The sequence below is a fragment of the Polynucleobacter bastaniensis genome (genome assembly GCF_018882205.1).
GTDB classification, from domain to species: domain Bacteria; phylum Pseudomonadota; class Gammaproteobacteria; order Burkholderiales; family Burkholderiaceae; genus Polynucleobacter; species Polynucleobacter bastaniensis.
The window spans coordinates 169,950-400,635 of record NZ_JACVOU010000002.1 but is presented as its reverse complement, the minus strand read 5'-3'; the positions used below and the strand labels follow the sequence as shown (position 1 = coordinate 400,635).

At 45.9% G+C, this 230,686-nt stretch carries 232 protein-coding genes, 3 tRNA genes and 1 pseudogene (2 of these 236 only partly in view); 68 read left to right on the top strand and 168 right to left on the bottom strand.

The window, feature by feature from the left end:
• Window positions 1–38, bottom strand: partial view of a ferredoxin:protochlorophyllide reductase (ATP-dependent) subunit N gene (locus ICN22_RS05140; RefSeq protein ID WP_216169184.1) — the beginning only. The gene continues 1,255 nt to the left of window position 1, outside the view; the window shows 38 of its 1,293 coding nt (coding positions 1–38); its start codon is at window positions 36–38; its stop codon lies beyond the left edge, outside the window.
• Window positions 35–508 (bottom strand): 2-vinyl bacteriochlorophyllide hydratase, encoded by a 474-nt coding sequence (gene bchF / locus ICN22_RS05135; protein ID WP_216169183.1) that lies wholly within the window; start codon window positions 506–508, stop codon window positions 35–37. Before bchF ends, ICN22_RS05140 begins: the two co-directional genes overlap by 4 nt.
• 198 nt (window positions 509–706) lie before the next feature.
• On the opposite strand from bchF, the gene ICN22_RS05130 reads away from it, so the two are divergent.
• From ICN22_RS05130 to ICN22_RS05110, 5 genes are read left to right on the top strand one after another with little or no spacing between them, the layout of a single operon-like run.
• Window positions 707–1,531 (top strand): cobalamin B12-binding domain-containing protein, encoded by an 825-nt coding sequence (locus ICN22_RS05130; protein ID WP_216169182.1) that lies wholly within the window; start codon window positions 707–709, stop codon window positions 1,529–1,531.
• A 36-nt stretch (window positions 1,532–1,567) separates the two neighbouring features.
• A complete protein-coding gene (gene ppsR, locus ICN22_RS05125; protein ID WP_216169181.1) occupies window positions 1,568–2,992 on the top strand; it encodes a transcriptional regulator PpsR in 1,425 nt (474 codons plus the stop codon).
• A 6-nt stretch (window positions 2,993–2,998) separates the two neighbouring features.
• A complete protein-coding gene (locus tag ICN22_RS05120; protein WP_216169180.1) occupies window positions 2,999–3,691 on the top strand; it encodes a spheroidene monooxygenase in 693 nt (230 codons plus the stop codon).
• Complete coding sequence (gene crtD, locus ICN22_RS05115; RefSeq protein WP_216169179.1) at window positions 3,675–5,168, top strand: 1-hydroxycarotenoid 3,4-desaturase CrtD; 1,494 nt, start codon at window positions 3,675–3,677, stop codon at window positions 5,166–5,168. Before ICN22_RS05120 ends, crtD begins: the two co-directional genes overlap by 17 nt.
• A 35-nt stretch (window positions 5,169–5,203) precedes the next feature.
• The gene (locus ICN22_RS05110) at window positions 5,204–6,085 is read left to right on the top strand and encodes a carotenoid 1,2-hydratase family protein (RefSeq protein WP_216169358.1); all 882 of its coding nucleotides are present in this window, start codon (window positions 5,204–5,206) and stop codon (window positions 6,083–6,085) included.
• A 12-nt stretch (window positions 6,086–6,097) separates the two neighbouring features.
• Here ICN22_RS05110 and ICN22_RS05105 read toward each other — a convergent pair whose 3' ends face one another.
• The 14 genes from ICN22_RS05105 to ICN22_RS05040 all read right to left on the bottom strand — a co-directional run bounded on the left by ICN22_RS05105 (window position 6,098) and on the right by ICN22_RS05040 (window position 19,613).
• Entirely contained in the window at window positions 6,098–7,162 is a 1,065-nt protein-coding gene (locus tag ICN22_RS05105; RefSeq protein WP_369411564.1) for a phytoene/squalene synthase family protein, read from the bottom strand.
• Entirely contained in the window at window positions 7,152–8,711 is a 1,560-nt protein-coding gene (locus tag ICN22_RS05100) for a phytoene desaturase (protein ID WP_216169178.1), read from the bottom strand. Before ICN22_RS05100 ends, ICN22_RS05105 begins: the two co-directional genes overlap by 11 nt.
• 60 nt (window positions 8,712–8,771) lie before the next feature.
• Entirely contained in the window at window positions 8,772–9,815 is a 1,044-nt protein-coding gene (pufC, locus tag ICN22_RS05095) for a photosynthetic reaction center cytochrome PufC (protein WP_216169177.1), read from the bottom strand.
• Complete coding sequence (gene pufM, locus ICN22_RS05090; protein WP_216863481.1) at window positions 9,812–10,810, bottom strand: photosynthetic reaction center subunit M; 999 nt, start codon at window positions 10,808–10,810, stop codon at window positions 9,812–9,814. Before pufM ends, pufC begins: the two co-directional genes overlap by 4 nt.
• Window positions 10,811–10,842: 32 nt before the next feature.
• Window positions 10,843–11,667 (bottom strand): photosynthetic reaction center subunit L, encoded by an 825-nt coding sequence (pufL, locus tag ICN22_RS05085; RefSeq protein WP_215354086.1) that lies wholly within the window; start codon window positions 11,665–11,667, stop codon window positions 10,843–10,845.
• 99 nt (window positions 11,668–11,766) lie between these two features.
• A complete protein-coding gene (gene pufA / locus ICN22_RS05080; protein ID WP_071608677.1) occupies window positions 11,767–11,943 on the bottom strand; it encodes a light-harvesting antenna LH1, alpha subunit in 177 nt (58 codons plus the stop codon).
• 10 nt (window positions 11,944–11,953) lie between these two features.
• The gene (locus tag ICN22_RS05075) at window positions 11,954–12,175 is read right to left on the bottom strand and encodes a hypothetical protein (RefSeq protein ID WP_216169176.1); all 222 of its coding nucleotides are present in this window, start codon (window positions 12,173–12,175) and stop codon (window positions 11,954–11,956) included.
• Window positions 12,176–12,225: 50 nt separating this feature from the next.
• Complete coding sequence (pufB, locus tag ICN22_RS05070; RefSeq protein ID WP_046330418.1) at window positions 12,226–12,372, bottom strand: light-harvesting antenna LH1, beta subunit; 147 nt, start codon at window positions 12,370–12,372, stop codon at window positions 12,226–12,228.
• 123 nt (window positions 12,373–12,495) lie between these two features.
• Entirely contained in the window at window positions 12,496–13,953 is a 1,458-nt protein-coding gene (bchZ, locus tag ICN22_RS05065; RefSeq protein ID WP_216169175.1) for a chlorophyllide a reductase subunit Z, read from the bottom strand.
• A complete protein-coding gene (gene bchY / locus ICN22_RS05060; RefSeq protein ID WP_216169174.1) occupies window positions 13,953–15,476 on the bottom strand; it encodes a chlorophyllide a reductase subunit Y in 1,524 nt (507 codons plus the stop codon). The genes bchZ and bchY overlap by 1 nt, the downstream gene beginning before the upstream one ends.
• Before the next feature lie 14 nt (window positions 15,477–15,490).
• Window positions 15,491–16,498, bottom strand: coding sequence for a chlorophyllide a reductase iron protein subunit X (locus tag ICN22_RS05055; protein WP_216169173.1), 1,008 nt, complete (start codon window positions 16,496–16,498; stop codon window positions 15,491–15,493).
• Window positions 16,495–17,445, bottom strand: a complete 951-nt coding sequence (gene bchC / locus ICN22_RS05050) for a chlorophyll synthesis pathway protein BchC (protein ID WP_216169172.1) — start codon at window positions 17,443–17,445, stop codon at window positions 16,495–16,497. The genes ICN22_RS05055 and bchC overlap by 4 nt, the downstream gene beginning before the upstream one ends.
• Before the next feature lie 80 nt (window positions 17,446–17,525).
• On the bottom strand, window positions 17,526–18,689 hold the full coding sequence (locus ICN22_RS05045) for a methyltransferase (protein WP_216169171.1): 1,164 nt from the start codon (window positions 18,687–18,689) through the stop codon (window positions 17,526–17,528).
• A gap of 18 nt (window positions 18,690–18,707) precedes the next feature.
• Window positions 18,708–19,613: a polyprenyl synthetase family protein gene (locus ICN22_RS05040; protein WP_216169170.1), complete on the bottom strand. Its 906-nt coding sequence runs from the start codon at window positions 19,611–19,613 to the stop codon at window positions 18,708–18,710.
• Window positions 19,614–19,755: 142 nt separating this feature from the next.
• Between ICN22_RS05040 and ICN22_RS05035 the strand changes: the two genes are divergently transcribed.
• Window positions 19,756–20,613, top strand: a complete 858-nt coding sequence (locus ICN22_RS05035; protein WP_216169169.1) for an alpha/beta fold hydrolase — start codon at window positions 19,756–19,758, stop codon at window positions 20,611–20,613.
• Window positions 20,614–20,739: 126 nt separating this feature from the next.
• Here ICN22_RS05035 and ICN22_RS05030 read toward each other — a convergent pair whose 3' ends face one another.
• Entirely contained in the window at window positions 20,740–22,554 is a 1,815-nt protein-coding gene (locus ICN22_RS05030) for a VWA domain-containing protein (RefSeq protein WP_216169168.1), read from the bottom strand.
• Complete coding sequence (gene bchI, locus ICN22_RS05025; protein WP_216169167.1) at window positions 22,551–23,585, bottom strand: magnesium chelatase ATPase subunit I; 1,035 nt, start codon at window positions 23,583–23,585, stop codon at window positions 22,551–22,553. Before bchI ends, ICN22_RS05030 begins: the two co-directional genes overlap by 4 nt.
• 231 nt (window positions 23,586–23,816) lie before the next feature.
• Between bchI and ICN22_RS05020 the strand changes: the two genes are divergently transcribed.
• Window positions 23,817–25,586, top strand: coding sequence for an ABC transporter transmembrane domain-containing protein (locus ICN22_RS05020; RefSeq protein ID WP_216169166.1), 1,770 nt, complete (start codon window positions 23,817–23,819; stop codon window positions 25,584–25,586).
• Window positions 25,587–25,843: 257 nt separating this feature from the next.
• On the opposite strand, the gene ICN22_RS05015 is transcribed toward ICN22_RS05020, so the two are convergent.
• From ICN22_RS05015 to ICN22_RS04945, 15 genes are all read right to left on the bottom strand, one after another.
• Window positions 25,844–26,257 (bottom strand): BLUF domain-containing protein, encoded by a 414-nt coding sequence (locus tag ICN22_RS05015; protein WP_216169165.1) that lies wholly within the window; start codon window positions 26,255–26,257, stop codon window positions 25,844–25,846.
• Between the two features lie 96 nt (window positions 26,258–26,353).
• Window positions 26,354–26,995 (bottom strand): SOUL family heme-binding protein, encoded by a 642-nt coding sequence (locus ICN22_RS05010; RefSeq protein ID WP_255533843.1) that lies wholly within the window; start codon window positions 26,993–26,995, stop codon window positions 26,354–26,356.
• Between the two features lie 9 nt (window positions 26,996–27,004).
• Window positions 27,005–27,949, bottom strand: a complete 945-nt coding sequence (locus ICN22_RS05005) for an LD-carboxypeptidase (protein WP_216169164.1) — start codon at window positions 27,947–27,949, stop codon at window positions 27,005–27,007.
• A complete protein-coding gene (gene tadA / locus ICN22_RS05000) occupies window positions 27,946–28,401 on the bottom strand; it encodes a tRNA adenosine(34) deaminase TadA (protein ID WP_216169163.1) in 456 nt (151 codons plus the stop codon). Before tadA ends, ICN22_RS05005 begins: the two co-directional genes overlap by 4 nt.
• Window positions 28,402–28,409: 8 nt before the next feature.
• The gene (gene queD / locus ICN22_RS04995) at window positions 28,410–28,874 is read right to left on the bottom strand and encodes a 6-carboxytetrahydropterin synthase QueD (RefSeq protein ID WP_216169162.1); all 465 of its coding nucleotides are present in this window, start codon (window positions 28,872–28,874) and stop codon (window positions 28,410–28,412) included.
• 41 nt (window positions 28,875–28,915) lie between these two features.
• The gene (gene queE / locus ICN22_RS04990) at window positions 28,916–29,569 is read right to left on the bottom strand and encodes a 7-carboxy-7-deazaguanine synthase (protein WP_216169161.1); all 654 of its coding nucleotides are present in this window, start codon (window positions 29,567–29,569) and stop codon (window positions 28,916–28,918) included.
• A 28-nt stretch (window positions 29,570–29,597) separates the two neighbouring features.
• On the bottom strand, window positions 29,598–30,326 hold the full coding sequence (locus ICN22_RS04985; protein WP_216169160.1) for a hypothetical protein: 729 nt from the start codon (window positions 30,324–30,326) through the stop codon (window positions 29,598–29,600).
• Window positions 30,302–31,000, bottom strand: a complete 699-nt coding sequence (locus ICN22_RS04980; RefSeq protein ID WP_216169159.1) for a hypothetical protein — start codon at window positions 30,998–31,000, stop codon at window positions 30,302–30,304. The genes ICN22_RS04985 and ICN22_RS04980 overlap by 25 nt, the downstream gene beginning before the upstream one ends.
• Before the next feature lie 57 nt (window positions 31,001–31,057).
• Window positions 31,058–32,953 (bottom strand): B12-binding domain-containing radical SAM protein, encoded by a 1,896-nt coding sequence (locus ICN22_RS04975; RefSeq protein ID WP_216169158.1) that lies wholly within the window; start codon window positions 32,951–32,953, stop codon window positions 31,058–31,060.
• Window positions 32,950–33,786, bottom strand: coding sequence for a ferritin-like domain-containing protein (locus tag ICN22_RS04970; RefSeq protein WP_216169157.1), 837 nt, complete (start codon window positions 33,784–33,786; stop codon window positions 32,950–32,952). The genes ICN22_RS04975 and ICN22_RS04970 overlap by 4 nt, the downstream gene beginning before the upstream one ends.
• A gap of 14 nt (window positions 33,787–33,800) precedes the next feature.
• Window positions 33,801–35,402 (bottom strand): FMN-binding glutamate synthase family protein, encoded by a 1,602-nt coding sequence (locus ICN22_RS04965; protein WP_216169156.1) that lies wholly within the window; start codon window positions 35,400–35,402, stop codon window positions 33,801–33,803.
• A gap of 158 nt (window positions 35,403–35,560) precedes the next feature.
• On the bottom strand, window positions 35,561–37,168 hold the full coding sequence (guaA, locus tag ICN22_RS04960; protein ID WP_216169155.1) for a glutamine-hydrolyzing GMP synthase: 1,608 nt from the start codon (window positions 37,166–37,168) through the stop codon (window positions 35,561–35,563).
• A 48-nt stretch (window positions 37,169–37,216) separates the two neighbouring features.
• Window positions 37,217–38,683: an IMP dehydrogenase gene (gene guaB / locus ICN22_RS04955; protein ID WP_216169154.1), complete on the bottom strand. Its 1,467-nt coding sequence runs from the start codon at window positions 38,681–38,683 to the stop codon at window positions 37,217–37,219.
• A gap of 26 nt (window positions 38,684–38,709) precedes the next feature.
• A complete protein-coding gene (locus ICN22_RS04950) occupies window positions 38,710–39,060 on the bottom strand; it encodes an RnfH family protein (RefSeq protein WP_216169153.1) in 351 nt (116 codons plus the stop codon).
• Window positions 39,053–39,484, bottom strand: a complete 432-nt coding sequence (locus ICN22_RS04945) for a type II toxin-antitoxin system RatA family toxin (protein WP_215304538.1) — start codon at window positions 39,482–39,484, stop codon at window positions 39,053–39,055. The genes ICN22_RS04950 and ICN22_RS04945 overlap by 8 nt, the downstream gene beginning before the upstream one ends.
• 26 nt (window positions 39,485–39,510) lie before the next feature.
• Between ICN22_RS04945 and smpB the strand changes: the two genes are divergently transcribed.
• Window positions 39,511–39,963 (top strand): SsrA-binding protein SmpB, encoded by a 453-nt coding sequence (gene smpB / locus ICN22_RS04940; RefSeq protein WP_046330447.1) that lies wholly within the window; start codon window positions 39,511–39,513, stop codon window positions 39,961–39,963.
• Between the two features lie 120 nt (window positions 39,964–40,083).
• Here smpB and ppsA read toward each other — a convergent pair whose 3' ends face one another.
• Entirely contained in the window at window positions 40,084–42,483 is a 2,400-nt protein-coding gene (ppsA, locus tag ICN22_RS04935) for a phosphoenolpyruvate synthase (protein ID WP_216169152.1), read from the bottom strand.
• A 106-nt stretch (window positions 42,484–42,589) separates the two neighbouring features.
• Between ppsA and ppsR (ICN22_RS04930) the strand changes: the two genes are divergently transcribed.
• Window positions 42,590–43,417, top strand: a complete 828-nt coding sequence (ppsR, locus tag ICN22_RS04930) for a posphoenolpyruvate synthetase regulatory kinase/phosphorylase PpsR (protein WP_216169151.1) — start codon at window positions 42,590–42,592, stop codon at window positions 43,415–43,417.
• Between the two features lie 14 nt (window positions 43,418–43,431).
• Here ppsR (ICN22_RS04930) and ICN22_RS04925 read toward each other — a convergent pair whose 3' ends face one another.
• The 16 genes from ICN22_RS04925 to rpsB form a co-directional block, all read right to left on the bottom strand.
• Window positions 43,432–44,256, bottom strand: a complete 825-nt coding sequence (locus tag ICN22_RS04925) for a TrmH family RNA methyltransferase (protein WP_216169150.1) — start codon at window positions 44,254–44,256, stop codon at window positions 43,432–43,434.
• 8 nt (window positions 44,257–44,264) lie between these two features.
• Complete coding sequence (rnhB, locus tag ICN22_RS04920) at window positions 44,265–44,858, bottom strand: ribonuclease HII (protein ID WP_216169149.1); 594 nt, start codon at window positions 44,856–44,858, stop codon at window positions 44,265–44,267.
• Entirely contained in the window at window positions 44,855–46,108 is a 1,254-nt protein-coding gene (lpxB, locus tag ICN22_RS04915) for a lipid-A-disaccharide synthase (RefSeq protein ID WP_216169148.1), read from the bottom strand. Before lpxB ends, rnhB begins: the two co-directional genes overlap by 4 nt.
• Entirely contained in the window at window positions 46,068–46,865 is a 798-nt protein-coding gene (gene lpxA, locus ICN22_RS04910; RefSeq protein WP_216169147.1) for an acyl-ACP--UDP-N-acetylglucosamine O-acyltransferase, read from the bottom strand. Before lpxA ends, lpxB begins: the two co-directional genes overlap by 41 nt.
• Window positions 46,865–47,314: a 3-hydroxyacyl-ACP dehydratase FabZ gene (fabZ, locus tag ICN22_RS04905; RefSeq protein WP_215304550.1), complete on the bottom strand. Its 450-nt coding sequence runs from the start codon at window positions 47,312–47,314 to the stop codon at window positions 46,865–46,867. Before fabZ ends, lpxA begins: the two co-directional genes overlap by 1 nt.
• Before the next feature lie 57 nt (window positions 47,315–47,371).
• Window positions 47,372–48,424 (bottom strand): UDP-3-O-(3-hydroxymyristoyl)glucosamine N-acyltransferase, encoded by a 1,053-nt coding sequence (gene lpxD / locus ICN22_RS04900; RefSeq protein WP_216169146.1) that lies wholly within the window; start codon window positions 48,422–48,424, stop codon window positions 47,372–47,374.
• A gap of 5 nt (window positions 48,425–48,429) precedes the next feature.
• The gene (locus ICN22_RS04895; RefSeq protein WP_216169145.1) at window positions 48,430–48,957 is read right to left on the bottom strand and encodes an OmpH/Skp family outer membrane protein; all 528 of its coding nucleotides are present in this window, start codon (window positions 48,955–48,957) and stop codon (window positions 48,430–48,432) included.
• A gap of 18 nt (window positions 48,958–48,975) precedes the next feature.
• Window positions 48,976–51,324, bottom strand: a complete 2,349-nt coding sequence (bamA, locus tag ICN22_RS04890; RefSeq protein WP_439650978.1) for an outer membrane protein assembly factor BamA — start codon at window positions 51,322–51,324, stop codon at window positions 48,976–48,978.
• Window positions 51,321–52,454: a M50 family metallopeptidase gene (locus tag ICN22_RS04885; protein ID WP_216169144.1), complete on the bottom strand. Its 1,134-nt coding sequence runs from the start codon at window positions 52,452–52,454 to the stop codon at window positions 51,321–51,323. The genes bamA and ICN22_RS04885 overlap by 4 nt, the downstream gene beginning before the upstream one ends.
• A gap of 12 nt (window positions 52,455–52,466) precedes the next feature.
• The gene (gene ispC, locus ICN22_RS04880; protein WP_216169353.1) at window positions 52,467–53,654 is read right to left on the bottom strand and encodes a 1-deoxy-D-xylulose-5-phosphate reductoisomerase; all 1,188 of its coding nucleotides are present in this window, start codon (window positions 53,652–53,654) and stop codon (window positions 52,467–52,469) included.
• A gap of 2 nt (window positions 53,655–53,656) precedes the next feature.
• Complete coding sequence (locus tag ICN22_RS04875; protein WP_216169143.1) at window positions 53,657–54,484, bottom strand: phosphatidate cytidylyltransferase; 828 nt, start codon at window positions 54,482–54,484, stop codon at window positions 53,657–53,659.
• An 18-nt stretch (window positions 54,485–54,502) separates the two neighbouring features.
• Window positions 54,503–55,276 (bottom strand): undecaprenyl pyrophosphate synthase, encoded by a 774-nt coding sequence (gene uppS, locus ICN22_RS04870; protein ID WP_216169142.1) that lies wholly within the window; start codon window positions 55,274–55,276, stop codon window positions 54,503–54,505.
• Between the two features lie 29 nt (window positions 55,277–55,305).
• On the bottom strand, window positions 55,306–55,866 hold the full coding sequence (gene frr / locus ICN22_RS04865; protein WP_216169141.1) for a ribosome recycling factor: 561 nt from the start codon (window positions 55,864–55,866) through the stop codon (window positions 55,306–55,308).
• 11 nt (window positions 55,867–55,877) lie between these two features.
• Window positions 55,878–56,588 carry a UMP kinase gene (pyrH, locus tag ICN22_RS04860; protein WP_216169140.1) on the bottom strand — a complete coding sequence of 237 codons (711 nt, stop codon included), beginning with the start codon at window positions 56,586–56,588 and terminating at the stop codon, window positions 55,878–55,880.
• A gap of 188 nt (window positions 56,589–56,776) precedes the next feature.
• On the bottom strand, window positions 56,777–57,655 hold the full coding sequence (gene tsf / locus ICN22_RS04855) for a translation elongation factor Ts (protein WP_216169139.1): 879 nt from the start codon (window positions 57,653–57,655) through the stop codon (window positions 56,777–56,779).
• Window positions 57,655–58,404 (bottom strand): 30S ribosomal protein S2, encoded by a 750-nt coding sequence (gene rpsB, locus ICN22_RS04850; protein WP_216169138.1) that lies wholly within the window; start codon window positions 58,402–58,404, stop codon window positions 57,655–57,657. The genes tsf and rpsB overlap by 1 nt, the downstream gene beginning before the upstream one ends.
• Before the next feature lie 256 nt (window positions 58,405–58,660).
• Here rpsB and map point away from each other — a divergent pair, with 256 nt between their 5' ends.
• On the top strand, window positions 58,661–59,497 hold the full coding sequence (gene map, locus ICN22_RS04845; RefSeq protein WP_216169137.1) for a type I methionyl aminopeptidase: 837 nt from the start codon (window positions 58,661–58,663) through the stop codon (window positions 59,495–59,497).
• Window positions 59,498–59,519: 22 nt separating this feature from the next.
• Window positions 59,520–62,123 carry a [protein-PII] uridylyltransferase gene (locus ICN22_RS04840; RefSeq protein WP_216169136.1) on the top strand — a complete coding sequence of 868 codons (2,604 nt, stop codon included), beginning with the start codon at window positions 59,520–59,522 and terminating at the stop codon, window positions 62,121–62,123.
• Here the strand turns inward: ICN22_RS04840 and ligA are convergent.
• Genes ligA through smc form a run of 3 tightly spaced genes read right to left on the bottom strand, consistent with a single transcriptional unit; the run spans window position 62,120 to window position 68,724 of the window.
• Window positions 62,120–64,135: an NAD-dependent DNA ligase LigA gene (gene ligA / locus ICN22_RS04835; protein ID WP_216169135.1), complete on the bottom strand. Its 2,016-nt coding sequence runs from the start codon at window positions 64,133–64,135 to the stop codon at window positions 62,120–62,122. The two genes, ICN22_RS04840 and ligA, sit on opposite strands and share 4 nt — an antisense overlap.
• 8 nt (window positions 64,136–64,143) lie before the next feature.
• A complete protein-coding gene (locus tag ICN22_RS04830) occupies window positions 64,144–65,184 on the bottom strand; it encodes a cell division protein ZipA C-terminal FtsZ-binding domain-containing protein (RefSeq protein WP_216169134.1) in 1,041 nt (346 codons plus the stop codon).
• A gap of 18 nt (window positions 65,185–65,202) precedes the next feature.
• Window positions 65,203–68,724, bottom strand: a complete 3,522-nt coding sequence (gene smc / locus ICN22_RS04825) for a chromosome segregation protein SMC (protein ID WP_216169133.1) — start codon at window positions 68,722–68,724, stop codon at window positions 65,203–65,205.
• 175 nt (window positions 68,725–68,899) lie between these two features.
• On the opposite strand from smc, the gene dapD reads away from it, so the two are divergent.
• From dapD to prmB, 3 genes are read left to right on the top strand one after another with little or no spacing between them, the layout of a single operon-like run.
• Window positions 68,900–69,727, top strand: a complete 828-nt coding sequence (dapD, locus tag ICN22_RS04820; protein ID WP_215354181.1) for a 2,3,4,5-tetrahydropyridine-2,6-dicarboxylate N-succinyltransferase — start codon at window positions 68,900–68,902, stop codon at window positions 69,725–69,727.
• Window positions 69,728–69,744: 17 nt separating this feature from the next.
• Window positions 69,745–70,896 carry a succinyl-diaminopimelate desuccinylase gene (gene dapE, locus ICN22_RS04815; RefSeq protein WP_216169132.1) on the top strand — a complete coding sequence of 384 codons (1,152 nt, stop codon included), beginning with the start codon at window positions 69,745–69,747 and terminating at the stop codon, window positions 70,894–70,896.
• A 38-nt stretch (window positions 70,897–70,934) separates the two neighbouring features.
• The gene (gene prmB, locus ICN22_RS04810) at window positions 70,935–71,831 is read left to right on the top strand and encodes a 50S ribosomal protein L3 N(5)-glutamine methyltransferase (protein WP_216169131.1); all 897 of its coding nucleotides are present in this window, start codon (window positions 70,935–70,937) and stop codon (window positions 71,829–71,831) included.
• Between the two features lie 15 nt (window positions 71,832–71,846).
• Here the strand turns inward: prmB and radA are convergent, their stop codons facing one another.
• The 3 genes from radA to ICN22_RS04795 are packed head-to-tail and all read right to left on the bottom strand — an operon-like array spanning window position 71,847 to window position 75,662.
• Complete coding sequence (gene radA, locus ICN22_RS04805) at window positions 71,847–73,211, bottom strand: DNA repair protein RadA (protein ID WP_216169352.1); 1,365 nt, start codon at window positions 73,209–73,211, stop codon at window positions 71,847–71,849.
• Window positions 73,212–73,215: 4 nt separating this feature from the next.
• Window positions 73,216–73,725 (bottom strand): hypothetical protein, encoded by a 510-nt coding sequence (locus ICN22_RS04800; protein ID WP_216169130.1) that lies wholly within the window; start codon window positions 73,723–73,725, stop codon window positions 73,216–73,218.
• On the bottom strand, window positions 73,722–75,662 hold the full coding sequence (locus ICN22_RS04795; RefSeq protein ID WP_216169129.1) for a potassium transporter Kup: 1,941 nt from the start codon (window positions 75,660–75,662) through the stop codon (window positions 73,722–73,724). Before ICN22_RS04795 ends, ICN22_RS04800 begins: the two co-directional genes overlap by 4 nt.
• 156 nt (window positions 75,663–75,818) lie before the next feature.
• Between ICN22_RS04795 and ICN22_RS04790 the strand changes: the two genes are divergently transcribed.
• Window positions 75,819–75,895 (top strand) — tRNA-Met (locus ICN22_RS04790).
• Between the two features lie 96 nt (window positions 75,896–75,991).
• Here the strand turns inward: ICN22_RS04790 and ICN22_RS04785 are convergent.
• Genes ICN22_RS04785 through ICN22_RS04750 form a run of 8 tightly spaced genes read right to left on the bottom strand, consistent with a single transcriptional unit; the run spans window position 75,992 to window position 83,016 of the window.
• On the bottom strand, window positions 75,992–76,633 hold the full coding sequence (locus ICN22_RS04785; RefSeq protein WP_216169128.1) for a DUF6803 family protein: 642 nt from the start codon (window positions 76,631–76,633) through the stop codon (window positions 75,992–75,994).
• A gap of 58 nt (window positions 76,634–76,691) precedes the next feature.
• Window positions 76,692–77,027: a hypothetical protein gene (locus tag ICN22_RS04780; protein ID WP_216169127.1), complete on the bottom strand. Its 336-nt coding sequence runs from the start codon at window positions 77,025–77,027 to the stop codon at window positions 76,692–76,694.
• 52 nt (window positions 77,028–77,079) lie between these two features.
• Entirely contained in the window at window positions 77,080–77,472 is a 393-nt protein-coding gene (locus ICN22_RS04775; RefSeq protein WP_216169126.1) for a type II toxin-antitoxin system HicB family antitoxin, read from the bottom strand.
• The gene (locus ICN22_RS04770; protein ID WP_216169125.1) at window positions 77,473–77,664 is read right to left on the bottom strand and encodes a type II toxin-antitoxin system HicA family toxin; all 192 of its coding nucleotides are present in this window, start codon (window positions 77,662–77,664) and stop codon (window positions 77,473–77,475) included.
• Window positions 77,665–77,714: 50 nt separating this feature from the next.
• On the bottom strand, window positions 77,715–80,204 hold the full coding sequence (locus tag ICN22_RS04765; protein WP_255533839.1) for a DNA internalization-related competence protein ComEC/Rec2: 2,490 nt from the start codon (window positions 80,202–80,204) through the stop codon (window positions 77,715–77,717).
• 4 nt (window positions 80,205–80,208) lie between these two features.
• A complete protein-coding gene (locus ICN22_RS04760) occupies window positions 80,209–81,069 on the bottom strand; it encodes a TatD family hydrolase (RefSeq protein WP_216169124.1) in 861 nt (286 codons plus the stop codon).
• On the bottom strand, window positions 81,066–81,761 hold the full coding sequence (locus tag ICN22_RS04755; RefSeq protein ID WP_216169123.1) for an ABC transporter ATP-binding protein: 696 nt from the start codon (window positions 81,759–81,761) through the stop codon (window positions 81,066–81,068). The genes ICN22_RS04760 and ICN22_RS04755 overlap by 4 nt, the downstream gene beginning before the upstream one ends.
• Window positions 81,754–83,016, bottom strand: coding sequence for a lipoprotein-releasing ABC transporter permease subunit (locus ICN22_RS04750; RefSeq protein WP_216169122.1), 1,263 nt, complete (start codon window positions 83,014–83,016; stop codon window positions 81,754–81,756). Before ICN22_RS04750 ends, ICN22_RS04755 begins: the two co-directional genes overlap by 8 nt.
• A gap of 67 nt (window positions 83,017–83,083) precedes the next feature.
• Between ICN22_RS04750 and ICN22_RS04745 the strand changes: the two genes are divergently transcribed.
• The 4 genes from ICN22_RS04745 (at window position 83,084) to lysS (ending at window position 88,509) form a co-directional block, all read left to right on the top strand.
• Window positions 83,084–84,043: a hypothetical protein gene (locus ICN22_RS04745; RefSeq protein WP_255533838.1), complete on the top strand. Its 960-nt coding sequence runs from the start codon at window positions 83,084–83,086 to the stop codon at window positions 84,041–84,043.
• On the top strand, window positions 84,040–85,785 hold the full coding sequence (gene recJ, locus ICN22_RS04740; protein WP_216169120.1) for a single-stranded-DNA-specific exonuclease RecJ: 1,746 nt from the start codon (window positions 84,040–84,042) through the stop codon (window positions 85,783–85,785). Before ICN22_RS04745 ends, recJ begins: the two co-directional genes overlap by 4 nt.
• Window positions 85,786–85,813: 28 nt before the next feature.
• Window positions 85,814–86,918, top strand: a protein-coding gene (gene prfB, locus ICN22_RS04735; protein WP_215325330.1) for a peptide chain release factor 2 whose coding sequence is annotated in 2 segments (ribosomal slippage) — window positions 85,814–85,894 and window positions 85,896–86,918 — 1,104 coding nt in all. Because the reading frame shifts where the segments join, the coding sequence is not laid out codon by codon here.
• A 34-nt stretch (window positions 86,919–86,952) separates the two neighbouring features.
• Window positions 86,953–88,509 carry a lysine--tRNA ligase gene (gene lysS, locus ICN22_RS04730; RefSeq protein ID WP_216169119.1) on the top strand — a complete coding sequence of 519 codons (1,557 nt, stop codon included), beginning with the start codon at window positions 86,953–86,955 and terminating at the stop codon, window positions 88,507–88,509.
• A gap of 83 nt (window positions 88,510–88,592) precedes the next feature.
• On the opposite strand, the gene ICN22_RS04725 is transcribed toward lysS, so the two are convergent.
• From ICN22_RS04725 to ICN22_RS04715, 3 genes are read right to left on the bottom strand one after another with little or no spacing between them, the layout of a single operon-like run.
• Entirely contained in the window at window positions 88,593–89,045 is a 453-nt protein-coding gene (locus ICN22_RS04725; protein ID WP_216169118.1) for an OsmC family protein, read from the bottom strand.
• A 28-nt stretch (window positions 89,046–89,073) separates the two neighbouring features.
• Window positions 89,074–89,559, bottom strand: coding sequence for a methyltransferase family protein (locus tag ICN22_RS04720; RefSeq protein ID WP_216169117.1), 486 nt, complete (start codon window positions 89,557–89,559; stop codon window positions 89,074–89,076).
• Window positions 89,560–89,599: 40 nt separating this feature from the next.
• On the bottom strand, window positions 89,600–89,872 hold the full coding sequence (locus ICN22_RS04715) for a hypothetical protein (RefSeq protein ID WP_216169116.1): 273 nt from the start codon (window positions 89,870–89,872) through the stop codon (window positions 89,600–89,602).
• 149 nt (window positions 89,873–90,021) lie between these two features.
• Here ICN22_RS04715 and ICN22_RS04710 point away from each other — a divergent pair, with 149 nt between their 5' ends.
• Window positions 90,022–90,798 (top strand): ferredoxin--NADP reductase, encoded by a 777-nt coding sequence (locus ICN22_RS04710; protein WP_216169115.1) that lies wholly within the window; start codon window positions 90,022–90,024, stop codon window positions 90,796–90,798.
• A 106-nt stretch (window positions 90,799–90,904) separates the two neighbouring features.
• The gene (locus ICN22_RS04705; RefSeq protein WP_216169369.1) at window positions 90,905–91,069 is read left to right on the top strand and encodes a hypothetical protein; all 165 of its coding nucleotides are present in this window, start codon (window positions 90,905–90,907) and stop codon (window positions 91,067–91,069) included.
• A gap of 9 nt (window positions 91,070–91,078) precedes the next feature.
• On the opposite strand, the gene ICN22_RS04700 is transcribed toward ICN22_RS04705, so the two are convergent.
• Genes ICN22_RS04700 through ICN22_RS04680 form a run of 5 tightly spaced genes read right to left on the bottom strand, consistent with a single transcriptional unit; the run spans window position 91,079 to window position 95,345 of the window.
• Window positions 91,079–92,071: a YeiH family protein gene (locus ICN22_RS04700; RefSeq protein WP_216169114.1), complete on the bottom strand. Its 993-nt coding sequence runs from the start codon at window positions 92,069–92,071 to the stop codon at window positions 91,079–91,081.
• 4 nt (window positions 92,072–92,075) lie between these two features.
• On the bottom strand, window positions 92,076–92,795 hold the full coding sequence (locus ICN22_RS04695; protein WP_216169113.1) for a GntR family transcriptional regulator: 720 nt from the start codon (window positions 92,793–92,795) through the stop codon (window positions 92,076–92,078).
• A 9-nt stretch (window positions 92,796–92,804) separates the two neighbouring features.
• Complete coding sequence (locus ICN22_RS04690) at window positions 92,805–93,977, bottom strand: UxaA family hydrolase (protein ID WP_215307912.1); 1,173 nt, start codon at window positions 93,975–93,977, stop codon at window positions 92,805–92,807.
• 42 nt (window positions 93,978–94,019) lie between these two features.
• Window positions 94,020–94,301, bottom strand: a complete 282-nt coding sequence (locus ICN22_RS04685) for an SAF domain-containing protein (protein ID WP_015421504.1) — start codon at window positions 94,299–94,301, stop codon at window positions 94,020–94,022.
• A 33-nt stretch (window positions 94,302–94,334) separates the two neighbouring features.
• A complete protein-coding gene (locus tag ICN22_RS04680; protein WP_216169112.1) occupies window positions 94,335–95,345 on the bottom strand; it encodes an Ldh family oxidoreductase in 1,011 nt (336 codons plus the stop codon).
• Window positions 95,346–95,632: 287 nt separating this feature from the next.
• On the opposite strand from ICN22_RS04680, the gene ICN22_RS04675 reads away from it, so the two are divergent.
• Window positions 95,633–96,619, top strand: coding sequence for a Bug family tripartite tricarboxylate transporter substrate binding protein (locus ICN22_RS04675; RefSeq protein WP_216169111.1), 987 nt, complete (start codon window positions 95,633–95,635; stop codon window positions 96,617–96,619).
• Between the two features lie 65 nt (window positions 96,620–96,684).
• Here the strand turns inward: ICN22_RS04675 and ICN22_RS04670 are convergent, their stop codons facing one another.
• The 7 genes from ICN22_RS04670 to ICN22_RS04640 are packed head-to-tail and all read right to left on the bottom strand — an operon-like array spanning window position 96,685 to window position 102,094.
• Window positions 96,685–97,428 (bottom strand): sulfite exporter TauE/SafE family protein, encoded by a 744-nt coding sequence (locus ICN22_RS04670; protein WP_216169110.1) that lies wholly within the window; start codon window positions 97,426–97,428, stop codon window positions 96,685–96,687.
• Between the two features lie 10 nt (window positions 97,429–97,438).
• Window positions 97,439–99,157 carry an L-aspartate oxidase gene (locus tag ICN22_RS04665; protein WP_216169109.1) on the bottom strand — a complete coding sequence of 573 codons (1,719 nt, stop codon included), beginning with the start codon at window positions 99,155–99,157 and terminating at the stop codon, window positions 97,439–97,441.
• Window positions 99,154–99,765, bottom strand: a complete 612-nt coding sequence (locus ICN22_RS04660) for a fumarate hydratase C-terminal domain-containing protein (RefSeq protein WP_216169108.1) — start codon at window positions 99,763–99,765, stop codon at window positions 99,154–99,156. The genes ICN22_RS04665 and ICN22_RS04660 overlap by 4 nt, the downstream gene beginning before the upstream one ends.
• 7 nt (window positions 99,766–99,772) lie before the next feature.
• Window positions 99,773–100,648, bottom strand: coding sequence for a fumarate hydratase (locus ICN22_RS04655; protein ID WP_216169107.1), 876 nt, complete (start codon window positions 100,646–100,648; stop codon window positions 99,773–99,775).
• Between the two features lie 11 nt (window positions 100,649–100,659).
• Window positions 100,660–101,019 carry a succinate dehydrogenase, cytochrome b556 subunit gene (gene sdhC, locus ICN22_RS04650; RefSeq protein WP_216169106.1) on the bottom strand — a complete coding sequence of 120 codons (360 nt, stop codon included), beginning with the start codon at window positions 101,017–101,019 and terminating at the stop codon, window positions 100,660–100,662.
• Window positions 101,016–101,366: a succinate dehydrogenase gene (locus tag ICN22_RS04645; RefSeq protein WP_216169105.1), complete on the bottom strand. Its 351-nt coding sequence runs from the start codon at window positions 101,364–101,366 to the stop codon at window positions 101,016–101,018. Before ICN22_RS04645 ends, sdhC begins: the two co-directional genes overlap by 4 nt.
• On the bottom strand, window positions 101,363–102,094 hold the full coding sequence (locus ICN22_RS04640; protein WP_216169104.1) for a succinate dehydrogenase/fumarate reductase iron-sulfur subunit: 732 nt from the start codon (window positions 102,092–102,094) through the stop codon (window positions 101,363–101,365). Before ICN22_RS04640 ends, ICN22_RS04645 begins: the two co-directional genes overlap by 4 nt.
• 82 nt (window positions 102,095–102,176) lie before the next feature.
• Between ICN22_RS04640 and ICN22_RS04635 the strand changes: the two genes are divergently transcribed.
• Window positions 102,177–103,076, top strand: coding sequence for a LysR family transcriptional regulator (locus ICN22_RS04635; protein ID WP_216169103.1), 900 nt, complete (start codon window positions 102,177–102,179; stop codon window positions 103,074–103,076).
• A 97-nt stretch (window positions 103,077–103,173) separates the two neighbouring features.
• On the opposite strand, the gene fdx is transcribed toward ICN22_RS04635, so the two are convergent.
• The 8 genes from fdx to uvrB all read right to left on the bottom strand — a co-directional run bounded on the left by fdx (window position 103,174) and on the right by uvrB (window position 110,868).
• Window positions 103,174–103,512 carry an ISC system 2Fe-2S type ferredoxin gene (gene fdx, locus ICN22_RS04630; protein ID WP_215307942.1) on the bottom strand — a complete coding sequence of 113 codons (339 nt, stop codon included), beginning with the start codon at window positions 103,510–103,512 and terminating at the stop codon, window positions 103,174–103,176.
• Window positions 103,513–103,530: 18 nt separating this feature from the next.
• Window positions 103,531–105,396, bottom strand: coding sequence for a Fe-S protein assembly chaperone HscA (gene hscA / locus ICN22_RS04625; protein WP_216169102.1), 1,866 nt, complete (start codon window positions 105,394–105,396; stop codon window positions 103,531–103,533).
• 18 nt (window positions 105,397–105,414) lie between these two features.
• Complete coding sequence (gene hscB, locus ICN22_RS04620) at window positions 105,415–105,954, bottom strand: Fe-S protein assembly co-chaperone HscB (RefSeq protein ID WP_216169101.1); 540 nt, start codon at window positions 105,952–105,954, stop codon at window positions 105,415–105,417.
• Window positions 105,920–106,243 carry an iron-sulfur cluster assembly protein IscA gene (gene iscA, locus ICN22_RS04615; RefSeq protein ID WP_046330505.1) on the bottom strand — a complete coding sequence of 108 codons (324 nt, stop codon included), beginning with the start codon at window positions 106,241–106,243 and terminating at the stop codon, window positions 105,920–105,922. Before iscA ends, hscB begins: the two co-directional genes overlap by 35 nt.
• A gap of 19 nt (window positions 106,244–106,262) precedes the next feature.
• The gene (gene iscU, locus ICN22_RS04610; RefSeq protein WP_216169100.1) at window positions 106,263–106,649 is read right to left on the bottom strand and encodes a Fe-S cluster assembly scaffold IscU; all 387 of its coding nucleotides are present in this window, start codon (window positions 106,647–106,649) and stop codon (window positions 106,263–106,265) included.
• Between the two features lie 75 nt (window positions 106,650–106,724).
• Window positions 106,725–107,984, bottom strand: coding sequence for an IscS subfamily cysteine desulfurase (locus ICN22_RS04605; protein ID WP_439650977.1), 1,260 nt, complete (start codon window positions 107,982–107,984; stop codon window positions 106,725–106,727).
• A gap of 43 nt (window positions 107,985–108,027) precedes the next feature.
• On the bottom strand, window positions 108,028–108,597 hold the full coding sequence (locus ICN22_RS04600; protein ID WP_216169099.1) for a Fe-S cluster assembly transcription factor: 570 nt from the start codon (window positions 108,595–108,597) through the stop codon (window positions 108,028–108,030).
• Between the two features lie 117 nt (window positions 108,598–108,714).
• Window positions 108,715–110,868, bottom strand: a complete 2,154-nt coding sequence (gene uvrB / locus ICN22_RS04595) for an excinuclease ABC subunit UvrB (RefSeq protein WP_255533836.1) — start codon at window positions 110,866–110,868, stop codon at window positions 108,715–108,717.
• Between the two features lie 149 nt (window positions 110,869–111,017).
• On the opposite strand from uvrB, the gene ICN22_RS04590 reads away from it, so the two are divergent.
• The 5 genes from ICN22_RS04590 to ICN22_RS04570 are packed head-to-tail and all read left to right on the top strand — an operon-like array spanning window position 111,018 to window position 115,378.
• Window positions 111,018–112,217, top strand: coding sequence for an amino acid aminotransferase (locus ICN22_RS04590; RefSeq protein ID WP_216169098.1), 1,200 nt, complete (start codon window positions 111,018–111,020; stop codon window positions 112,215–112,217).
• A 42-nt stretch (window positions 112,218–112,259) separates the two neighbouring features.
• Window positions 112,260–113,558 carry a polyhydroxyalkanoate depolymerase gene (locus ICN22_RS04585; protein WP_216169097.1) on the top strand — a complete coding sequence of 433 codons (1,299 nt, stop codon included), beginning with the start codon at window positions 112,260–112,262 and terminating at the stop codon, window positions 113,556–113,558.
• 47 nt (window positions 113,559–113,605) lie between these two features.
• Entirely contained in the window at window positions 113,606–114,304 is a 699-nt protein-coding gene (gene rsxB, locus ICN22_RS04580) for an electron transport complex subunit RsxB (protein WP_439650981.1), read from the top strand.
• A complete protein-coding gene (gene nth / locus ICN22_RS04575; RefSeq protein ID WP_216169346.1) occupies window positions 114,304–114,960 on the top strand; it encodes an endonuclease III in 657 nt (218 codons plus the stop codon). Before rsxB ends, nth begins: the two co-directional genes overlap by 1 nt.
• Complete coding sequence (locus tag ICN22_RS04570) at window positions 114,953–115,378, top strand: DUF1841 family protein (protein WP_216169347.1); 426 nt, start codon at window positions 114,953–114,955, stop codon at window positions 115,376–115,378. Before nth ends, ICN22_RS04570 begins: the two co-directional genes overlap by 8 nt.
• Here the strand turns inward: ICN22_RS04570 and ICN22_RS04565 are convergent.
• The 5 genes from ICN22_RS04565 to clpB form a co-directional block, all read right to left on the bottom strand.
• Entirely contained in the window at window positions 115,375–116,250 is an 876-nt protein-coding gene (locus ICN22_RS04565; RefSeq protein WP_216169096.1) for a DMT family transporter, read from the bottom strand. The two genes, ICN22_RS04570 and ICN22_RS04565, sit on opposite strands and share 4 nt — an antisense overlap.
• Window positions 116,251–116,287: 37 nt before the next feature.
• A complete protein-coding gene (locus ICN22_RS04560) occupies window positions 116,288–116,728 on the bottom strand; it encodes an HIT family protein (protein ID WP_216169095.1) in 441 nt (146 codons plus the stop codon).
• Window positions 116,729–116,841: 113 nt separating this feature from the next.
• Window positions 116,842–118,140 (bottom strand): isocitrate lyase, encoded by a 1,299-nt coding sequence (gene aceA / locus ICN22_RS04555; protein WP_216169094.1) that lies wholly within the window; start codon window positions 118,138–118,140, stop codon window positions 116,842–116,844.
• Between the two features lie 282 nt (window positions 118,141–118,422).
• Complete coding sequence (locus ICN22_RS04550) at window positions 118,423–119,661, bottom strand: MFS transporter (RefSeq protein WP_216169093.1); 1,239 nt, start codon at window positions 119,659–119,661, stop codon at window positions 118,423–118,425.
• A 47-nt stretch (window positions 119,662–119,708) separates the two neighbouring features.
• Window positions 119,709–122,303, bottom strand: a complete 2,595-nt coding sequence (gene clpB / locus ICN22_RS04545) for an ATP-dependent chaperone ClpB (RefSeq protein WP_216169092.1) — start codon at window positions 122,301–122,303, stop codon at window positions 119,709–119,711.
• A gap of 78 nt (window positions 122,304–122,381) precedes the next feature.
• On the opposite strand from clpB, the gene ICN22_RS04540 reads away from it, so the two are divergent.
• Window positions 122,382–122,660 carry a GIY-YIG nuclease family protein gene (locus ICN22_RS04540; RefSeq protein ID WP_369411569.1) on the top strand — a complete coding sequence of 93 codons (279 nt, stop codon included), beginning with the start codon at window positions 122,382–122,384 and terminating at the stop codon, window positions 122,658–122,660.
• 14 nt (window positions 122,661–122,674) lie between these two features.
• Here the strand turns inward: ICN22_RS04540 and ICN22_RS04535 are convergent, their stop codons facing one another.
• The 5 genes from ICN22_RS04535 to ICN22_RS04515 form a co-directional block, all read right to left on the bottom strand.
• The gene (locus ICN22_RS04535) at window positions 122,675–124,084 is read right to left on the bottom strand and encodes an exonuclease domain-containing protein (protein WP_216169091.1); all 1,410 of its coding nucleotides are present in this window, start codon (window positions 124,082–124,084) and stop codon (window positions 122,675–122,677) included.
• A 13-nt stretch (window positions 124,085–124,097) separates the two neighbouring features.
• Window positions 124,098–124,559: a tetratricopeptide repeat protein gene (locus ICN22_RS04530; protein WP_255533834.1), complete on the bottom strand. Its 462-nt coding sequence runs from the start codon at window positions 124,557–124,559 to the stop codon at window positions 124,098–124,100.
• Between the two features lie 26 nt (window positions 124,560–124,585).
• Window positions 124,586–125,152 carry an RrF2 family transcriptional regulator gene (locus ICN22_RS04525; RefSeq protein ID WP_216169090.1) on the bottom strand — a complete coding sequence of 189 codons (567 nt, stop codon included), beginning with the start codon at window positions 125,150–125,152 and terminating at the stop codon, window positions 124,586–124,588.
• A gap of 99 nt (window positions 125,153–125,251) precedes the next feature.
• Window positions 125,252–125,680: a DUF2244 domain-containing protein gene (locus ICN22_RS04520; RefSeq protein ID WP_216169089.1), complete on the bottom strand. Its 429-nt coding sequence runs from the start codon at window positions 125,678–125,680 to the stop codon at window positions 125,252–125,254.
• Between the two features lie 32 nt (window positions 125,681–125,712).
• Window positions 125,713–125,865, bottom strand: a complete 153-nt coding sequence (locus ICN22_RS04515; protein ID WP_216169088.1) for a hypothetical protein — start codon at window positions 125,863–125,865, stop codon at window positions 125,713–125,715.
• Between the two features lie 111 nt (window positions 125,866–125,976).
• On the opposite strand from ICN22_RS04515, the gene ICN22_RS04510 reads away from it, so the two are divergent.
• Both ICN22_RS04510 and ICN22_RS04505 read left to right on the top strand, forming a co-directional pair.
• Window positions 125,977–126,624, top strand: coding sequence for an LON peptidase substrate-binding domain-containing protein (locus ICN22_RS04510; protein ID WP_216169087.1), 648 nt, complete (start codon window positions 125,977–125,979; stop codon window positions 126,622–126,624).
• A gap of 4 nt (window positions 126,625–126,628) precedes the next feature.
• Complete coding sequence (locus ICN22_RS04505) at window positions 126,629–127,498, top strand: oxygenase MpaB family protein (RefSeq protein WP_216169086.1); 870 nt, start codon at window positions 126,629–126,631, stop codon at window positions 127,496–127,498.
• On the opposite strand, the gene ICN22_RS04500 is transcribed toward ICN22_RS04505, so the two are convergent.
• Window positions 127,491–127,679, bottom strand: coding sequence for a hypothetical protein (locus ICN22_RS04500; RefSeq protein WP_216169085.1), 189 nt, complete (start codon window positions 127,677–127,679; stop codon window positions 127,491–127,493). The genes ICN22_RS04505 and ICN22_RS04500 overlap by 8 nt on opposite strands.
• Before the next feature lie 91 nt (window positions 127,680–127,770).
• Here ICN22_RS04500 and ICN22_RS04495 point away from each other — a divergent pair, with 91 nt between their 5' ends.
• Together ICN22_RS04495 and ICN22_RS04490 are read left to right on the top strand one after the other, a co-directional pair.
• Window positions 127,771–128,394: an alpha-ketoglutarate-dependent dioxygenase AlkB family protein gene (locus tag ICN22_RS04495; RefSeq protein ID WP_216169084.1), complete on the top strand. Its 624-nt coding sequence runs from the start codon at window positions 127,771–127,773 to the stop codon at window positions 128,392–128,394.
• Window positions 128,391–129,386, top strand: a complete 996-nt coding sequence (locus tag ICN22_RS04490) for an NAD(P)/FAD-dependent oxidoreductase (protein ID WP_216169083.1) — start codon at window positions 128,391–128,393, stop codon at window positions 129,384–129,386. The genes ICN22_RS04495 and ICN22_RS04490 overlap by 4 nt, the downstream gene beginning before the upstream one ends.
• Before the next feature lies 1 nt (window position 129,387).
• Here ICN22_RS04490 and moaE read toward each other — a convergent pair whose 3' ends face one another.
• Genes moaE through ICN22_RS04460 form a run of 6 tightly spaced genes read right to left on the bottom strand, consistent with a single transcriptional unit; the run spans window position 129,388 to window position 135,413 of the window.
• Entirely contained in the window at window positions 129,388–129,846 is a 459-nt protein-coding gene (moaE, locus tag ICN22_RS04485) for a molybdopterin synthase catalytic subunit MoaE (RefSeq protein ID WP_216169082.1), read from the bottom strand.
• A gap of 1 nt (window position 129,847) precedes the next feature.
• Entirely contained in the window at window positions 129,848–130,105 is a 258-nt protein-coding gene (gene moaD / locus ICN22_RS04480; RefSeq protein ID WP_216169081.1) for a molybdopterin converting factor subunit 1, read from the bottom strand.
• Window positions 130,106–130,123: 18 nt separating this feature from the next.
• Window positions 130,124–131,353, bottom strand: coding sequence for a molybdopterin molybdotransferase MoeA (locus ICN22_RS04475; RefSeq protein ID WP_216169344.1), 1,230 nt, complete (start codon window positions 131,351–131,353; stop codon window positions 130,124–130,126).
• Between the two features lie 32 nt (window positions 131,354–131,385).
• Window positions 131,386–132,828, bottom strand: coding sequence for a threonine synthase (gene thrC, locus ICN22_RS04470; protein ID WP_216169080.1), 1,443 nt, complete (start codon window positions 132,826–132,828; stop codon window positions 131,386–131,388).
• 9 nt (window positions 132,829–132,837) lie between these two features.
• Window positions 132,838–134,148: a homoserine dehydrogenase gene (locus ICN22_RS04465; protein ID WP_216169079.1), complete on the bottom strand. Its 1,311-nt coding sequence runs from the start codon at window positions 134,146–134,148 to the stop codon at window positions 132,838–132,840.
• Window positions 134,145–135,413 (bottom strand): pyridoxal phosphate-dependent aminotransferase, encoded by a 1,269-nt coding sequence (locus ICN22_RS04460; RefSeq protein WP_216169078.1) that lies wholly within the window; start codon window positions 135,411–135,413, stop codon window positions 134,145–134,147. Before ICN22_RS04460 ends, ICN22_RS04465 begins: the two co-directional genes overlap by 4 nt.
• 79 nt (window positions 135,414–135,492) lie before the next feature.
• Between ICN22_RS04460 and ICN22_RS04455 the strand changes: the two genes are divergently transcribed.
• The gene (locus ICN22_RS04455; RefSeq protein WP_216169077.1) at window positions 135,493–135,861 is read left to right on the top strand and encodes an Mth938-like domain-containing protein; all 369 of its coding nucleotides are present in this window, start codon (window positions 135,493–135,495) and stop codon (window positions 135,859–135,861) included.
• A 69-nt stretch (window positions 135,862–135,930) separates the two neighbouring features.
• On the opposite strand, the gene ICN22_RS04450 is transcribed toward ICN22_RS04455, so the two are convergent.
• Both ICN22_RS04450 and ICN22_RS04445 read right to left on the bottom strand, forming a co-directional pair.
• Window positions 135,931–136,638, bottom strand: coding sequence for a TVP38/TMEM64 family protein (locus tag ICN22_RS04450; protein WP_216169076.1), 708 nt, complete (start codon window positions 136,636–136,638; stop codon window positions 135,931–135,933).
• Window positions 136,639–136,641: 3 nt separating this feature from the next.
• The gene (locus ICN22_RS04445; protein ID WP_439650976.1) at window positions 136,642–137,751 is read right to left on the bottom strand and encodes an amidinotransferase; all 1,110 of its coding nucleotides are present in this window, start codon (window positions 137,749–137,751) and stop codon (window positions 136,642–136,644) included.
• 26 nt (window positions 137,752–137,777) lie between these two features.
• Here ICN22_RS04445 and ICN22_RS04440 point away from each other — a divergent pair, with 26 nt between their 5' ends.
• The 10 genes from ICN22_RS04440 (at window position 137,778) to ICN22_RS04395 (ending at window position 147,851) form a co-directional block, all read left to right on the top strand.
• A complete protein-coding gene (locus tag ICN22_RS04440; protein ID WP_216169074.1) occupies window positions 137,778–139,448 on the top strand; it encodes a glycosyltransferase family 39 protein in 1,671 nt (556 codons plus the stop codon).
• 16 nt (window positions 139,449–139,464) lie between these two features.
• Window positions 139,465–140,625, top strand: a complete 1,161-nt coding sequence (locus tag ICN22_RS04435; protein ID WP_216169073.1) for a DegT/DnrJ/EryC1/StrS family aminotransferase — start codon at window positions 139,465–139,467, stop codon at window positions 140,623–140,625.
• 42 nt (window positions 140,626–140,667) lie between these two features.
• Window positions 140,668–141,630 carry a glycosyltransferase gene (locus tag ICN22_RS04430; RefSeq protein ID WP_216169072.1) on the top strand — a complete coding sequence of 321 codons (963 nt, stop codon included), beginning with the start codon at window positions 140,668–140,670 and terminating at the stop codon, window positions 141,628–141,630.
• A complete protein-coding gene (locus ICN22_RS04425; RefSeq protein WP_216169071.1) occupies window positions 141,631–142,500 on the top strand; it encodes a formyltransferase in 870 nt (289 codons plus the stop codon).
• 47 nt (window positions 142,501–142,547) lie between these two features.
• Window positions 142,548–143,594 carry a bifunctional UDP-4-keto-pentose/UDP-xylose synthase gene (locus ICN22_RS04420; RefSeq protein WP_216169070.1) on the top strand — a complete coding sequence of 349 codons (1,047 nt, stop codon included), beginning with the start codon at window positions 142,548–142,550 and terminating at the stop codon, window positions 143,592–143,594.
• Between the two features lie 22 nt (window positions 143,595–143,616).
• Window positions 143,617–144,534 (top strand): polysaccharide deacetylase family protein, encoded by a 918-nt coding sequence (locus ICN22_RS04415; protein WP_216169069.1) that lies wholly within the window; start codon window positions 143,617–143,619, stop codon window positions 144,532–144,534.
• A 48-nt stretch (window positions 144,535–144,582) separates the two neighbouring features.
• Window positions 144,583–145,050, top strand: coding sequence for a peroxiredoxin (locus ICN22_RS04410; protein WP_216169068.1), 468 nt, complete (start codon window positions 144,583–144,585; stop codon window positions 145,048–145,050).
• 234 nt (window positions 145,051–145,284) lie between these two features.
• Window positions 145,285–146,961 (top strand): PhoH family protein, encoded by a 1,677-nt coding sequence (locus ICN22_RS04405; protein ID WP_216169067.1) that lies wholly within the window; start codon window positions 145,285–145,287, stop codon window positions 146,959–146,961.
• Window positions 146,918–147,472, top strand: a complete 555-nt coding sequence (locus ICN22_RS04400) for a C40 family peptidase (protein ID WP_369411563.1) — start codon at window positions 146,918–146,920, stop codon at window positions 147,470–147,472. The genes ICN22_RS04405 and ICN22_RS04400 overlap by 44 nt, the downstream gene beginning before the upstream one ends.
• Before the next feature lie 112 nt (window positions 147,473–147,584).
• A complete protein-coding gene (locus ICN22_RS04395) occupies window positions 147,585–147,851 on the top strand; it encodes a hypothetical protein (RefSeq protein ID WP_216169066.1) in 267 nt (88 codons plus the stop codon).
• Window positions 147,852–147,950: 99 nt separating this feature from the next.
• Here the strand turns inward: ICN22_RS04395 and dnaB are convergent, their stop codons facing one another.
• The 6 genes from dnaB to ICN22_RS04365 all read right to left on the bottom strand — a co-directional run bounded on the left by dnaB (window position 147,951) and on the right by ICN22_RS04365 (window position 153,173).
• A complete protein-coding gene (gene dnaB, locus ICN22_RS04390) occupies window positions 147,951–150,401 on the bottom strand; it encodes a replicative DNA helicase (protein ID WP_369411568.1) in 2,451 nt (816 codons plus the stop codon).
• 83 nt (window positions 150,402–150,484) lie between these two features.
• Window positions 150,485–150,937, bottom strand: a complete 453-nt coding sequence (rplI, locus tag ICN22_RS04385; protein WP_216169065.1) for a 50S ribosomal protein L9 — start codon at window positions 150,935–150,937, stop codon at window positions 150,485–150,487.
• Window positions 150,938–150,950: 13 nt separating this feature from the next.
• On the bottom strand, window positions 150,951–151,223 hold the full coding sequence (gene rpsR, locus ICN22_RS04380; protein WP_011902267.1) for a 30S ribosomal protein S18: 273 nt from the start codon (window positions 151,221–151,223) through the stop codon (window positions 150,951–150,953).
• 13 nt (window positions 151,224–151,236) lie between these two features.
• Window positions 151,237–151,530, bottom strand: a complete 294-nt coding sequence (gene priB, locus ICN22_RS04375) for a primosomal replication protein N (protein ID WP_215308021.1) — start codon at window positions 151,528–151,530, stop codon at window positions 151,237–151,239.
• A gap of 59 nt (window positions 151,531–151,589) precedes the next feature.
• Window positions 151,590–151,964, bottom strand: a complete 375-nt coding sequence (rpsF, locus tag ICN22_RS04370) for a 30S ribosomal protein S6 (protein WP_215304752.1) — start codon at window positions 151,962–151,964, stop codon at window positions 151,590–151,592.
• 132 nt (window positions 151,965–152,096) lie between these two features.
• A complete protein-coding gene (locus ICN22_RS04365) occupies window positions 152,097–153,173 on the bottom strand; it encodes an asparaginase domain-containing protein (protein ID WP_216169064.1) in 1,077 nt (358 codons plus the stop codon).
• A 61-nt stretch (window positions 153,174–153,234) separates the two neighbouring features.
• On the opposite strand from ICN22_RS04365, the gene lexA reads away from it, so the two are divergent.
• A complete protein-coding gene (lexA, locus tag ICN22_RS04360) occupies window positions 153,235–153,954 on the top strand; it encodes a transcriptional repressor LexA (RefSeq protein WP_216169063.1) in 720 nt (239 codons plus the stop codon).
• 95 nt (window positions 153,955–154,049) lie between these two features.
• On the opposite strand, the gene ICN22_RS04355 is transcribed toward lexA, so the two are convergent.
• From ICN22_RS04355 to uvrC, 5 genes are all read right to left on the bottom strand, one after another.
• Complete coding sequence (locus ICN22_RS04355) at window positions 154,050–154,508, bottom strand: hypothetical protein (RefSeq protein ID WP_216169062.1); 459 nt, start codon at window positions 154,506–154,508, stop codon at window positions 154,050–154,052.
• Window positions 154,509–154,602: 94 nt separating this feature from the next.
• Window positions 154,603–154,676, bottom strand: a tRNA-Cys gene (locus ICN22_RS04350).
• Window positions 154,677–154,726: 50 nt separating this feature from the next.
• Window positions 154,727–154,802: transfer RNA gene (locus ICN22_RS04345), tRNA-Gly, on the bottom strand.
• 117 nt (window positions 154,803–154,919) lie between these two features.
• Window positions 154,920–155,495 (bottom strand): CDP-diacylglycerol--glycerol-3-phosphate 3-phosphatidyltransferase, encoded by a 576-nt coding sequence (gene pgsA / locus ICN22_RS04340; RefSeq protein ID WP_216169061.1) that lies wholly within the window; start codon window positions 155,493–155,495, stop codon window positions 154,920–154,922.
• Between the two features lie 36 nt (window positions 155,496–155,531).
• Window positions 155,532–157,472 carry an excinuclease ABC subunit UvrC gene (gene uvrC, locus ICN22_RS04335; protein WP_216169060.1) on the bottom strand — a complete coding sequence of 647 codons (1,941 nt, stop codon included), beginning with the start codon at window positions 157,470–157,472 and terminating at the stop codon, window positions 155,532–155,534.
• Between uvrC and earP the strand changes: the two genes are divergently transcribed.
• Both earP and efp read left to right on the top strand, forming a co-directional pair.
• Complete coding sequence (gene earP / locus ICN22_RS04330) at window positions 157,471–158,550, top strand: elongation factor P maturation arginine rhamnosyltransferase EarP (RefSeq protein WP_216169059.1); 1,080 nt, start codon at window positions 157,471–157,473, stop codon at window positions 158,548–158,550. The two genes, uvrC and earP, sit on opposite strands and share 2 nt — an antisense overlap.
• Before the next feature lie 87 nt (window positions 158,551–158,637).
• Window positions 158,638–159,198 carry an elongation factor P gene (gene efp / locus ICN22_RS04325; protein ID WP_215304765.1) on the top strand — a complete coding sequence of 187 codons (561 nt, stop codon included), beginning with the start codon at window positions 158,638–158,640 and terminating at the stop codon, window positions 159,196–159,198.
• A gap of 49 nt (window positions 159,199–159,247) precedes the next feature.
• On the opposite strand, the gene nagZ is transcribed toward efp, so the two are convergent.
• From nagZ to ICN22_RS04240, 17 genes are all read right to left on the bottom strand, one after another.
• Entirely contained in the window at window positions 159,248–160,336 is a 1,089-nt protein-coding gene (gene nagZ, locus ICN22_RS04320; protein ID WP_216169058.1) for a beta-N-acetylhexosaminidase, read from the bottom strand.
• Window positions 160,337–160,380: 44 nt separating this feature from the next.
• The gene (gene acpS / locus ICN22_RS04315) at window positions 160,381–160,773 is read right to left on the bottom strand and encodes a holo-ACP synthase (protein WP_216169057.1); all 393 of its coding nucleotides are present in this window, start codon (window positions 160,771–160,773) and stop codon (window positions 160,381–160,383) included.
• A 15-nt stretch (window positions 160,774–160,788) separates the two neighbouring features.
• On the bottom strand, window positions 160,789–161,532 hold the full coding sequence (pdxJ, locus tag ICN22_RS04310; RefSeq protein WP_216169056.1) for a pyridoxine 5'-phosphate synthase: 744 nt from the start codon (window positions 161,530–161,532) through the stop codon (window positions 160,789–160,791).
• Window positions 161,533–161,544: 12 nt separating this feature from the next.
• Window positions 161,545–162,279, bottom strand: coding sequence for a DNA repair protein RecO (gene recO / locus ICN22_RS04305; RefSeq protein ID WP_216169055.1), 735 nt, complete (start codon window positions 162,277–162,279; stop codon window positions 161,545–161,547).
• A 6-nt stretch (window positions 162,280–162,285) separates the two neighbouring features.
• A complete protein-coding gene (gene era / locus ICN22_RS04300; protein WP_216169054.1) occupies window positions 162,286–163,221 on the bottom strand; it encodes a GTPase Era in 936 nt (311 codons plus the stop codon).
• A 2-nt stretch (window positions 163,222–163,223) separates the two neighbouring features.
• A complete protein-coding gene (rnc, locus tag ICN22_RS04295) occupies window positions 163,224–164,015 on the bottom strand; it encodes a ribonuclease III (RefSeq protein ID WP_216169053.1) in 792 nt (263 codons plus the stop codon).
• A gap of 4 nt (window positions 164,016–164,019) precedes the next feature.
• Entirely contained in the window at window positions 164,020–164,826 is an 807-nt protein-coding gene (lepB, locus tag ICN22_RS04290; protein WP_216169052.1) for a signal peptidase I, read from the bottom strand.
• Entirely contained in the window at window positions 164,826–166,631 is a 1,806-nt protein-coding gene (lepA, locus tag ICN22_RS04285; RefSeq protein WP_216169341.1) for a translation elongation factor 4, read from the bottom strand. Before lepA ends, lepB begins: the two co-directional genes overlap by 1 nt.
• Before the next feature lie 143 nt (window positions 166,632–166,774).
• Window positions 166,775–168,223, bottom strand: coding sequence for a DegQ family serine endoprotease (locus ICN22_RS04280; protein WP_216169051.1), 1,449 nt, complete (start codon window positions 168,221–168,223; stop codon window positions 166,775–166,777).
• A gap of 73 nt (window positions 168,224–168,296) precedes the next feature.
• Complete coding sequence (fabF, locus tag ICN22_RS04275; RefSeq protein ID WP_216169050.1) at window positions 168,297–169,544, bottom strand: beta-ketoacyl-ACP synthase II; 1,248 nt, start codon at window positions 169,542–169,544, stop codon at window positions 168,297–168,299.
• Window positions 169,545–169,572: 28 nt separating this feature from the next.
• Complete coding sequence (gene acpP, locus ICN22_RS04270) at window positions 169,573–169,812, bottom strand: acyl carrier protein (RefSeq protein WP_046330561.1); 240 nt, start codon at window positions 169,810–169,812, stop codon at window positions 169,573–169,575.
• A gap of 102 nt (window positions 169,813–169,914) precedes the next feature.
• Complete coding sequence (gene fabG, locus ICN22_RS04265) at window positions 169,915–170,658, bottom strand: 3-oxoacyl-ACP reductase FabG (RefSeq protein WP_216169049.1); 744 nt, start codon at window positions 170,656–170,658, stop codon at window positions 169,915–169,917.
• 51 nt (window positions 170,659–170,709) lie between these two features.
• Window positions 170,710–171,645: an ACP S-malonyltransferase gene (gene fabD / locus ICN22_RS04260; RefSeq protein WP_216169048.1), complete on the bottom strand. Its 936-nt coding sequence runs from the start codon at window positions 171,643–171,645 to the stop codon at window positions 170,710–170,712.
• Between the two features lie 68 nt (window positions 171,646–171,713).
• On the bottom strand, window positions 171,714–172,700 hold the full coding sequence (locus tag ICN22_RS04255) for a beta-ketoacyl-ACP synthase III (RefSeq protein ID WP_216169047.1): 987 nt from the start codon (window positions 172,698–172,700) through the stop codon (window positions 171,714–171,716).
• 2 nt (window positions 172,701–172,702) lie between these two features.
• Window positions 172,703–173,713 carry a phosphate acyltransferase PlsX gene (gene plsX / locus ICN22_RS04250; RefSeq protein ID WP_216169046.1) on the bottom strand — a complete coding sequence of 337 codons (1,011 nt, stop codon included), beginning with the start codon at window positions 173,711–173,713 and terminating at the stop codon, window positions 172,703–172,705.
• 84 nt (window positions 173,714–173,797) lie between these two features.
• On the bottom strand, window positions 173,798–173,977 hold the full coding sequence (gene rpmF, locus ICN22_RS04245) for a 50S ribosomal protein L32 (protein ID WP_011902241.1): 180 nt from the start codon (window positions 173,975–173,977) through the stop codon (window positions 173,798–173,800).
• A gap of 105 nt (window positions 173,978–174,082) precedes the next feature.
• Window positions 174,083–174,661 carry a YceD family protein gene (locus tag ICN22_RS04240; protein WP_216169045.1) on the bottom strand — a complete coding sequence of 193 codons (579 nt, stop codon included), beginning with the start codon at window positions 174,659–174,661 and terminating at the stop codon, window positions 174,083–174,085.
• A 43-nt stretch (window positions 174,662–174,704) separates the two neighbouring features.
• Between ICN22_RS04240 and ICN22_RS04235 the strand changes: the two genes are divergently transcribed.
• Window positions 174,705–175,298, top strand: a complete 594-nt coding sequence (locus tag ICN22_RS04235; RefSeq protein WP_216169044.1) for a Maf family nucleotide pyrophosphatase — start codon at window positions 174,705–174,707, stop codon at window positions 175,296–175,298.
• The gene (locus ICN22_RS04230) at window positions 175,298–176,071 is read left to right on the top strand and encodes an SAM-dependent methyltransferase (protein ID WP_216169043.1); all 774 of its coding nucleotides are present in this window, start codon (window positions 175,298–175,300) and stop codon (window positions 176,069–176,071) included. The genes ICN22_RS04235 and ICN22_RS04230 overlap by 1 nt, the downstream gene beginning before the upstream one ends.
• Before the next feature lie 36 nt (window positions 176,072–176,107).
• Here ICN22_RS04230 and ICN22_RS04225 read toward each other — a convergent pair whose 3' ends face one another.
• From ICN22_RS04225 to ICN22_RS04215, 3 genes are read right to left on the bottom strand one after another with little or no spacing between them, the layout of a single operon-like run.
• Entirely contained in the window at window positions 176,108–177,067 is a 960-nt protein-coding gene (locus ICN22_RS04225) for a S49 family peptidase (RefSeq protein WP_216169042.1), read from the bottom strand.
• A 21-nt stretch (window positions 177,068–177,088) separates the two neighbouring features.
• Window positions 177,089–177,775, bottom strand: a complete 687-nt coding sequence (locus ICN22_RS04220) for an HAD-IIIA family hydrolase (RefSeq protein ID WP_216169041.1) — start codon at window positions 177,773–177,775, stop codon at window positions 177,089–177,091.
• On the bottom strand, window positions 177,768–178,787 hold the full coding sequence (locus ICN22_RS04215; protein ID WP_216169040.1) for an RluA family pseudouridine synthase: 1,020 nt from the start codon (window positions 178,785–178,787) through the stop codon (window positions 177,768–177,770). Before ICN22_RS04215 ends, ICN22_RS04220 begins: the two co-directional genes overlap by 8 nt.
• Window positions 178,788–179,242: 455 nt before the next feature.
• On the opposite strand from ICN22_RS04215, the gene ICN22_RS04210 reads away from it, so the two are divergent.
• The 5 genes from ICN22_RS04210 (at window position 179,243) to ICN22_RS04190 (ending at window position 185,318) form a co-directional block, all read left to right on the top strand.
• On the top strand, window positions 179,243–181,894 hold the full coding sequence (locus ICN22_RS04210; RefSeq protein ID WP_216169039.1) for an Rne/Rng family ribonuclease: 2,652 nt from the start codon (window positions 179,243–179,245) through the stop codon (window positions 181,892–181,894).
• 82 nt (window positions 181,895–181,976) lie between these two features.
• Window positions 181,977–183,089, top strand: coding sequence for a GTP 3',8-cyclase MoaA (gene moaA, locus ICN22_RS04205; RefSeq protein ID WP_216169038.1), 1,113 nt, complete (start codon window positions 181,977–181,979; stop codon window positions 183,087–183,089).
• Complete coding sequence (gene mobA, locus ICN22_RS04200; protein WP_216169037.1) at window positions 183,089–183,694, top strand: molybdenum cofactor guanylyltransferase MobA; 606 nt, start codon at window positions 183,089–183,091, stop codon at window positions 183,692–183,694. Before moaA ends, mobA begins: the two co-directional genes overlap by 1 nt.
• Window positions 183,691–185,013, top strand: coding sequence for a molybdopterin molybdotransferase MoeA (moeA, locus tag ICN22_RS04195; protein WP_216169036.1), 1,323 nt, complete (start codon window positions 183,691–183,693; stop codon window positions 185,011–185,013). Before mobA ends, moeA begins: the two co-directional genes overlap by 4 nt.
• Before the next feature lie 11 nt (window positions 185,014–185,024).
• A complete protein-coding gene (locus ICN22_RS04190; protein ID WP_215304809.1) occupies window positions 185,025–185,318 on the top strand; it encodes a hypothetical protein in 294 nt (97 codons plus the stop codon).
• 9 nt (window positions 185,319–185,327) lie between these two features.
• Here ICN22_RS04190 and ICN22_RS04185 read toward each other — a convergent pair whose 3' ends face one another.
• Window positions 185,328–186,314: a 2-hydroxyacid dehydrogenase gene (locus tag ICN22_RS04185; RefSeq protein WP_216169035.1), complete on the bottom strand. Its 987-nt coding sequence runs from the start codon at window positions 186,312–186,314 to the stop codon at window positions 185,328–185,330.
• Between the two features lie 244 nt (window positions 186,315–186,558).
• Between ICN22_RS04185 and ICN22_RS04180 the strand changes: the two genes are divergently transcribed.
• The 3 genes from ICN22_RS04180 (at window position 186,559) to ICN22_RS04170 (ending at window position 190,336) form a co-directional block, all read left to right on the top strand.
• A complete protein-coding gene (locus ICN22_RS04180) occupies window positions 186,559–187,674 on the top strand; it encodes a TRAP transporter substrate-binding protein (protein WP_216169034.1) in 1,116 nt (371 codons plus the stop codon).
• Between the two features lie 126 nt (window positions 187,675–187,800).
• Window positions 187,801–188,469 carry a TRAP transporter small permease subunit gene (locus ICN22_RS04175; RefSeq protein ID WP_216169033.1) on the top strand — a complete coding sequence of 223 codons (669 nt, stop codon included), beginning with the start codon at window positions 187,801–187,803 and terminating at the stop codon, window positions 188,467–188,469.
• Window positions 188,462–190,336 (top strand): TRAP transporter large permease, encoded by a 1,875-nt coding sequence (locus ICN22_RS04170; protein WP_216169032.1) that lies wholly within the window; start codon window positions 188,462–188,464, stop codon window positions 190,334–190,336. Before ICN22_RS04175 ends, ICN22_RS04170 begins: the two co-directional genes overlap by 8 nt.
• Window positions 190,337–190,408: 72 nt before the next feature.
• On the opposite strand, the gene ICN22_RS04165 is transcribed toward ICN22_RS04170, so the two are convergent.
• Both ICN22_RS04165 and ICN22_RS04160 read right to left on the bottom strand, forming a co-directional pair.
• A complete protein-coding gene (locus ICN22_RS04165; RefSeq protein WP_216169031.1) occupies window positions 190,409–190,948 on the bottom strand; it encodes a hypothetical protein in 540 nt (179 codons plus the stop codon).
• 99 nt (window positions 190,949–191,047) lie between these two features.
• Window positions 191,048–191,962 (bottom strand): 2-dehydropantoate 2-reductase, encoded by a 915-nt coding sequence (locus tag ICN22_RS04160; RefSeq protein WP_216169030.1) that lies wholly within the window; start codon window positions 191,960–191,962, stop codon window positions 191,048–191,050.
• Between the two features lie 178 nt (window positions 191,963–192,140).
• On the opposite strand from ICN22_RS04160, the gene fdxA reads away from it, so the two are divergent.
• From fdxA to ICN22_RS04135, 5 genes are read left to right on the top strand one after another with little or no spacing between them, the layout of a single operon-like run.
• The gene (gene fdxA / locus ICN22_RS04155) at window positions 192,141–192,464 is read left to right on the top strand and encodes a ferredoxin FdxA (protein ID WP_215308070.1); all 324 of its coding nucleotides are present in this window, start codon (window positions 192,141–192,143) and stop codon (window positions 192,462–192,464) included.
• 1 nt (window position 192,465) lies between these two features.
• Window positions 192,466–193,509 (top strand): NAD(P)/FAD-dependent oxidoreductase, encoded by a 1,044-nt coding sequence (locus tag ICN22_RS04150; protein ID WP_216169029.1) that lies wholly within the window; start codon window positions 192,466–192,468, stop codon window positions 193,507–193,509.
• Window positions 193,510–193,547: 38 nt separating this feature from the next.
• A complete protein-coding gene (locus ICN22_RS04145) occupies window positions 193,548–194,342 on the top strand; it encodes a thymidylate synthase (protein ID WP_216169028.1) in 795 nt (264 codons plus the stop codon).
• Between the two features lie 15 nt (window positions 194,343–194,357).
• Window positions 194,358–194,855, top strand: a complete 498-nt coding sequence (locus ICN22_RS04140) for a dihydrofolate reductase (RefSeq protein WP_216169027.1) — start codon at window positions 194,358–194,360, stop codon at window positions 194,853–194,855.
• A 55-nt stretch (window positions 194,856–194,910) separates the two neighbouring features.
• Window positions 194,911–196,608: an amidohydrolase gene (locus tag ICN22_RS04135; RefSeq protein WP_216169026.1), complete on the top strand. Its 1,698-nt coding sequence runs from the start codon at window positions 194,911–194,913 to the stop codon at window positions 196,606–196,608.
• 92 nt (window positions 196,609–196,700) lie between these two features.
• Here ICN22_RS04135 and ICN22_RS04130 read toward each other — a convergent pair whose 3' ends face one another.
• Complete coding sequence (locus tag ICN22_RS04130; RefSeq protein WP_216169025.1) at window positions 196,701–197,783, bottom strand: TRAP transporter substrate-binding protein; 1,083 nt, start codon at window positions 197,781–197,783, stop codon at window positions 196,701–196,703.
• A gap of 64 nt (window positions 197,784–197,847) precedes the next feature.
• Entirely contained in the window at window positions 197,848–199,194 is a 1,347-nt protein-coding gene (pmbA, locus tag ICN22_RS04125) for a metalloprotease PmbA (RefSeq protein ID WP_216169024.1), read from the bottom strand.
• 26 nt (window positions 199,195–199,220) lie between these two features.
• Here pmbA and mog point away from each other — a divergent pair, with 26 nt between their 5' ends.
• Window positions 199,221–199,844, top strand: a complete 624-nt coding sequence (mog, locus tag ICN22_RS04120) for a molybdopterin adenylyltransferase (RefSeq protein WP_216169023.1) — start codon at window positions 199,221–199,223, stop codon at window positions 199,842–199,844.
• 26 nt (window positions 199,845–199,870) lie between these two features.
• Here the strand turns inward: mog and orn are convergent, their stop codons facing one another.
• The gene (orn, locus tag ICN22_RS04115; protein WP_216169022.1) at window positions 199,871–200,458 is read right to left on the bottom strand and encodes an oligoribonuclease; all 588 of its coding nucleotides are present in this window, start codon (window positions 200,456–200,458) and stop codon (window positions 199,871–199,873) included.
• 15 nt (window positions 200,459–200,473) lie between these two features.
• Between orn and ICN22_RS04110 the strand changes: the two genes are divergently transcribed.
• Window positions 200,474–201,724 carry a M48 family metallopeptidase gene (locus ICN22_RS04110; RefSeq protein ID WP_216169021.1) on the top strand — a complete coding sequence of 417 codons (1,251 nt, stop codon included), beginning with the start codon at window positions 200,474–200,476 and terminating at the stop codon, window positions 201,722–201,724.
• 22 nt (window positions 201,725–201,746) lie between these two features.
• Window positions 201,747–202,760, top strand: coding sequence for a ribosome small subunit-dependent GTPase A (gene rsgA / locus ICN22_RS04105; protein WP_216169020.1), 1,014 nt, complete (start codon window positions 201,747–201,749; stop codon window positions 202,758–202,760).
• On the opposite strand, the gene ICN22_RS04100 is transcribed toward rsgA, so the two are convergent.
• From ICN22_RS04100 to rpsP, 6 genes are all read right to left on the bottom strand, one after another.
• Window positions 202,705–203,664 (bottom strand): CobD/CbiB family protein, encoded by a 960-nt coding sequence (locus ICN22_RS04100; protein WP_216169019.1) that lies wholly within the window; start codon window positions 203,662–203,664, stop codon window positions 202,705–202,707. The two genes, rsgA and ICN22_RS04100, sit on opposite strands and share 56 nt — an antisense overlap.
• Window positions 203,661–204,398 carry a CoA pyrophosphatase gene (locus ICN22_RS04095; protein WP_216169018.1) on the bottom strand — a complete coding sequence of 246 codons (738 nt, stop codon included), beginning with the start codon at window positions 204,396–204,398 and terminating at the stop codon, window positions 203,661–203,663. Before ICN22_RS04095 ends, ICN22_RS04100 begins: the two co-directional genes overlap by 4 nt.
• Before the next feature lie 68 nt (window positions 204,399–204,466).
• Window positions 204,467–204,865 (bottom strand): 50S ribosomal protein L19, encoded by a 399-nt coding sequence (rplS, locus tag ICN22_RS04090; RefSeq protein WP_215304837.1) that lies wholly within the window; start codon window positions 204,863–204,865, stop codon window positions 204,467–204,469.
• Between the two features lie 126 nt (window positions 204,866–204,991).
• Window positions 204,992–205,738, bottom strand: coding sequence for a tRNA (guanosine(37)-N1)-methyltransferase TrmD (trmD, locus tag ICN22_RS04085; protein WP_216169017.1), 747 nt, complete (start codon window positions 205,736–205,738; stop codon window positions 204,992–204,994).
• Window positions 205,739–205,762: 24 nt separating this feature from the next.
• Entirely contained in the window at window positions 205,763–206,326 is a 564-nt protein-coding gene (rimM, locus tag ICN22_RS04080) for a ribosome maturation factor RimM (protein ID WP_216169016.1), read from the bottom strand.
• 93 nt (window positions 206,327–206,419) lie between these two features.
• Window positions 206,420–206,665 carry a 30S ribosomal protein S16 gene (gene rpsP, locus ICN22_RS04075; protein WP_011902362.1) on the bottom strand — a complete coding sequence of 82 codons (246 nt, stop codon included), beginning with the start codon at window positions 206,663–206,665 and terminating at the stop codon, window positions 206,420–206,422.
• A 251-nt stretch (window positions 206,666–206,916) separates the two neighbouring features.
• Between rpsP and ICN22_RS04070 the strand changes: the two genes are divergently transcribed.
• Both ICN22_RS04070 and ICN22_RS04065 read left to right on the top strand, forming a co-directional pair.
• Window positions 206,917–207,441, top strand: a complete 525-nt coding sequence (locus ICN22_RS04070; protein WP_216169015.1) for an META domain-containing protein — start codon at window positions 206,917–206,919, stop codon at window positions 207,439–207,441.
• Window positions 207,442–207,484: 43 nt separating this feature from the next.
• Complete coding sequence (locus ICN22_RS04065) at window positions 207,485–207,931, top strand: hypothetical protein (protein WP_216169014.1); 447 nt, start codon at window positions 207,485–207,487, stop codon at window positions 207,929–207,931.
• 56 nt (window positions 207,932–207,987) lie between these two features.
• Here the strand turns inward: ICN22_RS04065 and ICN22_RS04060 are convergent, their stop codons facing one another.
• Genes ICN22_RS04060 through ICN22_RS04040 form a run of 5 tightly spaced genes read right to left on the bottom strand, consistent with a single transcriptional unit; the run spans window position 207,988 to window position 214,199 of the window.
• Entirely contained in the window at window positions 207,988–209,775 is a 1,788-nt protein-coding gene (locus ICN22_RS04060) for an acyl-CoA dehydrogenase (RefSeq protein ID WP_216169013.1), read from the bottom strand.
• Window positions 209,776–209,827: 52 nt separating this feature from the next.
• Window positions 209,828–210,763, bottom strand: a complete 936-nt coding sequence (locus ICN22_RS04055) for an electron transfer flavoprotein subunit alpha/FixB family protein (protein WP_216169012.1) — start codon at window positions 210,761–210,763, stop codon at window positions 209,828–209,830.
• A complete protein-coding gene (locus tag ICN22_RS04050) occupies window positions 210,764–211,513 on the bottom strand; it encodes an electron transfer flavoprotein subunit beta/FixA family protein (protein ID WP_216169011.1) in 750 nt (249 codons plus the stop codon).
• A gap of 57 nt (window positions 211,514–211,570) precedes the next feature.
• Complete coding sequence (locus ICN22_RS04045; RefSeq protein ID WP_216169010.1) at window positions 211,571–213,223, bottom strand: acyl-CoA synthetase; 1,653 nt, start codon at window positions 213,221–213,223, stop codon at window positions 211,571–211,573.
• A gap of 55 nt (window positions 213,224–213,278) precedes the next feature.
• Entirely contained in the window at window positions 213,279–214,199 is a 921-nt protein-coding gene (locus tag ICN22_RS04040) for a histone deacetylase family protein (RefSeq protein ID WP_216169009.1), read from the bottom strand.
• An 83-nt stretch (window positions 214,200–214,282) separates the two neighbouring features.
• Here ICN22_RS04040 and ICN22_RS04035 point away from each other — a divergent pair, with 83 nt between their 5' ends.
• Window positions 214,283–215,551 (top strand): lytic murein transglycosylase, encoded by a 1,269-nt coding sequence (locus ICN22_RS04035; protein ID WP_216169008.1) that lies wholly within the window; start codon window positions 214,283–214,285, stop codon window positions 215,549–215,551.
• Between the two features lie 18 nt (window positions 215,552–215,569).
• Here the strand turns inward: ICN22_RS04035 and cysM are convergent, their stop codons facing one another.
• The 14 genes and pseudogenes from cysM to ICN22_RS03965 all read right to left on the bottom strand — a co-directional run.
• A complete protein-coding gene (gene cysM / locus ICN22_RS04030; protein WP_216169007.1) occupies window positions 215,570–216,481 on the bottom strand; it encodes a cysteine synthase CysM in 912 nt (303 codons plus the stop codon).
• Window positions 216,482–216,522: 41 nt separating this feature from the next.
• Window positions 216,523–216,918, bottom strand: a complete 396-nt coding sequence (locus tag ICN22_RS04025; protein WP_216169006.1) for a ComEA family DNA-binding protein — start codon at window positions 216,916–216,918, stop codon at window positions 216,523–216,525.
• A gap of 123 nt (window positions 216,919–217,041) precedes the next feature.
• On the bottom strand, window positions 217,042–217,833 hold the full coding sequence (locus ICN22_RS04020; RefSeq protein ID WP_216169005.1) for a hypothetical protein: 792 nt from the start codon (window positions 217,831–217,833) through the stop codon (window positions 217,042–217,044).
• On the bottom strand, window positions 217,830–218,228 hold the full coding sequence (locus tag ICN22_RS04015) for a hypothetical protein (protein WP_216169004.1): 399 nt from the start codon (window positions 218,226–218,228) through the stop codon (window positions 217,830–217,832). Before ICN22_RS04015 ends, ICN22_RS04020 begins: the two co-directional genes overlap by 4 nt.
• Window positions 218,229–218,304: 76 nt before the next feature.
• Window positions 218,305–221,475 carry a CHAT domain-containing protein gene (locus ICN22_RS04010; RefSeq protein WP_216169003.1) on the bottom strand — a complete coding sequence of 1,057 codons (3,171 nt, stop codon included), beginning with the start codon at window positions 221,473–221,475 and terminating at the stop codon, window positions 218,305–218,307.
• A gap of 112 nt (window positions 221,476–221,587) precedes the next feature.
• Window positions 221,588–222,616: an ADP-glyceromanno-heptose 6-epimerase gene (gene rfaD, locus ICN22_RS04005; RefSeq protein WP_216169002.1), complete on the bottom strand. Its 1,029-nt coding sequence runs from the start codon at window positions 222,614–222,616 to the stop codon at window positions 221,588–221,590.
• Window positions 222,613–223,542, bottom strand: coding sequence for a D-glycero-beta-D-manno-heptose-7-phosphate kinase (gene rfaE1 / locus ICN22_RS04000; RefSeq protein ID WP_216169001.1), 930 nt, complete (start codon window positions 223,540–223,542; stop codon window positions 222,613–222,615). The genes rfaD and rfaE1 overlap by 4 nt, the downstream gene beginning before the upstream one ends.
• Window positions 223,543–223,584: 42 nt before the next feature.
• Window positions 223,585–224,949 carry a UDP-glucose dehydrogenase family protein gene (locus ICN22_RS03995; RefSeq protein ID WP_216169000.1) on the bottom strand — a complete coding sequence of 455 codons (1,365 nt, stop codon included), beginning with the start codon at window positions 224,947–224,949 and terminating at the stop codon, window positions 223,585–223,587.
• An 80-nt stretch (window positions 224,950–225,029) separates the two neighbouring features.
• Window positions 225,030–226,241, bottom strand: a complete 1,212-nt coding sequence (lapB, locus tag ICN22_RS03990; protein ID WP_216168999.1) for a lipopolysaccharide assembly protein LapB — start codon at window positions 226,239–226,241, stop codon at window positions 225,030–225,032.
• Window positions 226,242–226,349: 108 nt separating this feature from the next.
• A pseudogene (locus ICN22_RS03985) lies at window positions 226,350–226,646 on the bottom strand (integration host factor subunit beta); the annotation flags it as partial.
• Between the two features lie 51 nt (window positions 226,647–226,697).
• Window positions 226,698–228,371: a 30S ribosomal protein S1 gene (rpsA, locus tag ICN22_RS03980; protein ID WP_215304875.1), complete on the bottom strand. Its 1,674-nt coding sequence runs from the start codon at window positions 228,369–228,371 to the stop codon at window positions 226,698–226,700.
• Window positions 228,372–228,514: 143 nt separating this feature from the next.
• Window positions 228,515–229,177: a (d)CMP kinase gene (gene cmk / locus ICN22_RS03975; RefSeq protein ID WP_216168998.1), complete on the bottom strand. Its 663-nt coding sequence runs from the start codon at window positions 229,175–229,177 to the stop codon at window positions 228,515–228,517.
• A 12-nt stretch (window positions 229,178–229,189) separates the two neighbouring features.
• A complete protein-coding gene (aroA, locus tag ICN22_RS03970) occupies window positions 229,190–230,509 on the bottom strand; it encodes a 3-phosphoshikimate 1-carboxyvinyltransferase (protein WP_216169340.1) in 1,320 nt (439 codons plus the stop codon).
• A gap of 8 nt (window positions 230,510–230,517) precedes the next feature.
• On the bottom strand, window positions 230,518–230,686 hold the final stretch of the coding sequence (locus tag ICN22_RS03965; protein ID WP_216168997.1) for a prephenate dehydrogenase. The gene runs 713 nt beyond the window's last position; 169 of the gene's 882 nt are visible here — the last part of the coding sequence; its start codon lies beyond the right edge, outside the window — the gene reads right to left on this strand; its stop codon occupies window positions 230,518–230,520.

Here is a 230,686-nt window from a genome sequence, read left to right as displayed (position 1 = left end):
GACTGAGCCTCTTTTGGCAGATCAACGATAGCGTTCATGCTGTAACCCGGTCGTTAAACTGCAGCCTAGCCATCCGAAGCTTGTAAATAAACTGGCCTGCATTAATAAAGTAAGACGTATACGCAGCCAGTGCAAGATACATCAGACTGCGATCACTCATACCACCAGCTATGAGGAAATAGAGGTAAATCGTATGCAGGGAAATGACCAACATACTAAATACGTCTTCCCAGAAGAAGCTATCGGCAAAAAGGTATTTTCCAAAAACCACTTTCTCCCAAATGCTTCCGGTAAGCATGATGAGATATAAAAAGAAGGTTTTAACCACTACTGAGATAGTGGCTAATTCATAGTGATGGCCAGAAATGAGGTACTGCAAGACTAAATACAGGCTAACGAGGCAGACTAAAAATTGAACAGGCGCCAAAATCCCCTGAACCAGGGTCCATACAGTAGCATCGCGTTTTGCGCGTTGTTCCTGACTGTATAGAGGCTTATTAATCTTCATTTTTGGGCGTGATGTGTTTGGCTATGTGTAAACAAAACTTTACGCCAATTAGAACTTACTAATACTGGTACTTTCCCTAGTTATTACTAGTGTTTACCCTAGTTAATGGAAAATAATTGCCATTATTAGATCTCTAGTGTAATAATTATTTTACATATGTTTGCAAATAATACATCACATTAGATCAAGGGCCGATTGATGAATCCATCTTTTAAAAAAGAACTCATCATGGAAGTGTTCAGTACCCAACTACCCCGCTTAGTTGAGGAAATTGAACGCAAGGTTGAAAGGATCAATAAGCCCAAAGCCTCCAACGAGGGAGGCTGGCTTGAGACTCCTACAACCACCCCGAGCAAACAAGGGGACGTATTAGCTGATGAGGAGATTGATCGGATCACCCAATTACTGCTCTCTACCGAAGATGGGGCCTTTGAGCTGGCAATTACCGTGCTCAAGACTCATGGGGTATCGATTAATTACATCGTCTTAGATCTCATACCCACGATTGCGAGAAGACTGGGCAAACAATGGGAAGACGACACTCTTAGTTTTGCTGAGGTGTCGATTGGGACAAACAAGCTAGAGCGAGTGATACATAAGCTTGACTATCTTTTTCAAGTCACTCAATTAGAGAAGCGAGGCAACCATTCGATTCTCATCACGACTTTTCCAGAATCACAGCACTCTTTAGGTACGCTCATTCTCTCTAATTATTTTATTCATTCTGGTTGGCGTGTTTATCGCCCAGAAAACAATAGCCTGAAATCCATCAGCAAAGAGCTTGAGACCAATAGCCGTGATGCTATTGCTATTTCGATATCGTGCGATGAGCAATTGCAGCAGCTACCAAATATCATTAGCACTCTTAGGGAGAAATCTCAGAACCCAAAAATAATGGTTCTTATTGGGGGTCCGCTCTATAATAAGGCGCCTGCAAAATTTAGTCACATTCAGGCAGATATAACAGCATTTACCCCTGAAGAGTCTGTTCAAAAACTAGAACATATGCTCAGCCAAATATAAAAAATAATTATTAGAAAAATCGGTAAAAAAAATATAGTGACCAAAATTTTCAATCTAGATCCACAAGCAGTAGATGCTTTAGATGTGCATCAAGCAGCTGCAATGCTGTCGCTTTCAGTTGATCTTGTGCTTGTGATGAATAGCTCAGGCTTAATTGAGAATGTATTAAACGGCTCTAAGCCCGTTGCTAACAATACCCAGTCTTTAATTGGGAAAAATTGGCTCGATACTGTTGCTATTGATAGCCAACCTAAAGTGAATGCCCTGCTTAAAACAAGCGAGGATGAGTCTGAGCAAAAGTGGCGTCAAGTAAATCAATGGATAGAGGGATCACCCTCTCTTCCGATTCAATTTAGTACGATTTTTTTTCCAAAAGAAAATAAGCTAGTTGCTATTGGCAAAGATCTCAGCGGCATCTCTATGCTGCAGCAAAAGCTTGTAGAGTCTCAGCAAGAAATTGAGCGTGAATATGCCAATCTTCATGCAATACAAAATCGTTACGTTCAACTATTTAACAACATTGATCAAGCCTATTTGATAGTAGATAGCCAAACATTAAAGATTCTTGAAGTGAATAAATCTGCTGGATTTTTGGTAGGTGATCTAAAGAAAATTCAGGGGAAATTGTTTACGAATTTATTTCCTGTAAAAGATTATGAGACTATCCAAACTTATTTAGCAGATTCAAAATCTGGGATTATGCAATCTTCGATGCAATCGACGCTTGAGAACTTGAAAGAGAATGTAGAAATTTCTAGTGTCTTATTGCGCGAGGGCAATCAAAATATTTGCCTCGTATCTATCAAACCAAAATCAAACAGCACTCAGATCAGCAATCTGAATGAGCAAACTACTTTACTCACACAGGCTATTGAAGACTTTCAGGATGGTTTTATTGTTTGCAGTACTAGTGGCATTATTTTGACTGCCAATAGCACCTTTGTTTCTATGTCTCAATCTGCACAGAAAGAAAATATTCTCGGCAAGTCATTGGAAGTATGGCTCGGTAGGGCGGGAATTGATTTAAAAATTATCCTCGGCACTGTGCGCGAATATGGCTCGATCAAAGACTATGCAACAACGATTACTGCTGATGATGGTAGCTCACCAAGAGAAGCTCAAATTTCTGCAGTCAGCTTTATTAGCGGAAAACTGTCAGCGGTTGGTATCAGCATTCATCAAATCTCGAAATCAGTACAACAACCCAGTGCTAAGTCTGAAAACTTAGGTAAGAATGCAAAAGAACTAACTCAATTGGTTGGTAAGGTTCCTTTGAAGCAAATCGTTACTGAGACTACTGACATTATTGAAAAGTTATGTATTTTGGCTGCCTTAGACCTAACGATGTCTAACAGAGCTTCAGCAGCAGAATTGCTAGGCTTATCTCGACAGGGTCTGTATATCAAAATGAGACGTTTTAGTATTATTGACAGTAATGCTGTTGAAGATATTGATGCCTAATTTCTCATGACTAATCAGACAGCAGTATTAGCTTTAATCAATATTGCTGCTGGTTCTGGTGGATGGGGGCTATCTCGCTACATTCTGGGTAAATACCCTTTTGCCGGGCTGACAGGCCTTCAATTTTGTAAAGTACTGGGCTCTGGATTTAACGGGGGGTTTAGTACAAAACCAAGTCTTACCAAACAAGGCTTCTTTTGTGTATTCGATGAGCCTGAAAATGCAGGCACTTTCTTAAGAAATGCTCCTATCTTGCGAGCATATCAAGATCATTCCAATGAAATGTTTACCGCAACACTCCAGGCCTACTCTAGCCGTGGTTCGTGGTCTTCATTTTCAATGCAAGACTTAGCACAAAAACCGATTAAAGGCCCTATTGCATCACTCACTCGAGCTTCAATCAGACCCACTAAAGCAACACAGTTTTGGAGCAAAGCGAAGCCTGCTGAGGAATCGATTAATCAGGCATCTGGAAAAATACTGACCGCCGGACTTGGCGAGGCGCCCTATCTTCGCCAGGCAACCTTCACCATTTGGAATGATGAGCAGTCTCTAGATCGCTATGCGCAGGAAGGCGCTCATCTTGCTGCTATTAAAGCTGCGTACGGTAAAGACTATTTTTCAGAATCGATGTTTACACGCTTTGTAGTCAATTCTGCTCAAGGTGTATGGCAAGGTAAGCATGTTGAAATCACCTAAGGTTCTGATTGTTGGAGCGGGTATCGGCGGTCTTAGCGCTGCTTTGGCACTATCTCACCAAGGTCTCGATGTCACGGTAATCGAGAAGAACGCAGGGCCTGGTGGAAAGATTCGCCAAGTGCAAGCGGGAAATTCTTTTATCGACTCTGGACCTACGGTCTTTACGATGAAATGGATCTTTGATGAACTCTTTACAGATTGCGGAGAACATTTTGATTCAGAATTCGAGCTGGAAGCATTAGATATTCTTGCTAGGCATAGCTGGGGCGATACTTACCTAGATCTCTACGCAGATAGTCAAAAAAGTGCTGATGCCATCGGTCAATTTAGCGGGGCACAACAATCAAAACAGTTCTTAGGGTTTTGCAAAACAGCAAAAAAAGTTTATCAAGCACTGAAGACGCCTTTTATTGAATCCCCTCGCCCTAACATGATGGGAATGATGTCCTCTTTAGGGCTGGCTAAAAGTAAAGTGCTTTGGGATATCGGCCCTTTTAGTAGTTTATGGTCAGCATTGGAGCAATACTTTCCTGATCCTCGTCTACATCAGTTGTTTGGGCGTTATGCAACCTACTGTGGCTCATCACCCTATTTGGCTCCAGCAACCCTGATGTTGATCGCCCAAGTAGAAATGGAAGGTGTTTGGTCTATTAAGGGAGGAATGATAAAGATCCCCGAAGTCATTGCTCGCTTAGCCGCAAAGAAACAATGCAACTTTAAATACAACTCGGAAGTCCAGTCCTTGGATATCACTGGGGATAAAGTAAAAGGGGTACTACTCTCTTCCGGTGAATATCTTGAATGTGATTACCTGATTTTTAATGGCGACATTAACGCCTTGAAGTACGGCTTACTGGGCGAGCCAGCCAGTGAAGCGATTCCTAAAAATCTTCAGCAGGCAGACTCTCTATCTGCAGTTACTTGGTCAATGCAGGTAAAAGCATCTGGCTTTCCACTAGTCAGACATAACGTGTTCTTTAATCAATCCTACCGTGATGAGTTTTCGGATATTTTTACTAAGGGAAAAATTCCAGAAAATCCAACGGTGTATATTTGCGCTCAAGATAGAACGGATCATGCGATCGAGAGCGACTCACATGAGCGGCTACTTTGTCTGGTGAATGCGCCAGCAAATGGTGGCAGTTCATCTTACGACGTAAAGGAATTAGATCGATGCGAGCAAAAAATATTTTCACTCATGAACCAATATGGTCTACAGCTTCAAAATCTGGAAGTGATTCGAACGAGCCCTCAAGAATTCGCCAAACTCTTTCCGGGTCGCGGGGGAGCTCTTTATGGTCAAGCAACGCATGGATGGATGAGTTCATTCCAGAGGCTCGGCTCTCAATCGCAAATCAGCAATCTACTACTCACGGGGGGAAGTACACATCCGGGTCCGGGAGTTCCCATGGCAGCTATGTCCGGTCGCTTGGTGGCCGCAACCCTAATGGAACACCTCGGTTTGATCAAGCGGTAGATCCAGGAAATTATCTCTGGTGGTATGTTGATGGTCTGAGTGACGATGGTCTTTATGGCTTTAGCATCATTGCTTTTGTTGGCAGTGTGTTCTCACCCTATTACGCTTGGGCCAATAAAAAGCAGCCTGCCAATGCGAATGATTACTGCGCTATCAATGTTGCGCTTTACACACCAAATTCAAAACACTGGACTATGACTGAGCGAGCTCAGAATGCAATCCAAAGAACAGAACATACTTTCACGATTGGCCCCAGTCATTTGCATTGGGAGAATGATGTTTTAACCATTAAGATCAAAGAGCGCGTACCTTTGCTAGGGAATAAGGTAGAGGGCACCATCAAGGTTTATCCAGATCAACTCTTTAATCACGTTGTTGCCTTGGATGATCAGGGAAAGCATCGCTGGGGGCCGATCTCTCCGTCAGCGAGAGTTGAGGTATCTTTTGCCAAGCCCAATTTGCATTGGAAAGGCAGCGCCTATTTTGATTCGAATGAAGGCGATGAGGCAGTCAGCCAATCCTTCAGCGAATGGGACTGGTCCAGAGCGCATCTCAAGGATGGTAGTACAGCCGTTATTTATGATGTCCGTCAAAGTAATGGTGCCGAGCGCATCATTGCCTCTAAATTTAATCTCGATGGCACAGTTGAGCCGTTTACAGCGCCAGAGAGAGTCTCTCTAAGAAAAACTGGCTGGGGCATCAAAAGAAATATGCGCTCAGAAAAACCGACGGCAGTTGAACTCTTAAATACCTATGAAGATACCCCATTTTATGCACGCTCCCGAATCCAATCTCACTTATTGGGGGAAGAGGTCATTTCGATGCATGAGACTCTCAACGTCAATCGCTTAAAGTCCAATATCGTGCAACTCATGTTGCCCTGGAGAATGCCTAGAAACCCAACAATGATTTTTTAACTCAATAGAGTTTTAGGCTTGTTGCTGAGCCTTAGCGTAAAAGCTTGCTGTTTTTCGGAGTTCCACTTTTTCAAGTAGCCCTACAACCCAAATTAATCTTTCTTCGACACTACCGGTGTAATGAGCATAAGGCTCTTCTGGCCTGACGACATCAACCAAAAACTGAATAGAAGTAATCTGACTGAAGCTACGGTCTGGTTTAGCGGTAAAAATAGCGGTTCTAAATGCCTTCACGAGCAAGAGCAGCTTTCTCTTTTTTGAGACTACCGCACGTCGAGAAACTGAATCATAGGCTTGTCGCTCTACCTGACGACTGATTTCTGAGTAAATAAAACTAGCGGCAGCAATTGCTGACCTACAGTTACGCGGTAAGCCAGAGAATCCAAAGGAAGAGCGGCTATAAAGGTCGTCTGCATAAGTGATAAGCCTTTTAACTACTCTAGATAGTGCGGGACTGAATTGCGGATTGAGCAGCCACTGATCCGGATCAATGCCCTCCTCTTGAAGCCACTGCTTTGGCAAGTAGAGTCGTTGATTTTTTGCATCTTCGCCGACATCTCTAGCGATATTACTCAATTGCATTGCTAAGCCAAGCTCGCATGCCCTCTCTAAGACTGCGCGATCTCTGACTCCCATAATTAAAGTCATCATGACTCCTACGGTAGAGGCTACTCTTGCCGAATAATCACAAAGCTCTTCTATCGTGTCGTATTGCCTGCCATGACGATCCCATCTGAATCCCTCAATTAGAGCCTCTAGCAGCTCCCTAGGAATCAAGAATCGTTCAACCACTAAAGCCAGCGCTCTGTCTGCAGGAATATCAGCAGGATTCTGCGCATAAATACAATCGAGTCGATACTCAATTTGTTTGATGACATCATCTGGCGCATTGGGATCATCCACCATGTCATCTAGCAGACGGCAGAAAGCGTAAAGAGCAATTGCAGAATCCCGAATTTTGCTGGGCAATATTCGTGAGGCAGAGAAAAATGACTTGGAGCCTTCTTTCATGAGATCTTCGCAAATATGAAGATCTTGCTGAAATCCAAATTCAGCGGTAATCGCTCTATCGTGCACGGCTGCCTGTAAGCTTGACAGGTTCGATTAAGAAATCAAGCGCTTTTGCCGAAGATAGCACTCCAGGTATGCCGGCGCCAGGATGGGTACTTGCCCCAACCATGTAAAGACCCTCAATATCTTCACTACGATTGTGCGGTCTAAACCAAGCACTTTGAGTTAGGAGTGGCTCTAATCCAAATGCTGCACCCTTAAATGACAAAAGCCTATCTTTGAAATCCTCTGGAGTCATCACAAAGGACTCAACTAGATTTTCTTCTAAGCCAGGTAAAACTGTCTCTTCCAGCATGGTTGCAATGGCCTGCCTATAGGGCTCAGCCTCTTTTTTCCAATCTGTACCGCTATCTAAATGGGGTACTGGAGATAAAACATAAAATGTGTCACAGCCCTCTGGTGCCAGACTAGGGTCGGTAGCAGTTGGACGATGTAGATAAAGACTGAAATCTTTTGCTAAATGATGGCGTTTAAAAATATCCTCTAGCAATTCTTTATAACGCTTGCCAAGCAACATCATGTGATGCGGGATTTGTGGGTACTTTTTCTTAGTTCCAAAATACCAAACAAATAAACTCATGGAATACTTTCCATTGTTTACTTTTCTATCAGTCCAAATTTTTCTATGCTGCGGCTCAATCAGATTTTTGTAAGTCCATGCGGTATCTGCATTTGATACCACCTTGTCCGCGTAGATTACCTCACCATTTTCTAAGGTGACACCAGTGACCTTGCGATCGACTATATTGATTTTCTTGACTGTGCTGTTATAGCGAATAGGGACATCAAGCCCCTCTAATAAGCCTACCAATCCCTTGACAATCGCACCAGTGCCACCCATCGCTGAATGCACACCCCATTTACTCTCTAGGGAATTAATCAAGGCATATACAGCTGTTACTGAAAATGGATTGCCGCCAATCAGCAAAGGATGAAAGCTCATGACCTCTCGAAGCTGAGGATCTTTCATATGCTTAGCCACTAGACTGTAAAGAGTTTCCCATGCCCGCATTTTGATTAGACTTGGAAATGCCTTTGCAAGATCCGCCAGATTATCAAAGGCGACATCGCCTAACTCTTCAAAACCTAACTTATAACGATATTTGGCATCCTCTAGAAAGCGCAAATAACCCGGCAAATCCTTGGGATTAAATTTACTAACCTCCCGCTTCATTTGCTCCAAATCACCTGTGTAATTAAAGATCCGTCCATCAGCAAATCGTATTTGATAGAAGGGATCCATGGCACGAAGATCAACATCATCAGCCATTTTTTTACCGCACATCTCCCACAACTCTTCCAACAGAAATGGGGCAGTAATGATGGTAGGGCCAGCATCAAAGGTAAAGCCATTCTTTTTGTGAACGAATGCCCTACCCCCTGGACTTTCAAGCCGCTCTAATACTTGTACTTGATACCCTTTTTTTGCCATGCGAATGGCGGAAGCTAGACCCCCAAATCCTGAGCCAATGACTAAAACACGCTCAGCATGATTGCCGTCATGAAGGTTTGTGATTTGCCCTGGAATCTTAAATAGATCGACCTTTTGGTCCATCACACTTCCTTTAGTGAAATCCCCCTCTTGCTCTCAATGAGCAAGAGGGGGGGGTTTACATCAATTCTTAGAACTATGAATACTATCGGCCGGTTTAGTTTTGGCAGGAACAAGATATGGATAATCTTTGACCATGCTTTGTCCTAAGAGAGGCTTATTTACACCCTGATGGCAAGTGGCGCAATTGGCTTTGGCTACATCACCATCTGGTCCCTTACGGTTATCAGGGAAAGTAGATGCTAATGAATCTATATAGTTGGTATTGACATCTTTCAGCATCTGAATACCATGCCAAGCTTGTATACGTTGTGGCGTACTCTGCTCCCAACTACTAAAGGCGCGACTGTTATGACAGTACGTACAATTGACCCCGAGAGAGTTTGACATGTGCGACATCACGCCATAAACACTCTCGGTACTTTGTAGAGTTGCTTTATGTCCATTAGGCAATGCATCACTCCCAATAACACGCGCTGCACCGGCACCGGCCACGAAGTAGCTTCCAAAGGTGTTATTAGGTAAGGAGGCATAGGCACTACCTGCCGTTGGATCATTTTGACCATTCTTATTACCCAGCATATTACCGCCACGTTTTTCGACTGTATTGAACCAAACATTTTGCGGGATGTTATTACCACGGTGACAGGTATAGCAAGTTACACCTGTAGTTTTCACGTGATTATTCCAAGTGCCATTGATCTCTTGATTCATCAAGATCATTTTTCTAGCAACAGTCTTGGTGTACATAGAATCATCGGCAAAGTTTTGAACGTTATGACAGTAAGCACAACCTTCTTTTGGAGCAACCCAAGCTGTCATAGACACCATGAAAGCGCTGAACTGAGCAGCACTTAAGTTATTAAGCACCTTCACATTCTGGTAAACAGCCCCAGCCTTAGGTCCATCAGCCGATGCCGGAATACCCGCTGGCATTTCATTGAGCTTGGCCAGTTGAGCATCTGTTCTTGGATTATTAATCTCAGCCATACCAGTGCCTCGGAAGCCCGTTTGCTTTGATTCTATTGGCGGCCGCTCACATGCGGTCAGCATTAAGATACCCAGAATTCCGAATATGACTGTTAATTTATGACGTAGGTTCTTCATTTTTTCTCTCCTATAGCAATTGGAGCAACGGGCGCTGTAAGGGCAGGATCCGTCATCGTTCCATATATTGCTGGATAAGCGGGTGCTATGTCGTGCTTCACACCCCATAAATACCAGTTATCAACTACTGTTCCAGTTAATAGAATGCCGATACCACCGGTCAGCGGTGTCAGTATTGCAAACCACCAGGCCCAGCGGTGAATAGATTCCATAGTTGCATTGAAGCCCATGGTCCATCTCCAAAACAGTGCGGCCCGCTCTGAAGCTGTACCACGATCAACAATCTGTTCGATTTCACGCTCTCCACCAAACCGGCTCACCGCCAGAATGGTTGCACCGTGCATTGCGAATAACAGAACAGATCCATATAAGAAAACAATCGAGAGCATATGGAAAGGGTTATAAAACAAATTTCCGTAGCGAATCGAGAGAGCTGCCGTCCAGTCCAAGTGAGAAAAAATACCGAATGGCACTCCTTCACTCCAGCTACCCATTAATACAGGTCGAATCAGACCGAGCACTAAAAATAACCAGATTGCGGAAGCAAATGCCCAAGGTACATGGTTACCCATACCAAGTGCTTGTGCACGGCGGAAAGTTCTGAACCACCACAACATAATGGAAATCGTAGAAAAAAGACCCACAATCAGCCACCAGCCACCTTCATTTAAAGGCGGAAAGCTAAGGCCATATTTTGGCGAGGGAGCATCTAGGGAAAGCCAGAACAGTTTTCTGACAAACTGAAGTGGATTCCACCCTACTTGGGCCCACATATTCATACCAATGATGAAAAATGCCGTCATGCCGAACATGAGTGATGCGACACCAAGCCGTCCCAGATAAATCGGTCCAAGCTGAGCATTGCCTAGGCGACCCAGTAAATGGCTTACGCTAATTGAGCGAGTTCGCTCACGCATATCGTATGCGTTAATGGGCACGCCATGACTAGCAGGTCCAGTTACTTGAGTTTGAGTAAATAAGTTTTGATATTCCATAATGCTCTCCGCATATTTAATTCAGCTGAAAACTACCCCCAGATAGGCAAATTCAACCACCACGTCCACCACTCAGGCCATCCCTTTGTCCAGAAAGGCCCGCTGATCACGATACAAACTGCACTCCAAAAGACGGCTGCTAATGCCAGGAATAAACCGAGACGGTGAATTCCTAAGGTTCCTACTGAATAACCAATAATGTCTCTGAAGAAAGTATCTTCATGCTCTGGAGTTCTGACAGTCTTACCAGCAGCAGGATTGGTCGAAGATAGAACCAAAGCACCATGTAGAGCAAGCGCCAAGGTTGTGGTGAAAAATAAGGTCACCGCAATCATGTGAGCCGGGTTGTAATGAAAGTGTAGGTATTGATAACCCGTATTGGATACCCAATCTAGGTGACTCAATATTCCATACGGGAATCCATGCCCCCATGCGCCCATCAGTACTGGGCGAATTACCACTAAGCTAAAGTACGCAAAAATTGCCATACTAAAAGCCAGCGGCACATGCAGACCCATACCCAGTTTTCTGGAAATCTCTACCTCGCGCAAAGCCCATGATCCGAATGCACCCAAAGCACAAATCGTAATGATTTGCCAAAGTCCGCCCTCCATCATAGGGGCTGGCCCGAGACCATACTTCAGATCGGGCGGAGCAATATTAATTAGCCAGGGATTAAAAACCCCTACCTGAGAGGTTCCCCAAAAAATCATTGCAGTCCCTAGAAACGTAAAGAAGACTGTAGTGACACCAAAAAATCCCACGTAAAACGGGCCTACCCAGAAATCAAATAGATCTCCACCGATAAGTGTCCCGCCGCGTACGCGGTATTTCTTTTCAAAGTTGAGCATGGCCATTTTGCGCTCCTTGAACTATGAGATTTTTTCTCATAATTAATTAATATTGCGTAGACGAATCACTATTGCTAGAAATTCGTCTACGGTTTGTACATCTACTTACTTCTTCGCTGCAGAGATTGCTGCTTTGTACTGCTCTTGACTCATGCCATCCAACCATTTGTATTGAACGGTGCTCAATAAAATGAGATGAATCATCGCTGCCAAAGCAAAGAGAAAAACTCCTTGGGCAACCATTGCACGTAGTGGGTCGTATAACTTCCAAATTCTCCACATAATATTTCTCCTAATTTAAGTAAGACATAAAGCCGTAAACACCTGACTCCACTGATTTGAAGAATGATCCCCCATCAGATCCAGAAAATAACCACGCTTTCTGGGAGGCAGGTAACACAACCAAAAAGAGAGCTGCCATAAAGATCACTACATAGCTAATGACAAAAATGATCTTGAACGACACCGTGTCGGGTAGATGATTCTTATGGATTAAATCCGTATTGGTCTTCATATAAAACACTCCTTTTAGTTGAATCTATTTACTATGTACTTACTGCTGCATCAAAAGAACCATGGACGCCATGCCCATACAAGTATGTGCGCGACGACAGCGATGGCAGTAAATCCAAGTAGACCTTGCACATAAAATGCATGGAATTCTTGAGCTTCTGCATCGGTAAGCCCAGATATAGATCTGTTTTCACTCATGATGACTACTCCTTGAGACTGACCTTACGGTCTTTTCCACATCACCCCTGTAGATTTGGGGATACGGCTTTACTACGCCATATACGTTTAGCCTTTTATTAAGGCAATTTCTTTTATCGAAAGTCATACTGTCTCTCCACTCAGGTGGGATAGCGTGGACTTCTGAACACAATCGACTGTCACTCTTTCAATATTTTGTTTGCGAGCCTCAAACTCAGCTTCGTCACGGATTCTTTTGGCAGCTGAAATTTGTGTGAGCACAGGCTGATTACTAATTAATTTGTTCATTAATGCTTGGGCTTCTTCTTCCCAAGGAATAGAGGCGATCTGGCCTTGTATTCTTGCTGGGGTTGGATCCACCTTATCCATCTCTGTTCCCAAGGGGAGGATGTGAAAGAGCGCATCAAATAATGAGTTACACACTTCTTGAATCAGATAGACCGCTCCGGAATAACCCATAAACGGTGTACCGGTATGGCGACGAATAATCGCGCCAGGAAAGGAGGCCGGAATATATGAGAAACGTGCATTCACTTCGCTTCCGTACATCCGTTCGTTATAACTACCAAACATGACCAATGGTGTTTTCTTCTGCACTAGATCTCTTACTTCGACGTTATTCGTTTTATTACCAGGCAATCTAGAGACGGCAAAGTTACAAGGAAGGCCCATCTCATCTTCCAAGAAATTACGTACGCCACGGGTATAGGTTTCGTTAGCAACGATGGCAAAACTGGCTGTACCAAAGAAGTCTTGGGTTACAGAGCGCCATAAATCCCATGCTGGCTTGAGTGTGGTGTGCTTTTCTTTTTCAATAAAGCCTTCCACATCAATCTCGCAGAGTTCACCCAGCTTACGCAGGAATGCAGTGGTCGATTGCATACCAATCGGTGCCTGTAAATAAGGGCGCTCAAGAGTCTCACACAATAAGCGTCCGTATTCGCGATACATACAGATATTGACATCTGCATTGACTAACTTAGCCACATCGGCCAGATGGGAGCTCAATGGGAACACCATATTGACCTCTGCCCCTACACCCTCTACCAGGCGTCGAATTTCTGCAAGGTCGCTGTATAAATTAAAGCTGCCATAGGCTGGACCAATAATATTGACCCTAGGCTTTTCACCCTCCGCCCTCACGCGCTGTGGAATTTTCTTGAGTCCATACTCCGTCCATAACCAATTCATGGCACGGTTAGCGCACTGCCACTGATCTTCATCGATCGTTCTTGGTAAGAAACGCTTAATGCCGGTACCTTCAGGTGTTACACCGCCGCCAATCATTTCAGCAATAGAGCCTGTAACTACCACTGCTGGTAAATTGGGGTCGAGCACCTTGTGTGCCCGCTTCATTGATTCTTCTGTGCCTTCTCTACCCAGCTGTTCTTCCGCTAATCCTGTAACCACAATCGGTAACTCATGTGGCGGTAATGCATCGGTGTAATGCAGTACTGAGGTGACGGGTAAATTCTCACAGCCAACGGGCCCATCAATCACTACCTGCAGCCCCTTGATAGCTGTAAAGACATAGACAGCTCCCCAATAGCCGCCGGCGCGATCGTGGTCAATGACTAGCATTAGCCCATCTCCTCCGCTTTTTGCTTAGCGATTGCCTTTTCTAACTTGCGGCGAACTTCAGCTTTAAATTCAGGGCGATCTACGGGCATGTCTTCCCAAACACCAGTTGTATGCTCGGTACCGACGCCTTCAAAGAATTCAGTCATGTTATTGAATCGCTCTTTATTAGCCAGGGCGGCATTCACAACCTGAGCTAATGAACCTGCACCTGCAGCACCCATTAGCGGCCGTGCAGAAATTAAATTCGTGAAATACAAGGATGGTATTGCCAATTCTTTTGCTTTTTGAACCACTGGCGTAGTTCCAATCACCAAGTCTGGAGAAAACTCTTTCATTGCGGCAAGGTCTTGCTCGAGAGAAGCGCGGTATTGCACATGTATGCCTCTGGATTCGAGCCAATCTAAGTCCTTACTGCTCCAAACTGTTTTTGGACAAGCTGTGCCAACATAGCGAACATCTGCTCCACTCTCAACCAATAGCCTGGCAACTAACAACTCTGAACCCTCATAGCCGCTCACAGTGATTCGACCTTTAATAGGCTTAGCACTTAAGGCTGCCTTGATCATCGGTAAAAACTTGGTTTTTGCATTACCAATTTTTTCAGCACTGACACCACAAGCATTGCCTATCTCATCTAACCAGTCCGCTGTACCGTCATAGCCGATGGGTGCAGATCCGACAATTTGTCTACCAGCAGTCTGAAACTCACGAATACTCGCTGTATAAAAAGGATGAATGGCAGCAACTACTTTGGAATCCATTGCTTGATACAGTTCACGCCACTCTCTGGTGGGAACAACAGTTCCAACAGCTAAGCCCATGGGCTCAATCATCATCCCGATACTGATGGGATCTACCGGGAACATTTCACCAAGTAAGGTGATGGTTGGTTTTTCGGATACGCCATTACGAGGCGCTTGGACTGGGCCACTCTCGATTTCATTACGGGCATAGCGCAACATAGCGCTCGCTAAAACATCTTTTGCTTCGGCATGGGTAGGAACTCCAAAGCCAGGAACATCGATACCAATGATGCGGACACCATTAATTTCTTTTGGTAGTAATTGGAGTGGTACACCGCTAGCTGTTGGCACACATAAATTAATGATGACAATCGCATCGTAGAGCTCAGGGTTAGCCTCTTTGTAAACGGCATCACGGATATCTTCGAATAACTTACCGGTTACTAAAGATTCAGAATTAAATGGTACGTAACCTACGCTGCGGCGTGCGCCATAAAAATGTGAGGTAAAAGTTAAACCATACACACAGCACGCAGAGCCCGACAGAATGGTAGATGTGCGACGCATTCTTAAGCCAACTCGCAATGATCCAAATGCAGGACACATACTCTGCGGTTGATCATGCGGCCCTTTTGGATAATCTTGAGCATATTGACCCAAAATTTCACTCTTATTGGCGGTTTTTGCTGCGGCAAGCAATCCTTCTGCACCAGAGTGACAAGCAATCCCCGATACATCGGCAGATGCATTTTGAATTGGGATTACTTTGGATGATTTCATTTGGCTCTCAGTCTCTATGCTTTGTCATAAATGACTTCGAGGGTTGGCTTGATCACCTCATTTTTGCCAACCATGTCAAAAATAGTTGCAGGCTCTAGTACGACATTTCTACCGACTTGGCTTGCAGAAAATAGTCCCAGCAAATCATCTGGAGCCATTGGTTTTGGTCTAACAGGTGGGGCCTCAGCAACATTTTTAGCCAACTCTTCAAAGAGTGGGCCCCATTGCGAATCTGGTCTACCGATGATTTCGTAACTAGCACTCTTTCTTCTAATATCGTCATTCGCAGGAATAACAGAAAGAACGGGAATTCCAACGTTTTCAGCAAAGGCAGTCGCTTCACCAGTACCATCATCACGGTTGATGACCATACCAGCGACACCTACATTGCCACCGAGCTTCCTAAAATACTCCACTGCAGAACAAACATTGTTTGCTACATAGAGAGACTGCAAATCATTACTTGCTACAACGATGACTTTCTGGCACATATCGCGAGCAATTGGAAGGCCGAAGCCACCGCACACTACGTCGCCCAAGAAATCGAGTAGTACATAGTCAAAGCCCCAATCATGAAAGCCAAGCTTTTCTAGGGTTTCAAAGCCGTGAATGATTCCGCGTCCACCGCATCCCCTACCCACCTCAGGTCCACCCAATTCCATGGCGTATACACCATCGCGTTTAAAGCAGACATCGCCGATTTTGACTTCTTCACCAGCTAATTTTTTCTTAGAGGATGTCTCGATGATGGTTGGGCATGCCTTACCACCAAAGAGCAATGAAGTTGTATCACTTTTTGGATCACAACCAATTAGCAGTACTTTTTTACCTTGCTGCGCCATCATATAAGACAGATTGGCTAAGGTAAAACTTTTACCGATACCACCCTTGCCATAAATGGCAATGATTTGAGTTTCTTTTTTGATCTCGCCGGTATGAACCTGATCAGGTTCGATAGCGGCCTCTTTTTTTAATGCTGCGAATTGAATCGTAATTTCTTTTGGGACGCTTGGTGCGTTCATGATGCTTCTCTCCAGTCAACAATCATTTTGAGACAGTTTGGATCCTCAAATGCGGTGTGATAAGCCTCACCAATTGAACTTGGGGTTCTGTGATGCGTAATTAATCCCTGCAGATTGAGGTGTCCGCTGGAGATCATTTGTTTAACATCGGCTAAATCCTGTGGCGCCCACTGAGCGGCAATTCGAAATCTTGCCTCTTTCATGAAAGCCTGAGGAAAGTTAAATTGAATATCTTTGTTGTAAAAGCCAGCCAAGGTAATTTCTCCGCCTGGCAAGAGCTGCCCAACTAATGAATTTAAGACGTCTACCTGACCGCTAGCATCGCAAATATTTTTGTACTTACTTTCTTGATCTTCGCTTGGATGAACGACGGTATAACCATCAGCCTTTCCCATACGATCAGAGTTAATTTCCCAAACAACCGGGTGGCCACCTAACATCACTGCAATTCTGGCGATCAAGCGACCTAGTACGCCATGCCCAACAATCAGATCTGGCTGTAAAGCCTTCTTACCTTGGGTCACGTGATACGCAGTTGCTGCTAGAGCCAGCAATACACCCTCCTCACCAATTGTTTCTGGGAGGGCAATAATTCGTTCGCTTGGCACCACAACATGGGAAGAGGCTCCACCAAACAACCCCTTCACATCACCAAAGCATTTAGCACCAGGTACGAACACCCGTTGATTCAAGCTAAATTTGGATTTTTTGCCGACTTTAGTAATGCGGCCAACCGACTCATATCCAGGCACTAATGGGTAGCCCATACCGGGGAAATCAGGCATGGTTCCATTCCAAAGTAATTTTTCTGTCCCAGTGCTGATTCCGCTCCACTCAATCTGCACAACAACGTCCTCATCCCTTGGCTCATCAAGCAAAAGACGCTTCAAGCGAAGCTCGCCTGGAGACTCTAGTAAGACTGCTGTTGAATGAAGTTGACTGGGCATTTGTATATTTTTATTTACTTTGCTGTATGTAAACTAATTTATACATATTATAGGATGTGCGCATTAGTACTTACCCTAAATTAACGACTAATTAACAAAACTTGAGCATTAATTGGCATATGGGAAGGAAGAACCTCCACTTTTTTAAAGCCTGAATCGATTGCCAAGGCTGAAATCTCAGAAATACTCCTAGGTTTGCCTCGACCCATTGCCAGCAAATAAAACCCAAAATAAGCCCGTCCCATCGCAGGATGGCCCGGCGTATCAGCCATTGGCTCAGCAATTAGAAGCTTTCCATTGGGTGGAAGTGCTTCAAAAATCGAACACAAAAGAATTTTGACTCGCGCATCATCATGATCAAAGATCACTCGAATCAAAGTAATTAAATCAGCACCTTGAGGCAGTGGATCCTTAAAAAAATCCCCACCAAATACCTGAATATCTTTTTGTTGATGGTCTTTTAAAAAGCTATCTTGTGCAAGCTGAGCTACGCCTGGGAGATCAAATAATTTTCTCTGTAAGTGAGGCGCATTCAGATGTACACGCTTTAAAAAAGTTCCTTGACCACCACCAACGTCCAGAAGACATTGGTGGTTCGAGAAATCATATGCATCGACTACTTGATCAGCGACTAAGGGCAATGATGCTGACATTAAATCGGAATAATTTTTTACACGGTCTTTATCCAATAAAGATTCTTGTTCTTTTTCATCCTCAGAAACATAAGGCCAAAATTTTTCTAGACTTTTATTTTTAATTCCACCGGATAGCAATAGCAAAGGATCTTTAAGATCTTCATACAGCACGGTGTGATGCTCGATCATGGCGGACAATGCGGTGTTACCCACAATTGGAGCACCAAGTGTTCCTAGACCGTACCGTTGATGAGAGCGCAGCTCAAGTAGATTAATAGATACAGCGCCATCGAGTAGCTTCTGTAGTGCGCCCAACTCAAGACTGCAATTATTTTTAATGGAACCAATGCCTAGTGGGCCATTTTTTAAGAGATTGAATATATTTATGCGAACGCAAGCCAGCAGTATTTGTGTATAGACAAATCCAGCCATTAGATCAAAAAGTTGATTGGCTCTTTTCTTTGCAATTCGATTGAGAAACGGAATTTTTGAAACTGCATTTTGAAAGCGACTATTTGCAATCAACTGGTCTCTGTAGATGCAGAGCTTTTCCCAAAGACTATATTCGCTCTGACTTACATTGATCACGGCTGACTCTAGGGATGACATGCTTAGTATTGATTCAGTCTAAGCAAATTGCCTTTGAGCAACAACGGCAATATGTCTTTCATCATTCTGAAACCATGAAGATGGGAGAAGTCTCTCCGCCTCAAATGCCACCAGCCTTTTTAAAGCAACGTCTCCTTTGCAACTCGGTATTGAGGAGATGGCCTTTCCAACCAGAGTATCAAAATGCTCAACAGCGCCATTGAGTCCCAATTCTTTTGCAGAGCTTGGGCGATGATGTTCTTCATCTTGGCCTGATGGTTTGCCCAGAAACTGAGCATCTCCCAATACATCACGAATATCGTCAGCAATTTGATAGGCCTCACCTAGCCATTCGCCCAAGCCCATCCAGGTTTGTGCATCGGCCCCAGCAGCTTGTGCGCCGCTCGCTGTTGCGGCAGCAAACAGAGCTCCTGTTTTTGATCTTTGGTAGTCGCTCAGCACTGCCTGTGATTCACACTCCCACGATTGGCCGGCAATAATTCCGAAGGGTGCCCCTACTCCCTCAGAGATTGTTTTGATAATGGGAGCTAAACGCTGCGCAGATCTTCTAGAAGCAGCAGCAACTGTTTGGTATGCCATCACAATCAGGGCATCACCCGCTAGCACCGCCAGTCGCTCTCCAAACTCTTTATGAACCGAGGTTTGACCGCGACGCATTTCTGCATCGTCAAAGCAGGGCAAATCATCATGCACCAGGGATCCGCAGTGAATCATCTCAATAGCGATTGCGCTTGCCATGGATAGTTGCGGATCATCGTTACCGCAAGCGTGAGCCACCGCTAAAGTGAGTTGCGGTCTAATGCGCGCACCACCTGGAAACACAGCATGTCTGATGGCTTTGCTCAATAAAGCCGGGCCTTTTGCCGACTCATGTGATTTCAAAGCTTGCTCTAAGGCTCTATCTAAATGCTTGAGTGGTGACATGCTCTTGCCCCTAAAAGGAATAAATTACTTTGTCAAAATAGGAATACGATTTAATATGTAAAAAAATATAGACACTATTTGGAAAGCTGTCAAACCAATTTATTCGGGTAAACCCTTAATTTTTAAATGTAAGTTGCTGAGGATGATTAAAAGATTTCCAAAAGATTGGCCCAATAGCACCTATAGCCAGGAAGTTCAGGTCGGGGATTTGTTTTGGCACGTCCAAATTGCAGGAAACTCCCCTAGTCAGCTGCTTTTACTTCACGGCACTGGGTCATCAGCACATACTTGGGGGTCAATCTTCACGGAGCTATCAAAGCATTTCACTGTGATTGCAGTTGACCTACCGGGTCATGGCTACACAAAAAACTTAGGCAATAAAACGCTGAGCCTAGATCAATTGGCCGATAAGTTAACCGACCTGAGGAATGCTTTAAAGATTGATTATTTTGATAGCATTGTTGGTCACTCTGCTGGAGCAACACTGGCCTTAAGTTACGCACTAAAAAATAAGCAGCCTAAGACGATTATTGGACTAAACCCGTCGCTCATCAGCTTGCCCAATTTTTACAATAAGTTCGTAGCACCATTTCTTAATCCGATTGTGACCTCGTCATTTTTTTTAGCCGTGTTATCAGATTTGCTGCCAAGGACAAACATGATCGATAGCCTATTGGATTCGACCAAAACAGTTCTTCCAGCAGAAAAAAGGACTTACTATAAAACCCTCTTTGAAAGTGCTGATCACCTCAATGGGTCTATGAGTTTTATGGCTGGAGCGGATATTCCAAGCCTACTAAGTCAGTGTAAGGAAATCACTTCTCGATTGACATTTATTGTCTCGGAGGACGATGGATGGATTCCAATGAAGCCACTTTGCGAGGTGATTAGAAAAGACTTTATTAGTCCTCATATCGTAGAGGTCAAAGGGGGTCATTTATTCCATGAGAAATCAGAAAAGCTAGCACTTGAATTGATTATGAGTGCCTTAACAGAATAAGAGGTGAAGTATGATCACGCTAAGTAATGTCGCACTATGCCTAGGCCTTGTAGTTGGTCTAGGGCTTTTTATGAACGCTTACCTGAAAGGCAAGAAAGTCTTAAGCAAGCTTTCTCAAAAGAAAACTTATTGAACGCTAGCAAGCTGTATAGCGGCATGCGAGATCATCTTGCCAGAGCCGCTGTAGGGTAAAGCTAAATATTGCGCAGCCATCATATTGGAAAGTTCTTGCGCTAACACTTCGGGCTGAGGCGAAGTATCAACAAATAAAACGCAGTGATTTTTTAATCTCAGCTCTTTAGCCGCTAACAGGGCATCGCTGTGAGCCTCAGATCTACCACCCACCCCCTTGAGATTCACGTTTGCCTTGCCATCACTGAGGATGACAATGATGGGTGTTAAGCCTTTTCTCTTAAGCACTATAGCCATTTCATTTGCGGCTCTAAAACCTGTTGCCAGAGGAGTTCCTCCCCCACCTGGGAGTGTTGCGAGGTTCCTCTTTGCCCTAACAAGTGATCGAGTGGGCGGCAGAATGAGTTCAGCTTTAGAGCCCCTCATCGAAAGCATGGCTACTTCATCACGACGGATATAACACTGAGCCAACAGTTGCTCCAAAGCCCCTTTTGCCTCAGCTAGGCGCTGTGTCGCAGAAGATCCCGATGCATCCACCAAGAAAATAGTGACAGTTCCCCGTCTTTTTAAATACTGCTTGATATGTAAATCTTCAGACCGAAAATCAATTTTCTTTTTTCCAGAACTGAATTGCTGTGAGCCAGCATGACTCTCGCGCACACGCTGCCAAGGAATCGCAGCCCGAATACTTTTTAAAACATCTAAGCGCCGGCCGCCTCCTGGCTGACCCTTGCGTGAACTCATTGGCCTGCCGCTGATAAAACTGTTTTGAGACTCGCCAGATTTTCCAGAAGTATGCGATGCGGCATTAGTTGAGCGAGCGCCTTTTTTAGGTTGGGCTAGGAAGTCCTTAGGGATAGATGCTGCAGCCGCTGCAACCACGATATCTTCAAGCTCTTCCTGAGATGGTGGCTGGGGATTGGGCTGCTGATCTCCATCTTCTTGAGGTTGATTGTTTTCTGGGCTCTGATCTGGGTTCTGATCTGGACTCTGATCACTACCCTCTTCATCCTTGGAGTTTTCTCCATCATCTCGGTTTGGCTGCTCTGCTTCTGGTGGTGCATGTAATATTTTGGAGTAGGTGTAGACCAAGCGCGCCGCATCAAGTACTTCTTCTTGACCCACCTCTTGCAAGCCCCTTAATGCTGCTAAGGTCTTAGCAGTCTCAACTGCAAACTGATTAGCTCTAAAAGAACTAATGCCAATCTTGAGGGCTGATTTAGTTAATACCTCAATGTAATCAATACTGCAAACTACACTGGGTAATAGATCTTTGGCATCTCGAATATCATCTATATGAATCGCTAAATTTTCTTTCATGTCAGCGAGAGAAAATTGATCAAGATAGACTTCAAAAGCCAATCTATCCATCATTCTGGGACTGAAACTATCGCCTGCAGCCTCTGATTCATCTAAAGCGATTACACCAAATTCAATGCTATGCGTATTGCCGCTATCTAAGGCTTGTGAGATTAATGCCAGCACCTGAGTATCCATGCGCTCAGCCATCGATAGTAATAAGAAATTGCCTTTCGCCTTCTCTAAAAGCCCTTTACTAAGGACTAAGGAGCCTTGATTGAGCGTGGCTTCAATATCTAAGGAGCCCATTAATTGCTCTGCAACTAGGTTGGCTGGCGCCTTGATCAGACGCGCTGCTGGAGAACACAGAGCAGAGAAATAACTGAGCCATGAATCTCTCACAGGACCAAACTGGCCTTTGAGACAGACGCCTTTAAGCCCCCGAGGATTAATCGCTACTAGCGCAGCAACGGTATTTGCATCAAACCAGGCTACTTGATCTGAATTCACTTCGATGTATCGGCAAAGAATTCTTGCATCGCGCGTTCAATGCGCACATTGGAGCTACTGTCATCCAGTGGATTACGGCGTAGGCGATGGCCTAGAGCCATAGGGGCGATTTTCTTTAAGTGCCCCAAATTGGCTTTTTTCTTTCCCTCAAATGCAGCAAGCGCTCTTACCGCTCTTAATACAGTCAGCTCCCCTCTTAAGCCGTCTGTACCCAAGTGGGCGCAAAGCTTGGTTGCCAGCTCGAGAAGGCTGTCATCAACCTCAACTTTATCCAGCATTTTTTTTGATTTACTGATTTTTTTCTTGAGCTCTAATTCTTCTTGCTGGCATTGCGCGATAAATTGCTCGGGATTGCGTTCGAACTCATCACGCTTTTTAATAATGGACACCCGCTCTTTAAAGTCTGCAGGGGTTCGCACTTCGATTGATAGTCCAAAACGGTCCAGCATTTGGGGGCGAAGCTCTCCCTCTTCAGGGTTGCCGCTTCCAATCAAAACGAAGCGTGCTGGATGTCGAATGCTCAAACCCTCACGCTCAATAATATTTTCTCCAGAGGCAGCAACGTCAATCAGGAGGTCTACCAAGTGGTCCTCAAGCAAATTGACTTCATCAATATAAAGATAGCCACGATTTGCTTTAGCCAGCAGCCCCGGCTCAAATGACTTAATGCCTTGTGTCAGCGCTTTTTCAATATCTAAGGCGCCAACTACTCTATCTTCAGTCGCCCCCAGGGGTAAGTCAACGACGGGAACGGGAATTAGCTGTGATGACAGTTTTTGTCCACTCGCTTTTTTTGCCAAACAATCAGTGCAAAGATTGCTGGAATCTGGATCACAGTGATAGTGGCAAGCGGCAACCGACTTCATCTCAGGCAATAAGGAAGCTAAGGAGCGAATAGTGGTAGATTTTCCTGTACCGCGATCTCCAAAGATCAGCACTCCACCAATGGAGGGGTCGATCGTACAGAGTATGATGGCAAGCTTCATTTCAGCTTGTGAGACTATTGCTGTGAACGGAAAATTAAGGGCCATCGCTATCCTAAGACAGATTAATATGTAGTTTGAATTTTACTTAGGTTAGTGTAACTACATGTAAGTAATAGCCCTTAATATTCCTCAATTTCACCTATTGCAAGAGTTCAAATTCAAGTCTGATTAAGCTATTTTTATAAGTTATAGCCCAGTTTTTAGGGGCTCTACCGTTCCCATACCACTACCTAAAAGCACCCCTCCACCACAGCGCATCACATAGAAAAACCATCAATGTCTGAAAACGCAATACCAGCAAGTAAAAAGCTAAAAGCCTTAAAAATACTTTTGCCATTCATAAAGCCCTATAAAAGACAACTTTTCTTTGCAGGAATTAGCTTAGTGCTCGCTGCAGCAGCAACTCTAGTCATTCCACTTTGTTTTAGAACTATCATTGACCAGGGCTTTAGTGAAGCAAGCCAAGCTCAAATAAACCGTACCTTTATTAATTTATTCGGTGCGGCAGTCGTATTGGCATTTGCTAGCTCCCTGCGTTATTACCTCGTGTCATGGCTCGGAGAAAGAATTACGTCCGATATCCGCAAGAAGGTATACGCCCACATCATTTCTCAAAGTCCTGAGTTTTTTGAGACTCAGCAAAGTGGTGAGATCCTCTCTCGCATTAACAATGACACCACCATCATTCAAATCCTTTTAGGTACTAGTATTTCAATGGCGGTGAGGAATGCATTTCTATTGCTCGGTGGTATGGCAATGATGTTCATCACCAGCATTCAACTTTCCCTACTGATTGTATTAACCCTCTTGCTTACAGTTGTTCCCATCGTCTTGATGGGGAAGAAAGTTCGGCAACTTTCTAGAAACTCGCAAGACAAAATCGCTCTTACGTCCGCAATAGCTGGAGAAAAGATTAATGCGATCTTTACGGTGCAATCTTTTGCAAACGAAGAAAAAGAAATTAAAGTCTTTAATCAATCGATTGAGAAGTCATTTTTAGCATCAATCACTCGTAGTGCTGCAAGGGGAAAGCTGACTTTTGTTGCCATCCTACTAGGCTTTACTAGCATCATCTTGGTGCTATGGCTTGGTGCTTATGCGGTCAGCAATCAAGAGATATCTGGTGGCCAACTCACCCAGTTTTTTCTTTATGCAGTCATTGTTGCTGGTGCTATAGCGGCACTATCTGAAGTTCTTGGAGATACCCAAAGGGCGATGGGTGCAGGTGAGCGACTACTGGAGCTGTTGAGCTCTCAATCCAAGGTGGTGAGCCCATCAATGCCACATATCAGGACTCAGAGTGCTGATAAGGCTATACATGTTCAGATCGAGAATCTCAGCTTTGCTTATTCATCAAACCCCAACCTCGTTCTCTCTGACATCAATCTATCGATTGAGGCAGGCGAAAAAATTGCTCTAGTGGGTCCTTCAGGATCTGGAAAAACAACTCTCTTTAAATTAATACAACGCTTCTACGATCCCCAATCGGGATGCATCAAATTTGATCATGTCGATATTAGGCAATTCAAGCTAGAAGACTTGAGAAGATTAATTGGAGTTGTGCCGCAGGACATCAGCATATTCTCTGAAAATGCCCTAGAGAATATTCGCTATGGCAAAGAAGGTGCAACTGATGATGAGGTGTATGAGGCGGCTCAGCAGGCCGCTGTAGATGAATTCATTTCAAGACTTCCAGAGCGCTATGAATCTTTTTTAGGAGATCGGGGAGTCAGATTGTCTGGCGGACAGAAGCAGCGCATTGCGATAGCAAGAGCACTACTGAAAAATCCTCCATTACTACTTTTGGATGAGGCAACAAGCTCACTGGATGCGGAATCAGAAAGGCTTGTACAACAAGCTCTTGAAATTGCCATGAAAGGCAGAACCACGATTGTGATTGCGCATAGGCTCTCTACGGTTAAGCAGGCAGATCGAATTATTGTGATGGAACATGGTCGAATTATTGAGACTGGCAACCATGCAAGCTTGATAGCCCAATCCGGGCTGTACTCACAACTAGCCAAATTACAATTTACGGATAGGTAATATCAGAGCCCGTTAGAGGGCCACTCTTCACACTCAGAAATTGAGTTTAGATACGAACCAGACGCAAGCAGTGATGGTTGAAAAAATACCAGTAAAGATCAAGATACCAGTCAGGTAAATATTTCTTGATTTATCACGTATCAAGCTCATGCGTTTCTGTTCCTTTTATATATCCGAAATTCTATTGAATTGCGAATATTAATACATTTGGCTAAACAGCGCATGGCAGCTCAATAATGCCTCTATAAAAAAACTACTCACTTCAGCAGTTTCTTACCCCCACCCTTTAGGGCAGCTAGCAGGGGGTGGTCAACTGGAAAATTAATCTCCTCAATAGCAGCGCTCACCTCGGGCAAGCCTTTGAACAATTCCTTGTCGCCCTGAAAAACCATAGTCCACTTTTCAAAATTCCTGGCGCTAATGCTTTTCCTCTCTATCAACAGAATATTTTTATGGCGATCATCTTTTTGAATTTTCTCCCACAATGCATCAATCACATCCTCTGGTCCCTCAATCACTTGACCAAATTGATTGTTTTCAAAGATGAGTGCCCCGGTAATTTCTAATCTGAGGTTTCTCAAATAAGAGTGATAGAGAAGCCGCATAAGACCCAAAAAGGACATCCCTTGAACGGGTTCACTTACATAGGTTAATTCAATAAGTTTTGACATTTCTCCATATTATGGAGGAATAATGATAGTTTCTGTAGGCATATACCCTAAAGTAAGTGCCCAAAATATTTGTGTGCCTTCGCTCTCTATCTTCGATTAATCCCGTACTGTTATGAGGATTTCATTACGACGCATAAAGGGTATAGACCAAGGAGGGTTATAGCGTGCAAATTGAGGATTTCCAATTGCCTGCCATTGTTTACTTTTGATCCACTCTTCTAATGCCTTTGTTTTTTCAAGGACTTTAGCTTCATTATAAAAACCAGAAAAGGTAATTGCAGCACGTCTTTGCGCTGGCAACTCCCGAATAGTAACCAAAGGGTTTAATGGCTTTGGTAGTGTCGCCATGGTGTACTCAGAGGGCATTACGAAAGAAAATACCCATTGATTGACGCCTTTCCCAGAATCCTTACCCGCCTCAATACCTACCGGCACGGTCATCGCAATCTTAGTGCTTCGTGCTGTTTCAATTGCTACTGGCGCAGTCATAGAAATTTTTTCACTAACTTGGTTCTGCCCAAAAATGAAAGCTGCTATCAAGCGAAATCCTTGGCTAGAGGCTGTATCTAAATCCCCCTCTACTTTGACTTCAGCAACTAACTGAGGTGCATAAGCACGAAGCTCAAAAGCTTCTGATTTTTCAATGCTAGAGAATTGAGGTTCTTCGGTTGCCATCACAGTACTCGCAATCAATATGCTAGTTAGGAATACAAGAATGCGGGAGGGGGAAATTTTCATGATCAATACTTACCAGGCTGAGTGAATAGTAAATCCCGATGCATCATATTGAATATGAGCTTGCGCACCTACCGGCAAAGTGAGCTTTTCGGTTTGATGCCCAAACGGCAATCCTGTTAATACGGGAATATTCTCAGGAAGACGTTTGCTAATCGCTTCAATGGCAGTTTTCAGCTCGTAACCACGATCATTGTCATAAAGACGATAGGCCGAGAATCCACCCAAGAGAATAGCGCCTTGATTAGCCAATATGCCTGCATCTAGTAATTGCATCAACATCCGCTCAATCCGATAGGGATGCTCATTCACATCCTCTAAAAATAAAATCCCGCCTTGAGTTTGCTGCTGATTTGGCAAGTAAGGTGTTCCAACTAAACCTGCCAACACTGTTAAGTTTCCACCCCAGAGCATTCCTGATATTTGGCCTGAGGCAGGCTTTTTTAAAAAGGGTTGCGCAGCCTGGATGGTGCAATCTAACTTACGTTGTTCAATTGCCTTCTGAAAATGTGTCCACATAAAAGCATTAGGCGTAATGTCTCCACCCTGTTCACCTTGACAAGCAAAATCAAAATTGAGCATGGGTCCAGCTAAAGTGACTGCGCCAGTTTTAGCCAACAGACCTAACTGGAAGGTGATGAAATCACTGTGCCCACAAATTTGTAGGCCGCTCTTCACAGCCTTACTAATCGCACTCCACTCAATATCTGGGAGTAGGCGATGCAATCCATAACCACCGCGCATAGCGATAACGACACTATCAGGAGAGAGCATGGCGAGTTGATTGATTTCAGCTAAGCGCTCAGCATCTGAACCAGCAAAACGTTGCTCAACTCGGCTTACGCAAGCAGTATTGAGAACTTCAATACCCTGCTTCTGAAGCCATTCGATTCCAGCTAATGGGCTGCGTGTATCTGGGCTCGCTCCAGAAGGAGCAATTAAATGAATTGACTTCAACGTCGCTCCTTAAAAAAATTACGCAGTACTTGACCGCACTCTTCACTCATGATGCCACCTTCAACCTGAGTCTGGTGGTTAATCTGCTTTTCGGAGAATACATTGAGCACGCTTCCAGCAGCTCCTGTTTTAGGATCTGCAGCGCCAAATACCACCCGCTCCACTCTGGCATGTAGCATCGCTCCGGCACACATGGTGCAGGGTTCTAGTGTGACGTAAAGAGTTGTACCAGGCAGGCGATAGTTTGATTCATCTTGGGCTGCGGTACGCAAGGCTATCATCTCGGCATGGGCGCTTGGATCACTATTGCTAATCGGCTGATTGAATCCTGTTGAGATTATTTGACCATCCCGAACCAATACAGCGCCTACAGGCACCTCACCGGCTGCACCAGCCAGCATGGCTTGGTCCAAAGCTTGTTGCATAAATTGACGATCAAGCTCTGCTTGCATATTACTTTTTATGAGTGAGAAACGTCAGCCCAACAATTGGGGGTTTCATAAAGACGAATAGATGCTAGCTTCAGTCGGCCATCAAACGCTTTTTCAAAAACAGGCTGCAACACTCTAAAGGCTGCGCTGGCTAAGTTCTCTACAGTAGGTACATGCTCCATCACTACCGTCTTGTGATTTGGGATGGAGTTTAAATAATCCACTAAACCGGCATCTTCTTTAGCCACTAAAAATGCATGATCCCAAGGCTCCACTACATATTGGTTGGTGAGACGCTTGATATCTCCAAAGTCCAAGACCATGCCATCATCCGCTTTGCCAGGATGATCTGCAATTGCACCGGTGAGCGTGACTTCAATTGCATAGCGATGGCCATGTAGATGACGACATTGACCATCATGATTCGGAATACGATGGCCTGAATCAAACTCAAGTCGACGGGTAATAGAAATAGCTTCTTGCTTAGCGCTCATTTTATTTTTTCTTAGTACTTATAAATTACTTGATCAGGCTTTTATCGAATACCAATGATCTTATGGGTTTGAACACTCAAACGCCATAAGGGACGCTTCTGACAGAGATGAACTGCTAATGCGAGGTTTTCTTGGAGCTTGGGACCATCCATCGCTTGCAAGAAACGATTGCGATAATCCATTTTCTCAAAACGAGCCAATAAGGTTTCAATAGAAGTGTGTCCAGCTTGAGGTACTACTAACTTCATCTCATCAGCCTGCAACACAATGAGTTCAGACCCAGCTTTAGGACTAACGCAGACCCAATCAACCCCCTTAGGCACCTTGATTGTTCCGTTTGTCTCAATGGCAATAGCAAAACCCTTAGCATGCAAAGCATCAATCAGTGCAGTATCTAGTTGTAGTAATGGCTCGCCACCCGTAAAGACAACGTAGCGTTGTTGCGGTCCAGCAGAGGTGCTGATCCATACCTGTTCAATGGTATCCGCTAATAGCGAGGCAGTTTCAAACTTTCCACCACCAGCACCATCACTGCCAACAAAGTCGGTATCGCAAAATTGGCAAACTGCTGTTGCGCGATCTTCTTCACGACCACTCCACAGATTGCAGCCAGAAAATCGACAAAATACAGCCGCCCGACCAGCGTGGGCGCCCTCACCCTGAAGGGTTGGAAAGAGTTCTTTTACGGTATACATAGCTATGTCTCAATTTTAAGCGCTTTGCTCACTTCCAGGACACAAGCTCCCACTCTAAGTAGTCTTCCCATAGGGCATTACTCCAAAACATACCAGCCCATAAATAGCGTCCATAGCCTCGCCGAATAACCCACCGACCGATTTCCGGGGAAAACCAGACATCTTCTTGGCGATAGTTGGCTACTCGAGAGAGGTCATTGCTTGTGAAATAAGGCGCCTCACTGTGACACTTGAAGACCGGGAATTGCCCTGCAGGAGCGCTAATGCCCTCCCACCCTACTGCCGTTATATTGAGACCCCAGTAATAATCATTGTCCGGGTAGCCAAGCACCTGATAACGATTACGATAAAAGCCGGACCAACCCGGAACCAGTTGCTCGGACCATAAGGGGATCGGCTGTAAAAACCGCTGAGGGGGATTCCAATGGGGATCTTGAAGAATGTAACCCCAAGGCTCTTGAATCTCATCTGGGAGTGATCCCGCCTTCAGTCCACTACGCTCAATCCGAATCTGAGGTCCAACGGAAACCACCTTCTCCGTAACAATATCGACCAGCTCTTGGTTAAACACATTGCGCACGTTGTAGACCCACTGTTGACCGACTTGTGGCGGTCTCACCTTGGGGGGATTCATAGGCTGCGGCAAAGGTGTTGAAACTGGATAGGGCTGCGAAGCAATACAAGCCACCAGCAATGCTGGTGACAACAGTAAGAATAATCTCCGTACGGTATTTATTTGTAGGAGCTCAACTGCCATTGATAGCTGCCTTCTAAAATCACTGCACCAATTTGTCCTTGAATTTGATAAGAACCAGATGCCTCACGTGCCACCCAGCGACCAATCTGCGGAGCAAACCAAACTGTTTCCTTGCGAATGCAATCAACTTTATTAGGATCTTCACTCTCATAATTAATCAGAGTCTGAAAACGAAGTGCCACGAACTCTCCAGCAGGAACAGTCATTTTTTCCCAACCCTGAACAGTCATATATTCCTGCCAATTCATTCTCGAGTCAGAGTAGCCAGCAATACTGTACTTGGTATTGAACTGCTTCGCCCAAGTAGTGGACAGCTGTTCGGGCCAAAGCGGTAAAGATGGACTGAAGTTAAGTAAACGTGACCACTGTGTATCGGTGGCAACCATTCCCCAAGAAGTTTGGATCTCGCTAGGTAAGCGAGCACCATCAGCTGTGGATCGGTCAATCACAATAGTGGAACCAATGTTAGCAACACGCTCAGTAATCACATCAAGTGTTTTACCGTCAAAAATGTTTTTCTTAATATAAGTCCACTCTTGACCAACTTGTGGAGGACGAACCACAGGTAGTGGCTTTGGCTGAGCAACTGGAATGCCATGCTCATAGGAGAGACTTCCACAAGCCACGGGAGCTAGAGCAGCTGACACGATGAAAGTTCGACGAGATAAATTCATATTCCTACCCAAGTTGATTTAATGAGAGAGGTGAACAAAATAAATAACAAATAAAGTTTATACGTACCTCAGGGCTTTAGCTATTTTATTGCGCCCTAATGAGGTTTTTGGAATACCAGGCATATCAAACCACTGATGGGTTTCTTCCTCAAAACCTACGCCGTGCATAAAGTTATAGATCGCTTTTTTAAGGCCAAGACCGAGATGGTCATGATCTACACCTGTGGGGTCGATAAAGGCGACATCATTCTTAGCGAAGCTGATTGGGGGTAATGGTACGAGTTCGATGCCATAAGCTGCAGGATCAAGACCTACTGGGGAGTGGACCGTGCAAGTAAATCGATGGAAAAAACCACTCTGAATGCAGCCATTCTCAAAAAGCTGACGAACGTATTCAAGAGAGTCCACAGTTTCTTGAACGGTTTGTGTTGGGAAGCCATACATCAGATAAGCATGTACTAAGATGCCAGCATCTGAAAAGTCTTTTGTCACTTGGGCAACCTGCTCTACAGAAACTCCTTTTTTCATGAGATCAAGCAGTCTGTCAGAGGCCACTTCTAAGCCGCCAGACATCGCAATACAACCACTTTGAGCCAATAACTCAGACAGCTCTGGGGTAAAGGTCTTTTCAAAACGAATATTGCCCCACCAAGAAATCACTACCTTACGCGCAATGAGTTCTTCAGCAAGTGCTTTTAAGATCTTCGGTGGCGCAGCCTCATCTACAAAATGAAATCCCGTCTGACCAGTCTCAGCAACAATCGCTTCAATACGATCAACCAATAGACTTGCCGAAGCAGTTTCATAACGAGAGATGTAATCAAGGCTAACATCGCAAAAGCTACATTTTTTCCAATAGCAGCCATGGGCAACAGTGAGCTTATTCCAACGCCCATCACTCCATAGGCGATGCATGGGGTTGAGCATATCAAGCAAAGATAAATAAGAATTGAGTGGCAGGCCATCCCAAGTTGCAGTGCCTACCTCTTCAAAAGGGACATCAGGCTCTTGCCAGTTGATGTAACGCACTTCATTGCTAGCCGTTCGGATAAAGGTACGAACCAGTCTTTCTGCAGAGCGCTTGCCATTTAAATGCTCTAAGAGTGCAAGTAAAGGTCGCTCGCCAGAGTCAAGGGTAATGTAATCGACAAAATCAAATAGACGTGAATCGGCGAGTTCACGTAGCTCAGTATTCACGTAGCCACCACCAAGACCAATCTTGATGTTTGGGTAATGCTGTTTGATAGTTTGAGCGATTCGCAATGCAGCATACATGGCCCCAGGAAATGGTACCGATAACAACACTAAAGTGGGCTGATGTTTTTCGATGGAAGACTTTGTGAGCTCCTGTAAATGCAAATCCATTAATGTGGGACTTGCCGCCAAGGCATCTGCTAAGGGGGTAAAAGTAGGCTGACTACCTGCCAAGGCTTCCGCATAGCGAACAAACTCAAAGCGCTCATCCACTGCATCACGTAGAACGTCAGACAAATCATTGAGATAGAGGGTAGCCAAATGACGCGCACGATCCTGAGAGCCTAAGGCGCCAAAGGCCCATGCTAAAGAATCTCCACCCTCCTCTTCTTCATAAGAATCTAAGGGTATAAAGCGTGGGCCTTCAGGTAATAAAGTTCGACTGTTAATACGATGAGCAAGTGTGCTATCACGCCCTTGTAAAAATGCAATAGCCAATCCAATAGTGCTTTGATAATCGGCAAAATAATCGAGGAAGAAGTTCACGCTAGCACTGCGATTTTCTTCAGGAAGTTTTAAAGCCTGGTCTTGAATCTCCAGCAAACCTTGTGGAGTAAAGAAACCAAGAACTAAAGCTAAAGCTAAATCTTCTTGAATGGCCTCAAAACCACGTGAGCGCAAAAAACCAGTGAGATAAGCCGTGGATGGATACGGCGTATTGAGCTGTGTCATCGGCGGAATGAGGCTCAGAATTTTCATACTGCTTGCACCCGCTTATCACTCAGAGATTCTAGTAGCTCTAATTCTTCTGAAGTAAAACCAGCTTGCTCACGCGCTTCGAAATTAAACGGACCCCTCAAAGTAGGTGCACGGTATTTCTCGGCCAATTCTCGATAAGTCGCAATCGGGGATAAGTTCTCATTAGCGCATAAGAAATTAAACCAACGGTTGCCAACCAGCACATGACCGATTTCATCATGAAGAATTATTTCAAGAATCTCTACAGCGCGCTCATCCGCAATTTGCTTGAATCGATCCCGAATCTCTGGAACCGCATCAAGGCCTCTTGCTTCCATGGTTCTGGGGACTAAGGCCATGCGAGCGATCACTGAATCCGAGGTTCTCTCCACCATCTCCCACAGACTATTGTGGGCTGGGAAAACGCCATAGCTAAATCCAAATGACTGTAAGTGGGCATTGATCAAACTGAAATGGTATGACTCCTCCTTGGCAACTTTGAGCCAGTCCTCGTAATAGGATTTGGGCATATTTGGAAAACGCCAAATGGCATCTAAAGCCAGATTCATTGCATTAAATTCGATATGTGCCAGGGAGTGCCAAAGAATAGCCCTGCCCTCAACCGTATCCATTTTTCTTTTAGGAACAAACTTTGGCGCCACTAGCTCTGGTTTAGCAGGCCGGCCAGGAAGTTCGATATTTTGACTAGTGAAGTTACGAGCGAAGTTGTTAGAAGCATTGATAGCAATACACTGGGTCAAGTACTCATCGTACAAGCTGAATAGCTGGGCAACTTTAGATTGCGGGTCAGTATTTGCCAGTATTGCTAAGGCGGCTTCTCGTAACTCAAGCATGGATATAAACAAATCTATTGAGGGGCTAAGCCAAATCTACTAGTTTGAGCCCTATCCCAATACTGAACAAACTCCTGAGGTAAATCTTTTTGCAGAGAAGCGGCGGAGCCTGACAAAAGCGCTCCGGGAATCAGGGTTGTGAGCTGAGATGCTAAGGACGTTATCTTGCCAGAACCATCTCTACACAAAAGATAGTCCGGTGTAATTTCCTTAGGATGCATTAGACCTGCTGAGCCAATTAAATCTGCCAAAGAAGCGACAGTGTTCTGATGGAATGCAAATACTCGCTCAGCTTTATCGGGGACCACTAATGCCCTTTGACGTACCAAATCCTGAGTTGCAACACCTGTAGGACACTTATCTGTATGGCATGTTCGTGACTGAATGCAACCTAAGGCAAACATAAACCCTCTTGCAGAATTACACCAATCTGCCCCTAAAGAGAGAGCACGAATAATGTCATAGCCAGAAATAATTTTTCCCGAGGCCCCGATCGCAATCTCCTTGCGTTTATTAATTCCGACTAAGGTGTTATGTACCAATCTAAGGCCATCACGAAGTGGCATTCCCACATGATCTGTAAATTCAACAGGGGCGGCACCAGTACCACCCTCGCTGCCGTCAACCACAATGAAGTCTGGGCTAATGCCTGTCTCTAGCATGGCCTTAGCAATACCAAAAAATTCCCAGGGCTGGCCAACACATAATTTGAAGCCAACAGGCTTACCGCCACTCAATTTACGTAAACGAGCAATGAATTTCATGAGCTCTAATGGCGATGAAAATTCAGCATGATGAGCTGGGGAGATGCAATCCTCACTAATTGGTACACCTCTAGTAGTAGCAATTTCGGCTGTGACTTTAGCGCCAGGCAAAACACCGCCATGACCTGGCTTAGCGCCCTGTGATAGCTTAATTTCTACCATCTTAATTTGCGGATCGACTACTTGAGCGGTAAATTTTTCTTCTGAAAATCGACCATTCTCAGCACGACATCCAAAATATCCAGAGCCTATTTCCCAAATAATATCGCCGCCAAACTCGCGATGATATGAAGAGATTGAACCTTCGCCAGTATCGTGGGCAAATCCACCTAACTTGGCACCCCTATTAAGCGCTCTAATCGCATTTGGTGAAAGCGACCCAAAACTCATCGCAGAAATATTAAATATGGATAAAGAATAAGGCTGAAGACAGCTTGAGCCACCAACTTGAATACGAAATGTACTTGGGTCAGGATGGCATGGGGAATTTGAGTGTCCTAACCATTCGCCTTCAGCACCATACATCGACTTGATTGAACCAAATCCCCGCTTGTCATTATCTTTTTTGGAGCGACTATAAACCATGGCTCGTTGATTTCTTGAAAACGGAATTTTCTCCTCATCGTCCTCTAAGAAGTATTGACGTATCTCGGGGCGGATATATTCAAGCAAGAATCGACAATGTCCTATTAAAGGATAATTTCGTAATATTGAATGATGCTTTTGAATTGAATCTTTTAGACCAATCAAAAACAATCCCAAGAAGAATATAGCTAAATATGGGCTATACAAAAAAGATAGGGGGACAAGTATGCCCGTTGAGAGCCAAAAAAAGTATCTGGAATATTGCATTTAAAGACCTCCTGCCTAAGCTTTTGATAAGCAATATTAAAAAATTAAATATCTATTTAAATATACAGCGAGAAGTGCATTGATTGAGGCTTTGCTCCGAGAAAATAATACCTCAAATGCGGATAAAAAAATCTCTATAAATTAATGTTGATAGCTTTTCATTCCCACTCAATAGTTGCTGGCGGTTTTCCACTGATGTCATAGACTACGCGATTAATGCCGCGCACTTCATTGATGATACGGTTCGATACTTTGCCTAGCAATTCATGTGGCAAGTGAGCCCAGTGCGCAGTCATAAAGTCTTGTGTTTGCACTGCCCTGAGTGCAACGACATATTCATAAGTTCTACCATCACCCATGACGCCCACAGACTTCACTGGCAAGAACACAGCAAAGGCTTGGCTGGTAAGCTCATACCAAGATTTTTGACTAGCTTCATCAATCGTATTGCGTAACTCTTCAATGAAGATGGCATCAGCACGTTGAAGTAAGTCGGCAAATTCCGATTTCACTTCACCTAAAATACGCACACCAAGACCGGGTCCTGGGAATGGATGGCGATACACCATTTCGCGTGGCAAACCTAAAGCAACACCAAGTTCACGCACTTCATCTTTAAACAATTCACGTAATGGCTCAAGCAACTTGAGATGCATATCCTCAGGCAGGCCACCCACATTGTGATGACTCTTAATCGTATGCGTGCCCTTCTTGCCTTTACCGGCAGACTCAATGACGTCTGGATAAATCGTTCCTTGAGCAAGCCACTTGGCATTTTCGATCTTGCCGGACTCGACCTGGAAAATCTCCACGAATTCTTTACCAATAATTTTGCGCTTGGCTTCAGGATCTGCAACACCAGAAAGCTCAGACATAAATTTGTCTTTAGCATCAACGCGTATTACTTTGACACCAAGGTTACGGGCAAACATTTCCATCACCATGTCGCCTTCGTTTAAACGAAGTAGGCCATGATCAACAAATACACAAGTAAGCTGCTCACCAATCGCACGGTGAATTAATGCAGCCGCAACACTAGAATCAACACCGCCGGATAAGCCGAGAATGACTTCCTCATTACCTACTTGCTTGCGAATATGCTCAACCGCTTCGCTAATGTAGTCGCCCATGACCCAGTCAGCCTTGCACTGGCAAATCTCATGCACAAAGCGAGTTAGGATAGCCTCGCCTTGTAAGGTATGCGTTACCTCTGGGTGAAACTGGAACGCATAGAAACGGCGCTCTTCATCAGCCATGCCGGCAATGGGGCAAGACTCTGTTGATGCCATTAACTTAAATGCTGGTGGCATTGTTGTTACAGAGTCGCCATGACTCATCCATACCTTCAGAATGCCGTGGCCTTCACTAGTAGAAAAGTCTTGGATGCCTTTGAGCAGATTAGTATGACCATGGGCACGCACTTCTGAATAACCAAACTCACGGGCTTTACCTAGTGATTCAGCAGAAGCAACTGCGCCACCCAATTGGGTTGCCATAGTTTGCATACCGTAGCAAATACCTAAAACAGGAACGCCTAATTCAAAAACGATTTGCGGTGCACGAGGACTACCCGCTTCTGTTACCGAACTTGGTCCACCTGAAAGAATAATTCCCTTACCACCCTGCTCTTGAATGAACTTGCGAATGAACTCTGGATCGCAATCGTAGGGATGGATTTCAGAAAAGATGTGCGCATCGCGTACGCGCCGGGCAATCAATTGGGTGACTTGTGAACCAAAGTCGAGAATCAGTATTTTGTCGTGCACGAAAGGATTACCTTAAATTCAGCCTGCATTTCAGCTTTTGTTTACTTCTTAATCAATATGGTAATTCGGCGCTTCCTTGGTGATCTTCACATCATGAACATGCGACTCACGCACACCCGCTGAAGTGATTTCCACAAAATTTGCTTTCTCATGAAGTTCATCAATCGTCTTACAACCTAAGTAACCCATTGAAGAACGAATACCACCAGTCAGTTGATGCAAGATGGCCAGGACGCTACCTTTGTAAGGCACTTGACCTTCAATACCCTCTGGTACCAACTTCTCAGCATTCGCTGCACTGATGTCACTTTGGAAGTAACGATCTGCAGAGCCATCTGCCATCGCGCCCAGAGATCCCATGCCGCGATAACTCTTATATGAACGACCTTGATACAGGAACACTTCACCAGGAGCTTCTTCAGTACCGGCGAACATTCCGCCCATCATGACTGAACTTGCACCAGCAGCTAAGGCTTTAGCAACGTCACCGGAGTAACGCACACCACCGTCAGCAATTAACGGAATACCTGTGCCTTTGAGTGCAGCAGCCACATTCACAATGGCACTAATCTGAGGTACACCAACACCCGCAACAATCCGGGTGGTGCAAATAGAGCCAGGGCCAATGCCGACCTTAACGCCGTCAGCACCGTGATCAGCCAATGCTTTAGCAGCTTCGCCTGTAGCAATGTTTCCGCCGATCACTTGTACATGAGGGTAATTTTTCTTAACCCACTTCACGCGATCTAAAACACCTTGGCTATGACCGTGTGCGGTGTCCACCACAATCACATCGACACCTGCGCGAACTAAGAGCTCAATGCGCTCATCGTTATCAGGACCAACCCCGACAGCAGCACCAACACGCAATTTACCTTCGCTATCCTTACAAGCATTTGGATGCTCAGTAGCTTTCAAGATATCTTTAACAGTGATGAGGCCACGCAGTTCAAACTTATCGTTGACTACCAGTACGCGCTCTAAGCGATGCTGACTCATCAAGCGCTTTGCCTCTTCTAGCGAGCAACCTTCTTTGACTGTAATCAAGCGCTCACGTGGAGTCATTTTGGATTTTACGGGCGCATCTAAGTCTTCCTCAAAGCGCAAGTCGCGGTTGGTAATAATGCCCACCACCTCTTTGCCAGTCAGTACTGGGAATCCAGAGAAACCATGCTCACGAGAAAGTTGAATGACTTGGCGAAGCGTGGCATGTGGATCCACCGTAATAGGATCGCGCAAAATACCAGATTCGTAACGTTTAACTTTAGCTACTTCCCTAGCCTGTTCGGCAGGCTTGAGATTTTTATGAACAATACCAATGCCACCTTCACTGGCCATGGCAATTGCCAAGCGGCCTTCAGTGACGGTATCCATAGCAGCGGACACCAACGGTGTATTGAGTGAAATTTCTCGAGTTAACTTACTTGCCAAGCTGGCATCTCGAGGAAGTACCGAAGAATAAGCCGGTACGAGGAGCACATCGTCAAAAGTGAGTGCTTTTTGAATGAGTCGCATGCAAAACCCCTAGTCACAAAACAAGATTATAGCCTCCTCGCCTTTCTTTTAGCTGCGGCAGCCTGGAATTTAGCATCTTGGTTCTGATTAGCCTTCTTACGACGGACGGCCTTGGGGTCAACCAGGAGGGCAGAATATAGCTCTAGGCGATCACCCTCATAAATGGGGCTATCCCAATCCTTACGCTTGCCAAAGACGCCAAAACAGCCTTTTCTAGCTAAGACAGGATCATTAGGGCCTTGGGTGATTCCCGCTTTAATGAGGGCAAGTCCTACAGTGGGAGCCTCGGTGGGCAAGAAGTGCAGCGTAAAAGGGCTCAACACAGGCTCACCCAAGCGGGCATCACAAATCCAAATCTCCATGGACTGACTAGCCATAGAGGTCTTCAGCTCGCTTGACGAAGCAATCCACAAAGGTGCCTGCAATATGTCCAAAGACTGGGCCAATGATCTTATCTAGGATGACGCTTTTAAACTCCCAGTGGAGCTTAAATTCCACCTTACAAGCATCCTCTTTGAGGGGAATGAAGTTCCACTGCCCAGAAAAATGCTTGAATGGGCCATCCACAAAGACCATATCGATGCTTTCAGGTCGACGATTCGTGTTTCGAGTATGAAAGTACTGATTAATACCCTTAAAGTGGATATTGATTTTGGCATCCAAAACAGTCTCAGATTGCTCAAAAATTTCCACCCCGCCGCACCAGGGCAAGAACTCTGGGTAGCGCGCAACATCAGTCACCAAACCATACATACGGTCTGCGGATTGGCCAATTAAAACGGTCTTGTTGACGTCTGCCATAATCGATCTTGAGAAGCTAAATAAATATGAGTATCGTCGATAACAAAAAAGCCTTCTTCGATTATTTTATCGAGGAACGGTTCGAGGCAGGGCTGGTTCTGGAAGGCTGGGAAGTAAAAGCCATCCGCGCTGGTCGCGTGCACGTCAAAGAAGCGTATGTTGTCATCCGTCAGGCGGAGCTGTTCCTGATCGGCTGCCATATTACCCCCCTGCTATCAGCTTCCACTCATATAGTCCCAGACAGTACCCGCACCCGCAAACTCCTCCTCAATGCCATTGAGATTAAAAAACTCATTGGTAAGGTAGAACAAAAGGGCTATACCCTGGTCCCATTGAACCTGCATTTCTCTAAAGGGAATGTGAAGTGCGAGATTGGACTGGCCCGCGGTAAGAAACAGCATGACAAGCGCGCCGCCACCAAAGAGCGTGAATGGGAAGTCCAAAAGGGTCGTATTGCTCGGGGTGACCTCAACGCTTGATTTGGCAAGTGAGTGCCTAGCCATCCAAGCTAAGAATATTCAGCACAAAGCAAAATGCCTAGATTTTCATCTAGGCATTTTTTTATCTCACAAGTGATGAGTGGGTTTGGGAGGAACTGCTTACACCTCTTTCTTACCCAACATTTCCCAGGTAGCTACTATGCTATCCGGGTTGAGGGAGATAGAGGTAATGCCCTTAGCGACCAACCAACGCGCAAAGTCTGGATGATCTGAAGGGCCTTGGCCACAAATACCAACGTATTTGTTTTGCTTAAGGCAAGCTTCAATAGAGCGAGCGATCATGAACTCCACTGCAGGATCGCGCTCATCAAAGTCAATTGCCAACAATTCCATACCGGAGTCACGATCTAGGCCCAGGGTTAACTGAGTCATATCGTTTGAACCGATTGAGAATCCATCGAAATGCTCCAGGAACTGATCCGCCAAAATCGCATTGGAAGGAATCTCGCACATCATGATCAGGCGCAGACCATTCTCACCACGCTTGAGACCTAACTTTGCCATCATGTCGATAACACGCTCAGCTTGCTTGATGGTGCGAACAAAAGGCACCATAATCTCGACGTTATCCAGACCCATATCTTCACGAACACGCTTCATTGCAGCGCACTCCAAAGCAAAAGCTTCACCAAAATCGGCTGATACGTAACGGGATGCGCCACGGAAACCGAGCATTGGGTTCTCTTCATCCGGCTCGTAGCGTGAACCGCCGATGAGCTTCTTGTACTCGTTTGACTTAAAGTCAGATAAACGCACAATCACGGGTTTTGGATAGAAAGCAGCGGCAATCGTTGCCACACCTTCAACCAATTTATCTTCATAAAACTGACGCGGGCTTGCATAGCCACGAGCAACGCTTTCAACAGCGCGCTTGAGATCAGGATCAATGTTTGGATATTCCAATACAGCGCGTGGGTGCACACCAATGTAGTTATTGATGATGAACTCGAGGCGAGCTAAGCCGACACCAGCATTGGGGATTTGACAAAAGTCAAAGGCCAACTGAGGATTACCGATATTCATGGTGATCTTGACTGGGATCTCTGGCAATACACCACGAGAAACTTCAGTTACTTCAGTTTCAATCAAGCCATCGTAAATATGACCCTCATCACCTTCTGCACAAGATACCGTAACCATCATGCCGTCTTGCAAATGCTCAGTTGCATCACCACAACCTACTACCGCAGGGACACCTAACTCGCGAGCAATAATCGCTGCGTGACAAGTACGACCACCACGATTAGTGACGATCGCCGAGGCACGCTTCATCACCGGCTCCCAGTTAGGATCAGTCATATCAGCAACCAATACATCGCCTGGCTGTACACGGTCCATCTCACTTGGGTCACGAATGATACGAACTGGGCCTGCGCCAATCTTTTGACCAATCGCACGACCTTTAGCTAATACCTTCGAACTACCTTTTAACTTGTAGCGCATCTCCACTTGACCAGCGGCTTGGCTCTTCACTGTCTCTGGGCGTGCTTGCAGGATATAAATACGGCCATCTTGACCGTCCTTACCCCACTCGATATCCATCGGACGACCATAGTGCTTTTCAATAATGACAGCATATTTTGCTAATTCGGTAATGTCAGCATCTTCCAATGAAAAACGATTGCGTTTTTCTGGAGCAACATCCACAGTCATCACCTTCTCAGTAGAACCTGCTGGGGCAAATTGCATCTGAATTAACTTGGAACCTAAGGAGCGACGAATAATCGCCTTCTTATCTTTTGCTAAAGTAGTTTTGAATACATAGAACTCATCTGGGTTCACTGCACCCTGCACTACTGTCTCGCCTAAGCCATAGCTAGAAGTGATGAACACGACATCTTCGAAGCCAGACTCCGTATCCAAGGTAAACATCACACCAGCAGCACCCAGGTCAGAGCGCACCATACGCTGAATACCAGCCGATAGCGCTACTTCGGCATGGGCAAAGCCCTTATGAACTCGATAAGAAATCGCACGGTCGTTATACAAGGAAGCAAATACTTCACGAATCTTTTTCAGAACATCATCGATGCCTTCAACGTTCAAAAAAGTTTCTTGCTGCCCTGCAAATGAAGCGTCAGGCAAGTCTTCTGCGGTAGCAGAGGAGCGCACCGCAAAGGAGCCTTTACCAGAATCATCTAATGTTTTAAATGCTATACGGATTTCTGCATCAAGACGTGCCTGAAACGGAGCGGTCTCAATCCAGCCGCGGATTTCTTTTCCGGCCTCAGCTAGCGCGCGCACATCATCAATGTTCAGATTTTTCAAACGCTTCTGAATGCGCTCGGTTAAGTTGTTGTGTTCTAAGAAATCACGAAACGCCAATGAGGTCGTTGCAAATCCAGTAGGCACACGTACACCAGTGGAAGACAACTGAGAAATCATTTCGCCAAGTGAGGCATTTTTACCGCCGACTGACTCAACATCGGTCATGCGGAGTTGCTCAAAAGGCAAAACATAGGCATTTGCTACATCGTTACTTTGTTGTTGGTTGGACATAAAATACTCTCTAAGGATAAGGAAACTGGTCGAGCGGCCGGATAAAATACGGCATACTTCATTAACTACATATTGTAGTGCTGACCAAGACCCCTAAGCCAATCTCATGTCTACCCAAGCTCGTATTGTTTTTATTGTTTCTGATGGCACCGGCATTACTGCCGAGAACTTCAGCCAATCGATTTTGGCCCAATTTGAGGCCACTTTTAAGCACATTCGGGTACCTTTTGTGGATAGCCCTGATAAAGCCCATGATGCAGTCTCTAGTATCAATCAGGCAGCCTCTAAATATGAAGTCCAGCCGATTGTTTTCACCACTTTAGTGAATCCCGAACTGAACGCCATTGTCAGCAAAGCCAATGGCCTAATTTTGGATATGTTCCAAACTTTTGTGGCACCTTTGGAGCAGGCTCTCGGGGTTAAATCAACCCATGCAATGAACCGCCTCCATCACAATGCGGATACCGAGGCCTACAAAAACCGGATTGAGGCCATTAACTACTCCTTGGCCCACGATGACGGTCAATCTAATAAAAATCTAGCTGAGGCTGATGTCATTTTGGTGGGTATATCGCGGGTGGGCAAAACGCCAACTAGCCTCTACCTAGCGATGCAATATGGCATGAAGGCAGCAAACTACCCTCTTATTCCAGAAGACTTCGAGCGTGGGCAACTACCCAAAGATTTAATCCCGTTTCGCAGTAAGATCTTTGGCTTGATGATTGATGCCGAGCGTTTGTCAGAGATTCGTAATGAGCGGCGTCCTGGCAGTAATTACGCTAAGTTAGAAAACTGTCGCTACGAGATTAATGAAGCCACCGCCATGATGAAGAAGGAGTCTATTCCTTGGGTAGCTACAACCAGCAAATCGATTGAAGAGATTGCGACTACGGTATTGCAATCTATGAAGTCGGATAAAACAATTCTGGGCTAATGGATTAGCTAGTTTTAGTTGCGTCGAATTCGTACTGTTTCAAATAGACAGATTGCTGCAGCAGTAGATACATTGAGCGATTCGACTCTGGGATCAATCGGAATAGAGACGCCTTTGGCTTGAGCCATTAGATCTTCAGAAACGCCCTGACCCTCACTTCCCATTACCCAGGCAACGGGATGAATCAAGACCTTGGGCATGTTGTAGAGATCGAGCTCGCCATCGGCAGTAGCAGCTAACAAAGGTGCAGTGACTGCACTCAGTACTTGCTGTGATGACCAGCCTTCGTAAAGATCTAGTAAGCGATGGGCGCCCATACCGGCACGCAATACCTTGCTTGACCAGAGGTGGGCACAACCAGATATTGCAATGACTTGAGTGAAACCAGCAGCTGCTACAGTACGCAAAATAGAGCCCACATTCCCAGCATCCTGAATACGATCCAAAATAATGACATCACCAGTAATTGTGGCAACTGACTTTTGGGGATGTAATGCAGATTGCGGAAGGTCTAGCAAGCCTGCAATCTGGGGTGCATTGACTAAATCAGACAGTAAATCCCAGAGACCTTTATCCAGTTGATAAATGCGAGTCTCAGGACAAATTTCTACATGATCGTAAACGGCCTGAGCAATTTCTGGATTTTGCAAACCCAACTCGGAGGTAATTAATGTCTTGAGCGCCGGATCACCCATCCAAGTTTGTACTAAATGAATGCCTTCTAACAAAGCCTGCCCGCAAGCAAATCTGGCCTTTTGACCTTTAGGGCCGGTCGCTTGCAATTGACGAATCTCCTTAAACAAGGAATTGTCTTTTGAGCTGATAAATTCCATTTTCATATTTGGGATTATCGACTATGCAGAGTCATTACATTGCGGACTGGAGAAAAGCTACGGCGGTGTTGATCGCACGCACCAAATGCCTTCAGTGCAGCAAAATGCGCTTCGGTTGGATATCCCATATGTTGAGCAAAGCCGTACTGGGGATGTAGTTCATGTAAGGCCATCATTTGACGATCGCGTGTGACCTTTGCAAGGATAGAGGCGGCTGAGATTGCAGGCTCTTTAGTATCACCCTTCACAATAGCTTCTGCGGCGATTGGCAACTCAGGACAGCGATTGCCGTCAATCAAGGCTTTATCTGGCCAGCTACCTAAACGGGTAGTGAGATCTTCAATTGCACGGCGCATTGCCAACATCGTCGCTTGCAAAATATTGATCTCATCAATCTCGACTGGGCTCGCCTCACCAATACCCCAGGCCTTAGCCTTGAGCTGAATTTGCTCAAACAAAAACTCGCGTCTTGCTGGTGATAGCTTCTTAGAATCTTTTAATCCGCTGATGGGGTTCTCAGGATCGAGCACGACAGCACCAGCAACCACCGCTCCAGCCAATGGGCCACGCCCTGCTTCATCAACACCACATACCCAAATCAGGCTCACACAGTAACCCGATGTTTTGTAGCTGCAATGGTTTGCGCTACGGCCTGTGCCACCAATAAACCAGTAGGTCTGCGCAAGGTCTCATGCATTTCTGCAAAACGGGTTTTTAATTGAATGACTTTACTAGGGCTGTTTAACCAGGCTAGCAAAGCATCGGCCAACTTATTCGGGGTAGCTTCGTCTTGTAGAAGCTCAGGAACAACAAACTCACCGCAGAGAATATTCGGTAAACCAACATACGGCAGATAGCCCTGTCGTTTCATGATCTGCGCAGTCAACCAGGGTACTTTATAAGAAATCACCATCGGCTTTTTCCAGAGTGCCGCCTGTAATGTCGCTGTACCACTAGCAATCAACACCACATCAGCAGCCTCAAGTACTGCATCGGCCTCGCCATCAATCAGATCAATTTTTAGATCAGGATTAATTGCTATTGTACTTTTAAGTAAAAGCTCAAGCGGTTCACGCAAGCGTGGCGTTGCCACTGGGATTACAAAATGCAGAGGCTGTCCTGGCATACGATTTACAAGCTCTAACATCGTCTCAAAAAAGACTGGCGCAATCAGCTCAATCTCTGAACCGCGACTACCCGGCAAAACGGCAACCACAACTCCATCTAAGGTATTGGCTGGCAGGCTTAGGACTTCTTCTAATCTTTGCTTGGCGTATGCTGAATTGGGCTCAAGAGGTATTTCACTGGCAAGCGGATGCCCAACATAAGTTGCACTAATACCAGCACGCTCATAGATCTCCGCCTCAAAAGGGAAGATACAGAGCATACGTTCAACTGCTTGCTTGATTTTTTTGATGCGCCCCGCTCTCCAAGCCCAGATCGATGGCGAAACAAAATGCAGCGTCGGAATGCCTGCTTTGCGCAAAGCCAACTCAACGCCTAAATTAAAATCTGGTGCATCAATCCCTAGATATACATTGGGGCGACCTTCGCCCGTGAGATTGGCAATCAACTCTTTACGTAGTTTCAGAATAGCGGGTAACTGTTTAATTGCCTCTACGTAACCACGAACACTCAATGTCTCCATTGGCCAATCTGAGCGCAGGCCCTCGGCCTGCATACGAGGACCACCAATACCATAGACCTCTAGATCAGAGGTGTCGGGGATCTGCTTTAGTGCACTCAATACTGGCGCTGCCAGCAAGTCACCCGAAGGCTCTCCGGCAACACAAGCAAGTTTAGACACTAGATTTGCTCTATCGAATAATGCCGCGCGTAGAGGCGGCAATAAAGTCATGGAACTCGGTTAGCTTTTCTGCAGTTTGGGCATCAAATGCACTAGCAATCACCATCTTCTGAATCTCTACCTTAGCTTCCTCAAAGCTGAGGCCATCTTTATAGAGAACCTTGTATGCCTGACGCAGTGCAGAAATCGTTTCGCTTGAGAAACCACGTCGCTTAAGACCTTCCACATTAATGCCATGAGGAGAAGCTTTATCTCCAGCTGCAATCACAAACGGTGGTATGTCTTGCACTAATGCAGAGGCGCCACCTAACATCGCATGTTGACCGATGCGGACAAATTGATGGACTCCAGACATGCCACCCATGATCGCCCAGTCACTTACTTTTACATGACCCGCGATTTGTGCGTTACTCGAAAAAATCGTGTGATTACCGATTTGGCAGTCATGTGCAATGTGTACATAAGCCATGATCCAGTTGTCATCACCGATTCTGGTGATGCCCTCATCCTGCGATGTACCCGTATGAATGGTCGTGAACTCACGAATGGTGTTGCGATCGCCAATAATCAACTCGGTAGGTTCGCCGCGGTATTTCATATCCTGGGGAGCGCCACCAATAGCGGCGAAGTGGGCAAAGTTGTTTTCTTTGCCGATCGTGGTGTAACCCTCGATCACAGCGTGAGAACCAATCTTGCAAGCAGCACCAATTTTGACGTTTGGTCCAATTACGGAGTACGGACCAATCTCTACGTCGCTGGCAATCTCCGCCTTACTATCAACTACAGCAGTCGCATGAATCCGAGTCATTACGCACCTTTCGTACGAACGGCACAAGTGATATTCGCTTCGGCGGCTAACTCGCCATCCACGGTCGCTTGCACTTGGAACTTATAGATACCAGCACGTTCACGCTCTAACTTAGCCGTCATGATCAGTTGATCGCCAGGTAATACCGGCTTCTTAAAACGAGCACCATCAATACCGGCGAAGTAATAAACTGCATTTTCTTCACGCACTTCAGAAAAGGTCAGAAGTGCTGCTGTTTGGGCAAGCGCCTCAATAATCAACACCCCCGGCATGACCGGAAAATCGGGGAAGTGACCCTGAAAGAAGGGTTCGTTCATGGTGACATTCTTCAGCGCAGTAATACTTTGACGAGGCTCAAGCTCCAATACGCGATCAACTAACAGAAATGGATAGCGATGTGGCAGCAACTTCAAAATTTGATTGATGTCGATGGCGATGGGTTTGCTCATGTAATTACCTGCTGAATAAAGTTTTTAGATTTTTTTGTAATGGGGAGATTTAGCTATTTAGTTTTTATCTAATAATCGTAAGCGTTGACGGATTTTATCGAGACCCCGCAGAATTGCCGCATTTTTCTCCCAAGCGCTGTGGAGCATTGAAGGGTAAACACCCGTGTAATGCTGCCCTGGCTCAGTAATTGAACGAATAATTGAGGTATTACCGGACACGGTTGTTCTATCTGCAATCGTGAGGTGACCGGCAAAATTGGCTGCGCCACCAATAATACAAAAGTTGCCAATCTTAGTACTTCCCGAAATGGCAGCACAACCAGCAATCACACAACAATTACCTACTTCAACGTTGTGAGCAATTTGAACTTGATTATCGATCTTAGTGCCGTTACCGATGATGGTGTCACTCATAGCGCCACGATCGATTGTGCTTGACGCGCCCACCTCGACATCATTACCGATTACAACAGCACCCGTTTGCGGTATCTTGATCCACTCAGCACCGGTAGCCGAAAAGTCAGGGGCAAAACCAAAACCATCCGCTCCAATGACCGCTCCACTATGAATAATGCAGCGCTCACCAAGCTTAGTTTCTGAATAAATAGATACATTGGGATAAATCAAGGTATCACTACCGATAGTGGAATTTCTGGCGACAGAAGTGTTTCCCAGCAAGACAACCCGCTCACCTAATTTAACGCCAGAACCGATTTGCACAAACGGTCCGATATGACATGTTGCTGGAATGCTGACGCTAGGATCAATGGCGGCACTAGCATGCACTCCAGGCTCATAAATAGGTGCAGCAGCCTTAGCAAAGTGCTGCGCCATTCTGGCAAATGTAGCGTAGGGATTTTTAGAGACAAAAAATACTCGGCCTGCTGAGTGACTGCCAGGAATCGCTTGGAGAAAATCTAAGTCCGCCTGACTGACAATCAGGCAACCTGCCGCACTATCACTAGCCTGTTGGCGGTAGAGCGGATTAGAAAGAAAGGAGATTTGACTGGATTGAGCTCGCTCGAGCGGAGCGAGGCCGTGAAGCGAGAGGGAGCCATCCCCCACCAAGCTTACTTGAAACTGTTCGGCCAGCTCGATGGCGGTGGGCATAAAACTTACTTAAGACTATTCAAAGCCTTGATGACATCATCAGTAACGTCAACCTTGGGATTGGCATAGGCTGGATCTTGAATAATGACATCAATTTTTCTTTGTTCAGCAATTTGTTTGAGCGCTTGATTGGCTTTTTCAGCAATCTTGGCACGCTCTTCAAAGTTACGCTGATTCAGATCCTCGGTGTACTCACGCTGTTTGCGCTGCAATTCACGATCCTGATCGGCTAACTCGCGTTGACGACGTGAACGCTCAGCCTCAGACATGACTGCTGAATCACGATCTAACTTCTCTGCAGCAGATTTGATTTTTTGGGCGCTGTCACGAATTTCGTTTTGGCGTTTTGTAAATTCATTCTGCAACTTAGTTTGACTAGCTTTAGCCATATTAGATTCATTGAATACTTTTTCAACGTTCACGGCCCCAACTCGAGTTCCAGCATCCTGAGCAAATGCCGATGGCATAGCAATAAATGATGAAACAGCAATTAAGCCGTACTGAATCCATTTGGAAGATTGATGGAGCTTCATAAAACTTTCCTTAAACAATTAAAACGCTGTACCCACTTGGAACTGCAAACGTTGGATGTTATCAGTCGGTAATGATTTGATCGGAATACCGTAACTAAACTTAAGCGGACCCAATGGTGATATCCATGATAAACCCAAGCCATAAGAATATCGCAAGACCAGATTGATATTCTCCGCATAGACATTACCGCCGTCTACGAAACCAAATACCCGCAAGGTTTTGTCCACCCCGGACCCAGGAACGGGTACGGTGTACTCTACGTTACTGACGATCTTGGACTGGCCACCAGTAGGCTGATTCAAGCCTGTAATTGGATTATAGAAAGTGGGGCCTAGTGAACCTGGAGCGTAGCCACGAACCGAGCCAATACCACCAACATAATAGTTTTTGGTGATCGGGAATGGGTATTTGCCGTAAGCTTCGCCATAACCCACTTCGCCATTAAAGGATAAGATATTTCCTTTGGAGAAAGAGTGATACTTCTGATACTGGCCAAATATTCGGTAGAACATCATATTTCCCAGTGGGGTTCCAGCTTCAGCGCTCAACTGCTGCAATGAACCAGAAGATGGAATTAAAGCGCTATCGCGACCGTCACGTGACCAGCCCACAGTAACCGGTACGTTATAGGTAGTTAATGTGGCAGGGTACCCAGGTGAGGCTATGCCATAGCTCTGAGCATAATTTAAATATGGGATTGGAGTATTCACCGTAGTTTGAATCTGAAATGCTTCTACACCCGTTCCAAAGAAGACCCGGTCAACCTCTGTGTACGGAACTCCAAATTTAATATTGCTACCAACATTCTTAATTTGATAATCAGGATCGCCGATGTAATACAAAGGCTTGGATGATCGGTAGTACAGATCGGTATAACGGCTAATACCATCCTCGGTGAAATAAGGATCATAGTTTGACAGAGCCAAGCTCTGATTGATCTTACCCAAAGACATATTCAAACCTACTGCAGTACCTGTACCAAATGCATTCTCCTGATTAATACCAGCAGATAAGATCAGTTTCTCAGTTGAAGAAAAACCAGCACCAATAGTCACGGCACCAGTCGGCTTCTCGGTCACCTTCACATTAACGTCAACCTGATCAGCGGATCCAGGAACATCTTGTGTAGAAATATCGGTCTCGGTAAAATAACCCAAGCGGCCTAAACGTTTTTTAGATAAATCAATCTTTTCGGTGTCGAACCAAGAGCTCTCGAACTGGCGTATCTCACGACGAATCACCATGTCTCTTGTCTTGGCATTACCGGTAACGTTCACTTGACGAACATAAACACGTCGACCTGGATCGACCACTAAGGTCAAATCTACCTCACTTAATTCGCGACGAATATCCGGCTGTGGGTTGATGGTTGCAAACGCATAGCCATACGAACCCAGAATTTCAGCAATTGCCTTGGTGCTCTCAGTCAACTTAGCCGATGAGAAGGTATCGCCTGCCTTAAGACTTACTAACTGAATTAGCTCAGCCTCTTTGCCTAATAAATCCCCAGCTAAACGCACATTCTTGACTGTGAACTTATTACCCTCACGAATACTCACCGTAAGAAAGATACCTTTTTTATCCGGAGTGATAGAAACCTGAGTGGATTCGATGACAAACTCGAGGTAACCACGATTGAGGTAATAAGAGCGAATGTTCTCTAGGTCGGCAGTGAGCTTTTGCTTAGAGTACAAATTATCTTTGCTATACCAAGAAAGCCATCCACCTGTCTTTAATTGCATCTCACTTTTGAGAGTGCTTTCGCTAAAGACGCTATTACCAATAAAGTTAATCTCCTGAATCTTAGCTACAGGACCTTCATCAATATTGAAATACACTGCAACCTGATTTCTCTCTAGCGGAGTAACGGTTGCAACCACCTCGGCGGCATACATACCCTTACCAACGTAAGCGCGTTTTAACTCTTGTTCAGCTTTGTCAATTAAGGCTTTATCGTAGAAGCGGGCCTCAGCAACGCCAACTGCCTTCAGCGACTTACGAATATTTTCCTGGTCAAACTCTTTCATCCCAGTAAATTCAATACGAGAGATCGTGGGACGCTCCTCAATGATCATAATCAAAACATTGCCTTGGGCCTGAATCTGTACATCTCGGAAAAAACCAGTGCTATACAAAGCCTTAATAGCTTCGGCACTCTTCTCATCTGTAAAGGTGTCGCCCACTTGAACAGGCAAATAGCTAAATACAGTTCCTGGCTCTACTCGTTGCAAGCCCTCGATTCGAATATCTTTAATCACAAATGAGTCAGCTGCTTGTGCGTTTACACAAACACTAGCAGCAAGGATCAGGGCTAACTGAGCAAGAAGTCGAGTCACAGAGCGAATAGAGGGGATCAGAAAATTCAAGATGAAAGGTAGCGTTGCAAATCGTTAAACAAGGCTAGCAAGGAAAGAGATATCAGAAGCAAAAAACCCACTTTTTGGAGCTTTTCCTGCAGTGATAAAGACATTCGCTTACCAGCAACCAACTCCCATGCATCATACAGGAGCTGACCCCCATCGAGCATTGGTAAAGGCACTAAATTCAAGAGTCCAATGCTGATACTCATGAGGGCTAAAAAGGCTAAAAATGGTTGCCAGCAGACCTGAGCAGACTTACCCGCCATATCCGCAATACTCAAGGGTCCACCAAGCTGCTTTAAAGTCGTTTGACCCGTAAATAAACCCAACATTAGCCTTACAGAGACCTTGGTTATCAGACAAACCCGCTGATACGCAAAACTGATGGCATCTATCGGCCCTAACTTAAGCTCTATCCACTCCGAGGGTGGACTCACTTGGGGAAACAAGCCCAGCGCCTGAAATGGATCGGATTCGGGTGCAATCGGCGGTAAATCACCCTGCCTAAAGGATTTGACCTGACGGGTGCCAGCAGCATCCCGGATCTCTAGGGCAAAACCTTGCTCCCCGGTAATGGCATCTAAGAGAAGCCAGCGCAATGCATTCCAACTCGGAACTGGGTCAAATTCTTCAAGAATGGGGGCACCACTGTAGTCAGATGACAGGGATTGCCAACCCACAACTTGATCACCTGCCGCCACTCCCAGTTTTGCAGCGATCGATTGCTCGGGTGGAGCTTGAAGTCGAGCGGGGAGTTGGGGCACGCCTGAGACATAAATCACTGAAAACAAAATAACTGCCAGCAGGAAATTAGCGAAGGGGCCTGCCGCCACGATTGTGGAGCGTTGCCACAGAGGCTTTACATCGAAGGATTGAGAGCGCTCTTGCGCTGAAATGATTTGCTCGCGATCACGGCCGTCCAGTAATTTGACATAACCACCCAAAGGAATAGAAGCAAGAACCCACTCAGTGCCGTTACTAGCGTGATAAGTGAATAGCGGCTTACCAAATCCTAGGGCAAAGCGAAGTACTTTGACTCCACACAAACGAGCCGCTAGAAAATGGCCATACTCATGGAAGCTCACCAACACACCAAGCGTGACTAAGAATGCAGCAAGTGTGATTAAGGCCTGCATCAAAAGACCAATCTATTTCTGAATGTTGCGAATGAATTGATTGGCAGCTTGACGAGCCTGAGCATCAGCGCCAAGGATTGCTTCTAAAGAATCCGCAGGAGCCGATGGCAGCGCATTTAAACAGTGTTCCACTACCTTCGGAATGCTTAAGTAAGGCAATCCAGCCTCCAAGAAAGCTGCAACGGCAACTTCATTGGCAGCATTGAGAACGGCAGGTGAAGTTCCCCCTGCTTTTGCTGCTGCAAAGGCCAAGCTTAAGCAAGGAAATTGAGCAAAATTAGGCTCTGTAAAACTGAGGCTGCTCAACTGCGTCAGATTTAAAGGAGCAACACCAGCAGCAATCCGTTCAGGCCAAGCCAGTCCATAGGCAATCGGCGTGCGCATATCCGGTTGACCCATTTGCGCTAAAACTGAACCATCGCGATAACGCACCATCGAGTGCACTACGCTCTGCGGATGAATCAAAACTTTAATTTTTTCTAGTGGCAAACCAAATAACCAAAAAGCCTCAATGACTTCAAGACCTTTATTCATCATCGTCGCAGAGTCCACCGAAATCTTACGACCCATCACCCAATTCGGATGGGCGCAGGCTTGATCAGGAGTAATACTCGCCAAGTCTGCAATAGGTCTATCCCTAAACGGTCCACCAGAAGCGGTTAACCAGAGCTCTTCAACACCTAAATGGACGGATGGGTTTGTTGTAAAGCGATCAGGTAGGCATTGAAAAATCGCATTGTGCTCACTATCAATCGGCAGCAATTCGCCACCGCCCGCTTTCATTGCCTGCATAAATAAATTACCCGACATGACCAGCGCTTCTTTATTGGCGAGCAAAACCCTCTTGCCTGCGTTTGCAGCTGCTAAAGTTGGGACTAGGCCGGCGGCTCCCACAATCGCTGCCATCACCGTATCGCACCCAGATTCAGTTACTGCACTGACCAAAGCCTCTGGTCCATAGAGAACGTGAGTAGGAATCTTTTTTTCTTGCAACAGTTGGCTCAGTTGAGCAGCGCCATTCGCATCAGCCACCGCTGCAATAGCAGGCTTGAACTCGATACATTGCTCGGCTAAGCGCTCAATTTGTTTTGCGGCCGTCAGAGCGACTACCTTAAAGCGATCAGGATGGGCACGGATGACATCTAGGGTGTTAACACCAATCGATCCAGTAGATCCCAAGATGGCAAGCTGCTTAAGAATCATTAAATCCACCCTGCCAGTAATGCGGCAATCGGCATTGTTGGAATGAGTGCATCAACACGATCTAGAACACCACCATGGCCTGGCAGTAAATGACTGCTATCTTTGACGCCAGCCAAACGCTTTAACTGAGACTCAAATAAATCCCCAAAGATGCTGAACGCGGTTAATACTGTCACCATCAGGAACATTGGCACCCAACCAAATTGAATAGCCCAAGCACCAAATAAAGTATCGCCTAACGGTAAATACGTGACGCATAAAAATGCATAGAGATAGCAAAGCAGTAAACCACCCAGCGCGCCCTCAATTGATTTTCCTGGGCTGATGTTCAAAGCCAGTTTGTGTTTACCAAAAGCTTTACCAACAAAATAGGCGCCGATATCAGCAACCCAAACCAAGGCCATCGTTGTTAATAAAAATACTAAGCCTAATTCACGCAAGAAGACTAATGCAAACCAAGTTGCCGGCAGAATGATCAAGCCGACAATACTGTAGAAAGGTTTGAATTTTTGAAGTGAGAGGTCCATTCCTTGGGCTAAGATGAATGGCGCCAAAAAGAACCAAAATAAAACCGTCATCATGAGCAAAGAAAACTGCCATGTGATTGCTTGCATGCCCAGTAACAATGAAATGATCACTAGACAAAAAACAGCGTAGAGCCATGCTGCCTTTTTCGCTTCTGGAGCAATCATACGACTCCATTCCCAAGCGGCAACAACTAGGGCAATCAGGAAAAATATGCCCAAGTAAATTGGTGGCAAGAAAAATAAGATGGGTAATAGCACTGCCATCAGGATTGTGGCAGTAATGATTCGGGTTTTTAGCATGGGGAAATAAGGGGAGTTTTAGACTGCGTCAATCAATGACTCAGATGCTAATTGAGCGCTAGTCCGCCCAAAGCGACGCTCGCGCTGACTAAACCAATCAAAAGCTTTATGTAACTGAACTTCATCAAAATCAGGCCAGAGGGTATCCGTGAAATACAACTCGGTATAGGCCAGTTGCCATAGCAGGAAGTTACTGACACGCTGCTCGCCACCAGTTCGAATAAACAAATCTGGTTCTGGCGCATAAGCCATAGAAAGATAGGGTTGTAATAATTCTTCAGACACTTGGTCTGGTTTCAGGCTTGGGTTGGCAGCCAAAGCTTGGCGCATCGCCTGCAAGATATCCCAACGTCCACCATAGTTAGCAGCAATGGTGAGCGTAAGCCCTTTGCAAGCCGCTGTTTTTTCTTCGGAGAACTGGACCATCTCCTGAATCCCAGAATCAAAGCGGCTTAAATCCCCAATGAGGCGAAGACGGATATCGTTTTCAGCTAAACGAGAGACCTCACCCTTCAAGGATTTCAGGAATAGCTTCATTAAAAAGCTGACTTCTTCGGGAGGGCGGCGCCAATTTTCAGAGCTGAATGCAAACAAAGTGAGATATTCCACACCTAGCTGGCGACACTCTTGAACAATCTTACGAACAGTACCCAAACCCTCTGAGTGTCCTGCTACCCGTGGCATGAAACGCTTACCAGCCCAGCGCCCGTTGCCGTCCATGATGATGGCGACATGACGAGGAATAGCGCTAACCTCTGGGATAACTAAAGTTGAGCTAGTGTGCTGAGTCATAAGTCGAATAATAAGAATGGATCTGACGATTAAACCGTCATGATCTCTTTTTCTTTTTCAGAAACGATCTTGTCGATATCAATCACCGCACGGTCAGTCATCTTCTGAATATCATCGGTTGCACGACGCTCATCGTCCTCAGAAATTTCTTTATCTTTGGTGAGGCGCTTTAAATGCTCATTGGCATCACGACGTAAATTTCGTACAGCAATTTTCGTATCTTCACCTTCGTTTTTGACAACCTTAGTCAAATCACGGCGACGCTCTTCAGTTAATGCAGGCATGGGCACACGAATTACGGTGCCTTGCGAAGCTGGGTTGAGACCCAAGTCTGAGTCACGAATGGCTTTCTCAATTGCACCAACCATCGTTTTTTCAAATGGCTGTACGTTGATTGTTCTGGCATCAGCCAAGCCTAAGCTAGCCACTTGGCTTAGTGGCGTTGGATTACCGTAGTAATCCACTTGGATGTGCTCCAAGATTCCAGGATTTGCACGACCAGAGCGAATCTTCGCCAAATTGGTTTTCAGAGCCTCAAGAGACTTCTGCATCTTTTGATCGGTAGTGGTTTTAATTTCTGCTGCGGACATCAAGCCTCCTATTAAACGTGTACTAAGGTACCTTCAGACTCACCTTGAACCACACGCATCAATGCGCCTGGCTTGAGAATTGAAAACACTTTAATGGGTAATTTGCGATCACGGCACAATGCAAAAGCAGTTGCGTCCATGACCTGTAAGTTTTTAATGATCGCCTCATCAAAAGTCATTGTTTTATACAAAGTAGCCGTTGGGTCTTTCATCGGATCAGCGCTGTAAATACCGTCTACCTTAGTCGCCTTGAGCATGATTTCAACACCCATCTCTGCACCACGCAAAGCGGCTGCAGTATCGGTAGTAAAGAATGGATTTCCCGTACCCGCAGCAAAGATCACGACCTTACCTTCACTCAGAGCACGAATCGCACGAGGACGAATGTAGGGCTCCACCACTTGATCCATTCTCAAAGCAGACTGCACGCGAGCTTCAACCCCTTTTTGGCGCAAAGCATCTTGTAGTGCAAGTGAATTCATCATGGTGGCGAGCATTCCCATGTAGTCTGCCGTTGCGCGATCCATGCCGGCCGCGCCACCTGCTACACCTCGGAAAATATTTCCGCCACCAATTACGATAGCCAATTGAACGCCGCTATTGACTACTTCCGCTATTTCTTTCACTATGGAATCAATCGTAATTGGATTAATTCCAAAAGCATCATCCCCCATGAGGGCTTCACCAGAGAGTTTTAAGAGAACACGTTTGTAGACTGGCATCGTTTAATTTTCCGTAATTTGCTGAGCAATTTATCTGCTTAGCTTATTGATCTTTAAGTACTTTTAATATCTTGCCTAAATTATAAAGGGCTTGGCACCGATCAAAGAAAAGGGCATAGAAACCGAGGTTTCTATGCCCTTTTGGGTATTACAGTCGTACTGGAAGATCCCAAGAAGCTTGGAGCTAACTAAGCGCCTTTAGCAGCGGCAACCTGAGCAGCCACTTCAGCCGCAAAGTCGTCTTGACGCTTCTCAATGCCCTCACCCACAATAAACATAGTGAAACTCTTGATTGTGGTGTTAGCGGCTTTGAGCATTTGCTCAACCGATTGCTTGTCGTTTTTAACGAACGTTTGGTTCAACAAAGAAACCTCTTTGAGGTACTTCTGAATAGAACCTTCAACCATCTTCTCAACGATTTCTGGTGGTTTACCAGATTCAGCAGCCTTTTGAACAGCAACACTACGCTCAACAGCAATAGCTTCAGCAGGAACATCAGCCATCGACAAAGCCACTGGCTTCATTGCAGCAATATGCATTGCTACGTCTTTAGCAGCAGTCTCATCACCTTCGAACTCCACCATCACGCCGATACGAGTGCCGTGGAGGTAAGAGACTAACTTGTTGCTACCAGCGAAATGCTTGAAGCGACGTGGCATGATGTTCTCACCGATCTTACCGATCAAGGCGCTACGAACTTCATCCACAGTTTGGCCATGCATTGGCAATGCAAGTAAGGCAGCAACGTCAGCTGGATTCTTTTCAGCAACTAAGTTGACGCATTCAGCAGTAAAAGCCAAGAAGTCATCGTTCTTAGAAACAAAGTCAGTTTCGCAGTTCACTTCCAACAAAGCACCAGTAGTGCCATTGATAAATGAAACCACAATACCTTCAGCAGTAACACGGGATGCGGCTTTGCCAGCTTTGCTACCGAGCTTTACACGCAGAATTTCTTCTGCACGAGCCATATCGCCATCAGCCTCAGTCAATGCCTTTTTGCACTCCATCATCGGAGCATCAGTCTTGGCGCGTAACTCGCCAACCATTGCAGCGGTAATAGCGGCCATTATTCAGCTTTCCCATCTTCAACAAACTCTTCTTCGCCTTCTTTAACGGCAGTCAAGATTTCTTGAACGGAGTTTGATTTACCTTCGAGGATTGCGTCAGCAATGCCACGAGCGTAGAGCAGAACAGCCTTGCTGGAGTCATCGTTACCAGGGATGATGTAATCAACACCTTCTGGTGAGTGGTTGGTATCCACTACAGCGATAACTGGAATACCAAGCTTGTTAGCTTCAGTAATAGCAATCTTGTGATAGCCAACGTCCACTACGAAAATCGCATCAGGAACGCCGTTCAAATCTTGAATACCGCCAAGCGCTTTTTGCAACTTGTCGAGATCGCGATCATTAGTCAAGGCCTCTTTCTTGGAAAGCTTTTCCCAGTCGCCCGCTTCTTTAGCAACTGCCATGTCCTTCAAACGCTTGAGGGAACCTTTAACAGTTTTGAAGTTCGTGAGCGTACCGCCCAACCAACGGCTGTCGATGTAAGGCATACCAGCACGAGCAGCTTCTTCAGCAATGATCTCGCGCGATTGACGCTTAGTACCTACGAATAAGATAGTTCCACGGTTAGCAGCAACTTGTTTTGCAAATTTCAGGGCGTCCTGAAACATTGGCAATGTTTTTTCTAAGTTGATGATGTGAATTTTGTTGCGATGGCCGAAAATATAAGGGGCCATTCTTGGGGACCAGAAACGGGTTTGGTGACCAAAATGGCAACCGGCTTCCAGCATTTGACGCATAGTTACTGACATAACTTCTCCTAAGGGTTGGTTTCTGAGATTGAGTCCTAGCTGCGCTAAAAAACGCCACCCTGGAAGACTCAACCCGCTATTTCAGATCAAAATTGACTTGAGAACAAAATTATAGCTTAAATATCAATGGTCTAGACGCCCCACCCCGAGCGCCTCAGTAGAAAACCTACTCATAAATGCCGTTAAATGGTGAATCTGCCTAATATTTAGGCATCTTCCCACTAGCAAAAAGCCCCAAGTCGTTGATAATCAAGGCATGAATAGTGTATTCACCGCCGAAAAAGACATCCAAGGGATGCGCGAAGCTGGCCGCTTAGCCAGTGAAGTTCTTGACCACGTTGCCCCCCACGTCAAACCTGGTGTGAGCACAGCTGAATTGGACCGCATTTGTCATGAGTACATGCGCGATGTCCAAAAGACTATTCCAGCCCCACTGAACTACCAGCCACCAGGCTATCCACCCTTTCCGGCGTCGATCTGCACTTCAGTCAATGATGTTATCTGCCATGGTATTCCTGGCGAGAAGATTTTAAAAAGCGGTGATGTTGTCAACCTCGACATCACTGTGATTACGCCTGATGGCTACTACGGCGATACCAGCCGTATGTTCATGGTTGGTGAAGTGTCAGTATTAGCTAAACGCCTCACCCAAATTACTTTTGAATGTATGTGGCTTGGAATTGCGCAAGTCAAACCTGGTGCATCACTGGGCGATATTGGCCACGTCATTCAGACTCACGCTGAAAAAGCCGGTTATTCAGTGGTTCGTGAATACTGCGGTCATGGTATTGGCAAAGTGTTTCATCAAGACCCACAGATTCTTCACTACGGCCGTCCTGGCACTGGTGAAAAGTTAACTGAAGGTATGACCTTCACTATTGAGCCGATGATCAATGCCGGCAAGCGCGATATTCGGACAATGCCTGATCAATGGACGGTGAAGACCAAAGACCGCAGCCTCTCTGCACAATGGGAGCACACGCTTTTAGTGACATCAACTGGCGTTGAGGTATTAACTTGGTCAGAGGGTAGCAATCCAATTCCTGATTGCGTTAAAGGTCTGTCATTTAGACCAAATCTGGCTAACGCTTAATTATTAAATTAGCTCAAGCGCAATGGGTCACACTCTCGCGGCGATGAAACCTATTGCAGATATTGCCAGCTTAAGGGCTGCGCGAGAACTAGCCTATGAGGATTTTCGCGAGCATCAAATTGTTGGGCGATTAACCAAGCAACTCAGCAAGCTCAGCGATGAACTTCTCATTAGCCTATGGAATTCCTGTGATTTAAATGCGGAAGCTGCTTTGGTAGCGGTAGGTGGATTTGGAAGGGGCGCACTCTTTCCCTACTCCGATATTGATATCCTGATTTTGCTACCCGCAGATAAGCAATACTTTGAAGAGGTGCTTGCCAGCAGAATTGAAAAGTTTATAGCGCAATGCTGGGATACCGGATTAGAAATTGGCTCCTCAGTTCGAACTGTTGCCGAGTGCGCATCTGAGGCAGAGCAAGATATTACGGTTCGCACCTCCCTGCTTGAATCCAGACTCATCTGCGGCAAGAAAGCCCTCTTCAAAGAATTTGAATCTGTTTATGAGAAGACCTTAGATCCCAAGTCATTCTTCCAGGCCAAGCTAGCAGAACAAATTCAGCGTCATTATAAATATCAAGACACACCTTACTCATTAGAGCCTAACTGTAAAGAGAGTCCCGGCGGCTTGCGTGACTTACAGGTGATTTCCTGGGTCAGCAAAGCAGCGCGCTTAGGTAATACATTTAAGGATCTCAGTTTTACCGGCCTCATTACACAACGCGAGTTAACCGAGCTCAATCGCAACCAGCGTTTTTTAGAAACTCTGCGTGCAAACTTACATCTACTAGCTAAGCGTAGGCAAGATGTTTTAGTATTTGACTTACAGACACCATTAGCAGCAGCGATGGGCATCACAGAAGAATCCTCAAGGCTGGCCAGTGAGGCCATCATGCGCCGCTACTATTGGGCAGCCAAAGCAGTCAGTCAATTAAATGATGTGCTACTTCAAAACATTGAAGCACTCCTTTTTCCCCAAGAATCTAAAACAACCCATGCTATTGCGGGGGAAGGCAATGAATGCTTTATTGAGCGTCAAGGCGTCCTAGACATTACTGACCCGCAGTTATTCCAGAAGCATCCAGAACAGATCCTGCGGACCTTCTTAGTATTTGCGCAAACAGCGAACGTCAAGAGCCTATCGGCAACAATCTTTAGAGCCCTCTATAACGCTCGTCAAAAAATGGACAGTCAATGGCGTAAAGATCCGGTCAACCGCGCGCTCTTTATGGAAATCCTCAAAGAGCCCGAGGGAGTCAGTCGCGCTTTTCAACTCATGAACCGTACCAGCGTCCTCGGTCGCTATCTGCCCGCCTTCAGAAGAATCGTTGGTCAGATGCAGCATGACTTGTTTCATGTCTACACAGTCGATCAACATATCTTGATGGTGCTGCGTAATGTACGCCGCTTTATGGTGGTTGAGCATACGCATGAATTTCCTTTTTGCAGCAGCCTGATTGCCCATTTTGAAAAGCCGTGGCTATTAGTCATAGCCGCACTCTTTCATGACATTGCCAAGGGGCGTGGTGGTGATCACTCTGAACTGGGTAAGGCAGACATGCGCAAGTTTGCCAAAGATCATGGCTTAGATAAAGCAGATACCGAGCTCTTAATTTGGCTAGTTGCAGAACACTTGAACATGAGTCAAGTTGCTCAGAAACAAGATATTACCGACCCCGATGTGGTGCAAGCATTTGCAAAAAAGGTAGGTGATGAGCGTCACCTTACTGCCCTGTATTTATTAACTGTTGCTGATGTCCGTGGCACGAGCCCTAAAGTATGGAATGCCTGGAAAGGCAAGCTATTAGAAGACCTCTATCGCGTAACATTGCGCGTATTAGGTGGAGCAAAGCCAGATGCCTCCTCCGAACTCGCACAACATCAAGAAGAATCCCGCGCCATGTTGCGCCTCAATGCAATTGAGGACTCTGCTTATGACAATCTCTGGAAGCAATTAGATGTTGCCTTCTTTTTGCGCCAAGATGCCGCTGATATTGCTTGGTTGACTCGCCATCTATTTGACAGAGTGGATAGCGAAACGCCGGTCGTACGGGCTCGACTCTCTCCAGTTGGTGAAGGCCTGCAGATTGCTGTCTATGTCAAAGACCAAGAAGATCTATTTGCCAGAATTTGCGCCTACTTTGAACGCCATGGCTTCTCAATTTGGGATGCCCGCATTCATACAACAAAGCATGGCTATGCACTTGATACATTCCAAATCTCAGGCAGCAATTTGGTAGATGAGGGTGGCAGTTACCGCGATCTTATTCAACTGGTGGAATATGAGCTCACAGCAGCACTGCAAATCAATGATCCACTACCATCACCCAGCATGGGTAGGCTCTCGAGACAGTCTCGCACCTTCCCTATTCAGCCACGCGTGCACATGACTCCAGATGAGCGTGGTCATTACTACGCTCTATCCCTCTCAACGAGTGACCGCACCGGCTTACTGTATGCAATCTCCAGAATATTAGCCAAGCATCAAGTTTCCTTACATACTGCACGCATTAATACATTGGGTGAGCGAGTCGAAGACGTATTCTTATTAGATGCGGCTAACTTGAGCAAGAATCCTAAGCTGCAGATCTTGTTGGAGACGGATTTGTTAGAGGCCTTAGGAGCTTAAGCCAAGAGTAGAAGCATGCTTGCCTCATCAATTACCGGAACGCCTAACTCCTCTGCTTTAGTGAGCTTACTACCGGCGTCTGATCCTGCCACTACGTAGTCGGTTTTCTTAGAGACTGAGCCTGCTACTTTGGCACCTGCTTTTTCGAGAAGATCTTTTGCCTCATCTCTGGTCATGGTTGGGAATGTGCCTGTCAGTACAAAAGTTTTACCTGCTACCGCTGCACTAATAACTTTTTCTTCCACAGAGAGCTGCATTCCTGAGGCTAAGAGTTGCTCAATCACTTCACGGTTGTGGGCTTCTTCCATAAAGCTAGTGATGGAGTCTGCTACTACTGGGCCAACGTCTTTTACTGTCAACAAGTCTTCGAGCTTGGCATCCATGAGGGCATGCATAGATTGGTAGTGATTGGCCAAGTCTTTGGCAGTGGTCTCACCTACGTGGCGTATACCGAGCGCAAAGATAAATCTGGCTAAGGTGGTATTTCTGGACTGGTTAATAGATTGAATGAGATTGTCAGCTGACTTCTCACCCATGCGCTCCAAGTTCGCAATAGCTGTGAAGCCAAGGCGATAGAGATCAGCCGGCGTTCTAACTAGATTGTGATCAACTAACTGATCCACAATCTTCTCGCCCAATCCTTCAATATCTAATGCACGTCTATGCGCAAAATGAATTAATGCCTGCTTACGCTGTGCGCCACAGAATAAGCCACCACTGCAACGGGCAATTGCTTCGTCAGCCAATCGTTCTATATGTGAATCGCACACTGGGCAATTTGTTGGCATGACAAATTCTGATGTGTTGGCTGGTCTACGCTCCTTAATAACCGACACCACCTCAGGAATGACATCCCCCGCTCTTCTGACGGAGACGGTATCGCCAATGCGCACATCCTTGCGCTTGACTTCGTCTTCATTGTGCAGAGTAGCGTTGGTGACGGTGACGCCACCCACTTCAACTGGAGCAAGTCTTGCAACAGGAGTGATTGCACCAGTACGCCCAACTTGCACATCAATTCCGAGTACGGTAGTTAAAGCTTCTTGAGCTGGGAATTTATGGGCCAAGGCAAAGCGTGGAGCTCTGGATACAAAACCCAGCTTAGCCTGCTCGGCAAAGGAGTTAACCTTGTAGACCACACCATCAATGTCATAAGGTAAAGCATCGCGCTTTGCTCCAACTTGATTGTAGAAGGCCAAAATATCTTCAACAGATTTGAGAACACGGCGCTCAGCGCAAACTGGTAAACCCAGTTTGATATAGGCGTCAAGAAGTTGTTCGTGAGTGACTGGTAGCCAGGATTGTGGCTCCAATGCACCTAAGCCATAAGCAAAGAATGATAGCGGTCGCTTTGCAGTGATCTTTGAATCTAACTGACGCAAGCTACCAGCTGCAGCATTACGGGGATTGGCAAACTCTTTCTCACCCTGAGCAGCGGCTTGTGTATTCATTTTCTGGAAATCTTCCAGATACATAAAGACCTCACCGCGCACCTCTAATACTGCTGGGATATTGTCACCTATCAGCTTGAGTGGAATGGCCCGAATAGTTTTGATGTTAGCAGTGACATCTTCACCACTGGCGCCATCACCTCGGGTAGCAGCCCTTACCAAAGAGCCATGCTCGTAGCGCAAGGAGATTGCTAGGCCATCAAATTTAAGTTCACCTGCGTAATCCACTTGTTCAGCATGCAGACCTTCACGACAGCGACGATCAAAGGCAATTAACTCAGAGTCTTCAAACGCGTTGTTTAAAGAAAGCATCGGCACTGCGTGAGTTACCGAATCAAATTCCTTCAGTGCAGCACCGCCCACCCTTTGCGATAATGAGTCCTTTGTAATCCATTCAGGGTGCAAAGCCTCTATCTCAAGTAACTCACGATATAGGCGGTCGTACTCACCATCAGGGACTATTGGGTTATCTAGAGTATAGTAGGCATGCTCAAAGCGTGCTAGATCGATTTGTAATAGTGCATAGCGATCCGCTAATTTTGTCGGATTAGAGGACGACAAGTGATTCCTCAGCTAAAAAGTCTGCTGGCTGCAGAAGATCCAGCGGGAACACCGTTTCTCTCGAGGTTTTCATATAAACCATCAAGGTGTTTACGAATGCTTTGAATAGAAATTTCAGATAAATTGATGCCGTTGTCATCGACTAAACGACCATGAGCAACTTGTGCAATTTCAAGGCCCTCTGCCAACATGCGCTCGAATGCTCTCTCCTCAGAAGAAACTATGGGCAGTTCTAGAAGTAAGGTAAGTTGCTGCACAGGCTTGCCAGGATTAAGATCGCTGCTGCTAAAAATAGGCGCTCGATTACTGAAGTATTCATAAGTGCGGCCACTGCGCGACATGATAAATCCACGTTGGCGCATCAAGGAATCAAGACTGTTCCAAGGATACGCTTCATCAAATAGTACATTAATGCTCAATTGAATATCGCTTTCGGCAGCCATGAAATCCAAATCTTTAGCCTTATCCAACATCGTAGTTACGCTTGGCATATCAATCTGAGAACCAAGTGTTAAGGCAAGCGCCTGAGCTCTAGAACAAAAGTCGGATAACTCCAACACGCCTATGGGACCACGACGACTTGCTAATTGAATAGCAAGCTGAAGCTCTGAATAAGAAGAGTCAGGCATAAGCAAACCCCATGCCTCAGAAGGGTCATGATCCACATTAAAACCCTCGCACATCCAACGGGCAGATGATGGAGCAGATAAATCTTCCCAGGAATGCATTTCCTTTAGGATCTCTGATCCCATAATTGGCTGGGAAAAACGCAAAGCAATAACGCAATCTATTCTTGGATCAATCGTAAAGACTGGCAAGGCGCCTTGTTTAAAAACTGGTTCAATCTCTTCGCCAGGAGTGGGATCCGCAAAACCGGCTCCAAAAGTTGGTTCACGCGCACTTCGCTCAGTGGCGAAATACTCAACGCTCGCTTTTGCTTTACGCAGTGCGCGAGCATATTTAACATTCAGAATAGCCACTAAAATCAGAATCAGCAGGCCAATAACAGCCAAAGCGAACTGCAAGTCAGACAAACCCAATGCTGTCATGATTTGCTCTAGATCCACTTAAGCTGCCTCCACCATCGATACCGCAGAAGAGATATCGACCGCCACAATACGAGATACACCCTGCTCTTGCATGGTGACACCAATCAACTGATGAGCGATTTCCATAGTGATCTTGTTGTGTGAGATGAATACAAATTGAGTCTTACTAGACATTTTGGCAACCATCTGCGCATAACGCAAGGTATTCGCGTCATCCAATGGCGCATCAACCTCATCAAGCAAGCAGAACGGTGCTGGATTGAGTAGGAAGAGAGAAAAGACTAGGGCAATTGCGGTTAGCGCTTTTTCGCCGCCGGATAATAAATAGATGGAACTAAGCTTCTTGCCTGGAGGCTGAGCCATTACTTGCACACCAGAATCCAAAATCTCTTCACCAGTCATCACCAGCTCTGCATGACCACCACCGAACAACTCAGGGAATAACTTACCGAAATGTATATTGACCTGATCAAAAGTACCCTGCAAGAGATCGCGGGTCTCTGCATCAATCTTGGCAATTGCATCTGTCAAAGTCTGCATGGCTTCATTCAAGTCAGCCGATTGGGCATCTAAGAACTGTTTACGCTCACGTGAACTGGAGAGTTCATCTAAGGCAGCCATGTTGACTGGGCCCAAAGATTGAATCTCTGTATTGAGGCGATTTACTTCAGTTTGCAGCGCGCCTACCTTCAGATCTGGGCTAAAACTCACTTCAAGTGCAGATAGATCGGCTTCAGCCTCAGACAGCAAGGTTGCAAACTGTTCAAAGTTCAAACGGGCAGCCTGTTCGCGCAACTGTAAGTCGACCACTTTATCGCGCATGGGCTGAAGACTGCGCTCAATCTGCAAGCGCACTTCATCAGCTTCACGCAATTGATGCAACAGGGCGTCTTGTTCTGTGCGTGCGTTAGCCAATGCTGCCTCACGAGCACTGCGAGCCAGTAGCAATCCTTGTAATTTATCTTGAGCTTCTTCATCGCTGAGAGTTTCTAGCTCTTCCTCAGAAGTGGCCTGCTTATCCTGAATCTCCATGATCTGCACACGCGCAGTACTTTGGTCACGTTGCAAGTCTGAAATACGCTGCTGTAAAGAACGGGTTGAAAATGCTGCTTCTTGGGCAGACATTTCTGAAGAGCGTAAGGATTCGCGAAGGCGATCGCGCTCTTGGGTAGCTAGCTCTAGTTTTTCTTGAGCAATGACTAAGTTCTCTTGCAAGCCCTGTTTGGATTCTTCTGACTGAGCGAGCTCTTGTACAGATTGCTCTTGTGTTTGAATCAGTTGCTCTATTTGCTGACGCAACTCACTTAACTCACCCTGGATCTGTTCAGCGCGTTGGCTGTACTTTTCTTCAGCCTGAGTTAATTGCATTCTTTCAACTTCGAAGCTATGCACCTCTTGTACGGCTTGCTCTGCAGCAACACGGGCTTGCTCTGCAGCTTGATGGGCAGCTTGGTAATTAGCAGCGCATTGATCTAACTCACCTTGCAACTCACTCTGAATTAACTTCTGTGCGCGCAATTGCTTCTCGAGACCTTCCATTTCTTGAGCACGTGCCAACATGCCGGCCTGCTCAGAGTCTGCTGCGTACAGCTGCACACCCACACGACTCACTAAGTGGCCTTGTTGAGTAACAAAAGCACCGCCAGCAGGTAACTTCTCACGGCGATGCAATGCATCTTCTATGCTATTGGCAATATAGATGTTGTCTAACCACTCTTGCAATACAGCAGCTACGTGTGGTGCGCCTGCGCTTTGAACGCGAGTTAATAACGGTGAGAAATCTGCTGGCACAGTAGTGTGCGCAGGAGAAATATCTTCTGTAAGCAAAATTGCTAAACGACTTGGAGGAGCATCTTTGGCTAAAGCTAACGTTTCTTGAACACTCTTAGCGGTAACCGCAGCTAAGCGCTCGCGCAATACAGACTCCAAGGCAGATTCCCAACCACTCTCCACCTTGAGTTCTTGCCACAAACGCTTACTCTTTTTTAGGCCCTTGCTCTCAAGCCATGGACCAATTTTGCCTTGAGCTTGAACGCTGGCTTGCAAGGCAGTTAATGCAGTGAGTTTGGCTTCGGTTTGTGCCAACTCTTGGTTAGCCGATTGAATCTGTTGTTGTGCGGTATTACGAGCTTCATCAGCTGCAGGAACACGTTGTTGCGCCTCGCCTGCTTTTTGTCTCGCTTCATCTAACTTACGCTGTGCCATTGCATGACGATCAATGGCCATTTGCAATGCTTCGGCATCGGGCCTACGCATACCAGCAAGCTCAGCCTCAAGACGGGTATCGCGCCCCTTGAGCTCTTCTACTTGTGAGGTAATAGCTTTAACGCGCTCACCTAAACTAGCTAAGCGCTGATCAATCGAAGCTAAGTTCTCACGCGCATCATTGAGTTCGCGCGCATGAATTTGATAAGCCTCTTCACGGGCTGGCATCTGCTCTTGTAAGCCAGATAAGTCCGCGATTAATGTTTGCTCTTTTTCTGCAGCTAGGCTGAGCTCATGCTCAGCAGTGCGCTGCGCTTGTGCTGCATCGGTTTCTTGAACAGTCCAACGCTGCAGCTGAGCTAGTAAATCTTGAGATTGCTGCTGCAAACGCTGGCGTGCTTCTTGCACGTAACGAATTTGTGACTCTACTTGGCTGACATCAGCATTTGTTTGATACAAATCGCCTTGAGCTTGAGAAACTTTATCTTGTAGAGCGTACTGCTCAGTACGCATGGTCTCGAGTTCAGTCTCCACATGACGCATTTTGGCAGTCTGTTCTTCCAAACTCACTTGCGTGTCACGAATACCGTTAGCATGACGCTCTTGCTCCTTGCCAGCTTCAGTCTGACGTACAAACCAGAGTAACTGCTGTTGCGACTTCATTGCAGCAGATAATTCAGCATGGCGCTCAGCAACAGTAGCCTGCTTCTCTAAACGAGTGACCTGTTGATCGAGCTCACGCAGAATATCTTCTACGCGTACTAAGTTTTCTTTTGTATCTTCAAGGCGGGATGCAGTTTCTTTACGGCGCTCTTTGTATTTAGAAACACCAGCTGCTTCCTCTAAGAACACACGCAACTCTTCTGGCTTTGCTTCCAAGATGCGGTTAATAGTGCCCTGCCCAATGATCGCGTAGCCTCTTGGACCCATACCGGTACCCAAGAAAATATCTTGAATATCTTTACGGCGCACGACTTGATTGTTGACGTAATAACTAGAATTACCATCACGCGTCAAAACGCGTTTGATGCCCAATTCTGTAAAAGCACTCCACTGACCTTGAGCGCGTCCTTCTGAATTATCAAAAATGAGTTCGACGCTGGCACGACCCGAAGGTTTACGTAAACCAGAGCCATTAAAGATCACGTCTTGCATTGATTCACCACGCAATTCACTGGCGCGAGACTCACCCAAAACCCAGCGCACGGCGTCAATAATGTTTGACTTTCCGCAACCGTTAGGGCCCACAACACCGATCAATTGACCTGGCATTTCAAAATGGGTTGGATCGACGAAGGACTTAAAGCCGGAAAGTTTGATGGATTTCAGTTGCACGGCGTACTTTGTAGGGAAAAAAGGGGTTCAAATGAGGGGGTAAAAAATTATTACTAAAGTGGGAAGATGATAGCAAGCTTAAGGCTCCCCACAGGGTTTTTGCCTCACCGATATAATGATCAATCTATATCCAGGGGACAAAACCCCTTAACAATCTGATAGTTAACTGAAAAGCATGAGCAAATCACCACAAAGCATCATCGATCAAGCCTGGGAAAACCGTGCAAACCTGTCTCCTGAGGCCGTTTCCGGGGAAATCCGTAACGCCGTGAACGCCGTACTCGAGGGCCTCAATACAGGCAGTATTCGCGTGGCTGAGCGCCTTAGCGTTGGTAAATGGGAAGTAAACCAGTGGGTTAAAAAGGCAGTTTTGCTGTCTTTCCGCCTGGAAGACAACAAGCCTATGGGCGCTGGTGGCTATACCCAGTTTTACGACAAGGTACCGAGCAAGTTTGAGAACTACACTGCCGAAGACTTCGCCAATGGCGGTTTCCGCGTGGTTCCCCCAGCAATGGCTCGTCGTGGCTCATTTATCGGTAAGAATGCCGTTTTGATGCCTTCCTATGTCAATATCGGCGCTTATGTCGGCGAAGGCACCATGGTCGATACCTGGGCAACCGTAGGCTCATGTGCCCAAATCGGTAAAAACGTACATCTCTCTGGCGGTGTTGGTATTGGTGGCGTTTTGGAGCCAATTCAAGCTGGTCCAGTGATTATTGAAGATAACTGCTTTATTGGCGCCCGCTCTGAGGTTGTTGAAGGTGTAGTTATTGAAGAAAATGCTGTTCTCTCTATGGGTGTCTATATTGGTCAAAGTACCAAGATCTACGATCGTGAAACCGGTGAAATCCATTACGGCCGTGTTCCAGCAGGTTCTGTTGTTGTTCCAGGCTCCCTTCCTTCTGCTTGTGGCAAGTACAGCCTGTACGCCGCCATCATCGTGAAGAAGGTGGATGCTCAAACTAGAGCTAAGACTGCGATTAACGAACTCTTACGTGATTAAGTTTTAAATCTAAATATATGAGTGCCACCCTAGAGTTAACTGAAGCCCTCATCTCCTGCCACTCGGTCACCCCGGCGGACGGAGGCTGTCAAGAACTCATCGCTAAACGCCTTCAAGCCATTGGCTTTCATACAGAGAGCGTTGTGAGTGGTCCTGATAATTTTCAGGTTACTAATCTATGGGCAATCAAAAAGGGTGCGTCTGGAGATCAGGGTAAAGTCTTGGTATTTGCTGGCCACACTGATGTTGTGCCTACTGGCCCATTAGAAAAATGGACCAATGATCCGTTTACTCCAACTATTAGAGATGGTGTACTTTACGGTCGTGGCGCTGCGGATATGAAAACCTCTCTCGCGGGATTTGTAGTCGCCACCGAAGAATTTGTCATCACCCACCCAGATCACAAAGGCACTATTGCCTTTTTGATTACTAGCGATGAAGAAGGTCCAGCCAACGACGGCACTGTCGTCATGTGCGAGCGTCTGCAAAAACAAGGTCAGCGTTTAGATTACTGCGTAATTGGTGAGCCAACGTCAGTTGATCAACTCGGCGACATGATTAAGAATGGTCGCCGTGGATCACTCTCGGGTAAGCTTCGAGTTAAAGGTATTCAGGCGCATATCGCCTACCCTCACCTGGGTAAAAATCCTATCCATCTTTCAGCGCCTGCAATTCAAGCGCTCGTTGAAACTGAGTGGGATAAAGGTAATCAGTATTTCCAACCTACGAGCTTTCAGATTTCGAATATTCATGCAGGTACTGGTGCGAATAACGTCATTCCTGGGGAGTTAGCAATTGATTTCAATTTCCGCTTCTCTACCGAGAGCAAACCAGAAGAGCTACGTAGTCGCCTAGAGGGAATTCTCACTGCCGCAGGTCTCGATTTTGAAATTGATTGGGTCTTAGGTGGTAGTCCATTCATTACCGGCGATGGCGCCCTCGCTGGTGCCCTACGCAAAGCCATTAAAGCTGAAACGAAGATCGATACAGAACTCTCGACTACCGGCGGCACAAGTGATGGTCGATTTATTGCAAAGATCTGCAAAGAAGTAGTCGAGTTTGGACCACTTAATGCGACCAGCCACAAGATTGATGAGTGCGTGATTGTGGATGATGTGGTGCCACTCAAAAATATCTATCGCAAGACACTTGAGCAACTCGTTGCTTAAGACTGCTTCGTCAATTACCTTCTTTATAAATATTCCTCATGGACCCTGCGCCCCAGCAATCTCTGACGCTTGATCAATGTATTAATCACATTGCACAAGAATTAGAAACAGCAGATTTACATTATGGTCATGGCGCCATTGATGCGCAAAGTGAAGCCCTTTGGATTGTCAGCAAACAACTGGACTTAAGCCCTACGGATGCGCTGGATCACTTAGAGCAAGTGATGAGTGCCGAGCAAGTTGCGCAGGCGTTTGAAGTGGCAAAAACCCGCATCTTCACACGTAAGCCATTAGCTTATATCTTGGGCGAAGCCTGGTTAATGGGGGTACCTTTTTTCTCTAGCGAGCAGAGTATTGTTCCCCGCTCCTGGATAGCTGAGCTCATCGTAGATGGCTCTCTAGAACCTTGGTTGCCGGCTGATGGCAAAGCGCTTGATCTTTGCACTGGCAATGGCTCTCTAGCGATTTTGTTAGCCTTAACTTGCCCCGATATTCATGTAAGTGCTTGTGACATTAGTTTACCTGCATTAGCAGTGGCGTCACGTAATCTTGATCGTCATAGTCTGACTTCACAGGTAGAACTTTTTGAGGGCGATCTCTGGGATGCGCTACCAGAACCCCATGAAGATAATCTCTTTGATCTCATCATTTGTAATCCGCCTTACGTCAACGCCAACTCGATGAGCGCCCTACCCGCTGAATATCATGCGGAGCCTGCTCTTGCATTAGCAGGTGGTGATGATGGCATGGATCTGATTCGGAAGATCATTGCTGGCGCGCGTCACTACCTATCTGAGCGTGGTGCCATTCTGATTGAAATTGGTAACGAGTATGAGCACTTTAAAAGAGCGTTTCCTCAAATCCCGGTCATTTGGATGGAGGTATCCGCAGGCGAAGAACAGGTGCTACTGATACAAGCGGAAGACTTGCGCTAAATTCAATCCTGAGATTTAACTCAACTCTGCCGCTGCAGAGATCGCTTGATCAATACGCTCTACTGGTATCACCCTTAATCCCGGGATCTTGGTCTTCGGCATATTAGCCTTGGGAATAATAGCTACAGTAAATCCGAGTTTAGCGGCCTCTTTCAGGCGCTCCTGACCCCGTGGGCAGGGACGAATCTCACCTGCCAAACCAACCTCACCAAACACAATCAACTCCTTAGGTAAGGCCTTGTTGCGAATCGAAGACTGAATTGCCAATAGCACTGCTAAGTCTGCTGCTGGCTCTGAGATCTTCACACCACCTACTGCATTTAAGAAGACGTCTTGATCAAAGCAGGCAACACCGGCATGACGATGCAGTACCGCTAAGAGCATCGCTAAGCGAGCTTGCTCTAAACCAACGGCCAGGCGACGGGGATTAGGAATGTGCGCGGTATCGACTAGCGCCTGAATTTCAACCAAGAGCGGTCGACTACCTTCTTGTGTAACCAATACACAGGCACCCGGCACCATCTCCGCATGCTGGGAAAGAAAAATTGCTGAAGGGTTTGCAACACCACGCAGACCTTTTTCAGTCATCGCAAATACACCGAGTTCATTGACTGCGCCAAAACGATTTTTAATCGAGCGTACTAATCTAAATGAGGAATGCGTATCACCCTCGAAATACAAGACGGTATCAACAATATGCTCAAGTACACGGGGGCCAGCTAAGTGACCATCTTTAGTGACGTGCCCCACCATCAAGACGCAGATACCACTAGATTTGGCAGCTCTGGTTAATTGTGCAGCGCACTCCCTTACTTGGGCAACCGAGCCTGGAGCCGAGCTGAGCACCTCTGAATACAAGGTCTGAATGGAATCAACCACTAAGACCTGTAGCTTTACCGTATCCATAATAGATAGGAGCTTTTCTAACTGAATCTCTGCCAATACCTCTAATTGCGGCGCATCGAGCGCAATACGTTTGGCACGTAATGCAATTTGCGCTGCAGATTCTTCACCACTGCTATAGAGCACGTTCATGCCAGCAGCGCTCATCTCAGCAAGGGCTTGGAGCAAGAGAGTGGATTTACCAATGCCAGGATCACCGCCCAACAGAACAACGCCACCAGGAACTAATCCACCGCCTAGTACGCGGTCAAACTCTTCTACACCAGTACTAAAGCGCGGCAGGTCTTCAGCCGAAATAGCAGAAAGCTTTTGACGGGGGAGCGACTGCGCTAATCCCTGAAAACGGGTATTTGAGCTGACCTCAGGAACACCTTCTTCCAGGGTATTCCATGCCTGGCATGAGGGGCACTGACCTTGCCATTTGGCAGAGGTTCCGCCGCATGACTGACAGATATAGATTGTTTTTATTTTAGCCAAAGGATTAATCGAGCTGAGTGCCCGCTTTGTTTTCTTGAGCACGCTTAGGTGCATCTTTGCGACGTTGCTCTAGGTCTGCCGCACGAGCAGCAGCAGCTTTTTGCTTCTCTTCAAACTCTTTTTGATTGGCTACACGTTCAGCAGCTTTTTCAGCAGAAGCGCGTTCAGCAATCTTGGTGGCATCGCGTTGATCTTTAATACTAGCCCGTAACTTACGCTGCACCTCATGTAACTCTACCTCTTGCACACGAATAGGATCGATTTCTTTACGATAAAGCGCACGTGAATCCTTTAAGCAGTCGTTAACCCAATACTTTTGATAACACTCTGAGTTGGTTTTATCCCAGCGATACTTAGCCCAATCACGTTGCAGTTCGAGATCACGCTCAATCTTATCCAACTGTTCCAACTGCGCTTCCTCGGCAGGGGTCGCTAGCGAAAGAGTGCTGAAAGAGCAAGCCAACAGCAAAACCCAGAACGAGCATAAGGAGCTTAAAGAAAACAGCTTGCTCAAATCTCTACCTTTGCACCAAGCTCAACTAAGCGATTAGTAGGAATCTTGAAGAAGTCCGATGGCTTGGCTGCATTTTGCATCATCCAACCAAACAGTTTCTCTCTCCATAAGGCCATCCCAGGATTTGCCGATGGAACGATAGTGTCACGTGCAACAAAGAATGAGGTATCCATTAAATTAAATTCAATATTTTTCTGCTCACTAAGTAATGACAATACCTTATTGATGTCGGGCGATTCTTTAAAGCCGTATACTGCTCTAACTAAGAATATATTGCCGCCCAAATCGTTAATACTCAAACGCTCCTGATCATTGACGTAAGGCACATCCCAGGTGCTGAGCTTCACAAAAAAGATACGCTCATGCATTACTCGGTTATGTTTTAAGTTATGCAACATCGCTATCGGCACATAGTCGATGTGCGCGGTTAAAAAGATAGCTGTTCCCTCAACACGGTGTGGGGGGTGAGCCAATAAACTGGCCACAAACTCTTTCAAATGGATCGATCCCTCAACTAATTTATCGCGTAAGAGTTTGCGTCCTCGATACCAAGTGATCAAACAGGTAAAAATGATGAGGCCTAAAAATAAAGGATACCAACCGCCATCTTTAATTTTAATTAAGTTAGCACTCCAAAAAGCAAAGTCTACAGTAAAGAAAATAGCCGTCAATGCTAGTACTAAAAAGAGATTCATCTTCCACTCACGATACATGACCACGCCCAATAAAATTGCTGTAATCATCATGGTAGATGTCACAGAAATTCCATAAGCGGCTGCTAAATTTACAGATTCCCTAAATTCAATAATAGTGACAACTACCATAAATAAGAGAGCCCAATTCACTACTGGAATATAAATCTGTCCCTGCTCAGAGTCAGAGGTGTGCATGATAGTCATACGCGGCATAAAACCAAGCAATATAGCTTGGCTCACCAATGAGTAAGCACCTGAAATCACCGCTTGGGATGCAATGACAGTAGCTGCAGTAGCAAGACCAACAACAGGCCACAAAGCCCAATCTGGAACCATTAAATAAAATGGATTTGAGGCGGCCCCTGGATTGGACAACAAGAGTGCGCCTTGTCCTAGGTAGTTAATCAAAAGGCTAGGCAAGACAACAATGAGCCAAGCATATCGGACAGGGTTTCTTCCAAAATGTCCCATGTCTAAGTAGAGCGCCTCAACTCCAGTAACGACCAGGACGACAGCGCCCATCACAATATAGGCAGTGGTTGGGTGATCTATTACAAACTGCACCGCATACATCGGATTAATTGCGCCGATGATTTGCGGCGCCGCGCCGATATTAATAACACCTAATGCCGCAAGAGTAATAAACCAAGTGAGGGTCACTGGGCCAAAAAGATTACCAACTGCTGCCGTGCCATATTTCTGAATCATAAATAAGGCTACCAAAATGACTAGGGAAATAGGGATAATGAATTTATGCAAGCCAGGCGCCGCAATTTCAATACCTTCAACAGCAGATAAAACAGAAATTGCTGGGGTAATGACAGACTCACCGAGTAGCATGCAAGCACCGAGCATGCCTAGAATCATTAAGAAGAAATAGCTTTTTGATTTGCTATCAAACGATCTGAGCGCTAAAGCCATCAAAGATAAAACACCACCCTCACCTTTATTGTCAGCACGCATCACAAATAAAACGTATTTAAAGGTCACGATCAATATCAAAGACCAGATCATCATAGCTATCACGCCAAATAATGCCTCTGGAGAAAATGGGATGCCGTGCTGTGGATCAAAGCACTCTTTGAGGGCATACAAAGGACTGGTACCAATATCGCCAAACACTACACCAATAGCAGCCAACATCATCGTCCCCAAGCCTTTTTTATGGCTATCGTGATCACCATGCAGATCAACGGGCTTTAATAAATCAGAACTTGAAAACTCAGGATTACTAATAGACATCTCATCACCTTTGAGCAATATTGCGTTGCGGTATGTTACACCTTATGCAGACTGACTCTCAAGTCATATTTCTGTTTAAAAACCGCTTTTTTAAGCACCAAATTAAGGATTATCTCGACAGAGGTGGTCAAAAAATGTTAGAATCACAGCTTCAGACGCGGGGTGGAGCAGTCTGGCAGCTCGTCGGGCTCATAACCCGAAGGTCGTAGGTTCAAATCCTGCCCCCGCAACCAAACAGTAGAAGGCTTCTAAGTCAATTGACTCAGAAGCCTTTTTGCTTTCTTGGAATCATGTAGTTGCCATGCATAGGATGCATGGCAAATTTAGACCTAATGCGTGTGATTTTTTGGATTTATGGGCATCTTATTGGGATTGCTATTGGACATATTCCCACTATTCATCATCTGCTGATGCGCCCCCTTCATCCCTTCATGCATTTCAGGGTGACAAAACTCATGGTCAGCACTACTTGTAGCACCACTCATCTGATGCGTATTGGCACCTTTGTAACCCAATAAAGCAGGATCAAGCATCCCTGCAATCATGGCAATGTGTCCAAAGACCAAAAACAATGCAACGCAGGTCGCATGAATTTTCAGCTTACCCGTGTGGTCTAAGGCTTTGTTCACAAAACCAAACTCTTGCAGGGCAATCCAAATCAAAGGTAAGCCACTAATCAGATAACTAGCAACCGCAATCACATCGATAGCGGTGCGCCATTCATTATTCTTAGTGATGGGTAGCACCGCAGTAGTCATTAAATATGCAATAACGCCAATGAAATACAGCCCCACCGTCGTACCCGCAAATCGATTGAGGTGATAAACAAATCCATCGAACTTTCGGGTAAATAAGATATATAGCTCAGTGATTGCTAAAGTTTCAGCAAGCACTATCGGTATAGCCATAAAGATGAATAGATTCCAAGGCTGATTGTCAGCCAATAACTCCATGTAGTGAGTCATGTTCATTACGATTCTCCAAAACGAAAATTATCAAAAGGCATCTCAATGCCACAATCAAAAGTGATTACAGATAATTTCTGGGAGGCTTGTAAATGGATTCGGCAATATTGGATGCGGGTGTTGAAGCATCCCTGTGTAAGTGCACATCGACCTGCTGTGATGCAAAAAACTCAGGAGAAACACTCAGAATGGCAACTACTGCGCAGCAATAGTGGGTGGCGCTGGCATTGGCACTAGACTTACCATCCTCAGTAAGGCTGGCAGATCCCGCCTCTTGGCAGTGATCATGACTCGATGCTACAACAATACTACTAGCTACATTTAAATCAACAGGCATCATCGCAGCGTTAATTTGGCTAACGAAAAAACTGAGGAAGAGAAATGTAATGAATTTCTTCATACTTTTAGTTTACGCTGAATATTAATATTAGGATGCCAAAAGATCGGGCACATCAAGCAGTTAGTGCCAAATGTGCAATAAATGCAGATCTGTTTTCTCCAGCCTTTTTTGCTTTTGCATCTAATCTTGCCAATACTCTTTTTGGAAGAGTGATATTTATTCGCTCAATTTCATCCGAAAGCAATGCTGGATCAATTTCCACAATCGCCCAAGCCCAACCCTTATATTCTTTTTTCTTCTGTAGTTCTCTTAGGGAGCTAGGCTTTGGTATTGCTTGACCTCCATCTAAAGCCATCTCAATCCAAAGCTCTATAGCCTCCTTGGCCTGATCTATTGCTTCATCAAGGCCGCTATCAGCAGCAGAAAAACAACCAGGCAAATCTGGGACAACAACTCCCCATGCATTTTTCTCGCTTCCTGGCTCAATCGCTATTGGATATTTCATCTAAGACTCCTCCTTTAATCTGGCTTGTTTCAGTATTTTTTCTACCAACCCCAAACCCAAGTCTTTTTTTGGATGCGGGATACAGACATGTCCAGACTTTGTTTTATGAGTAAATATGTGATGCGATCCTTGTGTTCTGCTCAACAACCACCCATCAACCTTTAAAAGCTCAATTAGCTTTTTGCTATGCATTGATCTCCCTTATATTATACACATCATACACACAACATAATTCATTTGCTCTAGCTTGGCTCTCGATGCCATAGTCGCCTGCTATCCTGCCGCCAAAATAGCAACTCACCTTGCCTACGCTCTGATTTGGCCGGAAATTTCCAAACCTGTGCACCAGTAGTTGGTGTTTGATAAAAAGGAATATTCATACTTTGGTATCGGGCAGTAACTGTTGGGTGAGGATGCCCATAACGATTACAATACCCGTTTTGCGCAAAGGCTTTATCTGGACTGAGTGCCATTAAGAGCTCATTCGATGAGGATGTTTTGCTACCGTGGTGTGGTGCCATGAATATCAAATTCTTATTCTTTAGGTGATTGAGAGCTATTTGGGTTAAGCGTTCTGTGATTTCTGCTTCACCCTGCTTTTCTACATCACCCGTTAACCAAAATGAAGTTGTTTGATTGCGAACTTCTAGAACGCAACTGACTTCATTAGGCTTTCTGGGGTGTTGATCCTCAAAAACTGTCTGCTCATGCGGATGCCATATATGAAACTCCACCCCATCCCATGACCATTGCTGACCAAAGCGACAGGGAATAGCAGGAATCTTTCTCTTTTCTAAGTTGGCGAGCAAGGGGTTGGTGCTAGGCAAGGATCCCATCATGGAATCAAAGTTAACTTCTTTAAGTAGAGTTGCGGCACCTCCTATGTGGTCGCTATCACTATGGCTAATCACCATGCGATCAATGTGATCAATTCCTCTCCCTCTCAAATACGGCAGGATAATTCTTTGACCAGCATTGTCTTTCCCCTGAATAGGTCCAGTGTCATATAGCAGTCGTTTTGTTTTGGTTTCGATCAAGACTGCCGTGCCTTGGCCGATATCCAGTACCGTTGCACGAAACTCACCCCTTCCCAAATGGGTTTTAGTCAGCGGTTGAATAAATAGGGTCGCGCACAACACGAGTCCCATGCATCTTGACACCCAAGCCTCTTGTATAGGCCCAGGACGAATCGCTATGATGATTCCGATAGTGGATAAGGCTATCGCCCACCAAGCAGGCTGGCTAGACCAAGCAATTGACCATTTCCAGTTCGCCATCCAAGCAAGCATGATGGCCAAGTAGTCCATCGTGGCATGAGCTGGTATCAACAAACATTTGCCAATGAAGTCAGGCAACAAAGCGCCGGCGATAGCCAGAGGTGTGACGATGTAACTCACTACAGGAATGGCAATCGCATTTGCCAGTGGCGAAACAATCGAGACTTGATAAAACCAATACAAGGTCAATGGTAAAAGTGCAATAGTGACAACCGCCTGCACCCGGCAAGCTTCACGGAGCGCATGAATTAATCTATCTTTCCAATGCACTTCCAACTCTCTACCGGTAGGCAAGCCCAACAAACCATCAGAATCTTGCATTGCATACAAGATCGCCGCTACCGCTCCAAACGAAAGCCAGAAACCCGGTGTATAGGGTGCCATCGGATCAATGACTAGTACAAAAAATAGGGCCCACCACCAGATATCAAATGAGCGCGGATTTCTGCCGGACCATAAAGCAAAAGCAACCACCCCAACCATATACATCGTTCGCTGCGCCGGAATCTGAAAGCCTGCTAACCACGCATAGACGAAGGCCGTCAAAAAACCTACTGCAGCAGCAACCTTGCCAACTGGGACTAGTAGTGGCAGTGTGTTGCGACGCCAGAAAAATGTAGCGAGCATGGCACCAAATCCAGCCAACATCGTGACATGAAGACCGGATATGGAGATCAAATGGCCTATACCAGTAGCATTAAATACACGCCAATCTTCCTGGTCAATTGCATTTTGATCGCCCATCACCAAAGCTGCAATTACTCCACCATAGCGAGCATCTCTGGGTAATAGACGCTGAATTTTTTGCCTTAACTTCCAGCGCTGATACTCCATTGCCAGTGTAAATTCTGTAAAGGCAATCTCTTTTTCAAGAATTAACTTTCCTGACCTGACTGATCCACTGGCACCAAAGTCTTGATGGAAGGACCAGCGCTCAAAATCAAAAGTATGGGGATTGAGAGACCCGTAAGGTCTTTTGATTTTGACTTTGAATTCCCAACGCTGACCTGGAATAACTTCTGGCACATCCTGAGGATTTCGCCATGCGGGCTGCCAACTCAAATAGATCTGCGGAGGAAATGATTCAATCAACTCCTTACCTAAAAATGCCTGATCTACCTCAAAAGAAAACTTAGCACCACTGGGAGAGCTCTGTGGCAAGGCATTGACTCTGCCCTCGATCACAAGGTCTTTACCCTCATACTCGATTGAGAGGATATTACTTAAACGACCTTGCGCATAGTCTGCATTCCAAGCAAACCCCAAGCTGCAACAACAGACCGCTAGTAATACGCTACTAGTATTGCGATATCGAATCGATTGGCGATTGAGGTAAACGCCTAAAAGGGAAACGATGATAGTCGCCGCACACATCCAGCCCCAATACTCTGGCACGGCAGGTAAAAATAGAAGTAGCGATCCCCCGGCAATAAACGCCGCAATATTGGTGCGCAAGTTTTTAAGAGGCGGATTGTAAGTTTGGATTGTCAGTCATGAGGGATGACCAACGGGGTAATGCTTGCATGGCATTTTGCCAAACTGCTTTTGAAAATACATCCTCACTAATTCCACGAATGTCTGCTAATTGGCTAGCAATCCTAGGAAGCAAAGCAGGTTCATTGAACCTGCCACTCTCCTCTTTCAACCAGGCCGGCGGAATGTCAGGAGAATCGGTTTCAGTAACGATGCAATCTAATGGCATCTCTTGCAGAAGTCGTCGAATTTGCAACGCTCGATCGTAGGTAGCCGCGCCACCGAAGCCTAACTTAAATCCGAGCTCAATAAATTGCTCGGCTTGCTGATGGCTACCATTAAAAGCATGTGCGATACCGCTAGGAATGTTTCTTTTACGCAGCGCTTTAAGAATGGCATCCTGTGAACGGCGTACATGCAAAATCACTGGCAACTGAAATTGCTGTGCCAAATCCAATTGCTTGTGGAAGAAAAATTCTTGACGCTGGGGGTCAAGTCCTTCGACAAAATAATCCAATCCAATCTCACCAATACCCACAAATCGAGGATCATCCAATGATTGCTCAACGTGATTTTTGAGAGTGTCGATATCGCTCTCTTGAGCGCGATTGATATAAAGAGGGTGAATGCCTAGGGTATAGACCAACCCCGGGATTTGATTACCATACTGATTTGCTAAATTTTTAGCTGGTACCCAATCAGAAGCTTGAACCGTAGGCATCAGAATGGCTTTAACGCCTTTATCCGCCGCACCTGAAATAATCTCTGGAAGAGTATCTTTAAACTCCGGAGCATCTACATGGCAATGGGTATCTACCCATGCAAGTTCTTTATTCACTTCGCTCATTGTGCGAAAGTCTTTAATACTCCGCGCTCTAAATGCAAAATCCGGTCACAACGTTTTGCGCGAATAGGATCATGAGTGACGATCACAAAAGCTGTGCCCTGCTCACGGGCAATATCTAACATCAAATCAAATACGCCGTCAGCAGTTTCGGTATCGAGATTACCTGTCGGCTCATCCGCTAAAACACAAGAGGGATTACCAACTAGCGCACGAGCCACTGCAACACGCTGACGCTCGCCACCAGACAGTTCGCCCGGCGTGTGCTGAACACGCTTTGCTAGGCCAACTGCATGCAACATTGTGCTTGCTCGCTCCATGGACTCTTCATTACTTAAGCCGCGAATACGCAAAGGTAGCGCCACATTCTCAACGGCACTAAATTCATCTAGGAGATGGTGGAACTGATAAATAAAACCCAGATTGTGATTGCGTAGTTGATCTAATTTGCTGATCGGCAATTTATGGAGATTCTCACCAGCAAGCATCACAGTGCCAGCGCTGGGTGTGTCTAAGCCACCCAATAGATGTAATAAGGTGCTTTTACCTGAGCCAGAAGATCCTACGATGGCGACCTTCTCAGAAGCGCTTACCTGTAAATCAATTTCTTTCAGGACATCAACTGCAGTCGGTCCTTTGCCATAGGTCTTTGCTAGACCCGTTGCACTCAGAATAATTTGATCGGAATTACTCATAGCGCAATGCCTCCGCAGGCTGAACTTGGGCGGCTCGTCGACTTGGATATAGGGTGGCCAATACGGATAGACCAAAGGCCATCAGACCCACGGTGACTACATCAGATAAACGAACATCTGAGGGAAGCTCGCTAATAAAGTACACATCGCGCGGCAAGAAACGCACGCGGAAGATAGCTTCAATTGCAGGCACAATCACATCGATGTTTAAAGCTATGAGAAGACCTAAGCCAACACCGGCCAAAGAACCCAGCAAGCCAATCGCTAAACCTTGTACCAAGAAAATTCTCTGAATGAGTCCTGGGCTCGCGCCCATCGTTCTTAAAATTGCAATATCAGCCTGCTTCTCATTGACCGTCATCACCAAGGTGGATACTAAATTAAAAGCAGCAACCGCAATAATCAAAGTCAGAATGATGAACATCATCTTGCGTTCAGTTTGAACAGCAGCAAACCAGTTGCGATTGGAACGTGACCAGTCGCTTACCCACAAAGCTTGTGGCACAACTTGGGCTAATTCAGATGCTATCTCTGGTGCACGCTGCATATCATCGACCTTCACGCGCAAGCCAGATGGGTCTTGCAAGCGCAGTAGAGCTGCGGCATCTTTCCAATGCATGATGGCTAGAGAGCTGTCGTATTCATAATGCCCGCTATCTACAATGCCAACTACTTGTAACGTTCGCATTCTAGGCATAGCGCCTGCCGGAGTCAGATCACTCTCTGGCACGATCAAATTAATACGATCACCAAGGCGAGCACCAACCATATTGGCAAGCTGTGCGCCTAAGGCAACACTAAAAGCCCCTGGCTTGAGATCCTCGATGCTGCCAGTAACAAACTGCTTAGGTAAATCAGAGACTTTGCCCTCTTCACTTGGCAATACTCCCCGAATAGACACGCCACGCATCACATTCTCACGACTGAGTAGGCCTTGCGAACTGACCATCGGAGCAACACCTACCACGTGGGGTTGGGCAGATACCTTGAGTGCAATAGACTCCCAATTGACTAAACCATCTGGAGCAGTAATCTCAACATGAGAAAGGACGGATAACATGCGATCACGTACTTCTTTCTGGAAGCCATTCATCACAGAAAGCACCACAATTAGTGCGGCAACGCCTAAGGCGATACCTGCGGTGGAGATTCCAGAAATAAAGGATAGAAAGCCATCACGCTTACCCACTGTCTTGCGACGCTTAGATCGGGTATAGCGCAGGCCAATTTCAAGCTCAATAGGTAGTCTCAACATGCTTACAGTTTAGTGAATTAAACGCACAAACCGATGGATTCTGTAAATGCCACCTAAAATCAGGGGAATGACTGCCAATTTGACCTCCCATACAAGTTCTTTACGACGCTTTACCCTGATGGTGTCGGGGGAAGACGCTATTGACGCGGGATTAGAACGGGATATCCCGCCCAGCGGACTTCCGCAAGAGCGCTTTCTACTAGGTGACCGACTGCCGATTGCCCCAGTCTTACTCATGGGTCAAAGCGAGTTAGCCGTGAACCCAAATGAAGTTATTGCCTGCCTTCAGCCAGTCCACCTTCATGCTACCCGGGATCATTTAATCCTAATGGCGCAAAGTCAGATTGATCTGACAGCAAGTGAATCTGCCAACCTATTACAAGTTGCCCTCCCCTTTATCGAAGAGGATTTTAGAAACAAGGTGTTATTCCAAGGTCAGCGTGATTGGTTTATTTCGGCTGGTCCATTTACTAGCCTTGCAACGCACTCGATTGATCAAGCGCATGGTCGCAATATTGATTGGTGGATGCCGCGCGATACCAGCGAGTTTGGTGTTGCTAAGCTTTGGCGCAAACTCCAAAATGAAATTCAGATGCTCTGGCACATTGACCTAGTTAATCAGGAGCGCGATCAACGCGGATACCCAAGTATCAACTCCTTATGGATTAGCGGTATTGGCAAACTGGCCGATATTCAGACTCCTTCATTGCTTAAGAATGTAAATCAAATTTATGGAGATCATCCTCTTTTGGCCGGTTTAGCTAAATACCTGGCGATCCCCCATCAAGGTGAAATTGATTTCTCAAGGCTACAAAATGCATTTGCGTGGATTGATCATCCCGAGAGTATTTGGGATAAGCTGAGAAGAGCACTTTTGAGTAATGAGTTAGATGAAATCGAAGTGATCGATTTTCCTAAGGGTCAAACTCGCCACAGGATCTTCACAGCTAAAGACTTAAACAAAAAGTCATGGGCTTTCTGGAAAAAATCAGAGCTCTTAACTTGGCAAGAAATCATTTCTTCATGAGCCTATTCTCTCAGCGCCCCTTCTCCGATCGCACGGCTAGCTGGTTACAACAAAGTGGTCTGCACCCACTATTAGCAAGACTGTATGCAGCTCGCGGCATTAATAAGCCAGATGAACTCTCTTTAGATCTAAAGCAACTAATCTCACCAGTAGAGCTCAAGAACTGCATCAGCACTGCCGCTCTGCTGGCGGATATTTTGGAGCGTAAAGAGTCTATGCTGGTAGTAGCAGACTACGACTGTGATGGCGCTACTGCATGTGCTGTTGCTCTGCGTGGATTGAAAATGCTGGGTGGGCCAGATACCCCGATTCAGTTTTTAGTACCCAATCGCTTTACGATGGGCTACGGACTCACTCCAGAGGTGGTTGATCTTGCTGCTCAGCAAAACCCCAAACCTAAATATCTCATCACTGTTGATAACGGCATTGCTAGCGAAGCTGGGGTAGACCGAGCTCGTGAGCTAGGAATGGAAGTCATCGTGACTGACCACCACCTACCAGGTGATCGACTGCCCAAAGCCACTGCAATCGTCAATCCAAATCAACCAGGCTGTAGCTTCCCAAGCAAAGCACTTGCTGGTGTGGGTGTGATGTTCTATTTATTAGTTGCCCTAAGAGCAGAACTTCGCAGGCGTGGAAAATTTACTGCTGAGACTCAACCTAAGATTGAGGGCCTATTGGATCTCGTGGCCTTAGGTACCGTAGCGGATGTGGCACAGCTTGATCGTAATAATCGCATCTTGGTTTCCAATGGCTTAAAACGTATTCGTGCGGGAGTCTCGCAAGCCGGTATTCAGGCACTATTCCAGGCGGCTGTACGCGATCCTCGCAAGGCCAATACTTTTGACTTGGGTTTTGCTATAGGGCCTCGCTTAAACGCAGCAGGACGCCTGGCGGACATGACTTTAGGCATTCGCATATTGATTTGCGATAAGCCCGAAGAAGCCATTGAGTTAGCTTACGAACTTGATCGCATTAATCGCGAGCGGCGTGTCATTGAAGGCGGTATGCAAGAAGCTGCTCTCGCCCATCTCGCTGAGGATCAATTAGCAGGCACCATGGCTGAGCGCTCCAGCATCTGCCTTTGGAATCAACAATGGCATCAAGGCGTGGTTGGTATTGTGGCCTCACGTCTCAAAGAGCGCTTTAACCGTCCTGTCATTGTGTTTGCTCCTGCAGATGGTGCTGGTAGTGAAGAGTTGCGCGGGTCCGGAAGATCGATTAATGGCTTTCATCTTCGGGATGCCTTAGATGTAGTTTCTAAACGCGAACCTGGTTTGATTCTCAAATTTGGTGGCCATGCGATGGCGGCAGGACTATCTATTAGAAAAGCAGATTTTGAGCAATTCGATACACTCTTTCAGCAGGTTGCATCCGATCTATTGAATGACGAGTTATTAGAGCGTCGTCACATACATGATGGCGTCCTCGATCCGTCTGAATTCACAACAGAAACTGGCGACCTCCTTGCTGAAGAAATCTGGGGTCAGGGCTTTCCTCAGCCCATTTTTTATGGTGAATTTGAGATTGGTCAACAAAGCCTTATGAAAGAAAAACATCTGCGTTTGCAGCTACGCCCTATTGGAGATGGTCAACTGGCCAGCAAACCATTTACTGGGGTCTGGTTTAACCACACCCAATCCTTACCCGCTAAGGCCAAGCTGGCCTATCGCCTAGTTACCGACCGTTTTCAAGGGCAAGCACGCGTTCAACTCATGATTGAGGCACATGATGAGGCTTAGGCTGTAATAACCCCCTTATAATCAGGGGATGGAAGCCGAACAACTCAATATTATTTCAAATACTCTGTCTGATCTGCTCACTCGTGAGCAAGCACTTCGGGGGTATCTTTGACTTCGAAGTAAAGTCACGACGCCTTACTGAAGTTAACTCTATTCTGGAAGATCCCACCATTTGGGATGATCAAAAGAAAGCGCAAGCCCTCGGCAAAGAAAAGAAATTGCTCGATGGTGTCGTTGCTACCCTCACCGATTTAAATAGCAATATCACTGGCGCCCTCGAATTATTCGATATGGCTAAAGAAGAAAGTGATTTTGAAACTATTGGTGCTATCGAACAAGATGTTGAGAGCTATAGCAAGATCATTCATGATCTTGAGTTCCGCCGTATGTTCCATAACGAAATGGATTCCTGCAATTGCTTTATTGATGTTCAGGCAGGCGCTGGCGGAACAGAGGCTTGCGACTGGGCCAGCATACTTCTTCGTCAATACCTTAAATATTGCGAGCGCAAAGGCTACAAGACAGAAATCCTCGAAGAATCTGATGGCGATGTTGCCGGCATCAAGAGTGCCACCATCAAAGTGGATGGTGAATACGCTTACGGGCACCTGCGCTCAGAGACTGGTGTACACCGTTTAGTACGCAAGTCGCCCTTTGATTCCTCCAATGGTCGCCATACTTCTTTTGCCAGTATCTACGTATACCCAGAGATTGATGACTCGATTGAGATTGACGTTAATCCAGCAGATATTCGTACTGATACCTATCGCGCCTCTGGTGCGGGTGGTCAGCACATTAACAAGACCGACTCTGCCGTTCGCTTAACTCACCTTCCCACTGGCATTGTGGTGCAGTGTCAGAATGATCGAAGCCAGCACCGTAATAGAGCTGAAGCGATGACGATGCTCAAATCACGCCTATATGAGCATGAGATGCAAAAGCGTCGTGCTGAACAGGATAAGCTTGAAGCCAGTAAAACCGATGTGGGCTGGGGTCATCAAATCCGCTCCTACGTACTGGACCAGAGTCGCATCAAAGACTTGCGTACTAACGTTGAGATCTCGAATACACAAAAAGTATTAGATGGTGATCTTGATGCCTTTATTGAAGCCAGCCTGAAGCAAGGCGTTTGATTCATTACCCCCATTTCAGTTATTAATATTCCATATGAACGATCCAGTGAATTCAACTCCCAACCAAGCTGCAGCTACTGAAGCTGTAGATGAAAACCACATCATCGCTGAGCGTCGTGAGAAATTAGCCAAGCTTCGTGAAGGCGGGATCGCATTTCCGAACGACTTCGTACCGACCCACTTAGCAGTAGACCTTCATACTCACTACGACAGCCTCACTAAAGAGGAATTGGTCGCCAAAAAAGTCCATGTCAAAGTAGCTGGCCGTATGGTGCTCAAGCGGGTGATGGGTAAGGCTAGCTTTGCCACCATTCAAGATCGTAGTGGGCAGATTCAGTTCTACATTAATGATGAAATCAGCGGTACCGATATTCATGGCGCATTTAAGCACTGGGATATGGGTGACTTTATCTCCGCTGAGGGTCATTTATTCAAGACCAATAAGGGTGAGCTCTCCGTTGAATGCAGCAAGCTGCGCCTGCTGAGCAAGTCTTTACGTCCACTACCAGATAAGTTCCATGGTTTATCAGACCTAGAGACCAAGTATCGCCAACGCTATGTTGACTTGATCGTCAATCCAGAAAGTCGCAACACTTTCAGAGCGCGCAGCAATACGATTGCCTCCTTGCGTCGCCATATGCTCGACGCAGACTTCATGGAAGTGGAAACACCAATGCTGCACCCGATTCCTGGTGGCGCAACTGCTAAGCCCTTCATTACGCACCACAATGCTTTGGATATGCAGATGTTCTTGCGTATTGCACCAGAGTTGTACTTGAAGCGCCTTGTGGTTGGCGGCTTTGAGCGTGTATTTGAAATCAACCGTAACTTCCGTAACGAGGGTGTTAGCCCACGTCACAATCCAGAATTCACGATGATGGAATTCTATGCAGCCTATACGGATTACCGCTGGTTGATGGATTTTACGGAGAGCTTAATTAGTGCCGCCGCAATGGATGCACAAGGTACCGCTGTTCTGACCCACCAAGGTCGTGAACTGGATCTGAGCAAACCTTTCCAGCGCCTTACGATTACTGAAGCCATCCTGAAATACTGTGGCCAGTCAAACAAGAGTTATGAAGCTGCTCAATTGGATGACATTGAATTCATACGCGCTGAATTGAAAAAAGGTGGCGAGAATCCAGACTCTCCTACGCTCAAAAACGCCGGCATTGGCGCTCTTCAATTAGCTTTATTTGAATTGGTTGCCGAGTCACACCTATGGGAGCCAACCTACATCATCGATTACCCAATAGAGGTAAGCCCTCTTGCCCGCGAATCGGATACCCGCCCTGGCATTACCGAGCGCTTTGAATTATTCATTACCGGTCGTGAAATCGCTAATGGCTTCTCAGAGTTAAATGATGCGGAAGATCAAGCCAATCGCTTCCGTAAACAAGTAGAGCAAAAAGAAGCTGGTGATGAAGAGGCGATGTACTTTGACCATGACTTCATTCGCGCACTGGAATACGGCATGCCGCCGACTGGTGGTTGCGGTATTGGCATTGACCGCTTAGTTATGCTGCTAACTGACGTACCCAATATTCGTGATGTGATTTTGTTCCCACACTTGCGTCGCGAAGAAGAGTAAGTAGTCTGATCAGCACTGTGTAGGAATACAAAAGCCGCAGAATTAAACTTCTGCGGCTTTTTTCTTATCTACATCACAAGAAATTAAATGGCTGGATATAACTTCGTACCCTCGCTGTCAATGACGGTCACATTAACTGGAATGCCTAGGCTCACACTAGAAGATACAGTGCAAAAATCCTGAAACTGTGCCAATACACGCTCGAGGTTTTCAAGGGTATTACCTGGAACACCAATCCGAATCTCTACATGGATCGCCAGAATTCGTAAACGGTTTTCTGCATTTCTACCGATTTCGCAACTCGCTTTCGTTTCGATTGGCTCAGGATTTTGCTTAAACTTTCTTAGCGCAAAAAGGAGTGAATCAGATAAGCAATTAGCCACGCCTGCCAGCAAGAACTGAGATGGGGTTGCACCTTGAGATCCACCTAATGGTGGCGGCTCATCCCCATAAATAGGGTCGCGCTCCTCGTTGTAATAAATCGCAAAATGGTAATCAGCTTGCTGAACTAGCCTTACAGAAGGTTCGCTACTCATAAAAACTCCAATAACTTAAAACACCATATTAATAGATAGCAGGAATCAACTTTTTGACTCTACGCTGGTAGTCTCGATAATCTGGAAAACGTTCCACCAGCCAGAGCTCTTCCCGCCTTGCTTTGATGTCAAATAAGAAAAATAGGCTAATGGCATAGATCAATATATAGAGTCCAGGGAAGATGAGAAGCCAAGCAAGTGCTGCTAAGAGCACTCCAAAGTAGATCGGATGCCTCACAAATTGATATAAGCCATTCTGAATCAGAACAGCATTGTCTTTTGGGCAAGGTAGAGGGGTGAGATTTTTACCCAGATTAATGACGGCAATCACCATAATTACAGTGGCTAGCAAGCCGATGGCAATGCCACAGGATTGGAGAATCGAGGCAATTGATTCTGAGCTAACTAGAGGAGAACCTTGAGGGCCGAATAAGATCAAGCCAATCAGAATTCCCTGAACCACCACATACCATGCGCCCCTCTCAAAGATCGATTGATGTGGCAATGAAGTCATAGTGTGGCCTTGTTAAGATAAGACCACAGTCTAGCTTGATTTAGAAGTTTAGAGCTTTATTAAAGTGCTCATCAACGCTAGCCTCGTCTTGGGTCAACACATGTTGTGCAATCAAGAAAACGCCTGAAATGAAACTCAGGCAAACCAGCACTCCGAAAGCATGATATTGATTTAGGCCACTCTGATTCAGGGCATCAAGATAAAGAGCACTTTCTAAGGCTAGGTGGGTGGATAAGCTCAGTAGAGCCAAACCCAAAAATATCTGGATGATGGTTAAAAATATGGGGTTTTGAACTTTGGGCTTAGCGGACATAGGATTCTCTCGATTAGGCATAAAAGAATAATAGGGGGCAAGCCGGCATAAGTAAAAGACTGCCTTTTTATATGCTAAATACTTTTTTATCTATAGAACCATCCCTAGAATGAGGATAATTAGAATTTACACCTTAACAATTCGCATTTATGGCTGCCTACAACACTGAAACCGTCCTTACCGTTCATCACTGGAACGACACCCTTTTTAGCTTCACAACCACTAGAAACAAAGGTTTACGCTTCCGTAGCGGCCATTTTTTGATGATTGGCTTGGAAGTCGAAGGTAAGCCATTGGTTCGCGCCTACAGTGTGGCGAGCCCGAATTATGAAGAGCATTTAGAGTTTTTAAGTATCAAGGTTCAAGATGGCCCCCTCACCTCCCGTCTTCAGAAGATTCAGATTGGCGACCCTATTTTGGTGAGCGAAAAATCTGTTGGCACGCTAGTTATTGATGACTTAAATCCAGGCAAGCATCTTTACCTTTTTAGTACCGGCACTGGGTTAGCCCCTTTCATGAGCATTATTCGTGATCCGGATACTTATGAGAAGTTTGAGAAAGTAATTTTGATCCATGGTGTTCGCTTGGTAAGTGAACTGGCTTATGGTGATTACATTAAATATGAGCTCACTCAAGACGAATACATTGGTGAAATCATTCGCGAGAAATTAATCTACTACCCAACAGTAACGCGCGAGGCTTTTAAGCACACTGGTCGCTTAACTACTGCGATTGAATCAGGTCAACTATTTAAAGATATTGGCTTACCCCCATTAGATCCAGCAGTCGATCGCGCCATGATCTGCGGTAGCCCATCTATGCTAAAAGAAACTGCTGAGATGCTCGATTCCAAAGGCTTCAAGGTATCTCCTAGCCTTGGTCAATTAGGTGACTACGTATTCGAACGCGCATTCGTAGAAAAGTAAATAAGCTATATACCCAAAAGTAATTTAGTTATCGCTATATGTTTCTTGTGGATATGTAAACAACTTAGTAAATTAGTTCTCAGAAGAAATTTACCAAGGAATTGAGATGTCACCCGTACGAGAGCACTACAACCCAATCATTACGCAGTTATTGCGGGAACATGACAGCTTGCCGCATGAGAATGTGGCTGAACGAAAAAACTTCCAACGCAGAATTCTGTTCTTGATGACTACTATCAAGATGGAAGAGTTTGAGGATTCTTACGCTTAAAAATCTTCCTTACAAAGAACTGCTAATGAAGATTAATCCGATTGCAGCAATAAATACAGTCTCAACAACCAACATAACTACTGGCTGCCAACCCAACTTTGCCAACTCCTGAAAGTTTGTTTTCAGACCAGCCGCGCCAATAGCAATCACCAGCATCCAGCGGGATATTTCACCAATAGATTGGGTAACGGGGCTTGGTAAAATCTGCATAGATGCAACGACTGATAGCGCCACAAATCCCAGCAAGAATGTCGGTATCAGACGTAGGCTGCCCCAACCTAGACGCTGAGATGATTTTTTAGCACCAAAGAAAATAGAGATAAATAAAACGACAGGTAACAAAAGAGCGACTCGGAAAAGCTTCACGACAGTTGCTACATCACCCGCCTCAGAGCCAAACAACATACCCGCAGCAACTACCTGCGCCACATCATGAATGGTGGCTCCGAGAAAGATGCCTGCAGGTAAGGCAGTAATATTGAGCAACTGTAATGCGAAGGGATACACCACCATGGCAATAGTGGAGAGGACAGTTACCCCAATCACTACAAGCAGAGTAAATCGCTCATTCTCTTTTGTTTTTGGCAGAACTGAAGCAACCGCTAAAGCTGCTGAAGCTCCGCAAATACCAACGGATCCTCCCGCAATCAATCCAAAATCTGAGGACAGCTTTAAGAGTTTAGCTAGGAAAAATCCCAGGGCTACCGTAGCAGCAACTGCAAAGATCACCATTAATCCGGTATTCAAACCAATTGCGCCAATATCAGCAAATGTAATCCGAATACCCAGAAATGCAACACCCAAACGCAGAACCGTTTTGGCGCAAAAATCAATTCCTGGCTTTACTGCCTCATTGAGATATAAAAAATGGAGTGATAAACCAATCAGTAATGCGTATAACAACTGTGGGCCACCATAGTTCTCAGAAAGAAAACTGGTAGACATGGCAATGACCAAGCAAACCAACAGCCCTGGAATATTCTTCCGAATGGTAGTCAACATCAAACTAAGCCACTAACTCACTGAAATACTCATGTTGGGAAGTATTTAAAGTGGAGACACGCCACTCTAGAGGCTCATCCTGAATGCCCAGTGCCACCCTTCTGATAATTAGCACAGGAGACTCTGGATTTAATCCAAGCCATTCAGCATGCTGCTTCCCCGCTAGGCCAGCACGCAAACGCTCGCTACTCCGCACAACAGTTTGGCCATATTCTATTTGATACATCTGATAAATGCTGCCCTTGCGCTCAATAAAGTCTGCTCGGCTTAAATTTTTAAACCTTTGTTTATCTAGCGTGATCTGATCGATCATGACGCACTGCCCTTCCAATGATAGGCGATTGGTAATTCTCCAAACGGGTGCACCCTCTTTTATCTCCAGCTTACTTGCCTCTTCTTTATTGGCAGTAGCGCTATTTAAGGAGACTAGCTCAACTTTAGGGTAAACCTTCTTTTCAGCATCGTGTTTAACAATGTGGAAAAAATAATATAGAAGTCTTTTGAGATCATGCTCAACAACATAGGTGCCCCTGCCTTGGCGTCGGACTACAATACCTTCCGCAACCAACTCGTCCACCGCTTTGCGCAGGGTACCTATAGATACATCTAACTCTTTTGATAAATCCTTTTCGGCAGGCAATGCCTGCCCCATAGGATATCGACCCCTAACCAAATCCTCGGTGATCTTTTGCTTGACTTCCTCGTAAGCGGTCAGGTTTCTCATGCTGCAGTCTTATGCTGATTCGTATAAACGAGTCAATACAAACTCACGGTGACCAAGAATTTCAGAAGCAGTCAATTCACCATCAGCTGTACGCTTCAAGCAATCCAACAACTTATCTCCCGCCTGATCCATATTCTCCTCGCGACGCAATAAGCCAGACACATCAACGTCGATATGCTCACCCATAGTACGAACAGTCTTTGGGTTAGCACAAATCTTAATCACCGGAAGAATTGCATTGCCGATCACATTACCCTGACCTGTTGGGAAGAAGTGAGCAGTAAAGCCGGCAGCTGCGCATAAGGTCACCATTTCAGCCGCAGCTGATGATGAGTCCATGAAATGCAGTCCAGGAATCTTTGGCTCTTCACCCTTATCCAGCACGCTATCCACAATACATTTCTTACCAATTTTCTGGATATTACCCAAAGCCTTCTCTTCAATTGTTGTTAATCCACCTGCAATATTGCCTTTGGTTGGCTGAGAGTCAGAGAGATCACTCGTCTTATGACGCTCAATCACATCCTGGTAGCGATCAAACATCTCGCGGAACTTTTTCTTAACTTCAGGAGTGCGGCAACGCGCTTCAACCAAATGTTCGCCACCAGTTAACTCGGTAGTTTCACCAAACACCATGGTTGAGCCAATGGCATACAACTTATCAAAAGCATCGCCTACGGTTGGGTTTGCACCACATCCAGAAGTAGTATCGGATTCGCCGCATTTGGTAGAAACCCATAACTCAGATAATGGAGCGGAAACACGTTTTTGCTTAGATGCATGCTTCATCATGTTGTAGGCGGCTTTACTAGCGGAAGCAATGGTTGCTGTGTCGCCATTACCTTCAATCCAGAATCCCTCAACTGGCTTGCCTGATGCCTTGATACCATCAACGATAATTTTTGTCCACTGCGGCTCAATACCGATAACCACTACAGCGGCTACGTTTGGATTGGAGCCTGTACCGATTAAGGTGCGAAAGTGTAAATCCAAGTCAGCTCCGAACTGTAAACGACCATAGGAGTGAGGGATTGCCATCGTTCCCTTGATGTTGTTTGCAACTGCTTCACAGGCAGCATTGGATAAGTCATCCAAAGGCAAAATCAATACGTGATTACGAATACCCATGCGGCCGTTTTCACGGCGATAACCTAAAAAGGTCGCGTCTTTCAAATTAGTCATTTTTTATATCTCTCTCAATGAGTAGGTAGGTAAGGTGCCGGATTACCAGCGCTTAGTTTTTACGTTTTGGACGTGAAGGTGCTCGCCCTTTTTGATTGGGGCTACTACCTTGCCAATATCAACGCCGTATTTCATGACCGTGTCACCTGGTTTGAAATCGTTCAATGAAATTTTGTGTCCAATCGGAATATCACTTTCAGACTTGATATTCAGAGTAAGGTCGCCATCCATAACCCAACCAATTAAGTCAGTTCCAGCCTTGACACCCTCGACTACTACTACACCTACGCCATCTGCTGGCTCATGCACGACAAAGTGGATCATTACTATCTCCTCAATAATCTCGTTTATAAAAAACTACTCAGTCCATGACTGGCGGATGCCAGTCTGAATTTCTTCCACAACCACATCTGAAACTGTGACGCCATTACTAAATCCTGTAGCACGCTGCTGAAAGCGGCGCTGTCCAGGAAGACGAGTACCAGCATCGGCACTTAAGACATTGATAAAGTCTTGGATGCGATTGGCAAAAATAGATGCGCCCGCTAAACCAGGATCAATAGTCAATATCAGTTGACCAATACGCGGGCGATTGCCTTTAGGGTCAAAAAAGGAATCCGCTTCATATGAAAAGCGGCTACCTGAGAGCCCAACTACTAGCAATTCAACGATGAGGGCAAGTAAAGCTCCTTTATCGCCACCCAAAGGCAGCATTAAGCCCTTTAATCCCTCTTGCGGATCAGTAGTTGGCTTGCCATCGATGGTCAAAGCCCACCCTTCCGGAATCGCTTGACCATTTTTTGCCGCAACTAAGAGTTTTCCGCGAGCTACTGCAGAAAGTGACATATCTATAACTAAAGGGTCGCCGCTGCCGGTAGGAAAAGCTGCAGCCAGTGGATTGGTTCCAAAGATTGCTTTTGTACCACCAACCATAGGCATCGCAGCTGGAGTATTTCCAAATAGCAAGGAGACATAGCCTGCTCGTGCTGCAGCCTCAACATAATGCCCCGCGACACCAAAATGATGGCTATTGGTAACCGCAACTAAACCAAGACCATTTTTAGAGGCTAGATTCACTGACAGATCAGTTGCAAATCGAAGTGCAGGAAAAGCCAGGCCATCACGTGCATCAACCAAAGCGGCTGCCGATTTAAATAGCCGAACCCTTAACTTAGGATCAAGCTCAATTCGGCCATTTTTTGCATGTGCAGCATATTGGGGAACTCTTGCCAAACCATGTGAGGCTAAACCATCTAACTCAGCTAGCGCCAGAAACTGCGCAGTCTCATAAGCCGCCTTTGAAGTGATCCCAGCGGCCTGAAGGCCTGAATTTGCCAGTGCAAGAATCTCTGAATAGCTTAGGTTCATGCATGCTCCACACGAATGAAGTCGCCTAAATACAGGGTTTTCAGGGCTTGACTAGATCTAGCTTTAGGGATCAAAATAGATAACATATCTGAATCATATAGATGATTTAGATATCTTGCAATACCCAATTCTTAGTGCAGCGCAGAGAGTGTCTTGAAATGCTGCAGGATTGATGGGGGAGACAGCAACAATGAATAAGCATATAACTATTAAATAGCAGTTGAGTATATTTTTTTCATAGTGAAGTAGCTAAGATATAAAGATCAAATTACCACTGGAGGTCATCGATGTTTGAGAATAAAAAATATAAATTCAGTAGACGTTTAGTTTTACTTGCAGGAGCGCTTACCCTTGCATTGCCTCAATTAGCAATAGCGCAATCCTGGCCAACAAAGCCGATTAAATTAATTATTCCTTTTGCAGCCGGTGGCACTACCGATATTCTTGGTCGACTCTTAGCTCAGCAATTAACAAAAGATCTGGGACAGAACGTCATCGTTGAAAATAAAGGTGGCGCCGGTGGTAATATCGCCGCTGAATTTGTAGCCCAATCACCCGCAGATGGCTACACCATCATGCTTGCCTCTGGAAGTATGCTTACCGTAAATCCTAGTTTGTATAAAAAATTGCCAGTTAATTACAGCAAAGATTTTGTGAACATTACCAATGTTGCTAGCGGACCAATGCTGCTATCTGTTAGCAACAAAATTCCAGTCAAGAATTTAAATGAATTTATTACCTATGCAAAAACTAAAGATCTCAATTTTGGATCTGCGGGTATTGGTAGCCAAGTTCATATGGCTGCTGAAAACTTAACCTACTCTGCCAACATTCCGGCGACCCATGTACCTTATAAGGGTGAGTCTGCTGCCATCAATGACTTAGTGTCAGGACAAATAGACTTTATGGTTGGCAACCTCACTGCCGCAACAGGTTTTGCAAAAGGTGGTCAGATTAAGCCGATTGCCGTTACTAGCTCTAAACGCGTCAAACAACTTCCCGATGTTCCAACAGTTGCCGAAAGTGGCATCCCTGGATTTGAGAGCACTGGTTGGTTTGGCTTGGTCGCACCGGCCAATACTCCTAAGGTCATTACAGACAAAATCTATGATGCTACTGTTAAGGCAGTGAAGTCAGATGCTATGCAAAAAAGCTTAGAACTGAATGGCTTAAGCCCGGTGGTGAATTCTCAGAAAGACTTTGATGCTCAGATTAAAGCAGAGCTTGCTAACTGGGAGAAAGTCATTAAGGGTCGTAATATTAGCGCCCAGTAATGATTGCTGGCGAGGTATAAAAAGCGAGGATTTATCCTCGCTTTTTCTTTTCCAATAAATTATTTTTATGTAATCTGCCTAATTAATAACATCGAACCAGCAAACACCAATATTGACCCATAGGCGATACGCATGGAGGCATTGCTCAGCCTAGTATGAACATTGGTGCCTGCCCAAATTCCCAAGAAAGTCACAGGCAATAAGCAAACTGCAAGGCCGATTACCTCCCAACTCAAGATGAGTCCCGTCACCAGCATTAAGGTGAGTCGCAAAAATGTCAGCATAAAAATAGCGAATGCCATCGTTGCGCGAAGTACCTTGGGATTATTAATTCTTAAACCGAGATAAGAGACGTATACCGGCCCGCCAGTCGCAAAAAGAGCTGTAAATACACCGCCAAAGAATCCAAATGGCATTGCCCACCATTTATTAATTGGATCTCGAGACTCGACATTTCGCTGTACTAAAAGACGGATACCGTTAATGGCTGCAAATGTCCCAAGAATTAGCAGCAAGGGTTCGCTTGGCGCCTTTATCAATAAAAAGATACCCAAGACCATGCCGATTAAGCTAAAAGGAAATAGCCATTTCAACTCTTGGATATTCGCATCGCTGGAGGACTTTCTGCCGATATACAGTGAAGCACAGATATCAATAATGACCATCATGGGAACTACAACCTTGAGGGGGTATATCTGGACCAGCAAAGGGACGGCTACTATTGACGAGCCGAATCCAGAAACCCCAAAGATGAAGAATCCACAAAGAACTATTAAAGCTGCTAGCGCAAATGAGGCTGGCTCGATCAATTCAAAAATATTAAGCCTCTACCAAAATAGTCTCGCCCGGCTTGACCATCGTAAATTGAACGGGTCTATTTTCAATTTCTAAACCTCGAGATTGCAGATGGACTGCCGTGAAATAAGAATCCTCCAAAGATCCTGCATCAGGAAAATCCTCGCGATAGTGCGCCCCTCTGGAGTTTTCACGAGAAAGAGCAGCCTCTGTGACGGACTTACTCACCAAAATGAGATTGTTTAGATTCATCCAATCCTGCCATGTAACACTGTACTGCCTTTGGATATCACCCACTCCCATTTGGTCTAACTGCTGACCTAACTGATCTAACTTAGTACGGGCACGCAATAAACTGTCTTTAGTTCTAGATATACCTACGTCATCCCACATGCACTCTGCAAGAGCATCTCGAATCGATTCAATATCGCCTGCCGGCCTCTCTAATGGAGCCTCATGCGCCTTGATGCTAGCAAGCACCTCTTCCATATTGCACTCTTGCAAATTCTGAGATACAACCCACTTCGCCATCTCCTCACCAGCAATACCCCCAAATACAGTGGAGTTAGCCACACCATTTCCACCTAAACGATTGGCACCATGAACTCCTCCGGTATCTTCACCTGCAGCAAATAAGCCTGGCAATTCTGTGCTGCAGTCCGCCTTGAAGATTAATCCACCCATCATGTAATGCGCAGTTGGAACAACCTCTACTAGATCTCCTGCCAAATCAAAGCCGCTGTCTGCACATCGCTCGACCATGCCTTTAAATAGCTTGCGCACATTATCAGGGCCAAGGTGACTCATCTGGATATAGACGCCGCCATTAGGAGTTGCTCTACCGGCTCTTATTTCAGAATTAATAGAGCGAGAAACAATATCTCGAGTAGCGCGTTCATTGCGTGGATCATAGTTACCCATGAAGCGCTCTTTATTGCCATTCAAGAGATAGCCGCCAGCGCCACGTAAACCCTCCTCTAAAACTGTACCTGTCATACGTGTGTCTGAGCCAGCGAGAAGTCCAGTAGGATGAAATTGCACCATCTCCATGTCACGCAAAGTCAGGCCTGCACGAAGCGCCATGGCTAAGCCATCACAACTCTTATCACCCGAAGGCGTGTGGTACTTGTACATAGTGGGTCCGCCACCTGTAGCCAACAGAACCGCTTTAGCTCGCACTAGGGTGAACTGACCAGTCGTCATATTGAGCATCAATACGCCAGCAAGCGACTTTCCATTAGCGCTATGAATTAACTCAACCGCCCTATGCTCCTCAAGACGATGAATTCCTCTAGCCCATACCTGCTCAGCCAGTCGACTGATAATTTCAATTCCGGTTAAATCGCCTTTGTGGACTGTGCGGTCAAAAGTTTGCCCAGCGAACGCTTTTTGATGAACCGTGCCATCTGGATTGCGATCAAAGAAACAGCCAAGCTCATTCTCAAGCTCACGAATGCGTTCAACCGCCTTGTTTACCAATGTCCAAGCTAACTCTTGGTCCGATAGCCATTTGCCACCTTCGATTGTGTCCATGAAATGACGTTCAACAGAGTCGCCCTCTGCCAGCGCCACGTTATAACCACCCTGCACCATGCGAGTACAGCCGCATTTGCCCAGCAAGCCCTTTACGGCAATGGTGATGTGTAGATTGGGGTTAGTTTGGTGTGCGTGCAGAGCGGCAAAAAGTCCTGCACCACCAGAACCAAGAATAAGAATGTCTGTCTCAAGTGTGGCGATATTCATAAGGAAATTCCTAAGCTCTTTAATACGGCCTCTTTATTACGTGCAACATCACTTTTCACTTCTTGATAAATGCTGCCGCCATGACTATCCATTGCCACTAGCAAGGGGCCAAAGTCTTTGATCTTGAAACGCCAGAGGGACTCTGGGTTGAGATCATCCATATCCACATCTTCAATCTGCTCAATCCATGTTGTCTCTAACGCTGCTGTACCGCCAATAATTGCTAGGTACACGCCGCCAATTTCCTGAAAGGCTGCTGCAGAGTCATCGCGCATACCGCCCTTACCTACAATCATTCGAACGCCATTTTCAGTCATCAATGGACGAGTAAAACGCTCCATACGATCTGAGGTGGTGGTGCCAATGCAGATTGGCTGATACCCGGCTGGGAATTCTTCACTCACCGCTACCTTGCGTACATTAGGAGCCGTATGAATCACTGCATGGCCATTCAGATCAAAGCGAGTTTTTCGACCCTTATCAAACATATGAATTTGCGTAGCATCCCGAATACCAAATAAGGTGCTTTGCAGGGTCACTGTGTCATTAATGCGCAGCTTACGAATATCTGATTCGCTAACAGGAGTTGGAAGCTTGTAATGAGCCATCTTTTTCCTAGAATCCGTAAGTCACACCATCAGGCGTGAAGGTTGCCCGCGCTCTACGAGCTGAGTGGCACTGCATATTGACGGCTACTGGATTTAAAGTGATATGAGTATGAGCGAGCTCCACATGAACAGCAAATGCTGTGCCGTCACCGCCCAAACCTTGGGGACCGATACCTAATTTGTTCACGGCAGCAGTTAATTCTTGCTCTAACTTGGCACCTTCTTCATCGCTGCATACGCTACCCAATGCCCTTGTAGCAGCGCGCTTAGCCATCGTGACACATTGCTCAGAGGTGCCGCCGATGCCAACACCAACAATCGTTGGTGGGCAAGTCTTGCCTCCCGCAGACACAACGCTCTCAATCACAAAGGCTTTAACGCCATTAATTCCATCAGCAGGAATGGCCATCTTCAAAAAAGAATTGTTTTCTGAACCGCTTCCTTTGGGAACCATCTCGATTTCAATCATCTCATCATCATCACAAAAATCGATGCTGATTGCAGGCATATCAATACCGCAGGATGTGTGATTGTTCTTGCGTGTGATCGGATGCACTACAGAGGATCTCAATGGGTATTCAGTAGTTGCACGCTCGCAACCTTTACGAATCGCCGCCTTGAGCTCCATGCCATCTAGCTGGACATTACGGCCAATTTTGACCTTGTAGATAGGTAAACCAGTATCTTGGCAAAGTAGATTGTCTTCGCGCTCTGCAACAGCAATATTGGTGATCATCGTTTTGAGGACCACCTGTGCACGTGCATCTGATTCGCCCTGATTTAAGCGCTCAATACCAGCCTTAACATCGTCTGGAAGCACCTTTAAGGCGCGAATATAGAGCTCCTTGCAAGCCTCTTCAACTACTTTCATTTGCAACTGCATAAATTACCCAATCAATCTGCCAAATACAAAAATAGAAGGCCGCAAGCAATGCCAAACAAAACAGCTACTTGAGTCCAAGCCTTACGTAATCCGCGCCATGGACCAAACTCAATCATGATGAGTCGAATTCCACCTACTAAATGGATCGCTAGCAAAATAACCAGCGCCCACTCACCGAATTTAAAAACCCAAAAGTCTGTTAAGCCCAAATAGCGCTCAAACTCGCTAGCGCCTCGCAATGACTGAGAGAGCATTAAGAAATGTAAGGGGATGAAGCAAGCCAACAGTAATCCAGAAAAGCGATGGCATGCATATGCAAAGTAAGAGAGATGAGACTTAGCACGTAGATCGAGCTTTGGCCTTGGGCTCATAACGTACCTCCGGTATAGACACCAATTACTGCAGTGGTTCCCAGAATGAGTATGAGAAATGCAAGTAAAGAAGATAGGGTCTTAGAAATGAATCCTTTAGAAAACGTTTCTTCAAGAATATTCGCCAAGCCAATCGGCGCATGTACAAAGCAGGCTAAAACAAAAATCTCATAAAAAATAGCAAAAGCAATATTGCCTTGAGTACGTCCCAGAATCTCTTCAGCAGTTAAGCCACCGCGTATTGCATAGAAAATAATGACGAGGTGGATGCTGACGCAGAGACCTAAAACCATAGCGCTGATTCTTTGGGCATACCAGAGTTTTGCCTGAAGTACAGCTTGACTCATAACTTGCCCCACTTGCTTCCTCGCACAGCGGCTCTTGCTACTAACTTTTTTAACCCAGCAATACTGGCTGTAGGTTCAAGCTTCTTAGGGCAACGCTCCGTACAGGATCCTTGTGTATGACACGCGTGGCAACCTTCATCGCCAGCAACGGCACGTAGACGATCTAATTGCTGCACATCACGCACATCATTCGTTAAGGTCCAAGCACGATTTAGAGCAGCTGGCCCGAGATAGTTGGGACGACTCTGAACAACCTCACAAGAGGAATAGCAAACTCCACAACCAATACATTCAATTCCGGCATTAGCTAATTGACGTTCAGGTGACTGCGGCTCAACTCTTGCAAAATCATCATGACGGGTTTTATCTCCCTTGAAAAAACCAACCGCACCCTTCCACTTATCAAAGAACTCTCGCATATCGGTAGCAAGGTCTTTAATGACTGGCAGATTATTCAGAGGGGCAATCTCTAGAGAATCCCCCTCAAGAATTTGGGAAACGTGAGTTCGACAGGTCCAGCGAGCAACCCCGTTGACTGTCATGGCGCAAGAGCCACACATACCCACCCGACAAGCGAATCGGTAGCTAAGAGTTGGATCCAACTTACGCTGAATAAAGGTAACAACATCCAGTACCGTTTGATTTGGATTGCGAGGCACCAAATACTCAACAAACTCACCCTCTTGAGCACCGCGCCAAACTTTGACTTTGAGATCTGTATTAGACATGGACTCATTATATCGATAGATAGTAAAAAATAAATCGAATATAATTTTCTTTGAGATAAATAAATACTTTATATTAAATTCCATGTCCAGCATAAAAGTACTCAAGAATTTTTTAGCCATTTCTCGCCATAAGAGCGTGGCAGCTGCTGCACGCGAAATAGGCCTTACCGCTGCTGCCGCAGGACAACAATTGCAGCAACTAGAGGCAGATATTGGAGTGGAGCTATTTGATAGAACCAAACGCTCTATGACCCTCAATCACCATGGCAGATCCTTGGTTGAGCCCATTCAAGAAATCATCGCTCGCTACGAGGCCCTGGGATCCGACTTTAAATCTGAACTCAGTGGCACCATTGTTCTAGGGGCACTGGTCTCAACCTTAATGGGCGCCTTTGGAAATACCTTAAATGAGCTCAAGCAGAACTACCCAGAACTTGAAATTAAACTTATTGCTGGTCTTTCTAGTAACTTTCTAGAGCAAGTAATCGAAGGCAGCCTGGATGCAGCAATAGTGACTGAGTCACCCTATACCTTACCCCAAAATGTTCAGTGGACGGAACTGTATACAGAGCCCATGATTGTGATCCACCCAGCAAGCAAAAATAAAAAGGGATTTACACCAAAAGAGTTGGCCGCTCAATTTCCATTTATCCGTTTTGAGCGAAACACATGGACTGGCCACCTCGTAGATCAAACCATTCGGGCAAATAAATTAAATATTAAAGAAGGTATGGAGCTCAATTCAGTAGAGGCGATCATTGAACTTGTAAGACAGGGTCTTGGATATTCGATTATTCCCAAGCTTGCCAACGTCTCTTGGGAAAACGACCGTCAACTGAAGATATCTGAATTGCCTGGAAAAACAATTTATCGCAAAGTTGGCTTACTAGAAAAACGCAAACACTCTCGTGAAAATATCACCCAAGAAATTAAGAAATACTTCTTAGATGAGGTTATTTCTAAAAGAAAAACCACCCCTTAGGGTGGTTTGAAAAAAAATCTATGGAGATAAACCTAAGAATGAACAAAAAGTTTATCGCAGTCAATTGAAAGTCTGGGGTGTAATACCAAGCCAGCAATCAGTGATTTTCTTTAGCGTGATTAATAGAGTACTTCGGGATCTCAATAACTAAGTCTTGGCGCGCCACAATAGCCTGGCAAGATAAGCGAGACTGAGGATTAAGTCCCCATGCACGATCTAACAAATCTTCTTCATTTTCATCGGGCTCATTCAGGCTCTGATAACCCTCTTTCACAATCACGTGACAGGTAGTGCAAGCGCAGACCATATCGCAGGCATGCTCAATTGGAATATGGTTTTCTAGCAAGGCTTCGCAAACGGAGGTGCCTGGAGTCACTTCAAGTACAGCGCCTTCAGGGCAATACTCGCTATGAGGGAGAACAACGATCTGAGTCATTTGGGTAATTTTCTTTTCTTAAATTTCTGCCACATTCTTACCAGCCAATGCCCTCTTAATGCTGGCATTCATACGCTTTTGAGCAAACTCGTCGGTAGCCTTGGCAGCATGATCGACTGCTTTTCTGAGAATGGCGCTATCAGTTTCTTCTGTAAGTATCTTTTGCAAGACGGCCATTTCTTGATCAACCTCAGCCTGTTCTTGAGAGTCCAATAATTCACGATCAGCATCTAAAGCGGTTTGCACGGCATCCAATAAACGTTGTGCATTTACCTGTTCTTCACGCAGAGATCTGGATAGCAGATCTACTTTGGCCGAAGCAAAGCCATCTTGCAGCATGCGGGCAATCTCGGCATCCGTCAAACCATATGATGGCTTAATATCAATTGAGGCTTGCACACCCGAGCCCTGCTCCATAGCACCTACAGAGAGCAATCCATCCGCATCTACTTGATAGGTCACCCGAATACGGGCAGCACCAGCAGCCATTGGTGGGATGCCACGCAATTCAAACTTACCTAAAGAGCGACAGTCTTGTGCCAACTCTCTCTCGCCCTGCACTACCTGAATCGCTAAAGCAGTTTGGCCATCTTTGAAGGTCGTGAAATCCTGAGCGCGCGCTACCGGAATGGGTGTATTGCGAGGAATGATTTTTTCCACCAAGCCGCCCATGGTTTCAATACCGAGAGACAGTGGAATGACATCTAATAAGAGCCACTCATCATCCTTACTTTGATTACCAGCAAGCAAGTCTGCCTGCATTGCAGCGCCTAAGGCAACAACCTGATCTGGATTGAGATTGTTTAAGGGTTTAGTACCGAAAAGTTCGCCAACCGCACGTTGCACATGAGGCATGCGAGTTGCGCCACCAACCATGACAACGCCTTTGACTTCATCCGCCTTAAGGCCTGCATCACGCAAAGCCTTCTTCACGGCAACTAAGGTCTTGTTGATTAAGTTTTGTGTGATTTCAAAAAACTGGGCTTGGCTAACGCCCACATTAATCGCAGTGCCATCTGCAAGGGTTTCATGAACGCGTGCTAACGGGTTGTGACTTAACTGCTCTTTAACGTGTTTACAAGAGAGTAAGAGCTTACGGTGATCCTGAATCGACAATGGTGGAAGCTTAGCCTGCTCAATCACCCAGCAATAGAGGCGATGGTCAAAATCATCGCCACCTAAAGCAGAGTCACCACCAGTAGAGAGCACTTCAAATACACCCCTACTCATTTTCAAAATAGAGATGTCAAAGGTACCGCCACCCAAATCGTAAACCGCGTAGATTCCCTCGGAGGCATTATCTAGACCATAAGCAATTGCAGCGGCAGTAGGCTCGTTGAGCAAACGCAAGACTTCAATACCAGCTAACTTCGCAGCATCTTTAGTTGCTTGACGTTGAGCATCATCAAAATAAGCGGGCACAGTAATCACTGCACCAACGATGTCGTCATTTACCGAGTCTTCCGCCAACTGGCGCAAGCGTGCCAAAATTTCTGCTGAAACTTCAATGGGGCTCTTGTCACCTGCCACTGTTTTGATCTTCAACATCCCAGGCTCATCGACGAAGTCGTAGGGAGTGCTTTCGATATTCTCCATATCCACAATACCCCGACCCATGAAACGCTTCACGGAGACAATTGTATTTTTAGGATCAGAGACAATACTTTCAGCAGCCTCGAAGCCCGCTTGGGTTCTGCCATTTGGGAGATAACGCACCACTGAAGGATGCAATTCGCGCCCTTCTGAATCAGGGAGAACCTTAGGTAAAGCATCCCGAACAATAGCAACCAAGGAGTTAGTGGTACCTAAATCAATACCTACCGCAATCCGACGCTGATGCGGAGCAAGTGATTTACCAGGTTCGGAGATTTGTAATAAGGCCATGGGGTCTAGAGTGTAAAGCTATACCAAAGCTGAGATGGCATCATCTAGCTCTAGCGCAAACTTATCAATAAAAAGCAGACCCCTGAGTAACTCCGCTGCGCGCTCATAGTTCTTAGCGCCATCGATAGCCTGTGTAATTTCTACCAAGACATCTCGTTTAGCTTGATCAACCTCTTCAGCTAAAGCCTCTAAAGCACCGAGATCCTCATCTTGGTCTTCGAGACTTTCACGCCATTCCATTTGCTTCATCAGAAAAGCAGCTGGCATGGCTGTATTAGTCTCGAGACGCGCATCCACTTTGTGGAGTTGGCAAAGATAGAGTCCACGCTGAATGGGATTTTTCAAAGTCTGAAGCGCAGTGTTTGCTAAGGTAGCCATTTGCATGGCTAGTCTCTGCTCGGTATCGCTACCGCGAGCATGGCGATCAGGATGTACCTCTTTTTGGATCGCCAAATAGGCTTGATCCAATGCAGACAAATCCAGGTTGAATTGTTGCTCTAAGCCAAAGAAACGAAAGTAATTGTCAGACGCGGAAGGATTCACCACAACCACACTCATCTTTTACATTCGGGTTTTGGAACTTAAAGCCTTCGTTCAAACCTTCACGTACAAAGTCTAATTCAGTGCCATCTAAATAGGCCAAGCTCTTAGGGTCAATAAAGATGGTGATGCCATTAGATTCAAATTTCGCATCTTCAGGGGCAGCCTCATCCACATATTCCAGTTGATAGGCTAAGCCCGAGCAACCAGTAGTACGAACACCCAAACGTAAGCCGCAACCTTTTCCGCGCTTATCTAAATTGCGCTGAACATGTTTTGCTGCTTTGTCGGTTAAGGTAATTGCCATGATGAGAGCCTCTTTATCCTTACAGGACCGGATGCTTTTCTTTGTAATCGGCCACAGCTGCCTTGATGGCATCTTCAGCCAAGATAGAGCAGTGGATTTTTACTGGTGGCAAAGCTAACTCTGCAGCAATCAAGGAGTTCTTAATCTCTAGAGCCTGGTCTAAGGTTTTGCCTTTAACCCACTCAGTAACTAATGAGGAAGATGCAATCGCAGAACCACAACCGTAGGTCTTGAACTTGGCATCTTCAATCACGCCCTGATCGTTTACACGAATCTGCAACTTCATCACGTCACCACACGCAGGTGCGCCGACCATACCAGTACCTACTTGGTCATCGCCTTTTTCAAAAGAACCCACATTGCGGGGATTTTCATAATGATCAATTACTTTATCGCTATATGCCATGGTATTTTCTCGCTATCTCTTTTGTCTTTTATCTTTTATCTTGCTTCAATATATTCAATGCTTATTCAATACTTTTTAGTGCGCTGCCCACTGGATGGTGCTGAGATCAATACCATCCTTAAACATTTCCCACAAAGGTGAAAGTTCGCGTAACTTTGCAATCTTCTCTTTAACTAATTTGATCGTGAAATCTACTTCTTCTTCAGTAGTAAAGCGTCCCAAGGTAAAACGAATAGAGCTATGTGCCAATTCATCATTACGACCAAGAGCGCGTAATACATAAGAAGGCTCTAAGGATGCTGAAGTACATGCAGAGCCAGAGGAAATGGCTAGATCTTTCAAGGCCATTAACATCGACTCACCCTCAACATAGTTAAAGCTGATGTTGAGGTTATGGGGAACACGGTGGTCCATATCCCCGTTAACGTAAACCTCTTCAATATCCTTCAAACCATTGAGCAAGCGATCGCGCAAAGAACGAATACGGGCATTGCCCGAAGCCATCTCAAGGCGTGCGATGCGGAAAGCTTCGCCTAGACCAACGATTTGATGAACAGCTAATGTGCCTGAACGCATACCGCGCTCATGACCGCCACCATGAATCTGCGCCTCAATACGAATACGGGGCTTACGACGCACAAACAAGGCACCGATACCCTTAGGACCATAGGACTTGTGAGCAGAAAAGCTCATTAAATCTACTTTAGTTTTCTCTAAATCAATTTCAACTTTGCCAGTAGCTTGTGCTGCATCAACGTGAAAAATTACACCACGTGAGCGACATAACTCTCCAATACCTGGAATATCTTGGATCACGCCAATCTCATTGTTAACGTACATCACTGACAACAAAATAGTGCCTGGCTTCATTGCTGCTTCTAGCTGAGCAAAATCAATCAAGCCATTTGGCAGGACATCTAGGTAGGTCACTTCAAAACCTTCGCGCTCGAGCTCACGACAAGTATCTAAAGTAGCCTTGTGCTCTGTTTTCACGGTAATGATGTGCTTGCCACGGTCTTTATAAAAATGCGCTGCACCCTTGAGTGCCAAATTAATACTTTCAGTTGCGCCACTGGTAAACACAATCTCTCTTGGGTCAGCATGCACTAACTGGGCTACTTCTGAACGCGCCCACTCAACAGCTTCCTCTGCAGCCCAACCGTAGGCATGACTACGAGATGCGGCATTACCAAACTGCTCACGCAAGTACGGCAACATCTTGTCCACCACGCGCGGATCAATCGGAGTAGTGGCCGAATAGTCCATATAAACCGGAAAATGCTTAGGACTAAACATCGGTATTGACTGTTGGGGAATGTCTTGTGGTGCGTTCATTTTTTGCTTATCGATTAATAGGTAAAGAGATTGATCTCTTGGACTAACTTTGCCGAGCTAGATTAAAAACGGAATTCACGAGAGGACGCTTCGGAGCATCTTCTTTCTTTGCTGCAACTGCTGGTGCTGACTTTTCAGCCTTAACACTGTCAGCCTTAATTTTCTTGGGTCGCAAATCATGCAATACGATCCCACGTCCAGATTGCTGGTGCACCAAGTCTCGTAATGACACAGAACTCAGGTACTCCACCATCTTGGTGTTCAGATTCGACCAAAGATCATGCGTCATGCAATGGCCTTGGGTTTCTTCGTCGGTATGACAGTTGCCTTTACCGCCACATTGGGTTGCGTCTAATGGCTCATCTACGGCTACGATGATGTCAGCCACGCTAATTTCCTCAGATTTACGGGCTAGGGTGTAACCACCACCAGGACCGCGAGTACTTTCAACGATGTTGAAACGGCGTAGCTTGCCAAACAGTTGCTCTAAATAAGAGAGGGAAATCTTCTGTCTTTGGCTAATTCCGGCCAAAGTTACAGGCCCGTGCGTCTCACGCAGGGCTAAATCGATCATTGCGGTTACTGCAAAACGGCCTTTAGTTGTAAGTCTCATATGTCACCTTGGTAATGGATTGTTATGGACAGCTAACAGTCGGGCGGGTAATACCCGACCATTCCACTCAACTTTACCATATACCCCACTAAATTGCTCGGGCATTAACCCCTCAACTTAAATGGCGTCCCGGGAACGTGCACCAAAGGCCATTTCCTTCACTTTGGTCAATCTATCGCGGGTAGAGGCAGCCTTTTCAAACTCCAGATTCTTGGCCTCAGAGTTCATTTGCTTCTCTAAACGCTTGATTTCGCTCGCTAAATCCTTCTCACTCATATCCTCATAGCGTGCCCGCTCCTGCTCAACCTGCATCTCAGAGCGTTTCTCTTTGACGTCATAGACCCCGTCAATGATGTCTTTAATCCGCTTTTTAACGCCGCGCGGCTCAATACCATTGGCCTTGTTGAAGGCAATCTGTTTGGTGCGGCGGCGCTCAGTTTCACCCATCGCCCGCTTCATGGAATCGGTAATGCGGTCAGCATACAAAATCGCCTTACCTTTGACGTTTCGTGCCGCCCTGCCAATGGTTTGAATTAAGCTGCGCTCAGAACGCAAGAAGCCTTCTTTATCTGCATCCAAGATGGCAACCAGAGAGACCTCTGGAATATCTAAGCCCTCGCGTAATAAATTAATACCCACCAATACGTCAAAAACCCCCAAACGTAAGTCACGCAGAATTTCTACACGCTCCACCGTATCAATATCGGAGTGCACGTAGCGCACCTTTACTCCGTTATCTGACAAGTAATCTGTGAGTTGCTCAGCCATGCGCTTTGTTAATACTGTGACTAAAACGCGTTCGTGAACTTTGACGCGTTCATGAATCTGATTCAGTAAATCATCTACTTGTGTACTTGCTGGCAACACTTCAATTTCTGGATCAACCAATCCAGTTGGTCTAGCAACTTGCTCTACCACTTGTCCAGTGTGCGTATTTTCGTAATCAGCTGGTGTTGCAGAAACAAAGACGGTTTGACGCATCTTGGTTTCAAACTCAGTAAATTTGAGTGGGCGGTTATCCATGGCTGAAGGTAAGCGGAATCCAAACTCCACTAAGGTATGTTTGCGAGACTTATCGCCGTTGTACATCGCATTGAGCTGACCGATGAGGACATGACTCTCATCTAAGAACATCAGTGCATCATTTGGCAAGTAGTCCACCAAGGTAGGTGGCGCCTCACCAGGCATAGCGCCAGAGAGGTGACGAGAGTAGTTCTCAATACCCTTACAAAAGCCCAATTCATTAAGCATTTCTAGATCAAAGCGGGTACGCTGCTCTAAGCGCTGTGCCTCGACCAGCTTGCTGTCTTTTACAAACTCATCCAAACGAATCCGTAATTCTGCCTTGATAGTTTCAATCGCCTTGAGAACGGTGTCACGCGGCGTTACGTAGTGCGAGCTTGGATAGACGGTAAAGCGCGGAATCTTCTGACGAATCTTTCCAGTAAGTGGATCGAAGAATTGCAAGCTCTCTATCACATCATCAAAGAGTTCAACTCGCACAGCTAATTCATTATGCTCTGCTGGAAAAATATCAATCGTGTCACCCCTGACTCGGAATACGCCGCGCTTGAAATCAGTTTCATTGCGATCGTATTGCATCGCAATTAAGCGCATCAAAATATCGCGCTGACTCATCTTGTCACCCGGACGTAAAGTCATCACCATACTGTGATAGTCACCCGGGTTACCGATACCGTAAATGGCGGATACAGTGGCTACGATGATGACATCGCGTCTCTCTAACAAACTCTTAGTGGCAGACAGTCGCATTTGCTCGATATGCTCATTGATGGATGAATCCTTTTCAATAAACAAATCACGGGTCGGAACGTAAGCCTCTGGCTGGTAGTAATCGTAGTAGCTAACAAAATACTCGACCGCATTTTTAGGGAAAAACTCCCGAAACTCACTATAGAGCTGGGCAGCTAAGGTCTTATTTGGGGCAAAAATGATGGCGGGACGTCCTGTCCTGGCAATGACATTGGCCATGGTGAAGGTCTTACCCGAGCCAGTAACCCCCAATAGCGTCTGAAAGGTCAATCCATCCTCAATGCCAGCGACTAAAGCATCGATTGCAGTCGGCTGATCGCCAGCAGGCGGAAAGGGCTGATAAAGATGAAATGGGGAATCTGGGAAGGAAACGAATTTACTTGGGTCTAAATCATGACCCACCTCGCCCAAAGGATCAGCTACAGGGGTTTTCTTGCTTTCGGCAACTGGGGAATTCGAGGAAGTTTTAGGCAACTTGGGAGGCATCTCAGATATCATTTCAACTGTAAGTTTTAGTTCACAGCGAATTTTGTACAAACATCGATTTTGCCGTTTTTATTAGGAAATAGTTCAATCCAGCCTCAAAAACAGCCATTCAAAGCAAATTTAACTGAAATATCCTCTTATCCACCCTTTCTGATCATCAAATGAACCTTTTTTCTTCAGTCCAGCTAGCCCCTAAAGACCCTATTTTTGGCCTCACAGAAGCCTATGTCGCCGATCAACGTGCAGACAAGGTCAACCTAGGTGTTGGCGTGTATTACACCGACGAAGGTAAAGTACCTCTTTTGAAAGCAGTCATTCAGGCTGAAGAGGCGATTGTTGCGAAGCACTCACCGCGCAGCTACATTCCGATTGAAGGTCCAAATCCATACAACAGTGCAGTTCAGAACCTATTGTTCGGCGCTGACTCGTCGCTCATCAAAGATGGTCGCATTGTTACTGCAGAGTGCCTTGGTGGGACTGGCGCATTGCGCGTTGGCGCTGACTTCATTAAGCGCCTCAACTTAAATGCGCCTTGCGCAATTAGCAACCCCACTTGGGAAAACCACCGTGGCATTTTTGAATCCGCTGGCTTTGAAGTAGTTGAGTACACCTACTTCGATGGCAAAACCCGTGGCGTAGATTTTGATGGCATGGTGAAATCTTTAGAGTCTTTCCCAAAATACACCACCGTATTACTGCATGCTTGCTGCCACAATCCAACCGGTGCTGACATTACTGAAGCGCAATGGCATCAAGTAATTGATATCTGTAAAGCGAAAGATCTCATTCCATTTTTAGACGTAGCTTATCAAGGCTTTGCTGCTGGTATTGAGCAAGATGGTGTTGCAGTTCGCCTGTTTGCCGAGTCTGGCGTGTCCTTCTTTGTATCAAGCTCTTTCTCCAAATCGTTCTCACTCTATGGTGAGCGCGTTGGCGCTTTATCTATCGTGACCCAAAGTAAAGATGAATCCACTCGCGTACTCTCTCAATTGAAGCGCGTGATTCGTACAAATTACTCCAATCCCCCAACTCACGGCGCTGCGATTGCCGCTGCTGTTTTGAATTCACCAGAACTCAGAAAGCTCTGGGAAGATGAGCTAGCTGAAATGCGTGATCGCATCAAAGCAATGCGTCATGGATTGGTTGAAAAATTAGCTGCTGCTGGCGTTAAGCAGGACTTTGCTTTCATTAAAGCTCAGCGTGGCATGTTTTCTTACTCTGGATTGAGCGCTGAGCAAGTAGAGCGCCTACAAAAGGAAGACGGTATTTATGCCCTCTCTACAGGCCGTATTTGTGTAGCCGCCCTTAATACCAAAAATATTGATAAGGTAGCTCAAGCAATCGCCCGTGTATTGGCATAACAACACGTCATAAGCGGTTACACTGAATTATCAGGAGGCATCATGCTATATCAGTTACACGAATTTCAAAAAGCCTTACTTCAACCAATGAGCTCTTGGGCTCGCGCTGCATCTGAAGCTTTTATCAATGCTTCTAATCCAGCATCAAAGGTTCCTGGGTCTGAACGTCTAGCTGCAAGTTATGAACTTCTCCATCGTCTTGGTAAAGACTATAAAAAACCAGAGTTTGGTATCCGATCAGTACAGGCACATGGTCGCGAAGTAGCGATTCATGAAAGAACGATTGTTGCTAAACCATTTTGCAACCTGATTCGTTTTAAGCGCTTCTCTGATGATCTCGATGCCATCAAGAAACTGAAGGATGATCCAGTGGTATTGGTTGTTGCGCCTTTATCTGGGCATCACTCCACCTTATTGCGCGATACAGTCCGCACCCTCTTGCAAGATCACAAGGTCTATATCACCGACTGGATCGATGCGCGTATTGTTCCTGCCGACGCTGAGGATTTTGGTCTCGATGATTATGTTCACTACATTCAAGATTTCATTCGCGCTATTGGTGCAGATGATTTACATGTGATCTCTGTATGCCAGCCAACCGTTCCTACCTTGGGCGCAATCTCATTGATGGCCTCTGCTGGTGAAAAAACACCAGCCTCCATGATCATGATGGGTGGGCCAATAGATGCACGCAAATCACCAACCGCCGTTAACAACTTAGCGGATCAAAAGTCTTATGACTGGTTCGAAAGTCATGTGATTTACAGAGTGCCTCCAAGCTATCCTGGTGCGGGCCGTAAAGTCTATCCAGGCTTCTTGCAGCACACTGGCTTTATTGCCATGAACCCACAGAACCATATGCAGTCGCATTGGGATTTCTTCCAAAACTTAGTCCGCGGCGATGAGCAGGACGTTGAAGCGCATATTCGTTTTTATGATGAGTACAACGCTGTTCTCGATATGGATGCGAAGTTCTACTTAGACACCATCAAAACTGTATTCCAAGACTATTCCCTGCCGAATGGGACATGGGCAGTGTCTGGCGATCTAGTGAAGCCACAAGATATTCAGAAAACTGCTCTTCTAACTGTTGAAGGTGAGCTAGACGATATCTCCGGCAGTGGACAAACTCGTGCAGCGCATGCATTGTGTGCAGGAATTCCGAAAGCCGATAAGGATCACTACGAAGTTGCCGGTGCTGGTCACTATGGCATCTTCTCAGGTCGTCGTTGGCGCGAAAAGGTGTATCCAAAGATCAAATCGTTTATTCGTGAGCACCAAGGTGCTCAGAAGAAAACCCGCGCCAGACCCCCAAAACTAGAGGGTTCAAAGTCCGCATAAAACAATAGCGTGACTCCAGGGTCGCGCTACTCGCTTTAGGGATTCCAATTGCAATGAATAAGCAGCAGACGAAAGAATTAGCAGATCGTCTCGAGGATATCCTTCCTCAAACCCAATGTACTAAATGCAGCTACCCAGATTGCCGAGCCTATGCAGAAGCAATGTCAACTGGTGAGGCGCTACCCAATCGTTGCCCTCCTGGCGGAGTAGCAGGCATTGAGCGGCTGAGCGCAATTCTGACGCCCATCTTTCCTGAAGATGCCTTTGAACTACATCCCACCATAGATCCTACATGCGGCTTAGAGCGCCCTAGACCTGTTGCGTTCATCGACCCTAAAGCTTGCATTGGTTGCACGCTTTGCATTCAGGCTTGTCCTGTGGATGCAATTGTAGGCGCTTCTAAGCAGATGCATGTGGTCTTAAGCGATTGGTGTACGGGTTGTGATCTTTGTATTCCCCCTTGCCCTGTAGACTGCATCACCATGCTGGATATAACTGATAAAAAAACTGGGTGGGATGCCTGGTCTCCAGAATTAGCTGATGCAGCGCGCGCAAGATATGCTGCTCGTGATATTCGATTGAATCGTGAGCAACGTGACAATGATGAGCGACTTGCAAAGAAAGCGGCGGCCAAACTCGTTGCTGTGAATGCAGAGACCCCCGATTCAGAAGCAGCTCTAAAAGAGCAGGAAAGAAAGCGAGCCATCATCGCCGCTGCGATCGCTCGAGCTCAGCTGCAAAAATGATGAATCTCGAAAAGCGTCAAGCTTTCTTTGAGCTACTCAGGGAAAACAATCCCCATCCAGAAACCGAGTTGGAATATAGCTCTCCATTTGAACTGCTGATTGCTGTATTACTCTCGGCACAAGCAACTGATATTTCGGTAAACAAAGGTACGCGTCAGTTATTTAAGATTGCCAATACGCCTCAAGCCCTTCTGGATTTGGGTGAGCAAGGTGTAAAGCCCTTCATCCAACACATTGGATTATTCAACTCCAAAGGCAAGCATATTCAAGAGACTTGTCGACTGCTGCTGGAAAAGTATGGTGGCGAAGTACCTCAACATCGTGAAGAGCTAGAGTTGTTACCCGGTGTTGGCAGAAAGACTGCCAACGTGATTCTCAATACCGCCTTTGGTCAACCCACTATGGCAGTCGATACCCATATTTTTAGAGTCTCAAACCGAACTGGTTTAGCGCCTGGCAAAGATGTTGTGAAAGTTGAAGAGCAATTGCTCAAACGCATCCCGAAAGAGTTTTTAATGGATGCACATCACTGGCTCATCCTACATGGTAGATATACCTGCAAAGCCCGGACACCTGATTGCGAGCAATGTATTGTTGAGCCTCTCTGTGGCTTCAAACAGAAAACTGGTAAAGGAAAAGTTCGTGGCAATATTTAATCCGACCCGCGAAGAAGTGAGACGATTTTTCTGCGATACCTGGAAGAAGAAAACTGGGGATCACATTCTCACACCAATGGAGACGATTGCTAGCGACTGGATGGTGGAGCACCCGGAATATCATGCGCTCCTAGCAGATCCAGAAGGCGCAGTTGCACAAGACTATACGCCAGAGCGTGGTGAGACTAATCCCTTCTTACACCTCTCCATGCACCTATCGATTAGCGAGCAAATCTCGATTGATCAACCACCAGGCATTAAAGCGATCTCAGAAAAGTTAGCTAAGAAACTAGGGTCTGAACATGAAGCTCAGCACGCCATCATGGAATGCTTAGGACAAGTGATGTGGGAGGCACAACGTGAAGGCCGCGCACTGAGCCCCGAAAAATATCTTGAGGCACTACAGAAACTGATCTAGTGACTGCGCCTTACAAGCATTCGCTTACTCAGGATTACGGTAGAGACAACCAAAAAAGCAAAGACCATATTCATTAAGGTGATGCGATCATCCAAGAAAAAACTTGAGGCCAGTAGCGTACAAAAAGGTTGGATCAATTGCACTTGACTAACCCTGGCGATTCCACCGATAGCAAGACCTTCGTACCAAAAGAAAAATCCTAAATACATCGGAAATATACTTAGGTATACAAAGCTTGTCCAAGCAACTACATCAGCACCCCAATATGATGAAGAAAATGTGAAATACGTTGCCACGATGTTAATCGGTAATGAAATCACTAGCGCCCAAGAAATGACTACCCGCGGGTTCATCTTTCGAGATAACTCTCCACCCTCTACATATCCTACGCAAGCACAAATGCCACCTAGTACAAGCAGGATATCGATATAGGTAAAACTTCCAGAATTTTTCAGGAGGGCATACATCATCACCAGTGATGCGCCCAAGATGGATACAAGCCAAAAACCGATCGAGGGGCGCTCCTTGAAGCGGATGACTCCAATCACTGTAGTAGCTAAGGGCATCATCCCCAAAATGACGGCACCATGAGAGGATGAGCCCTCTTTCATGGCCAGTGTAGTAAAAATTGGAAACCCAAAAACTACACCCAGTGCAATTACAGCAAACTTCACTAAGTCAGTTTTGCTGGGAAGTGGCACTTGCTTATACGCAAGATAGCTTAAAGCAACTAAACCGGCTAAAGAAGCCCTACCAAATGCAATGAAGTAAGGATTAAAACTTTGAACGGTAATTTTGCTTACCGGTAAGGTTAGGCTAAAAACAAGAATGCCAATAAAGCCAATGAGCATTCCCTTAGTTTCTTTATTCACTATCAACCTTGGGAGAAAAAACGCTACTAAACAATCTTTAAGACAGTGTGGCGATGGCAGCTTTAATTGCTGTGGGCAATTGATCTTCAAGCTCCTGACGTTCTGCTAATTTACCGAAGGGTAATTCTTGAACCCTTTTTGACCACGCAGATCCTGGAAAGAAAGCATCGTCTTGATACCTCGGGATGACATGCCAATGTATGTGAGGAACTATATTACCCAAGGCTGCAATATTGACCTTATCCGGGTGCATCACATGCCTTACCGCTTCCTCTACTGCAAAGACTAGGGACATCAGATGTTCGCGCTCACCATGGCTTAGGTCTGTCATTTCAGCGACATGGTGATTCCAAATCACACGGCAAAAACCAGGCAGATCAGGGTCATTTGCAAGGATGACTCGGCAATCATCTCCACGCCAAATCAATTGACCCTCTTCAGGTTGAAGCTCTTCTTTACAGAGTGCGCAATTAGTCATGGAAAGAATGTAAACGAAAACGGCATCTAAGTCACCCTTATGGGGTAATTTAGATGCCGCGACAGTAAGGGTAGATTCTTTTACTGTTTTATTACGAACTACCTAGAGATTACTTAGTGGAACTGCTCTTCTTCTGTAGAACCAGTCAACGCAGTGACTGAAGACTTACCACCTTGAATTACTGTGGTGACATCATCGAAGTAACCAGTGCCTACTTCCTGCTGATGCGATACAAATGTATAACCACGATCACGAGCAGCGAATTCTGGCTCCTGTACTTTCTCAATGTAGGCTGTCATGCCACGCTTCATGTAGTCCTGCGCCAAGTCGAACATGTTGTACCACATCGAGTGAATTCCAGCCAAAGTGATGAACTGATACTTGTAACCCATTGCACCTAATTCGCGCTGGAACTTCGCAATCGTTGCGTCATCCAAGTTCTTCTTCCAATTGAAAGAAGGTGAACAGTTATAGGCCAACATCTTGCCTGGGAACTTTGCACGAATTGCTTCAGCAAACTTACGAGCAAAATCTAAGTCCGGTGTACCGGTTTCGCACCAAACCATATCAGCGTAAGCGGCGTATGCCAGACCACGGGAGATCGCTTGATCCAAGCCCTTACGTGTTTTGTAAAAGCCCTCTGGAGTGCGCTCGCCAGTTAAGAATGGCTTATCGTTTGCGTCATAATCCGATGTCAGCAAGTCAGCAGCTTCAGCATCAGTACGAGCCAAAATGATGGTTGAAACACCCATTACGTCTGCAGCCAAACGGGCAGAAATCAATTTCTGTACCGACTCAGCCGTAGGCAATAATACTTTGCCACCCAAATGACCGCACTTCTTAACAGAAGACAACTGATCTTCGAAGTGAACGCCAGCAGCGCCCTGCTTAATTAATGCCTTGCTTAATTCAAATGCATTCAATACACCACCGAAACCAGCTTCAGCATCAGCAACGATAGGTGCGAAATACTCGATGTAACCAGCATCACCTTTGTTGATGCCTTTAGCAGTTTGGATCTCATCTGCACGTTGGAATGAGTTATTAATACGCTCCACCATCTTTGGAACTGAATCTACTGGGTATAAGGATTGGTCTGGATACATCGCTGCAGAAGAGTTACCGTCAGCAGCAACTTGCCAACCTGACAAGTAGATGGCTTGAACGCCAGCTTTAACCTGCTGCATTGCTTGACCACCAGTCAAGGCACCTAAACAGTTAACGTACGCTTCGTTATTCACCAATTCCCAGAGACGCTCTGCGCCATGCTTAGCCAAGGTGTGCTCAATCTTTAATGAACCACGGAGACGTACAACGTCTTCAGCCGTGTAACCACGAGTAATACCCTTCCAGCGTGGATTGGTATCCCAGTCTTTTTGTAGTGCTGCGACTTCTGCTTTGCGATCTGCCATGTTTTTCTCCCTAAGTTAAACCAGTACATCGAATATTGAGACATTCAGTACCGACAATGAAGTCTTATGTCTTATATAAGAGTTTAAATACCTTAAGAAAGTACGCAAGAACTATTTCAGTATTAATTAAAAATAATTAATTCAATAAATTCAATTACTTAAAACTAATTTTTTATATTATGAAATATGAAACCAGTTGACAAAATAATGCCTAGCTTGAAATGTTGCACTGCATTTTGCGTATGGGAATGACTTTTCACATTGTGAAAAGAATTAAATCTTTTAGCTAGCTTTGGGGGTGCTGATGCTTGCCACCTTAAATCCAGTCAAAATAATCATGAGCTGAAGAAGAGCTACGCCAATAAATAAGAGCTTTGGTAAGCCCACATCCAAGAAGATTCCAAAGATTAGCGGGCTTAGAGCAGCACCTAAATCAATACCTGAATAAACAATGCCGTACACCCTGCCTGATGAGCCAGAGGGTGTTGCAGAGCGAATCATCAAGTCACGGGATGGCGCCGCTATGCCCAAGCCAAGTCCAATCACAACGAAAGCCATGATGATTAATTCGACGGGCACTAAACCTGTAGCCATTAAAAGGCCCATAACGATGTTCACTGTAAAGCAGATCGTAATGATGCGCTCAGGCACTTTTAATTTGGTGGCTAAGTAGCCGCCCAATAACATTCCTCCAGCACCGCCTAAAGACATGAGTGTTAAATAATAGTTACCAGAGCTCACGGTAATGTCGTAGATTTTAAAAAGTGCAGTTGGAGCAAAGGATTGCAAGCCAGTAGTGGCAGCCATGCTAAAGAAAAAGAAAATCCAGCAAAGCCAAACGACAGGCAACTTCAGAAAACCAAAAGTGCTCATGGGCGCACCACCGGGATTGTTCGCAATATGGGTAGCCTCTGATTCATCTCGCCTTGCCTGCACATCGTCTACTAAACGAGCCCTACTCAGCCAAAGAGTCGCCAGAATCAGCACCTCTAATACTGCGGCAGACAAAAACGCGATGCGCCAATCTGCAATGGTGGTTATAGCCACCATGAATGCTGGGGCAGCAGCCCAGCCGATATAACCCGTTACGCCATGAATGGAATAAGCGTAAGGCAAATTTGGTGGTGAAATTTTGTGATTAATCAGCGTGTAATCTACTGGATGGAAAACGCCATTGCCACATCCCGCAATTACCGCTCCCAGCACCAACATGGCGTAGCCATTACTTTGTGAGTAAATCAGTGCAGCCAATCCAAGTAAAGCGACGCCAGCAAATAAAACGGGGCGAGAGCCAATACGATCAACCAAAAATCCAGATGCTGCCTGAACAATACAAGAAACCACAAAGAAGATGGTCATGAGCAAGCCAAGTTCGGCATAGTTAAAGCCGAACTCTGCTTTCAACCATGGGAACATGGGCGGCAGAATTAAATGAAAGAAATGGGAGCTACCGTGAGCCAGGCTAATGAGACCAACAACCCGAACATCACTGGCGCGCCTCATTTTGAGGACGTAAGTCATATATCGAGTTTACTGGTGCAGGCCTATTCCTGCCAATTTTTGATGAATTACTTGCTAAAGCTTAAATCGCCGTTCTGATCAACGCCCACAGGAACGGTGTCCTTAGGGCCAAACTTACCTTCCAAGATCATTTTGGAAACTGGGTTCTCGATATATTGCTGAATCGCACGCTTGAGTGGTCTCGCTCCATATACAGGATCAAAGCCGACTTCCGCAATCTTGCTTAAAGCAGCATCGCTCACATCCATCTGCATATCGATCTTAGCCAAACGATCTGACAAGTTCTTGAGCAAGATCTTTGCGATATTAGCGATATTGCCTTTATCTAAACCATGGAAAACGACGATCTCATCAATTCGGTTTAAGAACTCAGGGCGGAAATGACTCTTTAGTTCTTCAAATACCGCTTCTTTAATTTCCAACTGTTTCTTACCCACCATCGACTGAATCAGATGTGAGCCAATATTGCTGGTCATCACAATCACGGTGTTCTTAAAGTCTACGGTACGACCTTGACCATCCGTTAAGCGGCCATCGTCCAATACCTGCAAGAGTACATTGAAGACATCCGGATGCGCTTTTTCAATCTCATCAAATAAGATGACGCTGTATGGATGGCGACGCACTTGCTCAGTGAGGTAACCACCTTCTTCGTAGCCTACATAGCCTGGAGGGGCGCCGATTAAACGGGCAACGCTATGCTTCTCCATAAACTCGCTCATATCAATACGAATGAGGTGCTCTTCACTATCAAATAAGAAACCAGCCAAGGCTTTACAAAGCTCAGTCTTACCAACACCAGTAGGCCCTAAGAATAAGAATGAGCCATAAGGGCGATTTTCTTCAGAAAGACCTGCACGGGAACGACGAATAGCATCAGATACTGCACGTATAGCCTCTTCTTGGCCCACTACGCGCTGATGTAATAGCTCCTCCATCTTGAGTAACTTATCGCGCTCACCCTGCATCATCTTCGATACCGGTATGCCTGTAGCGCGTGACACCACCTCGGCAATTTCTTCTGCGCCGACTTGTGTTCGTAAGAGCTTGTTCTTTACTACGCCATCTTTATCGCCTTTTGCTTCAGCAGCGGCAGCAGATTTGAGCTTCGCTTCAAGCTCAGGTAATTTTCCGTATTGCAATTCCGCAACTTGCTCTAGTTTTCCCTCACGCTGCAGCTTATTGATATCTGCGCGAACTTTTTCGATCTCCTCTTTGAGATGAGCGGCACCTAATACAGCGCCCTTTTCTGCTTTCCAAATTTCCTCTAAATCAGCATACTCAGCACCTAGGCGCTTGATCTCATCTTCAATCAAGCTAAGACGTTTTTGCGAGGCCTCATCTTTTTCTTTCTTAACTGCTTCACGCTCAATCTTGAGCTGAATCAGACGACGCTCTAGCTTATCCATGACCTCTGGCTTAGAGTCAATTTCCATCCGAATACGTGAGCCAGCCTCATCAATGAGGTCGATAGCCTTGTCTGGTAAGAAACGGTCGGTGATGTAGCGATGAGACAACTCTGCGGCAGCCACGATGGCAGGGTCAGTGATCTCAATACCATGGTGAAGCTCATAACGTTCTTGTAAACCGCGCAAGATAGCAATAGTAGCTTCAACACTAGGCTCCTCCACCATCACTTTTTGAAAGCGGCGCTCGAGTGCAGCATCCTTCTCGATGTACTTGCGGTACTCATCCAGAGTGGTTGCGCCGATGCAATGCAGTTCACCACGTGCCAGAGCAGGCTTGAGCATATTACCGGCATCCATTGCGCCATCACCTTTACCTGCACCCACCATCGTATGAATCTCATCAATAAAGATGATGGTTTGACCCTCGTCCTTAGCAACATCGCTCAGAACCGCCTTAAGACGCTCCTCGAATTCACCACGGTACTTAGCGCCCGCCAGCAACAAAGCCATATCCAATACAAGGACACGCTTGTTCTTAAGAGTCTCAGGAACTTCACCGTTGACAATACGTTGGGCCAAGCCCTCAACAATCGCAGTCTTACCAACACCTGGTTCACCAATCAGAACCGGATTGTTCTTGCCACGACGTTGCAGAATCTGAATAGTGCGACGAATCTCATCATCACGACCAATCACAGGATCGAGCTTACCCATACGAGCCCGCTCAGTTAAATCAATGGTGTATTTTTTTAAGGCTTCACGCTGACCTTCAGCATCTGCACTATTCACTGACTCTCCTCCGCGCACTAAATCAATAGCCGCTTCTAACGATTTACGATTTAAACCATTCTCACGAGCAATTTTGCCGAGCTCGCTTCTGTCATCCGCCACAACTAATAAAAACAATTCGCCCGCAATAAACTGGTCATTACGCTTATTGGCTTCTTTTTCACATAAATTGAGCCAATTACTTAAATCACGGCCCACCTGAACCTCACCACTAGTGCCCTGCACTTCTGGGAGATTAGCAATCAGCTTCTCGGTTGCCTTCTCAAGACCCGGTACGTTAACGCCAGCGCGCGTCAATAAACTCTTAGCACCACCATCTGAATCACGCAGCATTGCTAGCAGCAAATGGGCTGGTTCGATATATTGATTATCTTTTGATAAAGCAAGGCTTTGCGCCTCACTGAGCGCCTCTTGAAACTTCGTAGTTAATTTATCTATTCTCATTTTTAACCCTATTCACTCTGAATATTTTTTATTGGTATCTATCTATAGAATATAGGGGCATTCTTGGTAATTTCAAGTGTGCTAAGCCCATTTTTAAGCGAACTGACCCCTATTTTGACCTGGCTTGTTTACCTCTTAGAGTGCTCTGATGGCAGCTATTACGCTGGTATTACAAACCGCCTAGAACATCGTTTAGCAGCCCATAATTCAGGGGAAGGGGCTCGTTATACGAGGGCTCGCAGACCAGTAATCCTTTTGGCAAGCCAAGAGCACCCAGATCGATCTGAGGCATCCAAAGCTGAGGCTAGATTAAAGAAACTACCAAGATCAGAAAAACTGGGATTTTTTAAAGCCTAGGCTTTTAGTGATGGCTATGCAGCATCTTTGATTGTCAAAGGAATCACCTGATTCTTAAAGCTTCCAGCCAGTGCTTTTTTCAAGATCTTATAAATATCCAGATCGAACTCAGCCTCTCCTGAGTCAGCTAACTCATAGAGCTCTTCTTCGTTGATTGCCGTACCTAAATAACGCCAACGATCGACCACATGCATATGGCCCGCCTCTTTTACCGCCACTGGCCCAGGATATGGCCAGACTTGAACCTGAAATAATTCCAGAGCAGTTTTGAGTTGAAGATTGTGCAAGTCGATAGGTGAGCCTCCCATACAGGCGCCACTGCATTGCTTTACTTGATAAGCAAAGCAAGCCTTACTTTCAATGCGTTTCTCTAAACCCAACAGCGCTTCACAGAGGCGATATTTTTTCGCAATCGCTTGAAGGTAGGCGTTAGCCTCTCGCTTGCTATAAAACAAGCCAAATAAGTTTTCTTGAATACCGGGATCCAATTTACGATGACCTACTAGATGCGGAGTCAGCACACCATCCTCACCAAGCTCCAATTTCCAGGCGCAGAGATCCTTTGAACGGCGTAGTTTGATGTTCATGCTGGGCATGCGCTCTTTAATGAGGCGAGATTCTAAAATTAATGCGCCCAACTCTCCGCTAGTCTCAATCCAATCGATATCTCTGACTTGCATCGAAAGCTTCATTTCCTTACGCTGGGTGAGCGCCCCTTGAAAATGACCCATCACTCTGCTGCGTAGTGAAATACTTTTGCCGATATACAGCGGGATTTGGTTCTCACCATAAAATATGTAGCAACCCGGCTTTTCTGGAATCGAGTCCACCAGTGCTTTATCAATATTAGGTGGCAAGCTTGGATTACCGATGAGTTGATTTACCGCCTTGAGAAGCGCTTCACGCCCCAGCTTTTCCTCACAAACCCGCCAAAACTGAAGCAACAAATCAGCGTCACCCAATGCACGGTGCCGTGCGCTGATTTTGAGGCGGTGAGCGCTAATGATGGTGTCGAGATTGTGTCTTGCCTGCTCAGGAAATAACAGACGAGAAAGTTTGACAGTACACAGTACTTTGGGATTGAAGTCGATCCCCACCCGCTTGAATGATGCCTTCAAAAATCCATGATCAAAACGGGCGTTGTGGGCTACAAAAATCTTGCCCTCGAGCTCGCGAGCGATCTCTGTAGCTAGGCCCTCAAAGGCAGGCTGCTGACGAACCATCTCAGGTTTAATGCCCGTCAAACTTTGAATATTCTGCGGAATAAATGTTTGGGGATTAATGAGACTTTCCCAAGTCTCCACCTGATCATGGATCAGTGATTTGATGCCAACTTCTGTAATACGATCGCGCTCAAAGTTTGAGCCCGTAGTCTCAATGTCAACAAATGCTAATGGAGGATACTCACAAGCACTTGATGGCATGAGATCTGAAGAATTACTTTTTACCTTGATACTTGGCGATACTCTCTTTGAGATCACTGTACTCTTCGCAACCAAAGCGGCAGGCCTTATCAAGTCTTGCTAATATCGCCTCTGCTCCAGGCAAGTCTTTCTTCATCAAAAGCAGCTCACCGTAATACTCCAAAGCCGATCTGTGGCTTGGATCGATCTTCAATGCTGCCTGGTAATACTTTTCAGATGAAGCCAAATCTGGTGCTTGCTTTTTACGCAGACTGTATCCCATCAGGTTATTCCAGTCTGCAGAGTTAACTTCATTTGCAGCCTGCAACTGCTTTAATGCTTGTTCGTAATTATTGGATTTGATGCTGGCTCGGGTATCCGTTAGCCAAGCAGGATCAGATTTAGTTGGGGGGCTATCAGCAGCCACAGAAACCATCCATGGTGCTGTTACCAGCAAAATAGATGCCAATAGCTTGCTAGCGAGATTCCATTTCATTGCCTGCATCATAAAGATCCTTGTTGTTATCCTGCTTTGTGTAGGTAGTCACCAAAACTAAAAATGGAGTTTGGTCCTAAAGGTACATCCTCCACCTTCTTAAATGGCGCCTTGATTACTCTCTGTACTTCGCCTTTGGAGGGCTTCTCAACTCTGAAGTCGGGGTAAACAAAAGCCTGACGCTCGGGAGCGGTTTTAGCTTCGCTAAATCGCGGTACGTAATCTTTTATGGCATCGGATAGGTTCACGTTGGCCATACAGCTGAGCATATACGTCTCCAAAGATTGGTATAGCTCACTAGCGATATCACACGCCTCAACTTTGCGTTTTTTAATGTAATTCATCGCTAGGACTACATCTTTGATAGTGACCATGCGGGGATCCTGCAACAGCGTGTAACCCCCGTTACGACCTTTAGTGCCTTTAACAATGCCTGCGGCACGCAATGCGCTGAGCAAGAGTTCTATTCTGCTCACCGACAGTTTTTGGCGCTGCGCCAGCTCTTGGCCAGTAACTGGCTGAACACCGTTGGAGTGAGATGCAATATCAACCAGGGTATTGAGGGCGGCTTTGACTGCTGTATTAACGTTCATGGTGGATTTAACAAATATGTTGAATTAGATAAAGTATCGAGTTGAATCCATATTTCTGCAGAGTGCCAAGCTTTAACCCTTTTGAAATTATGGTTGTAGTCAACCTAGGTAAGACCGTAGCTCAGCGATCAGACCTTGCAATTGCTCACGCCTCAGAAACTGGCCAACCTCAACCCGCTGATCCGTCTGCTCAATAAAAAATACCTTTTGGTGCTCCTCTGGGTGCGAGAGTCTGACCCAGTGAGTATTAAATTCAGTTACTGACTCTTTGTAGGCAATGAATTTCCTGACCAATAAGCGAGTACCGCTGATTTCTATCTCCTCAAAATCTAAGGCGTGTCGACAGTAAACCAAAAAACCGACGGTGACTGCAGTTAACTCTATTGCAGTAAAGATGAGAATAATTTTTACGCCAACCAATAAAAAACCAGTGGCTACGGTTAAGGAAAGACAAACCAGAGCGATATAAAACTTGAGCAATTGACTGGGAGTCAATGCACAATTTCGTCTCATCTTCCAGATTTTCATTATCGGATGTAAGTCCCAGGAGGGCTTGCTGACTAGTGCTTAGTAGATTGCGCTTGTTTAGCTTTTTCCAACTGATCTGCACTACGCTGCTGAAAATCAACCATGGAGTGGTAGCCCATTTGGTAGCAAGGACAATGTTTACCCAAAATCCAGCGTGCGAGCTTAACCCGTAACTTTTGCATCATGTTAATTCTCCTGTGAATAGATCTATTTTGGCCGAAATTCAGGATTACTGCTGAACACGTTGCCTTTTCTGCTGTTCAGCAAACTAAACATAAATCCTTTAAATTAAGCGCATGACAACACCCTCTTTGACAGCCCGCTGGATCCCACTTTTTCCACTCGGAACCACCCTATTTCCGGGCGGAGTGATTGCCCTCAAAATCTTTGAAGCGCGCTACCTAGATATGATGAAGCGTTGCCTACGTGAAGACACGCCTTTTGGGGTTATCAGCATTCTCGAAAACAATCCAATTGAATCAAATGCCGACGCAGTGGCCAACTTTTCAAATATTGGCACACTGGCGAAATTGGAAGAGTTTGATGCGATTCAGCCTGCGCTTTACATGACTAAGTCCTATGGAACGCAACGCTTCAAAGTGCTGAACATGAAACAAGAGGCTGATGGCCTCTGGATGGGTCAAGTTGAGCTGATCGATGCCGACCCAGAAATACCACTAGCAAAAGAACATGAAAAGGTAGCCGCGCTTTTGAATGAGATTATCTCCGTGATCAAAAGTGAAGATTTACTGGGTGAAGATGCGTTCAAAATGCCGATGAACCAAGATGACTGTGGCTGGGTATCCAACCGATTGGCTGAGCTCTTGCCACTCCCCCAGGCCCAGAAGAACCACTTACTTGCTCAAAGCAATCCCAGAATCCGACTCGATTTAATTTCAGAAATCATTGAGGATGACGGCTTACGCAATATTGTGATTCATTGACAAGATGATTGAGGAACACATTCGTCAGTCAATTCGAGAAATGGTGGGCGGTAGTGGTCCACCTGTCGCATTTCTGGAGCCCGCTGGTGATAGAGGTTTGTTTGGCCCAGAGTCTATTGCCTGGAAGGTGCACGCGGATTTCATTTCCATGATGATCGGTGGCATTAGCTCGCTAGTACTGCAAGCTCTTCACCCAAAAGCGCTCGCTGGCGTGTGGGATCATTCCAGCTTTAGACAAGACCTGAAAGGCAGACTAGGAAGAACGGCGTTCTTCATTGCTGCAACTACCTATGGCTCGCAGGACATGGCGGATAAGGCTATCCATCGTGTTAATCAAATTCACCAAAAGGTCACCGGGTTTGATGAATTCAATCAACCCTATAGAGCGGATGATCCAGACCTACTCGCATGGGTTCACTTAACAGAAACTCGTAGTTTTATGTGCTCTTATGAGCCATACCGAAGTGAAGCCTTGAGTACAAAGCAAAAAGACCAGTACTTTACAGAAATGAAAATGCTCGGGGAAAGATTGGGGGCGATTGATCTACCCGACACCTATGCTGGTACTGAGCAAGCTATCAGGCAATACATCCCCCAACTTCACTTCGGGGAGAGAGCCAAAAGCATTATTGGGATGCTAGACAACTTTCCCAGTAATCTCAGCGCCAAACCTTTCGTAAGAATGATCAGTCGGGCAGGCTTTCTGAATTTGCCTGATTGGGCATATCCAATTATTCAACGGCCTCAGCCTAGTCGGCTAGAGCGCCTGGCCGTGCAATCTGCTATTCGAGTAATGGCAATTCCTGTAAGGGAGGCGCTCAAAGATGGTGTAGCTGCCCACTCCCTCCGCAGAGTTTACGGATCAACTAAATAAGAGGGTCCTGAGACTCAGGTTTAGGATTTGTAGATTCAGAGTCGCTAGACTGGATTTTTGCTGACATGAGCGGTGGCGCACTCATTTTCTCGCCATCCCACACTTGGCCACACCAGCATTCTCCTGCTTCATTAATAATGCAAACCCCTGAGCCGCAGCAACGTTTATCGGGTGCTTTCATAATCAACCTCTTAGTCCTGAACAATCCATAATGAAGTCTATTCTAGGGTTTTTATTGCAATAACGTGCAACCCTAGCTTTATTAGTAAAAAATGCAAAGTCCCTTATTCGACCCCCTAGAATCGTCTGACCCAATCTGCCTATTGGAGAGGGATGGTCGGGCTGAGTACATCAGCCATTTTTACAAAGCAGATGAATCTGATCATTTTTTTGAAAGCCTGCTGCACTCACTTGCTTGGGAAGCAGATCAGATCAATATGTTTGGTAAGTTAGTTTCAACCGCGAGAAAAGTTGCTTGGGTGGGAGATCCCCAATACCGCTATACCTACTCGGGTGTCGAAAAAATTCCTCAGGCCTGGACGAAAGAGTTACTTCAAATCAGGCATCAACTTGAAGCAGTGACTGGCTATAGCTATAACTCTTGCTTACTCAATCTGTATCACAATGGCGATGAAGGTATGGGTTGGCATAGTGATAATGAAAAAGAATTGGATAGCACAAGCCCTATCGCATCAATCAGCTTGGGTGCTACACGTAAATTTGCATTTCGTCATAAGCAGGATAAAACGACTGTGTCGGTATTTCTTGAGCACGGTAGCCTTCTTATCATGCACGCCCCTGTTCAAGATTGCTGGCATCACAGTCTTCTCAAAACCAAGACAGTCGCGAGTCCTCGAATCAATCTCACCTTTCGGAAAATACTTCCCAGAGCATGAACAGCAGCAAAGCAATCAATCAGGTAGCGGTCATTGGCGCAGGAATTGCAGGTCTTGCTTGTGCGAGAGAGCTTCAGTCGCACGGTTTATCCGTAGATGTTTTTGAAAAGAGTCGTGGTCCTAGCGGGCGCATGAGTACGCGTCGCACGCAAGAATGGTCTGCTGATCATGGTGCCCAGTACTTTACTGCTAGAGACCCACGATTTATTGAAGAAGTACAAAGCTGGGTACAAGCCGGTACTGCTGCGGTCTGGAAGCCCAAACTCAAAATTTACGAAGCCAAGACATGGCGTGAAAGCCACTCGCAAGATATTCGCTATGTTGGTACTCCTTATATGAATTCACCAGGTCAGCATCTTGCTGAGAGTCTCTCCATTCAATACGAGAGAACCATTTCCCAGTTGGAGCGTAGGGATGATCAGTGGCATCTGCAATGCAGTGAAGCCAATGAAATTACAACACCATATGACTTTGTAGTCTTGGCTATACCCGCTCCTCAGGCAAGCGCCCTGCTTAGGGATTTGGATAGTGGAGCCGCTCATATCACTGACTCGGCGCAGATGAAGGCCTGCTGGACCATGATGGCCAATTTTCCGCATCAGTTCAATGTGGATTTTGATGCTGCTTTCATTAATGAGGAAATCATTAGCTGGATTTGTCAAAACGGATCAAAGCCAATGCGTCAGGGAAGCACTTGGACTATCCATGGTAGCCCTGACTGGAGCCAAGACCATGTTGAGTTGAGTAAAGAGGATGCTCAAGACCAAATGCTGCAGTGCCTGACAGCACTGGATTTTAATTGTGAGGATGCTGAGATCAGCATGCACCGCTGGCGCTATGCCAGTGGAGGCCTAGAACATGGGGTTGAATTTTTATTGCTGCCTAATATTGATATAGGGCTCTGTGGAGACTGGCTCAATGGCGGCAGAGTCGAGGGTGCCTGGCTCAGCGGCTTTAATCTAGCTTTAGCACTCAAGCAGATACAAAACTAAATTAACTCCAGCGTGCCATTGCGGTATCGTCAGTCACGCGGGCGTCTACCCATTTACTACCTTCTGGTGTTTCTTCTTTTTTCCAAAATGGTGCCGCTGTTTTGAGGTAATCCATAATAAACTCACAAGCAGCAAATGCTTCACCTCTATGGGCACTAGTAACTACCACTAGAACAATTTGATCTTCAGGCAGAAGTGGTCCTACCCGATGAATGACTAGCGTCTTATACAGATCCCAGCGGCCTCTAGCTTGCGTGATGATTTCTTCTAAGGATTTTTCGGTCATACCAGGGTAGTGCTCTAGTGTCATACCCTGAACTTGGCTACCGTCATTCATGTCTCGGACTGTGCCTAGAAAAGTCACCACTGCACCTACTCGGGGGTCATCCTTGCGCAGGGCCTTCACCTCGGTAGTTAGATCGAAGTCAGCCTCCTGAATGCGGATGAAATCATTCTGCATCTTAGCCGCCAGTAACCGGAGGAAAGAAAGCCACCTCAGCTCCCTCCACTAGCACAGTAGAGTCACTCACCATCTCTTGATTTAAGGCGCAACGAATCACTTTGCCACTTGCCAATACTTCAGCCCAAGGATTACCTCGTTGAGCAAGGTAGCCCCTTAAGTCGGCAATGGTTTTTACTTCTGATGGAGTAGCAATACTCTCACCAGAAAGTCCAAGGCCTTCTCTTAAAGAAGCAAAGAATCGTAATTCGAGTTTCATATCAGAATCGTAATACGACTAGGAAAGAAGTGCACTAAATGGAATGTACTTCACCATATCGCCAGCTTTTAAAGCTTGGCCCGGCGGGCAATCTACTAAGCCATCCCCCCAAGAGGCGCTAGTCAGGATGCCCGAGCTTTGATTAGGGAATAGATCCAAACCGCCCTGCGCATTGATCTTGACCCTCAAAAACTCGTTACGGCGATCAGCCTTAAGCCAATCAAAGTCGGCGCGCATAGGGTAAGACTGCGGTAAACCTGCATCTCGCCCTTGTAACTTAAGAATAAATGGGCGCACAAATAATAAGAAGGTCACAAAACTGGATACCGGGTTACCAGGTAAACCAATAAACCAAGTTTCCGCATTAGCTTTTGAATTATCTGATTTGCGTACAGCACCAAAAGCTAAGGGCTTGCCAGGCTTCATCGCAATCTGCCAGAGATCTAGCCTGCCTTCAGCGGTAACTGCAGGCTTGATGTGATCTTCCTCGCCAACGGAGACGCCGCCTGATGTAATGATTAAGTCGTGGTCTTTGCTAGCCTTGCGAAGCGTTTCTTTCGTAGCCTCAAGACTATCAGGAACAATTCCAAAGTCAGTGGCATCGCAGCCCAAAGATTTGATGCATGCCAATAGTGTGTCGCGATTGGAGTTATAGATACCGCCTGGTTTAAGTGGCTCACCTGGTAGAGACAGCTCATCACCAGTAAAAAAAGCAGCAACTCTCACTTTACGTTTTACAGTTAAATGCGTTAAGCCAGCAGAGGCAGCAACTCCAAGCTCTTGCGGTCGCAGAAAAGTACCCGCTGTAAGAGCTGTTTTGCCAGCAGTCAGGTCTTCACCTCTGCGACGAATCCATTGACCTGATGTTGGTGCGATATTGACTTGGACTTGCTTGCTTGCTCCCTCTGAAATAGAGCAATCCTCTTGCATAACAACAGCATCAGCGCCAGGTGGCACAGGGGCGCCAGTAAAGATTCTGGCAGCAGTACCAGGGTCAAGCTGAGTTCCCATGGAGCCCGCCGGAATCCGTTGTGCAATTGTGAGTGTTTGACCTGGAGAGCTAGTATCCGCTGTGCGCACTGCATAACCATCCATCGAGGTGTTATCGAGTGGAGGTACATCTACAAGACTATTTACATTCTCCGCAAGTACACGGCCCAGAGCAACTTGCATTGCAAGTGTTTCAGTTTCATGCACGGGCTTTGCGTGAGACAGTAAGTGATCTAAAGCCTGCTGAGCAGTCAACATCGGAGGCTTAGTCATAGCAATTGATTTCTGATTTAGTTGGTGTGGGCGGTAATGAAGTTTTTGACTTGATCGACATCGGCATCGATATTTTCAACGCGCTGTGGCTTTGACTTGATATCTTTAAATGCTGGTGGGCATTCTGCTGGACGCCCCAATGCTATTTCAATCGTTTCTTCGAACTTAATAGGCAAAGCAGTTTCCAACACAATCATAGGAATGCCTGCCTGTAAGTGTTCGCGTGCAACCTTCACGCCATCTGCTGTATGCGTATCAATCATCACGCCATACTGCGCATCAACATTACGAATCGTTTCTAGGCGATTTTCATGGGTACTGCGGCCAGATTGAAATCCATACTGCGCAAGGTCTTTAAAGACAGTGTCTTTAGAAATATCAAAGCCACCGGCTTGATCGACCTGCTTAAACATAGCTGCAGTAGCTTTACCATCCTTACCCATGAAATCAAAGACAAAGCGCTCAAAGTTACTCGCCTTAGAAATATCCATAGACGGGCTCGAGGTATGCAGGGTTTCAGCGGACTTTCGTGCACGATAAACGCCGGTGCGGAAGAACTCGTCGAGAACATCGTTCTCATTTGTGGCGGCAATCAAATGGGCGATTGGCAAACCCATCATGCGGGCAATATGACCAGCACAGATATTGCCAAAGTTACCAGAGGGTACAGTGAATGACACTTGCTCATCACTAGATTTTGTAGCCAGCAGATAGCCCTGGAAATAATAGACCACCTGAGCAACCACACGACCCCAATTAATGGAGTTGACCGTACCAATTTGGTGATTTGCTTTAAAGCTGTGGTCATTACTCACTGCTTTAACAATATCTTGGCAATCGTCAAATACACCAGCAACTGCCAAGTTAAAGATATTGGGGTCTTGCAGAGAATACATTTGGGCAGACTGGAATGAGCTCATCTTGCCACGTGGTGAAAGCATAAATACCTTTACACCCTCTTTGCCACGCATTGCGTATTCAGCAGCACTTCCAGTATCACCGGATGTCGCGCCCAAAATATTGAGCTCCTGCCCATTCTTCTTTAAGGCGTATTCAAAGAGATTACCGAGCAACTGCATCGCCATATCTTTAAATGCCAATGTAGGTCCATTAGACAAGCTAAGCAAACCAATACGTGTGCCCTGCTCTTCACCCAACCAATGTAATGGCGTGATGTCTTTAGCGTTATCTTCTTTACGGCCATTGCAGTAGACCTGCTCCGTGTAGGTCTTGCGTAATAGAGTACGCAGATCCGCCTCAGGAATGTCGTCGCAATACAGACTTAAAACCTCATAAGCAAGATCGGCATAAGGCATGCCACGCCAAGCGTCTAACTGCGCTTTAGTGACTTGCGGATACTCTGTCGGCAGATATAAGCCGCCATCTGGCGCTAATCCACCAAGGAGAATTTCTAAAAAGGATTGTTGTGGGCTATTGCCCCGAGTGGATTGGTAACGCATGTATTTGTATTAGGACAGATTTTCTAAGCGGATCTTCACTACTTCACCAGCAACAGTTTTCAGATTCTGAATTTCTCCAATTGCTGCCAGCATGTGCTTTTCTTTAGTCTCGTGGGTGAGAGCAACCAAGTCGGTTTGACTTTCACCTTCATCAGCTTCTTTTTGTAAGAGAGCGTCGATCGAGATGCTATGAGCTGCCAAGATCTTAGTAATGTCAGCTAGAACACCAGCTTGATCCGCTACGCGCAAACGCAAGTAATAGCTGGTGGTAATTTCACCCATGGGTAATACAGCGATGTCACGCACTGCATCCGGCTGAAACCCTAAGTAAGGAATCCGACTCTCTGGACTTGCACCCAGTAAACGCGTGATATCTACTAAGTCTGCAATCACAGCAGAGGCGGTTGGCTCTGAGCCTGCGCCTTTACCGTAGTACAGCGTAGTACCTACAGCATCACCAAATACTTGAACGGCATTCATGGCGCCTTCCACGTTTGCAATTAAACGCTTAGTCGGAATCAAGGTTGGGTGCACACGCAACTCAACGCCAGTAATTGTCTTCTTAGCAATACCAAGCAACTTGATGCGATAACCCAACTGCTCGGCATATTTAATATCGATGGCATCTAACTTAGTAATACCCTCAACGTGCGCTTTCTCAAATTGCATAGGAATACCAAATGCAATTGCGCTCATGATGGTTGCCTTGTGGGCAGCATCTACCCCTTCAATATCAAATGTAGGGTCTGCTTCTGCGTACCCCAAACGCTGCGCTTCTTTCAAAACGGTCCCAAAGTCTAAACCTTTGTCGCGCATCTCAGAAAGAATGAAATTGGTTGTGCCATTGATGATGCCGGCGATCCACTCAATACGATTTGCAGTCAAACCTTCACGAAGTGCTTTGATAATGGGAATACCGCCAGCAACAGCCGCTTCAAACGCGACCATCACGCCCTTTTCGTGGGCAGCTTTAAAAATCTCATTGCCATGCACAGCAATCAAAGCCTTATTGGCTGTGACTACATGCTTACCAGCGGCAATTGCTTCAAGAACCAAGTCCTTAGCAATACCGTAACCGCCAATCAATTCAACAACGATATCAATCTCAGGGTTGTTAATCACAGCACGTGCATCACTCATAACTTGTGCACGGTCTTTTACTAATTCTTTGGCACGCTCTACATTGAGATCGGCAACCGTATTAATGCGAATGCCACGACCAGCACGACGGGTAATTTCATCTTGGTTGCGCTCGAGAACAGTAAATACACCACCACCTACAGTGCCAATACCTAATAGACCAACTTGAATCGGTTTCATGATGCCTTTACTACTGTTGAATTAGCCGAATTATTTACTTTACGACTGTGTTTTTGACGATAACGCTCTAAGAAGCGTGCCAGACGACCAATGGCTTCTTTCAGCACATCTTCATGAGGTAAGAACACTACTCTGAAGTGATCTGACTTGATCCAGTTAAAACCAGAGCCTTGCACCAACAATACTTTTTCTTCTTTAAGAAGATCGGCAACAAATTGCTGATCATCTTCAATCGGGTACATCTCAGAATCGAGTTTTGGAAATAAGTACAAAGCAGATTTTGGCTTCACACAAGTCACACCGGGAATTTCAGTAATGAGTTTCCAGGCAAGGTCACGCTGTTTCGCCAAGCGGCCACCTTCAGCCACTAGGTCATTAATACTTTGATAGCCGCCCAAAGCTGTCTGAATAGCGTACTGGCCTGGCACGTTGGCGCACAGGCGCATTGAGGACAACATATTGAGACCCTCGATGTAATCGCGAATCATCTCTTTATCCCCAGAAACTACCATCCAGCCAGCACGGTAGCCGCAAGAGCGATAGTTTTTGGATAAACCATTGAAGGTGATAGTGACTACATCAGTAGATAAGGATGCCAAAGAGACATGCTTCTCTTGGTCGTATAGCATCTTGTCGTAAATCTCATCAGCAAACAAAATTAAGTCATGCTCACGCGCAATTGAAATTAACTCAGTCAATACTTCTTTGGAATAAATAGCCCCTGTTGGATTATTCGGGTTGATTACTACGATCGCTTTGGTGCGCGGTGTAATCTTTTTACGCAGATCGGCCAAATCTGGCGCCCACTCCTTGGACTCATCACACAAGTAATGAATTGGTGTGCCGCCAGATAGACTCACCGCAGCAGTCCATAAAGGGTAATCTGGGGCCGGTACTAATACTTCATCGCCATTGTTAAGCAATGCATTCATCGCCAGAACAATTAATTCAGAAACCCCATTACCGGTATAGATGTCATCCAAAGTAACACCCTGAATACCTTTTTCCTGGCAATATTGCATGATGGCTTTACGGGCCGCAAAAATTCCCTTGGAATCAGAGTACGCTGAGGCATTACCCAAATTACGGATAATGTCCAACTGAATCTCTTCTGGAGGATCAAAACCAAAAATACCCACATTACCGATGTTTAATTTGATGATTTTGTGACCCTCTTCTTCCATGCGCTGAGCGAGCTCCAGCACGGGTCCACGGATGTCATAACAGACGTGATTGAGTTTTTCAGACTTTAGGATCGGTTTCACAATAAATTAATAGTTAAGTTCTTTAAATAAGAGATAAAACAGGCGACTATAATCTATACAATTATGACAGAGAGTCCACTTGAAGCTTAAATCTGACCCCCATTTTGGAGTCAACATGATCACTGGCTACGGCGATGGCTACGTGGAGATCAATAAGGCACCTTACACTCATGCCGTCTTGCTCAGTTCAGACGGCGCCATTTCTAATTGGCCAGTCCAGACATTCGACGACTTAGAAGATGGTCATTTCGTGAAAATCGTTGATTTAAAGCCAGAATTAGTCCTGATTGGTACTGGTCAGCGTCAGCGTTTTCCTAAACTTGAACTTCTGAAAACTCTGATTCAAGCAAAAGTTGGCTATGAAATCATGGACTCCCAAGCAGCTTGTAGAACTTACAACATTTTGGTGAGTGAAGGACGGAAAGTAGTGCTAGCGTTGGTCCTATAAATAAAATTAATTTTTTACAAGTTGTAAATAAGATCCATAGAAATAAAATATTTCTTTAATTTCAGCTCTTTATTTAGATGAATTTGTTAAAGGCTTCAGATTCTTGTAAATTCTTTTAAAAATAATTGGTAAAAGCCCTAGAGTGATCAACAAGCCAATTAACTCTAAAGAAAAAATATTTGACAGACTCTCCACTTCAGATAATTTAGTTCCAATACTGACAAGAACAATTGTTTCAGTCAGCATCCCTAGCTGAATCGCCAAATAAAAAGTCGAGGTGCGCATCGAACTTATACCCATAAGAGCATTGATGACTGCATAGGGGAAAATTGGAGTCATACATATCGAAATAAGATATAAAGCACCGTCTTCATTGATGCCATTATTGATTGTTTTAAATTGACTTTGAAAATGCTGTTGAACCCAATTACGAAAAAAAAATCTGGAAATACAAAAAGCAAGGGTTGCTCCAATAGCAGAGGAAAAGGAGGCAAGAACTAGCCCCCCATAAAATCCAAAAATCGATCCAAATGCAATGCTAAAAAAAGCTGTCCCTGGCAAGAAAAAAGCAACTGCCAATACATACACGAAGCAAAAACCAAGCATAAAAATTAGTGGCTGATTTTTGAAGTAATCCTCGGCTGATGCCCTATGACCCCTGATAAACTGCAAATAATTATCAGGGTCTAGGGTGCCAAAAAAATAAAAGTAGCTTACTAAAAAGCTAACTAAGATAAATAATAAAAATATTCTTACAAAATTAGAACTGATGGCCATTGGCTATAAGTAAGATTGAAGCGAGCCACGTCTACGGATATCTAAAGTTGCACAGTGAAATCCACCGCCAAACATTTTATAGTTCATAAAAGGGAGGGGGATTGGATCAAAACCCCATGACTTTAAGGATGCGATCATGGAAACTTGGGAAGCTTCACAGATAACTCTTTTTTCATCAAGCTTGAGCATATTCAAGCTAATCCATTTACTCACTAAGGACAAATAAAAACGCCAACTTGAATTGATCGGGTCAGGTTGAGGTGCAATTAATATTTGCCAATCTTTCAAAACTTTTGGCAAGTCAGCGACATTGACAAACTCTGGATTAATTAAAACTTTGCCAGGAGCTAACGGCACAAATGTTGTGTCAATATGCATTGGCTGAGTGCAGAGTGTTTTAATCTGATGAAAGTGATAACCTTCTCCCAAATGTCGACTTAGCCAATCAACGCCTTTTTTGTTTGTAACGTTACTTAGGGTGTAAAAAATATCACGGCCACAACGCGTAAAGTCTGCAGCGTCAAACAAAGGCTCATGCTCTGTGATCATGTAACGCATCGCTTCACCAGGTAATGGGGGGATATAAGCATAATCAAATGACTCGTCGCTCAACATTGGTTTTGGAGCAGAAGTCCATTTAGCACCCTGATCAAAATATTCATTCATTAACTTGCGGTATGCATAAACTTCAAAATACCTTGAGCGCCAAGCCATTGGTGTCTCAATCATCTCATTACCAATGATCAAGATTCCATCTCGTGGGCTAGCTGTGCAAAACCCTTTAGAACTCCAAAATGGGGTTTTAGAGTTAAAGTGAAAATCAACTGGATCTGGACGCCTGACCTTTACGCCTTCTTGTTCAAGAAGTTTCGCTAAACCTTCTAACTCCCGTTTAGCAGGATCAGTAATGATGCTTGGGTAACGCATACCCGCTAGAGGTCTATAAAGTCTAGCCGCTGTTTTGGGTAAGTTACCGGTAAAAGTAATGTGGTTGACGGGAATAGTTGCATTTTCAAGACTGCCAACAATGACCTCTTCGAGCGGATCCCACTCGTTATGAGAATTGACTGGGCATTCATTACTGCTGCCATTAGAATTGGACACGCTAGACATTTTTTCCTTTTTTTATAATTTTTTTTATGAATAACAACGAAAGCAATTTTATCATAAGTCCTCAAATGTTTGTTTTAATTGCACTTTTTACTCTTATTTGGTTTGGTAGTCTCGACTTTAGACCATTGATTCCGAGTGATGAAGCTCGCTATGCTGAAATTGCAAGAGAAATTTTTGTTACAGGCGATTGGATTACTCCCCGCTACAACGGTTATAAATACTTTGAAAAACCACCCCTACAGATGTGGGCAACGAGTACGATTTTCGAGATTTTTGGTGTAGGAAATTGGCAAGCTCGTTTATGGTCCGCACTCACCGGATTTTTGACAATCATTTTTGTTGGAGTGACATCAGCAAAGATATTTAATCCTCGGGTTGGTTGGTTATCTTCGATTGTCCTGGCCTCTAGCCCAATGTGGATTGTTGCTGGGCACTTAAGCTCTCTTGACATAGCGCTTTCCTCGTTTTTATCTGCTGCACTTTGCAGCCTCCTTTTGTCACAGCATTCGGAGAATGCCAATACACGAAGAAATTGGATCTGGTTGTGCTGGGCTTTTATGGCATTAGCAGTTCTTTCTAAGGGATTAATTGGCATTGTTCTCCCTTCCCTGGTGTTAATTTTTTACTGCATCAGTATTTGGGATTGGAAGATTCTCAATCAAATCCGAATCGTCAGTGGAAGTTTAATTTTCTTAGCCATTGCAGCGCCATGGTTTGTGTTAGTTTCCATAAAAAATCCCGAGTTTCTGGAATTTTTCTTTATCCATGAGCACTTTCAACGCTTTGCTCAAAACAGTCATAACAGGAACGCCCCTATTTATTTTTTCATCCCGCTATTACTAGTAGGGATTCTGCCCTGGGTACCACAATTACCAATGGCGTTCATGAAAGCCATAAAAAGAAATCAAAATTCTCATTTAGCTACTCGGCTTCTAGTATGTTGGGCTGTAGTTATCTTTGTTTTTTTTAGTATCTCTAGCTCTAAGTTACCAGGCTATATTATTCCCATCTTTCCTGCTGTAGCGATTCTGATTGCCAAGTATCTAGACTCGATAAAATACGAATCGTTTAGAACTTCATGGAAATTTCAAACTATTTTTTTTGCCGTCTTAGGACTTGCTGGATTTTATTTTTTACCTGATATTGACAATCAAGCCAGGCCAGATGAGTTCGATGCCTACAATGAATATGCATACTGGATTGCTGCTGCACTAATAACAATTATAGCTTTTTCTTTAATAGCCTTACTGAAAAAAACCTCATCCTTCCAAGAAAAAATTACTACTTATGCTTGCGGTTTTTTTCTCTGCAGTATGATTACTGGCATGGGTCACGAAACGCTGGATAGAGCTTCATCGGGCATTGATTTAGCAAAACAAATAAGGCAAACCATACCTAAGGGTATTAATTTCTATTCAATACAGACGATGGATAATACGCTTCCGTTTTATTTAGGAGTAACCATGACGATGGTTCAAAATCCGTATGAATTCGAATTCGGTATTAAGCAAGAGCCTCACTTGTGGGTCCCCACAATTGAAGATTTCATTATCAGATGGGGTAAAGACTCTAGCGCCTTTGCGGTGATGTTACCGGAGCAATTTTCTGAGTTTCAAAAGAAGGGGCTTCCTATGCAAGAGGTTGGTAGGGATGCTCGAAGAGTAGTAATCAAGCACCCTGACATTCAAGCGCAATAGAACATTAACTTTATATATGTCAGCAGAACCATTTCTCCCTTTTACCCGCCCTAGCTTTGATCAAGAAACCATTGATGCTGTTACAGCGGTACTGCGATCAGGTTGGGTAACCTCAGGGCCAAAGTTATTAGAGTTTGAAGCAGCCCTCAGCGAGTATTTTGGTGGCCGTCCTGTGCGCTGCTTTGCCAATGGCACAGCAACCATGAGGATCGCATTACAAATTGCTGGTATTGGCATCGGTGACGAAGTCATTACAACGCCGATATCTTGGGTAGCTACTTCGAATGTGATTTTGGGTGTAGGCGCGAAACCAATCTTTGTAGATATTGATCCTGTGACACGCAATATTGATCTCAATAAAGTAAGTGCTGCGATCACCCCTAAAACTCGCGCTATCATGCCGGTACATTTAGCTGGCTTACCAGTAGATATGGATCACCTTTACGCTTTATCTAAGCAAAATAATCTTCGGATTATTGAAGATGCTGCTCAGGCCTTTGGTTCACAATGGAAAGGGAAAAAGATTGGTAGCTTTGGTGACCTCGTGAGCTTTAGTTTCCAGGCCAACAAAAATCTGACTACCATTGAGGGTGGTTGCCTTGTATTAAATAATATAAATGAGGCCAAGCTCGCTGAAAAATTACGGCTACAAGGTCTAACTCGACAGGGTATGGACGGCATGGATGTAGATATCTTAGGTGGCAAAGATAATTTGACTGATGTCAATGCGGTTATTGGCCTGCAACAACTAAAAAAATTACCCTCTTTTCAAGCAAGACGAGTTGTGCTTGCTGGACAATATTTTGATGTGATCCGCGAAAAACTCAAATCTGCTGGATTGCACAACCTTCATTTAGAACTTCCTGTTGAGAATTTTATTGGTAGTAATTGGCATATGTTTCAGGTGGTGCTGCCACTCGATCAATTAAATTGTGATCGTGCGCAAGTGATGGCCGAACTTAAAGACCTTGGTATTGGAACGGGGGTTCACTACCCCGCTATCACTGGTTTTACTCTATACAAAAATCAGGGCTATAAAACACTAGACACGCCAGTGGCTGAACGGATTGGCCGCTCTATTCTTACTCTCCCTTTATTTCCTGATATGGATGATGAGGATATTGACCGCATAGCAAGCGGAATTGTAGGAATCCTCAAGAAATACCGCAAAATCTAGCTTTTATTAAGTTTGATCCACAGAATCAGGCAAAATTGCAGCATGATTGCAAATTCAGCCCCCACTCCAACACTAAGTGTTGTCATTCCCGTTTACAACGAGGAAGATGGGCTCCAAGCCCTATTCGATCGTCTCTATCCAGCCTTGGATCGCCTTGTCGCTCAACGCAATATTACCTATGAGATCGTTTTAGTAAACGACGGTAGTAAGGATCGTTCGGCAGGTATTCTTGCCAGTCAAGTGGACAAGCGGCCTGACGTTACACGTGCAATTCTATTTCATAGCAATTTTGGTCAGCATATGGCAATTATGGCTGGATTTGAATACGCCAAAGGTGAATACATCATTACTTTGGATGCGGATTTACAAAATCCACCTGAAGAAATCGATTTACTTGCTGAACAGCTGATGAAAGGTTATGACTATGTTGGCACAGTCCGCGCTAATCGCCGCGATAGCTTTTTCAGAAAGCTTGCGTCACGCGCCATGAATCGTTTGCGTGAGAGCGTTACTCACATTACGATGACCGATCAAGGGTGCATGTTGCGTGGCTATAGCCGTCACATTGTTGATCTCGTTCGTCAGTGTGATGAGAGCAATACTTTCATACCTGCATTGGCCTATACCTTTGCTGCTAACCCAATTGAAATTAGCGTTAAACATGAAGAGCGATTTGCTGGTGAATCAAAATACAGCCTTTATCAACTGATTCGTTTAAATTTTGATTTAGTTACCGGCTTTTCCATCATGCCTTTGCAGATTTTCTCGATTCTGGGAATGTTGCTATCTATTGCAGCGGGCAGCTTGTTTGTTTACTTATTAATCCGTCGCTTTGTCCTGGGTGCTGAGTCTGAGGGACTCTTTACCCTATTTGCGCTGACCTTTTTTCTAATTGGCGTAATCCTTTTTGGTCTTGGCCTACTAGGAGAATACATTGGTCGTATTTATCAGCAGATCCGCAATCGCCCTCGTTACATCGTAAAAACCGTTTTAGAGAAAAAATAATTGCGCGCAGTCGTATTCGCTTATCACGATGTTGGGGTTCATTGCCTCGAAGCATTGATGGATGCCGGCATACAGATTGATCTGGTGATCACGCATCAGGATGACCCCAATGAGAATATTTGGTTTGCGAGTGTTATCAAGCTCTGTGAAAATCAAAGGATTCCTTACGTCACACCGAATTCCAATCAGTTGATGGATCTGGTGCCGCGGATCCAAAAACTAGCACCTGATTACCTGTTCTCTTTTTACTATCGCCACATGATTCCGGCAGAGCTCTTGGCTTGCGCCAAGGTTGCCGCTCTTAATATGCATGGCTCGCTACTGCCAAAGTACCGAGGTCGTGCCCCAGTCAATTGGGCCATCCTACATGGAGAAACGCAAACTGGTGCCACATTGCACATCATGGAAACCAAACCAGATGCAGGCGATATTGTTGGGCAGTCGACTGTCTCTATTGGCGCCAATGAAACTGCTACGGATGTCTTTGACAAAGTAAGCCAAGCAGCCATCTCGGTAATAAACCAGGTTCTACCCGAACTTCTTAAAGGCCACATCCCCAGAAAACTTAATAATCTGACTCAAGGAAGCTATTTTGGGGGCCGCAAGCCTGCTGATGGGCAAATCCTGTGGCATCAAACTGCTCAGCAGGTTCATAACCTCGTGAGAGCCGTTGCGCCCCCCTATCCCGGCGCTTTTACAGACTGGCAAGGTGAGCGCAGGATCGTGGCTCGCACCAGCCTAGAAGGCCCATTTCCGAGAGAGCTAGATCTTCAGGTTTCTGGTATCCAAGTGGTTGATAATCAGGTATTCGGCGTTTGTGGGGACCAAAAAGCGGTAGTGATACTGGACTGGTTCCCTGCAAATAGCTAAAAAAATTAAAAGTGGCACTCTTTAGATTAAAAAACGAGGCAGTAAAGATGAAAAAAGTACTCATTCTTGGCGTAAACGGCTTTATTGGCCATCACCTTTCAAAGCGTATCTTGGAGACAACCGATTGGCATGTCTATGGTATGGATATGCAAAACGATCGCCTGGGTGATTTAGTAAGCCATCCTAGCATGCACTTTTTTGAAGGTGACATCACTATCAATAAAGAATGGGTTGAATATCACATCCGTAAATGCGATGTCATCTTGCCCTTAGTAGCCATTGCAACACCAGCAACTTATGTTCAGCAACCATTAAAAGTATTTGAGCTCGACTTTGAAGCCAATTTACCAATTGTGCGCTCAGCAGTTAAATACAAAAAACATTTAGTGTTTCCATCTACATCCGAAGTCTATGGCATGTGTGAAGATGGTGAGTTTGATCCCGCTAAGTCGAATATGGTTTATGGCCCAATCAACAAACCACGCTGGATCTATGCTTGCTCCAAGCAATTGATGGATCGCGTGATCTGGGGTTACGGCATGGAAGGTTTGCGCTTCACTCTTTTCCGCCCATTTAACTGGATTGGCCCGGGACTAGATAGTATCTACACACCAAAGGAAGGCTCTTCCCGTGTCGTTACTCAGTTCTTGGGTCATATCGTTCGCGGCGAGCCAATCAACGTGGTTGATGGTGGCGCGCAAAAACGTGCCTTTACTTATATTGATGATGGCATCGACGCCTTAATGCGCATCATCGGCAACAAAGATGGTGTTGCTGACGGCAAGATCTACAACATTGGTAATCCAAAAAACAATCACTCTATTCGCGAGCTAGCCAATCAGATGCTCGATATCGCTCGTAGTATTCCTGAGTACGCAAAGTCAGCAAATGAAGTGAAGATAGTAGAAACTACCTCTGGCGCTTACTACGGTGAAGGCTATCAGGATGTTCAGAACCGTGTTCCTGCAATTGATAACACGATGACTGAATTGGGCTGGAAGCCAACGATCAATATGAGCGATGCGCTGAAGAATATTTTTGAAGCCTATCGCCATGACGTAGAAAACGCACGGCATTTAGTTGATAAAGAATAGGTGAAAGTACATTTAAGGCTTTATGGCTAAGATTGCACTCAAAGTAGATGTTGATACTCTGCGCGGGACCAAAGAAGGTGTGCCCAACCTAGCGCGCACGCTTGAACGCTTTGGCCTGAAAGCCACCTTCCTATTTAGCCTAGGCCCTGACCACACTGGCTGGGCACTGAAGCGAGTCTTTAAGCCAGGTTTTCTAAAGAAAGTAAGTCGCACTTCCGTTGTTGAACACTACGGCATTAAGACTTTGCTCTACGGCGTCCTTCTTCCTGGCCCCGATATTGGCAAACAAGCTGCTAGTGAAATGCGTGCCATAGATATGGCTGGTCATGAGACTGGTATTCACACCTGGGATCACGTAGCTTGGCAAGATGCTGTGCGTCATCGCGATGCCCAGTGGACTAAAGCACAGATGCAAAAAAGTTGGGATCGTTTTGTAGAGATCTTTGGTCACCCACCAGTCACTTATGGTGCCGCTGGTTGGCAAATGAATGAAGCAGCCTTTGAGCAACTTGATCAATGGGGCATTCAATACTCTTCCGATGGGCGGGCTGAGCCTAATCTTATGCCTTACCGCTTTATGCTCCCCTCCGGGAAAGCAAAGCACGTGCAATACCCTACAACCTTACCCACCTTTGATGAGCTGATCGGGATTGAGGATAACGATGAGTTTGGTGCAGTAAAAAAACTCCTCGAAATTACCCAAAGCAATCCAAATGATCAAGTATTTACCCTGCATGCAGAACTTGAAGGCCAGAAGCTTCTACCCGCCTTTGAGCAACTATTGGCGGGCTGGCTGAACCAAGGGCACGACCTGGTTACCATGGGGGAGCTGCATCAATCCTGGGCAGCCACTAAGCAACTGGATAAAATAGCCGTACAGCCAGTCTCCTGGGGGGAAATACCCAATAGAAGCGGCGAGCTCATTTTGCAAACGGTATGAGTTAGCTCAGAATACGTAATACATTAAGTTAAATAAGAGAGCCCCATCATGACAGTAGAAATTGGTAAATCAATGCCCCAATGTGCAATCCCGGCAACATCAGGATTGACCTTTACCCCAGACTCAGCCAAAGGCAAAAAACTGGTTGTCTACTTTTATCCAAAAGATATGACTCCAGGTTGCACCGCGGAGTCTGGTGAATTTCGGGACAACATAGACGCCTTCACTAAAGCAAATACTTTGATCGTTGGCGTATCTCGAGATAGCCTCAAATCTCACGATAACTTCCGAAGCAAACTAGAGCTGCCATTTGAACTCGTTGCCGATACCGAAGAAACCCTATGCCAGCTTTTTGGCGTCATGAAAATGAAGAACATGTATGGCAAGCAAGTTCGTGGCGTAGAGCGCAGTACCTTCCTCTTTGACTCTTCGGGCACGCTGGTAAAAGAGTGGCGCGGCCTTAAAATTCCCGGACATGTGACAGAGGTATTACAAGCAGCCCAAGCCACTAAATAATTTTTAAATTAATTTAATCTGGGGCACTTGCAAAGCCTAAAATTTGGGGTAAAGTAGTCTCTATGCACCGTAAACGACGGGAAAGTCTCACAATCCGTTTGACTCATCAGCCTGAATACTTAAGATCAGGCTCGGTAAACAACCCCCGCTGTTTTACAGATCGTTTTACACTCAGTTTCGTTATAAGCCGTCAATGCAACCCGCTTGACGGTTTTTTCTTTTAGGAGAGTCTGCATGCCATTGCCCCCAATCCCAACTCAAATTGCCGGCCAAGTCAAAATTAGTAGCAAGGACACCCCGAATTTAAATAAACGTCCTGCGCCAGCAAAAACTGTTGTGATGGAGAGTCATGCCCCAGATTGGGCAACAGATGCAGATGAAGATCTTTCTGCTGCTGAAGTAGTGCTTGAGAAAATTAAAAGCGATCACAACCCAGTAGTTGTGCGTAGTGGGCGTAGTGATAACAAGATAGCGAATGTACCTGAAAAACCAAAGCGTATTAATCGCACCGGCCCTCCGAGTCTATTCGTTCTAGACACCAATGTATTAATGCACGATCCAAGTTCTCTGTTCCGCTTCTCTGAGCATGATCTCTTCTTGCCAATGACTACTCTTGAGGAGCTGGACAACCATAAAAAGGGTATGACGGAGGTTGCTCGTAACGCCCGTACAGTAAGCCGCTCTTTAGATCAATTAGTAGCCGGTACCAGCGGCACATTAGACGATGGCATTCCCCTGAATAAGCTTGGCAATCAAGATGTATCTGGTCGACTCTTTTTCCAGACAAAGCTGACTACCCAAGCGCTCCCCGAAGGTTTGCCTGAAGGTAAGGGCGATAACCTGATCTTGGCAGTAGTGAGTGAGCTGCAAAAGACACGTAAAGGCCAGGAAGTTGTGCTGGTATCTAAAGATATCAATATGCGCATTAAAGCGCGCGCGCTTGGCTTGCCTGCTGAAGATTACTTCAACGACCAGGTCTTAGAAGATCGCGACTTAATGTATTCCGGAGTGATGGCACTACCTGCAGACTTTTGGCCAAAGCATGGCAAAGATATGGAGAGTTGGGCTGACGGTAAATCTGGCACGATGTTTTATCGTGTAACCGGTCCTTCAGTTCTCGGCATGTTAGTAAATCAGTTTGTCTATCAAGAAAACCCTGATGGCTCAACACCCTTCTATGCCCAAGTCAAAGAGATTAACGGCAAGACCGCCCTACTACAAACCTTGAGGGACTTCTCTCATCAGAAAAATAATGTCTGGAGCGTGACCGCACGCAATCGCGAGCAGAACTTTGCCATGAACCTACTCATGAACCCGGATGTGGATTTCGTCACATTATTGGGGCAAGCGGGCACTGGTAAAACTCTGCTGGCCTTGGCTGCAGGCTTGGAGCAAGTGTTGGACAGCAAACGCTATAACGAGATCATCATCACTCGAGCCACTGTTCCAGTAGGTGAAGATATTGGCTTTTTACCTGGCACTGAAGAAGAGAAGATGCAGCCTTGGATGGGTGCATTTGATGACAACCTTGAAGTACTACAACGTAATGAGGACGGTAGCGCTGGAGAATGGGGCCGTGCTGCGACACAAGAATTGATTCGTTCACGCATTAAGGTAAAGAGCATGAACTTCATGCGCGGTAGAACCTTTGTCAGTAAGTTTGTGATTATTGATGAGGCGCAGAATTTAACTCCAAAGCAAATGAAAACCCTGGTGACTCGTGCGGGCCCAGGAACCAAGATTATTTGCTTAGGTAATATTGCCCAGATCGACACACCTTACTTAACCGAAGGCTCTTCAGGCCTCACTTATGTGGTGGATCGCTTCAAAGGCTGGCGTCATGGTGGACATGTGACTCTGGCTCGCGGTGAGCGCTCCCGTCTTGCGGATCATGCTGCTGACGCGCTCTAAGCAAACTTTCTCATGCCGCACTCTGATAGGGTGCGGCATTTTTATTTGCGCCCTAGCAATACTGTCGGGTTGCAGCAGCTTTGGCTCAAAGAGTAATGCGACCAAGGTAGCTCAATTTAAACAAGATACGAGTGTAGGTACAGAAGACATCTCCATTGCAGCAGTAGGTTTGGTTGGCGTACCCTATCGCTATGGCGGCAATAATCCTAGCGGGGGGTTTGATTGCAGTGGCTTAATTGCTTATGTCTATAACAAGTCTGCGAACATCAAGTTACCAAGGACCATTCAGGAGATGAGTAATCGAGGTCAAAGCGTAGACAGTGGTCCACCCGCACCAGGAGACCTCGTCTTCTTCAACACTACTGGTACAAAGTACTCGCATGCAGGCATCTATGTCGGTCAAGGCAGATTTGTGCATGCGCCAAGCGCTGGTGGAACTGTGCGCTTGGAATACATCACTACACCCTACTGGGCAGCCAGATTTACTGAAGCTAGAAGATTGACGCCTTAATTATTAGCCTTTGAGCTGATAGCATTACACCGTATTCCCAAAATCCTAAATATTGTTTACATTTCAGATAGAACAATTGGTTCTTTAAATTACTCATTTGGGAGTGGCTCGTATGAAGAAAATCATCATCGCTTTAACTATTGCATTTAGCTTTGCAATTCCATCTTTTGCTTTTGCAGATCAAGCAGCCTGTGAAGCCAAAGCAGTTAGCAAAGACGGTAAGCCGCTCTATGGTGCTGCTAAAGATGCATCTATTAAGAAATGTATGGGCGATGCCAAGCCCAATGATTGCGAAGCTAAAGCACTAAGCAAAGACGGTAAGCCGCTCTATGGTGCTGCTAAAGCTGCATCCATCAAGAAGTGTGAAGGCGGCAAGTAAATACCTTTTCCATCAAGTTAAAAAGCCTCGCAATGCGAGGCTTTTTTTATTCTTAATTACTGTTTATATATTACTACTGCTTATTATTTTTCTTCTGTATTAGAACGGCTCATAGCCACCAGAAGAATAACCCACCGATCCCATCGCCAAATTATCAAACTTGGTATACGGACCTTGCCAGCTTAAGCGCACTGTACCAATTGGTCCATTACGCTGCTTACCAATAATGATCTCCGCCATGCCTTTATCCTGAGTGGTATCTGGGTGATACACCTCATCACGGTAGATGAACATAATTAAGTCGGCATCTTGCTCGATCGCGCCGGACTCACGTAAATCAGACATGATTGGGCGCTTATTAGGGCGTTGCTCAAGACCGCGATTTAACTGTGAGAGGGCAACAACTGGGCACTGTAACTCTTTTGCAAGTGATTTGAGTGAGCGTGAGATCTCAGAAATCTCAGTAGCACGATTCTCAGAACCAGAGCCGCTCATCAACTGCAAGTAATCAATCACAACCAGGCCAAGTGTTCCACCAAAGTTACGCGCAATACGACGTGCGCGTGCACGCAACTCTAGACTGGAAAGAGCACCAGTCTCATCAATCAAAATTTGGGTATTACTCAAGCGGGCAATGGCATCAGTAACACGCGGCCACTCGTCATCTTGCAGCTTACCGGTACGCATACGACTTTGGTCCACGCGACCTACCGAACCTAATAAACGGGATGCCAATTGCTCACCTGACATCTCCATTGAGAAAACAACGACTGGTAAGCCTTCGGCTAATGCAACGTTCTCTGCGATATTGAGGGCAAATGCAGTGTTGTGGGTCACTACGTAATCATTTGTTATGTAGGTTCTGTCTGGGTGGCTAACAGAGATACATTGGGCCTCAGTCACTCTGGATGGCTCAATACTTTTAAAGGTAAGTCTGCGTTGGCGATCCCACGTTGATCTGAGTCTTTCTTTCTTCTCAGGCAAAGTGAATACCTGGAAGCCAGGAGCAAAACTCATATTTAAAACATAAGCTAAACGACCCTGCTTCTTCTCACCTTTGTAGGTATAGCTTGACTGTTTTTGCGCGATTGAGCAAAAGCCGCCTAATGATCTAGCTAAAGAGGCTACGTCTTCTGATAACTGCTTACTTGCCGTACAAAAACGAATAGATCCCCACTTCTCAATCCAGCCATCAGTGTCCATCAAGCCCTGAAACAGCGCGAGACGAGAAGTCTTATTCGCCTCGAGATAAGTCGCAGGAATATATTTATCAAAGCTTCTGCAGCCGAGAACGCCTATATCTTGTAAGGCAGAGCGGAAGTAATTTGTTGGTACAGACTGACGTTGGCCATTGGCAGAAATTCTGGCTTTAGAAACCAATCTCCAGTCATATGCGTTGGCATGAACCATCTCCATCTCATAGCCAGCTAGAGCATTCATGCGCTCAATAAGTTCCGGAGACTTGGTCGAGAACATCACGCTGCCGTGAGATAAGGCCAGAGTTCCATCACCGAGTAATGCACCTAACACCCAAGGGTTTATTGGCAATGTATTTGAATGACCAAAATCACCTGAAACAGGATCGATCCACAGACGGTTCTTGTAGCGAACATAAGAAAGCATTTCCATTAAACGCGCAGTATTAATGACTTTGGGCGCATCCCAATCGCGGTACATGACGCGCCAGAGATGTTCATCGCAGCACTCAGCTTCACGACCATCAGAGAAAGTGACTTTGTAAATCTGTTTAATGCCTTGCGGATAGACACCAGTCACCATGGAATGCTGACCATCTACAGAGGCCAGGCGATCGCCAAAAAGCAAGTCGCCCATCAACTTCCAGCCGTCAACCGTTTTTACTTTGGCATCTAGTGGCTGTGCTTTACCCATCGATGGTCTACCAGCAACAATCACCAAGTCGCCTTTTTGCAGACCACTGGTTTGTTTATCTAGATCAATAAAGCCAGTTGCAATACCGGTGATATCACTTCCGCCCTGACGGTTGTAGAGTTCATCAATACGAGCGACAACAGTTTTAAGTAATGGCTCGATCTCGAGGTAGTCGGCTTTGCGACTGCCCTCTTCACCAATTTGCAGAATGCGCGACTCTGCTTCATCCAAAAGCGTTCTCACTGAACGGCCTTCTGGAACAAATGCCGAGTTCACAATATTGTCAGACACTTCGATTAGGCGACGCAGGATGCTACGATCACGAACAATGTCGGCATAGCCTTTAATGTTAGCTGCACTTGGAGTGCTTTGCGCTAATGAATTGAGGTAATCAATACCAACTAGGTCACCGCCCTGCTCGGACTTAACAGCCTCATGAACAGTAATGACGTCAGCGGGATGATTGTCGCCAACTAAACGCTGAATGACCTTATAGATCAGAGCATGTTCAGGACGATAGAAATCTTTATCAGTTAACACACCACCTAGGCGATCCCAGGCTGTGTTATCGATCAGTAGACCGCCGAGCAAAGATTGCTCGGCTTCTACAGAATGCGGCGGTACTTTTAAAGCCTGCAAGGCTTGATCCCCAGAACCCATCATGCCAGGATTTGACATGAGGGAACGTGAGCGGGATTCAGCCATGAGGCTTGCGATTTATTAAAAAACCGAAGATCTAAAACTTACGCTTGCTCGCCAACTACACGGATAGTGATGTCAGCCACTACATCGGTATGAACAGATACCGCTACAGGGTGATCACCAACCATCTTCAACGGGCCAGTAGGCATACGTATAGAAGCTTTTTCGATTACAAAGCCTTTTGCTTTCAAAGCATCAGCGATGTCATGATTGGTTACAGAACCAAACAAACGACCGTCAACACCTGCTTTTTGACCGATTTCGAGAACCAAGTCTTTGAGCTTTGTGCCAACTGCTTGCGCAGCAGCCAATTTCTCAGCAGCTAACTTTTCCAACTCAGCGCGACGTACTGCAAAGTCAGCGATGGCTGTTTCAGTTGCACGACGAGCTTTGCGTTGGGGGATTAGGAAATTACGAGCGTAACCGTCTTTAACACGAACGATGTCACCGAGGTTGCCCAGGTTAATTACTTTTTCTAAAAGAATGATTTGCATTGAGGGCTCCCAATTATTTCTTGTGTTGATCGGAGAATGGCAACAAAGCCAAGTAACGAGCACGCTTGATAGCAGTGTCTAACTGACGCTGATATTTAGCTTTTGTGCCTGTCAAACGTGCAGGAGTGATCTTGGCGTTTTCGCCAATGAAGTCCTTCAATGTGTCTACATCTTTGTAGTCAATCTGTTCTACGCCAGCAACAGTGAAACGGCAATAACGCTTACGCTTAAACAATGGGTTCTGAGCTGGTTTCTTTTTGAAATCGGGTTTCTTTCCAAACGCCATGATGATTTCCTCTTTAATTTTTCAATTGAATATGGGTGATATGGAAAACAAGTCTTTGATTACGTAGAGTCTTGGGTGCTAAGAATCCTTCAAATACTGCCTCGGCTCCTAAATCCATTTGCTCTAAGCCCTTTTGTATCGGACCAATTGCTATGGCTTCAACACTCATCTGAATTTTCCTAGCCACTCCTACCTCGTTCACTTCGCCGCTATGTTCTAGTTGGCAATGCATCACCGGTATTCCTGCTGGTGTAAATCGAATCGCGTCTTTAGATACCAAGAATGCAGTTAGGGTGAAATGATTCAACGCCGCTCCGTCACTCTGATACGTTTTCTAGTCTGTGTATTCCTCTTCAAATTTCTAACTTAAGCCGCTACTACAGGAGCGTCGGATTGAGCTGATTTGCGCGCTTCTTCACGTTGCACTTCTTTCATCATGATGGAAGGCTCTGTTTCAGCTTTCTTCGTCTTGATGATGAGGTGACGCAAAACAGCATCGTTAAATTTAAATGCATGCTCGAGCTCGTCCAGAGTTTTCTGGTCGCACTCAATGTTCATGCAAACGTAATGGGCTTTAGCAAGTTTATCGATCATATAAGCCATCTGACGACGACCCCAATCTTCCATACGATGAATTTTGCCGCCAGCAGCAGCTAATGTCGCTTTGTAGCGATCGATCATCGCAGGCACTTGCTCGCTTTGGTCCGGATGGACGATAAAGACGATTTCATAATGACGCATCTAACACTCCTTAAGGATAAAGTCACCTGAGCATCTTGCTAACTTCCGATGGTTTTAAAGTTAGCGCCAGTGTGACAAGGTAGTAACAAATTGTAGGTAAAACTAACTACACATATTTACAGCTTTTAGTCCCTACCGAATTTCAGGTAAGTCCGTTATTCTAGCAAAAAAATCCTGCCAAGTCAGGGGTTTACCTGCTTTATTTGCCTGCTTTGCTGCATTTAGAGCCAATTGGAGGGCAATTCTGGCTCGAGGTCCTGTTAAACCCCCTGAAGCACAACATCCAGGCGCATCTGCCTCGGGAATATTGTGCACAGTAGTTCCTGCACCCGTTCTAGTCGTCCTGACCAGAGCAATGCCCTGAGTCATCGCCTGGTCCAAAGGTTTAATCCAGTCATCATGAAAGCCGCCCTGCCCCGAACCAGCAAGCACAAAGCCTTGAACAGCGCTACTGAGCCAATGGCTGATGGTTTCAGGACGAGCACCCGCATGACTAGTCAGAATCTCCACCCAAGGCCACTCGCCCTCCTGCGGAATAGGTAAATCCTCATTCCAAGCAGCCTGTACGGCCTTCACGCCAGATAACCAAGATGGATTAATTAGGCCTACCGAACTCGATGGGGCATTTTGTAATGGTGCATTCAAAGCCGTAGCGTGGCGCTTAGCTAAATCCATTGCCATACATCCACGTCCATCCATCACTGCATAAACGCCACCAGGACAGTTATCAATAGGTGTGGAAGCCCAGCGCAAGGCATCCAATAGATTTGAGGGTCCATCAGCTCCAGGTACATTACTCGGGAGCATAGCCCCAGTCAAAATAACCCTCTTAGACTGAGTCTGCGCTAACTTTCCACAGGTTGCCTGCAAAAATAAGCCTGTTTCCTCAATCGTATCGGTGCCGTGGGTGATCACAATTCCCCTCACAGAAGCATCTAGCAGAGCCTCTCTTACAGAATGCCCGAGCACGGTAAGGTGAGCATCAGTCAGATTGCGGCTGTTGATATTAGCCAGTTGACGCGAAACCAGCCTTAGCTCTGCAGGAACCACTGACTGAACCTGGGCTACTAAAGCGTCAACCCCGACTTGGCCGGCCTTGTATTGAAGCGGGCTTTCTTTCGGATTGGGTGCGAGGCCTGCAATGGTGCCTCCCATGCCTAAAACCAGAAGATGGGGTGTATTTTCAGAAATGTTGGGTTTTGAGCTCATTCCTCCATTATCCGCCTCTAAATTGCTTGAATATTCAAAAAGTGCTGTATACAATCCCAGTATGGATATAAATACAGTCGATTTTCCAGAGGAGCTGACTGCCCTCCCCAAACTCACCTCACGTCAAAGTGAGATTTTGGAATTGATTACCAAGGCGATTGATGAAAGCGGTTCCCCCCCAACACGCGCTGAAATTGCGGCGCAACTGGGCTTTGCTTCTGCCAACGCTGCTGAGGAACACTTACGCGCATTAGCAAAAAAAGGGTATATCGAACTGACACCGGGAACGTCCCGCGGCATTCGAATTCCGCAACGATTTAATCAAACGCACAATCCCAATAAATATCGTCAGATGTCATTACCTTCTGGCGCCCTTCAGCAACTCACACTGCCACTCATTGGTCGTGTTGCTGCAGGCTCTCCAATCATGGCTGTTGAGCATATTGAAAAACAAGTGCCAATTGATCCAAGCTTGTTTAGTAAAGGTGCTGATTACTTACTGAAGGTGGTAGGTATGAGTATGCGCGATGCTGGCATTCTGGATGGTGACTATCTTGCAGTACGAAAAACTTCCGAGGTTCGTAACGGCGATATCGTGGTTGCGCGCTTAGATGATGAAGTCACTGTAAAACGTTGGAACCAAAAGAAAACTGCGGATGGCATGGTGATTGAATTACAAGCCGAGAACCCAGACTTCAAAAATATTTTGGTAGACAGACGTCAACCGAACTTTGCGGTTGAAGGTCAAGCTGTCGGTCTAATCAGGGCTGGCGGACTCTGATCCTAGACTACTAAAACGAAAGGCCTCTATATGAGGCCTTTTTCAACTGCAGAGCGGAACTACAGCATTCTTTTTACTCAATTTTTTTCTATTATTTATTTTTTACTAGGCGCAACTACATTTGCATTCTTTGGAGACGCAGTAATAGTGATGATTGTCTTTGGGCCAGTGAATGGACCTTCATTTAATTCTACGGTTGAGGTGCGATCACCTTTAGTGAAAACCAAAATGCTCGTTTTTGATTTCACTGCACTCACGGTAGTCCAGCCTACCCTAGGGTATTCAGATTGGAAGAATGCATAAATATCTGTTGGGGTTTGCACACCAGATAAAACAACACGCCCTACCCAGTTATCGCCGCGACCAATAATCAGTGAATCAGAGCCAATAATTTTTGATGCTGCGGGCAATGGCATATCACCCAAGAGTTGCGATTGAATTTCTTGGACTTCACTAGACGTACCTGTTGGAGAGTCACCGGAAGATGCACATCCACCCAGTAGAGCAGATAAGACTAAGCAAAGCGCATTAAGTTTTAGAGTTTGAAATGTCATTGTTTACCTTGATAACCCAAAGTGGTTAACGCATTAGAGCTTACAGCATTTGTAAGTATTTTAGGCTACACGCTTCATTCGTCAAATCAAATGCTGGAGGCGCGTGAGGGAATCGAACCCCCGTACGAAGCTTTGCAGGCTCCTGCCTAACCACTCGGCCAACGCGCCATATGCTTGAATCAAAAATGGGAAGCTTTTTTAGGGCTTCCCATCGAACTTGGAGCGGGAAAGGAGGTTCGAACTCCCGACCTATACCTTGGCAAGGTATCGCTCTACCAGCTGAGCTATTCCCGCATAACAGGGCAACAGTTTAGCAAACAATTTGAGAGAGCGCATTATTCATGAGCAAGGCTATCTACCAGCAAGGCTCACATTTAGACTAAGTCCTTATCAGTAATGGGTTTGTAGACCTTACTTAGCTTTTTCAACCAACTGAGGCAAAGCCTTTTTCATGTAATAGAACATTGACCAAAGTGTCAAAAAGGATGCAATCCAGATTAACCAAGTACCCACTTGTGCGCAATTTAGCCAACCAAATATGGTGTCGTTCAACAATAAAAATGGAATCGCTACTAGTTGTGCAGTGGTCTTAAGTTTACCAACCATGTGTACAGCAACACTTTTCCCTGCGCCTAAGAGCGCCATCCACTCTCTCAAGGCGGAGATGGTAATTTCACGCCCAATGATGATAAGGGCAACCCAAACCTGAACACGATCCATGTTGAGGAGAACCAACAATGCAGCGGCAACAATTAACTTATCCGCTACCGGGTCTAAGAATTGACCGAACGCCGACTCTTGTTTCATTTTGCGAGCTAAGTAACCATCTAACCAGTCAGTTACTGCTGCAAAAACAAAAATGACTGTGGCTGTGAGATTCTTTTCAAAAGGAGTTAGCCAGCTATCAGGCAAATAGAACACTGCAACGACCAGCGGAATGGCGGCAACACGCAACCAGGTCAGGGCAATGGGTAAATTAAAAGGCATAGCTCAAGCATAAACTAATGCGAGCGTGCTGGGTAATCAATGGAGCTGCCTATAGATTTGCTCTGCCAATGCAGTGGATATTCCCTCAACACTGGAGAGCTCTTCGATGGTGGCATTGGAAACACCACGCAAACCCCCGAAACGGGCTAATAATTTTTGACGGCGTTTCGCTCCGATACCCTCAATCTCCTCCAACTGAGAAACTGTCCTCGCTTTTGCACGCTTAGCGCGCATGCCCGTAATGGCAAAGCGATGCGCCTCATCACGGATTTGCGCTACTAATAACAAAGCCGCACTATCGATACCGAGTTCGAACGATTTCCGTCCGTCCGCAAAAATGAGCGTCTCAAGACCTACCTTACGCCCTTCCCCTTTAGCAACACCAACAATCAAGCTGATATCCATACCAAATTCAGAGAGAACTTGTCTTGCCATCTCAACCTGACCTTTGCCACCGTCAATCAAAATCACTTGCGGCATCTTCTCAATAGGAAACTCTTGAAAGTTCACATAACGGCGCTGTAAGACCTGACGCATTGCTGCGTAATCATCACCCGGTGTAATGTCATTAATGTTAAAACGGCGATATTCACTAGGCTGCATCGCATTTTTGGAATACACCACACAAGAAGCTTGCGTAGCCTCACCGGATGTATGGCTAATGTCAAAACACTCGATACGCAACTGCTCAAGACTTTCTAATTCCAAAACTAAAACATCAGCTAGTGCTCGCGCTCTCGCTAGTTGTCCACCAGTCTCGACCAAACGCTTCGCTATCGCAATCTTGGCATTACCCTCAGCCATCGCCAACCAATGTCGCCTCTGACCTTGTGGTTGATGAAGGAAAGTAATACACTTACCAGCCTGAGCATTGAGTAAATCATGCAAACCTTCTGGAATTTCTTGCTCGACACCATCTTCAGTAATTTCTTCTGATACCGCGATATCATCCACCAACTTTCTCAATGGGTGATTCAGAATGAGTACAGGTGGAATTAAATTGGTGGTCGCCTCACCATCACCTGACTTCTCCTCAAGGTAATGCTGAGCGATAAAGGCTTCTAAGATTTCTGCGGGGGGTGGCAACTCTCCCGAGCTTGAACGCAAGCCTTTCGGGAAATAGGCCCGATCACCTAAATGGCGACCACCACGAATCATTGCGAGATTGACGCAGACCACACCTTCCATTTGAGCTACAGCGATGACATCAACATCACCTTCGCCATCAGCAACGGTGTCCATCGACTGCTGTTGCAAGACACTAGAAAGATCGGCAATACGATCCCTTAGTACTGCAGCCATTTCAAATTCCATAGCATCACTGTAAGCGTGCATCTTTTTTTCAAGCTCAGAGAGTACTCGACTATGGTCACCCTCTAAGAAACGTTTTGCCTGTGCTACGTCCTGCCCATATTGCTCCGCATTCAGGCGACCGACACAAGGTGCACTACAACGATGAATTTGATGCAATAAACAAGGACGGCTCCGGTTTTTAAAAACAGAGTCTTCACAAGTTCTCAGACGAAAGACTTTTTGCAAAATCTGCACGCTATTGCGCACCGCCCATGAATTTGGGAATGGTCCAAAGTAGTGATTGCGCTTATCCGTTTTCCCTCGATAGGAGGCTAGACGTGGAAACTGGTGTCCCGTCAACATCACATAGGGATAGGACTTATCATCTCGGAAGAGAATATTAAATGGAGGAGCTAACTCCTTAATTAAATTGTTCTCTAGAATTAAGGCTTCGGTTTCTGAGCGTGTTACTGTAGTTTCGTAGCGGACAATTTTTCCCACCATCAGTTCTATCCGTGGTGAAAGCGGAGTTCGCTGGAAGTAACTAGATACCCGCTTTTTGAGGTTGCGCGCTTTTCCGACATACAGAATATGTCCTGCCTCATCAAAGAAGCGATACACCCCCGGCAATCCGGGTAGCCGTTTAACATCCTGCTGAAGGGTTTCAAAAAGCGAATTGCTCATGCGTTGGGATATTTTCTGTCAAATCGTAGACAACTATGGTGATGCCGGTGTTTGCTGGCGCCTAGCGAGAAGCTTAACAAGTCTTCATGGCCAAGACGTGCGCATTTTCTGTGACAATCTCCCAACCCTTAATTTACTCGCTTCTGGGGTTGACCCAGAAATCAATCGTCGTATCGACGTCCAACCCTGGGAAGCGAGTCATAACAATAGCCGCCACCCTGTTGAGGCACCCGATGTAGTGATTGAGGCGTTTGGATGCGACCTTCCCGATCGCTACCTTGCAGGCCTACTGATTGCCCCCAAAAAACCCATCATCATTAATCTGGAGTATTTAACTGCAGAGCCCTGGATAGTGAACTTTCATCAGAGAGCATCTCCGCAGGCACACGGTATTCCGAAATACTTTTTCTTTCCAGGTTTTCAGGCTAATGCGGGCGGCATTTTGACTGATCCAATTCCTCAGGAGTCATCATTGACTGCGCAATTGATTCCTGAGAGCCTCGGGATAAGCTGGAAGCTATTGCGACCTAATGCAAAACGCATTAGTGTTTTTTGCTACCCAGGTGCGCCGCTCCTCAAATGGTTAGAAAATCTAGCAACATTAGATAAGAACTTCGACATTGTGTTGACTCATGGCCAGCTTGAGCAATTGCAGTTCAGCTCAGGTCACCCTACTAAAGCAATTAGCCTACCTAACTCCATTCAACTAATCTCAATTCCTTTTGTCTCTCAAGATGAATATGATTGGACTCTCTCTCAATGCGACTTTAATATTGTTCGGGGTGAGGATTCTTTTGTCCGAGCGCAGTTGGCTGGCAAGCCCTTCATCTGGCATATCTACCCCCAAGCAGATCGTGCCCATGAAACCAAGTTGGCTGCATTTTTAGATCTCTATCTTGAAGATGCACCTCAAGAGCTTAAACACGCCGTCATTGAAGCAATGACTTGGACAATGCCCAGCAAGTGGCATGAATCAATTGATGAATGGAACACCCATTCCAAGGCTTGGCGAGCAGATTTACTTGAAAAACAAAGCGATGGTGGCCTGGCTGCTCGTCTAATGCGCTTTGTAGCCTGATCTTAGGCGAAATACGCCTGCGGGCGGTTACAATCTTGTTTTTGATAAAAACCGCAGAAAATCAGCTCTGCACCCAGGAATAGCAAGATGAAAACAGCACAAGAACTCCGCGTTGGTAACGTAGTCATGATCGGCACTGATGCCATGGTCGTTTTAAAAGCAGAATACAGTCGCTCAGGCCGTAACTCCTCAGTTGTGAAAATGAAATTTAAGAACTTGTTAACTGGTGCGCCTAACGAAGGCGTATTCAAAGCAGATGACAAGTTCGATGTAGTGATCTTGGATAAGAAAGATTGCACCTACTCTTACTTTGCAGATCCAATGTATGTATTTATGGATACCGAGTACAACCAATATGAAGTAGAAGCTGAATTCATGGGCGATGCATTGCATTACCTCGAAGAAAGCATGCCTTGTGAAGTGGTGTTCTACGAAGGTAAAGCACTATCAGTAGCCATGCCGAACTCTTTGGTTCGTGAAATCATTTACACAGAGCCAGCAGTTAAAGGTGATACCAGCTCTGGCAAAGTATTGAAGAATGCAAAATTGGCTACCGGCTATGAATTGCAAGTGCCATTATTCTGTAACACTGGTGACAAGATCGAGATCGATACGCGCACTGGTGAATATCGTAGCCGCGCTAACTAATTAGCTCGCTCGATAAGTAAAAGCCCGGTACGCCGGGCTTTTTTATTTCCTAAGAAATGAGCTTCAACTGCTGGAGCAAGCCTTTAGCATGCTGGTATTGCGCTTCGGATTGCAGCTCATCCCAGGCGGGAGCTGTGGAAGTAGGCATCAAGCGATTTAATCGAGTAGCAGATTCAGCTTGTTTTGCTTTAGAGACTTTCAACTGACTGAGTAATTGATCTGCGAGATCGGGGCGATTGCAAATCAATACTGCATCGCATCCTGCCTCAAGCGCCATGTCGGCGCCCTTCACCACAGAACCAGCGACACTGGCGCCCTCCATGGAAAGGTCATCACTAAAGATCACACCTTCAAATCCCAACTCTTGACGCAAGATGGAGTGTAGCCAAACCTTAGAAAACCCTGCTGGGTTTTTATCTACTTGCGGATAAATTACATGCGCCGGCATTACGGCAGTCAAGCTCAGATCTAACCACTCATAAGGCTTGGCATCCTCATTCAGAATGATCTCTAGTGGACGCTCATCCACTGGAATAGCCACATGAGAATCCGCCTCTGCCCAGCCATGACCTGGAAAATGCTTTCCGCAATTTGCCATACCCGCGAGTCGTAGGCCCTCATTCAAACTCTTAGCCAATGCAAAGGTAATTTGTGGATCACGACTAAATGCACGATCGCCGATTACACCGCTACGACCAAAGTCTAAATCCAGGACAGGAGTAAAACTAAAGTCCACACCACAAGCTCTTAACTCGGCAGCCAGGATATATCCACAGGCGGTAACTGCAGCCATAGCGATGGCGGCTGATTCAGCGGCATGTTTTGATTTATCTGTTGATTTATTTTTAGCCCCCCAAAGCTCGCCAAGCTTACGCATAGCAGGCAAATGGGTAAAGCCATCAGTCCTGCAGCGCTGCACTCGTCCACCTTCATGATCAATCGAGATCAATACATCAGAGCGGATTTTTTTAATCTCTGCAGTGAGTTTGGTGAGCTGCTTGCGATTAGCAAAATTTCTGCCAAACAAAATCACGCCACCGGTAAGGGGGTGCAAGATGCGACGACGATCCTCTGCATTTAATTCGAGACCAACAACATCTAATGTAACTGGGCCTGGTTTCATAGTCAGCGTAGCCATGGATTCCTCGAAATTTTTTGTTTTATATACTTTTGAGAGTGGTTTTATTTTTGAACCACGATGACATGGGCTATTGCCATATCTTGCTCATCACTAACAGTGACCTGAGCTTCCCAGTTCTTTTCCTGCATAAATTGCGCGAGCGCCCCCAGATAGGAGGTAGCCGGCTTACCGCTAGGCTCATTGAGTGTTTGCAAAGAGCGCCAGGTCATGGGCATTCTCATACCCAAGCCAATGGCTTTGGAGAAAGCCTCTTTTGCAACAAAGCGCGTTGCCAAAAAAGCAATGCCCCGCTTGTGATTTCTGGCTAAGCGATGTTTAAAAACCAATATCTCATCTGGGCCCAGAATTTTTTCAGCAAGGCGACCATTAGTGCGATCGTAAGCAGCTTGAAGCCGCTCAATTTGTAAGATGTCTGTGCCTATACCAATGATCATTTGATGTTAAATATCTTAAGCTTTAGACCTACCCTGAACCATCAGGTACTTCATATCCGTGATTGCCTTTTGCCAACCTTTAAAGAGTGCTTCAGCAACAATAGCATGCCCGATATTAAGCTCGGATAGCTCGGCAATGCCAGCAACTGGAATAACATTGCCCTCATGCAAGCCATGGCCAGCATTGACTCGTAAGCCAATGCTTTTTCCAAACTGCGCTGCTATTCTAATCCGCTCCAGCTCTTGCTTCTGTTGATCACCAGACAGATCTGCGTAACGACCAGTATGTAACTCGATGACTGTGGCACCTGCATCTTTTGCAGCTTGAATTTGCCGCTCTTCTGGATCAATAAAAAGTGAAACCCGTATGCCAGCAGCTTTTAATTGTGTAGTGGCAGCCTTGACTGCTTCAAAGTGACCCACGACATCTAAACCACCCTCTGTAGTCACCTCTTCACGCTTCTCAGGAACAAGGCAAACATCATGTGGCTGAATATGACAGGCGATGTTAATCATCTCTGGAGTAACAGCACATTCCAGGTTCATACGCGTCTGAATCAAAGGGCGAAGCGCCATTAAATCTGCATCTTTAATATGACGACGATCCTCACGCAAATGCAAGGTAATTAAATCAGCACCCGCCTCTTCTGCCAATCGAGCGGCTTTTAACGGGTCGGGGTAGACCGTGCCACGAGCATTACGTAAGGTGGCAACGTGGTCGATATTAATACCAAGTTCAAGGATATTGGAGTTACTCATATTTGTAGATTACTAGATTTTCTTGAGGTCAATCAAAATCTGACGGGTAGTGAGCACCTGATCTTGCAGGTGCAAGCCCAACAAAAAGCGCATCAACTGCTTACTCTCAGAAAGCGTTTCCTGATCAGAAAAGTCTCCCGCTGCAATAGCCAATAGAGATTTACCACTCAAGACTGGCCAATGGCCTGGATCATCTACCTGTACAGGCCTAACACCACGCTCCGGCTGATAGATGTACTGTTCTTGTGAGACTGGAGCGCTGTGGGTTTCAACACAGTAGTCTAATGCCGCTGCATATCCAGTCTCCTGCAAGAGTGTTAGCTCAAATGGGCGCAAAATTTCTTCTAGACCCTTGGATTGAAATTCGAGATTAGATAAGGCGGAGATGGTATCGGTGTAATGGTCATAGAGTTTTTCATAGTCGTCTTCACGCGCCAGAAACTTCACTAACAACTCATTGAGATAGAAGCCGCAGAGCAAGGCATCGCCTACCAAAGAGGGCGTACCACCAACCCACTCTGACTTTGTTAAAGTACGCAGCTCAGACTTGCCGCTCCAAGAAACCAATAGTGGTTGAAAACGCTGTAAGACAGGACGCAACACCGAGTGCGGGCGTTTAGCACCTTTGGCAATCAGTGCCATACGGCCATATTGCCGTGTAAAGACATCCAGAATTAAGCTAGTTTCCTTATAAGGAATACTGTGCAATACAAAAGCGGGTTCGTCAGCAACACGAATGGAGGCCATGGCTACTTACTCTAGTCCCTGCGCCCGTAATTCAGCACGATCATCTGCCCAGCCACGTTTGACCTTAACCCAGGTCTCCAGAAAGACTTTGCCGTCAAAGAGCTTTTCCATATCAATGCGTGCATCGGTAGAGATCTTCTTCAGGCGCTCACCCTTGGCACCAATAATCATCGCCTTATGGCTATCGCGATCAACCAAAATCGTTGCTGCGATACGTCGCATCTTGCCATCCATCTTGAACTGATCAATCACTACCGTGCTGGTGTAAGGCAATTCCTCACCAGTAAAGCGAAAAACCTTCTCACGCAGGATCTCAGCGGCCAAGAAACGCTCACTGCGATCAGTAATAGTGTCACCATCGTAAACTGCGGGAGCTTCAGGTAAATAGCCCTCAAGTACGTCTAATAATCTTTCAATATCCCCTGGGCTCTTAGCGCTCATCGGGACGATTTCAGCAAACTCACACTTCTGATCTTCATGACCACCTAATTCACACCAAGGCTGGCTCATTTCTTTCATGAAATTGAGTAAAGCCTGATCGCGCTCAGAGGGAGTCTGAAAGCGGCTATTAAATAGATCCAATTTATTTAACACTAAGACAGCGGGTAAGTCATCTGGCAGTAATTTCAAAACCTTCTTGTCATCCTCACCAAAGTAACCAGCCTCAACTACAAAGCAAGCCACATTCACATCTTGCAGAGCTGTGGTTACAGTGCGGTTCAAGGCCTTGTTGAGGGTATTCATCAAACGCGTCTGAAAGCCCGGAGTATCAATGAAAATGAATTGTGCTTCTTTGCGATTCTGAATACCTAAAATACGATGACGCGTAGTTTGTGCCTTACGCGAGGTAATACTAATCTTCTGCCCAACTAAGGCATTTAAGAGAGTTGATTTACCCATATTAGGACGGCCAACAATGGCGATAGTGCCGCATCTAAACACGATTAGCCCTTCAGCTTAAGATTTAATTGCTCTTCAGTTACCACTTTTTTAGCTGCCTTCTTTTTGGCGGACCGAGTCTTTTTGGGTTTACCTAGCGCCTGTGGCAAAGCCTTCAGTGCTGCAATGAGTGCTAGCTTTGCCGCAGCCTGCTCTGCCGCACGTCGAGAGGGGCCCTCACCTTTCACGGCAACGTTCAGGTTTGGTATTAAACATTCCACTTCAAACTGCTGATTGTGGGCTGCGCCACTAGTGCCAGTGACGTTATAGGTAGGCAGCGGCAGCTGATAGCTTTGCAAACACTCCTGTAACAAAGTCTTATCATCTTTGCCCAAGGTTTTGGGATCAACGTTAGCCAGGATGATAGTGTAGAGCTTACGCAAACAGGCCTTGGCAGCATCAAATCCACCATCTAAGAATATTGCACCAGTGACTGCCTCAAGCGTATCAGCCAGAATAGATGGCCGACGGAAGCCGCCGCTCTTTAATTCTCCCTCGCCTAAACGTAGGTAGTCAGACAGCGAAAGAGTTTGAGCGATCTCATAGAGTGCCTGCTGCTTAACCAGATTAGCCCGCACGCGTGAAAGATCGCCTTCATCTAGATCGGAATAACGCTCATAGAGCATTTCAGCAACAACGCAATTGAGAATCGAATCACCCAGAAACTCGAGGCGCTCATTATTTTTCTTGCTATGGCTGCGGTGCGTTAGGGCTTGATTGAGCAGCTCTAGTTTTTTAAACGTATAACCTAATTGCGCTTGCAGCGGTGCAGTTTCGATAGCGGCGCGGGCGTTCATAGTCTTATTCGAAGCCGCCAATACGGCCAAGATTTCCGAGGTTCAACCAAACAAAGAATGCTCTACCAACAATATTCTTATCCGGCACAAATCCCCAGTAGCGAGAATCAGCACTGTTATCACGGTTATCACCCATAGCGAAGTAATGTCCTGCTGGGACAGTACAGGTGAGCCCAGCATTAATATATTGACAGTTTTCAAATCCAGGAAAACGCTCTGCAGGGAACATGCCAGCAGGACGATCGGGATCATTCAAAATCTCATGCTTATTGCCGCCTAAGTCTGCAGGGTAAGATTCTGCAAATCGCTTGGCATAACGCATATTTTCCGGGTCAAGATAGGACTCGCCACCACTGTATTGCAATGGCTGACCATTTACTGTTAAACGCTTGTCTTGATAAGTAATCGTATCGCCTGGCAAAGCGACAACACGCTTGATGTAGTCAATAGACTCATCACGGGGGTAGCGGAATACCACAACATCACCACGTTTAGGGGAGCCTAGATCGACAACCTTCTGATTAATCACCGGCAGACGAATGCCATAAGTAAATTTATTCACCAGAATAAAGTCACCAATCTGTAGGGTTGGAATCATCGAGCCCGAAGGAATTTTGAAGGGCTCCACAATAAATGAGCGTAATACAAAGACCGCGCAAATGACTGGAAAGAACCCTGCCGTGTATTCCAGCCACAATGGCATGCGATCGATGCCAACCTTGCGTCTTTGTGGAGCAAAGTAATAGCGGTCAGCAATCCAAGCAATGCCAGAGACCACTACCAAGATAAAGAGGATGAGGGCAAAGTTCATTAGTCGTCTACCTGCAAAATGGCTAAGAAGGCTTCCTGTGGAATCTCCACATTACCCACCTGCTTCATGCGTTTCTTACCTTCTTTTTGCTTCTCTAATAATTTACGTTTACGGGAAATATCACCGCCGTAACATTTAGCTAATACGTTCTTACGCAAGGCCTTGACGTTTTCGCGAGCAACGATGTTGCTACCAATTGCCGCCTGAATAGCTACATCAAACATTTGACGCGGAATAATGCCGCGCATCTTGGCAACTACTTCACGACCACGATGTTGGCTATTGCTACGGTGAACGATCACCGATAGGGCATCAACTCGTTCGCTATTAATGAGGATGTCAACTTTAACTACATCGGCTGGACGATATTCCTTGAACTCATAGTCCATAGATGCATAGCCACGAGAGATCGATTTCATTTTGTCGAAGAAATCTAAAACAATTTCTGCCATCGGTAACTCATATGTGAGTTTCACTTGACGACCGAGATAATTCATATTCATCTGAATACCACGCTTACCAACGCACAGAGTAATAATCGCGCCTACATACTCTTGCGGCATATACAGATTGACTGTCACGATCGGCTCAAGAATCGTATTGATCTTGCTAGCCTCAGGCATCTTCGATGGGTTATCGACCGATAAGATACTGCCATCAGATTGCTCCACCTGATACACCACCGTTGGCGCGGTCGTAATGAGGTTCATACCGTACTGGCGCTCTAAGCGCTCTTGCACGATCTCCATATGGAGCAGGCCCAAGAAGCCGCAACGGAATCCAAAACCAAGAGCCTGTGACACCTCTGGCTCATACAAGAGTGAGGCATCATTTAACTGCAACTTCTCCAAAGACTCGCGCAGTTGATCGTATTCACTCGACTCTACTGGGTATAGCCCAGCAAAGACCTGAGGCTTGACCTCTTTAAAACCTGGAAGTGGTGCTGTAGCAGGAATGCGGCCTTGCTGCCCTGGTGTATGCGTAACCGTATCACCCACCTTGGCAGCTTTTAACTCTTTAATGCCGGCAATCACAAAGCCTACTTGACCAGCAGACAATTCTGGGCGATCTACCGACTTTGGACTAAAGACACCAACATGCTCAACTAAATGACTTGAGCCATTGGACATCAAGGTAATTTTTTCTTTTGGCTTTAAGGTGCCATTCACAACACGCACCAACATCACTACACCAACATAGTTATCAAACCACGAATCGATAATCAAAGCTTGTAATGGATCTGTTGCACTACCTTTTGGAGGAGGTACGCGAGCAATCATTTCTTCGATGACTTCCTGCACACCTAATCCCGTTTTAGCTGAACAAGTCACTGCTTCAGATGCATCAATACCAATGACATCTTCAATTTCTTGTTTAGCGCGTTCAGGATCTGCCTGCGGTAAATCAATCTTATTGAGCACTGGTACGACTTCAACACCCAACTCTAGCGCCATGTAGCAGTTAGCGACTGTTTGGGCTTCAACACCTTGACTGGCATCAACCACTAACAATGCGCCTTCGCATGCTGATAGGGAGCGGCTAACCTCATAGGAGAAGTCAACGTGCCCTGGGGTATCAATCAAATTGATGTTGTAGGTTTTGCCGTCTTTAGATTTATAACTCAGCGCCGCAGTTTGGGCTTTGATGGTGATGCCACGCTCACGCTCGATATCCATCGAATCGAGAACCTGGGCTTCCATTTCACGATCAGTAAGACCGCCGCAGAGCTGAATAATGCGATCAGCAAGCGTTGATTTGCCGTGATCAATATGGGCGATGATAGAAAAATTGCGGATTAAATCCATAGCGTCTTGTGTAGTCTTCAAAAAACGCCTTGTCAGAGCGCACCACGATGATGCGCTGCAAAAAGCCGTCTTGGGACGATTGTAATGGGTGGCGCCAAATTAGCGCCAAACCCCCTTATTTCGTCCAAAAACAAGGTTTTAGCTTATTTTGGCCTTACCGGAATAATCAGAGTGCTATCAGCCCGACGAACAAAGACTGGAACTGACTTATTAGCGTCCAAACCCTTTACAAGACCCTCAAACTGCTTTACCCCAGTGATATCGGCATCGGCAATTCGGATGATGACATCCCCAGGACGCACCCCTGAGCGCGCTAAGGGGCCATCCCCTAAACCGGTAACCTCGACACCTCCGCGAATATTGAGCTCCTTTTTCTTGGTGTCTGAGGGCTCAGAAACTGCCACCCCAAGAGAATTAGCATTTGCACCAGATGAACCTGAGTTATCCGACTTCTTCACAGCAGCTTGACCTGCTTCGGTATCCACTACAGAGACCATCAAATCCTTAGTGGAGCCTTTACGCCAAACCTGTACGTTGGCGCTAGTTCCTGGCTTGGTTTCCCCGACGGCTCTTGGCAAATCAGTCGATTTACCAATATCACGGCCATTAAAGCTCAGAATCACGTCTCCAGACTCAATACCGCCTGCTGCTGCTGGGCCACCTGGCTCAACATTGCGGACAAAAGCGCCGCGAGGTTTACCTAGACCCAAGCTCTCCGCAATCTCTTTAGTCATTTCACCTAAAGCGACACCAATACGGCCACGAGTCATTTTTCCGTTGCTACGCAACTGCTCTGCAACTCGCATCGCTTCATCAATGGGAATGGCAAAAGAGATGCCCATATATCCACCAGAGCGACTAAAGATTTGCGAGTTAATGCCAATCACCTGTCCGGCTGTATTTAATAGCGGTCCACCCGAGTTACCAGGATTCACAGCCACGTCAGTCTGAATGAAGGGTAAGTAATCCCCAGTGTCACGACTCTTGGCAGACACGATGCCAGCAGTCACGGTATTTTCTAGACCAAATGGAGAGCCAATAGCCAATACCCATTCACCCACCCTCACTCGGGAAGAGTCACCTAGTGGCAACTTAGGCAAATCACGTGCATCGATTTTGACAACCGCCATATCGGTTCGCTTATCCATACCCAATAATTTGGCTTTGAACTCGCGTTTGTCTGTCAAGGTGACGTAGATAGTATTTGCACCCTCGACCACGTGGGCATTGGTCAAAATTAAGCCATTGGATTCAATAATGAAGCCGGAGCCTACACCTCGATCAGCCTCTTGAGGCTTGCCAGGATTGGGTTGCGCCTGCTTGGGTCCGCCAGGCAATCCTGGCATGGGCACACCAAAGAAGCGACGGAAGAACTCGGCCTGATCCTCAGGCATCCCTGGAATACCGCCCTGAGCTTGCTGCTGCATTACTTTTTCAGTGGTTCGAATATTCACCACAGCAGGACTAGCTCGCTCAACCAAATCAGCAAAGTCAGGAATAGAGACACGTGGGCTCTGGGCACAGGCCTGGGGGATAAGCGCAATTTGCCCCAAGCTAAACATAGCCAAGAACGCAATAAAATACTTTTTCATAGTGCTATAGACCTGCTTGGTAAAAACCAATAATTAAAGAAAAAAAGAGGAAGAAAACTAACTAATAAGGATATTAGGTCAATTTGCCAAAAATCAAGGTACCGTTAGTACCCCCAAAGCCAAAGTTGTTTTTCACGGCATGGTCAATCTTCACATCGCGAGCAGTATTGGCGCAGTAGTCCAAATCACACTCTGGATCTTGATTGAAGATGTTGATGGTTGGTGGAGATTTCTGGTTATGGAGCGCCAGAATAGTAAAGACAGACTCTAAACCGCCAGCACCACCTAAGAGGTGGCCGGTCATCGACTTAGTAGAGTTAATCAATGTCTTCTTAGCGTGATCGCCAAGGGCAGCTTTAATCGCACCGGTTTCATTCTTATCACCTAAAGGTGTAGAGGTGCCGTGTGCATTTATATATTGAATTTGATCTGGATTTAAACCGGCATCGCGCATGGCGTTGACCATACAGCGACGTGGGCCATCCATATTTGGAGCGGTCATGTGATACGCGTCACCACTCATACCGAAACCTAAGAGCTCACAGTAGATTTTTGCGCCACGTGCTTTAGCGTGCTCATACTCTTCTAGCACCACAACACCAGCACCCTCACCCAATACGAAACCATCACGGTCTTTGTCCCATGGGCGTGAAGCAGTTGCAGGATCATCGTTGCGAGTGGATAGTGCACGAGCTGAAGCGAAGCCGCCAACACCCAATGCAGAGATAGTGGATTCAGCCCCACCAGCAACCATCACATCAGCATCACCATACTGAATTAAGCGTGCCGCCAAGCCAATGCTGTGTAAACCGGTAGTGCAGGCAGTTACCGCAGCCACGTTTGGGCCTTTAAGGCCAAACAAGATACTGAGATGACCAGAAATCATATTAATGATTGACCCTGGCACAAAGAATGGAGAGATGCGACGAGGGCCACGAGCTAACAATTCAGCGCCCGTCTCTTCAATCATCGGCAAACCACCAATGCCTGAGCCGACCATGACGCCCACGCGCTCTGCGTTCTCTTCCGTTATCTGTAAACCGCTATCACGAATTGCTTGCGAACCAGCTGCGATACCGAAATGGATAAAGGTATCCATATGGCGCGCCTCTTTGGCAGAAACATATTCTTCGACATTGAAATCTTTCACCTCGCCAGCGAAGTGCACGCTGAGCGGAGTGTGGTCAAACTTGGTAATAGTAGCAATGCCTGATTTGCCCGCGAGTAAATTAGACCAAGCTACATCAACCGAGTTACCAACTGGTGAAATCAGGCCTAGGCCGGTAACAACAACCCGGCGGCGGCCATTTGATGCTGACACAGTAATAGCTTTTAACTAAGCTAGGGAATTAACCCTGAGCTTTTGACTGAGCAAAATCGATAGCAAGCTGAACAGTAGTAATTTTCTCAGCTTCTTCATCCGGAATTTCAATCCCGAACTCATCTTCCAAAGCCATTACCAATTCAACAGTGTCAAGAGAGTCTGCGCCCAAGTCATTCACAAAAGAAGATTCATTTTTGATCTCTGCTTCTGCGACGCCCAATTGCTCAGCGACGATCTTCTTAACGCGTTGTTCGATGTTATCCATTAATTCCCCCAAGGGTTGTAAAAAAACGATGAAAAGGATTTTATCAGCTTGGCAGGCTAAATTAGTAAATCCGCCAAAAAATGATCAATTCCTGCTTTGTTATTAGGCTAAATAGAGTCCGCCATTGACATGCAAGGTATTTCCAGTAATGTATCCGGCCGCTGGAGAGGCTAAAAACGCCACTGCCTGGGCTACATCTTCTGGGCTACCCAGACGTGCCAGAGGAATATTGGCTTTTAGGGCATTTTGCTGCTCTTCACTCAAAGCACGGGTCATATCTGTATCAATAAAGCCAGGGGCAACACAATTCACAGTGATATTGCGGCTACCGATTTCGCGGGCCAAAGCACGGGTCATACCTGAAACACCCGATTTTGCGGCAGCGTAATTAGCCTGCCCAGGGTTACCCATGTGGCCAACAATCGAAGTGATATTAATAATTCGTCCAGCGCGCGCTTTCATCATGGGGCGCATTACCGCCTGCGATAAACGGAAAACAGCGCTTAAGTTGGTATCGATCACATCGGTCCACTCATCTGTTTTCATACGCATTGAAAGGTTATCGCGAGTGATGCCTGCGTTATTGACCAAAATACTAATACCGCCAAAATCTTTGACGATCAAATCAATAATGTCTTCGCAAGCCTTAGGATCAGTCACATTCAATACTTCGCCACGACCACCGCTCGCTTGTAAACGGGTGTTGATTGCTTTGGCGCCATCCTCAGACGTGGCAGTACCGATTACCTTGGCACCACATTTCACTAGCTCGTCCGCAATGGCTTGGCCAATACCGCGCGATGCGCCTGTCACTAATGCAATTTGTCCGCTTAAGTCGAGATTCATATTTGTCTTCCGTTCTTTATTTCGTATTTCTTCTATTGCTGATTCGTATTGTTACTTTACGGCAGCCAAGGCTTCATTGAGGCTGAGCTCATCGAAGATGGGCAACCCAACAATATTTTCATTGATGCGCTTAGTTAATCCAGCCAGTACCTTGCCGGGGCCGCATTCAACCACTTGAGTAACTCCCTGCTGCGCCATCGCATTAATCGTCTCTTGCCAACGCACAGGCTTGGCAGCTTGACGCACTAAGGCATCCTTAATAGCTGCTGGGTCATTCAATACATTGACATCAACGTTATTGACTACGGAGATGGTCGGAACCTTAAATTCAATATCAGCCAAGTAGCCTTTGAGTTTTTCAGAAGCAGGTTGTAGCAATGATGAATGGAATGGTGCGGATACAGGTAATGGCAAAGCACGTTTTGCGCCAGCTGCCTTGAGTAATTCACAAGCCTTAGTCACTGCGTCACTGCCACCAGCGATTACCACTTGGCCTGGAGCATTGAAGTTCACTGCTTCCACTACACCACCAGAGGCTGAAGCAGCCTCAGCACAAACCGTCTTCACTATCGTATCATCTAAACCCAAGATTGCGGCCATACCGCCAGTACCTACTGGTACTGCTGTCTGCATCGCCTCAGCACGAAAACGCACCAAGGGCACAGCATCTTTAAAAGAGATTACGCCTGCAGCAACTAAAGCAGAGTACTCGCCCAAGCTATGGCCAGCCATCATCTTCGGAACGGCGCCGCCCGAAGCTAACCAAGCGCGATAAAACGCAATCGCTGCAGTCAACATCACAGGTTGTGTATTAGTGGTTAAGGACAATGCCTCAGCAGGACCCTCAGCAATGAGTTTTGCAACATCTTCACCTAAAGCTTCTGAAGCTTCCTGCAAAGTCTCGCGGACTTCAGGGCGATCAGCAATGGTGTTGAGCATCCCAACAGATTGGGAACCTTGGCCAGGGAATACAAATGCAAATGTCATAGGAATAATCGCTGAATAATAGTTGTGAATGTATTTTTAGCTTTTGTGCTTTGCTTTAGTACTTCGCTTTAGTACTTTATTACTGCTGCGCCCCAAGCAAAGCCACCGCCCACACCCTCTAGCAACAGATGTTGACCACGTTGAATTTGACCAGAGCGCACGCCAACATCGAGCGCAAGCGGAATAGATGCCGCAGAAGTATTGCCGTGCTCATGGACGGTCACAATGACCTTGTCCATTGACATACCCATCTTGCGTGCCGTGCTCTCCATGATCCGAATGTTGGCTTGATGCGGCACCAACCAGTCAATTTGCTCTGGCTTGAGATTGGCTTTTTCTAAAGCCTCATGAGCGACTTGCTCAAGCACTTTGACGGCCAACTTAAATACCGCAGGGCCGTCCATAGTTAAGTAAGCGGAGCCTTCTACACCACCCTGCTTAGCACGACCTGGCACACACAGAATATCGCGTTGACTGCCATCAGCATGCAAGGTTGTTGCCAAAATGCCTGGCTCCTTCGAAGCCTCGAGAACCACTGCGCCGGCACCATCGCCAAACAAAACAGAAGTAGTGCGATCTTGGAAATCCAAAATACGAGAGAAAGTTTCTGCACCGAGAACTAATACTTTTTTGTAAGTGCCCGTACGAATAAATGCATCTGCAATAGCGAGTGTATAAGTAAAGCCAGCACAGACTGCCTGGACATCGAATGCTGCGCAATTGGTATGGGCGCCTAGCTTATCTTGCACTACGCAAGCTGTACTTGGAAAACCACCTAAATGATCTGGTGTGGATGTCGCCAAAATAATGAGGTCAAGATCTTCAGAAGTGCAGCCAGCCGCCTCTAATGCCGCTTGGGCTGCCTTGACTGCCAGATCACTCGTGAGTTGATTTTCTGCAGCAAAGTGACGAGCGTAAATTCCACTTCTAGTCACAATCCATTCATCGCTAGTTTCAAGACCAATCTTCGCTAAACGCTCAACTAGGTCTTGATTGCTCAAACGCTGCTCTGGAAGATAACTTCCAGTTCCGGCTATCCGCGAGTAGATGCTCATGATTATTTTGTCTCCGCCGCAAAAGCTTGAGCGATACGCTCTACCATGCGATTTTTTGCTGCTTCATGTGCGCGCTCGAGCGCAAAACCAAATGCAAAACGATCCGCTGAACCGTGGCTCTTAATCACGCAACCACGTAAACCCAATAATACCGCCCCGTTATAGCGGCGATGATCCACACGCTTGCGAACACGTAATAAGGGCACCATGGCACAGATCGCCATGAGTTTAGTCAGCCATGAGCGATTGAATTCTTGTTTAATTAAGCCACTCATCATCTTTGCCAAGCCTTCGCTTGCCTTTAGGACAACGTTGCCAACAAAGCCATCACACACCACAATATCCGTAGTGCCTTTAAAAATATCATTGCCTTCTACGTTGCCATAAAAGTTGAGGTTTATTTGGCGCAGCAACTCACTAGTCTGCTTCACTACTTCATTACCTTTAATCACTTCTTCACCGATATTCAGAAGACCGATAGAAGGATTTTGTGTGCCATCGACTACTTGAACCATCACGTTAGCCATTTGTGCAAATTGCACCAGATGCATAGGCTCACAATCTGCGTTAGCACCAAGATCTAACATCGTGGTACCGCGCCCTTTTTCATTCGGGATTGCAGTAGCAATTGCGGGGCGATCCACACCATCCAGCGTTTTGAGAACATAGCGAGAGATGGCCATCAAGGCGCCGGTATTGCCAGAGGAAATGATCGCGTCAGCCAGACCTTCTTTAACCTGCTCGATAGCAACTCGCATGGAAGAATCTTTTTTACGACGCAATGCCACCTCAATGGGGTCATCCATCGAGACGACTTCACTAGCGGAAATAATTTGAATGCGCTCCATTAGCGCTTTTGGAAATTGACTCAAGGCTTGCTCGAGCGCCTCCGAATTTCCAACTAAAACAATCTTCACATCAGTATGTTTTTCGAGAAAATCGCAACAAGCCGGAACAGTAACAACTATCCCGTGATCTCCGCCCATAGCATCGATGGCAAGTGTGACGCTCATAAAATCAGGTATTGCTGCAAGTGGGTTTTTTCAAAGAAAAAAGCGGCTTTAACTGGAGCCGCTTCTATCTTTCAGACTAAAGGATTAGTCGTTTTTTGTTTTAACAACTTTACGACCACGGTAGTAGCCGTTTGGTGAAATGTGGTGGCGCAAATGAGCCTCACCAGTTGTGGCTTCAACAGCCGTAGCAGGTGCGGTCAAAAAGTCGTGCGCACGGTGCATGCCACGTTTGGATGGGGATTTTTTATTCTGTTGGACGGCCATATTGAACTCCTAAGCAAGGCGACATTCTAGCATGTAAATTGAGATAAATGCCTGATTTCCTGATAAAGCAGATTTGAAAACCCACCCCCAAAGGGCGGGGCTAAATCAATTTTTCTTCATATTTTTCAATATGTTAAAGGGATTTTGGGGTTTTTCAGGGGTATCCAAAGCTTCGCCGCCCTCGCCAAATGAAGAGGCATGGGGCTGGCAAGCACCTTCTGGATGCTTCGGAGTTAAGGGCACGGATAAGAGGATTTCATCCTCAATCAGCCCTAGAAGATCAAAGTGCTGACTTGCCACCAAAGGCTCTTGTTGATCATCTTCCATAGGAAAGGCGTCAGCCTCCTCCTCGGTGGCCACCATGACAAATCGACTCTCTTGAGCTAACTCTAGAACGCAATCCTGCAAACAGCTCTGACAAACTAGGTGAATACGGCCTTTTACAGCTAATTTCAGAATTTGCCGAGGCTCAGAACCAGGAGAATCTGCAAAATGGGTCTTTAATTCCCAATGAAAGCCATCGCCCGGCTCAATACTAGAGGCCTCATCAGTCAGCCTAGGCAGGACTGAAATCTCCAAAAATCCAGTCCCTTTATAGGACTGAGGGGCGCAAAAGTCGATCCGGCTCAAAGCCTTGGGATCAACGGATAGCTCAACTTGAGGTAAAACTTGATTACGATTCATGACATCAGTCTAAATGAAGGCTTTAGCGAAAGTACGAGTAGCGATGAGTAATTCTGCAAAAAAACTAATTCTGGCATCTACCTCGGTCTACCGTCGGGAGCTTTTAGAGCGCCTGCGTATTCCCTTTGATGTCATCTCTCCCCAGGTGGATGAAACCCCTCTCCCAGGAGAAGACACTGTGAATTTAGCCTTGCGCTTAGCTCAAGCAAAAGCTACGGCAGTGGCCAAAGATCATCCAGAAGCTTGGGTGATTGGCTCAGATCAAGTGGCCGACCTGTGTGGAGCGGCTATTGGTAAGCCGGGAAACTTTGAGCGCGCCATGGCGCAACTGCAACTCATGCGTGGTGCCACTGTGACTTTTCAAACAGCGCTGTGTCTGATGCATGGCGATTTCGAAACAACAATCAATATTCCTACGGAGGTTACCTTTCGCAAACTTACTGATGATGTTCTGGAGGCCTACCTCCATGCCGAAGAGCCCTATGACTGTGCTGGTAGCGCTAAGTCTGAAGGCTTAGGAATCTCACTCTTGGAATCCATCAAAAGCGATGATCCCACTGCATTAATTGGCTTACCATTAATTGCACTAAGCAGCCTATTGCGTGAAGCTGGCTTTGTTATTCCAGGTAAAAAATAATGAGTTCAACGCCAGGCACCCTCTTTTTAATTCCTAATACATTGGGCGATGATGCTCGGGTGGATCAGTTACCTTGGGTTTTGCCAAGTGAAACTATTACCCAAACTGCCAAGCTCACCCACTGGATTGTGGAGGATGCAAAAACAGCCCGTGCTTTTTTAAAAGCAGTCGACACTGTTTCGCCTTTAGCTTGCACTATTCAAGAAATGCAGATGAGCGAGTGGCGCGGTGTTGCACGCAATGCTAAGTATGGTGACGCCGTTAAACCAATGGATTTACTCAAGCCCCTCATCGCCGGTAAGGACATGGGCCTCATGTCAGAAGCTGGCGTTCCGGGGGTGGCGGATCCTGGTGCAGAACTCGTACTGGCAGCGCATAAGCTGGGCGCCAAAGTGAAACCTTTGGTTGGTCCAAGCTCTATTTTGCTGGGCCTGATGGCCAGCGGTTTAAATGGTCAACGCTTTGCGTTTCAGGGTTATGTTCCGCATGATGCTCAAGATCGTACTGCGCGACTGAAACAGCTGGAAGTAGAGTCTCGAAAATTACAGCAGACGCAAATTTGGATTGAGACGCCGTACCGCAATACTGCAATGCTGATGGCCTGCCTGAATACACTGTCACCACAATCAATGCTTTGCATGGGAATGGATCTGAGCTTGCCAACTGAGATGATCACTACGCTATCAATTGCAGATTGGCGCAAGCGCTTTCAAAATGAAGCTGCCTGCGCCTCATTACAAAATAGGCCAGCAGTATTTCTATTGCTGGCCTAAGTGTTTTGCGTTTGCTACCTTACTTGTCTGGCGTTTTTATTTTAGATCGGGCGTCTTAATTAAAGCCTTACCTGCTGCAGCACCAACTTCAGCACCGAAACGTTTAGCAACACGTTCAGCAAAATTCTCTTTCATGGTGTAGTCGAGAATATCTGGCGCTTTGAAGATATCGCGCGCCACGGTCTCTACTGTTCCAAAACCATCCACTAAACCAATTTTGATTGCTTGCTCGCCATTCCAAACGCGGCCCGAAAACATTTCTGGAGTTTCTTTTAAACGATCACCACGACCTGCTTTGACCACCGCAATAAATTGCTGATGAATCTCATCAATCATCGTTTTAATCATTTCTACTTGCTGTGGATTTTCTTTGGAGAATGGATCCATCATCCCCTTGTTCGAGCCTGCAGTAATCATGCGACGAGTCACGCCTAATTTATCCATCAAGCCAGTAAAGCCAAAGCCTTCCATGATCACGCCAATAGATCCCACTAAGCTCGCCTTATCGACCAAAATTTGGTCGCCTGCAACAGCGACGTAGTAACCACCTGAAGCGCAGATATCTTCTACTACGACATAAAACGGTTTACCTGGGTAGAGTTTACGCAAGCGATGAATTTCATCATTCATCATGCCAGCCTGAACTGGAGAGCCCCCAGGACTATTAATACGCAAGACTACCCCTGCACTATTTTCGTTCTCAAAAGCAGCGGTAAGCGATGAATTGATATCCAAAGCATTAGCCATCGAACTTGAAGAAATCTCCCCCTCTAGCGTGACTAGGGCAGTGTGCTTTTCCATTCCCATGCCGCGCCCTGGCAGATGAAAATCAAATACCGTCAGTATTACGCCAACAAAGACCAGAAGGGTGAGAACACGAAACACTGCTTTCCAGCGACGCGCCTTACGAGTCTCTTTTAGATTCTCAAGAAGTAAGTGCTCAAGTGCTTGACGCTCCCAATGTTGATTTGCATTCTCAGATTGATTTTGATCCATCTTTTTAATCCTTTTTACAAGCTAGTTTTTAACAGTGAGATTCTGACTTAGCCAAGTTGCTAACTGCGCGACATCATCCACATGCATCAGTGATGGCGCTTCTTTTAAAGTACTCGGAGGATGCGCGCCATACGTTACCGCTACCGCATCTACACCTGCATTGGCTGCCATATCTAAATCATGGGTGGTATCCCCAATCATCAACATGCGACGCATGGGGACTTGCATCACATCTGAAAGCTCTAAGAGCATTCCGGGATGGGGCTTCGAGAAAGACTCGTCTGCAGTACGAGTTTCGTGGAACATCCGCTCCAACTGATGATGCTTTAAGGATCGATCCAATCCCACGCGAGATTTACCAGTAGCAACGCCTAAGAGATAACCATCCTCGCGTAGGCTCTGGAGTAATTCACGAATACCTGGAAATAAATCGAGCTCGTGATCTTTAGCTAGGTAGTGAAATCGAAAGCGCTCCGTTAAATTAGGGAAATGGGCTGGCTCAATCCAAGGCACTGCTCTTCTCAGCGAATCCTGAATACCCAAACCAATGACCGAGCTAGCTAAAGTGTCATCAGGCTCTTTGAAACCCAAATCACGGCAAGCTTGCTGAATGCAGTCGACGATTGTCGGCGTGGAATCCATGATGGTTCCATCCCAATCCCAGACGATCAGGTCGTAACGTCTATCGGGCTTTTGTTCTTCAAGCATTATTGGGCGCTTCAAAAGTTTTCATCATTGCTGCAAATTCAGCGGGTAGTGGTGATTCGATACGCATTTTCTCGCCAGTACGTGGATGAGTAAAGCCTGCTAAGTGGGCGTGCAAATATAGGCGCTTGGACTTCACAATCTTGTCTTGATCTTCAAAGCCGTATTTATCGTCACCCAAAATCGAGTGTCCTAATTTTTGGAGGTGTACGCGGATTTGATGAGTACGTCCCGTTTTGAGTTGAGCCTCGGCTAAGGTAATCGCCACCTCTCCACGTTTCATTACTTGATTAACACGTAAAGCGGTATGGCTTGGTAGGCCGTCTGGGTCAACACGAACGCGACGCTCGCCATTAGCTAATAGGTATTTATGCAATGCAAACTTGAGTTGCATCGTGCCTGCGCCCTGAGCAATTTCCCCATGGGCTAGCAAGTAATAGCGCTTGTCTGTTTGCCCTTCGCGAATCTGGCGATGCAGTTCTACCAAAGCGCTCCGCTTTTTAGCCAAGAGTAATACGCCTGATGTATCTCGATCCAAGCGATGAACCAATTCCAAGAATTTGAGTTCGGGGCGGGTAATACGCAGGGTCTCAATCACGCCCAGGGCGATTCCTGAACCTCCATGAACTGCCAAACCTGCTGGTTTATTTACTATTAATAGAGCTTCATCCTCGAACAAAATGGGCATTTTGACGGAATACCCCTGCGCCCGGGACTTTATTTGAGCGGTATTGACGGCCGCCATTTGGGCAGGCTCTGCAATACGTACTGGCGGGACTCTGATGACATCCCCCTCAATTAAGCGCGTAGTCGGCTCAGCCCTTTTCTTATTCACCCGAACCTCGCCGGAGCGAATAATCCGATAAACGTGGCTTTTGGGAACCCCTTTTGCCCAACGTAGTAGATAGTTATCTAGGCGCTGGCCAGCCTCTTCTGGACCAATAGTCTGAAGATGAACAGCGGCTGGGGCACTGGTTTTGACCTGTAAGGGCTTGGAAATAGGTTCGGATTTCATGATTTATCTCTCTTGCCACCCCGACGGGGGTCGACAAGGGACTTAACAATACCCCATTGTCCTTCAACTTGTGCCGTATAATCAACGCTCTAGCCAATTTATTGGCCCGAGACAAACCTGATTCAGGTTTGGATCGTGGAGCTTGGAGTCGCCCTTAATAGACTCCCGGGGTTGCCCCTCCCCCGTTGTAATGAGGCGCAGGGTTGGTGTGCCGTATGCCGCGACCCGCGATTAGAAGACAGTTTTCAGGCGCGCGCCTGCATTGATGACCTAAAGGAGGTCTCTGCGGCGATCGTCAAGTGTGGCACCGGTTTAATTGAACATGGTGTACCAGGCAAAAGAAGCCTGGATTAGCTTGATCCACACTCCAAAGCCGCCAATGGGCTATGCCCCAAGCGGTATCTAACTTGTCCCTAACGCAGCGCGCAACGACACACTCCCAATAGGAGAGTGTTATGAAACGCATGTTATTTAATGCAACTCAACAAGAAGAGTTGCGAGTTGCCATCGTCGATGGTCAAAAACTGATCGATATCGATATCGAAGCTGCCGGTCGTGAACAACGCAAAGGCAATATTTACAAAGGTGTTATTACTCGCATTGAGCCTTCACTCGAAGCTTGCTTTGTAAATTACGGCGAAGAACGCCATGGCTTCCTGCCATTTAAAGAAGTTGCGCGTACCTACTTTAAAGAGGGTGTCGATGTCCGTAATGCCTCTATTAAAGATGCCTTACGTGAAGGCCAAGAAATTATTGTTCAGGTAGAAAAAGAAGAGCGCGGCCAAAAAGGCGCTGCTCTTACGTCTTTCGTCTCCTTAGCAGGTCGCTATTTAGTATTAATGCCAAACAACCCACGTGGAGGCGGCGTTTCTCGTCGTATTGAAGGCGAAGACCGTCAAGAACTCCGTGAAGCGATGTCTCAATTAGAAGTACCGGATGGCATGAGCATCATTGCTCGTACCGCAGGTATTGGCCGCGATGCTACTGAATTGCAATGGGATTTAAGTTATCTTATGCAGTTGTGGACAGCAATTGATGAAGCCGCTAAAGGCAATTCAGCACCACTATTAATTTACCTCGAATCAAGCTTAGTGATTCGTGCGATTCGTGATTACTTCCAGCCGGATATTGGTGAGATCCTCATTGATACCGATGACATCTACGAACAAGCTGCGGCATTTATGTCAGTAGTAATGCCAGATAACCTGCCAAGAGTGAAGCGTTACCAGGACGATGTTCCATTGTTCTCCCGCTTCCAAATTGAACATCAGATTGAAACTGCATACTCACGTACCGTGCCATTGCCTTCAGGCGGCGCAATTGTGATTGACCATACAGAAGCCTTGGTTTCAGTAGACGTCAACTCTGCACGTGCAACCCGTGGCTCCGATATTGAAGAGACTGCTACTCGCACCAACTTAGAAGCTGCCGATGAAATCGCCCGTCAAGCACGTTTACGTGACTTGGGCGGTTTGATCGTAATTGACTTCATTGATATGGAATCAAGTAAGGCACAGAAAGATGTTGAGAATCGCCTTCGCGATGCTTTGCGTCATGACCGTGCCCGTGTTCAGATGGGCAAGATCTCCAAATTTGGTTTGATGGAAATGTCCCGTCAGCGTTTACGTCCTGCGCTCTCTGAAGGTAGTCACGTCACCTGCCCACGTTGTAATGGCACTGGTCATATTCGCGATACTGAATCTTCTGCATTGCAAGTCTTGCGCATCATCCAAGAAGAGGCAATGAAAGAAAACACTGCCGCTATTCATACGCAAGTTCCAGTCGAAGTGGCTGCATTCTTACTTAATGAGAAACGTGCCGAAGTAATCAAGATCGAGTCACGCTTCAAAGTGAATGTCTTGATGGTTCCGAATAAGCATTTAGAAACACCGCATTACAAGCTTGAGCGTTTACGTCATGATGATCCACGTCTTGATGATCAAAAGGCTAGTTACGTGATGGCTGAAGAAGCTGCGCGTGAACTCGAAACGGATACTGCTGTAAGTCGTAAAGATGCAGACGTTAAAGTTCGCCCTGAAGCTGCTGTCAAAGGTATTACGCCAAATGCACCAGCGCCAGTAAGTCAGCCACGCCCTACACGTACTGAAAAGGCAGCTGCAGAAACTGCTAGCACTGGCGGATTCTTCGGATTCATTAAAGGTCTATTCTCATCAGCGCCTAAACCAGAATCAGAGCCTGCTCCTAGCGCACAACGTGGTCGCAATCCAAACAACCGTAATGGCGATCGCAATCGCAATCGTGGTCGTCGTGGTGAGCGTAACGATCGTGCTGAACGTCCAGCTGAAGGTGCAGCAAGCACTGAAGGTGCAAATGCTCCACGCGAAGCGGGTTCAGGTCGGGGCCGCCAAGACAGTCGCAACCGCAACGGGAATAACGGCAATCGCAACCAGAATAATCAAAATCCGAAGCCAGAAAATCAAGCTACGGTAACTCCAGCTACTGAAGCTACTCCTGGGACTGATGCAACTCCTAGCGCAGATGGCGAAGAGCGTCGTGGTCGTGGTCGTAACCGTCGTGGTCGTGGTCGTGGTCAACGTGGCGAGCGCACTGAATCTACTGGTGATGCAGCAATTGCTTCTGTTGTTGCGGTAGCGACTTCATTTTCAGGTCCTCCAGTAGGAGTGGCCGGAGCATCTGCTTCAATGCCGATTCAGAACCTTGCCCAAAGCTTTGGACACATAACTGCGCCTATAGCCTCTAACGAAGTGAAAGAGCGTGCACCACGTGCGCCTAGAGAACCAAGAGAGCAACGTGCACCGCGTCAAAGCAATCGCACGGAGAACGCTGCTCCAGCATCTACTCCAGTAGCTGCATCAGCTCCAGCAATTGAAGTGATCGCTAAACCGATGCCTGAGCTGCCCAAGGTTGCCTTCCAGGCACTCGAGGAGACTCCATTACATAGCGTAGTTCAGTCTGCTGGCATGGTCTGGGTATCAACGGATTCTAGCAAGCATCAAGAAGCGCAGTCGCAAATTCAAGCAGAGCCAGAAATTTTGCCAATCGGCAGAACTCCTAAGGCAACTGTTAGTTTGCAAAATGGTCCGATGGTTTTAGTTGAAACTGGCGGCCAAGAAAAAACTGTTTAATCTAATTTCTCCAGACTGCTATTTATCCCACAAGGATATTTGGCAGTTTGGCAGAAACACGGTTTCACGGCCATAATTAGACATGGTTGAAAAAGTAATCCCTATACGTTTAGATGAAGGTAAAGGTCTGACGCCGTCCATACCAGGACAGCTTTTGGCTGCTAATGCCTCAACCAAAGATACCCGCGGACGCCCGCTAAGAGATTTACGCATCTCCGTCACTGATCGCTGTAATTTCCGCTGCACCTATTGCATGCCTAAGGAAATCTTTGATAAAGATTATCCCTATCTCTCCCATGATGAATTACTCAGCTTTGAAGAGATCACCCGTTTAACGACTATCTTTGCTTCACTGGGTGTAGAAAAAATTCGTCTCACAGGTGGCGAGCCTTTGCTGCGCAAAAATCTCGAAGTGTTGATTGAGATGCTAGCGAAGATTCGCACCACGGCAGATCAGCCACTTGATCTTACTTTAACTACGAATGGCAGTATTTTGCGCAAGAAGGCAGCTGCATTAAAAGCGGCAGGCTTGCATCGCCTCACCATTAGCCTTGATGGCCTGAATAATGACATCTTCAAGAAAATGAATGATGTCGACTTTCCAGTTACAGATGTACTTGATGGAATTACTGCAGCTCAAGAGGCGGGCTTCACCAATCTCAAAGTCAACATGGTGGTCAAGAAAGGTACAAATGACCAAGAAATTATTAACATGGCTAAGCACTTTAAAGGCAGCGGCGTGACACTGCGCTTTATTGAATTTATGGATGTGGGTAGCTCTAATGGCTGGGATATGTCTCAAGTACTCCCCTCACAAGAAGTTGCTAATCGTATTCATGCTGTCTTTCCGATAGAGCCTATTGAAGCCAACTACCATGGTGAAGTAGCCCAGCGCTGGCGCTATCTTGATGGCTCTGGTGAAATTGGCTTTATATCTAGCGTCACACAAACTTTTTGTCACGAGTGCACGCGCGCTCGTATCTCTACAGATGGTCAGCTCTATCTTTGCCTATTTGCAAACGAAGGTTTTGATTTCAAAACGCTATTGCGTTCCGGTAGAAGTGATCTAGAAATTGCCAACGCCATCATGTCAACATGGTCTGGACGAAATGACCACTACTCAGAAATTCGGGGATCCAACACCGTTGGATCAAATTCCACTCGCAAAGTAGAGATGTCTTACATCGGCGGCTAATGATTAGCTCAGAACACATTACGGGGCTCATTTTGGCAGGGGGCCGCGCCCAAAGAATGGGTGGTATTGATAAGGGCTTAATTCCCTTTCATGGCAAGCCTCTCATTGAATCGGCCATCAGCCGACTCAAACCTCAAGTCAGCACTATTCTGATTAATGCCAACCGCAGTATTACGAAGTATTCACACTATGGCTATCCCGTGCTCATGGATGAAACTCCGGATTTTTCTGGCCCACTAGCTGGCTTCTCGGTTGGACTGAAACATTGCAAAACGCCCTACTTGCTGACATCGCCTTGTGACTCCCCTTTGTTGCCAACCGATCTTGCCGAAAAGATGGCACACCAACTGGAAGATGATGATTTAGAGCTTGTCTTTGCTTCCTCAAAAGAGGATGACGGCAAGACTTGGTCCCAACCGGTTTTCTGCTTAATGAAAAGTGATTTGCAAGATTCTTTAAACGCCTTTTTAAGTAAAGGAGATTTAAAGATTGACCGCTGGTTTAAAGAATTACGCTCTGCTACTGTCGTATTTGAAAATGCTCAAGCATTTGCTAACGTCAACACACCAGAAGAACTAGCTGCCTTAGAAAAAGTATCGTCATGACCGATTCAATCAAGCACTCTCCAAACAGCCCCATTCTCTTGACTGCCTCACTCCATGTGGATGAAGCACGTAAGGCTATCTCAGGCCTAGTTAATGAATTACTTTTGGAGTCTCGCAAGCTCAATAATGCGAGTGATATTGAGTTAGTCACTTTGGATCAAGCGATTAATCGCATTTTGGCGGAAGACTTGCTTTCTCCGATAGATGTCCCTGCTGCCGATAACTCTGCCATGGATGGATTTGCATTTAATGGGGATTGCCTGGGAAATAAGGAGACGATAGCCACCTTGAAGATCGTTGGCACAGCCTATGCTGGTAAACCTTATGAAGCTACTGTTGGCGCAGGCGAATGCCTCAAGATCATGACGGGTGCCGTCATGCCCAAGGGCTGCGATACCGTCATTCCTCAAGAATTTACCAAATCCGTAAGTGAGTCAACTGTAGGTTTTAAACAAAATCAAGTGAAGCGTGGAGAGAACCGCCGCTTGCGTGGCGAAGATTTGCAAAGCGGTAAAGCCGCTATTGCTGCTGGTCGCTTATTGCGACCGTCCGACCTTGGCCTTGCTGCGTCCCTGGGAATCGCCAGCCTCAAAGTACATCGCAAACTCAAGGTGGCCATTCTTTCCTCTGGAGATGAATTACGTCCTCTAGGGCAAGCTTTAGATACGGGCAGTATTTATGACAGTAATCGCTATAGCCTGACTGGACTTCTAAACCGACTCAATCTAGAAATTTTTGACTGCGGTATTGTGCGCGATGATCCTGCCTCACTCAAAGCCGCCTTTATAGAGGCCGCCTCTAAAGCAGATGTTCTGATCTCTTCTGGTGGGGTCTCTGTTGGTGAGGCAGACTTTACCAAGCAAATCATGCAAGAACTGGGTGATGTGGGCTTTTGGAAAATCGCCATGCGCCCAGGTCGCCCTATGGCTTTTGGAATTCTCAAGCCCGTTAATGGCTCTAGCCGAAAAACCCTCTTCTTTGGCCTGCCTGGCAATCCCGTCGCAGTCATGGTGACCTTCTACCAATTTGTTCGCTCGGCTTTATTGCAACTCAACGGCGCAAGCCAAACTGAGCAGCTAATGACCCAAGCAATTGCCGAGGCACCGATTCGGAAAAAACCGGGTCGGACAGAATTTCAGCGTGCCGTTATGGGGCGTGGTCCCGATGGGAAGCCTACAGTCAAGCTGACCGGTAGCCAAGGTGCTGGAATTTTACGATCAATGAGTGAGGCAAATTGCTTTGTCATCCTAGCTCACGACCAAGGAAATGTGGCGGCCGGTGACTGGGTAGATGTGGCGCTTTTCGACGGACTGCTTTAAGATTGCACCTCATGAAACTCACCAAAAAAGAAATTGTCTACGTAGATCCAATGCATACCGCCAAAACTCTGGTTTTGGTTTATCTCTGTTTCTCTGTACCGATTGTGTTGTTAGCCTTGTTTGTAGCCTTTATTCGTGACGGCGCTATTCCTGGATTTACCGTTCTCTCTGCATTGATTCTGAATGCTCTACTTGGTTTTGCTTTGCTATGGATTGCTTGCAAGGTCTACAACTGGGTAGCAGGTAAATTTGGTGGAATTGAACTTGCTCTTCGCGAGCTCCCAGAAGAAATAGAAGCAGATTAGTTTTTTAAGTTAGGCTTTAAATACTTCTGTATTAATTAAGCTTGGTGGTTTTTTCCCATCAAGCGCTGCTCGCAAATTCTCTACTGCAAGATCTACCATCGCTCTACGCGTTTTTTCTGTAGCACTAGCAATGTGCGGGGCCAAGACAATATTGCTGCACTTGAGTAACTCTGGATGCACTTGAGGCTCGCCCTCAAAAACATCTAAGCCCGCTGCAAAAATCTTGCCACTTTGCAATGCTTGCGCTAAAGCCGCATCATCCACAATGCCGCCACGGGCAATATTAATTAGGGTTGCGGTGGGTTTCATCAGCGCAATTTCTGCAGCGCTAATCGTGTGATGATTTTGAGGCGTGTAAGGCAGAACAAGTACAACGTGATCTGCGGTTCGAAGCAGCTCTTCTTTGGAGACATAACTCGCTTCACATGCTTTTTCATTTGCCTCAGGTAAACGGCTACGGTTGTGATAAACCACTTTCATACCAAAACCGAGTGCGCGCTTTGCAATGCCTTGACCAATACGACCCATGCCAATAATGCCAATGGTGCTGTGATGCAAATCCATACCAAGCGGGTTATGGACAATAGACCATTTATCCCACTGACCATTTCTGATCCAATGTTCAGATTCTGAAATACGCCTTGCGGTTGACATCAACAAAGCAAAGCCAAAATCAGCGGTGGTATCCGTCAATACATCTGGAGTATTCGTAGCCATCACTCCTGCCGCACTCATCGCAGGGACATCAAAATTGTTATAGCCCACTGCAATATTCGCTGCTATTTTTAAATCTTTAGCATTTTGCAAAGCACTTGCATCTATTCGCTCGCTACCGGTTACTAATGCACCGACTACGTTTGACAACTCTTTTTGTAACTCTGCTGGGGTAAAGACTTGGTCAGCCTGATTGGATCGAACCTCAAAAGATTTCTCCAGCTCCGCTAGTTGATCAGGAAAGATTGCTCTACTTACTAAGATCTTTGGTTTATTACTCATTTATATCCTTTTGATCTGGCTACTCACCCAATGCCAAATATTTTTAGTCAGCTCAATGTTGAGGTGTGGGATGAAATTTAATGCAACGCAACATAAATAACTTGCTAATTTCTGTATATTTTTAACTTATTAGACCAATGTTAAGGGGAAACCCCCAATCTTACTTGCGCCAATTTTAAGAAACTTTGTTTAGTATTATTCACTTGAGGAGTATTTTCATAATAAACGACCACAGGAGATTTGGATGTCAGAAACTAATAACACTAGCCCACGCCGTAAGTTTCTTAAGAGTGCTGCTGTAGGAACTGCCGGTGCAGCTGCAATGGGTTTCCCAATGATTTCAAATGCGCAAACCGTGAACCTGCGCTTTCAATCCACTTGGCCAGCCAAAGATATTTTCCACGAGTATGCCAATGACTACGCAACCAAAGTAAATGCGATGTCCGGTGGTCGACTCAAGATTGAGGTGTTGCCTGCTGGCTCAGTAGTTAAAGCTTTTGATATGTTAGACGCTGTATCTAGTGGTACCTTAGACGGTGGCCATGGTGTTTTGGCTTACTGGTACGGTAAAAGTCCAGCATTAGCTCTGTGGGGATCAGGTCCAGCGTTTGGTATGGATGCCAACACACTCCTATCTTGGAACCAATATGGTGGTGGTCAGCAACTCTTGAATGAAATCTACAACGACCTCAAACTCGACGTAGTCTCCTTCCCATATGGCCCAATGCCAACCCAGCCATTAGGTTGGTTTAAAAAGCCGATTGCAAAAACAGATGACTTAAAGGGCTTGAAATATCGTACCGTTGGCCTCTCTATTGAGATTTTTACAGATATGGGCGCATCAGTTCAGGCTCTACCTGGTGGAGAAATTATTCCAGCAATGGACCGTGGTGTTTTAGATGCTGCTGAATTTAATAATGCTTCCTCTGATCGTCTCCTTGGATTCCCTGACGTATCCAAAATCAACATGCTTCAAAGCTTCCATCAAAGCTCAGAGCAATTTGAAATTATCTTCAATAAGAAGAAATTCAACTCCCTACCTGCAGATCTCCAGGCCATCCTGTCGTACGGAACCCAAGCAGCCTCTGCAGATATGTCTTGGAAAGCAATCGATCGCTACTCCAAAGACTTTGTTGAACTACAAACTAAAGACAAAGTGAAGTTCTACGCTACACCGAAGTCTATTTTGGTAGCTCAATTGAATGCTTGGGATAAGATTATTGCGAAGAAAGCTGCTGAACTCCCAATGTTCAAGAAAGTACTGGATTCACAAAAAGCCTTTGCTCAACGGGCGGTTCGTTGGGATTTGCTGGTGAATGTGGATATGAAGATTGCCTACGACCATTATTTCAAGGGCTAAACGCCTTTAAAGCGCTAAAAGCTAACGCAATAATGTGGCAGCATGCGCATCTGAACCGGACGGCATCACCGTCCGGTTTTTTTTAGTGGCGTTAAGAATTACAGAATTATCTTAGGAGATTAGTACATGAATAAATTCATGTTAACTGTAGATGAAATTAGTACTTTTATTGGTAAAGCGGCTGCATGGCTTGTCGTTGTATTGATGCTCATGGTGGTCACCGACGTGGTGAGGCGCTATGCATTTAATTCTCCATCAGCTTGGATTGGTGAGTTATCCGTGATGGCCTACGGTACACTCTTCATGATGTGTGGGGCTTATACCTTGGCACAAAATGGGCACGTTCGCGGCGACTTTCTTTACGGATCGATGAAGCCTCGGACGCAGGCAACCCTGGATTTGATTTTATACATCACTTTTTTCCTGCCAGGAATCACTGCCTTGGTTTATGCAGGCTATACCTATGCTGCAGAATCTTGGCGCATAGGCGAGCACACTACCCAGATTGCCAACGGCCCGCCGCTCTATCCGTTTAAAACTATTATTCCGGTTGCAGGAGCATTTGTCCTGCTTCAAGGCATTGTTGAAATTTTACGTTGTATTGTTTGCCTTAAAACTGGTGAATGGCCAGCACGCTTAAAAGATGCCGCAGAAATTGACGTGGTTGAACAGCAATTGGCTGCCTCTACTCACGTTGATGAAGAGTCTCGTCAACAAGCAATCAAAAATGCTAAATCCATCGATGAAGCAGCTCATCATCGTATTGGACAAACTAAAGAGAAAAATCATGAGTGATCCGATTCTTGGCCTAGTTATGCTCAGCTTGATTATTGTTGTAATTATGCTGGGCTTCCCAACCGCCTTTACCCTAATGGGTTTGGGCATGATGTTTGGTTTTGCAGCCTTTTACGACCCATCGCAAAACTGGACTGCAAATAAAGTGTTTACTCTGATGGTGCAAAGAACTTTCGGAGGTATGACGAATGATGTCCTCTTATCCATTCCGCTCTTTGTATTAATGGGATATGTGATGGAACGAGGGGCGCTGGTAGATAAGATGTTCTACAGCATTCAGCTAGCATTCCGTCGACTGCCAGCCTCTTTGGCTGTAGCTACTCTAATTGTTTGTACCTTCTGGGGTATTGCAAGCGGTCTCGTTGGTGCCGTCGTTGTTCTCATGGGTGTGATTGCCATGAAACCGATGCTTAATGCGGGTTACGATACGCGACTAGCTGCTGGCGTTATTACCGCTGGTGGCACCTTAGGCATTTTGATTCCGCCTTCGGTCATGATTATTGTGTACGCAGCAGTAGCTGGCCAATCCGTTGTCAAACTCTATGCTGCTGCCATGGTGCCAGGATTTTTCCTTGCCTTTTTGTATTTGGTTTATATCATTGCTTGGGCCTTAATTAATCCCAAAGTTGCGCCTAAGCTTGCACCAGAGCAATTGATAGTCCCAGTTCCTGCGCCTATTCATTTTTTACGTGAGCACTATTCCAGCAATATGTTGGTAGCCACATTTAAGGCCCTCTTCTCGCCAGGTAAATTGTTAAATGCACCTCTTGACTCCAGACTTTCATTTGGAAAAATTATCAAAAATGTATTGGCAGCTCTGGCCCCATTGATCTTGATTGCAGTCACGATGTGGGGAGTATGGTGGTATGTCATCATTCATCAACAAAATGAAAGAGATGCACTCAATGTTCCAGTAGCGACTCAAGTTGCTAAAGCATCTACAAGCGTTGCAGAACCTGTTGAAGAAGCTCTCGTATCGCTTGATGCTACCTCTAACAACATTAAATCTAAAGAGCCTGAAGATGATGCTCCATTGGTTGCAATAGATGCCGCTGCCGGAGATGCTCCATCAGCAGATGCCGCTTCAGAGGCAGCCGTAGGACCGCCAGAGAACTTCGAGCTTTATTTTGGCTTGACCTGCATCCTCTTCGGCCTATTGCTCATCTATTACTACATTAAGTTAGATGAGGAACAGTTTGAGATTCTTAAGCTACTAATTGAATCTGTGATGCCATTAGGTGTTCTGACACTCTTAGTGCTGGCCGTCATCCTATTAGGCATTACTACCGCCACTGAATCTGCCGCAGTAGGTGCATTAGGTGCTTTTATTCTGGCATTTCAAGCTGGCACCTTAAACTTTGATCGCACCAAGCAAGCAGTTTTCTTGACAGCCAAGACCACATCGATGGTGTGCTGGCTGTTCGTAGGCTCAGCGCTCTTCTCTGCTGTATTTACCATTTTGGGTGGTCAAACACTCATTGAGAAATGGGTGCTGATGTTAGAACTAACGCCAATCCAATTTATGCTGCTCTCTCAAGCGATCATCTTCTTCCTAGGATGGCCTTTGGAGTGGACAGAAATTATTGTGATATTCGTGCCGATCTTCTTACCTTTGTTGACTCACTTCAACATCGATCCACTCTTGTGGGGTACCTTGGTCTTTGTGAACTTGCAAGCAGCATTCTTGTCACCACCCGTTGCGATGTCTGCCTTCTATCTCAAGGGAGTCTCGCCACCAGGCGTTACGCTCAATCAGATTTTTGCAGGCATGATGCCTTATATGTTTATCGTTATTGCATGCATGGTCTTTATGTATGCTTGGCCAGGCATGACATTGTGGCTACCGAAGTTCCTCTACGGAGGTTAATGAGACTAGGCAGTTTTGCTAAAAGAAAAAGCGCTCTTAACGGAGCGCTTTTTTTATCCCATACCAACCACTTTAAGTCATCTGATTCAGTAGCTCACTATTCGTCTTGCCCAAAGCAACTGTAAATAAACCTTGCCAGTAGTTGAATGATGCCAACTCATCCTCATCTAACTCCATCTCAATAAAGGCAGGATGACGAATTAAAGAAAGCCAGATACGGCAAAACATCTTGTCTTCAAGGCGAGAGGGCTTACTAACAAACGGGATTTCCTCTAGGTTGGGAATAATGTCGTAAACGCCATCTTGATTTACCAGTTCTTGTCTATCCCTACTTAAACGCATCATTTCAAGCATCACCCTACCAAGCTGATCATAGTGTCCTTGCCAGCAAATAGGGGTTGCTGCAATCTCTTTTGTTTTCTCCAGATACTTACGTGCAAAATCACTCCATGCATACGCCAAATCAAACTCAGTCTTTACCTTAGCATTTTGCAAGCCAGTAGGCAGGTTTGTTGATTTCATTAACTCCAGATTGCGGTCTCCCCCAAAAGTGTAATCAATGATCAATAATGGTTTTTCTGTTTTATCGATCTTCAGCCGATACTCTTCCATGTTCTGTTCTTTCTTTGTAGATTCTATTAATGACTATTCATAAAGTGTAATCAATTAGGCTTTCTCTCTGAACATGTAAAGCCCTAGGGAAAGCCCTGCTCAAATCCTTCCTTTGCTCTCTACCGCCATATGGGTATGAGTAATTTTTAATAGAGGGCAGTCTATAGAGCTCAAATTAGCAAAACTAATCAAATCCCCCAAGATATGCTCGTGCTCATCTCTCTTGCCCGCAAGCAAATCTCTCAACATTGAAGCCGTAAAAGGCGACCCCTCCTTGACGAGAATATCTTGAGAAATTGATTGCGTAGATCCATCAATTGGTCGCCCTTGGCTTGCAGCAATGGCGCAGCATTCAGCAAACATTTTCTCGCCGAGATCCTTGCCGTAAGGAGTTGCTACGATATCCCCAACCGAACCGCGACAGATTGTTGTCATGCCTGCGAGAGTTGCTAGGAAAGTCCATTTATCCCACAGAGCTTGCTCAATATTTTCCTTGTAAAAAGAATCAAAATCCGCTTTTTTGCAGAGGGCAAAAAATGTCTGACACAAGGCTTCTTGCCCCAGCGTTCTGGGGCCAATCGTTAACGAATTTAATTCCGTCAATTGTTTGATAGCGCCTGATTCGGAAATGGTGGCACCAATGTGGGCGACACCGCCCATGACCCGCTCCCTGCCAAAATGGCGATCCAGGGTATCAAGATGGGTGAAACCATTTAAAAATGGCAGGATGACTCCTTTTGAGCTTGCCTTGATGATTGAACCAAGCGCATCCTTTAAATCAAAGGCTTTGCAAGCCAAAATAATTAGATCATATATAGGCTCTAATTGGCTAGCTAGAACCGTTGCTGGGCGAATGGTAAAGCTCCCTCTCGGAGTCTCAACCGTCAAGCCTTGTTTCTGAATAAGCTGTTGGCGCTGTTCTCTCAGCAAGAAGGTAACATTCGCACCCGATTGATGTAGTTTGGCGCCAAAAAAGCCACCAATACCCCCAGCACCAACAATCAATATTTTCATGAGGAAACGCCCTTTTTATGAATTAAAAATTATAGGATATTTCGAATCCTCAAAAATCAACTAAAGAGGCTTGGCCTAATGGAAAAATATGAGGTTTGCTTAAAAGAAAGGCTATTTCGGCTAAAATTGAGTTTTTACAAACTGCAGTCCATTTTGGGCTCTTAACCTCCAAATCATCATGACTTACGTTGTTACCGAAGCTTGTATCCGCTGTAAATACACTGATTGCGTTGATGTCTGCCCAGTCGATTGTTTTCGCGAAGGCCCTAACTTTTTAGTGATTGATCCTGATGAATGTATCGATTGCGCAGTCTGCGTACCAGAATGTCCAGTCAATGCAATTTATGCGGAAGATGATGTACCGGGAGATCAACAGTCTTTCATCAAACTAAATGCAGATCTTTCCCCAGGCTGGACATCTATCACCAAATCCAAAGCAGCCCTTCCAGATGCGGATGAGTGGAAAGACGTTAAAAACAAAATTGATCAGCTGGTAAAGTAAATTGCACTCCCCCATTGAAACCGATGCAGTCATTATTGGCGCCGGTCCGGTGGGGCTCTTCCAAGTCTTCGAACTTGGTCTCCTGGAAATTAAAGCGCACGTCATTGATTCATTGCCTGAAGTAGGTGGTCAATGTACCGAGCTTTATCCAGATAAACCGATCTATGACATTCCAGCAATTCCGGTTTGCACTGGTCGTGAGCTGGTTAGCAATCTTCTAAAACAAATTGAGCCATTCAAACCACAGTTTCACTTAAATCAAGAGGTCTCTACCCTTGAGAAGCAGGCTGATGGTCGCTTTCTGATTCGCACATCCCAAGACCAGCAATTTTTGAGCAAGGCTGTTTTTGTCGCTGCTGGCGTTGGTGCATTTCAGCCACGCACACTCAATCTAAATGGCATCGAGGCTTTTGTCGATAAACAAGTTTTCTATCGCGTCAGAAATCCTGGACAATTTGCTGGCAAGCGCATGGTGATTTGTGGTGGCGGAGATTCTGCCTTAGATTGGGCATTGCATTTTGCAGATCAAGCAGCCAGTGTGACACTCATACATCGCCGAGATGAATTCAAAGCAGCCCCTCAATCCGTTGCCAAGATGCGCACTCTTTGTGCTGCTGGCACGATGCAACTCATCATCGGGCAAATTACAGGCCTTGAATCCTCTGATGACAAGCTTACTGAAATTGCCGTTACCAATATTGATGGCGAAGTTCAGATGATTGCATTAGATGCACTCTTATTGTTTTATGGGCTCTCCCCTAAATTAGGCCCAATTGCTGACTGGGGCTTAGATATCGACCGCAAGCAAGTTACTGTGGATACCGCCTGCTTTCAGACTAGCACTACTGGCATCTACGCTGTGGGGGATATCAACATCTACCCAGGCAAGAAAAAACTGATTTTGTCGGGCTTTCATGAGGCAGCCTTAGCGGCCTTTGCTGCAGCCGCCTATCTGGCCCCCGAAAAGCAGATTCAACTCCAATACACCACCACCTCCCCAAAGCTTCATAAAGCGCTTGGAGTCAGCCCATCGACATTCGAGTAAGCTCTTAATATCACTGAATTCTTTGACTGAGTAAACCTATGCGTCAATATCACAATCTCATGAAGGAAGTCCTTGAAAAGGGCGTCCAAAAATCTGATAGAACCGGTACCGGCACTATCTCCATCTTCGGCCACCAGATGCGCTTTAATCTGGCTGAGGGCTTTCCGATGGTCACGACTAAGAAGTTGCACCTCAAGTCCATCATCTTGGAATTACTTTGGTTCCTCAAAGGTAGCACCGATAACAACTGGCTTAAAGAGCGCGGTGTTTCTATTTGGAATGAATGGGCCGCACCAGATGGTGATCTAGGTCCAATTTATGGCTATCAGTGGCGCTCTTGGCCTGCACCGAATGGCCAACATATTGACCAGATCGCCGAAGTTGTAGAGACCCTCAAAAAGAATCCAGACTCTCGCCGCATTATTGTTTCTGCTTGGAATGTGGCGGATATTCCTCGTATGGCCTTGGCACCTTGCCACGCTTTCTTTCAGTTTTATGTTGCTGATGGCAAGCTATCTTGCCAACTCTATCAACGCAGTGCGGATATCTTCTTGGGGGTACCCTTCAATATTGCTAGCTATGCCCTACTGACTCACATGATGGCGCAGCAGTGCAATTTAGAGGTGGGTGACTTTGTGTGGACTGGTGGCGACTGCCACCTCTATAGCAACCATTTGGAACAAGTTGATCTTCAACTCTCGAGAGACTTCTTCTCGCTACCTAAGCTTAATATTGTGCGTAAGCCCGACTCTATCTTTGATTATGAATTCGAAGACTTTGAAATCACTGGCTATGAATCCCACCCTGCTATTAAAGCTCCTGTAGCTGTTTAAGGAATGAGATTACCCATGACCACAAATAAGCACACTGCCATCTCTATGATTGTTGCCCGCTCACGTGATCACGTGATTGGCAAAGACAATCAAATGCCTTGGAAGATTTCTGCTGACCTGCAGTTCTTCAAAAAGGTAACGATGGGCTACCCTGTCATCATGGGTCGCAAGACTTGGGAATCGATTGGCCGCCCTCTTCCAGGACGTCGCAATATTGTGGTGAGTCGTAATCATGAGTTGCAACTAACAGGTGCAGAAGTAGTGAACTCTCTGGACGCAGCACTTGCCACCTTGAGTGAATTCCCGCGGGTCTTTGTGATTGGTGGAGAGCAGCTCTTTACTCAAGCCTTTCCCAAAGCAGATCGCCTTTTCATCACCGAAATTAATATTGATGTAGAGGGTGGCGACACTTTCTTTGAAGTTCCCAATCCATCCGATTGGAAAGAAGTAGAACGTACTCCAGCATCTGAAGGTGAAATTACATTCAGTTTCATTACGCTTGAGCGTAGATAAAGATACCGCCCAACCTACCGCCTGTCTTTAAACCAGTTTTTAAAAGGAAGTGTCCATGAAATTTTCAACAAAATTACTTTCTACCCTATTGATATTCCAATGCGCGTTTGTTTTTGCAAAAAGCGATGCAGACATGATTTTTTATGGCGGCGATATTGTCACGATGAATAAGTCACAAGCTACTGCAGAGGCTGTAGCAGTTCAGGGTGGGAAAATTCTAAAGGTCGGCTCTTTGGCTAAGCTCAAGACTTTACAAGGACAGGGTACAAAGCTGGTTAATTTGAATGGGCAAACCTTAATGCCTGGTTTAGTTGAGCCACACGTACACATCATAGGTACCGCATTTTCAGAAGAGATTTTCCTTAATCTCTCCAACTTCACGATGCCCCATGACACCTTAGATAGTTTGGTGGTGAAGCTGACTGCCTATAGTAAAAACTTTAAAGATGGTGAATGGATTAATGCCTTTGGCGTTGACCCATCTAGAACAGAACCATTTATGTCTGAATTAACTGCGGACATACTAGACCAGGTATCCACCACTAAGCCTATCTTTGTGATGAATCAAAGTATGCATATTGCTTACGTGAATCATAAGGCCCTAGAAATGGCAGGATTAACTGATTCCAGCCCAGATCCCAAGGGCGGTAAGTTACTTAGAGATAGCAAAGGGCGCTTAACTGGTGTGGTGTATGAATCACCTGCTTTTTATTTATTCCTCGATAAGATGCCCCAGCCCACACAAGAGGTAGTTGAAAAAGCTGTTGCCAAGGTTGGTCAGAGACTGGTGAGCAAGGGCGTCACCACTTCAGCTGAAATCACGGTTGGTGGGTACCTTGGCGTTGACAAAGAATATGCCTTGTTTAATGCCATGACCCAAAGTGGCAAGCTTCCAGTTCGGGTGAGAGGTTATATGTATTCAAATGCATATCCAACCACAAACAATAAGTACAAACCAGGGCAAGGTGATGACACCTTTAAATTAATCGGCGTCAAAATTGTGGCTGATGGCTCCAATCAAGGGCTGACTGGTGCAATGAGTAGGCCATATGACTACCCAGCGGGTACAAGTAATACGGGTACTCTCAACTTTACCGAGCAAGAGCTATACGATCTCGCCAAGCCAAGATTTGATCAGGGTTGGCAACTTTCCGTTCACTCAAATGGCGATAAGTCGATTGAACAGACTTTGAATGTTTTTGCGAAGTTGGTCACAAAACCAGCTGATGCTAAAACCAGGTTAAGAATTGAGCACTTCACTGTAGCAACTGAAGCGCAGATTGATAAAGCAGCAAAGCTTGGGGTTGTTCCTGGGTTCACCATTGGACATACTGACTATTGGGGTGAGGCGTTTCATAATCACCTCATTGGGCCAGAAAGAGCGGATCGAATTGACCCTAGCGCCAGCTTAATCAAAAGAGGCATGCATTTTGCATACCATAGCGACTCACCTGTCTCACCGATTCATCCTCTGAAGTACGCTTCAGAAGGTGCTGCTCGCTTATGGCAAGTCTCACCCCAAAAGGTGCTGAATCCAAGTCAGAAGATTTCCATCAATAATGCTCTCAGGGCCATCACGATTGATGCCGCCTATCAACTAAAGATGGATGATAAGATTGGATCGATTCAAGAAGGCAAATATGCTGACTTCGCTATCGTTGATCGGAATCCAATGAAAACAGATGCCTACAAAATTAGAGATATTGAGGTGAATGAAACCTGGGTTAATGGAAAACAGGTATTTAAGAAGTAGTAAAAAATACTTTCATTTACCTTATAAGAAAAACCACCCGAGGGTGGTTTTTCTATATCTACAGCTAAAGTTTTGCGCTCATAACTTGGGTCTTACAGCTTCTTAGCAAAGCTATATTGAGAGAATGCTTGCTCTGCTAAGTTAAACCACTGCGCTTCCATATTTCTGAACACACGATAGTCTTCGAAGATTTTCTTAAATTGGGGATTCTTGGCAGACTCTTCGGCATAGGTTTCTTGGCTCGCCTTAAAGCAGGCATCCATTACAGAGATATTGAACTTACGCAAGACCGCGCCATTCTGAATGAGTCGCTGTAATGCTGGTGGATTTAAGGCGTCGTACTTCGCGCACATATCCACATGCGCTTCAAAGCAGGCTGCTTCCCATGCTGCTTGGTATGAAGGTGGTAATGAATCCCACTGCTTCTTATTCACTAGAAATGAAAGCCCTGCTGCGCCCTCCCAAAATGCAGGGTAGTAATAATTTTTTGCAACCTTAGCTAAACCCAACTTCTCATCATCATAGGGGCCAACAAATTCTGCAGCATCAATCGTGCCCTTTTCTAATGCTGAGTAAATTTCGCCAGCAGGTAACTGTTGTGGCACTACACCTAGCTTCGCCAGCACCTGCCCTGCAAAACCAGCGATACGGAATTTGAGTCCCTTGAGGTCTTCTGGGGATTTAATTTCCTTACGAAACCATCCACCCATTTGAGTGCCAGTTTGTCCGCCTAAGAAATTAACGATGTTGTAGCTGGCGTAGAGCTCACGCATCAGCTTCATACCGTTGCCATGCAGCATCCAGGCAGTTTGCTGGCGTGCCGTCATGCCAAAAGGTGCTGCCGTATCAAAAATAAATGCGCTGTTTTTTCCCAAGTAGTAATAGCTGGCAGTGTGACCACACTCCACTGTGCCGTTTTGAACGGCATCCAATACCTGCAGGGCTGGAACTACTTCACCAGCGGCAAATACTTTGACATTGAACTTACCATCAGTTACTTTACGCAAGGCGCTAGCAAAGACTTCTGGAGTACCAAATAAAGTATCTAAAGATTTTGGGAAACTGGAGACCAAACGCCAATTTAAGGTTGGCAAACTCTGTGCTATCGATGGTGCAGCTAATGCTGCTGCGCCTACACCGATAGTGGCTTTCTTTAAAAAGGAACGTCTTTGCATCGTCTTCTCCTCCGAAATAGTTTTTTCTTATTAATGCTCTCTGTATTTTTATGACGTTGTTGTTTTACTTACCACCAACCGTCATTGACCCAATGAGGATAGAGCCTGTTTCTTTGGTACCCCGAATCAGCGTATCGCTACCAATCATCTGAATATCCATCAACATATCTCGTAAGTTACTGGCAATAGTAATACCTTCAACCGGATATTGAATCTCACCATGCTCCACCCAGTAACCAAAGGCACCGCGAGAGTAGTCACCAGTGACGTAGTTCACGCCCTGCCCCATGAGTTCGGTAACTAGCAAGCCTGTACCCATCTCTTTAAGGAGTGCAGGCAATCCACCCTTTGGCGTCTTGCGACTTTGTAATGTCAGATGATGAGAGCCGCCTGCATTACCAGTGGTCTTCATTCCGAGTTTTCTGGCGGAATAGGTGGATAAGAAATAACCTTGCAAAATCCCTTTTTCAACCACGGTTCTCGCCGAGGTCTTCACACCTTCTTCGTCAAAAGGGACACTTCCTGTCATTGCCTTGAGGTGAGGGTTTTCAAAGACGCTAATGTGCTTTGGTAGCACTTGCTTGCCCAAGCTATCTAATAGAAAACTAGAGCGTCGATATAAAGCACCACCAGATACTGCTTGCACTAATCCACCCAGTAGACCTGCTGCTAAGGGTGCCTCAAATATCACTGGGCAACGGCGCGTACTGATAGATCTTGCTTTAAGGCGTGAAAGTGCACGCTCTGCTGCGTATTTACCAATGGCAGCTGGATCAGCCAACTCCCTAGGAATGCGTGAGCTGGAATACCAATCATCTCGTTGCATGAGTGATTTTTTACCGCCCTCATTTGCAATTGGTGCGCATGAAATATAGTGGCGTGAGAATGGGTAGCCACCCATAAATCCGTGGCTGGTTCCCATCATAAAATGTGCGTGATGTGCCGATACTGAAGCGCCATCGCTATTTTGAATTTGCTTACTGACTGCAAAGGCAGCACCCTCAGCAGTTCGAGCAATATCAATTGCCCTTGCCGAATCCAAATCCCATGGATGAAATAAATCGAGATCGAGTGGATGTTTTTCTAGAAGCTCTTTTTCAGCAGGGCCGGCACACAGATCTTCCGCTGTATGTTGAGCAATTTGATACGCAGCCTCAACGGTCGCCTTTAAAGAATCCTTAGAGAAATCACTAGTGCTGGCATTACCTCGACGGTGACCTAAAAATACCGTTACGCCAACCTGCTTGTCTAAGCTTTGCTCAATTGTCTCGACCTCGCCTTTGCGAACGGTAACCGAGAGACCTTGGCCTTCAGAAACTTCAGCCACGGCATCTGAGGCACCGCGTCTTTTGGCTTCTATGAGCATGAAATTGATGATTTCTTGAAACTGATTTGATGAGTGTGTAAACATGCCTTAATAATAGCTAGAATAGAAACATGAAGCATACTGAAGCCTGGAAAAGATCCTCCCCCAACGAAATCAAAATCGGCCTCATATCGATCTCCGACAGAGCGAGTAAGGGCGTTTATAGCGATGAGGGCATCCCTGCCCTGCAATTATGGCTAGAAACCGCCATTAGCGGTCCCTGCGTGTTTCATGAGCGCCTGATTGCGGATGAGCGGGAGATCATCACCGAAACGATAGTGGAGCTATCTGACGATCTCGGCTGTGATTTGGTTCTCACTACGGGCGGTACAGGCCCCTCACGGAGAGATGTCACCCCTGAGGCCACAATCGACGCTGGAACCCGGGAAATGCCCGGATTTGGCGAGCAAATGCGACAAATTAGCCTGCGCTTTGTACCTACGGCGATTTTGTCACGCCAAACCGCAGTTTTACGAGAAATCGAGGGGCACACCGCTCTCATCATTAATCTGCCAGGTCAACCCAAGTCCATCAAAGAAACTCTTGAAGGCCTGAAGGATGCCGAGGGCAAATCTATTGTTCCAGGTATCTTTGCTGCCGTACCTTATTGCATCGACCTGATCGGCGGCCCCTATATCGAGACCGATGAAACCATCATCAAAGCCTTTAGGCCCAAGAGCGCTATTAAGAAATAAAGTGAGCGATGGTTTTGAATACAGAATTACTCTGGTAATGGCACGATAAACTTTTCTCGGTAGTACTTGAGCTCTTCAATCGATTCCTCAATATCGGCCAAGGCGGTATGCGCCTGCTTTTTGGTGAAACCCTTCACTAGCTCAGGGTGCCAACGCTTGCAGAGCTCCTTGAGAGTCGAAACGTCAATATTTCGATAATGAAAGAAGGCCTCTAGGTTTGGCATGTACTTTGCCATAAAGCGTCGGTCCTGACCAATCGTGTTACCACACATTGGCGCAATACCAGGCTTGATATATTGCTTCAGAAAGGCGATGCATTGGGCTTCAGCAGTGGCTTCATCTGTGGTTGAGGCCTTAACCTTATCAATCAGGCCAGAGCGCCCATGAGTGCCCTTATTCCAGACATCCATCGCCTCCAATAAGGCGTCTTCCTGGCGTATCACCCAAACTGGGGCGGTAGCGATGGTATTAAGATGTGCATCGGTCACAATCACAGCAATTTCCAAAATGCGCTCTTTTTCAGGATCTAGGCCTGACATCTCCATATCCACCCAAATTAGGTGCTCATTGGCTGGCGCCGCCTTTGATGTTGGAGTACTTGTTTTTTCACTCATATCTATAATCATCTCATGACATTCACAATTGTTTTTCTAATCGCCTTCATCGCCAGCTTTGGTCTACGCCACTGGTTATCCCAACGCCAAATTCGGCACGTCGCTATCAATCGCGATGTGGTGCCTGCTGAGTTTGCATCTCAGATCTCTTTGGCCGAACACCAAAAGGCTGCCGACTATACGATTGCCAAACTGCGCCTGGGTATTTTAGAGAATGGCGTCAGTGCAATTATCTTAATCAGCTTCACGCTCTTGGGTGGTTTGCAGATTTTAAATCTATCCCTTCTGCAACTATTGGGCGAAGGGATTGCGCAGCAAATGGCCCTGCTGATATCCATCGTCTTGATCTCCGGAATTCTGGACCTGCCCTTCTCTTGGTACAAACAGTTTTACCTAGAAGAGCGCTTTGGTTTTAATCGCATGAACGGCAAACTCTTTTTTAGCGATATGTTCAAGGGCTTAGGTGTTGGAGGTGCAATTGGCGTTCCCCTCCTTTGGGTCATCCTCAGCCTGATGGCTCAAGCAGGTGACTTTTGGTGGTTGTGGGCTTGGGGTGTACTCACTGTATTTAGTCTATTAATGCAGTGGATATTTCCGACCTTCATCGCGCCGATCTTTAATAAGTTTCAAGCGCTAGAAGAAGGGCCGCTGAAAACCCAAATTGAAGCTTTATTAAGCCGCTGTGATTTTGCTAGCCAAGGTCTATTTGTCATGGATGGTAGCAAACGTAGTGCGCACGGCAATGCATTTTTTGCAGGCATGGGCAAAGCCAAGCGTATTGTCTTTTTTGATACCTTGATTGAGAAGCTCAACCCTGGTGAAGTAGAGGCCGTCCTAGCTCATGAATTGGGTCACTATAAGTGCAACCATATCCGCAAGCGTTTACTGGTGTCATTCGCGATGAGCTTTCTGACATTTGCACTCTTGGGATGGATCAGCACCCAACCATGGTTCTACACAGATCTGGGTGTAATGCCCAATCTAAATGGCTATAACGGTGGTTTGGCTTTAGCACTCTTCATGCTGGTATCGCCAGTATTTAGTTTCTTCCTAACGCCGCTATCCAGCCTGGCATCACGTAAGCACGAATATGAAGCAGATGGTTTTGCTGCAGATAAATCTTCTGCGAGTGATTTGATCTCCGCTTTAGTTAAGCTCTATCAAGATAATGCGTCAACCCTAACGCCAGATCCGATCTATACCGCTTTTTATAGCTCGCATCCACCCGCTCCATTGCGCATTGCTAACCTCAAACGATTTAACTAAGTAATTTCGAATTGTTTAATTAATGGAACAATTTCATGCGCTACTGACTGCCTCCTATGGAAGGCATTATTTAGCGCAGCGCTTAGTTAAAGACGAGCGCGGAAATGAATCTCCTGCCGGTGAATTAATTCAAGTCAGCACTCCAGCAAAGCAGCATATTGGCGCCGTGGGTGACCGCATGTTGCTCGAGATGACTTCGGTTGACCAGGCGCGGATTATTCGTATCGAACCACGAGAAAATTTACTCTATCGATCTGATGCTTTTAAAAGCAAACTCATTGCTTCCAATGTTGATCAAATACTAGTCGTGCTAGCTACGCAACCAGCCTTCTCTCCCGATCTTTTGGGAAGAGCAGTTGTTGCTGCAGAGACCAATCAAATTGGTTTGCATATCTTGCTAAACAAGTGTGATCTCAAAGATAACTTGGAGCATGCTCGTAAGATCATTGCGCCTTATGCTCGTATGGGCTATCCCGTCACTGAGGTTTCTGCGAAGTTTGATGAGGCCTCTATAGAAGCATTGCGCCCTGCCATTTGCGGCAAAGTATCTGTGTTCGTAGGTCAATCTGGCATGGGCAAATCCAGCCTACTCAACGCTTGGGTTCCTAATGCAGCAGCGATTACCCAAGAATATTCAGTGCGCCTAGATACTGGAAAGCACACCACAACTGCTTGCCGCTACTTTGAGCTACCTGAGGCTTGGGGGCGTGATGCGAGTGGCAAATTAGGCGCTTTAATTGATTCCCCAGGCTTTCAGGAGTTTGGCTTGGCACACATGTCGGTTAGCGAGCTAGAGCACGCCTTTAGAGAGTTTCATGACCTACTAGGGAAATGTAGATTTCATAACTGTGCGCACCAATCAGAGCCAGATTGTGCAATCCGAGAAGCGGTCGACAAAAATGAAATAGCGCCAGAAAGACTGGCGCTATTTAGGCAATTGCGTTCAGACTCAAAAACTGCCGATACGCAAATTCAGGGGATTAGCCAAGCCAAAGAGCGATGGTCAGCATTAGCAATAAAGCCATCCAAGCGATAACTAAACGCCACACCAAGCCGACGGCGGAACGCATGGTGCGCTCATTTGGCTCCAGACCTACTTCGTAAAAAACAGGCTCCCCAGCTTCGGCCATACGTAAAGCTTCATCGCTATCTGGCTCACTCATGGGTTCACCCAAGCGAACACCTAAGGCGCCACTTCCAGATGCCAAGATTACTGCTGATAGAGAGTCAGACCACTTGCCAGTCAGGTGACGCCATGCATAGACAGCGCCTTCAAAGTTACCCACAATCGCAAAGCCCATTGCAGTGATGCGTGCCGGCACCCAATCCAATACGTAGAAGAAATGGCGTGCTGCTTCACTCAAATTAAAGTCACCCTTTTCTGACCAACGCTGAGCAGCAGTATCAGCTAAGCGATATAAGACAACGCCTGCAGGACCCATAGGCATTAAGAACCAGAACAGCACACCAAATACATGATGATGTGAGCCAATGATGGCACGCTCTAGTGCAAGTGAAATCACTTCAGTCTCGGTGAGCTCAGAAGCATCTAATTCAGGGCCATACCACTGCGCCAGTGCTAAGCGAGCTGCCGGCAAATCATGGTTTGCAATCGCTTCGTGAACCAGCGTGAAGGAGTGGCTAAATTGGCGAAAGCCAAAAAAAAGATAGGTAATTAATACATTCCATAGGAATCCCAGAATTGGGAAGGTCACCATGAAGACAACGTACAGTACAAAGACTAGGAATGTTGGCAGAATGAATGCTACCAAACAGGCCATGCGCGCACCTACAGGACTGGCACCTTGCTCAGTCTTACCACCGAATTCACCAGCAACCCAATCAAGCCAGCGAGCGCTCATGCGCGCGATCCAATGATTCGAGGTTACTGGGCGATATTGCTCAGCAATGAGGGCGAAGAGAATAGAAAAGAAAGTCATACTTTTAATAGATGATAAAGGTTACGTAACATTCCAGCAGTAGCGCCCCAGATAAAACGATTTTCATAGGGCATTGAATAAAACCGACGACTACCCTGATCACTCTCCCAGACCCGCACTTGATGATTTGCAGGATCCATTAAAAAATGTAAAGGCACTTCAAAAACATCCGCCACTTCAAATGCATCTAATGCATATTCTGCCTGAGGTTTTACCAAGCCCACAACCGGCGTCACACTATAGCCCGAAACCGTTAAATATTGAGGTAAATGGCCAATGATCTCGACCCCCTGTGGGTCCAAACCGATTTCTTCTTCACTTTCCCGTAAAGCGGTGTAATTGGGATCCAAATCACTCGGATCCATCCGTCCACCCGGGAAGCTAATTTGACCTGCATGGTCATGCAAATGATCCGTTCTTTGGGTCAGCAACACGGATAGCCCATCCTTATTAAGGAGCAAAGGGATCAAAACGGCTGCCCGGGTCACTTTTCCAGCGGCTTGACGTTTGGAAATAATATCTGCAGCGATGACATGTCGATTCTCATCAGTAATCTCTGGCTGCCAAACAGGCGGATTCTGAAAGCGATGCTTTAGCTTGGACGGGTCCAAATCATGCTCAATCACTTTGGGCTGATCTGTACAAACCTCATGAATTGGAATCGCCTGCGCATCAAAATTCAATGGCGTAGCAATACTCAATACTGGTTCCTGGGGTTTGAAATTCTTTGGCATCGGCTTTTATTTTAGGGCAATAAAAAAGGCGCAGCCTAGGCCGCCTTCTTTTTGGATTAAAGCCAACCTTATTCCGCTGCTGTCTCAGCAACTGCCTTGACTTTGCGAGCAGGAAGTTTTTCTTTAATACGTGCAGACTTACCTGAACGATCACGCAAGTAGTACAACTTCGCGCGACGTACATCACCGCGACGCTTCACTTCAATGCTAGCGATCAATGGTGAGTAAGTTTGGAATGTACGCTCTACGCCTTCGCCAGATGAAATCTTACGAACGATAAAGCTGGAGTTCAGTCCGCGATTGCGCTTAGCAATCACAACGCCTTCAAAGGCCTGGGTACGCTTACGTGTACCTTCAACTACGTTTACGCCAACAACGACTGTGTCGCCAGGAGCGAAAGCAGGAAGTACTTTGTTAACACTTAAGCGAGCAATTTCTTCTTGCTCAATTTTTTCGATCAAATTCATTATTAATCCTTAAACATCTTGTCAGCGTTTAATCCCGAGACTTTCATCAACGGACCAGACAGAGGATGCAGTTAAAACCATTTCACTAAATCAAAACACAAACACTTTATTCAAAACCATAATTACTTACAGCGTTCGAAGAAACTGCTCATCTTCTTTACTTAGCAACCCATTAACTCTTGCTGATTTAATTAAATCAGGTCGAAGCCTTAACGTCAGCTCTAAAGACTTCTGCCGACGCCAATCCATTATTTTAGCGTGATGTCCGCCTAAAAGCACGTCGGGAACCGATAAATTTTCATATATTTCAGGACGGGTGTAGTGCGGATGATCCAAAAGGCCATTGATAAAGCTGTCCTGGACGGCAGACTCTCCATCACCAAGGGCGCCTGGAATGAGCCGAATGACCGCATCCATCATGGTCATAGCGGGCAATTCGCCGCCAGAAACCACAAAGTCACCCATTGAAAGCTGTAAATCGACGTTTCGATCAATGAAGCGCTGGTCAACGGCCTCATATCGACCACAAATAAAGGTGAAATTGCCATAATTCAAAATGTCTGTCGCTATCTTTTGAGAAAAGACCTCTCCTTGCGGGGCGAGAAGGCAAATTGGGCCGGAAGTGACATTTTGAGACTGGTGTGCCGCTGTAATAGCAGATATCGTATCTTCCAGCGGCTTTGCCATCATGACCATGCCCGGACCACCACCATATGCCCGATCATCCACTGTCTTGCGGGGGTCAGGGCAATAATCCCGAGGATTCCAAAGATGAATGTTGGCAAGGCCTTGTTCGCAGGCACGTCCAGTAATACCCCACTGCGTTAAAGCGGAGAACATTTCAGGGAATAAGGTGACTACATCAAAGCGCATATGGAAGATCAATGACTTTTCAGATTACCAATCGGGTTGCCAGTCTAGGGTGATCAGTCTATTGGGCAAGTCAACATTTTGCACCGCTTCTTTTACAAAAGGCACTAACTGTTTTACCGTTTTAGTTTGCGCATCGCCAAGAGCAATGATTCCATGAGCGCCGTTATCGTTGACCTCAAGCACCTCACCCAGACTCTCACCCTGAAGATTAATTGCTTTACAACCGATCAGATCAACCCAGTAATAACTATCGCTATCTGTCTTGGGAAATACCTCTCGCGTAACTAAGATGCGAGCACCTTTCAAGGCCTCCGCCTGATCGCGGTCATTAATACCATCCAAAGCAATCACTACCGTACCGCTGTGCATTTTGGCTTGCTTCACCTTATATAAAGTCAATGAAGCCTGCTCATGAGTTGCAGCAACACCTGCACTCCGACGAGGAATGAGAGACAACCACAATTCTTTGCTAGATAAGAGGGCTACGGGATCGGAAGAATGAGGGCGAACCTTAATCTGACCCTGTAAGCCTTGAGCGTCTTGGACTGCACCGAGCTCAATCAAATCATTTAGGGAAGGTGTATTCATATTGAAGCCACCTCAACTCCCCAAATATCACTACCAGTAAATTCTGCTACCAAAGACTTTATCGCGAAGAGAGAGTCTTTGGAATTGAAGTCTTTAAACCGCAGGATTGTTTTTGATCAAACGAACTACAGTTGGAGAGATCTGCGCGCCAACACCAGTCCAATAGGTCAAACGATCTTGAGCAATACGCATTGCTTGCTCTGTCGCTGCTGCCTGTGGATTGAAGTAACCAATACGCTCGATAAAATTCGAGTCGCGACGATTGCGCTTGTCTGTAGCCACGATGCTATAAAAAGGGCGCTTCTTTGAACCGCCGCGTGCCAGTCGAATGACGACCATATTTATTCCTTAAAATCTAAAATGAAAACAGGTTGAGTACAACCCAATGAAATTACTACAAAATCTTGGGCTCCAGCTAAAGCGCAAATTAACAAAACAAATGCACGGTATAGCGGAAAACCTCACATTCTAGACGAAAACCCCTACTTGATCCAGCTATTAAACGAACGTCTCTTTAGCTTCAACAGTAGAATGGTATTCAGTGAATCATAAAATTATTATTAAAAACAATAGCTTACAGAAATATTGCCATGAGAATAGCCACTTTTAGACCCTCTAAAGGCCTTATTAAGCGCTTTTTTCTCACGCTTTCTTGCCTCGGTTTAGGTTTTTTGACAGCTTGTGCCAACGTCATCCCACCCTGCACTGCCAAAACCAGCCCTCCGAGCAGTGAGTTTCGCAACACTAAATGGGAGCTTGTTCGCTGGAATCTCGCACCCAATAGCAAAGGTGAAATACGCGCCCGGCAAATTCCTCAGGGTGACAATAGCAACCCCATCCAAATCATCTTTGATGCCAATGGTGAGCGGATTAGTGGATCTACCGGCTGCAATCGCTTTACCGCACGCATTACTGAAGATGCCAGAGGCTTTACGCTTGATCAGATTGCCAGCACAAAGATGGCCTGCGCACCCCAGCGCATGGAATTAGAAAATGATTTCCTTTACGAATTAAATGATTACCGCTCGATTGTGCGTAACGGCGATCAGCTACTCATGATTGGCGCGGATCGCGAAGTTTTAAGTTTCATGCAAAAAAATAATTCATCGAAATAAAAAAATGGTTCACCATTGCAATAATCCATCACTGAAAGTCTGAATGAAAAAATACAAACTCCTCTTCTGCTCACTTGGATTATTTTTTCCTGGGACCGGGTTGAACTGTTTTTATTTGCAAGGACTGAAATCCTTTTGGGGCTGGGCACAACTACTCGCTTTTATCGGCGGAATCGCTGGTTGGTTGATTCTCAAAGATACGCACTTTCACTCTGCGCCGGGTTGGGTGCTCATCACTTTCGGCTTCATCACCCTTGAGGCCAGCTGGTTAACCACCATCACTTATGGCTTACGCGCTGATGAAAAATGGGATGCCCAATTTAATCCAGGTTTAGAGCCTGGCAGAGCAACTCAGTCTGGTTGGCCAGTTGTGCTAACGGTGATTTTTTCTTTGGTCTTGGGTGCCGGTGTGATGATGACCTTCTTGGCAATTGCATTTGAACAATTTTTCATCTCCCAACTTCAAGAAGCAAGAAAGCTATCCCAGTAATGCGGATAGTTTTTTTTCTAAGCAACTTTTAATAGTCAGTGACAGCTATTTACATCTTAAAACTGCTCCGCTGTCAGCGCATTAGTGGATTGGCCACTCTCTAAGATCGAGGTTGCGAGAGCTTGAGATTGGGGTAATAGATTTTCTGCAAAGAAGCGTGCCGTGGCAATCTTGGCATCATAGAAATTGGGATCCCTTGCACGCAATTCTTGCGCGGCTAGCAAGGCACGAGCCATTTGCCAGGCACCCAATACCAAGCCACATAAACGCAAGTAGGCAAAACTACCTGCATACACTGCTTTAATATCTGTTTTTGCATTCGCCACAATGTAAGCCACTGAAGATTCAAACGCTTCACGAGCTGGGGTTAACTGCTTCAATACCGCTTTTGTATCTGCGGTGCCGCTACTTGCTAAATCTTTTTCAGTTTGCTGGATTCTTTCCGAGAACAGCTTTGCAGTTGCGCCACCATCACGCACTGTTTTTCTGCCAATCAAATCATTTGCCTGGATTGCTGTAGTACCTTCATAAATGGTCAGGATACGAGCATCACGATAGTGTTGTGCTGCGCCCGTCTCTTCGATAAAGCCCATACCACCGTGTACCTGAACACCCAAGCTTGCGACCTCAATCGACATCTCAGTTGAGAAACCTTTCACAATCGGCACTAAGAATTCATATACCGCTTGATTCTGCTTGCGAGTGAGTTCATCAGGGGATGCATGTTGCGCATCATATGCAGCTGCCGCGTAATACGCTAGGGCTCTAGATGCCTCAATGTAGCCACGCATGGTCATCAACATCCGCTTCACGTCTGGCTGATGAATAATGGCTACAGGACCTGGAGAGCCCTCTAGATCACGACTCTGAACTCGGTCTTTGGCATATTGCACTGCTTTCTGATAGGCGCGCTCTGCAACGGCAATGCCCTGCATACCTACCGCAAAGCGGGCTGCGTTCATCATGACAAACATGTATTCCAGACCACGATTTTCTTCACCGACTAAGTAGCCGGTTGCGCCACCGTGATCACCAAACTGCAAGACTGCAGTTGGGCTAGCCTTAATACCCAGCTTGTGCTCAATCGAAACACAGTGCACATCATTACGCCCATCAAGCGAGCCGTCTATATTTACCAAGAACTTGGGCACCACAAATAAAGAAATGCCCTTCACGCCCTCTGGCGCATCTGGTGTTCTAGCTAGTACGAGATGGACAATATTTTTTGCCATGTCGTGCTCACCATAGGTGATGTAGATCTTGGTAGCAAAGATTTTGTATGTGCCATCAGCTTCAGGGACAGCGCGAGAACGTACCATCGATAGATCAGAACCTGCTTGAGGCTCTGTGAGACACATGGATCCAGTCCATTCCCCGGAGATCATCTTAGGCACATAGTGCTCTTGCAATTCAGGACTTGCTGCAGTCAATAAAGCCTCAATCGCACCATCAGTCAACATGGGGCATAAGGCAAATGACAGACTTGCAGAGTGAACCATCTCAAAACACGCCGTGGCAATCAGTTTTGGCAAACCTTGACCGCCAAACTCTAGGGGGTGCACAACACCCTGCCAACCTGCTGCAGCAAATTGCTTAAAAGCCTCTTTAAAACCAGGAGAAGTAGTGACGACACCATCCTTCAATGAGCTAGGATGTTGATCGCTAGGCCAATTAAGAGGCGCTACAACATCTTGATTAAATTTGGCAGACTCTTCCAAAATCGCCGGGGCTAAATCTACATCAGCGCCAGCCTCAGCATAAGAGGGATAGGAAACAACTTCAGATAGCCCTGCTAGTTCGTTCATCACAAATAGCATATCTTTTACTGGGGCTACATACGGCATAGGTATTCCTATAATCAGAAGTGAAGGTAGTTAAGGGAGCCTCTTAATTACCTTAACCAAGTAAGTTAGTTAGTTCAGGGACGGCGATATTAAGGTCTGCAACTAAACCATAATCAGCAACACTAAAAATGGGTGCCTCAGGGTCTTTATTAATCGCTACGATTACCTTAGAGTCCTTCATGCCTGCTAAGTGCTGAATAGCACCAGAGATACCAACGGCAACATACAACTGCGGAGCCACGATCTTACCGGTCTGACCCACTTGATAGTCGTTTGGAACATAACCTGCATCGACTGCAGCACGTGAGGCGCCCAGAGCAGCGCCCAGCTTGTCGGCTAAGGGCGCAATAATTTCTTGATACCTCTCACCAGAACCCAGACCACGGCCGCCAGAGACAATAATCTTGGCAGCAGTCAATTCTGGGCGATCCGATTTAGTCAGTTCGCGACCCACAAAAGAGGATCCACCAGAAACTTCAGTCGCAGCTTGCTTTTCTATAGCAGCCGATCCACCACTTGCAGCAACGGGATCAAAACCAGTAGTGCGAACCGTAATGACTTTAACTGGGTCGGCAGATTGCACGGTAGCAATCGCATTGCCTGCATAAATTGGACGCTCAAAGGTATCGGATGAGATAACCTTAGTGACATCTGATAACTGAGCTACATCTAACTTAGCAGCAACGCGTGGCAAGACATTCTTACCGTTAGCAGTTGCCGGTGCCAGGATATGACTATAACTATTAGCAATAGAGAGAATTTGCGCAGCCAAGGGTTCGGCAAGTTGATCAGCTAAAGATGCAGCATCTACTTGAATCACTTTACGCACTCCTGCGATTTGAGCTGCGGCAGATGCAACAGTATCTGATTTATTACCAGCCACCAATACATCCACCTCTGGAGAACATTGGAGAGCTGCAGCTACGGCATTGAGTGTTGCCGCCTTTAGGGATTGATTATCGTGTTCAGCAATAACAAGTGCGGCCATTTAAATCACCTTCGCTTCATTTTTCAGTTTATCTACTAAAGCCGCCACATCAGCCACCATTACACCGGCAGAGCGCTTTGGTGGCTCTTCTACTTTGAGGGTTTTGAGACGTGGGGCAATATCAACGCCAAGTTCTTCAGGCTTCACGATTTCTAAAGTCTTCTTTTTAGCTTTCATAATGTTGGGCAAAGTCACATAACGTGGCTCATTCAAACGCAAGTCAGTAGTAATGACTGCGGGCAAAGTAATCGCAATGGTTTCCAATCCGCCATCTACCTCACGCGTCACATTCGCTTTACCATCGGCAACCACTACTTTAGAAGCAAAAGTTGCCTGTGGGATATCCATCAAGCTAGCTAACATTTGACCTGTTTGATTACTATCGTCATCAATCGCCTGCTTGCCCAAGATGATGATCTGAGCCTGCTCTTTGTCAGAAAGTGCCTTGAGAATTTTTGCAACGGCTAAAGGCTGTAATTCAGTATCGGTCTCTACCAAGATGGCACGATCTGCCCCAATCGCTAGGGCAGTACGCAACGTTTCTTGACATTGAGTGGGGCCAGCAGAAACTACCACTATCTCAGTAGCAATACCAGCCTCTTTTAAGCGAACAGCTTCTTCTACTGCGATCTCATCAAATGGATTCATGCTCATTTTGACGTTTGCTAGATCTACGCCAGAGTTATCTGATTTCACCCGAATTTTGACGTTGTAATCAACAACCCGTTTTACCGCCACTAAGATTTTCATGCTTGATCTCTATTTTTGAGTAACTCTTCTATTTTATCCGCTCAGCGCTATTTGGGGCTAGACGTCGATTGCTGAAGCAGAGCCCGCCTGCTTGCGAAGTTCAAACTTCTGGATCTTGCCAGTAGAGGTCTTTGGTAGCTCACAGAACACAATGGCTTTTGGTACCTTAAAGCCAGCTAAATGCTGCTTGCAATGGGCAATGATCTCAGCAGGCGTAACTGCTATTCCCGGCTTAATTTCCAGAAAGGCGCAAGGTGTTTCCCCCCACTTAGGGTCTGGCTTCGCGACTACTGCAGCAGCCATGACAGCTGGGTGGCGATAAAGAACATCTTCAACCTCCACAGAGGAGATATTTTCGCCACCAGAAATAATGATGTCTTTGCTACGGTCCTTCATCTTCACATAGCCATCGGGGTTTATCACTGCCAGATCACCCGAATGAAACCAGCCGCCCTCAAAAGCCTCTTTGCTTGCCTTCTCATTTTTAAGGTAACCCTTCATAGCAATATTACCCTTGAACATAATCTCACCCATAGTCTCACCATCAGCAGGAACTGGCTTAAGAGTTACGGGATCAAGGACGGCAATAGCCTGCTGCAGGTGATAGCGCACACCTTGCCGCGCGTTGAGGCGGGCTCTTTCACCAATGTCAAGGTCATTCCATTCATCCTGTTTGACACATACCGCCGCAGGTCCGTAGGTCTCCGTTAATCCATAGACATGCGTTAGATCAAAGCCCAGCTGTTCCATCCCTTCAATAATGGATGCAGGAGGTGCAGCGCCTGCAATTAAGCCTTTTACCCCTACCGGCACACCTTCCTTTAATTCGTCAGGGGCGTTGACTAGTAGGTTGTGCACAATTGGAGCAGCGCAGTAATGGGTGACACCATGATCTTTAATAGCAGCAAATATATGTTGCGCATCCACGCGACGTAGACAAACATTAATGCCAGCGCGTGCCGCTACCGTCCATGGAAAGCACCAGCCATTGCAATGGAACATTGGGAGCGTCCAGAGATAGGTGGGGTGCTTGCTGATATCCCAGTCCAAAATATTTGAGATCGCATTAATCGCTGCGCCGCGATGGTGATACACCACCCCCTTTGGATTGCCGGTAGTGCCTGAGGTGTAGTTTAGGCAAATGGCTTGCCATTCATCTGCAGGGACTTGCCAAGCGAACTGAGGATCGCCCTCAGACAGGAACTGTTCATAAGTGAGTTTGCCGAGCTTTTCACCAGAGACATCAAACTCTTTTTCCTCGACATCAATCACCAGAAACTCACGACCGCTTTCTCTCTTGGCAATCTCAAGGGCTTTTTTCATTACTCCCGAAAACTCGGGATCTACGATCACCACTTTTGCTTCGCCATGATTGAGCATAAAAGCAATTGACTCAGGATCAAGGCGGGTATTTAAAGCATTCAATACCGCACCCGACATTGGAATTCCAAAGTGCGCCTCAACCATGGGCGGTGTATTGGGCAACATCACGGCAACGGTATCACCCAGGCCAATACCTTGCTTTTGCAAGGCGCTTGCTAAGCGACGGCAACGCTCATAAGTCTGAGCCCAAGTCTGACGTAGCTTTCCATGAATGACCGCCAAGCGATCTGGGTAGACTTCAGCGGATCGCTCCAGAAACAATAAAGGAGTAATCGGAGTGAAGTTTGCAGGATTACGTTCTAAACCCTGCTCAAAAATATTAGCCATGCGTTCCTTGGATATGGATCTTCTTTGTTTCTAGATTTCTGGAATCTGACTGCAATTAAATATCAGCAAGAGCTTTGACATGCGCTACCACGCTACGACCCAAAGCAGAAAGGTTGTAACCACCCTCCAGGCAGCTGACGATACGGCCCTGAGCGTATTGGCTTGCAACTCCTTTTAACTGCTTAGTAATCCAAGCGTAGTCATCTTCCACCAAACCCATCTGACCCAAGTCATCTTCACGGTGAGCATCAAAGCCCGCAGAAATGATGATGAGCTCAGGCTCAAAATCTCGTAGGCGTGGTAACCATTGTTCTTCAACTATGGAACGCACCACATCACCACGCGTAGATGCTGGAAGCGGAACATTCACCATATTGCTTGCTCTATCTAAGCCGCTGTATGGATAAAACGGGTGCTGAAAGAAACTGCACATAAGTACATTAGGGTCATTAAAAAATGCTGCTTCAGTACCGTTACCATGGTGAACATCAAAATCAATGATAGCCACGCGTTCAATGCCGTATGTCTCCATCGCATATCTCGCTGCTACGGCAACGTTATCAAAAACACAAAATCCCATTGATCGGGTTGGCTCTGCATGGTGCCCTGGAGGGCGAACTGCGCAAAACACGTTTTCAACTTCACCCCTCATTACCGCATCAACACCCGCAATAGCAGCACCGGCCGCACGTAGCGCAGCACTCCAAGTATGGGGGTTCATAATGGTGTCACCGTCGAGCATAAAGTAACCGTTCGCTGGTGAACGCTCTTTAACGAAGGCAACGTGATCTGGGCTATGAACTAACTCTAGCTGCTCTTCAGTTGCCAAAGGGGCATCGAGGTGGTGTAGAAAGCGATCAATGCCACTACGAATTAACTGATCATTGATTGCCTGAATACGCTCCGGACACTCAGGATGATGGCTACCCATCTCATGTTTTAGAAAATCGGGGTGAGTTATGTATCCTGTTGTCATTACTGGAAATCCTCAATAGCAAAACTGTAGTTTTTATAATTTAATTAAATCTGCTAACCCTTCAAAAACCTATCCTCATATCCATGAATTATCGCGTCTCCTACCTTGCTTCAATACTATCAATAGTGCTACTGCTTGCTGCCTGCTCCAGTACCCCTATTCAGCAAGCTAGTCCTACAGAGACTATCGTAAACCAGTCTGAGGATGTTGCGACAGAAGCCCGTTTTAACCAAAACCTCAATGAGCTAATTACTCAAATTGCCCAAACCCAGGGAATCCCTCAAGCCATTCTGGAATCGGGCTTCTTAGATGCTAAAACAATTCCGTCCATACGCAAATTGGTATTACCCCCATCGGGCAGCTTTAAAAAGAATTGGGTTGCCTATCGCAAGCGCTTTATTGAGCCGGTTCGCCTGAAGGCTGGCAAGGCTTTTTGGGAGCAAAACCAAGCATTCTTAAGTAAAGTTCAACAAGAGTCAGGAGTTCCAGCTGAAGTCATTGTGTCCATTATTGGTATTGAAACCATCTATGGCCGTCAAACTGGAAATTTTCGAGTCAAGGATGTGCTCTCTACGCTAGCCTTCAGCTATCCCGACACTCCCAATAAAGCGAGTAGAGAGCAACTGTTTAAAGATCAACTTCAAGAACTCATCCTCATGTGCTGGACTGAGGACGGTGGCAGCTTGCCGGCAAATAATAGTAATCAAGGCTTGAGTCCATCTCGCTTTAATAGCTGCCTCAATCAAAATAGCTCTTATGCAGGCGCCATTGGCTTGCCGCAATTTATGCCTGGCAGCATCCGTAACTTTGCGGTGGATGGCGATGGCGATGGTCGCATTGACCTTAAGCAAAGTACTAAAGATGCTATTGCTAGCGTGGGTAATTTTATGAAAAAACATGGCTGGCAGCCCGGTATGCCGATTTACTTCCCAGTACAGGAAGCGGCGATCAACGAAGCAAGAGACCTAGCTGATGGTGAGCCACAACTTAAATACACTATTCAAGAACTCATTTCAAAAGGCATTCTCACCAATGAGCAAGGTGACCTTCAGTCTGGTGGCGTTGAGCCACAAAGTAAGGCTCTCATTGTTGATCTGCCTTACCCCGATAAAGATGATAACGATCAGGTGCGCTATGTTGTTGGCTTAAACAACTTCCTGACGATTGTGCAATACAACCGCAGTTACTTCTACGCGCAAAGTGTTGCAGAGTTTGCAGAAGCTCTGGGCTACAAGAACCAAAGCGTAGTACTGGTCAGTACACCTCAGGCAAAGTCCGAAATAAAGGCGAGTGAATCAGCCAAATCCAAACCCAAGAAAACCACTAGTAAGAAAAAACCAAAGCAGACTTAATGTTGAAGTTTGAATATCTTACGCTGGAAAAACTCCAGTAGATAGGTAGCGATCACCACGGTCGCAAACGATAAAGACGATCGTAGCGTTTTCTACCTGACGAGCGATTCGCAAGGCAACCACTAAAGCACCGCCAGCTGAAATACCGCAGAAGATACCCTCTTGGGCCGCAAGGCGACGCGCCATTTCTTCAGCATCTGCTTGGCTGACATACTCGATACGATCCACCTTATCGCCTTGGTAAATCTTAGGCAGATACTCTGGAGCCCATTTACGAATACCTGGAATCTGCGAACCCTCTTCTGGTTGCGCGCCAATAATCTGGATATTGGGATTCATGGTTTTTAAATAAGTGGAAACTCCGGTAATGGTTCCAGTAGTGCCCATCGATGAGACAAAGTGTGTCACCTGACCATGGGTATCGCGCCATATCTCTGGACCAGTCGTCTCGATGTGAGCACGTGGATTATCTGGATTTGCAAATTGATCCAATAATCTGCCACGACCTTCCTTCTGCAATTGTGATGCATAGTCACGCGCAAATTCCATGCCACCAGAAGCTGCTGTCAGAATGAGTTCCGCTCCATAGGCAGCCATACTTTGTCGACGTTCAATACTTTGGTTTTCCGGCATTACCAAGACCATCTTATAACCCAACATTGCAGCAGTCATTGCCAAAGCAATGCCAGTGTTACCGCTGGTAGCCTCAATCAGGGTATCGCCAGGTTTAATTTCGCCACGCTCTTGTGCGCGCAGAATCATCGACAGCGCAGGTCGATCTTTTACCGACCCGGCTGGATTATTGCCCTCCAACTTTCCTAAGATCAGATTATTTTTGGTATCGTTTTCAGCGCCCGGAATGCGTTGTAAACGAACCAGGGGTGTATTACCCACGGTCTGTGAAATAGTTAAGTAAGAGGGTGTGTTCATGAAACCATTTTAGCCATAAGCTAGGCTAGACGTAAAAGGGTTTAATTTCGGCGACTTGGTTCCGCACGATCCGTATGATGGCGCGCACCACTTTGACCGCGTGAGCCACGTCTGCTAGCCTTGGGGCCCTCTTTATTGGTGCGGCCATGCGGTTCACGAAAAGAACTTGGAGCCTCAATAGTTAAGCCGTTATCCACCATCTTTTCTACGGATTTCATACCAATGCCACGAACCCGTTTTTGGAGGTCATTGGCATCCTGAAAATGCCCACCATCTAAACGTTCAGCAATGATTGTTTTCGCCTTAGACGGTCCAATTCCTTTGATACTTTCTAATTCAGACTGGGTTGCAGTATTGACATTGATTGGTGAGGCGGCAGCTAAACCTGAGACAGCTACAAATACTGAAAACACTAAAGACTTTAATAATTGATTCATTTAATCTCCATCAGTTAATAAAAAATCCACCTACACAAAGTGCAAGTGGATTAGATATAACGAATGAGAACCCCAACTGTTGACTAAATTTTGTGGACGACAATCAAATCAAGAAATACTTACTTAACCAATAATGCCCTTCAGACCAGTGTAGATAGATACTGCAGTAGTTCCAAGCGCAACAATAGTGCCGCCGTATTCCTGCAACTTCTTCATCAGGCCATGCAAACTTGATGGCGAAATGCGTCCCTCACCCAAGCCTGTAACAACCGCCTTTAGGAAGGGATTGATCGATGCTTTTCGTAAATGCCTTTGTTTGCTCGCATAGGCGACTCCACCGAGAAGCATCCCGGTTAAGAAACTAAAGGCGATGCTTGCGGAATACTCCAGAACTTCCCGCCATTCAAATGTATTTTGAGGCCAAATTGGAGACCCATCCACTAAAGAGGTCATCCAGCTCATGCCAATCACAGAGGCAATCGCTAAAAATACTACCCCCATAAACCAAGGAAATAATTTGCGAGTAGCGCCTTTAAATAGGAAGTACCCAAAAGGTAAAGGCAATATGATGGAGATCAGTCTTAAGTACAAGGGCTTAGTGTCATAAACAATCGAGATCAATCCATGTGCAGCCAATAGGAGCGCAAGAGGAATGCCGATATATATAACAATATCCAGCATAGACAAACCAAGACCTCTTGGCTCAACCTGCTTTTGAACTTGTTCATCTAACAATAATTGCAATTCTACAATGCGATGCTCATAGGCATCTTGATTCGGAATCTCCTCAAGGCGCTTCTCAAGCTCTGCCACCTTGGCCATCATGGGCTTAAATAAATAGAGATCCCGCGTGCAGATCTTGCAGACTGATGCCTCTTCAGCAACTTCAGAGAGGCAGTATGGGCAATTCATCATTTAACGACTAGAGTGAAAACAGTATTTGTTTCTCGACCATCAGTATCTTTTGCTGTCACACGGATTGTGTGAGAACCCGAAGGTACATCCGCCTTTAAAAAATCAATACCTGATGCGCTAATAGAATTTTTCAATCTTGGCGTTAAATCCACAAAGGGGGATTTCATATAAACGACCTTGATTGAGGATGGATCAATCTTCCCCTCTCCACGTGCCTCAAAGTTGACCTTGAAATCAAGTGGGGAGCTAACTGGAGTGTCAGCCTCCGGGGAAACTAGCTTCACCGATGGACCTCGAGAAATCCCACGCGTGGCCAACGCTCCAGACGCTGCTGGTAATGCAGCCTCTTTTGCGCTAATTAGAGGCGCTGCACTAACTAATGAGCTTGCAATCATGAGACTAGTTAAAAGTAAGATTTGAGTAAGTTTCATCATCATTCCAAAATAAGGGTTATTTAAAGGAGATATTAAATCAATCGCCAACTACTACAAAGGGAGCCCAAAATAAGGGGTGTGCATAAGAGTATTTCATCGTATTACCCTCTTTCATACCGCCTTGATCTACTTGATTGAGCATTGCTTGTCGCAAAGCCTCTGACTTTGTGAGTCCCTGGTTTTGCTGCTGACGTTTAAATAAGTCAGTCATCAATTGACGGGAGGCCATTGAATCTACGGGCCAATTAGAGACCAATAATGCTTTAGCCCCAGCAAAAAAGAATGCTCTACCCAAACCAGATACCGCTTCAGATCCCGACCCCTCGCCGGCAGCTGTATTGCATGCTGACAGCACCACCCAATCAGCATCTAACTTAAGGGCAATAACCTTATCCATGGTTAACAAACCGTCATCTTGGTCTCCCGTCACTTCAGGAGATGACAAGGCAAGAGCTGGCTGGGTCAGCCCATTAAGCTCTCCGGGCACCAAGCCATGGGTTGAAAACATAACTACCTTACGGTCAGATAAGTCCATCGAGGTTACCTGCTTTACGCTAGCCTGCTTATGCAAAAAGATATCGCTTGGTTGGGCGCCAACCACTTTTCCAATTTCCTCAATCTCCAAGCTGGTATCAGGTAAACGCGGAAGTAGTGCTAGCTCTGCAGAACTGACACCCATAGTCTTTGGCGCACTTCTCAATTTCAAAGGTATGCCACGCGTAGCCAACTGCGTACCAGCACTTTTTTGAGCGCTCTTTTCTTGAGCACCGCTAAAGTAAGGATCCCCAAAGCCAATAAAATTCTTTCGATTAGGATTACCTTCTGGCAGACTGCGAAGTGCTGTTAACGCTGTTACAGAGGGAATCTGAGCTACGGCAATATCTCTTGTTAGCCACGGAACAGATTTATATCCAGCGAATGCAATCGCTCCACCCTTAGCAGGCTGAGCAGTGGCTTGAGTTACCAATAACGATATTGGTAACTGACCAAGTTCGGCGTGGGGCACAACCAACATGACTTTTTTACCCTTGAAGCCTGCTTCCACTGGTGCCAAAATCTCTTGATAGAGTTTGTATGCCAATGCGACATCAAAAGGAGGAATCTCGTCGATTGTTGATACGCCAGGGTCAAGAGCCTTACGCAGTTGAGCAACTTGTTTTGCCATTTGCTTTCGACCAATAGCCAACTGGGAAAATTGTGGGGCTCCCTGCTTGCTTATTGCCCACACATACCCAACATTTTCTGCAAAATACCAAGAGACCAAAACTTCATCAGCCTTTAACAGGCGTTGAGTTCGCTCGATTGATGCGGGCTTTGGCTCAACCAACTCAGCATATTCAGGGAATTTTTTCTCAATCTCTTTCTTCAGAGATTCGCGCTGAGATTTAAATACTTCAATATCCGAACGAACTTTTGACTGTACAGCAGGTAGCTGCTGATCAGGCGAAGCTGAGCGCAGGCCAGTCAATAACTCTGAGAGCGTATTAATTCGTCTTTGTAAATCCTGTTCCTGCCTTGCAAGACCGGCTAATTGGGAATCCTTAATACTGGCACGTGCAGCACTAGCCGTTAAGGCCCTTTGAACACCACTACCTCTTGCAATATCTGCAACCTGGAAAGCTTGCGCCGCAGCCAATGTAGCCTGATTAGGATCATTTTTTGCAGTGTATGCCAATGATGCTAAATAACTTTCCAAAAGAAATGTCATTCGTTGTTGCTGCTTAATACTCGTTGTGTCATTCTCAGCATCGTTTCGTGCTTGATCAATTAAGATGGGAATAGATGCTTTATAGACAGAATCTGCCTCTGTCCATTTATTTTCGGCCTGTAAACTTGCAGCTTCAAATGCCCTTACCATTGCTACGCGAGGTGAATTTTTGTCGGAGGATGTATCAAGCTTTTTAAGTATCTCGCCAGTCATTTCAAGAGCTTGACTAGACTTTCCAGTCTTGAGCATTGCCAATACCCAATCCAAGTCTCCGAACTGGTAACTTTTTGCCATCTCAGGATCAGTTTTAATCCCCAAAGCCATTTCTTCGAATGCTTGATTTGCCTCAGCATATTTACCATCTGCTACAAGTGCAGTGCCGAGCGACCTCTGAGCTAAGGCAAGAGTGGTGTTTGCACCGGTGGCACCTGCAGCCTTAACGGTACTTAATGCCGCTCTTGAAAGAAGTACTGCCTCAGCATACCTTCCCTGCTCGTTAACAATAACCGCAAGACTTCTCAGGCCACGAGCAACCTCAATGGAATTTGAACCAAAGCTTGAAAGGGAAAGCGTAATAGATTTTCGAGCATAGAACTCAGCATCGATTAATTTTCGCTGCCTCAACAATACATTAGCTAAATTTAACTCCCTATTTGAAATTTGAGTGACATACACTCGGGGATTATTAGAAGCATCGGCAGCTGTTCTAGTCTCATCCCCAACAACATCAATTTTTGATGAGCTATTTTTAACTTTTCCATATTGCATCTCAAGTAAATGCAATGTTTTTCTAAGAGAGCGCTCACTTTCTAGCCACTGCCCCTGACCAGAGAAATAAATTCCGCGAGCACTTTCATATGCGGCCTCCCAATTAGCCCCAAACTCCATATATGATCGAGACCTTTTTAGAGTGCTTAACGTCCCTTCGATCGAATCAAGTGTTTTTTTCGCCGCTTCAAAGTTACCTGAATTGACATAGTAGGTCAGCAACAGCCGACCCATAGTCATTTGAAAACCAGTCAAATTGGGCAAAGCTGATAATTGATAGGCCTGTGCTTTTTGAATAATAGCAATTGCTTTAGTCTGCTTGCCAACCGAACTTTCAAGCACGCTCAGGCTAATTAAGTCGTTCAAATGCAGTCGTGGAGTAGTGGAAGGATGTTGATTTACTGCAATCTCTAAGTTTTTTAACGCTTCGCCAGTATTTCCTAGATCCTCATATGCTGCAGAACGTCTAGTGTAAAAATGATTTAATACTTCGTTGTCCTGTGATATTGGCAAAGGAATTGCAACCACTTTTTTAGCTCGCTCTACGATAGCGAGGTCTGGTTTAGTTTGTTCAACTAATCTGAGGATATCTTTAACATCCCTAGGGGGTGCCTTGATATTTTGTACATCAACATCAGACTCATCACTATTGGGCGCCGAAAAGGCTATAGATGGCGCCAATAAAATGCCCACGGAAAGAGTGAATGCAGAGAAAAATGAGAGCTTGCACATAGGAAATCTCCTAGTTTTTATAAGTAATATAGTAGCCCAAAAACTTAAGATGAAGATGTGCTCTCAGCTTGGTATTTAGACTTACGTGCTACAAAACAAGTCTTTTTCTTGGTCAATTACTTGCTAGGGGACTTGCCAAAAAATCTGTATTAGCTGATAACCAAGCAACATAACGACTGACACCCTGCTCCACATTGAGGAAGGGTTCCGAGTATCCAGCAGCACGCAGATTAGTTAGATCTGCTTGCGTGAAGCACTGATACTTACCTTTGAGCGCATCTGGGAATGGGATGTACTCAATTGCCTTTTCTTTAACCAATTCTTCTAGGCTAGCAGGGTTAGCTTTATCAATTTTGCGCATGGCGTTAGCTACTGCGTGAGCAACATCATTGAATGGTTGTGCGCGGCCACTACCGAGATTGAAGATGCCACTGATTTCGGGGTGATCTAAGAAATATAAATTCACTTTCACTACGTCTTCCACTGATACAAAGTCACGACTTTGCTCACCAGCAGCATAACCACCATACTCACCAAAAAGCTTAACTTTGCTATTAGCTTTGTATTGGTGATACTGGTGGAATGCCACTGAAGCCATACGGCCTTTATGTGATTCACGTGGGCCGTAGACATTGAAGTAGCGGAAACCAACCACTTGTGCAGCATTGGCTTTTTCAGTAAAGCGCTTGCGTATTACTTGATCGAATAGAAACTTGGAGTAGCCATAGATGTTCAATGGCTTCTCATGCTCACGACTCTCTACAAACACATCAGAACCACCATAGGTTGCTGCTGAAGAGGCGTAGAGTAATTGCACTTTTTGTTCTGTGCAGATATCGAGTAAATCCATGGTGTAACGGAAATTATTTGCCATCATGAAGATGCCATCCGTTTCCATCGTATCGGAGCAAGCCCCTTCATGAAAGACTGCCCTCACCTTACCAAAGCGACCGCTTTTAAATGCCTCTAGAAACTCATCTTTATCTAGATAATCAATGATGTCTAAATCTGCCAGATTGCGATACTTATCAGCTGGATTCAAATCGTCAACTGCAATAATATTTTTCTCGCCACGCGCATTGAGCGCTTGAACAATATTGGCACCAATAAACCCAGCTGCGCCGGTCACGATAATGGTCATTGCAATTCCTCAGAAGTAACAGTGGCTGTACCCAACTTACCAACCACAATACCACCAGCCCGATTAGCCAAAGCCATCGCTCTTTCTAGTGGCCAGCCAGCTGCTAATGCGACTGCTAGCGTTCCTATAACGGTGTCGCCCGCACCTGACACATCAAATACTTCGCGTGCCTGCGCCTTTACATGACTCACACCAGCATCAGTAAATAAACTCATACCCTCCTCGGAACGAGTGAGAAGAAGCGCCTCGAGGTTTAATGACTTTCTGAGATCTTGTGCTCTCTTGGTGAGATCCTCTTCACTGGTCCATTTACCCACGACTTGGCGGAGCTCACTACGATTTGGAGTGAGTACAGTAGCGCCACGATATTTAGCATAGTCGTCACCCTTAGGATCGACTAGGATCGTTTTCTTTTGAGCGCGAGCCTGCTCAATCATCAAAGTTACCTGACCTAAGGCACCTTTACCGTAGTCAGACAAAATCACTACATCAGCATCACCAACCAGCTTCTCGTAACGCTCGAGTTTGTGAGCCAAAGCTGCCTCACTTGGAGTTTCCTCGAAGTCTAAGCGAATCAATTGTTGCTGTCTTGCAATGACCCGCAACTTCACTGTTGTCGGCACTTTGCTATCAATCTCCAATTGACTATTAACGCCACTGGATTTTAAGAGATCTGTAATACGTCGTCCTGCCTCATCATCACCAATCACACCCAAAATCATTGTCTTAGCTCCAAGCGCCGCAACGTTACGAGCAACGTTAGCAGCACCACCTAAACGCTCGTCAATCTTGCCCACTTGAACTACTGGTACTGGCGCCTCAGGGGAGATCCGATTTGTATCACCAAACCAATAGCGATCCAGCATGACATCGCCCGCTACTAATAAGCGGGCTTTAGAAAATTGTTCTCGGTTAGCTTTTTCCACGATGTAACTAATCTCTCTAAGGAATTCTTTTTGTACTGATAATTAATTATGACGACCAATACCTTGGTACTCAATACCTAATTCTTGCATAGCTTGTGGCTCATACAAATTACGGCCATCAAAGATAATAGGGTTCTTCAGTTTGGCTTTGAGAAGGTCAAAATCAGGACTACGGAAGGCCTTCCACTCAGTCACGATTACCAAGGCATCGGCACCTTGGGTTGCTGCCATGGGGTCATCCACCAAAGTCACTTGCTTGAGACCTTCTGGATTGCCTTTGAAGTCCACTTCAAGACAATGTCTGGCTTCTGGCATTGCTACTGGATCGTGTGCCACGACCTGAGCACCACGCTTGACCAGCTCCTGGATAATGACTCGACTAGGGGCTTCGCGCATATCGTCAGTATTGGGCTTAAATGCCAAGCCCCACATAGCAAACTTCTTGCCAGCCAGATTTTTACCAAAGCGTTTTTCAATCTTCTCTACAAGGATGTACTTTTGGGCTTCGTTCACCGCTTCGACAGCATCTAATATCTTCAGATCACGTCCATGCTCAATAGCAGTTTTGGATAATGCTGAAACATCCTTCGGAAAGCAAGAGCCACCATAACCAGTACCAGAGTATAAAAATCCGTAACCAATACGGGAGTCTGAACCAATACCTTGGCGCACTGCTTCAATGTCAGCGCCAACTAAGTCAGCTAGATTGGCTAACTCGTTCATAAAAGAGATGCGGGTAGCCAACATGGCATTGGCTGCATATTTGGTGAGCTCAGCACTCTTCACATCCATGTAATAGGTGCGCTCGTGATGGCGATTAAATGGGGCATAGAGTTTGCGCATTTGCTCTTTAGCCCGCAGACCTGCTGGGGTATTTTGTGTACCAATCACAATGCGATCTGGGCGCATGAAATCTTCTACGGCTGCGCCTTCTTTGAGGAACTCTGGATTGGAAACTACTGAACAAAGCTCTGGTGACAGACCTCTTTTATTGAGCTCTTCGCTGATAGCAGTAGATACTTTGTCAGCAGTGCCTACTGGCACAGTGGATTTATCGACGATCACTTTAGGAGTAGTCATATGACGACCGATATTGCGAGCTGCTGCTACGACGTACTGAAGATCAGCAGACCCATCCTCATCAGGAGGCGTTCCAACAGCAATAAACTGAATATCACCATGCGCTACAGAGGCGGCAATATCAGTAGAGAACTGCAAACGACCAGCAGCGCGATTGCGCTCGATCATCTCTTTAAGGCCTGGCTCATAAATCGGTACGCCGCCGGAGTTGAGGATATCAATCTTTTTAGAATCTACGTCCACACAAAAAACATTATTACCCTGCTCCGCTAAACAACCGCCGGTGACAAGACCAACGTAACCGCTTCCAATGATAGTAACTTTCAAGACATCTCCAAATCGCTATGGTTTCAGTACCATCATTAAAAAACTATTTGATGACGGTTTAATTAATTTATTTAGTTCATTTACATCGATGGGCCGCTAGACACGGAACCTTCACTACGTCTTGGGGAGTATGCTTCCCAATAATTACAGCCCGGACACTGCCAATAAAATCGTCTTGCACGGAAACCACAGTTACCACAGGTGTAACGAGCCAAACTGGTTGTACGTTGCTTTAATAAACTGAGTGTTGCCTGTAAATCAGACACTCGCTCTGGCGTGCCATTGCTCTCAGCTAATGCCAAACGTGTTTCTGCCAATTTCGAGAGAGCACTCAAACTGGGTGAATGCTGCATCACCTCAACTAGCATCACTTCAGCAGCTTGAGCCCCACGAATTTGGGTCATATGCTTTTGTACAATATCGAGCAACTCACCTGAGGCTTGGGTTTTTAGTAATTCACATAGCGCACTCAAACCTAAATCTGCTTTATCAAGCGATGTGTGCGCAGCCATCCAGCGGTCTGCTAGCAAATGCATGTAAGCAGGATGAGTCTTTGCAATTACAGCCCATACATCGATTGCTTGAGCTGAGCAATCCATAGCCATCAAATAATCACCCTGCAAAATAAGTGCACGTGCATGGTGAGGAACCGCTTGTAATGCCAACTGAACAGACTGCTCAACCGCTGGCAAATCTTTGCGACGCAATGCTTCTTGACCAAGCTCACAATGAAACTGTGCAATCTCGGTGTGATGTGATTTTCCTTGCAGGGCCTCGAGCTCGCTTGCAGCAATGATGGCTTTTTTCCAGTCTCGCTCAATTTGATACATTTCGAGCAGACTCTCTTTTGCTGGGGCAGCAAACTTGCCTTCGCCCACGCGATTTAATGATGCTTCAGCACGATCCAATAAACCAGCACGCAGAAAATCACGGCCTAATTCATAAGCAGCATGGTCTCGATCTCGTGGCTTTAAGTCATCACGATTCGCAAGGTGTTGGTGAACTCGAATCGCCCGCTCAGTTTCACCACGACGACGGAATAAATTACCTAAAGCAAAGTGAAGATCGATTGTTTCAGGATCAAGCTGAGCAATCTTGACCAAGGTTTCAATTGCCTGATCTGGTTGCTCATTTAATAAAAGACTTAAGCCCTTAAAGGTTGAACGCTGTTGGCGCATACGCTCGCGCTCATCCATGCGATTTTCAAGGCGCAAATCCCAGCGACTAGCCAACCAACCAATGCCAAACATCACTGGTATTAATAAAAGCCAGGAGGTTGCGATCTGAATCATGCTGTGCAGAATTTAAATAAAAAAATGGTCCGAATGGACCACTGGATATGCGCTATATGACTAGGCACCAGAACCCTCTTTAGGGCTCACCTGCTTCAAAGGCTTGTAATCAACGCGCTCACGTAATTCTTTACCTGGCTTGAAATGGGGCACCCGTTTTTCTGGGATCAATACCTTCTCACCAGATTTTGGGTTACGACCAGTGCGCGCAGGACGGTGATGCAAAACAAAGCTACCCACACCGCGTAACTCAATTCGCTTGCCTTCGGCCAAAGCATGAGTCATGGTGTCTAGCAATGTTTTTACTGCCAACTCCACATCTCTTGGTAATAGCTGGGGAAACTGTTCCGCCAAGCTCTCCACGAGTTCGGAGCGAGTGATTGCTTGTTGCTCTTGATCTGACATATCTATCAATAAAAAACCGCCGCTCTCCTAATGGAAAGCGGCGATATTGATTTAGCCTTGATTGTCCATTTTTGCTTTTAACAAGGCGCCCAAGTTGGTTGTGCCAGACTGCGCATCACCTTGGAGCTTGCTCATAGCATCTTGTTGATCAGAGCTGTCTTTAGCTTTGATTGAAAGATTGATTGCACGTGACTTGCGATCAATATTAATAATCATTGCAGTTACGCTATCGCCTTCTTTCAATACATTGCGTGCATCTTCAACGCGATCTGTTGAGATCTCAGAAGCGCGCAAGTAAGCTTCAACTTCATCAGCCAAGTGAATGGTTGCACCCTTAGCATCAACAGCCTTCACAGTACCAGTTACAAGGCTACCCTTGTCGCTAACGGATGTGTAGTTATTAAATGGGTCGCCAGACAATTGCTTAATACCGAGAGAGATACGCTCTTTCTCAACATCAATGGCTAATACAGTAGCTTCAACTTCATCGCCTTTTTTGTATTTCTTAACAGCTTCTTCACCAGGCTCATTCCAAGAAATGTCTGAAAGGTGAACCAAACCATCGATACCGCCAGGCAAGCCGATGAACACACCAAAGTCAGTAATAGACTTGATCGCGCCAGTCAACTTGTCGCCTTTTTGTTGGCCACGTGAGAACTCTTCCCATGGATTTGCTTTGCACTGCTTAATGCCCAAGCTGATACGACGCTTGTCTTCATCAATATCCAGAACCATGACTTCAACTTCGGTTCCTAGTGCAGTAGCTTTGCTTGGAGCAACGTTCTTGTTAGTCCAGTCCATTTCAGAAACGTGTACCAAACCTTCGATACCAGATTCGATTTCTACGAACGCGCCGTAGTCAGTCAGGTTGGTTACCTTGCCGAATAAACGGGTGTTTGGTGGGTAACGACGAGCGATACCAACCCATGGATCATCACCAAGTTGTTTCACGCCGAGAGAAACACGGTTCTTTTCTTGATCGAACTTCAAAATCTTCGCGGTAACTTCTTGACCAACAGTCAACATCTCGCTTGGGTGACGCACACGACGCCATGCCAAATCGGTAATGTGCAAGAGGCCATCGATACCACCGAGGTCTACGAACGCACCGTAGTCAGTGATGTTCTTAACGATACCTTGAACAACGCTACCTTCTTTAAGGTTAGACATCAACTTTGCTCGCTCTTCACCTTGGCTAGCCTCAACCACTGCACGACGTGACAACACTACGTTGTTACGCTTACGGTCAAGCTTGATAACCTTGAACTCCATCGTCTTACCTTCGTAAGGGCTGGTGTCTTTGATTGGGCGTGTATCAACGAGTGATCCGGGCAAGAATGCGCGGATACCGTTAACCATGACTGTCAAGCCGCCTTTAACCTTACCGGTAACAGTACCAGTAACTATCTCAGCTTGCTCAAGCGCTTTCTCCAAGTTCATCCATGATGCCAAGCGTTTCGCTTTATCACGGGAAAGGATGGTGTCGCCATAGCCGTTCTCAAGAGCGTCAATAGCAACAGAAACGAAATCGCCAGGAGCTACCTCAATCTCGCCAGCGTCGTTATGGAATTCTTCAACAGGAATAAACGCTTCGGATTTCAATCCAGCGTTAACAACGACGAAGTTATGGTCGATGCGAAGTACTTCAGCCGAAATAACTTGGCCGGTCTTCATATTCGATCGGGTTAATGATTCTTCAAATAGTTCTGCAAATGATTCAGACATTTATATATTCACTTTGTGCCGCCAGAAGGCCTGACGGGTTAGGTTAAAAAAGCCCCAAGAAACACGCTAAATTAGATAATCGCGTTGTAGAGTTTCTTAAGACGCCAAAACAACTTCTACTACTTTTTACTGCCCACCAAAAATTAAGATGTTGTTGATTGATACCAATCTAGAACCGTCTTAACTGCTTGATCTATCGACAATTCCGATGTTTCTAGCACTTTGGCGCCGTCTGCGACCAACAAAGGTGCGGCACCTCGACTACTGTCTCTGGCATCGCGCTCTTGCAAATCGTGCAACAAGTCCTCTAGTTTAGCAGAAATTCCCTTAGCTATCAATTGCTTATACCGACGTTCCGCTCTAGCCTCAGCTGTTGCAGTGAGGAAAATCTTCAAAACCGCATCAGGAAATATCACGCTAGCCATGTCTCGACCATCAGCAACTAAGCCTGGAGCCCGCCTAAAACCATGCTGAACACTGATTAAAGCCAGCCTTACTTCTGGATGCACCGCTATTGCAGAAGCACGCAAACCAATGCTTTCTGTGCGAATGGCATCGGTTACATCTTCCGAATTAAGCAAAATTTGGCCATTTTTGAACGAAATCACCAGTTTTTTGGCCAAAATACCCAATTCCGGGCCATTTTGAGGATCAACGGATGCTTTTTCACTTCCCAGGGCAACAAGCCGGTAGAGCGCACCACTGTCCAGATAATGAAAACCTAACTTTTCCGCTACCAAGGAAGCAACCGTCCCTTTGCCAGAGGCGGTGGGACCATCAATTGCGATAACTGGGGGCAAATTCATCAGAAGCGACTTCTAGGAAACGATCTTTGCAAATTCAGCAAAGTAAGTGGGGAAGGTTTTTGCAACGCAGTTGGGATCATTGATCTTGAGCGCATTAGGGCCAAAAGCACCCAAAGAGAAGCACATGGCCATGCGATGGTCATCATAAGTATCAATACCTTCATCAGGAGACTTCCAATCAGAAACAGAAGGCGGCGCTTGGACTACGATGTAATCTGCGCCCTCTTCGACAATAGCGCCCACCTTTTTTAATTCTTTAGTCATCGCTGCAATACGATCAGTTTCTTTCACGCGCCAGCTAGCAATATTATTCAAACGCGTAGGGCCTTCAGCAAACAAAGCGGCAACAGCTAAAGTCATCGCCGCGTCTGGAATCTCCGTGCAATCGATTGTGATGCCATTGAGCTTGCCGTTAGCATTCTTGACGCCAGCAACCTCAATCCAATCCTCGCCCGACGAAATGTTTGCACCCATCAGTGCGAGTGCACCAGCAAAAGCTACGTCACCCTGAATGCTTTGACTACCAACGCCTAAAACACGCACCGGTCCATTACTAATCGCACCTAGCGCTAAGAAGTAAGAGGCAGACGATGCGTCACCCTCAACCGATAAAACACCGGGGCTTTGATATACCGCACCAGAGGTCTTAGCGGGAATGACAAACGACTGCCCATCAGGACAAGCCACTTTGACGCCAAAGCGTGCCATCAGCTTGAGCGTGATATCGATATAAGGACGAGAAATCAACTCACCAATCACTTCGATCCTCACAGACTCTTTTGCAACTAAAGGCAAGGCCATCAACAAGGCTGTCAGAAATTGGCTAGAGACATCTCCGCGCACCCTCACAACATCTTTGATTTCAATATCAGCGGCAAGAATCTTGATAGGCGGATAACCTTCTTGTAATTCGTAATCAATCTTTGCGCCTACTTGGCGCAGACCGTCTACTAAATCTCGAATGGGTCTTTCATGCATACGAGGCACACCAGATAAGCGATATTGACCACCTTGCATTGCAAGAGCTGCTGTTAGCGGACGAATAGCTGTACCCGCATTGCCCATGAAGAGATCTGCATTTTGTATGGGGAACTTACCGCCACATCCTTCAACTACGCAGACCTTATTTTCTTGATCGGTCACCGATAGCCCCAACTGGCGTAGTGCATTACGCATCACCTGGGTATCGTCAGCATCTAGTAAATTTTTAAGCGTTGTTGTGCCTGAAGAAAGGGCGGCTAGTAATAAAGCTCGGTTAGAAATGCTCTTAGAGCCTGGCAAGACTATCGAGCCTTGTGCCCGCTTGAATGGTCCAATTTTGATATCCGGCAAGCCGCTCATCAAAGCCCATCCAAATCTTGGCGTGCTTTGCTGGCCTTGTTGAATAACTTCTCTAAGCCAGCACCATCATTGTCAGCAATCAATTTACGCATGTGAGTCACGATGAGCAAATATTGATCAAGCTCTTTGAGAACTGCGGTGCGATTACCTAGGCAAATATCACGCCAC

Excerpts from the sequence above, each read along its gene's own strand:
- ICN22_RS04680 (WP_216169112.1), bottom strand. The coding sequence starts at position 95,345 with ATGAACCTAAGCTATTCAGAGATTCTTGCACTGGCAAATTCAGGCCTT.
- ICN22_RS04950 (WP_216169153.1), bottom strand. The coding sequence starts at position 39,060 with ATGGCTAGTCAGTCCATGGAGATTTGGATTTGTGATGCCCGCTTGGGT.
- ICN22_RS04020 (WP_216169005.1), bottom strand. The coding sequence starts at position 217,833 with ATGATGAATTGCCCATACTGCCTCTCTGAAGTTGCTGAAGAGGCATCA.
- fabD (WP_216169048.1), bottom strand. The coding sequence starts at position 171,645 with ATGACATTTGCATTTGTATTCCCTGGCCAAGGTTCCCAATCTGTTGGG.
- ppsA (WP_216169152.1), bottom strand. The coding sequence starts at position 42,483 with ATGTCCAACCAACAACAAAGTAACGATGTAGCAAATGCCTATGTTTTG.
- pufM (WP_216863481.1), bottom strand. The coding sequence starts at position 10,810 with ATGGAATATCAAAACTTATTTACTCAAACTCAAGTAACTGGACCTGCT.
- fabZ (WP_215304550.1), bottom strand. The coding sequence starts at position 47,314 with ATGAGCAAACCCATCGCCATCGACATCAATCAAATTTTGAAGTTGCTG.
- rplI (WP_216169065.1), bottom strand. The coding sequence starts at position 150,937 with ATGCAAATCATTCTTTTAGAAAAAGTAATTAACCTGGGCAACCTCGGT.
- ICN22_RS05045 (WP_216169171.1), bottom strand. The coding sequence starts at position 18,689 with ATGTCATCCCTAGAGTCAGCCGTGATCAATGTAAGTCAGAGCGAATAT.
- thrC (WP_216169080.1), bottom strand. The coding sequence starts at position 132,828 with ATGCGTTACCAATCCACTCGGGGCAATAGCCCACAACAATCCTTTTTA.
- ICN22_RS04590 (WP_216169098.1), top strand. The coding sequence starts at position 111,018 with ATGAACCTTTTTTCTTCAGTCCAGCTAGCCCCTAAAGACCCTATTTTT.
- earP (WP_216169059.1), top strand. The coding sequence starts at position 157,471 with ATGCGTTGGGATATTTTCTGTCAAATCGTAGACAACTATGGTGATGCC.
- ICN22_RS04750 (WP_216169122.1), bottom strand. The coding sequence starts at position 83,016 with ATGTTGAGACTACCTATTGAGCTTGAAATTGGCCTGCGCTATACCCGA.
- smpB (WP_046330447.1), top strand. The coding sequence starts at position 39,511 with ATGAGTATCGTCGATAACAAAAAAGCCTTCTTCGATTATTTTATCGAG.
- ICN22_RS04675 (WP_216169111.1), top strand. The coding sequence starts at position 95,633 with ATGTTTGAGAATAAAAAATATAAATTCAGTAGACGTTTAGTTTTACTT.
- ICN22_RS04560 (WP_216169095.1), bottom strand. The coding sequence starts at position 116,728 with ATGACTAATTGCGCACTCTGTAAAGAAGAGCTTCAACCTGAAGAGGGT.
- rsgA (WP_216169020.1), top strand. The coding sequence starts at position 201,747 with ATGGAACAATTTCATGCGCTACTGACTGCCTCCTATGGAAGGCATTAT.
- ICN22_RS04010 (WP_216169003.1), bottom strand. The coding sequence starts at position 221,475 with ATGTGCAAGCTCTCATTTTTCTCTGCATTCACTCTTTCCGTGGGCATT.
- ICN22_RS04185 (WP_216169035.1), bottom strand. The coding sequence starts at position 186,314 with ATGAGTAATAAACCAAAGATCTTAGTAAGTAGAGCAATCTTTCCTGAT.
- ICN22_RS04060 (WP_216169013.1), bottom strand. The coding sequence starts at position 209,775 with ATGCCGTATGTAGCCCCAGTAAAAGATATGCTATTTGTGATGAACGAA.
- pgsA (WP_216169061.1), bottom strand. The coding sequence starts at position 155,495 with ATGCCTTTTAATTTACCCATTGCCCTGACCTGGTTGCGTGTTGCCGCC.
- ICN22_RS04605 (WP_439650977.1), bottom strand. The coding sequence starts at position 107,984 with ATGAACGCACCACAAGACATTCCCCAACAGTCAATACCGATGTTTAGT.
- ICN22_RS04055 (WP_216169012.1), bottom strand. The coding sequence starts at position 210,763 with ATGGCCGCACTTGTTATTGCTGAACACGATAATCAATCCCTAAAGGCG.
- lpxB (WP_216169148.1), bottom strand. The coding sequence starts at position 46,108 with ATGACTTTATTGCCGCCTCTACGCGCGGCATTATTCGATAGAGCAAAT.
- lapB (WP_216168999.1), bottom strand. The coding sequence starts at position 226,241 with ATGATTCAGATCGCAACCTCCTGGCTTTTATTAATACCAGTGATGTTT.
- ICN22_RS04420 (WP_216169070.1), top strand. The coding sequence starts at position 142,548 with ATGAAAAAAGTACTCATTCTTGGCGTAAACGGCTTTATTGGCCATCAC.
- ICN22_RS04365 (WP_216169064.1), bottom strand. The coding sequence starts at position 153,173 with ATGAGCTCAAAACCCAACATTTCTGAAAATACACCCCATCTTCTGGTT.
- ICN22_RS04695 (WP_216169113.1), bottom strand. The coding sequence starts at position 92,795 with ATGAGAAACCTGACCGCTTACGAGGAAGTCAAGCAAAAGATCACCGAG.
- lysS (WP_216169119.1), top strand. The coding sequence starts at position 86,953 with ATGAACGATCCAGTGAATTCAACTCCCAACCAAGCTGCAGCTACTGAA.
- ICN22_RS04065 (WP_216169014.1), top strand. The coding sequence starts at position 207,485 with ATGAAAAAATACAAACTCCTCTTCTGCTCACTTGGATTATTTTTTCCT.
- ICN22_RS04395 (WP_216169066.1), top strand. The coding sequence starts at position 147,585 with ATGAAGAAAATCATCATCGCTTTAACTATTGCATTTAGCTTTGCAATT.
- ICN22_RS04180 (WP_216169034.1), top strand. The coding sequence starts at position 186,559 with ATGTCAGAAACTAATAACACTAGCCCACGCCGTAAGTTTCTTAAGAGT.
- ICN22_RS04975 (WP_216169158.1), bottom strand. The coding sequence starts at position 32,953 with ATGAAAATTCTGAGCCTCATTCCGCCGATGACACAGCTCAATACGCCG.
- cmk (WP_216168998.1), bottom strand. The coding sequence starts at position 229,177 with ATGAATTTGCCCCCAGTTATCGCAATTGATGGTCCCACCGCCTCTGGC.
- ICN22_RS04710 (WP_216169115.1), top strand. The coding sequence starts at position 90,022 with ATGGCTGCCTACAACACTGAAACCGTCCTTACCGTTCATCACTGGAAC.
- lepB (WP_216169052.1), bottom strand. The coding sequence starts at position 164,826 with ATGAACTTTGCCCTCATCCTCTTTATCTTGGTAGTGGTCTCTGGCATT.
- mobA (WP_216169037.1), top strand. The coding sequence starts at position 183,089 with ATGATTAGCTCAGAACACATTACGGGGCTCATTTTGGCAGGGGGCCGC.
- ICN22_RS04755 (WP_216169123.1), bottom strand. The coding sequence starts at position 81,761 with ATGAGTAATTCCGATCAAATTATTCTGAGTGCAACGGGTCTAGCAAAG.
- ICN22_RS04025 (WP_216169006.1), bottom strand. The coding sequence starts at position 216,918 with ATGAATCAATTATTAAAGTCTTTAGTGTTTTCAGTATTTGTAGCTGTC.
- ICN22_RS04760 (WP_216169124.1), bottom strand. The coding sequence starts at position 81,069 with ATGAGCGAAGTGAATAAAGAACTTGCATGGGTAGATACCCATTGCCAT.
- ICN22_RS04925 (WP_216169150.1), bottom strand. The coding sequence starts at position 44,256 with ATGAAAATGGAATTTATCAGCTCAAAAGACAATTCCTTGTTTAAGGAG.
- ICN22_RS04505 (WP_216169086.1), top strand. The coding sequence starts at position 126,629 with ATGATTGAGGAACACATTCGTCAGTCAATTCGAGAAATGGTGGGCGGT.
- ICN22_RS05040 (WP_216169170.1), bottom strand. The coding sequence starts at position 19,613 with ATGTCACCACTCAAGCATTTAGATAGAGCCTTAGAGCAAGCTTTGAAA.
- ICN22_RS04215 (WP_216169040.1), bottom strand. The coding sequence starts at position 178,787 with ATGAAATCCGAACCTATTTCCAAGCCCTTACAGGTCAAAACCAGTGCC.
- dapE (WP_216169132.1), top strand. The coding sequence starts at position 69,745 with ATGAGTGCCACCCTAGAGTTAACTGAAGCCCTCATCTCCTGCCACTCG.
- ICN22_RS04355 (WP_216169062.1), bottom strand. The coding sequence starts at position 154,508 with ATGACATTTCAAACTCTAAAACTTAATGCGCTTTGCTTAGTCTTATCT.
- ICN22_RS04045 (WP_216169010.1), bottom strand. The coding sequence starts at position 213,223 with ATGGCTAATATTTTTGAGCAGGGTTTAGAACGTAATCCTGCAAACTTC.
- ICN22_RS04515 (WP_216169088.1), bottom strand. The coding sequence starts at position 125,865 with ATGATGCAAAAGTTACGGGTTAAGCTCGCACGCTGGATTTTGGGTAAA.
- ICN22_RS05055 (WP_216169173.1), bottom strand. The coding sequence starts at position 16,498 with ATGAACGCACCAAGCGTCCCAAAAGAAATTACGATTCAATTCGCAGCA.
- bchF (WP_216169183.1), bottom strand. The coding sequence starts at position 508 with ATGAAGATTAATAAGCCTCTATACAGTCAGGAACAACGCGCAAAACGC.
- ICN22_RS04705 (WP_216169369.1), top strand. The coding sequence starts at position 90,905 with ATGTCACCCGTACGAGAGCACTACAACCCAATCATTACGCAGTTATTG.
- orn (WP_216169022.1), bottom strand. The coding sequence starts at position 200,458 with ATGAGTGAAAAAACAAGTACTCCAACATCAAAGGCGGCGCCAGCCAAT.
- pufL (WP_215354086.1), bottom strand. The coding sequence starts at position 11,667 with ATGGCCATGCTCAACTTTGAAAAGAAATACCGCGTACGCGGCGGGACA.
- ICN22_RS04415 (WP_216169069.1), top strand. The coding sequence starts at position 143,617 with ATGGCTAAGATTGCACTCAAAGTAGATGTTGATACTCTGCGCGGGACC.
- ICN22_RS05100 (WP_216169178.1), bottom strand. The coding sequence starts at position 8,711 with ATGGACCAAAAGGTCGATCTATTTAAGATTCCAGGGCAAATCACAAAC.
- clpB (WP_216169092.1), bottom strand. The coding sequence starts at position 122,303 with ATGAGAATAGATAAATTAACTACGAAGTTTCAAGAGGCGCTCAGTGAG.
- plsX (WP_216169046.1), bottom strand. The coding sequence starts at position 173,713 with ATGAGCGTCACACTTGCCATCGATGCTATGGGCGGAGATCACGGGATA.
- ICN22_RS04135 (WP_216169026.1), top strand. The coding sequence starts at position 194,911 with ATGAAATTTTCAACAAAATTACTTTCTACCCTATTGATATTCCAATGC.
- lepA (WP_216169341.1), bottom strand. The coding sequence starts at position 166,631 with ATGGATTTAATCCGCAATTTTTCTATCATCGCCCATATTGATCACGGC.
- ICN22_RS04830 (WP_216169134.1), bottom strand. The coding sequence starts at position 65,184 with ATGACAGCATTGGGTTTGTCTGACTTGCAGTTCGCTTTGGCTGTTATT.
- ICN22_RS05120 (WP_216169180.1), top strand. The coding sequence starts at position 2,999 with ATGACTAATCAGACAGCAGTATTAGCTTTAATCAATATTGCTGCTGGT.
- ICN22_RS04795 (WP_216169129.1), bottom strand. The coding sequence starts at position 75,662 with ATGTCTATTAGTAATCCTGAGTTTTCAAGTTCTGATTTATTAAAGCCC.
- rpsA (WP_215304875.1), bottom strand. The coding sequence starts at position 228,371 with ATGTCTGAATCATTTGCAGAACTATTTGAAGAATCATTAACCCGATCG.
- ICN22_RS04490 (WP_216169083.1), top strand. The coding sequence starts at position 128,391 with ATGAACAGCAGCAAAGCAATCAATCAGGTAGCGGTCATTGGCGCAGGA.
- pufB (WP_046330418.1), bottom strand. The coding sequence starts at position 12,372 with ATGAGTGAAAACAGATCTATATCTGGGCTTACCGATGCAGAAGCTCAA.
- tsf (WP_216169139.1), bottom strand. The coding sequence starts at position 57,655 with ATGGCCGCTATTACCGCTGCAATGGTTGGCGAGTTACGCGCCAAGACT.
- ICN22_RS04170 (WP_216169032.1), top strand. The coding sequence starts at position 188,462 with ATGAGTGATCCGATTCTTGGCCTAGTTATGCTCAGCTTGATTATTGTT.
- moaE (WP_216169082.1), bottom strand. The coding sequence starts at position 129,846 with ATGCAGAATGATTTCATCCGCATTCAGGAGGCTGACTTCGATCTAACT.
- ICN22_RS04665 (WP_216169109.1), bottom strand. The coding sequence starts at position 99,157 with ATGAATATCGCCACACTTGAGACAGACATTCTTATTCTTGGTTCTGGT.
- ICN22_RS04720 (WP_216169117.1), bottom strand. The coding sequence starts at position 89,559 with ATGACTTCATTGCCACATCAATCGATCTTTGAGAGGGGCGCATGGTAT.
- ICN22_RS04190 (WP_215304809.1), top strand. The coding sequence starts at position 185,025 with ATGAAACTCACCAAAAAAGAAATTGTCTACGTAGATCCAATGCATACC.
- nagZ (WP_216169058.1), bottom strand. The coding sequence starts at position 160,336 with ATGGCTACGCTGACTATGAAACCAGGCCCAGTTACATTAGATGTTGTT.
- ICN22_RS04160 (WP_216169030.1), bottom strand. The coding sequence starts at position 191,962 with ATGAAAATATTGATTGTTGGTGCTGGGGGTATTGGTGGCTTTTTTGGC.
- moaD (WP_216169081.1), bottom strand. The coding sequence starts at position 130,105 with ATGAAACTCGAATTACGATTCTTTGCTTCTTTAAGAGAAGGCCTTGGA.
- ICN22_RS04775 (WP_216169126.1), bottom strand. The coding sequence starts at position 77,472 with ATGAAATATCCAATAGCGATTGAGCCAGGAAGCGAGAAAAATGCATGG.
- fdx (WP_215307942.1), bottom strand. The coding sequence starts at position 103,512 with ATGACTCAGATCGTTGTTCTCCCTCATAGCGAGTATTGCCCTGAAGGC.
- ICN22_RS04145 (WP_216169028.1), top strand. The coding sequence starts at position 193,548 with ATGCGTCAATATCACAATCTCATGAAGGAAGTCCTTGAAAAGGGCGTC.
- ICN22_RS04430 (WP_216169072.1), top strand. The coding sequence starts at position 140,668 with ATGATTGCAAATTCAGCCCCCACTCCAACACTAAGTGTTGTCATTCCC.
- nth (WP_216169346.1), top strand. The coding sequence starts at position 114,304 with ATGAATCTCGAAAAGCGTCAAGCTTTCTTTGAGCTACTCAGGGAAAAC.
- ICN22_RS04715 (WP_216169116.1), bottom strand. The coding sequence starts at position 89,872 with ATGTCCGCTAAGCCCAAAGTTCAAAACCCCATATTTTTAACCATCATC.
- prmB (WP_216169131.1), top strand. The coding sequence starts at position 70,935 with ATGGACCCTGCGCCCCAGCAATCTCTGACGCTTGATCAATGTATTAAT.
- moeA (WP_216169036.1), top strand. The coding sequence starts at position 183,691 with ATGACCGATTCAATCAAGCACTCTCCAAACAGCCCCATTCTCTTGACT.
- bchY (WP_216169174.1), bottom strand. The coding sequence starts at position 15,476 with ATGAAATCATCCAAAGTAATCCCAATTCAAAATGCATCTGCCGATGTA.
- dnaB (WP_369411568.1), bottom strand. The coding sequence starts at position 150,401 with ATGGGTTCTGGGGATCAAGCCTTGCAGGCTTTAAAAGTACCGCCGCAT.
- acpP (WP_046330561.1), bottom strand. The coding sequence starts at position 169,812 with ATGGATAACATCGAACAACGCGTTAAGAAGATCGTCGCTGAGCAATTG.
- ICN22_RS04410 (WP_216169068.1), top strand. The coding sequence starts at position 144,583 with ATGACAGTAGAAATTGGTAAATCAATGCCCCAATGTGCAATCCCGGCA.
- ICN22_RS04210 (WP_216169039.1), top strand. The coding sequence starts at position 179,243 with ATGAAACGCATGTTATTTAATGCAACTCAACAAGAAGAGTTGCGAGTT.
- tadA (WP_216169163.1), bottom strand. The coding sequence starts at position 28,401 with ATGCAAGCAGAGCTTGATCGTCAATTTATGCAACAAGCTTTGGACCAA.
- ICN22_RS04970 (WP_216169157.1), bottom strand. The coding sequence starts at position 33,786 with ATGCTTGAGTTACGAGAAGCCGCCTTAGCAATACTGGCAAATACTGAC.
- ICN22_RS04465 (WP_216169079.1), bottom strand. The coding sequence starts at position 134,148 with ATGAAACCGATTCAAGTTGGTCTATTAGGTATTGGCACTGTAGGTGGT.
- ICN22_RS04600 (WP_216169099.1), bottom strand. The coding sequence starts at position 108,597 with ATGAGACTTACAACTAAAGGCCGTTTTGCAGTAACCGCAATGATCGAT.
- ppsR (WP_216169151.1), top strand. The coding sequence starts at position 42,590 with ATGTCTACCCAAGCTCGTATTGTTTTTATTGTTTCTGATGGCACCGGC.
- ICN22_RS04110 (WP_216169021.1), top strand. The coding sequence starts at position 200,474 with ATGACATTCACAATTGTTTTTCTAATCGCCTTCATCGCCAGCTTTGGT.
- rplS (WP_215304837.1), bottom strand. The coding sequence starts at position 204,865 with ATGAATTTGATCGAAAAAATTGAGCAAGAAGAAATTGCTCGCTTAAGT.
- pufA (WP_071608677.1), bottom strand. The coding sequence starts at position 11,943 with ATGTGGAGAATTTGGAAGTTATACGACCCACTACGTGCAATGGTTGCC.
- ICN22_RS05075 (WP_216169176.1), bottom strand. The coding sequence starts at position 12,175 with ATGAAGACCAATACGGATTTAATCCATAAGAATCATCTACCCGACACG.
- ICN22_RS04780 (WP_216169127.1), bottom strand. The coding sequence starts at position 77,027 with ATGAAGAAATTCATTACATTTCTCTTCCTCAGTTTTTTCGTTAGCCAA.
- ICN22_RS04040 (WP_216169009.1), bottom strand. The coding sequence starts at position 214,199 with ATGACAACAGGATACATAACTCACCCCGATTTTCTAAAACATGAGATG.
- ICN22_RS04635 (WP_216169103.1), top strand. The coding sequence starts at position 102,177 with ATGTCCAGCATAAAAGTACTCAAGAATTTTTTAGCCATTTCTCGCCAT.
- ICN22_RS04700 (WP_216169114.1), bottom strand. The coding sequence starts at position 92,071 with ATGTTGACTACCATTCGGAAGAATATTCCAGGGCTGTTGGTTTGCTTG.
- ICN22_RS04660 (WP_216169108.1), bottom strand. The coding sequence starts at position 99,765 with ATGGCTCATTACAAGCTTCCAACTCCTGTTAGCGAATCAGATATTCGT.
- ICN22_RS05130 (WP_216169182.1), top strand. The coding sequence starts at position 707 with ATGAATCCATCTTTTAAAAAAGAACTCATCATGGAAGTGTTCAGTACC.
- mog (WP_216169023.1), top strand. The coding sequence starts at position 199,221 with ATGAAGCATACTGAAGCCTGGAAAAGATCCTCCCCCAACGAAATCAAA.
- ICN22_RS04530 (WP_255533834.1), bottom strand. The coding sequence starts at position 124,559 with ATGAAATGGAATCTCGCTAGCAAGCTATTGGCATCTATTTTGCTGGTA.
- ICN22_RS04785 (WP_216169128.1), bottom strand. The coding sequence starts at position 76,633 with ATGAACATGACTCACTACATGGAGTTATTGGCTGACAATCAGCCTTGG.
- ICN22_RS04220 (WP_216169041.1), bottom strand. The coding sequence starts at position 177,775 with ATGCTTGAAGAACAAAAGCCCGATAGACGTTACGACCTGATCGTCTGG.
- ICN22_RS04945 (WP_215304538.1), bottom strand. The coding sequence starts at position 39,484 with ATGGCAGACGTCAACAAGACCGTTTTAATTGGCCAATCCGCAGACCGT.
- rpmF (WP_011902241.1), bottom strand. The coding sequence starts at position 173,977 with ATGGCCGTCCAACAGAATAAAAAATCCCCATCCAAACGTGGCATGCAC.
- ICN22_RS04525 (WP_216169090.1), bottom strand. The coding sequence starts at position 125,152 with ATGAACGTTAATACAGCAGTCAAAGCCGCCCTCAATACCCTGGTTGAT.
- ICN22_RS04015 (WP_216169004.1), bottom strand. The coding sequence starts at position 218,228 with ATGATTGCAAGCTCATTAGTTAGTGCAGCGCCTCTAATTAGCGCAAAA.
- ICN22_RS04255 (WP_216169047.1), bottom strand. The coding sequence starts at position 172,700 with ATGAGCATCTACTCGCGGATAGCCGGAACTGGAAGTTATCTTCCAGAG.
- ICN22_RS04640 (WP_216169104.1), bottom strand. The coding sequence starts at position 102,094 with ATGTCTAATACAGATCTCAAAGTCAAAGTTTGGCGCGGTGCTCAAGAG.
- dapD (WP_215354181.1), top strand. The coding sequence starts at position 68,900 with ATGAGCAAATCACCACAAAGCATCATCGATCAAGCCTGGGAAAACCGT.
- ICN22_RS04050 (WP_216169011.1), bottom strand. The coding sequence starts at position 211,513 with ATGAAAATCTTAGTGGCGGTAAAACGGGTTGTTGATTACAACGTCAAA.
- rpsF (WP_215304752.1), bottom strand. The coding sequence starts at position 151,964 with ATGCGTCATTATGAAATCGTCTTTATCGTCCATCCGGACCAAAGCGAG.
- ICN22_RS04495 (WP_216169084.1), top strand. The coding sequence starts at position 127,771 with ATGCAAAGTCCCTTATTCGACCCCCTAGAATCGTCTGACCCAATCTGC.
- fabG (WP_216169049.1), bottom strand. The coding sequence starts at position 170,658 with ATGAATCTCGACTTAAGCGGACAAATTGCATTAGTGACAGGCGCATCG.
- pmbA (WP_216169024.1), bottom strand. The coding sequence starts at position 199,194 with ATGTTTACACACTCATCAAATCAGTTTCAAGAAATCATCAATTTCATG.
- moaA (WP_216169038.1), top strand. The coding sequence starts at position 181,977 with ATGGTTGAAAAAGTAATCCCTATACGTTTAGATGAAGGTAAAGGTCTG.
- ICN22_RS04895 (WP_216169145.1), bottom strand. The coding sequence starts at position 48,957 with ATGAAGCTCCATCAATCTTCCAAATGGATTCAGTACGGCTTAATTGCT.
- rpsB (WP_216169138.1), bottom strand. The coding sequence starts at position 58,404 with ATGTCAGTAACTATGCGTCAAATGCTGGAAGCCGGTTGCCATTTTGGT.
- rfaD (WP_216169002.1), bottom strand. The coding sequence starts at position 222,616 with ATGACCATTATCGTGACCGGCGCAGCTGGGTTTATTGGTGCCAATATT.
- ICN22_RS04435 (WP_216169073.1), top strand. The coding sequence starts at position 139,465 with ATGTCAGCAGAACCATTTCTCCCTTTTACCCGCCCTAGCTTTGATCAA.
- ICN22_RS04655 (WP_216169107.1), bottom strand. The coding sequence starts at position 100,648 with ATGCAGTTGCAAATGAAAGTAGTTGAAGAGGCTTGCAAGGAGCTCTAT.
- cysM (WP_216169007.1), bottom strand. The coding sequence starts at position 216,481 with ATGAACACACCCTCTTACTTAACTATTTCACAGACCGTGGGTAATACA.
- ICN22_RS04745 (WP_255533838.1), top strand. The coding sequence starts at position 83,084 with ATGACTGCCAATTTGACCTCCCATACAAGTTCTTTACGACGCTTTACC.
- rpsP (WP_011902362.1), bottom strand. The coding sequence starts at position 206,665 with ATGGTCGTCATTCGACTGGCACGCGGCGGTTCAAAGAAGCGCCCTTTT.
- trmD (WP_216169017.1), bottom strand. The coding sequence starts at position 205,738 with ATGCGCTTTGATGTAGTCACCTTATTCCCTGAAATGTTCTCCGCTTTA.
- pufC (WP_216169177.1), bottom strand. The coding sequence starts at position 9,815 with ATGAAGAACCTACGTCATAAATTAACAGTCATATTCGGAATTCTGGGT.
- iscA (WP_046330505.1), bottom strand. The coding sequence starts at position 106,243 with ATGGCAATTACCTTAACCGACAAAGCAGCAAAACATGTTCAGCGCAAT.
- ICN22_RS05015 (WP_216169165.1), bottom strand. The coding sequence starts at position 26,257 with ATGTCAAAACTTATTGAATTAACCTATGTAAGTGAACCCGTTCAAGGG.
- acpS (WP_216169057.1), bottom strand. The coding sequence starts at position 160,773 with ATGATCATTGGTATAGGCACAGACATCTTACAAATTGAGCGGCTTCAA.
- ICN22_RS04405 (WP_216169067.1), top strand. The coding sequence starts at position 145,285 with ATGCCATTGCCCCCAATCCCAACTCAAATTGCCGGCCAAGTCAAAATT.
- ICN22_RS04510 (WP_216169087.1), top strand. The coding sequence starts at position 125,977 with ATGACAACACCCTCTTTGACAGCCCGCTGGATCCCACTTTTTCCACTC.
- lexA (WP_216169063.1), top strand. The coding sequence starts at position 153,235 with ATGGATATAAATACAGTCGATTTTCCAGAGGAGCTGACTGCCCTCCCC.
- efp (WP_215304765.1), top strand. The coding sequence starts at position 158,638 with ATGAAAACAGCACAAGAACTCCGCGTTGGTAACGTAGTCATGATCGGC.
- hscA (WP_216169102.1), bottom strand. The coding sequence starts at position 105,396 with ATGGCCTTATTACAAATCTCCGAACCTGGTAAATCACTTGCTCCGCAT.
- frr (WP_216169141.1), bottom strand. The coding sequence starts at position 55,866 with ATGTCCGCAGCAGAAATTAAAACCACTACCGATCAAAAGATGCAGAAG.
- queE (WP_216169161.1), bottom strand. The coding sequence starts at position 29,569 with ATGTATACCGTAAAAGAACTCTTTCCAACCCTTCAGGGTGAGGGCGCC.
- ICN22_RS04280 (WP_216169051.1), bottom strand. The coding sequence starts at position 168,223 with ATGAAAAAGTATTTTATTGCGTTCTTGGCTATGTTTAGCTTGGGGCAA.
- ICN22_RS04965 (WP_216169156.1), bottom strand. The coding sequence starts at position 35,402 with ATGCAATATTCCAGATACTTTTTTTGGCTCTCAACGGGCATACTTGTC.
- ICN22_RS04230 (WP_216169043.1), top strand. The coding sequence starts at position 175,298 with ATGAGTTCAACGCCAGGCACCCTCTTTTTAATTCCTAATACATTGGGC.
- ICN22_RS04095 (WP_216169018.1), bottom strand. The coding sequence starts at position 204,398 with ATGCCAAAGAATTTCAAACCCCAGGAACCAGTATTGAGTATTGCTACG.
- ICN22_RS04770 (WP_216169125.1), bottom strand. The coding sequence starts at position 77,664 with ATGCATAGCAAAAAGCTAATTGAGCTTTTAAAGGTTGATGGGTGGTTG.
- ICN22_RS04550 (WP_216169093.1), bottom strand. The coding sequence starts at position 119,661 with ATGACTTACGTCCTCAAAATGAGGCGCGCCAGTGATGTTCGGGTTGTT.
- aceA (WP_216169094.1), bottom strand. The coding sequence starts at position 118,140 with ATGGCAGATCGCAAAGCAGAAGTCGCAGCACTACAAAAAGACTGGGAT.
- pdxJ (WP_216169056.1), bottom strand. The coding sequence starts at position 161,532 with ATGAGTAACTCCAATATCCTTGAACTTGGTATTAATATCGACCACGTT.
- ICN22_RS04165 (WP_216169031.1), bottom strand. The coding sequence starts at position 190,948 with ATGGAAGAGTATCGGCTGAAGATCGATAAAACAGAAAAACCATTATTG.
- ICN22_RS05035 (WP_216169169.1), top strand. The coding sequence starts at position 19,756 with ATGATTAAAAGATTTCCAAAAGATTGGCCCAATAGCACCTATAGCCAG.
- uvrB (WP_255533836.1), bottom strand. The coding sequence starts at position 110,868 with ATGATATCTGAGATGCCTCCCAAGTTGCCTAAAACTTCCTCGAATTCC.
- ICN22_RS04475 (WP_216169344.1), bottom strand. The coding sequence starts at position 131,353 with ATGTTGACTGCTCAGCAGGCTTTAGATCACTTACTGTCTCACGCAAAG.
- ICN22_RS04980 (WP_216169159.1), bottom strand. The coding sequence starts at position 31,000 with ATGAATTTATCTCGTCGAACTTTCATCGTGTCAGCTGCTCTAGCTCCC.
- hscB (WP_216169101.1), bottom strand. The coding sequence starts at position 105,954 with ATGAGTGTGGTTGTGGTGAATCCTTCCGCGTCTGACAATTACTTTCGT.
- rimM (WP_216169016.1), bottom strand. The coding sequence starts at position 206,326 with ATGAATACACCTTCCCTAAATGATTTGATTGAGCTCGGTGCAGTCCAA.
- ICN22_RS04520 (WP_216169089.1), bottom strand. The coding sequence starts at position 125,680 with ATGAAAATCTGGAAGATGAGACGAAATTGTGCATTGACTCCCAGTCAA.
- ICN22_RS04130 (WP_216169025.1), bottom strand. The coding sequence starts at position 197,783 with ATGCAAAGACGTTCCTTTTTAAAGAAAGCCACTATCGGTGTAGGCGCA.
- lpxD (WP_216169146.1), bottom strand. The coding sequence starts at position 48,424 with ATGCCCACCGCCATCGAGCTGGCCGAACAGTTTCAAGTAAGCTTGGTG.
- ICN22_RS04440 (WP_216169074.1), top strand. The coding sequence starts at position 137,778 with ATGAATAACAACGAAAGCAATTTTATCATAAGTCCTCAAATGTTTGTT.
- iscU (WP_216169100.1), bottom strand. The coding sequence starts at position 106,649 with ATGGCATATAGCGATAAAGTAATTGATCATTATGAAAATCCCCGCAAT.
- recJ (WP_216169120.1), top strand. The coding sequence starts at position 84,040 with ATGAGCCTATTCTCTCAGCGCCCCTTCTCCGATCGCACGGCTAGCTGG.
- ICN22_RS04100 (WP_216169019.1), bottom strand. The coding sequence starts at position 203,664 with ATGACTTTCTTTTCTATTCTCTTCGCCCTCATTGCTGAGCAATATCGC.
- sdhC (WP_216169106.1), bottom strand. The coding sequence starts at position 101,019 with ATGAGCCCAAGGCCAAAGCTCGATCTACGTGCTAAGTCTCATCTCTCT.
- ICN22_RS04585 (WP_216169097.1), top strand. The coding sequence starts at position 112,260 with ATGCTATATCAGTTACACGAATTTCAAAAAGCCTTACTTCAACCAATG.
- ICN22_RS04240 (WP_216169045.1), bottom strand. The coding sequence starts at position 174,661 with ATGAATCGTAATCAAGTTTTACCTCAAGTTGAGCTATCCGTTGATCCC.
- ICN22_RS04840 (WP_216169136.1), top strand. The coding sequence starts at position 59,520 with ATGGGTCACACTCTCGCGGCGATGAAACCTATTGCAGATATTGCCAGC.
- bchZ (WP_216169175.1), bottom strand. The coding sequence starts at position 13,953 with ATGCTAGTCATTGACCACGATCGCGCCGGCGGCTATTGGGGAGCTGTC.
- pyrH (WP_216169140.1), bottom strand. The coding sequence starts at position 56,588 with ATGCCAGTCTACAAACGTGTTCTCTTAAAACTCTCTGGTGAAGCCCTC.
- lpxA (WP_216169147.1), bottom strand. The coding sequence starts at position 46,865 with ATGACTCGGATTCATGCGACTGCTGTAGTTGATAGTAAGGCGGAGATT.
- recO (WP_216169055.1), bottom strand. The coding sequence starts at position 162,279 with ATGGCCTCCATTCGTGTTGCTGACGAACCCGCTTTTGTATTGCACAGT.
- ICN22_RS04645 (WP_216169105.1), bottom strand. The coding sequence starts at position 101,366 with ATGAGTCAAGCTGTACTTCAGGCAAAACTCTGGTATGCCCAAAGAATC.
- ICN22_RS04500 (WP_216169085.1), bottom strand. The coding sequence starts at position 127,679 with ATGAAAGCACCCGATAAACGTTGCTGCGGCTCAGGGGTTTGCATTATT.
- uppS (WP_216169142.1), bottom strand. The coding sequence starts at position 55,276 with ATGACTCAGCACACTAGCTCAACTTTAGTTATCCCAGAGGTTAGCGCT.
- fdxA (WP_215308070.1), top strand. The coding sequence starts at position 192,141 with ATGACTTACGTTGTTACCGAAGCTTGTATCCGCTGTAAATACACTGAT.
- ICN22_RS04535 (WP_216169091.1), bottom strand. The coding sequence starts at position 124,084 with ATGCCATCAAGTGCTTGTGAGTATCCTCCATTAGCATTTGTTGACATT.
- rnc (WP_216169053.1), bottom strand. The coding sequence starts at position 164,015 with ATGAACGCCCGCGCCGCTATCGAAACTGCACCGCTGCAAGCGCAATTA.
- rpsR (WP_011902267.1), bottom strand. The coding sequence starts at position 151,223 with ATGGCGTTTGGAAAGAAACCCGATTTCAAAAAGAAACCAGCTCAGAAC.
- bchC (WP_216169172.1), bottom strand. The coding sequence starts at position 17,445 with ATGCCCAGTCAACTTCATTCAACAGCAGTCTTACTAGAGTCTCCAGGC.
- uvrC (WP_216169060.1), bottom strand. The coding sequence starts at position 157,472 with ATGAGCAATTCGCTTTTTGAAACCCTTCAGCAGGATGTTAAACGGCTA.
- ICN22_RS05010 (WP_255533843.1), bottom strand. The coding sequence starts at position 26,995 with ATGAAAATTTCCCCCTCCCGCATTCTTGTATTCCTAACTAGCATATTG.
- guaB (WP_216169154.1), bottom strand. The coding sequence starts at position 38,683 with ATGCGACTCATTCAAAAAGCACTCACTTTTGACGATGTGCTCCTCGTA.
- ICN22_RS04140 (WP_216169027.1), top strand. The coding sequence starts at position 194,358 with ATGACCACAAATAAGCACACTGCCATCTCTATGATTGTTGCCCGCTCA.
- ICN22_RS04450 (WP_216169076.1), bottom strand. The coding sequence starts at position 136,638 with ATGGCCATCAGTTCTAATTTTGTAAGAATATTTTTATTATTTATCTTA.
- ICN22_RS04035 (WP_216169008.1), top strand. The coding sequence starts at position 214,283 with ATGAATTATCGCGTCTCCTACCTTGCTTCAATACTATCAATAGTGCTA.
- ICN22_RS04070 (WP_216169015.1), top strand. The coding sequence starts at position 206,917 with ATGAGAATAGCCACTTTTAGACCCTCTAAAGGCCTTATTAAGCGCTTT.
- map (WP_216169137.1), top strand. The coding sequence starts at position 58,661 with ATGAATAGTGTATTCACCGCCGAAAAAGACATCCAAGGGATGCGCGAA.
- ICN22_RS04725 (WP_216169118.1), bottom strand. The coding sequence starts at position 89,045 with ATGAGTAGCGAACCTTCTGTAAGGCTAGTTCAGCAAGCTGATTACCAT.
- ICN22_RS04225 (WP_216169042.1), bottom strand. The coding sequence starts at position 177,067 with ATGGATCAAAATCAATCTGAGAATGCAAATCAACATTGGGAGCGTCAA.
- bchI (WP_216169167.1), bottom strand. The coding sequence starts at position 23,585 with ATGGCCCTTAATTTTCCGTTCACAGCAATAGTCTCACAAGCTGAAATG.
- ICN22_RS04875 (WP_216169143.1), bottom strand. The coding sequence starts at position 54,484 with ATGCTAAAAACCCGAATCATTACTGCCACAATCCTGATGGCAGTGCTA.
- ICN22_RS04885 (WP_216169144.1), bottom strand. The coding sequence starts at position 52,454 with ATGCAGGCCTTAATCACACTTGCTGCATTCTTAGTCACGCTTGGTGTG.
- ICN22_RS04685 (WP_015421504.1), bottom strand. The coding sequence starts at position 94,301 with ATGATCCACTTTGTCGTGCATGAGCCAGCAGATGGCGTAGGTGTAGTA.
- ICN22_RS05020 (WP_216169166.1), top strand. The coding sequence starts at position 23,817 with ATGTCTGAAAACGCAATACCAGCAAGTAAAAAGCTAAAAGCCTTAAAA.
- ICN22_RS04985 (WP_216169160.1), bottom strand. The coding sequence starts at position 30,326 with ATGGCAGTTGAGCTCCTACAAATAAATACCGTACGGAGATTATTCTTA.
- ICN22_RS04445 (WP_439650976.1), bottom strand. The coding sequence starts at position 137,751 with ATGTCTAGCGTGTCCAATTCTAATGGCAGCAGTAATGAATGCCCAGTC.
- ICN22_RS04235 (WP_216169044.1), top strand. The coding sequence starts at position 174,705 with ATGAGTAATTCTGCAAAAAAACTAATTCTGGCATCTACCTCGGTCTAC.
- crtD (WP_216169179.1), top strand. The coding sequence starts at position 3,675 with ATGTTGAAATCACCTAAGGTTCTGATTGTTGGAGCGGGTATCGGCGGT.
- queD (WP_216169162.1), bottom strand. The coding sequence starts at position 28,874 with ATGAGCGCTAAGCAAGAAGCTATTTCTATTACCCGTCGACTTGAGTTT.
- ICN22_RS04690 (WP_215307912.1), bottom strand. The coding sequence starts at position 93,977 with ATGACTAATTTGAAAGACGCGACCTTTTTAGGTTATCGCCGTGAAAAC.
- ICN22_RS04175 (WP_216169033.1), top strand. The coding sequence starts at position 187,801 with ATGAATAAATTCATGTTAACTGTAGATGAAATTAGTACTTTTATTGGT.